The 227,351-nt window shown below is 68.0% G+C and carries 216 protein-coding genes, 3 tRNA genes, 8 pseudogenes and 1 CRISPR repeat array (2 of these 228 only partly in view); of the genes and pseudogenes, 127 read left to right on the top strand and 100 right to left on the bottom strand.

Features of this window, described 5'->3' with window-relative positions:
* The 5 genes from IEX84_RS08175 to IEX84_RS08155 form a co-directional block, all read right to left on the bottom strand.
* A protein-coding gene (locus IEX84_RS08175) for a multiprotein bridging factor aMBF1 (protein ID WP_425342203.1) crosses the window boundary here: on the bottom strand, positions 1-341 show its 5' portion. 214 nt of this gene lie to the left of the window's left edge; the window shows 341 of its 555 coding nt (coding positions 1-341); it begins with the start codon at positions 339-341; the stop codon falls past the left edge of the window.
* Between the two features lie 308 nt (positions 342-649).
* Entirely contained in the window at positions 650-1,258 is a 609-nt protein-coding gene (locus tag IEX84_RS08170) for a CDP-alcohol phosphatidyltransferase family protein (RefSeq protein WP_188871712.1), read from the bottom strand.
* A complete protein-coding gene (locus IEX84_RS08165) occupies positions 1,255-1,791 on the bottom strand; it encodes an adenylate kinase family protein (RefSeq protein ID WP_188871710.1) in 537 nt (178 codons plus the stop codon). The genes IEX84_RS08170 and IEX84_RS08165 overlap by 4 nt, the downstream gene beginning before the upstream one ends.
* Positions 1,788-2,903, bottom strand: a complete 1,116-nt coding sequence (gene hisC, locus IEX84_RS08160) for a histidinol-phosphate transaminase (protein WP_188871708.1) — start codon at positions 2,901-2,903, stop codon at positions 1,788-1,790. Before hisC ends, IEX84_RS08165 begins: the two co-directional genes overlap by 4 nt.
* Positions 2,904-2,957: 54 nt before the next feature.
* Positions 2,958-3,917, bottom strand: coding sequence for an NAD(P)-dependent oxidoreductase (locus IEX84_RS08155; protein ID WP_188871706.1), 960 nt, complete (start codon positions 3,915-3,917; stop codon positions 2,958-2,960).
* Positions 3,918-4,054: 137 nt separating this feature from the next.
* On the opposite strand from IEX84_RS08155, the gene IEX84_RS08150 reads away from it, so the two are divergent.
* The gene (locus tag IEX84_RS08150; protein WP_188871704.1) at positions 4,055-4,513 is read left to right on the top strand and encodes a hypothetical protein; all 459 of its coding nucleotides are present in this window, start codon (positions 4,055-4,057) and stop codon (positions 4,511-4,513) included.
* Positions 4,514-4,705: 192 nt separating this feature from the next.
* Positions 4,706-5,053 carry a hypothetical protein gene (locus tag IEX84_RS08145; RefSeq protein WP_188871702.1) on the top strand — a complete coding sequence of 116 codons (348 nt, stop codon included), beginning with the start codon at positions 4,706-4,708 and terminating at the stop codon, positions 5,051-5,053.
* Between the two features lie 20 nt (positions 5,054-5,073).
* On the opposite strand, the gene IEX84_RS08140 is transcribed toward IEX84_RS08145, so the two are convergent.
* The gene (locus tag IEX84_RS08140) at positions 5,074-5,811 is read right to left on the bottom strand and encodes a fumarylacetoacetate hydrolase family protein (protein ID WP_188871700.1); all 738 of its coding nucleotides are present in this window, start codon (positions 5,809-5,811) and stop codon (positions 5,074-5,076) included.
* 112 nt (positions 5,812-5,923) lie between these two features.
* Between IEX84_RS08140 and IEX84_RS08135 the strand changes: the two genes are divergently transcribed.
* Positions 5,924-6,241 (top strand): RPA12/RPB9/RPC11 RNA polymerase family protein, encoded by a 318-nt coding sequence (locus tag IEX84_RS08135; RefSeq protein WP_188871698.1) that lies wholly within the window; start codon positions 5,924-5,926, stop codon positions 6,239-6,241.
* A gap of 93 nt (positions 6,242-6,334) precedes the next feature.
* Here the strand turns inward: IEX84_RS08135 and IEX84_RS08130 are convergent, their stop codons facing one another.
* Positions 6,335-7,318 carry an aldo/keto reductase gene (locus IEX84_RS08130; RefSeq protein ID WP_188871696.1) on the bottom strand — a complete coding sequence of 328 codons (984 nt, stop codon included), beginning with the start codon at positions 7,316-7,318 and terminating at the stop codon, positions 6,335-6,337.
* A 151-nt stretch (positions 7,319-7,469) separates the two neighbouring features.
* Here IEX84_RS08130 and IEX84_RS08125 point away from each other — a divergent pair, with 151 nt between their 5' ends.
* Both IEX84_RS08125 and IEX84_RS08120 read left to right on the top strand, forming a co-directional pair.
* Positions 7,470-8,198, top strand: coding sequence for a metal-dependent hydrolase (locus tag IEX84_RS08125; RefSeq protein ID WP_188871694.1), 729 nt, complete (start codon positions 7,470-7,472; stop codon positions 8,196-8,198).
* A gap of 217 nt (positions 8,199-8,415) precedes the next feature.
* Entirely contained in the window at positions 8,416-9,525 is a 1,110-nt protein-coding gene (locus IEX84_RS08120; RefSeq protein WP_188871692.1) for an NAD(P)-dependent alcohol dehydrogenase, read from the top strand.
* Between the two features lie 22 nt (positions 9,526-9,547).
* Here IEX84_RS08120 and IEX84_RS08115 read toward each other — a convergent pair whose 3' ends face one another.
* Together IEX84_RS08115 and IEX84_RS08110 are read right to left on the bottom strand one after the other, a co-directional pair.
* On the bottom strand, positions 9,548-10,246 hold the full coding sequence (locus IEX84_RS08115; protein ID WP_188871690.1) for an HNH endonuclease: 699 nt from the start codon (positions 10,244-10,246) through the stop codon (positions 9,548-9,550).
* Between the two features lie 177 nt (positions 10,247-10,423).
* Positions 10,424-10,495: transfer RNA gene (locus IEX84_RS08110), tRNA-Ala, on the bottom strand.
* A gap of 222 nt (positions 10,496-10,717) precedes the next feature.
* On the opposite strand from IEX84_RS08110, the gene IEX84_RS08105 reads away from it, so the two are divergent.
* From IEX84_RS08105 to IEX84_RS08080, 6 genes are all read left to right on the top strand, one after another.
* Positions 10,718-11,185: a 30S ribosomal protein S15 gene (locus IEX84_RS08105; protein WP_188871688.1), complete on the top strand. Its 468-nt coding sequence runs from the start codon at positions 10,718-10,720 to the stop codon at positions 11,183-11,185.
* A gap of 6 nt (positions 11,186-11,191) precedes the next feature.
* Positions 11,192-12,301 (top strand): hypothetical protein, encoded by a 1,110-nt coding sequence (locus tag IEX84_RS08100; protein ID WP_188871686.1) that lies wholly within the window; start codon positions 11,192-11,194, stop codon positions 12,299-12,301.
* Positions 12,298-12,549 carry a KEOPS complex subunit Pcc1 gene (locus IEX84_RS08095; protein WP_188871684.1) on the top strand — a complete coding sequence of 84 codons (252 nt, stop codon included), beginning with the start codon at positions 12,298-12,300 and terminating at the stop codon, positions 12,547-12,549. Before IEX84_RS08100 ends, IEX84_RS08095 begins: the two co-directional genes overlap by 4 nt.
* Positions 12,546-13,178, top strand: a complete 633-nt coding sequence (locus tag IEX84_RS08090) for a 30S ribosomal protein S3ae (RefSeq protein ID WP_188871682.1) — start codon at positions 12,546-12,548, stop codon at positions 13,176-13,178. Before IEX84_RS08095 ends, IEX84_RS08090 begins: the two co-directional genes overlap by 4 nt.
* A 242-nt stretch (positions 13,179-13,420) precedes the next feature.
* Entirely contained in the window at positions 13,421-14,101 is a 681-nt protein-coding gene (locus IEX84_RS08085) for a protein sorting system archaetidylserine synthase (protein ID WP_188871977.1), read from the top strand.
* A 26-nt stretch (positions 14,102-14,127) separates the two neighbouring features.
* On the top strand, positions 14,128-15,501 hold the full coding sequence (locus tag IEX84_RS08080; protein WP_188871680.1) for a HEAT repeat domain-containing protein: 1,374 nt from the start codon (positions 14,128-14,130) through the stop codon (positions 15,499-15,501).
* Here IEX84_RS08080 and IEX84_RS08075 read toward each other — a convergent pair.
* Positions 15,498-15,743 carry a hypothetical protein gene (locus IEX84_RS08075; protein ID WP_188871678.1) on the bottom strand — a complete coding sequence of 82 codons (246 nt, stop codon included), beginning with the start codon at positions 15,741-15,743 and terminating at the stop codon, positions 15,498-15,500. The genes IEX84_RS08080 and IEX84_RS08075 overlap by 4 nt on opposite strands.
* 24 nt (positions 15,744-15,767) lie before the next feature.
* Positions 15,768-15,998 carry a hypothetical protein gene (locus tag IEX84_RS08070; RefSeq protein ID WP_188871676.1) on the bottom strand — a complete coding sequence of 77 codons (231 nt, stop codon included), beginning with the start codon at positions 15,996-15,998 and terminating at the stop codon, positions 15,768-15,770.
* On the opposite strand from IEX84_RS08070, the gene IEX84_RS08065 reads away from it, so the two are divergent.
* Positions 15,985-17,607, top strand: a complete 1,623-nt coding sequence (locus IEX84_RS08065) for a phospholipase D-like domain-containing protein (RefSeq protein ID WP_188871674.1) — start codon at positions 15,985-15,987, stop codon at positions 17,605-17,607. The two genes, IEX84_RS08070 and IEX84_RS08065, sit on opposite strands and share 14 nt — an antisense overlap.
* Here the strand turns inward: IEX84_RS08065 and IEX84_RS08060 are convergent, their stop codons facing one another.
* Positions 17,608-19,497: a DHH family phosphoesterase gene (locus tag IEX84_RS08060; protein ID WP_188871672.1), complete on the bottom strand. Its 1,890-nt coding sequence runs from the start codon at positions 19,495-19,497 to the stop codon at positions 17,608-17,610. It abuts the gene before it with no gap.
* A 160-nt stretch (positions 19,498-19,657) separates the two neighbouring features.
* Between IEX84_RS08060 and IEX84_RS08055 the strand changes: the two genes are divergently transcribed.
* The 4 genes from IEX84_RS08055 to IEX84_RS08040 all read left to right on the top strand — a co-directional run bounded on the left by IEX84_RS08055 (position 19,658) and on the right by IEX84_RS08040 (position 22,016).
* Positions 19,658-20,152, top strand: a complete 495-nt coding sequence (locus IEX84_RS08055; RefSeq protein WP_188871670.1) for a Mov34/MPN/PAD-1 family protein — start codon at positions 19,658-19,660, stop codon at positions 20,150-20,152.
* A complete protein-coding gene (locus IEX84_RS08050) occupies positions 20,149-20,580 on the top strand; it encodes an adenylyltransferase/cytidyltransferase family protein (protein ID WP_188871668.1) in 432 nt (143 codons plus the stop codon). Before IEX84_RS08055 ends, IEX84_RS08050 begins: the two co-directional genes overlap by 4 nt.
* Positions 20,581-20,668: 88 nt before the next feature.
* Positions 20,669-21,073, top strand: a complete 405-nt coding sequence (locus IEX84_RS08045) for a hypothetical protein (protein WP_188871666.1) — start codon at positions 20,669-20,671, stop codon at positions 21,071-21,073.
* A 37-nt stretch (positions 21,074-21,110) separates the two neighbouring features.
* The gene (locus tag IEX84_RS08040; RefSeq protein ID WP_188871664.1) at positions 21,111-22,016 is read left to right on the top strand and encodes a 1,4-dihydroxy-2-naphthoyl-CoA synthase; all 906 of its coding nucleotides are present in this window, start codon (positions 21,111-21,113) and stop codon (positions 22,014-22,016) included.
* Positions 22,017-22,254: 238 nt separating this feature from the next.
* Here the strand turns inward: IEX84_RS08040 and IEX84_RS08035 are convergent, their stop codons facing one another.
* A complete protein-coding gene (locus IEX84_RS08035) occupies positions 22,255-24,510 on the bottom strand; it encodes an NADP-dependent malic enzyme (protein ID WP_188871662.1) in 2,256 nt (751 codons plus the stop codon).
* Positions 24,511-24,641: 131 nt separating this feature from the next.
* Here IEX84_RS08035 and IEX84_RS08030 point away from each other — a divergent pair, with 131 nt between their 5' ends.
* The 3 genes from IEX84_RS08030 to IEX84_RS08020 all read left to right on the top strand — a co-directional run bounded on the left by IEX84_RS08030 (position 24,642) and on the right by IEX84_RS08020 (position 26,521).
* Positions 24,642-25,295: a hypothetical protein gene (locus tag IEX84_RS08030; RefSeq protein WP_188871660.1), complete on the top strand. Its 654-nt coding sequence runs from the start codon at positions 24,642-24,644 to the stop codon at positions 25,293-25,295.
* A gap of 174 nt (positions 25,296-25,469) precedes the next feature.
* A complete protein-coding gene (locus IEX84_RS08025) occupies positions 25,470-25,808 on the top strand; it encodes a hypothetical protein (RefSeq protein WP_188871658.1) in 339 nt (112 codons plus the stop codon).
* Positions 25,805-26,521 (top strand): hypothetical protein, encoded by a 717-nt coding sequence (locus tag IEX84_RS08020; RefSeq protein ID WP_188871655.1) that lies wholly within the window; start codon positions 25,805-25,807, stop codon positions 26,519-26,521. Before IEX84_RS08025 ends, IEX84_RS08020 begins: the two co-directional genes overlap by 4 nt.
* A 75-nt stretch (positions 26,522-26,596) precedes the next feature.
* On the opposite strand, the gene IEX84_RS08015 is transcribed toward IEX84_RS08020, so the two are convergent.
* The 6 genes from IEX84_RS08015 to IEX84_RS07990 are packed head-to-tail and all read right to left on the bottom strand — an operon-like array spanning position 26,597 to position 34,131.
* Positions 26,597-27,745, bottom strand: coding sequence for a phage NrS-1 polymerase family protein (locus tag IEX84_RS08015; protein WP_188871653.1), 1,149 nt, complete (start codon positions 27,743-27,745; stop codon positions 26,597-26,599).
* A complete protein-coding gene (locus IEX84_RS08010; RefSeq protein WP_229732342.1) occupies positions 27,738-29,801 on the bottom strand; it encodes a VirB4 family type IV secretion system protein in 2,064 nt (687 codons plus the stop codon). Before IEX84_RS08010 ends, IEX84_RS08015 begins: the two co-directional genes overlap by 8 nt.
* Complete coding sequence (locus IEX84_RS08005; RefSeq protein WP_188871651.1) at positions 29,798-30,808, bottom strand: hypothetical protein; 1,011 nt, start codon at positions 30,806-30,808, stop codon at positions 29,798-29,800. Before IEX84_RS08005 ends, IEX84_RS08010 begins: the two co-directional genes overlap by 4 nt.
* On the bottom strand, positions 30,805-32,031 hold the full coding sequence (locus tag IEX84_RS08000; RefSeq protein ID WP_188871648.1) for a hypothetical protein: 1,227 nt from the start codon (positions 32,029-32,031) through the stop codon (positions 30,805-30,807). Before IEX84_RS08000 ends, IEX84_RS08005 begins: the two co-directional genes overlap by 4 nt.
* Before the next feature lie 16 nt (positions 32,032-32,047).
* Positions 32,048-33,733, bottom strand: a complete 1,686-nt coding sequence (locus tag IEX84_RS07995; protein WP_188871646.1) for a hypothetical protein — start codon at positions 33,731-33,733, stop codon at positions 32,048-32,050.
* Positions 33,721-34,131: a hypothetical protein gene (locus tag IEX84_RS07990; protein WP_229732341.1), complete on the bottom strand. Its 411-nt coding sequence runs from the start codon at positions 34,129-34,131 to the stop codon at positions 33,721-33,723. The genes IEX84_RS07995 and IEX84_RS07990 overlap by 13 nt, the downstream gene beginning before the upstream one ends.
* Before the next feature lie 524 nt (positions 34,132-34,655).
* Between IEX84_RS07990 and cas6 the strand changes: the two genes are divergently transcribed.
* The 8 genes from cas6 to cas2 are packed head-to-tail and all read left to right on the top strand — an operon-like array spanning position 34,656 to position 44,020.
* Positions 34,656-35,462, top strand: coding sequence for a CRISPR-associated endoribonuclease Cas6 (gene cas6, locus IEX84_RS07985; protein ID WP_188871643.1), 807 nt, complete (start codon positions 34,656-34,658; stop codon positions 35,460-35,462).
* Positions 35,459-37,609 (top strand): type I-B CRISPR-associated protein Cas8b/Csh1, encoded by a 2,151-nt coding sequence (gene cas8b / locus IEX84_RS07980; RefSeq protein ID WP_188871640.1) that lies wholly within the window; start codon positions 35,459-35,461, stop codon positions 37,607-37,609. Before cas6 ends, cas8b begins: the two co-directional genes overlap by 4 nt.
* On the top strand, positions 37,606-38,724 hold the full coding sequence (cas7b, locus tag IEX84_RS07975) for a type I-B CRISPR-associated protein Cas7/Csh2 (protein ID WP_188871638.1): 1,119 nt from the start codon (positions 37,606-37,608) through the stop codon (positions 38,722-38,724). The genes cas8b and cas7b overlap by 4 nt, the downstream gene beginning before the upstream one ends.
* A complete protein-coding gene (gene cas5b / locus IEX84_RS07970; RefSeq protein ID WP_188871975.1) occupies positions 38,724-39,515 on the top strand; it encodes a type I-B CRISPR-associated protein Cas5b in 792 nt (263 codons plus the stop codon). The genes cas7b and cas5b overlap by 1 nt, the downstream gene beginning before the upstream one ends.
* Positions 39,516-39,534: 19 nt before the next feature.
* Entirely contained in the window at positions 39,535-42,222 is a 2,688-nt protein-coding gene (locus tag IEX84_RS07965; protein ID WP_188871636.1) for a CRISPR-associated endonuclease Cas3'', read from the top strand.
* Positions 42,219-42,764 carry a CRISPR-associated protein Cas4 gene (cas4, locus tag IEX84_RS07960; RefSeq protein WP_188871634.1) on the top strand — a complete coding sequence of 182 codons (546 nt, stop codon included), beginning with the start codon at positions 42,219-42,221 and terminating at the stop codon, positions 42,762-42,764. The genes IEX84_RS07965 and cas4 overlap by 4 nt, the downstream gene beginning before the upstream one ends.
* Before the next feature lie 2 nt (positions 42,765-42,766).
* Positions 42,767-43,759 (top strand): type I-B CRISPR-associated endonuclease Cas1b, encoded by a 993-nt coding sequence (cas1b, locus tag IEX84_RS07955; RefSeq protein ID WP_188871632.1) that lies wholly within the window; start codon positions 42,767-42,769, stop codon positions 43,757-43,759.
* Entirely contained in the window at positions 43,760-44,020 is a 261-nt protein-coding gene (gene cas2 / locus IEX84_RS07950) for a CRISPR-associated endonuclease Cas2 (protein WP_188871630.1), read from the top strand.
* 101 nt (positions 44,021-44,121) lie between these two features.
* Positions 44,122-49,199: direct repeats of the CRISPR family, unit length 30 nt; unit sequence GTTTCAGACGTACCCTTGTGGGGTTGAAGC.
* 128 nt (positions 49,200-49,327) lie between these two features.
* Here cas2 and IEX84_RS07945 read toward each other — a convergent pair.
* Positions 49,328-50,482: a hypothetical protein gene (locus IEX84_RS07945; RefSeq protein WP_188871621.1), complete on the bottom strand. Its 1,155-nt coding sequence runs from the start codon at positions 50,480-50,482 to the stop codon at positions 49,328-49,330.
* A gap of 550 nt (positions 50,483-51,032) precedes the next feature.
* On the opposite strand from IEX84_RS07945, the gene IEX84_RS07940 reads away from it, so the two are divergent.
* On the top strand, positions 51,033-51,305 hold the full coding sequence (locus IEX84_RS07940) for a hypothetical protein (RefSeq protein ID WP_188871619.1): 273 nt from the start codon (positions 51,033-51,035) through the stop codon (positions 51,303-51,305).
* Complete coding sequence (locus IEX84_RS07935; protein ID WP_188871617.1) at positions 51,302-51,763, top strand: hypothetical protein; 462 nt, start codon at positions 51,302-51,304, stop codon at positions 51,761-51,763. Before IEX84_RS07940 ends, IEX84_RS07935 begins: the two co-directional genes overlap by 4 nt.
* Positions 51,764-51,834: 71 nt before the next feature.
* Here IEX84_RS07935 and IEX84_RS07930 read toward each other — a convergent pair whose 3' ends face one another.
* The 3 genes from IEX84_RS07930 to IEX84_RS07920 form a co-directional block, all read right to left on the bottom strand.
* A complete protein-coding gene (locus IEX84_RS07930) occupies positions 51,835-52,764 on the bottom strand; it encodes a transcription initiation factor IIB (protein ID WP_188871615.1) in 930 nt (309 codons plus the stop codon).
* A gap of 452 nt (positions 52,765-53,216) precedes the next feature.
* On the bottom strand, positions 53,217-53,420 hold the full coding sequence (locus tag IEX84_RS07925; protein ID WP_188871613.1) for a hypothetical protein: 204 nt from the start codon (positions 53,418-53,420) through the stop codon (positions 53,217-53,219).
* 226 nt (positions 53,421-53,646) lie between these two features.
* The gene (locus tag IEX84_RS07920; protein ID WP_209590243.1) at positions 53,647-54,156 is read right to left on the bottom strand and encodes a hypothetical protein; all 510 of its coding nucleotides are present in this window, start codon (positions 54,154-54,156) and stop codon (positions 53,647-53,649) included.
* Between the two features lie 455 nt (positions 54,157-54,611).
* Here IEX84_RS07920 and IEX84_RS07915 point away from each other — a divergent pair, with 455 nt between their 5' ends.
* Complete coding sequence (locus IEX84_RS07915) at positions 54,612-55,655, top strand: HNH endonuclease (protein ID WP_188871603.1); 1,044 nt, start codon at positions 54,612-54,614, stop codon at positions 55,653-55,655.
* 59 nt (positions 55,656-55,714) lie between these two features.
* Positions 55,715-58,009, top strand: coding sequence for a phospholipase D-like domain-containing protein (locus tag IEX84_RS07910; RefSeq protein WP_188871601.1), 2,295 nt, complete (start codon positions 55,715-55,717; stop codon positions 58,007-58,009).
* 7 nt (positions 58,010-58,016) lie between these two features.
* Here IEX84_RS07910 and IEX84_RS07905 read toward each other — a convergent pair whose 3' ends face one another.
* The 3 genes from IEX84_RS07905 to IEX84_RS14585 all read right to left on the bottom strand — a co-directional run bounded on the left by IEX84_RS07905 (position 58,017) and on the right by IEX84_RS14585 (position 59,678).
* Complete coding sequence (locus IEX84_RS07905) at positions 58,017-58,496, bottom strand: type II toxin-antitoxin system VapC family toxin (protein ID WP_188871599.1); 480 nt, start codon at positions 58,494-58,496, stop codon at positions 58,017-58,019.
* On the bottom strand, positions 58,493-58,756 hold the full coding sequence (locus tag IEX84_RS07900; RefSeq protein ID WP_188871597.1) for an AbrB/MazE/SpoVT family DNA-binding domain-containing protein: 264 nt from the start codon (positions 58,754-58,756) through the stop codon (positions 58,493-58,495). Before IEX84_RS07900 ends, IEX84_RS07905 begins: the two co-directional genes overlap by 4 nt.
* A gap of 100 nt (positions 58,757-58,856) precedes the next feature.
* Entirely contained in the window at positions 58,857-59,678 is an 822-nt protein-coding gene (locus IEX84_RS14585; RefSeq protein WP_229732339.1) for a DUF1810 family protein, read from the bottom strand.
* A gap of 413 nt (positions 59,679-60,091) precedes the next feature.
* Between IEX84_RS14585 and IEX84_RS07890 the strand changes: the two genes are divergently transcribed.
* Both IEX84_RS07890 and IEX84_RS07885 read left to right on the top strand, forming a co-directional pair.
* A complete protein-coding gene (locus tag IEX84_RS07890) occupies positions 60,092-60,292 on the top strand; it encodes a hypothetical protein (RefSeq protein WP_188871595.1) in 201 nt (66 codons plus the stop codon).
* 54 nt (positions 60,293-60,346) lie between these two features.
* Positions 60,347-61,066, top strand: a complete 720-nt coding sequence (locus IEX84_RS07885) for an SDR family NAD(P)-dependent oxidoreductase (RefSeq protein WP_188871593.1) — start codon at positions 60,347-60,349, stop codon at positions 61,064-61,066.
* Between the two features lie 19 nt (positions 61,067-61,085).
* Here the strand turns inward: IEX84_RS07885 and IEX84_RS07880 are convergent, their stop codons facing one another.
* The 7 genes from IEX84_RS07880 to IEX84_RS07850 all read right to left on the bottom strand — a co-directional run bounded on the left by IEX84_RS07880 (position 61,086) and on the right by IEX84_RS07850 (position 66,458).
* The gene (locus IEX84_RS07880) at positions 61,086-62,015 is read right to left on the bottom strand and encodes a hypothetical protein (RefSeq protein WP_209590245.1); all 930 of its coding nucleotides are present in this window, start codon (positions 62,013-62,015) and stop codon (positions 61,086-61,088) included.
* Positions 62,016-62,053: 38 nt separating this feature from the next.
* On the bottom strand, positions 62,054-63,418 hold the full coding sequence (locus tag IEX84_RS07875; RefSeq protein WP_188871590.1) for a restriction endonuclease: 1,365 nt from the start codon (positions 63,416-63,418) through the stop codon (positions 62,054-62,056).
* Positions 63,419-63,529: 111 nt separating this feature from the next.
* Entirely contained in the window at positions 63,530-63,709 is a 180-nt protein-coding gene (locus IEX84_RS07870; protein ID WP_188871588.1) for a hypothetical protein, read from the bottom strand.
* 195 nt (positions 63,710-63,904) lie between these two features.
* On the bottom strand, positions 63,905-64,258 hold the full coding sequence (locus IEX84_RS07865) for a type II toxin-antitoxin system PemK/MazF family toxin (protein ID WP_188871585.1): 354 nt from the start codon (positions 64,256-64,258) through the stop codon (positions 63,905-63,907).
* On the bottom strand, positions 64,255-64,626 hold the full coding sequence (locus IEX84_RS07860; protein ID WP_188871970.1) for a MarR family transcriptional regulator: 372 nt from the start codon (positions 64,624-64,626) through the stop codon (positions 64,255-64,257). The genes IEX84_RS07865 and IEX84_RS07860 overlap by 4 nt, the downstream gene beginning before the upstream one ends.
* A gap of 322 nt (positions 64,627-64,948) precedes the next feature.
* Positions 64,949-65,419 (bottom strand): SWIM zinc finger family protein, encoded by a 471-nt coding sequence (locus tag IEX84_RS07855; RefSeq protein ID WP_188871583.1) that lies wholly within the window; start codon positions 65,417-65,419, stop codon positions 64,949-64,951.
* A 199-nt stretch (positions 65,420-65,618) separates the two neighbouring features.
* Positions 65,619-66,458 (bottom strand): OB-fold nucleic acid binding domain-containing protein, encoded by an 840-nt coding sequence (locus IEX84_RS07850; RefSeq protein WP_188871581.1) that lies wholly within the window; start codon positions 66,456-66,458, stop codon positions 65,619-65,621.
* A gap of 771 nt (positions 66,459-67,229) precedes the next feature.
* On the opposite strand from IEX84_RS07850, the gene IEX84_RS07845 reads away from it, so the two are divergent.
* Both IEX84_RS07845 and IEX84_RS07840 read left to right on the top strand, forming a co-directional pair.
* The gene (locus IEX84_RS07845; RefSeq protein ID WP_188871578.1) at positions 67,230-67,424 is read left to right on the top strand and encodes a hypothetical protein; all 195 of its coding nucleotides are present in this window, start codon (positions 67,230-67,232) and stop codon (positions 67,422-67,424) included.
* Positions 67,417-67,710 carry a type II toxin-antitoxin system RelE family toxin gene (locus IEX84_RS07840; RefSeq protein WP_188871576.1) on the top strand — a complete coding sequence of 98 codons (294 nt, stop codon included), beginning with the start codon at positions 67,417-67,419 and terminating at the stop codon, positions 67,708-67,710. The genes IEX84_RS07845 and IEX84_RS07840 overlap by 8 nt, the downstream gene beginning before the upstream one ends.
* 11 nt (positions 67,711-67,721) lie before the next feature.
* On the opposite strand, the gene IEX84_RS07835 is transcribed toward IEX84_RS07840, so the two are convergent.
* Positions 67,722-68,951: an RNA-guided endonuclease InsQ/TnpB family protein gene (locus IEX84_RS07835; RefSeq protein ID WP_188871574.1), complete on the bottom strand. Its 1,230-nt coding sequence runs from the start codon at positions 68,949-68,951 to the stop codon at positions 67,722-67,724.
* A gap of 3 nt (positions 68,952-68,954) precedes the next feature.
* Positions 68,955-69,101, bottom strand: a complete 147-nt coding sequence (locus IEX84_RS07830) for a DUF2080 family transposase-associated protein (RefSeq protein WP_188871572.1) — start codon at positions 69,099-69,101, stop codon at positions 68,955-68,957.
* A gap of 556 nt (positions 69,102-69,657) precedes the next feature.
* Between IEX84_RS07830 and IEX84_RS07825 the strand changes: the two genes are divergently transcribed.
* On the top strand, positions 69,658-73,137 hold the full coding sequence (locus tag IEX84_RS07825; RefSeq protein WP_188871570.1) for an ATP-binding protein: 3,480 nt from the start codon (positions 69,658-69,660) through the stop codon (positions 73,135-73,137).
* A gap of 1,123 nt (positions 73,138-74,260) precedes the next feature.
* Here IEX84_RS07825 and IEX84_RS14820 read toward each other — a convergent pair.
* Together IEX84_RS14820 and IEX84_RS07815 are read right to left on the bottom strand one after the other, a co-directional pair.
* A pseudogene (locus IEX84_RS14820) lies at positions 74,261-75,248 on the bottom strand (ATP-binding protein); the annotation flags it as partial.
* 126 nt (positions 75,249-75,374) lie between these two features.
* Positions 75,375-76,292, bottom strand: coding sequence for an NAD-dependent epimerase/dehydratase family protein (locus IEX84_RS07815; protein WP_188871568.1), 918 nt, complete (start codon positions 76,290-76,292; stop codon positions 75,375-75,377).
* Between the two features lie 561 nt (positions 76,293-76,853).
* On the opposite strand from IEX84_RS07815, the gene IEX84_RS07810 reads away from it, so the two are divergent.
* The 12 genes and pseudogenes from IEX84_RS07810 to IEX84_RS07755 all read left to right on the top strand — a co-directional run bounded on the left by IEX84_RS07810 (position 76,854) and on the right by IEX84_RS07755 (position 83,780).
* The gene (locus tag IEX84_RS07810) at positions 76,854-78,032 is read left to right on the top strand and encodes a Fic family protein (RefSeq protein ID WP_188871566.1); all 1,179 of its coding nucleotides are present in this window, start codon (positions 76,854-76,856) and stop codon (positions 78,030-78,032) included.
* Positions 78,033-78,564: 532 nt separating this feature from the next.
* Complete coding sequence (locus IEX84_RS07805; RefSeq protein ID WP_188871564.1) at positions 78,565-78,924, top strand: MarR family transcriptional regulator; 360 nt, start codon at positions 78,565-78,567, stop codon at positions 78,922-78,924.
* A 15-nt stretch (positions 78,925-78,939) separates the two neighbouring features.
* Positions 78,940-79,197: a hypothetical protein gene (locus IEX84_RS07800; protein ID WP_209590247.1), complete on the top strand. Its 258-nt coding sequence runs from the start codon at positions 78,940-78,942 to the stop codon at positions 79,195-79,197.
* Positions 79,198-79,481: 284 nt separating this feature from the next.
* Entirely contained in the window at positions 79,482-79,784 is a 303-nt protein-coding gene (locus tag IEX84_RS07795; protein WP_188871562.1) for a hypothetical protein, read from the top strand.
* Positions 79,784-80,296 carry a hypothetical protein gene (locus IEX84_RS07790; protein WP_188871560.1) on the top strand — a complete coding sequence of 171 codons (513 nt, stop codon included), beginning with the start codon at positions 79,784-79,786 and terminating at the stop codon, positions 80,294-80,296. Before IEX84_RS07795 ends, IEX84_RS07790 begins: the two co-directional genes overlap by 1 nt.
* Before the next feature lie 391 nt (positions 80,297-80,687).
* Positions 80,688-81,188 (top strand): DUF7342 family protein, encoded by a 501-nt coding sequence (locus IEX84_RS07785; protein ID WP_229732337.1) that lies wholly within the window; start codon positions 80,688-80,690, stop codon positions 81,186-81,188.
* Positions 81,188-81,664, top strand: coding sequence for a hypothetical protein (locus tag IEX84_RS07780; RefSeq protein WP_188871556.1), 477 nt, complete (start codon positions 81,188-81,190; stop codon positions 81,662-81,664). Before IEX84_RS07785 ends, IEX84_RS07780 begins: the two co-directional genes overlap by 1 nt.
* 127 nt (positions 81,665-81,791) lie before the next feature.
* Positions 81,792-82,004, top strand: a complete 213-nt coding sequence (locus IEX84_RS07775; protein ID WP_209590248.1) for a hypothetical protein — start codon at positions 81,792-81,794, stop codon at positions 82,002-82,004.
* Between the two features lie 156 nt (positions 82,005-82,160).
* A pseudogene (locus IEX84_RS07770) lies at positions 82,161-82,499 on the top strand (transposase); the annotation flags it as partial.
* A 47-nt stretch (positions 82,500-82,546) separates the two neighbouring features.
* Positions 82,547-82,945: pseudogene (locus IEX84_RS07765) on the top strand (hypothetical protein); the annotation flags it as partial.
* Between the two features lie 91 nt (positions 82,946-83,036).
* Positions 83,037-83,279 (top strand): annotated as a pseudogene (locus IEX84_RS07760) (AbrB/MazE/SpoVT family DNA-binding domain-containing protein); the annotation flags it as partial.
* A gap of 66 nt (positions 83,280-83,345) precedes the next feature.
* Positions 83,346-83,780, top strand: coding sequence for a PIN domain-containing protein (locus tag IEX84_RS07755; protein WP_188871554.1), 435 nt, complete (start codon positions 83,346-83,348; stop codon positions 83,778-83,780).
* A gap of 226 nt (positions 83,781-84,006) precedes the next feature.
* On the opposite strand, the pseudogene IEX84_RS14955 reads toward IEX84_RS07755, so the two are convergent.
* Both IEX84_RS14955 and aglJ read right to left on the bottom strand, forming a co-directional pair.
* Positions 84,007-84,156: pseudogene (locus IEX84_RS14955) on the bottom strand (MarR family transcriptional regulator); the annotation flags it as partial.
* A gap of 51 nt (positions 84,157-84,207) precedes the next feature.
* A complete protein-coding gene (aglJ, locus tag IEX84_RS07745; RefSeq protein WP_188871552.1) occupies positions 84,208-85,116 on the bottom strand; it encodes an S-layer glycoprotein N-glycosyltransferase AglJ in 909 nt (302 codons plus the stop codon).
* 242 nt (positions 85,117-85,358) lie between these two features.
* On the opposite strand from aglJ, the gene IEX84_RS07740 reads away from it, so the two are divergent.
* The 9 genes and pseudogenes from IEX84_RS07740 to IEX84_RS07700 all read left to right on the top strand — a co-directional run.
* On the top strand, positions 85,359-86,219 hold the full coding sequence (locus IEX84_RS07740) for a TrmB family transcriptional regulator (protein ID WP_188871550.1): 861 nt from the start codon (positions 85,359-85,361) through the stop codon (positions 86,217-86,219).
* Between the two features lie 67 nt (positions 86,220-86,286).
* The gene (locus tag IEX84_RS07735) at positions 86,287-87,429 is read left to right on the top strand and encodes an NAD-dependent epimerase/dehydratase family protein (RefSeq protein ID WP_188871548.1); all 1,143 of its coding nucleotides are present in this window, start codon (positions 86,287-86,289) and stop codon (positions 87,427-87,429) included.
* The gene (locus tag IEX84_RS07730) at positions 87,425-88,318 is read left to right on the top strand and encodes an NAD-dependent epimerase/dehydratase family protein (RefSeq protein ID WP_188871965.1); all 894 of its coding nucleotides are present in this window, start codon (positions 87,425-87,427) and stop codon (positions 88,316-88,318) included. The genes IEX84_RS07735 and IEX84_RS07730 overlap by 5 nt, the downstream gene beginning before the upstream one ends.
* A complete protein-coding gene (locus tag IEX84_RS07725) occupies positions 88,315-89,262 on the top strand; it encodes an NAD-dependent epimerase/dehydratase family protein (protein WP_188871546.1) in 948 nt (315 codons plus the stop codon). Before IEX84_RS07730 ends, IEX84_RS07725 begins: the two co-directional genes overlap by 4 nt.
* Entirely contained in the window at positions 89,259-90,413 is a 1,155-nt protein-coding gene (locus IEX84_RS07720) for a sugar phosphate nucleotidyltransferase (protein WP_188871544.1), read from the top strand. The genes IEX84_RS07725 and IEX84_RS07720 overlap by 4 nt, the downstream gene beginning before the upstream one ends.
* A gap of 2 nt (positions 90,414-90,415) precedes the next feature.
* On the top strand, positions 90,416-92,230 hold the full coding sequence (glmS, locus tag IEX84_RS07715) for a glutamine--fructose-6-phosphate transaminase (isomerizing) (RefSeq protein WP_188871542.1): 1,815 nt from the start codon (positions 90,416-90,418) through the stop codon (positions 92,228-92,230).
* A 312-nt stretch (positions 92,231-92,542) separates the two neighbouring features.
* A pseudogene (locus IEX84_RS07710) lies at positions 92,543-92,810 on the top strand (IS5/IS1182 family transposase); the annotation flags it as partial.
* A 149-nt stretch (positions 92,811-92,959) separates the two neighbouring features.
* Positions 92,960-93,637, top strand: a complete 678-nt coding sequence (locus IEX84_RS07705; RefSeq protein WP_188871540.1) for an IS6 family transposase — start codon at positions 92,960-92,962, stop codon at positions 93,635-93,637.
* Positions 93,638-93,642: 5 nt separating this feature from the next.
* Positions 93,643-94,158, top strand: a pseudogene (locus IEX84_RS07700) (IS6 family transposase); the annotation flags it as partial.
* 40 nt (positions 94,159-94,198) lie between these two features.
* Here IEX84_RS07700 and IEX84_RS07695 read toward each other — a convergent pair.
* Entirely contained in the window at positions 94,199-95,464 is a 1,266-nt protein-coding gene (locus tag IEX84_RS07695) for a DolP-mannose mannosyltransferase (protein WP_188871538.1), read from the bottom strand.
* Positions 95,465-95,759: 295 nt separating this feature from the next.
* Between IEX84_RS07695 and IEX84_RS07690 the strand changes: the two genes are divergently transcribed.
* Positions 95,760-96,698: a glycosyltransferase family 2 protein gene (locus IEX84_RS07690; protein WP_188871536.1), complete on the top strand. Its 939-nt coding sequence runs from the start codon at positions 95,760-95,762 to the stop codon at positions 96,696-96,698.
* A 51-nt stretch (positions 96,699-96,749) separates the two neighbouring features.
* Here the strand turns inward: IEX84_RS07690 and IEX84_RS07685 are convergent, their stop codons facing one another.
* From IEX84_RS07685 to aglG, 5 genes are all read right to left on the bottom strand, one after another.
* Entirely contained in the window at positions 96,750-97,697 is a 948-nt protein-coding gene (locus IEX84_RS07685) for a hypothetical protein (RefSeq protein ID WP_188871534.1), read from the bottom strand.
* A 54-nt stretch (positions 97,698-97,751) separates the two neighbouring features.
* Complete coding sequence (locus IEX84_RS07680; RefSeq protein WP_188871532.1) at positions 97,752-99,155, bottom strand: oligosaccharide flippase family protein; 1,404 nt, start codon at positions 99,153-99,155, stop codon at positions 97,752-97,754.
* Positions 99,156-99,405: 250 nt separating this feature from the next.
* Positions 99,406-100,761, bottom strand: coding sequence for a sulfatase (locus tag IEX84_RS07675; protein ID WP_188871530.1), 1,356 nt, complete (start codon positions 100,759-100,761; stop codon positions 99,406-99,408).
* Between the two features lie 75 nt (positions 100,762-100,836).
* Positions 100,837-101,802, bottom strand: a complete 966-nt coding sequence (locus IEX84_RS07670) for a glycosyltransferase (RefSeq protein ID WP_188871529.1) — start codon at positions 101,800-101,802, stop codon at positions 100,837-100,839.
* Positions 101,799-102,716, bottom strand: a complete 918-nt coding sequence (aglG, locus tag IEX84_RS07665) for a glucosyl-dolichyl phosphate glucuronosyltransferase (protein ID WP_188871528.1) — start codon at positions 102,714-102,716, stop codon at positions 101,799-101,801. Before aglG ends, IEX84_RS07670 begins: the two co-directional genes overlap by 4 nt.
* A 131-nt stretch (positions 102,717-102,847) precedes the next feature.
* Here aglG and IEX84_RS07660 point away from each other — a divergent pair, with 131 nt between their 5' ends.
* Genes IEX84_RS07660 through IEX84_RS07650 form a run of 3 tightly spaced genes read left to right on the top strand, consistent with a single transcriptional unit; the run spans position 102,848 to position 107,340 of the window.
* Complete coding sequence (locus IEX84_RS07660; RefSeq protein ID WP_188871527.1) at positions 102,848-105,949, top strand: oligosaccharyl transferase, archaeosortase A system-associated; 3,102 nt, start codon at positions 102,848-102,850, stop codon at positions 105,947-105,949.
* 8 nt (positions 105,950-105,957) lie between these two features.
* Positions 105,958-106,893 carry a DUF368 domain-containing protein gene (locus IEX84_RS07655; protein WP_188871526.1) on the top strand — a complete coding sequence of 312 codons (936 nt, stop codon included), beginning with the start codon at positions 105,958-105,960 and terminating at the stop codon, positions 106,891-106,893.
* Between the two features lie 42 nt (positions 106,894-106,935).
* A complete protein-coding gene (locus tag IEX84_RS07650) occupies positions 106,936-107,340 on the top strand; it encodes a hypothetical protein (RefSeq protein ID WP_188871525.1) in 405 nt (134 codons plus the stop codon).
* A 31-nt stretch (positions 107,341-107,371) separates the two neighbouring features.
* On the opposite strand, the gene IEX84_RS07645 is transcribed toward IEX84_RS07650, so the two are convergent.
* From IEX84_RS07645 to IEX84_RS07625, 5 genes are all read right to left on the bottom strand, one after another.
* Positions 107,372-107,557, bottom strand: coding sequence for a hypothetical protein (locus IEX84_RS07645; RefSeq protein ID WP_188871524.1), 186 nt, complete (start codon positions 107,555-107,557; stop codon positions 107,372-107,374).
* A 110-nt stretch (positions 107,558-107,667) separates the two neighbouring features.
* Positions 107,668-108,840: a Cdc6/Cdc18 family protein gene (locus IEX84_RS07640; RefSeq protein WP_188871522.1), complete on the bottom strand. Its 1,173-nt coding sequence runs from the start codon at positions 108,838-108,840 to the stop codon at positions 107,668-107,670.
* A 59-nt stretch (positions 108,841-108,899) separates the two neighbouring features.
* On the bottom strand, positions 108,900-109,976 hold the full coding sequence (locus IEX84_RS07635) for a hypothetical protein (protein WP_188871520.1): 1,077 nt from the start codon (positions 109,974-109,976) through the stop codon (positions 108,900-108,902).
* A 3-nt stretch (positions 109,977-109,979) separates the two neighbouring features.
* Complete coding sequence (gene glpK / locus IEX84_RS07630; protein WP_188871517.1) at positions 109,980-111,512, bottom strand: glycerol kinase GlpK; 1,533 nt, start codon at positions 111,510-111,512, stop codon at positions 109,980-109,982.
* A gap of 152 nt (positions 111,513-111,664) precedes the next feature.
* Positions 111,665-112,123 (bottom strand): hypothetical protein, encoded by a 459-nt coding sequence (locus IEX84_RS07625; protein WP_188871515.1) that lies wholly within the window; start codon positions 112,121-112,123, stop codon positions 111,665-111,667.
* 123 nt (positions 112,124-112,246) lie between these two features.
* Between IEX84_RS07625 and glpA the strand changes: the two genes are divergently transcribed.
* From glpA to IEX84_RS07605, 4 genes are all read left to right on the top strand, one after another.
* Positions 112,247-113,983 carry an anaerobic glycerol-3-phosphate dehydrogenase subunit GlpA gene (glpA, locus tag IEX84_RS07620; RefSeq protein ID WP_188871512.1) on the top strand — a complete coding sequence of 579 codons (1,737 nt, stop codon included), beginning with the start codon at positions 112,247-112,249 and terminating at the stop codon, positions 113,981-113,983.
* On the top strand, positions 113,973-115,220 hold the full coding sequence (glpB, locus tag IEX84_RS07615; protein WP_188871510.1) for a glycerol-3-phosphate dehydrogenase subunit GlpB: 1,248 nt from the start codon (positions 113,973-113,975) through the stop codon (positions 115,218-115,220). The genes glpA and glpB overlap by 11 nt, the downstream gene beginning before the upstream one ends.
* Positions 115,217-116,548, top strand: coding sequence for an anaerobic glycerol-3-phosphate dehydrogenase subunit C (locus IEX84_RS07610; RefSeq protein WP_188871508.1), 1,332 nt, complete (start codon positions 115,217-115,219; stop codon positions 116,546-116,548). Before glpB ends, IEX84_RS07610 begins: the two co-directional genes overlap by 4 nt.
* A gap of 62 nt (positions 116,549-116,610) precedes the next feature.
* The gene (locus tag IEX84_RS07605) at positions 116,611-117,651 is read left to right on the top strand and encodes a ferredoxin--NADP reductase (RefSeq protein ID WP_188871506.1); all 1,041 of its coding nucleotides are present in this window, start codon (positions 116,611-116,613) and stop codon (positions 117,649-117,651) included.
* Between the two features lie 15 nt (positions 117,652-117,666).
* Here the strand turns inward: IEX84_RS07605 and IEX84_RS07600 are convergent, their stop codons facing one another.
* On the bottom strand, positions 117,667-118,200 hold the full coding sequence (locus tag IEX84_RS07600) for a hypothetical protein (protein WP_188871504.1): 534 nt from the start codon (positions 118,198-118,200) through the stop codon (positions 117,667-117,669).
* Complete coding sequence (locus tag IEX84_RS07595; protein ID WP_188871500.1) at positions 118,197-118,499, bottom strand: UPF0175 family protein; 303 nt, start codon at positions 118,497-118,499, stop codon at positions 118,197-118,199. Before IEX84_RS07595 ends, IEX84_RS07600 begins: the two co-directional genes overlap by 4 nt.
* A gap of 119 nt (positions 118,500-118,618) precedes the next feature.
* Between IEX84_RS07595 and IEX84_RS07590 the strand changes: the two genes are divergently transcribed.
* The 6 genes and pseudogenes from IEX84_RS07590 (at position 118,619) to IEX84_RS07570 (ending at position 126,869) form a co-directional block, all read left to right on the top strand.
* Positions 118,619-119,902, top strand: a complete 1,284-nt coding sequence (locus IEX84_RS07590) for a TraB/GumN family protein (RefSeq protein ID WP_188871498.1) — start codon at positions 118,619-118,621, stop codon at positions 119,900-119,902.
* Positions 119,899-120,495 carry a zinc metalloprotease gene (locus tag IEX84_RS07585; RefSeq protein ID WP_188871496.1) on the top strand — a complete coding sequence of 199 codons (597 nt, stop codon included), beginning with the start codon at positions 119,899-119,901 and terminating at the stop codon, positions 120,493-120,495. Before IEX84_RS07590 ends, IEX84_RS07585 begins: the two co-directional genes overlap by 4 nt.
* A 45-nt stretch (positions 120,496-120,540) precedes the next feature.
* Complete coding sequence (gene purM, locus IEX84_RS07580) at positions 120,541-121,536, top strand: phosphoribosylformylglycinamidine cyclo-ligase (RefSeq protein ID WP_188871494.1); 996 nt, start codon at positions 120,541-120,543, stop codon at positions 121,534-121,536.
* Between the two features lie 156 nt (positions 121,537-121,692).
* A pseudogene (locus tag IEX84_RS14815) lies at positions 121,693-122,049 on the top strand (ATP-binding protein); the annotation flags it as partial.
* Positions 122,050-125,778, top strand: a complete 3,729-nt coding sequence (locus IEX84_RS07575; protein WP_326836643.1) for a DNA topoisomerase VI subunit B — start codon at positions 122,050-122,052, stop codon at positions 125,776-125,778.
* Entirely contained in the window at positions 125,775-126,869 is a 1,095-nt protein-coding gene (locus IEX84_RS07570) for a DNA topoisomerase IV subunit A (RefSeq protein WP_188871490.1), read from the top strand. Before IEX84_RS07575 ends, IEX84_RS07570 begins: the two co-directional genes overlap by 4 nt.
* A gap of 3 nt (positions 126,870-126,872) precedes the next feature.
* On the opposite strand, the gene IEX84_RS07565 is transcribed toward IEX84_RS07570, so the two are convergent.
* Genes IEX84_RS07565 through ligA form a run of 3 tightly spaced genes read right to left on the bottom strand, consistent with a single transcriptional unit; the run spans position 126,873 to position 130,109 of the window.
* Positions 126,873-127,616 carry an MBL fold metallo-hydrolase gene (locus tag IEX84_RS07565; protein WP_188871488.1) on the bottom strand — a complete coding sequence of 248 codons (744 nt, stop codon included), beginning with the start codon at positions 127,614-127,616 and terminating at the stop codon, positions 126,873-126,875.
* 24 nt (positions 127,617-127,640) lie between these two features.
* Positions 127,641-128,420 (bottom strand): HAD-IIA family hydrolase, encoded by a 780-nt coding sequence (locus IEX84_RS07560; RefSeq protein ID WP_188871486.1) that lies wholly within the window; start codon positions 128,418-128,420, stop codon positions 127,641-127,643.
* Between the two features lie 24 nt (positions 128,421-128,444).
* Positions 128,445-130,109, bottom strand: a complete 1,665-nt coding sequence (gene ligA, locus IEX84_RS07555; RefSeq protein ID WP_188871484.1) for an ATP-dependent DNA ligase LigA — start codon at positions 130,107-130,109, stop codon at positions 128,445-128,447.
* A 158-nt stretch (positions 130,110-130,267) separates the two neighbouring features.
* On the opposite strand from ligA, the gene IEX84_RS07550 reads away from it, so the two are divergent.
* Positions 130,268-130,441: a hypothetical protein gene (locus IEX84_RS07550; RefSeq protein WP_188871482.1), complete on the top strand. Its 174-nt coding sequence runs from the start codon at positions 130,268-130,270 to the stop codon at positions 130,439-130,441.
* Between the two features lie 59 nt (positions 130,442-130,500).
* Complete coding sequence (locus IEX84_RS07545; protein WP_188871480.1) at positions 130,501-132,057, top strand: glutamate--cysteine ligase family protein; 1,557 nt, start codon at positions 130,501-130,503, stop codon at positions 132,055-132,057.
* Here IEX84_RS07545 and IEX84_RS07540 read toward each other — a convergent pair whose 3' ends face one another.
* The 3 genes from IEX84_RS07540 to IEX84_RS07530 all read right to left on the bottom strand — a co-directional run bounded on the left by IEX84_RS07540 (position 132,058) and on the right by IEX84_RS07530 (position 133,742).
* On the bottom strand, positions 132,058-132,459 hold the full coding sequence (locus IEX84_RS07540; RefSeq protein WP_188871478.1) for an HIT family protein: 402 nt from the start codon (positions 132,457-132,459) through the stop codon (positions 132,058-132,060). It lies immediately after the preceding gene.
* A gap of 321 nt (positions 132,460-132,780) precedes the next feature.
* The gene (psmB, locus tag IEX84_RS07535; RefSeq protein ID WP_188871476.1) at positions 132,781-133,515 is read right to left on the bottom strand and encodes an archaeal proteasome endopeptidase complex subunit beta; all 735 of its coding nucleotides are present in this window, start codon (positions 133,513-133,515) and stop codon (positions 132,781-132,783) included.
* Positions 133,516-133,574: 59 nt separating this feature from the next.
* Positions 133,575-133,742, bottom strand: a complete 168-nt coding sequence (locus IEX84_RS07530) for a hypothetical protein (protein ID WP_188871474.1) — start codon at positions 133,740-133,742, stop codon at positions 133,575-133,577.
* Between the two features lie 261 nt (positions 133,743-134,003).
* Here IEX84_RS07530 and IEX84_RS07525 point away from each other — a divergent pair, with 261 nt between their 5' ends.
* The gene (locus IEX84_RS07525) at positions 134,004-134,360 is read left to right on the top strand and encodes a DUF555 domain-containing protein (RefSeq protein ID WP_188871472.1); all 357 of its coding nucleotides are present in this window, start codon (positions 134,004-134,006) and stop codon (positions 134,358-134,360) included.
* An 11-nt stretch (positions 134,361-134,371) separates the two neighbouring features.
* On the opposite strand, the gene IEX84_RS07520 is transcribed toward IEX84_RS07525, so the two are convergent.
* Complete coding sequence (locus IEX84_RS07520; RefSeq protein WP_188871471.1) at positions 134,372-135,640, bottom strand: RNA-guided endonuclease InsQ/TnpB family protein; 1,269 nt, start codon at positions 135,638-135,640, stop codon at positions 134,372-134,374.
* 220 nt (positions 135,641-135,860) lie between these two features.
* Between IEX84_RS07520 and IEX84_RS07515 the strand changes: the two genes are divergently transcribed.
* The 3 genes from IEX84_RS07515 (at position 135,861) to gyrA (ending at position 140,885) form a co-directional block, all read left to right on the top strand.
* A complete protein-coding gene (locus IEX84_RS07515) occupies positions 135,861-136,400 on the top strand; it encodes a CBS domain-containing protein (protein ID WP_188871469.1) in 540 nt (179 codons plus the stop codon).
* 82 nt (positions 136,401-136,482) lie between these two features.
* Complete coding sequence (gene gyrB / locus IEX84_RS07510; protein WP_188871460.1) at positions 136,483-138,396, top strand: DNA topoisomerase (ATP-hydrolyzing) subunit B; 1,914 nt, start codon at positions 136,483-136,485, stop codon at positions 138,394-138,396.
* Positions 138,393-140,885: a DNA gyrase subunit A gene (gyrA, locus tag IEX84_RS07505; RefSeq protein WP_188871458.1), complete on the top strand. Its 2,493-nt coding sequence runs from the start codon at positions 138,393-138,395 to the stop codon at positions 140,883-140,885. The genes gyrB and gyrA overlap by 4 nt, the downstream gene beginning before the upstream one ends.
* A 43-nt stretch (positions 140,886-140,928) precedes the next feature.
* On the opposite strand, the gene IEX84_RS07500 is transcribed toward gyrA, so the two are convergent.
* Positions 140,929-141,441, bottom strand: coding sequence for a hypothetical protein (locus IEX84_RS07500; protein ID WP_188871456.1), 513 nt, complete (start codon positions 141,439-141,441; stop codon positions 140,929-140,931).
* Positions 141,442-141,466: 25 nt separating this feature from the next.
* Positions 141,467-142,393: an arginase gene (gene rocF, locus IEX84_RS07495; protein WP_188871454.1), complete on the bottom strand. Its 927-nt coding sequence runs from the start codon at positions 142,391-142,393 to the stop codon at positions 141,467-141,469.
* 209 nt (positions 142,394-142,602) lie between these two features.
* On the opposite strand from rocF, the gene IEX84_RS07490 reads away from it, so the two are divergent.
* The 3 genes from IEX84_RS07490 to IEX84_RS07480 all read left to right on the top strand — a co-directional run bounded on the left by IEX84_RS07490 (position 142,603) and on the right by IEX84_RS07480 (position 145,396).
* Complete coding sequence (locus IEX84_RS07490; protein ID WP_188871452.1) at positions 142,603-143,136, top strand: Rrf2 family transcriptional regulator; 534 nt, start codon at positions 142,603-142,605, stop codon at positions 143,134-143,136.
* Between the two features lie 85 nt (positions 143,137-143,221).
* Positions 143,222-144,388 carry an NAD(P)/FAD-dependent oxidoreductase gene (locus IEX84_RS07485; RefSeq protein ID WP_188871450.1) on the top strand — a complete coding sequence of 389 codons (1,167 nt, stop codon included), beginning with the start codon at positions 143,222-143,224 and terminating at the stop codon, positions 144,386-144,388.
* A 96-nt stretch (positions 144,389-144,484) separates the two neighbouring features.
* A complete protein-coding gene (locus IEX84_RS07480; protein ID WP_188871448.1) occupies positions 144,485-145,396 on the top strand; it encodes a DMT family transporter in 912 nt (303 codons plus the stop codon).
* Positions 145,397-145,402: 6 nt separating this feature from the next.
* On the opposite strand, the gene cdd is transcribed toward IEX84_RS07480, so the two are convergent.
* From cdd to IEX84_RS07465, 3 genes are read right to left on the bottom strand one after another with little or no spacing between them, the layout of a single operon-like run.
* Positions 145,403-145,795 carry a cytidine deaminase gene (gene cdd, locus IEX84_RS07475; protein WP_188871446.1) on the bottom strand — a complete coding sequence of 131 codons (393 nt, stop codon included), beginning with the start codon at positions 145,793-145,795 and terminating at the stop codon, positions 145,403-145,405.
* 57 nt (positions 145,796-145,852) lie between these two features.
* Entirely contained in the window at positions 145,853-147,217 is a 1,365-nt protein-coding gene (locus IEX84_RS07470) for a phosphohexomutase domain-containing protein (protein WP_188871444.1), read from the bottom strand.
* A gap of 37 nt (positions 147,218-147,254) precedes the next feature.
* Complete coding sequence (locus IEX84_RS07465; RefSeq protein ID WP_188871442.1) at positions 147,255-147,734, bottom strand: DUF5793 family protein; 480 nt, start codon at positions 147,732-147,734, stop codon at positions 147,255-147,257.
* A gap of 108 nt (positions 147,735-147,842) precedes the next feature.
* Here IEX84_RS07465 and IEX84_RS07460 point away from each other — a divergent pair, with 108 nt between their 5' ends.
* Genes IEX84_RS07460 through IEX84_RS07450 form a run of 3 tightly spaced genes read left to right on the top strand, consistent with a single transcriptional unit; the run spans position 147,843 to position 152,240 of the window.
* Complete coding sequence (locus tag IEX84_RS07460; RefSeq protein ID WP_188871440.1) at positions 147,843-149,462, top strand: type II/IV secretion system ATPase subunit; 1,620 nt, start codon at positions 147,843-147,845, stop codon at positions 149,460-149,462.
* Positions 149,463-149,465: 3 nt separating this feature from the next.
* Entirely contained in the window at positions 149,466-151,577 is a 2,112-nt protein-coding gene (locus tag IEX84_RS07455; protein WP_188871438.1) for a type II secretion system F family protein, read from the top strand.
* Between the two features lie 3 nt (positions 151,578-151,580).
* Positions 151,581-152,240 (top strand): class I SAM-dependent methyltransferase, encoded by a 660-nt coding sequence (locus tag IEX84_RS07450; RefSeq protein ID WP_188871436.1) that lies wholly within the window; start codon positions 151,581-151,583, stop codon positions 152,238-152,240.
* A gap of 10 nt (positions 152,241-152,250) precedes the next feature.
* On the opposite strand, the gene IEX84_RS07445 is transcribed toward IEX84_RS07450, so the two are convergent.
* The 4 genes from IEX84_RS07445 to IEX84_RS07430 all read right to left on the bottom strand — a co-directional run bounded on the left by IEX84_RS07445 (position 152,251) and on the right by IEX84_RS07430 (position 155,242).
* A tRNA-Gly gene (locus IEX84_RS07445) sits at positions 152,251-152,322 on the bottom strand.
* Between the two features lie 70 nt (positions 152,323-152,392).
* Positions 152,393-153,685, bottom strand: coding sequence for an MFS transporter (locus IEX84_RS07440; RefSeq protein ID WP_188871434.1), 1,293 nt, complete (start codon positions 153,683-153,685; stop codon positions 152,393-152,395).
* A gap of 144 nt (positions 153,686-153,829) precedes the next feature.
* Positions 153,830-154,684, bottom strand: coding sequence for an HD domain-containing protein (locus IEX84_RS07435; protein WP_188871432.1), 855 nt, complete (start codon positions 154,682-154,684; stop codon positions 153,830-153,832).
* Between the two features lie 78 nt (positions 154,685-154,762).
* Positions 154,763-155,242: a redoxin domain-containing protein gene (locus IEX84_RS07430; protein WP_188871430.1), complete on the bottom strand. Its 480-nt coding sequence runs from the start codon at positions 155,240-155,242 to the stop codon at positions 154,763-154,765.
* Positions 155,243-155,336: 94 nt separating this feature from the next.
* Between IEX84_RS07430 and IEX84_RS07425 the strand changes: the two genes are divergently transcribed.
* Both IEX84_RS07425 and IEX84_RS07420 read left to right on the top strand, forming a co-directional pair.
* Entirely contained in the window at positions 155,337-155,633 is a 297-nt protein-coding gene (locus IEX84_RS07425; protein WP_188871428.1) for a Sec-independent protein translocase subunit TatA/TatB, read from the top strand.
* A 58-nt stretch (positions 155,634-155,691) separates the two neighbouring features.
* A tRNA-Arg gene (locus IEX84_RS07420) sits at positions 155,692-155,764 on the top strand.
* Between the two features lie 205 nt (positions 155,765-155,969).
* Here the strand turns inward: IEX84_RS07420 and IEX84_RS07415 are convergent.
* Genes IEX84_RS07415 through IEX84_RS14575 form a run of 6 tightly spaced genes read right to left on the bottom strand, consistent with a single transcriptional unit; the run spans position 155,970 to position 163,013 of the window.
* Positions 155,970-156,689, bottom strand: a complete 720-nt coding sequence (locus IEX84_RS07415; protein WP_188871426.1) for a DUF7289 family protein — start codon at positions 156,687-156,689, stop codon at positions 155,970-155,972.
* Positions 156,682-157,134 carry a DUF7266 family protein gene (locus tag IEX84_RS07410; RefSeq protein WP_188871424.1) on the bottom strand — a complete coding sequence of 151 codons (453 nt, stop codon included), beginning with the start codon at positions 157,132-157,134 and terminating at the stop codon, positions 156,682-156,684. Before IEX84_RS07410 ends, IEX84_RS07415 begins: the two co-directional genes overlap by 8 nt.
* Complete coding sequence (locus tag IEX84_RS07405) at positions 157,134-157,733, bottom strand: DUF7288 family protein (RefSeq protein ID WP_188871422.1); 600 nt, start codon at positions 157,731-157,733, stop codon at positions 157,134-157,136. The genes IEX84_RS07410 and IEX84_RS07405 overlap by 1 nt, the downstream gene beginning before the upstream one ends.
* The gene (locus IEX84_RS07400; RefSeq protein WP_188871420.1) at positions 157,730-158,167 is read right to left on the bottom strand and encodes a DUF7287 family protein; all 438 of its coding nucleotides are present in this window, start codon (positions 158,165-158,167) and stop codon (positions 157,730-157,732) included. The genes IEX84_RS07405 and IEX84_RS07400 overlap by 4 nt, the downstream gene beginning before the upstream one ends.
* A gap of 2 nt (positions 158,168-158,169) precedes the next feature.
* On the bottom strand, positions 158,170-160,191 hold the full coding sequence (locus tag IEX84_RS07395; RefSeq protein ID WP_188871418.1) for a type II secretion system F family protein: 2,022 nt from the start codon (positions 160,189-160,191) through the stop codon (positions 158,170-158,172).
* Entirely contained in the window at positions 160,188-163,013 is a 2,826-nt protein-coding gene (locus tag IEX84_RS14575) for a type II/IV secretion system ATPase subunit (RefSeq protein ID WP_229732336.1), read from the bottom strand. Before IEX84_RS14575 ends, IEX84_RS07395 begins: the two co-directional genes overlap by 4 nt.
* A gap of 105 nt (positions 163,014-163,118) precedes the next feature.
* Between IEX84_RS14575 and IEX84_RS07385 the strand changes: the two genes are divergently transcribed.
* From IEX84_RS07385 to IEX84_RS07375, 3 genes are all read left to right on the top strand, one after another.
* Positions 163,119-163,517 carry a CBS domain-containing protein gene (locus tag IEX84_RS07385; RefSeq protein ID WP_188871416.1) on the top strand — a complete coding sequence of 133 codons (399 nt, stop codon included), beginning with the start codon at positions 163,119-163,121 and terminating at the stop codon, positions 163,515-163,517.
* Between the two features lie 197 nt (positions 163,518-163,714).
* The gene (locus IEX84_RS07380; protein WP_188871414.1) at positions 163,715-164,110 is read left to right on the top strand and encodes an OsmC family protein; all 396 of its coding nucleotides are present in this window, start codon (positions 163,715-163,717) and stop codon (positions 164,108-164,110) included.
* A 75-nt stretch (positions 164,111-164,185) separates the two neighbouring features.
* The gene (locus IEX84_RS07375; protein WP_188871412.1) at positions 164,186-164,626 is read left to right on the top strand and encodes a DUF5799 family protein; all 441 of its coding nucleotides are present in this window, start codon (positions 164,186-164,188) and stop codon (positions 164,624-164,626) included.
* A 5-nt stretch (positions 164,627-164,631) separates the two neighbouring features.
* Here IEX84_RS07375 and IEX84_RS07370 read toward each other — a convergent pair whose 3' ends face one another.
* On the bottom strand, positions 164,632-164,781 hold the full coding sequence (locus tag IEX84_RS07370; protein ID WP_188871410.1) for a DUF7557 family protein: 150 nt from the start codon (positions 164,779-164,781) through the stop codon (positions 164,632-164,634).
* Between the two features lie 82 nt (positions 164,782-164,863).
* On the opposite strand from IEX84_RS07370, the gene IEX84_RS07365 reads away from it, so the two are divergent.
* The 6 genes from IEX84_RS07365 to IEX84_RS07340 all read left to right on the top strand — a co-directional run bounded on the left by IEX84_RS07365 (position 164,864) and on the right by IEX84_RS07340 (position 169,889).
* Positions 164,864-165,163: a DUF5779 family protein gene (locus tag IEX84_RS07365; RefSeq protein WP_188871408.1), complete on the top strand. Its 300-nt coding sequence runs from the start codon at positions 164,864-164,866 to the stop codon at positions 165,161-165,163.
* Positions 165,164-165,208: 45 nt separating this feature from the next.
* On the top strand, positions 165,209-166,138 hold the full coding sequence (locus IEX84_RS07360; RefSeq protein ID WP_188871406.1) for a 1,4-dihydroxy-2-naphthoate polyprenyltransferase: 930 nt from the start codon (positions 165,209-165,211) through the stop codon (positions 166,136-166,138).
* Positions 166,135-167,199 carry a mandelate racemase/muconate lactonizing enzyme family protein gene (locus IEX84_RS07355; RefSeq protein WP_188871405.1) on the top strand — a complete coding sequence of 355 codons (1,065 nt, stop codon included), beginning with the start codon at positions 166,135-166,137 and terminating at the stop codon, positions 167,197-167,199. The genes IEX84_RS07360 and IEX84_RS07355 overlap by 4 nt, the downstream gene beginning before the upstream one ends.
* A complete protein-coding gene (locus IEX84_RS07350) occupies positions 167,200-168,696 on the top strand; it encodes a class I adenylate-forming enzyme family protein (RefSeq protein WP_188871403.1) in 1,497 nt (498 codons plus the stop codon).
* Positions 168,697-168,722: 26 nt separating this feature from the next.
* Complete coding sequence (locus tag IEX84_RS07345; protein WP_188871401.1) at positions 168,723-169,424, top strand: NRDE family protein; 702 nt, start codon at positions 168,723-168,725, stop codon at positions 169,422-169,424.
* Between the two features lie 72 nt (positions 169,425-169,496).
* Positions 169,497-169,889, top strand: a complete 393-nt coding sequence (locus IEX84_RS07340) for a helix-turn-helix transcriptional regulator (protein ID WP_188871398.1) — start codon at positions 169,497-169,499, stop codon at positions 169,887-169,889.
* An 86-nt stretch (positions 169,890-169,975) separates the two neighbouring features.
* Here IEX84_RS07340 and IEX84_RS07335 read toward each other — a convergent pair whose 3' ends face one another.
* The 3 genes from IEX84_RS07335 to gatC all read right to left on the bottom strand — a co-directional run bounded on the left by IEX84_RS07335 (position 169,976) and on the right by gatC (position 173,707).
* A complete protein-coding gene (locus tag IEX84_RS07335) occupies positions 169,976-171,865 on the bottom strand; it encodes an SLC13 family permease (protein WP_188871396.1) in 1,890 nt (629 codons plus the stop codon).
* Between the two features lie 285 nt (positions 171,866-172,150).
* A complete protein-coding gene (gatA, locus tag IEX84_RS07330) occupies positions 172,151-173,428 on the bottom strand; it encodes an Asp-tRNA(Asn)/Glu-tRNA(Gln) amidotransferase subunit GatA (protein WP_188871394.1) in 1,278 nt (425 codons plus the stop codon).
* On the bottom strand, positions 173,429-173,707 hold the full coding sequence (gene gatC, locus IEX84_RS07325) for an Asp-tRNA(Asn)/Glu-tRNA(Gln) amidotransferase subunit GatC (RefSeq protein ID WP_188871392.1): 279 nt from the start codon (positions 173,705-173,707) through the stop codon (positions 173,429-173,431). It abuts the gene before it with no gap.
* 167 nt (positions 173,708-173,874) lie between these two features.
* Here gatC and IEX84_RS07320 point away from each other — a divergent pair, with 167 nt between their 5' ends.
* Both IEX84_RS07320 and IEX84_RS07315 read left to right on the top strand, forming a co-directional pair.
* A complete protein-coding gene (locus tag IEX84_RS07320) occupies positions 173,875-174,861 on the top strand; it encodes a transcription initiation factor IIB (RefSeq protein WP_188871390.1) in 987 nt (328 codons plus the stop codon).
* Between the two features lie 88 nt (positions 174,862-174,949).
* Positions 174,950-175,420: an NUDIX hydrolase gene (locus IEX84_RS07315; protein ID WP_188871388.1), complete on the top strand. Its 471-nt coding sequence runs from the start codon at positions 174,950-174,952 to the stop codon at positions 175,418-175,420.
* A gap of 37 nt (positions 175,421-175,457) precedes the next feature.
* Here IEX84_RS07315 and IEX84_RS07310 read toward each other — a convergent pair whose 3' ends face one another.
* Positions 175,458-176,141, bottom strand: a complete 684-nt coding sequence (locus IEX84_RS07310; protein WP_188871385.1) for a PHP domain-containing protein — start codon at positions 176,139-176,141, stop codon at positions 175,458-175,460.
* Between the two features lie 165 nt (positions 176,142-176,306).
* Between IEX84_RS07310 and purL the strand changes: the two genes are divergently transcribed.
* Positions 176,307-178,448 (top strand): phosphoribosylformylglycinamidine synthase subunit PurL, encoded by a 2,142-nt coding sequence (purL, locus tag IEX84_RS07305; protein WP_188871382.1) that lies wholly within the window; start codon positions 176,307-176,309, stop codon positions 178,446-178,448.
* Between the two features lies 1 nt (position 178,449).
* Here purL and IEX84_RS14950 read toward each other — a convergent pair whose 3' ends face one another.
* Positions 178,450-178,653, bottom strand: coding sequence for a DUF7550 family protein (locus IEX84_RS14950; RefSeq protein ID WP_456064543.1), 204 nt, complete (start codon positions 178,651-178,653; stop codon positions 178,450-178,452).
* Positions 178,654-178,672: 19 nt separating this feature from the next.
* Between IEX84_RS14950 and IEX84_RS07300 the strand changes: the two genes are divergently transcribed.
* Together IEX84_RS07300 and hisF are read left to right on the top strand one after the other, a co-directional pair.
* On the top strand, positions 178,673-179,368 hold the full coding sequence (locus IEX84_RS07300) for a hypothetical protein (protein WP_188871380.1): 696 nt from the start codon (positions 178,673-178,675) through the stop codon (positions 179,366-179,368).
* Positions 179,369-179,416: 48 nt separating this feature from the next.
* A complete protein-coding gene (gene hisF / locus IEX84_RS07295; RefSeq protein WP_188871378.1) occupies positions 179,417-180,229 on the top strand; it encodes an imidazole glycerol phosphate synthase subunit HisF in 813 nt (270 codons plus the stop codon).
* A 120-nt stretch (positions 180,230-180,349) separates the two neighbouring features.
* Here hisF and IEX84_RS07290 read toward each other — a convergent pair whose 3' ends face one another.
* Positions 180,350-180,631, bottom strand: coding sequence for a DNA-directed RNA polymerase subunit L (locus IEX84_RS07290; protein ID WP_188871376.1), 282 nt, complete (start codon positions 180,629-180,631; stop codon positions 180,350-180,352).
* A gap of 112 nt (positions 180,632-180,743) precedes the next feature.
* Here IEX84_RS07290 and IEX84_RS07285 point away from each other — a divergent pair, with 112 nt between their 5' ends.
* Positions 180,744-182,558: a rhomboid family intramembrane serine protease gene (locus tag IEX84_RS07285; protein WP_188871374.1), complete on the top strand. Its 1,815-nt coding sequence runs from the start codon at positions 180,744-180,746 to the stop codon at positions 182,556-182,558.
* Here IEX84_RS07285 and IEX84_RS07280 read toward each other — a convergent pair.
* The 3 genes from IEX84_RS07280 to dph2 all read right to left on the bottom strand — a co-directional run bounded on the left by IEX84_RS07280 (position 182,549) and on the right by dph2 (position 184,955).
* Complete coding sequence (locus tag IEX84_RS07280) at positions 182,549-183,181, bottom strand: METTL5 family protein (protein ID WP_188871372.1); 633 nt, start codon at positions 183,179-183,181, stop codon at positions 182,549-182,551. The genes IEX84_RS07285 and IEX84_RS07280 overlap by 10 nt on opposite strands.
* A 52-nt stretch (positions 183,182-183,233) precedes the next feature.
* The gene (locus tag IEX84_RS07275) at positions 183,234-183,752 is read right to left on the bottom strand and encodes a hypothetical protein (RefSeq protein WP_188871370.1); all 519 of its coding nucleotides are present in this window, start codon (positions 183,750-183,752) and stop codon (positions 183,234-183,236) included.
* A 168-nt stretch (positions 183,753-183,920) separates the two neighbouring features.
* Positions 183,921-184,955 (bottom strand): diphthamide biosynthesis enzyme Dph2, encoded by a 1,035-nt coding sequence (dph2, locus tag IEX84_RS07270; protein ID WP_188871368.1) that lies wholly within the window; start codon positions 184,953-184,955, stop codon positions 183,921-183,923.
* Between the two features lie 173 nt (positions 184,956-185,128).
* Between dph2 and IEX84_RS07265 the strand changes: the two genes are divergently transcribed.
* The 8 genes from IEX84_RS07265 to IEX84_RS07230 all read left to right on the top strand — a co-directional run bounded on the left by IEX84_RS07265 (position 185,129) and on the right by IEX84_RS07230 (position 191,998).
* On the top strand, positions 185,129-186,265 hold the full coding sequence (locus IEX84_RS07265) for an ABC transporter substrate-binding protein (protein WP_188871366.1): 1,137 nt from the start codon (positions 185,129-185,131) through the stop codon (positions 186,263-186,265).
* Positions 186,265-187,374, top strand: a complete 1,110-nt coding sequence (locus IEX84_RS07260) for an ABC transporter ATP-binding protein (RefSeq protein ID WP_188871364.1) — start codon at positions 186,265-186,267, stop codon at positions 187,372-187,374. The genes IEX84_RS07265 and IEX84_RS07260 overlap by 1 nt, the downstream gene beginning before the upstream one ends.
* The gene (locus tag IEX84_RS07255; RefSeq protein WP_188871362.1) at positions 187,374-188,270 is read left to right on the top strand and encodes an ABC transporter permease; all 897 of its coding nucleotides are present in this window, start codon (positions 187,374-187,376) and stop codon (positions 188,268-188,270) included. The genes IEX84_RS07260 and IEX84_RS07255 overlap by 1 nt, the downstream gene beginning before the upstream one ends.
* Positions 188,263-189,078 carry an ABC transporter permease gene (locus IEX84_RS07250; protein WP_188871360.1) on the top strand — a complete coding sequence of 272 codons (816 nt, stop codon included), beginning with the start codon at positions 188,263-188,265 and terminating at the stop codon, positions 189,076-189,078. Before IEX84_RS07255 ends, IEX84_RS07250 begins: the two co-directional genes overlap by 8 nt.
* A 73-nt stretch (positions 189,079-189,151) precedes the next feature.
* Positions 189,152-189,340 carry a DUF7576 family protein gene (locus IEX84_RS07245; RefSeq protein WP_188871358.1) on the top strand — a complete coding sequence of 63 codons (189 nt, stop codon included), beginning with the start codon at positions 189,152-189,154 and terminating at the stop codon, positions 189,338-189,340.
* 51 nt (positions 189,341-189,391) lie between these two features.
* Positions 189,392-190,219 (top strand): MBL fold metallo-hydrolase, encoded by an 828-nt coding sequence (locus tag IEX84_RS07240; protein WP_188871356.1) that lies wholly within the window; start codon positions 189,392-189,394, stop codon positions 190,217-190,219.
* Positions 190,220-190,288: 69 nt separating this feature from the next.
* Entirely contained in the window at positions 190,289-191,203 is a 915-nt protein-coding gene (locus IEX84_RS07235) for a hypothetical protein (protein ID WP_188871354.1), read from the top strand.
* A 45-nt stretch (positions 191,204-191,248) separates the two neighbouring features.
* Positions 191,249-191,998 carry a CehA/McbA family metallohydrolase gene (locus tag IEX84_RS07230; protein ID WP_188871352.1) on the top strand — a complete coding sequence of 250 codons (750 nt, stop codon included), beginning with the start codon at positions 191,249-191,251 and terminating at the stop codon, positions 191,996-191,998.
* Positions 191,999-192,002: 4 nt separating this feature from the next.
* Here the strand turns inward: IEX84_RS07230 and IEX84_RS07225 are convergent, their stop codons facing one another.
* Positions 192,003-192,287 carry a hypothetical protein gene (locus tag IEX84_RS07225; RefSeq protein WP_188871350.1) on the bottom strand — a complete coding sequence of 95 codons (285 nt, stop codon included), beginning with the start codon at positions 192,285-192,287 and terminating at the stop codon, positions 192,003-192,005.
* 81 nt (positions 192,288-192,368) lie between these two features.
* Between IEX84_RS07225 and IEX84_RS07220 the strand changes: the two genes are divergently transcribed.
* Together IEX84_RS07220 and IEX84_RS07215 are read left to right on the top strand one after the other, a co-directional pair.
* Complete coding sequence (locus tag IEX84_RS07220; protein ID WP_188871348.1) at positions 192,369-192,911, top strand: SprT-like domain-containing protein; 543 nt, start codon at positions 192,369-192,371, stop codon at positions 192,909-192,911.
* 218 nt (positions 192,912-193,129) lie between these two features.
* Positions 193,130-194,443, top strand: a complete 1,314-nt coding sequence (locus tag IEX84_RS07215) for an MFS transporter (protein WP_188871961.1) — start codon at positions 193,130-193,132, stop codon at positions 194,441-194,443.
* 3 nt (positions 194,444-194,446) lie between these two features.
* On the opposite strand, the gene IEX84_RS07210 is transcribed toward IEX84_RS07215, so the two are convergent.
* The gene (locus IEX84_RS07210) at positions 194,447-194,743 is read right to left on the bottom strand and encodes a DUF7521 family protein (RefSeq protein ID WP_188871346.1); all 297 of its coding nucleotides are present in this window, start codon (positions 194,741-194,743) and stop codon (positions 194,447-194,449) included.
* Positions 194,744-194,747: 4 nt separating this feature from the next.
* Entirely contained in the window at positions 194,748-195,101 is a 354-nt protein-coding gene (locus IEX84_RS07205) for an ArsR/SmtB family transcription factor (protein WP_188871344.1), read from the bottom strand.
* Positions 195,102-195,193: 92 nt separating this feature from the next.
* Between IEX84_RS07205 and IEX84_RS07200 the strand changes: the two genes are divergently transcribed.
* From IEX84_RS07200 to IEX84_RS07155, 10 genes are all read left to right on the top strand, one after another.
* The gene (locus IEX84_RS07200) at positions 195,194-195,712 is read left to right on the top strand and encodes a PadR family transcriptional regulator (RefSeq protein WP_188871342.1); all 519 of its coding nucleotides are present in this window, start codon (positions 195,194-195,196) and stop codon (positions 195,710-195,712) included.
* 52 nt (positions 195,713-195,764) lie between these two features.
* On the top strand, positions 195,765-196,064 hold the full coding sequence (locus IEX84_RS07195) for an ArsR/SmtB family transcription factor (protein ID WP_188871340.1): 300 nt from the start codon (positions 195,765-195,767) through the stop codon (positions 196,062-196,064).
* Positions 196,054-196,470, top strand: coding sequence for a hypothetical protein (locus tag IEX84_RS07190; RefSeq protein WP_229732334.1), 417 nt, complete (start codon positions 196,054-196,056; stop codon positions 196,468-196,470). Before IEX84_RS07195 ends, IEX84_RS07190 begins: the two co-directional genes overlap by 11 nt.
* 177 nt (positions 196,471-196,647) lie before the next feature.
* Entirely contained in the window at positions 196,648-197,880 is a 1,233-nt protein-coding gene (locus tag IEX84_RS07185) for a COG1361 family protein (RefSeq protein ID WP_188871338.1), read from the top strand.
* Positions 197,877-198,542 (top strand): ABC transporter ATP-binding protein, encoded by a 666-nt coding sequence (locus IEX84_RS07180; RefSeq protein WP_188871336.1) that lies wholly within the window; start codon positions 197,877-197,879, stop codon positions 198,540-198,542. The genes IEX84_RS07185 and IEX84_RS07180 overlap by 4 nt, the downstream gene beginning before the upstream one ends.
* Positions 198,539-199,696: an ABC transporter permease gene (locus IEX84_RS07175; protein ID WP_188871334.1), complete on the top strand. Its 1,158-nt coding sequence runs from the start codon at positions 198,539-198,541 to the stop codon at positions 199,694-199,696. Before IEX84_RS07180 ends, IEX84_RS07175 begins: the two co-directional genes overlap by 4 nt.
* Positions 199,693-200,103: a hypothetical protein gene (locus IEX84_RS07170; RefSeq protein WP_229732333.1), complete on the top strand. Its 411-nt coding sequence runs from the start codon at positions 199,693-199,695 to the stop codon at positions 200,101-200,103. Before IEX84_RS07175 ends, IEX84_RS07170 begins: the two co-directional genes overlap by 4 nt.
* Before the next feature lie 82 nt (positions 200,104-200,185).
* A complete protein-coding gene (locus IEX84_RS07165; protein WP_188871332.1) occupies positions 200,186-200,449 on the top strand; it encodes a DUF7123 family protein in 264 nt (87 codons plus the stop codon).
* A 94-nt stretch (positions 200,450-200,543) separates the two neighbouring features.
* A complete protein-coding gene (locus IEX84_RS07160; RefSeq protein ID WP_188871330.1) occupies positions 200,544-201,821 on the top strand; it encodes a DUF7405 family protein in 1,278 nt (425 codons plus the stop codon).
* Complete coding sequence (locus tag IEX84_RS07155) at positions 201,814-202,884, top strand: iron transporter (RefSeq protein ID WP_188871328.1); 1,071 nt, start codon at positions 201,814-201,816, stop codon at positions 202,882-202,884. Before IEX84_RS07160 ends, IEX84_RS07155 begins: the two co-directional genes overlap by 8 nt.
* Positions 202,885-203,051: 167 nt before the next feature.
* On the opposite strand, the gene IEX84_RS07150 is transcribed toward IEX84_RS07155, so the two are convergent.
* The 4 genes from IEX84_RS07150 to IEX84_RS07135 all read right to left on the bottom strand — a co-directional run bounded on the left by IEX84_RS07150 (position 203,052) and on the right by IEX84_RS07135 (position 209,981).
* A complete protein-coding gene (locus IEX84_RS07150; protein ID WP_229732332.1) occupies positions 203,052-205,433 on the bottom strand; it encodes an amino acid permease in 2,382 nt (793 codons plus the stop codon).
* A 64-nt stretch (positions 205,434-205,497) separates the two neighbouring features.
* Complete coding sequence (locus IEX84_RS07145; protein ID WP_188871326.1) at positions 205,498-207,069, bottom strand: TrkH family potassium uptake protein; 1,572 nt, start codon at positions 207,067-207,069, stop codon at positions 205,498-205,500.
* Positions 207,066-208,403, bottom strand: coding sequence for a Trk system potassium transporter TrkA (gene trkA, locus IEX84_RS07140; RefSeq protein ID WP_188871324.1), 1,338 nt, complete (start codon positions 208,401-208,403; stop codon positions 207,066-207,068). Before trkA ends, IEX84_RS07145 begins: the two co-directional genes overlap by 4 nt.
* A gap of 75 nt (positions 208,404-208,478) precedes the next feature.
* Positions 208,479-209,981, bottom strand: coding sequence for a TrkH family potassium uptake protein (locus IEX84_RS07135; RefSeq protein ID WP_188871322.1), 1,503 nt, complete (start codon positions 209,979-209,981; stop codon positions 208,479-208,481).
* 363 nt (positions 209,982-210,344) lie between these two features.
* On the opposite strand from IEX84_RS07135, the gene IEX84_RS07130 reads away from it, so the two are divergent.
* From IEX84_RS07130 to IEX84_RS07120, 3 genes are all read left to right on the top strand, one after another.
* Complete coding sequence (locus IEX84_RS07130) at positions 210,345-212,042, top strand: ABC1 kinase family protein (protein ID WP_188871320.1); 1,698 nt, start codon at positions 210,345-210,347, stop codon at positions 212,040-212,042.
* 437 nt (positions 212,043-212,479) lie between these two features.
* Positions 212,480-212,875: a DUF5805 domain-containing protein gene (locus IEX84_RS07125; protein WP_188871318.1), complete on the top strand. Its 396-nt coding sequence runs from the start codon at positions 212,480-212,482 to the stop codon at positions 212,873-212,875.
* Positions 212,872-213,909: a tyrosine-type recombinase/integrase gene (locus tag IEX84_RS07120; RefSeq protein WP_188871316.1), complete on the top strand. Its 1,038-nt coding sequence runs from the start codon at positions 212,872-212,874 to the stop codon at positions 213,907-213,909. Before IEX84_RS07125 ends, IEX84_RS07120 begins: the two co-directional genes overlap by 4 nt.
* Before the next feature lie 9 nt (positions 213,910-213,918).
* Here IEX84_RS07120 and gfo6 read toward each other — a convergent pair whose 3' ends face one another.
* From gfo6 to IEX84_RS07100, 4 genes are all read right to left on the bottom strand, one after another.
* Entirely contained in the window at positions 213,919-215,130 is a 1,212-nt protein-coding gene (gene gfo6 / locus IEX84_RS07115) for a D-xylose 1-dehydrogenase Gfo6 (RefSeq protein ID WP_407647595.1), read from the bottom strand.
* Positions 215,131-215,231: 101 nt separating this feature from the next.
* A complete protein-coding gene (locus IEX84_RS07110) occupies positions 215,232-216,821 on the bottom strand; it encodes a lipopolysaccharide biosynthesis protein (RefSeq protein ID WP_188871314.1) in 1,590 nt (529 codons plus the stop codon).
* A complete protein-coding gene (locus IEX84_RS07105) occupies positions 216,818-218,575 on the bottom strand; it encodes a glycosyltransferase family 2 protein (protein WP_188871312.1) in 1,758 nt (585 codons plus the stop codon). The genes IEX84_RS07110 and IEX84_RS07105 overlap by 4 nt, the downstream gene beginning before the upstream one ends.
* The gene (locus tag IEX84_RS07100) at positions 218,572-219,624 is read right to left on the bottom strand and encodes a DUF1616 domain-containing protein (RefSeq protein WP_188871310.1); all 1,053 of its coding nucleotides are present in this window, start codon (positions 219,622-219,624) and stop codon (positions 218,572-218,574) included. Before IEX84_RS07100 ends, IEX84_RS07105 begins: the two co-directional genes overlap by 4 nt.
* A 167-nt stretch (positions 219,625-219,791) precedes the next feature.
* Here IEX84_RS07100 and IEX84_RS07095 point away from each other — a divergent pair, with 167 nt between their 5' ends.
* Positions 219,792-220,445, top strand: coding sequence for a hypothetical protein (locus IEX84_RS07095; RefSeq protein ID WP_188871308.1), 654 nt, complete (start codon positions 219,792-219,794; stop codon positions 220,443-220,445).
* 18 nt (positions 220,446-220,463) lie between these two features.
* Here IEX84_RS07095 and IEX84_RS07090 read toward each other — a convergent pair whose 3' ends face one another.
* Entirely contained in the window at positions 220,464-220,754 is a 291-nt protein-coding gene (locus tag IEX84_RS07090) for a hypothetical protein (protein ID WP_188871306.1), read from the bottom strand.
* An 84-nt stretch (positions 220,755-220,838) separates the two neighbouring features.
* On the opposite strand from IEX84_RS07090, the gene IEX84_RS07085 reads away from it, so the two are divergent.
* Together IEX84_RS07085 and IEX84_RS07080 are read left to right on the top strand one after the other, a co-directional pair.
* Positions 220,839-221,381: a metal-dependent hydrolase gene (locus IEX84_RS07085; RefSeq protein ID WP_188871304.1), complete on the top strand. Its 543-nt coding sequence runs from the start codon at positions 220,839-220,841 to the stop codon at positions 221,379-221,381.
* Positions 221,382-221,411: 30 nt separating this feature from the next.
* Entirely contained in the window at positions 221,412-222,326 is a 915-nt protein-coding gene (locus tag IEX84_RS07080; RefSeq protein WP_188871303.1) for an NAD-dependent epimerase/dehydratase family protein, read from the top strand.
* Here the strand turns inward: IEX84_RS07080 and glmM are convergent.
* Complete coding sequence (glmM, locus tag IEX84_RS07075; protein WP_188871301.1) at positions 222,323-223,654, bottom strand: phosphoglucosamine mutase; 1,332 nt, start codon at positions 223,652-223,654, stop codon at positions 222,323-222,325. The genes IEX84_RS07080 and glmM overlap by 4 nt on opposite strands.
* A gap of 115 nt (positions 223,655-223,769) precedes the next feature.
* On the opposite strand from glmM, the gene IEX84_RS07070 reads away from it, so the two are divergent.
* Positions 223,770-225,776: a hypothetical protein gene (locus IEX84_RS07070; RefSeq protein WP_188871299.1), complete on the top strand. Its 2,007-nt coding sequence runs from the start codon at positions 223,770-223,772 to the stop codon at positions 225,774-225,776.
* A gap of 4 nt (positions 225,777-225,780) precedes the next feature.
* Here IEX84_RS07070 and IEX84_RS07065 read toward each other — a convergent pair whose 3' ends face one another.
* From IEX84_RS07065 to IEX84_RS07055, 3 genes are all read right to left on the bottom strand, one after another.
* Positions 225,781-226,539: a glycosyltransferase family 2 protein gene (locus IEX84_RS07065; protein ID WP_229732331.1), complete on the bottom strand. Its 759-nt coding sequence runs from the start codon at positions 226,537-226,539 to the stop codon at positions 225,781-225,783.
* 79 nt (positions 226,540-226,618) lie between these two features.
* On the bottom strand, positions 226,619-227,017 hold the full coding sequence (locus tag IEX84_RS07060; RefSeq protein WP_188871297.1) for a (R)-mandelonitrile lyase: 399 nt from the start codon (positions 227,015-227,017) through the stop codon (positions 226,619-226,621).
* 90 nt (positions 227,018-227,107) lie between these two features.
* Positions 227,108-227,351 carry the 3' portion of an SDR family oxidoreductase gene (locus tag IEX84_RS07055; protein WP_188871295.1) on the bottom strand. 521 nt of this gene lie beyond the right edge of the window, so only the last 244 of its 765 coding nucleotides appear in the window; its start codon lies beyond the right edge, outside the window — the gene reads right to left on this strand; it ends in the stop codon at positions 227,108-227,110.

Below are 227,351 nucleotides of genomic sequence, written 5' to 3'. Positions count from 1 at the left end.
CTGTAGCCCGCCTGCTCCCGGGCGTTCCGGATGCGCTCGTCGTAGTCCGACGCGAGCTCCTGCATCTCGTCGAACATGTCGCGCCGGCGGCGCTTCGAGCCGCCCGACGAGCTCCCGCCGGAACCCGACGACCCCGAGGACCCACCGGAGGACGACGTCGAGTACTTCGTCGAGGTCGAGGACGACGACTCGGTCTTCACCTCGGTACCGAACTCCGTGCAGTCGCTGCAGACGTCGAGTTCGGCCCCCTCGACTTTGATGGTCTTGGGGTTCGCCGTTTCGGCCCCGCACATCTCGCACTGAACCATACCCGATGTAGCTCCGCCCCGCGTATAAAGCACACGCCGGCGGCCCGAACGTGGGGAACACCGCGGCTCGGGCGAACGAATCGGCGTCACTACTCGCGGCTCCGCCGCTCGCGGGTCGCTCTGCTCCCCGCTCGCCGGTCCGCGGAAGCGCTATGCGCTTCACGCCGCTCACGGGTCGCGTCGCTCCCCGTTCGCCATACCGTGATACCTCGCTATCGTCGCGCGGGCGACTCGTCGGTCGCCCGCGCGGACAGCGGGACCTTCGGTCCCGCCCGTCTCGGTATCACGCCGCTCGCGTGTCGTTCCTTTCAGTCACTCCCGCTCGCCGGTCCGCGGAAGCGCTATGCGCTTCCGCGTAGGTCTCCCCACGCCCCCCAGAACCGCTGGAGGGCGGTGAGGTGGCCGACGACGGCGAAGAAGCCGAGGAGCCACGCGACGAGGCTGAAGCCGCCGACGACGGGGATGACGGCGGAGAGGACGCCGACGATACCCACCAGGGCGAGGCGGTCGGCGCGTCCGAGGAGCCCGCCGTACTGCCGGCCGAGGCCGACCGCCTGAATCTGCGTCCCGAGGTACGAGGTGAGGAGGACGCCCGTCACGGCGGCGAATCCGAGGAGCCACGACCCGACGCCCGCCGCGAGGCCGGCGAGGATGACGACGTCCGCGTACCGGTCGAGGACGTGGTCGAGGAGGTCGCCACCCTCCGAGTCCACGTCGGTCTCGCGGGCGACCGCGCCGTCGAGGAGGTCGAGCCAGCCGTTCAGGAAGACGAGAATCGCGCCCGCGACGTACCCCACCGCGTCCCCGACGTAGAACGCCCCTGCGGCCGCGACGGCGAGGAGGAACGCGAGGACGCTGATCGCGTCCGGCGTCAACCCGAGGCGAACGCTGAGGGAGACGAACGGCCGGAGGAGCCGTGAGGCGAGCGGGCGGAGTTGGTCGAGCGTCACAGCAGGTACTCCGTGAAGTCCACCTCGCCCGCGCTCGGTTCGCGCTCGCCGGCGAGGACGGCCTCGATTTCGGCGGCGACCTCATCGGGCGTCCGGTCCGTCGTGTCGACCTCGTAGACGCGTTCTTGGCCGTGCTTTCGGACGGCCTCGCCGAGTATCACGTCGAGGGCTTCGGCCTCACAGTTCTCGGTCGCCTCGCGCTCACGCGCGTCCAGGTCCGCGCCCTCCGTCTCGCCGCGCTCGCGGAGTCGGGCGTCGAGCACGTCGGGCGCACATCGGAGGACGACCACGCGGTCGAGGTCGTCGAGGTGGTGGGCGAGGTGGCTCTCGACGAGGACGTCATCGACGTCGGCGTAGCGCTCGTCGAGCGCGCCGAGGTCCGCGACGAGGCTGTCGCGCTCCGCGTCTCGCTCCGTGTAGACCCCCTCCTCGCGAATCACGTCGTTCAGGTGGACGACGTCGAGGTCGGTGTCGAGGCGTTCGGTCGCGCTCGTCTTGCCCGTCCCGGGGGTGCCGGTGACGGCGACCCTCATGCGAGCACCTCGTTGAGTTCGCGGACGGCGCGCTCCGTCTCCGACTCGGTGCCGCAGGTGATTCGCACGCACCCGGGAAGCCCGAAGCTCGAACAGTCCCGGACGATGACGCCGCGCTCCTGCATCGCCTCGGCGACGGCGCTCGCGTCGCCCACCTCGACGAGCAGGAAGTTCGCGTGGCTCTCGTACGTCGGCGCGTCGACGTGCTCGGCCATGTAGTCGCGGCTCCACCGCGCGGTCTCGACCGTCCGCTCGACGTGCTCGTCGTCGTCGAGCGCGGCGAGGCCGGCCCGGCAGGCGACGACGCTCGCCGCGAACGGCGTGTTCACGCGCGCGTAGGCGTCCGCCCACGCGTCGGGGACGACGGCGTAGCCGAGGCGGAGCCCCGCGAGGCCGTACGCCTTCGAGAACGTGCGGAGAACTGCGACGTCGTCACGCGGGGCGCGACTGGCCGACGCGTCTGTCCCGTCGGCGTCGTCCCGGCCGCCGAGGAGGCCGACGGCGCTCGGCGCGTCCGCGAACTCGCCGTACGCCTCGTCGACGACGACGAGCGTCTCCTCGCTCGTCTCGTCGGCGATCCGCTCGACGGCGTCGAGCGTGAAGCGCGCGCCGCTCGGGTTGTGCGGGCTCGTGAGGTGGACGATTCGCTCGCCGTCGTAGGCGTCGAGGACGGCGTCGGCCGTGAGCGCGAAGCCGTCGTCGGTCGTCACGTCGTACTCGTGCACGTCGCCGTGGTGGAAGCGCGCGCTCATCCCGTAGTAGGCGAAGCCGGGCGCGGGGACGAGCACGGCGTCGCCGGGGTCGAGGGCGGCCCGCGAGAGGTAGTCGAGCGCGCCGTCGCCGCCGTTGGCGAGCCACACCTGCTCGTCCGTCACGTCCCAGCGCTCGGCGATGGCGGCCGTGAGGTCCTGGTGGTCCGCGGTCGGGTAGTGATGCACCTCGTCGGCGCTCGCCTCGACCGCGTCGACGGCCGCGGGGCTCGGCCCGAACATGTTCTCGTTCGACGCGAGCTTGACGAACTCCTCGGGGTCGCGGCCGAGTTCGCGGGCGACTTCCTCGATGCCGCGGCCCGCGCGGTACTCGACGTGGTCCGAGAGGTCCCGTGGTCGCATACCCCGAGAGAGCCGCCGCCGGGACTTAAAGCGGCCGATGCGCGGTGTCGTCGCCTACCACTCTTCGGGTTCGACCGCGTGCTCCGCGTCCGCGCCGACGAGGACGCGTCCGATGTCCGCCGCCACCGTCCCGTTCGCCTCCCCGCGCGCCTCGACCGAGTACCACCCCATGTGCGGCGTCGCCACCACGTCCTCGCGCCCGACGAGCGCCGACGCCTCGGGGGGTTCGGTCTCGAAGACGTCGAGGCCCGCGGCCGCGACGGACCCCGCGTCGAGCGCCGCTAGGAGTGCCGCCTCGTCGACGACGCCACCCCGGCCCGTGTTCACCACGACGCCGCGCTCCGGGAGCGCGTCGAACCACGCGGCGTCGACGAGGCCGCGCGTCGCGTCCGTGAGCGGCGCGTGCACGGAGGGGTGGTCCGCGGCCTCGCGCAGGCCTTCGGCGCTGGCTTTCTCGACGCCGTGTTCGGCCATCACGTCGCCGTCCACGTACGGGTCGTAGGCGACGACGTCGACGCCGAAGCCCCGCAGGCGCTCGGCGACGCCGCGCGCGATGTCGCCGAAGGAGACGAGGCCCACGGTGTCGCCGGCGAGGCGGTGAAGGTCGCGGCCCGCCCACTCGCTCCACGTCCCCCCGCGGACGCGTCGGTCCTGCGCGGGGACGTCGCGGACGCACGCGAGCAGGAGCGCGATGCCGTGCGTCGCCACCTCGTCGACGCAGTAGGCGGGCGCGTGCGTGACGGTGACGCCGCACTCGGCCGCGGCGTCGAGGTCGACGTTGTCGAGGCCGATAGAGACCTGCCCGTAGACGGCGAGGGTGTCGAGGCCGGCGAGCAGGGCGTGAGTCACGTCGATACCGCCGTTCGTCACGACGGCGTCGGCCCCGTGCGCCCGGACGGCCGCGCGGAACGCCTCGGGCGCGTCGAGCGCGGCGACGCGGACGTCGGCGTCGAGGCGCTCGCGGAACACCTGCGGGTCGAGCTTCGGGTCGTCGGCGAGGACGACGGTGGACATGGATGGACGTCGACGGGCACCGCCTTGGGCGTTGTCGCCGCTCGCTTCGTCTCTCCGTCCGGCGCCACCGAACGCCTCGCCGTCCGCTCCGTCGGACGACCGCTACGCCTTAGGTGTCGCCGTCCCCACGGGCGAGCATGGCGACAGCACTCTCCGCGAGCTTCGCGATCCACCTGGTCTTCGCCGCGATCTGGACCGGGAGCGTCCTCTACTTCACGTACGCCGTCCTCCCGCTCGGACGCGACGGCGAACTCTCGGCCGGCGCGCTCGAATCGACGACGAGCAAACTCACGACGATCTCGCGCGTCAGCGCCGTCGTTCAGCTCCTCACGGGCGCGTTCATGTCCAGCCCGATGGGCGTGGCGACGACGACGGCCTACTGGTCGAGCACCAGCGGTTACCTCGTCATCGCCATGGTCGTCCTCTGGCTCGCGCTCGCCGCGCTCACCGAGATGGGCGCGTCGGCGATCCGCGACGGCCTCGCCGTCGACAAGGTCCGCAGCCCCGCCCGCGACGCCTCGACGCGACTCCGCGCCGCGAGCGTCGTCGCACTCCTCCTCCTCCTCGACGCCGGCGCGCTCGCCGCCGGCCTCTGAGCCGGGCGAACACCCGACCGCCGACTCGCAGACCCGCAGACCCGCTGACCCGCTGACCCACCGACCCGCTGACCCGCAGACCCGCTGACCCACCGACCCGCAGACCCGCAGACCCGCTGACCCGCCGACCCGCAGACCCGCCGACCCGACTCGGCCCGACCGTTTTTCCACCTCGGCGTCGTCCCCCACGCCATGGCAAGCGCTATCGGCTCGGTCCTGTTGTTCGTGATTAGCCTCCTCGTCGGCGGACTCGGCATCTACGTCGGCGCGCGCGTCATCACCGGCGTCGAGGACTACTCGCACGCCGTCGTCACCGCCGTCGTCGGCGCGCTCGCGTGGGCGGTGCTCTCGTGGATTCCGCTGGTCGGCGGCCTCCTCGCCCTGGTCGCGTACGTCGGCGTCATCAACTGGCGCTACCGCGGCGGTTGGGTGAACGCCATCCTCATCGCGCTCGTCGCGTGGGTCGCCACCGCCGTCGTCGTCTTCGTCCTCGGTGCCGTCGGCGTCCCCGTCACCGGGATCGGCGTCCTCGGCGCGTAGATCAGCCGTAGACCGCTTTTTCAGTCCCGGCGGACGTCGTGTTCGAGGGTCCCGACACCCTCGACTTCGGCCTCGACGTGGTCGCCGGCTTCGAGCGGGCCGACGCCCTCCGGCGTCCCCGTCAAGATGACGTCCCCCTCTTCGAGCGTCATGTAGCGCGTTATCTCCGCGATCAGCGTCGGCACGTCGAAGATGAAGTGCTCGGTGTTCGAGGATTGGCGCACCTCGCCGTTCACGCGGAGTTCGAGCGACGCGCCGTCCGGGTCGACGTGCTCGGGGTCCGCGAGGACGGGCCCGAGCGGGCACGCGCCGTCGAAGGCCTTCCCGCGCACCCAGTTCTGCTCGCGCGACTGGTCGTCGCGATTCGAGACGTCGTCCGCAATCGTGTAGCCCGCGACGACGTCCATCGCGTCCGCCTCGGCCACGTTCCGGCACTGCTCGCCGATCACGACCGCGAACTCGACTTCGTGCTCGATGTGCTCGCGCTCGCGGGGGAGCGTCACGGTGTCGCCGTGGCCCGCGACGGCGTTCGGTGGCTTCAAGAAGAGCAGCGGGCGGTCCGGGACGTCCTCGTTTCGCTCTGCTGCGTGCTTCGCGTAGTTGCGCCCGACGCAGACGACCTTCGAGGGCTCGCAGGGCGGGAGGACCTCGACGTCGTCGAGGGCGTGCGTCCGCCCGCCGAAACTGACGGTCCCGTCGTCGTGATACTCGCCCTCTCGAACTGCGCCGGCCTCGTCGCGGAAGCGAACGTGTCGCATGGATGGGCGATTCGCGCCGCGGAGGCTAAGCGTTGGGGTTCGTCTCCACCCGGAGTTCACGACGGACCGGAAGCTAACACATATGTCCAACAACCGTATACCCCGATTCAGTATGCGGTTCTGTGATGCGTGTGGCTCGATGATGCACACGGAGGGCGATACGTGGGTGTGTCGCTCCTGTACGAACGAAGAGCAGCGGGACTCGCGAGCAGAAGCGGGGATGACGACCCAAGACGGCCAGCAGGACGACGGGGCCCCCGCCGTGGCCGACGCGACCCGGGACTCCGCCGAAACGATGCGCGAGCCGTGTCCAGCGGACGACTGCGACAGCGACCGAGCCTACTACGAGATGATGCCGAAGCCGGGCGGTTCCTACGAGGTTCGGCTGTTCACCTGCGTCGAGTGCGGCCACAAGTGGCGCGATTCTTGACGGCGCATCCCCGCGTCCCGCCACGTGATACGCTCGTCGACGCACACTGGGCGCTGCAAGCGAACTCGACTGGGAGGACGGCTACTGATGGACTTACCAGCGGTGGTGAACGTACTCCTTCACGTACGCCTCGTAGACGTCGCGTGCGGCACCATGCTGGCGGTTGCTGAGCGGCGCGAGCTCCGCGGCTTCGACGTTCTCCGCGATGTGCTCGGGCGAGGTGCTCCCCGGAATCACGGTCGAGACGGCGTCGTGGTCGAGTATCCAGCGGAGCGTGAACTGCGCGAGCGTCACGTCGGCGGGCGCGTAGGCGGCGAGTTCGTCTGCGGCGTGCGCGCCGACGTCCTGCGGGACGCCCGCGAACGTCTCGCCGACGTCGAAGGCCTCGCCCTCCGCGTTGAAGTTCCGGTGGTCGCTCTCCGGGAACTCGGATTCGGCGTCGATTGCACCCGTCAGCAGCCCCGAGGCGAGCGGGACGCGGACGATGACGCCGACGTCCGCCGCGGCCGCCCGGTCGAGGAAGCGCTCCGCCGGGCGCTGGCGGAACGGATTGAAGATTATCTGCACCGTCTCGACGCCGTCGTACTCGACCGCCTTCAGTCCCTCCTCGACGCGCTCGACGGAGACGCCGTAGTGGGCGAGCAGGCCGTCGTCCTTCAGCGCGTCGAGCGCCGCGAACGTCTCGGGCCGGTAGTAGGCGTCCGTCGGCGGGCAGTGGAGCTGGAGGAGGTCGAGCGTGTCGACGTCGAGGGTCTCGCGCGAGCGCTCGACGAACTCGCGGAGGTGGGCCTCGTCGTAGTCCGCGGCGACGTGCGGGTCGAGGCGTCGCCCCGCCTTCGTCGCCACCGTCGGGGTCTCCTCGCGCTCGGCGAGGACGTCCGCGATCAGGCGCTCCGAGCGGCCGTCGCCGTAGACGTCCGCCGTGTCGAGGAAGGTGATGCCCTCGTCGAGCGCCGCGTGCAGCGCCTCGCGGGCCTCCGACTCGTCGACCTCGCCCCAGTCGCTCCCGATCTCCCACGTCCCGAGCCCCATCGGCGTCACGTCGAACCCCGTCGAACCCAGGGTGCGTTCGTCCATACACGCCCTCGCGGCGGGCGCTCCCTAACGGTTCGGGTCCCGGCTGTCGCGGCCGCCGTGGGGCGGACGCGTCCCCGTCGTCGACGCGGAGGCGGCGGGACTTACCCGGCCGACAGGCTTTATCAAGCCGCCGCGAGTAGTCGATGGCGTCATGGAGATAACCTGGTACGGCCACTCCACGTTCGGCGTCGAGATCGGTGACGAGACGCTCCTCATCGATCCGTTCTTCGACAACCCGAAGACGGAGACCGACCCCGAGGAGCTCGACCCCGACTACGTGCTGCTCACGCACGGCCACGCCGACCACATCGCGGACGTCGACCGCTTCCGCGGCGCGCACTTCGTCGCCACGCCCGAAGTCATCAGCTACGTCACCGACGAGTACGGCGTCGAGGACGGCACCGGCATGAACCTCGGCGGCACCTTCGAGACCGAGGAGGCCTACCTCACGATGGTGCGGGCCGACCACACGAACGGCCTCGACACCGACTACGGCGCGTCCGGCGGGATGCCCGCCGGCTACGTCATCAGCGACACCAAGCCCACGCAGGTCTCCGACGAGGAGTCCCAGACCTTCTACCACGCCGGCGACACCGCCCTCCAGACGGAGATGCGCGACGTCATCGCGCCGTATCTGGAACCGGACGTCGCCGCCGTCCCCATCGGCGACCACTACACGATGGGCCCGTGGCAGGCCGCCGTCGCCGTCGACTGGCTCGACGTCGACTACGCCGTCCCCATCCACTACGACACCTTCCCGCCCATCGAGCAGGACACCGACGACTTCGTCCGCGAGGTCGAGGCCACCGGCAGCACCGCGGAGGTCGTCGTCCTCGACGGCGACGAATCCTTCGACCTCGGCGGCGAACTCGACTACTGAAGCGCCACGCGCCCCCGCACCTTCCTCCGTTTTTCCGCGCCGACCAGCGACGCCGACGTCGCGCGCCGACGCTCCTACCCCTCGTCGCTCCCGTCCCACTCTTCGTCGCTCCCGTCCACCCACCCATCACTCCCGTCCCCGTCGCTCCCGCCCCTCGTCACCCCCTCCCAAAGCTATATCGAGCGCGCGGCGAAACCCACGCACAGAGTCGATCACGATGGACGCGAAAGCCGCAGTCGTCCGCGAGGAGGGGGGACCGTTCGAGATAGAGGCCGTCGAACTCGAAGAGCCGCGACCGGACGAGGTGCTCGTCCGCGTCGTCGGCGCAGGCGTCTGTCACACCGACATGACCGTCCGCGACCAGCTCTATCCGACGCCGCTCCCCGCGGTGCTCGGCCACGAGGGCTCCGGCGTCGTCGAGGCCGTCGGGAAGAACGTGACGCGCGTCGAACCCGGCGACAACGTCGTCATGAGCTTCGACTACGACGGCACCTGCGAGCAGTGCCGCGACGGCCACCCCGCCTACTGCGAGTCCTTCTTCGAGCACAACTTCGGCGGCTCCCGACCCACCGACGAGACGTCGCCCATCTCGCAGGACGGCGAGCCCATCAGCGGGCGCTTCTTCGGGCAATCATCCTTCGCCACGCACGCCATCGCCACCGAGCGCAACGTCGTGCCCGTCGGGGACGACGTCCCGCTCGAACTCCTCGGCCCGCTCGGCTGCGGCGTCCAGACCGGCGCGGGCGGCGTCATCAACACCCTCGACCCGCAGGCCGGCTCCTCCATCGCCGTCTTCGGCGCGGGCTCCGTCGGCCTCTCCGCCGTCATGGCCGCCGACGTCAAGGGCTGTACGGACATCGTCGCCGTCGACCTCCAGCAGGGCCGCCTCGACAAGGCGCTCGAACTCGGCGCGACCGACGTCGTCAACCCCGACGAGGTCGACGACGTTGTCGAGACCCTCGACGGCCTCGTCGGCGGCCTCGACTACGCCCTCGAAACCACCGGCGTCGCCGCCGTCGCCGAACAGGCCACCGACGCCCTCGGCCAGCGCGGCACGCTCGGCATCATCGGCGCGCCCGCGCTCGGCACCGAAGCCAGCTACGACGTCAACGACCACATCCTCACCGGCCGCAACATCGTCGGCGTCGCCGAAGGCGACTCCGACCCCCAGCAGTTCATCCCCGACCTCATCGACCTCTATCGGCGCGGGAAGTTCCCCTTCGACGAACTCGTCACCTACTACGACTTCGACGAGATCGAACAGGCCGTCGCCGACTCCGAGAGCGGCGAGACCATCAAGCCCGTCCTCCGCGTGAGCGAGGCCTGAGCGGACGAACGGCGAGCGCCGCTCAGTGCGGCGTGTGCCTGAGGAGACGCGCGAGGGACTCGTCGCCGCGCTCGCGGTGTCGCTTCGCGTGACAGGCCCGACAGAGCGTCTCCCCGTTGTCGAGCCCGTACAGCATCTCCTCACTTCGGTCCTCGTACTTCGGCACGACGTGGTGGGCGTGTAGGCGCTCCGTGCTCGAACACGCGACGCACGCGTGCCCGTCGCGCTCCTTCACTCGCTCGGCCCACTTTGCGAGGCGCGTCTGGTCGTAGTCAACAGGGTGGTCCCCGACCGGGAACACGGTACCGCGACGCTCGATACCGTTTTTCACGAGCCAGTAGCGGATCGCGTAGTCCCCGACGTCGACTGCGTCCGCGATCTCGTGGATCGTCAACTCCTCGCTCTCGTACTTCTCCCGCAACCACGACTGGTCCCGGTACCTCCGCTCCCGCTCGATTCCGTGTTTCCGTAGCTGATCCCCTATCGTCGAGCTTCCCGTGTCGCAGAGCTCGCCGATTTGCCGCTGTGAGAGGTACTCTTTGACGTACTTGTCGGTCAGCCACGCTGGGTCGTGGCGATTCTTCACGACGCCGAGCTTGTCGATCCAGTTCCCGACCGTCCGCGTAGATACATCACACTCCTCTGCGATTCGGGTCTGCGTCCAATCGAGGTCGACGTAGACGTGCTGTAACCACGTCCGGTACTTGTACCGCTCTCCCACTATGGTTCTGCTTCAAAATCCGGCGATCAGGTTAATAACACTACTGAATAATGTCATAATTAATAGAATATTGGAGAGTCCAGCAGCGGTGGAAAGGCGAGAAAGCGGCCCAAAAGCCGGTATACGGAGGAATAAAGAGATTGGAACGTCGGGGCAGAAATGTCAAATAAAATTGTATGGACTCGCCGGGATTTGAACCCGGGGCCTCTCCCATGCCAAGGGAGTGATCTACCACTGATCTACGAGCCCTCGAACGCATCTCTTCGTATCCGGGGGACGTAATTGAACCCTTCGATCCGGCCTCGACGGAAGTGGAAACCCTTTAGCGTCCGAGACGCCCACGACGTCGTAGGGAACTGCACGGCCGCATATCCGACGCGTCGTCCGCTTGGGCGGCTTGGGAGTGTGGCAGTGCTCGGACGCACCCGCGTCCAGCGCCGCACAGCGGTTCGTGTCGTTCCAACTCACACTATGGCACGAATGCACACCCGCCGTCGCGGCTCGTCCGGTTCGGACAAGCCGGCGGCAGACGAACCTCCGGAGTGGAGCGACGTGGACGCCGACGCCGTCGAGGAGCGCGTCGTCGAACTGGCCGAGGAGGGGTACGACCCCAGCCAGATCGGCATGAAGCTGCGCGACGAGGGCGTTCAGGGCACGCCGGTCCCGGACGTGAAGCTCGCCACGGACAAGAAGGTCACCGAGATTCTCGAGGAGAACGACGCCGAACCCGAGCTCCCCGAGGACTTCCGGAACCTCCTGGAGAAGGCGATTCGCCTGCGCGAGCACGTCGAGGCGAACGGCCAGGACCACCAGAACCGGCGCGCGCTCCAGAACACGGAGTCGAAGATTCGCCGGCTCGCGGATTACTACCGCGGCGACGAGCTCGACGAGGACTTCACGTACTCGTACGAGGTCGCCGTCGAACTCCTCGAAGAGTAACTCCCGATGTCCACCACGGGTCGTCCGGAGTCGTCCGCCGACGCCGCGACGCTGGCCGAGCGCTGCCGCGAGGCGGCGTTCGTCCGCCTAGTCGCGCGGCCGGACGGCGATGCGGTCGCGGCCGCGGGCCTGCTCGCGCGGGCCTGCGCGGCGACCCGGACGCCCTATCAGGTGAGCGTCGCGACGACCCGCGGTGCGGCGAGTGACCGCCTGCTCGCGGGTGCGGCCGACGACGCGACGCTCGCGCTCGGCTTCGAAGGTACGCCGGCGGACGCGACGCTGACCGGGGACACTCTCTCGCCGGCGGCGTTCGACGCGGCGCGCGAACTCCACGATTCGGAGCCGTCGCTCGCGCTCGCCGGCGTCCGCGCGACCGGGGCCGTCCCGCCCGAGGAGCTCGCCGAGGCGTTCGAGCGCCGGCCGGGCGTCGGCCTGCCGGTCGCGGACCTCGCCGACGGGCTCGCGCACGCGACGCTGCTGCACGCCGACTGGTCGGGCGACGACCGACAGGCGGGCGCGTTGCTCGCGGAGCTCGCCCTCCCGGCGGAGCTCGACGACGACGCGCGGCGCCGACTGGCGTCGCGGGTCGCGCTCGACGCGACGGAGAACGCCGCGCCGCGCGCCGTCGGGGCGCTCGACGGCGTCCTCCGACCCCACGTCACGCCCGACGGGCCGTTCGAGACTGCCGAGGGCTACGCGGACGTCCTCGACTGTCTCGCGGCCCGCGAGCCCGGCTTGGCGGCCGCGCTCGCGCTCGGCGTCGCGGACCGACCGACGGCGCTCGACGCGTGGCGCGAGCACGCGAGCGCGACCCACGCGGCGCTCCGGACGGCCGACCCCGCGCGGTACAGCGGGCTCGTCGCCTGCGAGGCGGACGCGCCCGCGTGGCCGCTCGCGCGACTCGTGCGCGACACCCGCGCGGACGAACCCGCGGCGCTCGTCGTCGGCGACGACGGCGCGGTACTGGCGACGACGCCGGACGGACCGGACGCCCGCGGGACGCTCGCGGCGGCGCTCGACGACGACGCCGTCGCGGGCGCCTCGACGCATGCACGGACGGACGAGTCGGACGCCGAGACCGTAATCGACGCCGTTCGGGAGGTGTGTTCGGGATGACCGAGGACACCACCCGGCGTGCGACGGTCCGGACGACGCACGACGACGCCGACCTCGTCGCGCGTGCGGTCCGGCCGGACAACACCGACTCGATGACGACGCGCGTCGAGGGCGACGCGGTGGTCACGACGGTCGAGCGCGACGACACCGGCGGTCTGCGGGCGACGACGGACGACTACGTGGTGAACGTCACGGTAGCGAGCGAAGTCGCACAGCACGCGAAACGACACACGACACACGACACATGAGCGAACGTTCAGTATCCAAGCAGAACCAGCAGAAGCGATGGTACACCGTGCTCGCCCCCGAGCAGTTCGACCGGGCGGAGCTCGGCGAGACCCTCGCGGACGAACCGGAGAAGGTGCTCGATCGCACCATCGAAGCCACCCTCGACGACGTCACGGGCGAGTCGGGTGGCGAGAACAACCTCAAGCTCACCTTCCAGGTGACGGACGTCGGTAGCGACTCGGCGTACACCGAGTTCGTCGAGTCCTCGCTGACGCGCGACTACCAGCGCAGCCTCGTCCGTCGGGGCTCCTCGAAGATCGCGTCGGTCATCACCGTCCAGACGACGGACGACTACCGCGTGCGCCTCCAGCCGGTCGCGTACACGACGAAGAGCGCGGACGACAGCCAGCAGAAGGCCATCCGCCGCCTCATGATCGACCTCGTCGAGGAGGCCGCGGAGGAGCGCACCTTCGAGGGTCTCATCGACTCCGTCATCGAGGGGCGTCTCTCCAGCGCCATCTACAGCGAGGCCAACACCATCTACCCGCTCCGCCGGGTCGAAGTGGAGAAGGCCACGCTCGAAGCCCACCCCGAGGAGGTCTACGAGGAGGAGGAGACCTCCGCCGTGGACACCGACGACGAGGAGTAACGACTCACTCACGTTTCTTTCGACGCGCGACGCGCTTAGCGGCGGCGCTGTGACGGAGACGCGTGTGCGACGCCAGTCTCCGAGCTTGGCGCGACGCCTCGCTCCGTACACGACGCCGCGCGATCACCGCGACGTCCGGTCCATCCCACCTCGGCCGGATATAAACACGTAAGGACGCGGTGGTCGTCGCGTGGGGTATGCCTCCCGGGTCCGACGACGGCCGTCGCGCGCGTCTGCGCGACATTCGCCCCCGGTTCGCGGGGCGACTCGGCGTCGCGGACGTCGCCACGGTGGCGAACGCGGCGCTCGGCTTCTGCGCCGTCGTCGCCGCGGCCGTCTCGCCCGCGCTCGCCGCACGCGTTCTCCTCCTCGCCGCGATGGTCGACGCCGTCGACGGCATCCTCGCGCGGCGCTACGGCGGCTCGACCGTCGGGCCGTACCTCGACTCGCTCGCGGACGTCGCCTCCTTTTGCGTCGCGCCCGCCGCCCTCCTCGCCGCCGTCGCGCACGCCGCCTGGCAGGGACCGTCGTTCCTCGCCGCGGTCGCCGTCGGCGCGTGTTTCGTCGCGGCCGGTGTCGTCCGCCTCGGCCTCTACACCGCCGACGACGTCGGAAATGGCCACACCGAGGGCGTCCCGACGACGCTCGCGGGGACGCTCCTCGCTGCGGCGGTACTGGCCGGCGTCACCGACCCCGCCCTCGTCGTCGGCTTCGGCGCGGTGCTCGCCGCCGCGATGGTGACGTGCCTCCCGTACCCCGACCTCCGCGTGCGCGACGCGCTCGTGATGGGCGCGGTGCAGGCGCTCGCCGTCCTCGCGCCGGGTGCCCTCGGCCGACTCTTCCCGCGCGCGCTCCTCGCGTTCGCGCTCGCCTACGCCGTCCTCGGGCCGTGGTTCTACCGGGTCGGCGAAGGGAAACGCTGATAGGCGCGCTGGCGGAACTCCCGGGTATGAGTGACGGGGACGACGAGCCGGCCGACGCCGCGGACGAACCGGCCCCCGACGAGTCCGAGAACGCGCCGGCCGAGGAACCCGACGCGGACGACTCCTCGACGGCGGGCGAAGACGAGGAGCCCCGCCCGGAGGAGCGCGAGCGCTACGAGGCGCTCCGTGCGCGCCTCGGCGAGGCCGAGGACGCCCTCGAGGCCGCCGAGACCGAAGCCGACCTCGACGGCGTCGAGGCGACCCTCGACGACATCGAGGCGGACATCGAGGACGCCGACTTCACGGACCCCGAGGAGTTCCAGCCGGACGAGGAGGAACTCGACGAGGACGAGGAGGTCGAGGAACTCCTCGACTTCGCGGAGGAGTTGACGAACGAGCTCCAGGACCTCCAGGACGAACTCGAGGAGCAACGCGGCCCGTACGCCGCGGACGTCGTGGACGAGATAGAGACCGCGAAGTCGACCGTCGAGAGCACGCGCTGGACGGAGACGGGCGACGAGCAGGTCGCGGACGCCATCGGGGCGTTCGTGGCCGACGCCGCCGACACGCTCGACGCGGACCTCGCGGGCGACGACATCGAGGCGCTCGACGCGACCGTCGCGGCCGTGGAGGACGCGGGCCTCGACGCCGACGACGACGAGGAGACCATCGCCGCGCTCCTCGCCCTCGCGGACGACCTCCAGTCGGGCATCGACGACTCGCAGGCGTTCGCCGACCTCTCCTCGCGCGCGAAACTCCAGTACGAGGGGTTCTACGACGTCCTCGGCAAACACAAGGACTACCCGCCGGAGTGGTCCGCCGTGAAGGAGTGGGCGAAGCGCGACAACGTCGAGATGGTCGCGCTCTGCATGGAGCACTTCGGCGACTCCGAGTACATGCAGAAACACTGCCTGGAGTCGTTCGTCCGCATGGGCAACCCCGAGGCCATCGACGTCCTGAAGGAGAAGGCCCAGCGGCGCAACCTCACGGCCGTCGAGGCGCTCGGGAAGACCGGTCACCCCGACGCCGTCGAGGGCGTCGCGGACTACATCGACTCCGACTCGAACCCACAGCTCCAGAAGACGGCGCTGCGGGCGGTGGGCGAGCTCGGCGCGACCGAGCACACCGAGGACGTCGCCCAGTGGCTCGTCGCGGAGCGCGAGGACGTGCGGAGCGCGGCCGCGCGCGCCCTCGGCCTCCTCGGTGACACGCGCGCCATCGCCCCGCTCGGCGACGTCCTCGCCGACGAGGCGGAGAGCGAGGGCGTACGCGCGAGCGCCGCGTGGGCGCTCTATCAGATCGGCACCGCACGCGCCCTCGAAACCGCGGCCGAGCACGCCGAGACGCGCTCGTTCCTCGTGCAGTCCGAGACCGAGAAGGCCGCGGCGGCGCTCGACTAGAGGAAGAACGCGAGGAACTCGACGGCGAACCCGGCCGCGGCGAAGAGCGCGCCGAGCCGGCCGATCCACGTGTGCTCGCGCACCGACTGCGGCGAGATATCGACGTTGTAGTTCTCGAACTCCGGATCGTAACTCACGTAGCTCGGCTGCTGGAAGAACTCGAGGAAGACGAGCAACATCCCGAGCGTCGCCAGCGCGTAGCCGCCCATGCGGACGCTCTCGATCAGCGTGAACGCGACCATACGCCGCCCTCGGGACGCCGGTCGCTAAAGCGTGCCGACCGCGTCCGGGGGTTCTTCTGCGATGACGGGCCGATACCGGCGCGTGACGCCACGGACACGCCGCGCCGCGCGACTCGCCTGTGCGCTCTTGTTCCTCTGTTCGGTTTCGACGACCGGGGTCGTAGCGGCGGCGGACGACACGGCCACGACGAGCGTGACGAACACGACGGCCACCGCGGATGTCACGAACGCCACGAACGCGATGGAACCGAGCACGGTGGCTCCCGCCTCCGCACCGGGGCCCGCCACGGGCACCCCGCGCGTCGTCGCGCTCTACCCGAACCCCGTTCGCCAGGAGGACGCCGGCGAGTTCGTCACGCTCGCGTTCCCGGACGAGACGCCGCTCGGACGGTGTGCGCTCGCGGATGACGAGGGGAGCGTCCGTCTGCCCGACGTCACGGTTCGTGGACGGGTGACGCTCAGTACCGCCCCGAATCGGACGCGGGCGCTCGTCGACGGCCGCGTGATCGAGAGCGAGCTCCCGTCGCTCGCCAACGCCGGCGAGCGCCTCGTCCTCGTCTGCGACGGACAGGTCGTGGACGCCGCGAGCTACGCCGACGCCCCCGAGGGCGAGGTCTACGCGCGAGGCGTGTGGCGCTCCCCCGGCCGGACGGCGTTCGACGTGCGGTCGGTGACGGACGCCCCGACGACCGTGTTCGCGCTCCCGGACGCCCCCGGCGTCGTCACGGACACCCTTGAGGCGGCCGAGCGCCGCGTGCTCCTCGGCGGCTACACGTTCACCTCGGCGCGCGTCGCCGCGGCGCTCCGCGACGCCGCCGCGCGAGGCGTGCGCGTTCGCGTCCTCGTCGAGGGCGGGCCCGTCGGTGGCGTCTCCGCGCGCGAGGCCGCGCTCCTCGACTCGCTCGCCGCGACGCCGAACGTCACCGTGACGGTCATCGACGGCCCGCACGCGCGCTATCCGTTCCATCACGCGAAGTACGCCGTCGTCGACGACGCGGCGCTCGTCACCTCGGAGAACTGGGACCCGAGCGGCGTCGGCGGCCGCGCGACCCGCGGGTGGGGCGCGGTCGTCCGCGACCCCGCGCTCGCCGACGCCCTCGCCGCGGTCCACCGCGCAGACAGCGGGTGGCTCGACGGCGTCGGATGGGACGCGTACCGCTCGAACGCGACGTTCCAGCCGCCGAGCACCGCGAACGGGACGTATCCGGCTGCGTTCCCGGCGTTGAGCACGAGCGCCGAGCGCGTCTCGCTCGTCGTCTCACCCGACACCTCGAAGCGCGCGCTCGTCGGCTTCGTCGAGAACGCCACCGAGACGCTCGCCGTCGAGCAGATGGACTTCGACCCCGACACCGCGCTCTGGAACGCGACGCTCGCGGCCGCCGAGCGCGGCGTCCGCGTCCGCGTGCTCCTGAGTAGCGCGTGGTACGCCCGCGAGGAGAACGCCGCCCGCGCCGCGCGACTGAACGAGCGCGCGCGACGCGACGGCCTCGACCTCCGCGCGAAACTCGTCGACCCCCGCGGGCGCTACGGCCACCTGCACGTGAAGGGCGCAATCGCGGACGGCGCGCGCGTCCTCGTCGGGAGCGTCAACTGGAACGCGAACGCCGTGAACGCGAACCGCGAGACCGACCTCGTCATCGCCGACCCCGAGATCGGGCGCTACTACGCGCGGCTCTTCCGCGCGGACTGGCGCGGCGGCGTCTGGACGCTCCCCGTCGGTCTGGCGCTCGCGGCGCTCTGCGGGCTCTGTGGTGCGTGTCTGTACCTGCGACGAGAAATATCGTTCGCCGCCGTCGATGCCGGGACCGACGGTGACGACTCCGGCACCGAGACGCTCGGCTGGCGCGGCGAGGAGTGGGAGTAGCTATCGCGTCAGCGTGCTGTGCAGTTCCTCGTCGATTTCGGCGTCCGCCATCTTCGAGACGAGGGCGTCGAGGACCTCCTCGCGCATCCCGTTGACGAAGCGGATGGAGCCGACGACGAGGTGGCCGCCACCGGAGACGCCGGCACCCGGGAACTCCTCGTTGAGCTCGGTGACCATCTGCGGGATGTCCATGCGCACACCGTCAGAGCGGAGGACGGCGAAATCGGGGCCGTAGCCGATGGTGATTACCGGTTCGCCCGTCTCCTCGACCTTCCGGTCGTGAATCTCGCCCGTCGTCTTCCCGGGTGCGGGGTAGGTGAAGCGGTGCGCGTAGTTCTCGACGTCGATGCGGTAGAGGTGCGCGCCCGAATCGACGGTCTCGTGTTCGACGTGGGGGAGTGCGGCGTCGAGTTGGAGTTCGACGTCGCGCTCGGCGCGTTCGGCGAGCCACGGGACGAGGTCGCGCTGGCGCTCCTCGTCGCCGCCGACGTTCAGCACGTCGTTGATGAGGTTGCGACCGGCGCTGTAGCGGAGCCAGAAGGCCTCGTAGTCGAGCGCCTCGCTGACGTCGTGGAGGAACTCCTCGTCGTAGCCGGCCTCGCGGGCGAGGTCGAGGTAGTCGCTCATCGCTTCGGCCTTCGAGCGGTCCGAGAGCCCGGCGACCGCGGGGACGTGGTCGAGGTCGTCCGCGATGGAGGGCGCGATCATCCGCGCGAGCTCGACGCACATCATGCCCGTCGTCACGCGGTAGTCCTCGCCGTGGAGGTAGGGGTTGACGTGCTCGTCGACGAGCGGGTCGACGGCGTCGTGGTCCGGGTGGTGATGGTCGACGACGAGGATGGGGATGTCGTAGTGGCTCAGCGTCTCGTAGGCGGGCGTGTCCTCCTCCGTGGAGCCGTTGTCGAGCATGAGTAGGAGCGGGAGCTTCTGCCCGTGGCGCGTCTGGTCCTCGAGGGCGAAGTTGAGGTCGCGCGTCGCGTCCTCCATCTCGTAGTAGGGCGCCTTGCTCGGGAGGCGCTTGAGGAGGTGGCGCTTCGCGTCGGGGTCCTCGTGGGTGCGCTCGATGAAGCGCTCAAGGGCGAGCTGGACCGGGACGCTCGCGCACATCCCGTCGCCGTCGGCGTGGTGGCGCATCCGGATCGGGCGCGACTCCAGCACCGTCCGGCGGAGGCGACGGGCGACCCGCTCGAGGTCCGGGTAGAGTTCGCGCATCGCCGGCCAGTCGACGAGCGGGTCGACGTCCGCGGGCGTCGCGCGCTCCGCGGTGGAGGCGTCGAGGCGAGCGCGGACGTGTTCGGCCGTCCCTTCGTCGAGCGTTTCGAGCGCGTCGATCTCGACTTGGACCGCGCCCTCGCGCTCCTCGACCTCGCCCGTCACGTGGACGACGTCGCCGATCTCGATCTCGGGGTAGGCGCGAACGCCCGCCTCCTCGAAGGCCGTGCAGGGGACGGTGCCGCTCTCGTCGCGGAGGCGGAACACCGTCGGGCCGCCGGTCTGTTTGATCTGGACGATTTCGCCCTCGACGTGGACGACGTCGCCGACGCGGCCGGTGAGCGCGCCCGCGGCGGCGCGGTCGTAGGCGAACGCGCGCTCCTCGACCGTGTAGTCGTCGCCCTCGTAGAGCTCGAAACCGAGGTCGCCGTTTTCGCGTATCTCCGTGAGCGCGACGACGAGGTCGTCGCCGACCTCGTAGTCGGCCTCCGCGGGGAGGACGGACTCGTGGAGGAGCCCGGAGACGTTCTCTGAGAGATCGACGAAGACGCCGTAGTCGACCACGCCGTTCACGGTCGCGGTGTAGCGCTCGCCCACGTCGATGGCCTCGACGGTACACTCGGGGGCGAGCCGATAGACGACGGGCGTGGCGTCGTCGTCGGAAGAACCGTCAGTCATGAGTTCGGTTTCGTCACCGCCGCCTTTAAGGCTTTATAGGTAGCTCGACGCCGCTTCCGCCGATCGCGGGATCCGGGGCCGCCGTCGTGCGCGCCCCTGGGCGGCGCCGCCCTGTCCCGCCCTCGAAAGGTTTAGCACGCGCGGGCGACCACGACGACGTATGGCGTTCCGCTCGCGGCCGGTGGTCGGCATCGCCGGGGAGACGCTCGACTTCGCCCTCGAGGCGGCCGAGGACTCCCACCCGAACGAGTACCTCGGCGTGCTCCGGGGGACGCCGGCCGCGGAGTACGACATCGACGGGACGGGCGACCTGATCACGGACGTCCTCTTCATCCCGAAGACGACGTCCAGCCCCGTGCAGGCCACCCTCCAATCCGACCTCGTGCCCAACGACAGCCACACGGTCGGGACGGTCCACTCGCACCCGAACGGCGTCCTCCGTCCGAGCGACCAGGACCGGCAGATGTTCACGAAGGGCAACGTCCACGTGATTCTCGGCGCGCCCTACGAGCGCGACTGCTGGCGCGCGTTCGACCGCGAGGGCGAACCGGCGACGCTCGACGTCTACGACGTCTCGCTCCCCGACCCCGAGGACTTCTTCGACTTCACGCAGGCGGACATCGACGCCGAACTCGAAGAGGAGGGGCGTCGATGACGGCGCGCGTCGTCGCGCAGGGCACCTTCGACCTCCTCCACCCCGGTCACGTCCACTACCTCCGCGAGGCGAAGGCGATGGGCGACGAACTCCACGTCATCGTCGCCCGCCGCGAGAACGTGACGCACAAGGCGCAGCCGATCCTCCCGAACCGCCAGCGCCGCGACATGGTTGCCGCGCTCGCCCCCGTCGACGAGGCGCGCGTCGGCCACCCCGACGACATCTTCGCGCCCATCGAGGACATCGAGCCGTCGGTCATCGCGCTCGGCTACGACCAACACCACGACGCCGACGCCATCGAGGCGCAACTGACGGAGCGCGGTCTCGACTGCGCCGTCCGCCGCGCGTCGGCCCGCGAGCACCGATACGACGACGAACTGCTCTCGACGGGCGCAATCATCGAGCGCATCCTCAACCGGCGCGGCTGAACGGCTACCGACGCGCCGCGCGAGCAGCCGCCCTCCACGTCCACGCGACCGATAACGGTTTTGCGCCCGGGCGCGACACCACCGGACGATGCCCTCCACTCATCGCGTCGCCGCGGGCCTCGTCGTGCTCGTCGGCGTCCTCGCACTCGTGTACAGCATGCTCATCGTCCAGCAGGTGCTCCTCGGCGTCGGCGTCCTGCTCGCGGCGCTGGCGCTCGCCGCCATCGTCTACTACGGCGGGACCGACCGGCGTACGCTCGTCCGCGCGACGATGGCCGTCACGGTCGTCTACGGTGCCGTCACCTTCCAACTCCCGCTCGCCGTCGTCGCCGCCTGCGTCGTCTACCTCACGGCATGGGTCACCGGCCCCGACAGCCCCGTGGACGCCCCCGACACGACCATCCTCCCGGTCCTCGATACTCTCGGGAGGGACGTGGCCGACTCGCCCGACACCGCGAGCGCGACGGCCGACGGCGACGACCCGCGGCGCTGAGGGAAGCCTTTAGCGCGGCCCGGCCCGACCACACGGTATGGACACCGTCTCGGAGACCTTCGACCCCGAGCGCTGGGAGGAGGTATCGGAATTCGACTTCGACGACCTCACCTACCACCGTGCGCGGGACGTCGGCGCGCTCCGTATCGCCTTCGACCGCCCCGCCGTGCGCAACGCCTTCCGTCCGGGGACGGTGGACGAGCTCGCTACCGCGCTTGATCACGCCAAGCGCCAGTCGGACGTCGGCTGCGTCATCCTCACCGGCAACGGCCCGAGCCCGAAGGACGGCGGCTGGGCCTTCTGCGCCGGCGGCGACCAGTCCGTCCGCGGCAAGGAGGGATACGAGTACCGCGAGGAGGGGGAGGGCGAGGACGTCGACGAGGCCGAAGCCGGCCGCCTCCACATCCTCGAAGTCCAGCGCGCCATCCGCTTCATGCCGAAACCCGTCGTCGCCGTCGTCCCCGGCTGGGCCGTCGGCGGCGGCCACTCCCTCCACGTCGTCTGCGATTTGACGCTCGCCTCGGCTGAGCACGCGAAGTTCCTCCAGACCGACCCCGACGTCGCCTCCTTCGACGCCGGCTTCGGCTCCGCCTACCTCGCCAAGCAGGTCGGCCAGAAGAAAGCGCGGGAAGTCTTCTTCCTCGGGAAGACCTACAGCGCCGAGGAGGCCGTCGACATGGGGATGGCGAACGAGGCCGTCCCGCACGACGAACTGGAGGAGACGGCCCTGGAGTGGGCGGAGCGGATGTGCGGGAAGTCCCCGATGGCGATGCGGATGCTCAAGTACGGCTTCAACGCCACCGACGACGGCATGGTCGGCCAGCAGGTCTTCGCCGGCGAAGCCACCCGCCTCGGCTACATGACCGACGAAGCCGCCGAGGGCCGCGACGCCTTCCTCGAAGGCCGCGACCCCGACTTCGACGACGACGCCTGGTACTACTGAACTTTTTTGCCGTTCGGGTCGCGCTACGCGCGCCCTCTCACCGCAAAAACCTTCACTAAAAAGGCCCGCGAGCGCGCCGCGCTCGCGGAACGGCTCGGTGGCCGCGGCCGAACCGTGTGACCGTACACCGCGACGCCGAGTCGACCCGCGACCCCACGGTGACTGAACCGCGACCCAGCGTACCAGGCCGTGACCGCATACCGCGACGACGACCGGGCCACGACCGTACTGCCCTCGCTTACTTCTCTTGGGCGTCGACGACGGCGACGGCCGCGAGGTTGACGATGTCCTTGACCTCGTCGCCGCGCTGGATGACGTGGACCGGCTCGTCCATCCCGGCGAGCATCGGGCCGATGGCGTCGGCGCCACCGAGGCGCTGGAGGAGTTTGTAGCCGATGTTGCCGGCCTCAAGGTTCGGGAAGACGAGGCAGTTCGCCGGGCCGTCGAGTTCCGCGAAGCCGTACGTGTCTTCGAGGATGTCCGCGACGACGGCGGTGTCGGCCTGCATCTCGCCGTCAACCGGGAAGTCCGCGCTCGGGTCGTCGTGGAGCAACTCGACGGCTTCGCGGGGTTTCGCGGTGCCCTCGTTCTCGACGCTGCCGAAGTCCGAGTAGGAGAGGAGCGCGACGCGGGGGTCGACGTCGAAGCTCCGTGCGGTCTCGGCGACGTGGTGGGTGATCTCCGCGAGCTGTTCGGCCGTCGGGTCGAGGTTGACGGTCGCGTCCGCGCAGAAGATGACGCGGTTCTTGAACGTCAGCATGTAGACGCCGGCGACGTACTCCGCGTCGGGCGCGGTGCCGACGACCTGCAGCGGCGGGCGAAGCGCCGTCGGGTGGTGGTGGGTGAGGCCGGTGAGGAGGGCGTCCGCGTCGCCCTGCTCGACCATCACGCTCCCGTAGTACGCCGAATCCCGGGAGACGAGGTCGGCGGCTTCGCTCCGCGTCACGCCCTTGCGTTTGCGGAGTTCGTGGAGGCGCTCGGCGTACGCCTCGTTTTCGGTGGCCTCGGGGTCGACGACCTCGGGGTCGAAGTCGAGCGCGAGGTCGTCCGTGATGGCCGCGACCGTCTCCCGGTCGCCGAGGAGGACGGGCTCCGCGATACCCTGGTCCTGCAGTTGGTAGGCCGCACGCACCATCTTCTCCTGGTCGCCGTCGCCGAGGGCGACGCGTTTCGGGTCGCTCTTGGCCTTGTTGAGGACGACGCGCATCATCTCGCGGCTCTTGCCGAGACGTGCCTCTAAGCGCTCGCGGTACGCCGCGAGGTCGAGCGACTCGCGCGCGACGCCGGACGCCATGGCGGCGTCGGCGACGGCGGGCGCGACCTCGAAGAGCACCCGCGGGTCGAGCGGCTTCGGCAGGATGTACTCGGGGCCGAACTGCAGGGGCTGGTCGCCGTAGGCCTTCACCACCTGGTCCGGGACGTCCTCGCGGGCGAGCTCGGCCAAGGCCTCCGCGGCGGCGACCTTCATGTCCTCGTTGATCTCGGTGGCGCGGACGTCGAGGGCGCCGCGGAAGATGAACGGGAACCCGAGCACGTTGTTCACCATGTTCGGGTAGTCCGAGCGCCCGGTCGCCATGATGACCCGGTCGTCGCGGGCCGCTTTGGCCTCCTCGTAGCCGATCTCCGGGTCGGGATTCGCCATCGCGAAGACGATTGGCTCGTCCGCCATCGAGCGGATCATCTCCTGGCTGACGATTCCGCCGACCGAGAGCCCGACGAGGACGTCCGCGCCCTCTATCGCGTCCGCGAGGTCGCCCGGTTCGACGCCCTGCGCGAACGGCTCGGCGTGCCGGCTGAGGTCGCCCGCGTCCGCGCGCTCCTGTGAGAGGACGCCGTCGATGTCGCACATCGTGATCTGCTCGCGCGGGACGCCGAGCGACGCGTAGAACTTCGCGCAGGAGACCGCGGCCGCCCCCGCACCGGAGAACGCAACTTCGATATCCTCGACGTCCTTGCCGACGATGTCGAGGGCGTTGAGGAGGCCGGCGCCGCTGATGATGGCGGTCCCGTGCTGGTCGTCGTGGAAGACCGGGATGTCCATCTCCTCGCGCAATCGCTCCTCGATTTCGAAGCACTCGGGGGCCTTGATGTCCTCCAGATTGACGCCGCCGAAGGTCGGCTCCATCGCCGCTACGCTCTGCACGAACGCGTCGGTATCGTCCTGATCGAGCTCGATGTCGAAGACGTCGATGTCCGCGAAGCGCTTGAAGAGCACGCCCTTGCCCTCCATGACGGGCTTGGAGGCCTGCGCGCCGATGTCGCCGAGGCCCAGCACCGCCGACCCGTTCGACACTACACCCACCAGGTTCCCCTTCGCCGTGTACTTGTACGCGTCAGCGGGGTTCGCGTCGATCTCCCGACAGGGCACGGCGACGCCCGGCGAGTACGCGAGCGAGAGGTCCCGCTGCGTGTTCGTCGGCTTCGTCGTCGCAATCGCCACCTTTCCAGGTGGTTCCCGTTCGTGGTAGTCGAGCGCGTCTTCGTCGAGTCCCATGTCGGGGCCCACGGACGACGCCACGAAAAACCCGCCGCCGTCGTCGGCGTCCTCGCCCTCGGTCTCGGCGTCCGCCTCACGACGCGAGTACCGGGCGAACGCTCTTGTGAGCGCCCGCCGAAGTCGCGCGTATGCCGAACGAGGCCGACGACGCCTACGAGGAGACGAACCGATTCGAGGGCGGGACGAGCTGGCTCGCCCACCCCGACGAGGCGATGCAGCGAGTCAGTCACGTCCTCGACACCGACGCGGGCGTCTTCCTCGTCGACCCGCTCGACGCGCCCGGCATCGACGACCTCGCCACCGAATTCGGCAGCGTCGCGGGCGTCGTCCTCCTGCTCGACCGTCACGAGCGCGACGCCGCCGCCGTGGCGAACCGCCACGACGTCCCCGTCTACCGCCCGTCCTTCCTCACCCGCGAGGTCGACGCACCCACCGAGTCCTTCAGCGGCTCGCTTCCCGGCACCGACTACGGCCTCCTGCGGACGCTGAGCGTCCCCGGCTGGCACGAGGCCGCGCTCTTCGACGGCGAGACGCTCGTCGTCCCCGAGGCCGTCGGCACCGCGCCGTTCTTCCGCGGCGCCGACGAGCGCCTCGGCGTCCACCCGATGCTCCGACTCACCCCGCCCTCGACGCTCCGCGGCCTCCGACCCGAGCGCATCCTCGTCGGCCACGGCCACGGCGTCCACGAGGCCGCCGCGGACAGCCTCCGCTACGCCCTGGCGCACTCCCGGCGGAACGCGCCCGGCGCGTGGGCGGGGATGGTCCGCGAACTGTTCCGGTGACGCGGGCGGCCCGAACGGAGCGGACCCACCCGAAACCGCGCGGGCGGCCCGACCGGGTCGGTCGTGACGGTGCGGGCGTCTCGTCGCGCTCGCTCGCCCGAGCAACCAGACGCGGCTCGACGAAGACCACGGTGGCGGTAGTTTTAACGGAACTAGCCAGGTACGCCCTACCGAATGCTCGACGCCATCGGTGACGCTGTCGTAACCCTCTTCGACACGTTCGGGGTCTACTACGTCCTCGGAACGTGGCTGTTCATGGCCTCGGCGCTCGCCCTCGTGCTCGGTGCGAGTCTCGAAGAGCCGTCGGCGCAGGCGACGGTGGCTCTCTTCGCGTTCGTCCTCACACCGTTTTCCCTGTGGTGCCTGCACGTCGTGTACACCGCGACTCCGATACCGCGTGAGGTGTTCGGCTTCGACCTCACGGACGTCTCGACGGCGACCTTCGTCTTCGTATTCGCGTCCGGCTTCCTTTCCGAGGTCGTCGACCACCTTCGGATCGCGCCGGAGTCGTGAGCCTCCTCTCTCTCGCCGTCGATTTCGTCCCGAAGGTCGGCCTGGGCTGTCTCGCTCTCGGGAGCTTCCTCTTGACGGCGAGTGTGCTCGGGAATCCGAACTCCCCGGTCGGCGCGCTCCGCCCGGGAGTCGGTCGATCGATAAGCGGCGTCCAAGCCGCGCTGAGCGCCGGTGCCGGCCTCGGAATCGCGCTCAGCGTGCTCCACCTCGAACGCACGCATCCGCTGCTCTTGATCGTGTTCGCCGGGCTTCCGGCCACGTACATCGAGGGCTTCGCGGCCCCGGTCGTCTACGACAAGCTCCGGTACGCGGTCCGGAACCGGACACTGTCGCTTCCCGGACTCGGGCTCGCGACGAAGCTCGCCGTGAAGCTCGCTATGCTCTTCGTGTTCCTGTTCGGCGTGAGCGCGCTCACCGCGCTGGTGTCCACCGGGACGCTCTCCCTCCCGCTCGGAGAGGTCGCGATCGCGAGCTGGACCCTCTTCGTGCTACTCTACACGGCAGTCGGGCTCGCACTGAAGTTCGTGACGACGGACACGCGGTACTCGACGGCGTTCGTAGCCGGGACGATCGCGCTACTCACCGGTGCCGAGTTGTACAACCTGGCGACGCTCCGAGCCGAGTTGCTCGTCATGGCTCTCGGATTGGCCGCGTATAGCCTCGGGTTCTGGCAGAACGCACTCCGGCTCATCCGGACGTCACGCGGCCGGTGATCCGTGCGCCGTCTGCGTGCGAGGGGCCTCCGTGCTGACGGTCGGTGGGCCGGTTGAGCGGGGATTGGCCTCCGGTCAGAAGAACCGTGAGAGCCACGAGCGCTTGCCTTCGTCCCTGCGATGTTCGAGCGCGTGCAGTCGGCGTCGAGTCCGTTCGTGCCGGCGTCGTTCCGCTTCCAGGGACTCGTAGAGGTGGTCGTGGTGGGCCGTGAGCGTCGCCACTTCCCGTCGGAGGTCCGCGATGGAGGCCTCGACGTCGACGAGTGTCGCACGTCTGGTGTCGCCCGTCGCCGTCACGTGCTCGCTCGCCCGGGCCGGGTCGCGTTCCACGCCACCACTGTCCGACGTGTCGGTGGTGGACGCCGACGGCTCGTAGACGTCGGATATTCCCCGCGCTGCACGCGCGACCGTCTGCTCGCCGTACGTCCGGCCGTCGGCGTAGTGGCGCTCGTCCCACTTCGCTCGATAGAGCCCGGAGCGCCTGAAGAGCCGGTCCATCTGCGCGACGTCGCGGCGCGTCCAGAACGCGAGCGTGAAACAGAGCGCCATATCGGCCTCGGAGTGGCTGTCGTAGCCGCTCGTGTCGCCCCGCCAGAGTCGGGCGAACTTCTCGCCGTTCTTCGCGCGCCGGGCCTTCGCCAGGAGGTCGTCGTCGGCGTGGCCGGACCCCGACGGCGTGTCGCTCTCGTCCATCGGCGGCGCGGCGACGTGCTCGGCGTGGATCGCCGCGAGGGCGTCCGTTCGTTCGCGGACGTCGGTCGGCGTGCCCCCGACCCAGTCGCCGGTGACGGTGAAGAAGCGCGCCGTCGCGTAGCACTCGATGCTCCCGGAGCGATTCCCGCCATCGGGGAGCGTCCCGCGGACGTAGACGTGGAAGCCGGTTCCGGAGGGACTCACCTCCGTGTAGGAGTCGAGGTCGTCGACGATAGCGCGCGCCCACGACGCCGGGCGGCCGGTCTCGGGGTCGCGGCAGTCGTCGAGGTCCACGCCGACGAACGCGTCGTCGTCCGTGAAGACGAACCCTACGCCGTCGACGGCGGCACTCCGCGCGGCACGCTGTGCGACCTCGAAGGACGCCCACGTGCTCGGCTCACGCACCGACGCGTACGCCCCCGTGTGTGGAGCGAGCGGGACCTTCGTCGCCTTCCCGTCGCGCTCGCGTTCCGCCCAGCAGACCCACTGCGCACACGCGGTGAGGGCGTCGGGGATCGTCGCGTCACTCACGGCGTCCCTCCACGGGGACGCGCTCGGCCGTGTCGGCCGCAACACGTCCGCTCGTGTCTTCGTCGGCGTCGTCCGGAGTGTGGCCGTCGACGACCGCCGCCTCGTACGCGCTCGCGCGTACCCGCAGTGGGAACCAGCCTTCCTCGTCGATACCGAGCAAGGCTTCGGAGTAGCCGTCGGCCTCGTTCCCGGCTTTCGCCGTCCGCACCCAGTTGGCTTCGCGTTCGCTCAGCCCGAACCACGTGGCGAGTTTCTCCGCCTCCTCGGAGACCCGATGAATCTGGACGAGCGAGCAGAGGTCGGCGATCGTCTTCGCCTCCGGCGTGAGCGCGAACTCCCCGCCCGTCTGCGTGACGAAGTGCACGGAGAGGTCGTAGTGGCGGCTGTGGCGCACCGCGGTTTCGAGGAAGCCCAGCGACGACGCGTCGCCCATCAGGTAGTGCGCCTCGTCGATGACGAAGAGGACCTTCTTCGTGGTGGCTTTCGCGCGCTCGTAGACGGCGTTGAACAACACCTGCATCATCAACCCCGTCTCGACGCGGCCCTGCGCGCCTTCCTCCTGATGGAGGTCGAGGTAGAGCACGGGCGAATCGAGGTCGAACCCCGTGGGCTTCGTGAGGTTCGCGAAGTCCCCATCGAGGCGGAAGGAGGGACGCAGGTCCTTCAGGAGCGAGCGGGCGTCCTGACGGACGCTCTCCTGCTCGCCGTCGGTCGCGTACCCGAAGGTGCCCGGGTCACCGAGGAGGGCTTCGAGGACGTCGATGACCGTCCGTACCGTCGGTGAGGGCCGGTCGTGCGTCGCCGGATCGCGCGTGATGCCCTGTCGTTCGTAGGCGTCCTGAACGGCACGTCGGAGGGTCTGTTTGCGGTCGCCGAGTGGGCTGTCCGCGACGCCCGCGAAGAACGTCTCGAAGAAACTCATCACCCACGCGATCTGCTCGGCCCACGGGTCGAGGTCGGGAACGCTCGCCAACACGTCCGCGGGCGTCGACTGCAACTCCAGGGGATTGAGACCACGTCGCCCACCGACGACGATGCGCTCGCCGCCGAGGGCGTCGTTCACGCCCGCGAAGCCCTCCATCGGGTCGAGCATGACGACGATCGTCTCGTCGTCGTACATCGCCTGGCGGACGATCTGGAGTTTCGTCGAGAAGGACTTCCCCGCGCCGAGTTTCCCGATCGTCATCATGCAGTACCCCGTCGAGCGGCTGAACCGATCGAGGACGAGCGGGCTCTCGTTGAGCGCGTACGTCCCGTACTCGATTCCTGGCTCGGCGAACGTCCCGGCGACGAACGGGAACATCGCGCCAACGGCACCGGCGAGCATCGGCGTTCGGGTGTCGAGCGACTCGTTCAGCACGTCACGACCGAGCGGGCTACAGGACGCGAGCGCGTCGCGTTGCGACCACCGCGGCGTGACCGGAGTGAGGTTCGCGGGTGCTTGGCGTGCGGTCTTGCTCACGCTCTCGATATCGACGCCGTTTCGCGTGTCGCCACGCGCGCTCAGATACATCGAGACGTCGAAGGCGCGCGTCGGCGTGTTCCGGAGGACGTCGTAGAGCGTCTGGTAATCCTCGAGGTCCTTGCGGACGCCGCGAGCGCCCGCGCGATGCTTCTCGACGAGGTACTCGTGGTCGGCTTCGAGGTCCTCGATCCGGTTTTCGAGGTCGCTCAGCGTCCGTCGCGTGTCGCGCGGATCGAGATGGATGGCGACGTCGGTCTCGCGGGTGTCGCCGGTCGCGTAGAGCGTCTCGAAGAGCCCATCGAGGGGTTCGTCGGGATACTCGGCGACCCAGAGCGTCCGCCGCCAGCGCGCGCCCGTCCGGACGGCGCTCGGATGCTCGTCGACGCGGTCGGGCGCGACGAGCCCGCGATGCGTCTCCGCGGGGTCGGAGAGTGGTGCCTCCGAAGGCGTGTACGCGACACGCACCTCCGGCGTCGCGTCGGTTCCCGCCGCGGTGTCGTCCCCCTCCGTGGTGTCGTCTTGCTCCGCGGCGTCGGTCTCGTCAATCCCCCCGAGCGGGAGGAGGCCCCGGAGGCGACGAGCGAGGCTCATCGCCGGCCTCCGACGAGCGGCCGCGTGCGGAGTCGTGCGGCCATCCCGTCCGCCCGTGGTTCGCCGTGCCAGAACGACGCCACGACCGAGAGCATCTCGTCGGCCGGGACGCGCGCCGCAGTACAGCCCTCGATCTCGTGGAGGCCGCGCTCGACGTGACGCAGCCGTTCGTCGAGTGCCGCCACCATCGTCGTGTATTCGTCGACGAGCGGTGGGGCGAACCACGCGCGCAGGAGGACGCCGACGACGGGAATCGCGGCGAGTTGCTGGAGGAGGCTCTCGTGTTCGAACTGGACCTCCTCGGGGGTGATCGGGACGACGACGTAGTGATCACGGATCGTCATCCGTCGGGCCGCGAGTTCCTTGGTGTACCACGCGACGTAGTGTTCGATGAGCGCGGCGAGGCGCGGGTTCGCCTTCACGTCCGGGTCGTCGAGGCGGCGCTCGTAATGCGCGACGTAGTCCGCGGTGGGGAACTCCTGCGTCGTCGAGAAGAGCTGGATCGGGAACTCGACGACGGTATCCAGAACGCTCTGGAAGGCCGCCGCGGTCGCTCGCCACTCCTCGTCGGTCGCCAACGCCATCGACGGCGGCGTCACCTGCACCATCCCGACGAGCGCGCCGTCGCGCCGTTCGAGCACGTCGTCGTCGAGATGGGCTTCTTCGAGTCCCGTCAGCGTCTTCGCGCTCTCGTAGTCGTGTTCGCGGCCGCGACCGTGGAAGCCGGCGAACGTCGTCAGCCAATCGATGCTCGTCGTGTACGGCGGTGTGAGGTAGACGAACAGCGCGCCAACGCCGATCGCGCACGCCACGAGCGGGAGCGTCACTGACTGGACGCGATACCGCGCGACGGTCGTCGCTGGGTCGACGACGACCTGCAGGACGAGGAGGACGACCACACCGGGTAGGAGCCCGATAGCGACGTCCCCCAGGGTGTACGTGCCGAACAACTGTGCCTCCGTCCCGAGCGATTTCGGGATTCGTTTCGTCGTGTCTCCGGTGCTCATTGGATATATCGTGGGGTGTCGTCATCGTCGTCGTCGCGCCGGTCGCGCTTCGACGGCGCGTTTCGCGCACCCCGGTCGCGTAACGCGTCGAACTCCGTGCTCCGATCCGATACTGGTCGCTTCGCCTCCGACGCCTCCGTCGCGTTCGCACTCTCTTCGGTCCGGAAGACCGACTGGAGGGTCGTGCGGGCGTTCGTGACGCGCGTCCCCGCCCGATGTGCCGCCGAGCGACTCGCGTCGAGCAATTGCTGGTTGTCCCGGGTGATCGCGGGCTCCCCACGGACACCGCGGGAGAAGTTCCGCCCGCTGTGCGCGACGGTCCCCGCAGTGCTCTGCACGTGCTCGAAGCGCCCACGCGCCCGCTCGGCGGAGACGGAGCGCCCCATCCGCTCGACGAGGACGAAAAACGCCCCCGCCTGCCAGAACAACACGAGCGGCGAGAGGACCGCGGCGAACGGGATCACCAGCCCGAGGAGCCAGACGCCGATGGCGTCGAGCGACGGATCGAGGCTCGTCCCGAGCAACTCCCCGAGGCGTAAGAGGAGCGCGACCGGCACCGTCATGAACAACAGCGGGACGTAGAACCCCGCGAGTCGCGTCATGAATCGTGAGACGAGGACGAACGGACCGACGCCCGGGATCCAGAACACGATCAACAGCGGCATCAGCAACACGAAGAGGTAGAGGCCGACCTGCCGCATCGTGTAGAGCAACACGAGCACCACGAACAACACGAGGTCGACCGACTGCGTGAGCACGAGCCCGAGGACGCCGAGCGTCGCCAACGACGCCGATTCGAGAAGCGCGATCTCCGAGAGGTCGGGCACGATGAACCCCGCGAGGGCGTCGAGGAGGCGCAGCGAGAACGCCGCCATCCACCACCACGAGAGGACGCCGAGCAGGCCCGTGAACGCGCGGCGCTTCAGTTTCGCGCGGTGATAGCTCCCGAAGAGATGGCTCGTCGACTCCAGGAAGATCACGAGGCCGACCATCACCCCGTAGAGGGCGAGTGCGAGCGGGACGACCGTCGCCCAGTAGTAGTCGTAGACGTTCGGCCACGCGCCGTTCGTCGGCGGCCCGAACACCTGATCGGGGTACGGCGTCGAGACGACGAGGCCGACGATCGCGTTCCCGTACGTCTCGACGAGCGCCCCGACCGGGGCGAAGAAGACGCGGAGCAGTTCGAGCGCCGCGTCGACGAACGCGTCCCAAAAGCTACTCATCGCTCACCGTGGGCATTCAGAGCCCCCGCCACGGCGGCCACACGCGCAGGCCAGTCGCACGATCCACGACGAACGCCGCGAAGAGGAACGCACCCGCGGGCAGTGCGAGTTCGAAGAGCGTCGCCATGAGCGAGAGCTTCGTCCCCCGGACGTAGACGGTGTCACTGCTCGCGGCGAACGCGGTGTCGGCCGTCCACCACGGCGCGGGGTCGAAACGCGCCGTGACAGCACCCGGCGGCCGCGGGATCGTCACCGTCGCCACGCCCGAGGCGTTCGTCTCGACGTCCTGACCCGCGACTGAGAGCGTCCCAACATCATCGGTCCGTATCGGCTCGCCTGTCGTCGCGTCCCGAAGCGTCGCCGTGAGCGTCACCGACGCCGCATTCGCGTCGTCGACGGCGAGCGTCAATGCCGTGTCGTGGACCGCGACTTCCTCGACCTCCGTCGGGTCGATCGTCGCGTTCGAACCACGGACGAGGCCCGTGACGAAGACGTCGGCGTCGCTCGGCGTGCTCACGTGCGCGACGACGGTCGGGTGGCGCGGATACGGCTCGGTCGCCACCGGGAGATCGAGGTGCTCGGGGAGCGTTGGGGGCTCCACCAGCGTCGTGCCGACCTCACGTGCGGTCGGGAGACGCGGCGTGCTCCGACTCGGGAAGGCGTAGATCTGGAGGGGTTGTGCGGGCGACGCCAAACTCGCGTGGCTCGAGTCGCCGAGTACGTCGAGGCGATCCCACCGCGGGTCGCGCGCCGTGTAGAGCCGCCACCGACTCTGCACGGTCGTCTCGCCGAGTGACGCCGTGAGCCACGGCCGCGTCGTGGTGATCGCTATCGACTCCTCGCCGTCCGAACGAACCGCACGAGAGACCGGCACCGCGGGGTCGTAGGTCGTGACGACGACCGAATCCCGGACGACGAGCCACTCGGTCGTGAGGTCGTCGTCCGCGGTCGCACCCGACGCGAACCCGCCGTCCGGCCACGCCGAAACCGGCGCGTGCCGGCAGTGTGGGTGTCTGATGTCGTCCGAGAGCGTCGTCCGGAGGAGCGCCTCGACCGTGAGCGTGTGTTCCGTACCGGTCTCACCAGCGAGACCCGCGAACGACAGCGTCGGCCGTGACGTCCGATACGCGCGATCCACTTCCTCGCCGTCGACGAGGAGACGAACCGCGACGACGCGGTCCTCACAGAGACGCCACGGGACGTCGTGGCCCCGAACGATGTCGTAGCCCATCTCGCGGACGCGATAATCGACGACGGCGAGTACCTGCCCTCGTGCACCGACGTACAGCGGGTGGTCGTCGTCGGACCGGAGTGCGCGCGTCGAGGGCTGTACGGCGAAGATCGAGACGAACGCGTCCTTGATGTTCCTCCGGTCGACTTGCCCGACGCCGTGAGGCACGATGACGGTCTCCGAGTTCGTGCGCGGATACTCGGCGTGATCACCGCGGTTCCACTGCTCGACGGCGCTCGGCGGACTGTCGAAGGGAACGTCGGTCAGCGCCACAATGTGCGCGAGTGCGGCCGCGTCGCTCGCGTTCGTCTCGCTGTCCGCGTCACCCGACCAGAGCGTCCCGAACGTCTCGGCGTCGAGCCCGTGCTCCGGTTCCGTCGGTGGCTGCGCGAGCGACTGCGTCGTGCTCACGGCCAGGCCGACGAGACAGAGCGCGAGCAGTGACCCCGAGCGCGCATTCAGAAGCCGCAACTCACGCCACCCGACACGACGTCGTTCAGCACGAACTGGAGGATCGCCGTCCCGAGCGGCGCGACGATCACACCCCAGATGAGCCCCTGATTCCGCACCTCCTTCAGCTCCTTTTTAAGGTCCGCGCGCCGGACGGTGGGAATAGCGACCGTCGCGCCGAGTGCCGTCACGCCACCGACGAGCGGCCCGCCGTACTGGATGATCGTGAAGAGGTTCTTGATCGTCGCCGCCATCTCCGTCTGGCAGAACGCCGCGCCGATCTCCGCCGCCGCCACCGGCTCGACGGCGACGAGGCCCAGCGCCATCGTCGCCACCCCGACCGCCAGTACCCGTGTCCGCCCATACCGTTCCCGCGTCGGTTCCGCGATAGCTGCACCGTCGTCTGCGTTCATGAGCATTCGTAGCACTACCCGGCTGCGACGAACGGCACCGCCGTCCGCCGATTACGGGCATCTACAACCGTTCTTACAGGAAGGCAGGCGTAGATAACTGTTTCTAGTAGTACACATCTGCGTGGCCGGAACTGTCTAGTTAAGCCAGTTTGGGAACGAGTTGGTCGTTGAGTTAATTGGTTCAGCTGCTCGCAGACTTGCCCACTTTTCAAACGGACTCAACCAGACAATCAAAATATAATGATTGCCTCGGAGGGGTAGCTATTCCCGATACCTACTCCAGACCCTATACATGCAATTACTGCACGAAAACAACTGCGATAGGTGTGTAAATGTCCAGGAAGTATGGTGTTTGAGGCTATACATCCAACCCGTATCAGATGAATTCAACTGCGGTTGAAGCTATCAGTATAGTGTCAATTCTGTCACAAGTTTCATATGAGCTTTGGTGAGGTGGGTGCTGGTATTTACTTCTCATCAGGGGAAAAGAATAACTACCATAGGATCAGTACCTAAATCAACATAACACTGTGAGACTACTAGCACGGCTACACGCGCGCGCTGATGCCGCATACGACAACACGTATCACCACAAGCTCCGAGGTCGGATCTGGCGAGCGTTGCAGGACACGGAGTACGAACAGTACCATGACGAAAACCGCCCACCCGGATTCAATTACAGTAACCCCTTCCCGCCGGGAGATATGCAGGAAGGAGACGAGCGAACTCTGCTGATTTCGGCCCCCCAAGAGCAACTACTGGCCGATGTTGCGGAAAACCTGACTGCCAATCGCGAGCTCAATATCGGCCAGATGCCGTTCCACATTGACGATCTCACGTCACTGTCACCGGATGTCGGTGAACCAGGGAGCAGCGGGACGATTGAGACTGGTACTGGACTCCTCGTACGAATCCCGCCATGGCGTTGTGACGACTATGGGATTGAGAACCCCGGCGAAGAGGCGGTGTATTGGCAGCCAGAACATACAATCGAGCCACTGCGAGAGCAGCTCGAAGCGAATCTCGACCAGAAACACGATCTGTTCAGCCCAGAATACCTTCCGGACCCAAGCGACACTGAGGGCGACCTCTTCGAGGGTTACGAGCTACTGAAGACGTTCGCTGTCCCGCTTCAGGTAACCGTAGACCAGGAGCTAACCTTCGTGCTCTCGAAGTGGCAGTTCAACTACACCGTCAGAGACGACGACCATCGACGCCACCTCAACCTCGCACTGGACTGCGGGCTTGGGGAACGAAACGCGCTAGGGCTGGGCTTCTGTAATCTGGTCGAGAAACGCGACCCGTACGGCGAACCCGCAACGGAGGTCCACGGATGAGTCTGCTCCCCGAGCCGTCGACGTTCGAGAAGCGTTACAGCGACGACGAGAAGCTAGCGGGCGAGCTGCCTGATCGACCGATCACCTCGCTCCGCGATCTCCAGTACGTCTACGGGCGTCTATACACGCTCGCAACCGCTGGAGGTGGCGAGTACGCAGCCTACCTGACGCCGGAGAAATCGACCGACCTGTTCGACGAGCCCGAGAGCCTACTCTATCTCCGCGTCGATCTGAGTGGGGACAAGCCCCGCCTCGACCCCGACCAACCGATTGGTGTCGAGAGCTACGGTGAAGAAAAAGTCGAGGCAGTCGCCCACTCATGGTATAACGCCGCAAAAGGGTTCGACCACAGTGTCACCCACCGAACGGGCAAGAACAAAGAGCCCGAAAAGGTCGCTGAGTACCTCCACGAACGGCTCACCGCGTGGGCGGCCGACGACGTGATCCAAGAGGCTGCCGCTGATCACGAAGACGGATGGATCGTCGACGCGCTCGCCGAGCTCGGCGAGAGTGAGAGACTTAGAGAACGCATCGAGACAGCCGTCGACGAACAGCTCGACGGCAAGACGACGGCGCTCACGACCGTCGCAGTCAAATCCGAGCCTGACGGCGAGTATCTCCTCCCGGGTGAGGCGAGTACCGTGTTCAACGAAGCAATGCGAGCGCGCAAGCGATCGAAGCTCGTCTCGAAGGGAGAGGCCACGGACTCCATCGGCGAGGCAACCGATCTCGTGACCGGCAATCGAGGCCCGACTGTCGGGACAGCGGAGGATCCGCTGAACTACTTCCTCGGCAAGCAGCTCGAGAAGTTCCCCGGGTTCGATCCAGACGAGGCGTGGCGGACACACCCAGTCTCGGAAGACGTTGCAGTGACGCTGATGAACGCGAGTACGTTCGTCGACGCCTGCGACTACTACACGATGGGAGCGAACGTTTACTACCTCCCGTACTTCTTCGGGCGGCTCGGTCCGGCAGACGCGAGGGACCTCTACGGACTCCTCTACGACCTGGTACACGCCGGAGAGATGAGTCCGCTGGAGAGCGCCTATCGAAGCTATCAGGACATCCCGCGACTGCAGGAAATGGGAGACCGTTTCCGGTTCTACGTCGCCGCAGTGATGGAACACCAGACGAAGCGCTTCGACGTGTTCGGCGACAGCATGGACGGGACGCTATTCTCGCCCGTCGAGCTCACTAGAGCCCACCAGCGAGTGCTCCAGTCGTGGCTGTACGACGCGGAAGGTGACGCCGACTACCCCAATCCGGGGCTTCGAGCCGCGTTCCCGACACCGGACAACTGGGACATCTTCGTTCCGGAGGAGTCGGCATTGCTGAGCATCCTCGCAACCGGCTGGTACTTCGAACAGACGTTCGCGCCGGCCGATGACGACGACGCCAGCGCCGACGACTACCGGATCCGTGCGCTCGTGGCTGTGCTCTCGGGTGAACCGCTCGATGTCGAGACGGTGCTCACAGAGTACGTGGAACGCCTGCTCGAGGACGAGGGCGAGGAGTTCCCGAGCTTCCGTGTCTCCGCACAGTACGCACAGCTCTGTGCGCTCGCCGAAGCGGGGCTTCTCACCGGACGCGACGCGTACGAGCCGGTCGCAGAGCCGCGGCAGTTGACACACAACCATACAGACGATATGCAACAGGATACACCAGCCCGGGCTGACGGCGGGAACGTCGCCGCGGCTCGGGAGATGAAGCTCGAACAGTTCCTTGAACAGACGCCGGCGCTCGCGGAGGACCAGCCGGAACGACGTGGCAGTTTCCTCCTCGGCGCACTGGTTGGTCAAGTAACCGGCTACCAGCAAGTCAGTGAGGGCCGCTCGACGACCCTAATCGACCAGTACCCGATCAAGGCTGTCACAGAGTCGAAGCTGAAGCGCCTTGCCAGCGACGTGCTCGACAAGAACATCGTCTACTCCCGGGAGAACAATATGGCGGGGACGATGTACAGCGAGGTTGTCGATCGGCTGGTGACGACGCTCCCCCAGATCGATATCGACGGCGACTGGGAACTCGACACGACGGACCTTCGATTCTACTACTCGCTCGGGGTTGCCTACGGGATGAACAACTGGGCGAGCAGCGACGACGAACAGGCCGATGGCCAGCCCGCAGCCGAGGAGGAAGAAGCATGACCGACGACACATACGCTGACGACAGCTACGACCCGGTAACGAACCGATCCGAGATCGTCTTCTGCTACGACGCCGTCGACGCCAACCCGAACGGGAACCCCCTGAGCGGGGCGAACCGGCCGCGAATCGATCCCGAGACCCAGCAGGCGATCGTGACCGACGTCCGGCTAAAGCGCTACCTCCGCGACCAGCTAGACGACGACGGCCACGGCGTCTACGTGCGGAACGTCAAAAACGAGGCGGGCAAGCAGTCCTCGCGTGAAGACCTGCTTGCCGACCGGATGCGCGAACTGGATCCCGACGACTGGGATCTCGACAATCTGGACGACGACGAGGCAGCCGAACTCCGCGAGGAAGTATTCGGCACATTCCTTGACGCCAGTGCCGACGTGCGCTACTTCGGTGCGACGATGAGCGTCGATATGAAGAGAAATTACGAGGGGTTCGAGGACTACCTTCCGGACCACTTTACCGGGCCGGTCCAGTTCTCGCCCGCGAAGACGCTTCACCCTGTAACCGAGAACGAGGAGTACAACAGTCTCACGAGCGTTATCGCGACCGGTGAGGGGAAAGATCAGGGTGGGTTCGACCTTGACGACCACCGTATTCAGTACGGCTTTATCGCGTTTCACGGATTGGTCGACGAGAATGGTGCCGCCGACACGAAACTCTCTGAGGCGGACGTCGAGCGTCTCGACACCCTCCCGTGGCGCGCGATCAAGAATCAGACCATCAGCCGGAGCAAGGTCGGCCAAGAGCCACGACTCTACCTCCGTGTGGAGTACGAGGACGAGAGCTTCCACCTCGGTGGGCTCACCCGTGACCTCGACATCGACGAAGAGCACTCGGCCCCCGTGGACGAACTCCGAAACGTCCGAGAGTTCACGCTCGATGGGACTGAGCTCGTCTCCCGACTGGGCCGCCACGCCGACCGTATCGCCCGTGTGCGTGTCGTCGCCAGCGACGTGCTCGACGTGACTGTCGGCGATGAGGTCTACACTGCGGGCGATGAGCCCAACGAACACGGCTTCTACGACGCGCTCCGCGAGGCTGTCGGCGACGCGGTCGAGGTCGTCGACGTCTACGATGAGGCTGCCGCGACGATGCCCGAGTGATGACCGAAGAGTCACTTGAGAGCTGGACCGACGAGGGCGACGGGCTCCCGGAGACGTGTCTCTCGTTCGAACTCCGTGGGGAGTGGGGGCACTTCCGACGGGTCGAGGGGAACATCGTCAAACAGACGTATCGGATCATTCCCCGGACGACCGTCGCCGGCCTCGTCGCCGCGATTCTCGGCCTGGGACGAGACAGCTACTACGAGGCGTTCGGCCCGGATGTGTCGGCTGTCGCGGTGGAGCCGATCGACGAGCTCCGAACGATAAATATGCCGATGAACACGCTCTCGACGGCCAAAGAGCACATGACGACGATGCCCAGCCGCGGACATGCACGAATCTCGATGCCGGACCCGTCAGAGCTCCGCCAGCAACACAACTACGAGGTGCTGGTCGAACCAGCCTACCGTGTCGATCTTCAGCTCGCGAACGACGATCTCCGAGGCCGACTGCAGGACCGACTCCGCGATGGGACGTCCTACTACCCGCCAAGTCTCGGCCTCTCGGAGCATCTTGCAGAGGTCACGTATCTCGGCGAGTTCGAGGTAACGCCACACGAGCGCGAGACTACCGATGTCGATTCGGCGGTGCTCGAAGCCGTCGATAGTGTCGAACTCACCCCTGAAACGGCGGTCAAAGTCGAACGCTCACCGGCGTTCATGGCGGCCGACGAAGGTGGTCGGACGGCGACGGCGTTCCAGTCGATTGCGTACGCAACTGGAGCAGAATCACTCCGTGTACAGGACGTCCAGACCCACGAGGTCGACGGTCGACGGGTGATGTTCTCGTGAGCCGCGAGGGGGCGTAGTCATGGTCGATTTCACCGTCCGACCGTCACATATCGGACCGGACGGGGAACGGATCCCACTCGAAGAACATCTCGACGACGTCCGCGAGCGGGTCGGATGGCTCGTCCCCGACGACGCCGAGACGCCGGAGGGGAACTCGCTCTCCGAGTTGGCGGAGGTGGTGACACGAGTCCACGATTTCGGAAAGCTGACCGCGTGGTTCCGCGAGCATCTCCTCTCGGACGACGCACAGCCAGCTGGACCGAAACACCACGCCCCGATATCGGCGCTACTCGCCCACTACGCGTTGGAGGCACGCGGGTTCGACGGCGCCGATCAGCTCGTCGGCTTTCTGGCCGTCGCGAGACACCACGGACGCCTCCCCGATACCGCCGACTACGTACACCGAGCGAGCGTCGAGCAGTCCGGACGGATCCAGACACTCTACCGGTCCGACGCGCTCGAACAGGCAGCACACATCGACGAGACGGTTCCTGAACTCGCCGAGGAACTCGTGGACCGAGCGACGGGTGGTGCTGGAGACTGGGAAACGTTCCACGAACGGCTCGCCGATTCCGATGCGGCTATCGAGCTCTCGTGGGTCGCGGAAGCCGTCTGTAGCGGCCGGCGACTTCGCCCCGCACCGGAGAAACTTCCTCCCGGCTTTTACGAGTCAGTACTACAGGTCTGGAGTGCGCTCGTCTTCGCCGACAAGGCGAGCGCGACGCACCTATCGACCGGAATCGAAATCGGCCGGGAGGCCTACCGGTCGCCGACCCCTGGGCGGCTAGAAATCGACGCGTACATCGACGAACTCCAGACTGAGAACGCTGAGGCAGAGCTGGACCCGCCCACGGAACGGATGAACGAGCGGCGCGAGGACGCTCGACAGGAGGTTCACGCTCGCGCCAAAGAGTTCGTCGATGACGATCGGAACGTCGCGACGCTGACGCTCCCGACAGGCATGGGGAAGACACTCACGGGGCTGGACGCCGCCCTAACAGTGCTCGAGGGGAGTGAGATGGCGTCAAACCCGAACGAGGGGCGCCTTGTCTATGCACTTCCGTACACGTCTATTATCGATCAGGTGGCTGAACAGAGCCGTGAGCTGTTCGGGGCCGGTGAGAGAGGCGAACAGCTCACCGTCGACCACCACCTTGCGGATACCCTCGTCTCGCCGCCGGATGAGCCCGAATCAGTCGCTGACGACGCCGTCGAGAACGTCGCCGCCCTCCTCGGCGAGAGCTGGCGGTCGGGGATGGTCGTGACGACGTTCGTCCAGATGTTCGAGAGTCTGGCCGGGCCGACAAACGCCCGCTCGATGAAGCTCCCTTCGCTGTACGGGAGCGTGGTGGTTCTCGACGAACCGCAGGCGCTGCCGCTTGAGTGGTGGCCACTTGTGGACCGGCTGGTCAAGCTGTTGACCGAAGAGTACGGTGCGTCGGTAATCGCCATGACAGCCACCCAGCCCGAACTCCTGTCTGCGGGCGACAGAGAGCCGTTCTCCCTTGTCGCGGATCCTGACCCGTACTACGACGAGCTGGACCGGCTCGACTTCGTGCTTCACCCGTCCGCGACCGCAATCCTTCCCGGGCAGGACAGTGAAGAGAGCGACACGATCGACGACGGCGCGGAGTCAGCAGCACTCTCCTACGACCGAGCCGGCGACCTGGTCGCGACCCGGGCCGAGGACGGCGATTCGGTGTTGGCGATCTGCAACACGATCGACAGCGCGCGTGAGCTCGCCAAGTCAGTTGCCGACCGAGCAACACCAGTGGACGTCAATGAGGTGTACGACGAACTGCTTGACGTCGCGGATGAATCGACTGAATCGATACCGGCCGAGCGAACACGTACCGAGGCGACCCGTCGACGACGCTCGGGACAACCGCTGTTGGTCCACCTCACGACACGCCACCGGCCGTGTGACCGACGCCACCTCATCGACGTGGCGTCCGACCTCACCGAGGCGGGTGAACCAGTGTTGTTCGTCTCCACCCAGCTGGTCGAGGCGGGCGTCGATGTGAGCTTCGACGAGGTCATCCGTGATTTCGCGCCGATGGACAGTCTCGTGCAGGCTGCGGGTCGGTGTAACCGGTCATACGACCGCAACCGTGGGCGCGTGACGATCTGGCAGCTCGCACCGCCGCCGAACCGTGAGACCACGCCTGCAAGCGCGGTCTACGGTCGAGGAGAAAGCCTCACCAAATTGACTGGCCAAGCGCTGGCAACGGTCTACGACGGTGGCCCGATGCCCGAGCCAGACGTTACTCGAGGCGCCGTCGAACACTACTTCGACCTGCTCGATGGGCGTGACGTCGGTGCCGACGAGTACGTGGAGTACCTTGAGCGGGCAGAAGCTGAACAGCTCGGGCGACTCTCACTTATCGACGAGCGGCCCGCCGTCGACGTGATCGTGACGAGAACGGCCGATGAGCGCGAGACCGTCGAAGAGATCCGGCGAGCGTTCAGCGAGTACCGGTGGGACGACCTGGACGACCTCGTCGAGTCGACCGCGGACTGGCAGGTCTCCGTTCCCGTCTACCCCGGCGACGACGACACGATGGAGAAGCTCGCTGCATGCGAGCCGCTGTTCCCCGACACCGACCGGCTGGTGCTCGACGGGCGCCCGGGACGGCATGACGGCTACTTCGACGCCACCGATGGCGTCGTCATCCCTGACACGAGCGTGGAGGCACGTCTACTGTGAGCGATCCCGTCTCTCGGCTGGTGGCCACGGCACAAGGCGACGCTGTCGACAACCCGTTTCGCGTCACTGGCGTGATGGTGCAGTACTACTATGTCTGTGAACGCGAGCTCTGGTTCGAGAGCCGGAACGTCGAAATCGACCGGGAGAACGCAAGCGTTGCCCGAGGGACCCGCGTCGATGAGTCCTCCTACGGCGAACGTTCACAAGAGAACCTTCGACTCGGGATGATCGCTCTCGACCTACTTGAAGACGGTCGGGTGGTGGAGGTAAAACCCTCATCGACGTTGACAGAGCCAGCACGAATGCAGCTCTCGTACTACCTCTGGTACCTCGACCGGGTATTAGGCGTCGAACGTGAGGGCGTGTTGGCACACCCGACTGAGCGTCGACGTGAGGACGTTTCCCTCGACGACGACCGATGCGACAAAGTTGAGTCGGCAATACGAGGGATTCACGCGGTCGTGACCGCGGACAGCCCGCCGGAAGCCACTGAGAAACCGTACTGCGAGTCGTGTGCCTATCACGACTTCTGTTGGGTCTGACCATGGACAAAAACTACCACATCTTTTCGGACGGCCGCATCGAACGGAGCGAGGATACAGTTCGGCTAGAGACCGATGACGGCGAGAAAAAACATATCCCCGTCGAACACGCTGAGGCGATCTATCTGCACGGACAGATCGACTACAACACGCGGCTGATGTCGTTTCTCAACGACCACGGCGTTGCTGTCCATGTCTTCGGATGGAACGATCGCTATGCAGGGTCACTGATGCCCGAACGCGGCCAGACGAGCGGTCGAACTGTCGTCAAGCAGGTCCGGGCGTACGACGATCCCGAGCAACGGCAGTCTCTCGCTGCCTCGTTCGTCCGTGGGAGTATCCACAACATGCGGACGAACGTCACGTACTACAACAGTCGGGAGTACGAGCTTGAGGGCGTAATCGACGAATTGGACAACGCGGCTGCGCGTATCGATGACGCTGGCGATATCTCCGAGCTCATGGGTGTGGAAGCAACGGCCCGGAGAGCGTACTACCAGACGTTCAAGGCGGTTCTTCCCGACTCGTTCGCGTTCGACGGCCGAGAGTACAACCCACCACCGAATCCGGTGAACGCGCTCATTTCGTTCGGGAACAGTATGGTGTACGCAAACTGTGTCTCCGCAATCCGTGCTACCGCACTTGACCCGACCATCAGCTATCTCCACGAGCCGGGAGAACGGCGCTACTCCCTTTCGCTGGATATCGCCGACCTGTTCAAACCAGTGTTAACGGATCGGCTGCTGTTCAGACTGGTCAACCGTAAGCAGATCAACCGGGACGATTTCCGAGACGAGGTTGGCTCCTGTCTACTTAACGAGGAAGGACGAACGACGTTTCTGAAGGAGTTTGAAGAGACACTCGAGCGAACAGTCGAGCACCCGACGCTGAACCGGAAGGTGAGCTATCAGTATCTGCTTCGCTTGGAGGCATACAAGCTCAAAAAGCACTTGTTAACCGGCGAATCCTATGATTCGTTCAAGCGATGGTGGTAGATGTACGTCATCGTCGTCTACGACATGGAGGCTGATAGGACCCACCTGATGCTAAAGCTCTGTCGCCGCTATCTTATTCACGTCCAGAACTCAGTACTGGAAGGGGAAATTTCGGAGGGAGATCTAGCGACACTGAAAGGGGAGATTGAAGATATCCTTCAGGAGGGAGAATCAGTCATGGTCTACGAACTCTCTTCGGACCGGCTATTGAACCGTACCGTGTACGGGGATGATCCGGCCGAAGATAGTCGGTTCCTCTAGCTGATGTCGACCCCCCAGGGGGTTCGGGGGGATTGAGGGTCGACGGAAATGATGAAGTGTATACCGCTGGTAGAAGTGATATGGTGAGCAAAATCGCCATGGTTTCAGACGTACCCTTGTGGGGTTGAAGCGCCGACTCACCCAACTGGCGTGTTGTCACGGTTGGTTTCAGACGTACCCTTGTGGGGTTGAAGCACTCGGTTCGTCGGCACCCACTTGATGCAGTCATTAGTTTCAGACGTACCCTTGTGGGGTTGAAGCCTCTCCTACGGGAACCGAAGCGGCCTCCAGGGTGGTTTCAGACGTACCCTTGTGGGGTTGAAGCCAGAGCTCCGTTAGACTCTGGGGATCATCCGGCTCCTCGTTTCAGACGTACCCTTGTGGGGTTGAAGCCTCACTCGGTCGTCCCTGCGGTCCTCCCGACCTGCGGTTTCAGACGTACCCTTGTGGGGTTGAAGCCACTGGTCGGGCGTCGTCGGCTACCCGAGCATGCGCGTTTCAGACGTACCCTTGTGGGGTTGAAGCGATAATCTCGTCAGCATCGTCCGGGAGGCGGACGAGGTTTCAGACGTACCCTTGTGGGGTTGAAGCCTCCTCCAGCTCGTCGAGCGTCGCCGTCTTGAGTGTGTTTCAGACGTACCCTTGTGGGGTTGAAGCCCGTACATCGGGAGCAAGACGTACCTCGCACCGTGGTTTCAGACGTACCCTTGTGGGGTTGAAGCGAGAGCGCGATCCGCTCCTTGACGGTGTAGCCGTGTTTCAGACGTACCCTTGTGGGGTTGAAGCGGCTTTCTCGACCTTCTTCCGGTGCTCCGGCATCGGTTTCAGACGTACCCTTGTGGGGTTGAAGCACGAACTGCGCGAGCGCATCAAGGACGGACGCATCGGGTTTCAGACGTACCCTTGTGGGGTTGAAGCGACGACGTCGAGAGCGAGGACGTCGCGGAGGACGTCGTTTCAGACGTACCCTTGTGGGGTTGAAGCCTCTTGCTACGCGGTCTTTTGTGGCGGTAGTTTGATAGTTTCAGACGTACCCTTGTGGGGTTGAAGCATAGGCTACGGACCTCGGCGTCCGCCGTCTTCGTTCGTTTCAGACGTACCCTTGTGGGGTTGAAGCTCGGAGAGCCGCCACTCGAAGTGGAACCGCTGACGTTTCAGACGTACCCTTGTGGGGTTGAAGCTCCGTCACGGCCGTCACAGTCGCGTTGAGGCCGGGGTTTCAGACGTACCCTTGTGGGGTTGAAGCCGGGTTGCAGTCAGGTTGTGGAGTGACGCCTCGGTGTTTCAGACGTACCCTTGTGGGGTTGAAGCAGGAACCCGGCAGGGATGATCATGTGGGGGCTGGCGGTGTTTCAGACGTACCCTTGTGGGGTTGAAGCGATCCGGGGCGCGCGAAGAAGCTCTACGCCGGGTGGTTTCAGACGTACCCTTGTGGGGTTGAAGCGACGAAATCGGCGCTGGGGCGGACTCACGGCGTGCAGTTTCAGACGTACCCTTGTGGGGTTGAAGCTTGGTCGGGAGTCTGGCCGCGACGGGCTGGCTACCGCGTTTCAGACGTACCCTTGTGGGGTTGAAGCGTGTATCTCGTTGGTGATGGTGGGTCGGCGGAGGTGGTTTCAGACGTACCCTTGTGGGGTTGAAGCCTCGCGTTCTTGGCGGCTCTCGCGCAGGTTTAGGCGTTTCAGACGTACCCTTGTGGGGTTGAAGCGACCGCGTCGAGCGCGAGGGGACGTGGCTCTCGAACGTTTCAGACGTACCCTTGTGGGGTTGAAGCAACTTCGAGGAGGATTACGTAGACCAGTGGGGGGTTTCAGACGTACCCTTGTGGGGTTGAAGCCTGCTCGACGTCCTCGTCGAGCGCGTCGAGCGCGTCGTTTCAGACGTACCCTTGTGGGGTTGAAGCTGCTAGCTCTCCCCGTCCCCCTCCTCGGCGCCGAGGTTTCAGACGTACCCTTGTGGGGTTGAAGCGATAAGTACGTATCTGACCAAGAGGTATCGAATCAGTTTCAGACGTACCCTTGTGGGGTTGAAGCAGAACGGACGCGTAGCTGCACGTGCCGCCCGACGTGGTTTCAGACGTACCCTTGTGGGGTTGAAGCTGTCAGTCATGGAGAATCACCCGAGCCACGAAGCGGGTTTCAGACGTACCCTTGTGGGGTTGAAGCGGTCGTGGGACGTCGACGGCGAGACCTGGCACGTCGGTTTCAGACGTACCCTTGTGGGGTTGAAGCGTCGACGGCCGCCAGGCACGCCTCAACGAGCGACGGTTTCAGACGTACCCTTGTGGGGTTGAAGCAACTCGCCCGCCGCGCGCTTCTCGACGAGCGCCGGGTTTCAGACGTACCCTTGTGGGGTTGAAGCTTGCGGTGTGAGTGGTTTGGGACGTCTTGGGTCGAGTTTCAGACGTACCCTTGTGGGGTTGAAGCTCGACGGCTCCGAGCTGCAGGCCGACGGCTGTCGTCGGTTTCAGACGTACCCTTGTGGGGTTGAAGCCAGAGCTCCGTTAGACTCTGGGGATCATCCGGCTGTTTCAGACGTACCCTTGTGGGGTTGAAGCTCCGTCACGGCCGTCACAGTCGCGTTGAGGCCGGGTTTCAGACGTACCCTTGTGGGGTTGAAGCTCACCGATCCTGTGATTGTTATTCGATAGGTCCAGTTTCAGACGTACCCTTGTGGGGTTGAAGCTCCGTGCTCGTTGCGCGCCGTGAGTCCGCCCCAGCGCGTTTCAGACGTACCCTTGTGGGGTTGAAGCGTCGACGTCAATCTCTCGTTAACGCGCGTCGGCGAGTTTCAGACGTACCCTTGTGGGGTTGAAGCCTGCGAGGCTTGCTGCTCAGCCTCCTCAACTTGCCGGTTTCAGACGTACCCTTGTGGGGTTGAAGCTGAACAAGCCGAAGGGCAGTGCCCTCCTCTTGGACGGTTTCAGACGTACCCTTGTGGGGTTGAAGCCTTGAGAATCCACGCGGTCGACTCCGATGGGTGCTCGTTTCAGACGTACCCTTGTGGGGTTGAAGCACGTTGATCACTCGCTGACAACGGACTACCAGTCGGTTTCAGACGTACCCTTGTGGGGTTGAAGCTCATGATTACCCGCGAGGCTGAAGTACGTACACGGCGTTTCAGACGTACCCTTGTGGGGTTGAAGCGCGGCGTCGCGTCCGAAACACCCTCAAGACTCAGTTTCAGACGTACCCTTGTGGGGTTGAAGCGCGGCTACAACGCCGTTGCGTCCGTGAGTGAAGTTCGTTTCAGACGTACCCTTGTGGGGTTGAAGCCACGAGTTGGGGTATGGGGTGATGCGTGCGCCCGCGTTTCAGACGTACCCTTGTGGGGTTGAAGCCGTCGTTTATCAACTCGACTGAGAGCGGGGCGATTGATGCGTTTCAGACGTACCCTTGTGGGGTTGAAGCGTCGGGGTCGCGCTCAGCTACTCGGGGCGCATCTGGTTTCAGACGTACCCTTGTGGGGTTGAAGCTCTATCTCTGTCACAACAATATTTACACAACCTATAGTTTCAGACGTACCCTTGTGGGGTTGAAGCGTCCACGGCAACGACTTCGCGCCCTTGAAGGCCGTGTTTCAGACGTACCCTTGTGGGGTTGAAGCGCCGCGTCGAGCTCCGAGTCCGGAATGAATGGGGAGTGTTTCAGACGTACCCTTGTGGGGTTGAAGCACCACAATGTACGATCACATCGTTAGCTTCCGCGAGAGTTTCAGACGTACCCTTGTGGGGTTGAAGCAGCGCCGTCGTCCGCGAGAATCTCGATGACGCGGAGTTTCAGACGTACCCTTGTGGGGTTGAAGCTCCTCGCGGAGTGACGCCGAGGATGCCGCCGAGACGGTTTCAGACGTACCCTTGTGGGGTTGAAGCGTGGAAGAGGCGTAGGGGCACGCCGAGAAGGATGCCGTTTCAGACGTACCCTTGTGGGGTTGAAGCTTCGAGGTCAGCGACCCAGCGGTCGTAGTCGCGGCGTTTCAGACGTACCCTTGTGGGGTTGAAGCCCCGTACTGCCGCCGAGCAGGTCGAGAATCGGGAACGGTTTCAGACGTACCCTTGTGGGGTTGAAGCACGAAATGGATATGCGGAACCTCACCACGGCTCTCGGTTTCAGACGTACCCTTGTGGGGTTGAAGCGGAACTCGTCAACGTCTCCCCCGACTGCATCGTGAAGTTTCAGACGTACCCTTGTGGGGTTGAAGCCACTTCAAGGACGTCCGCGCCCTGCTGCTCGGTTTGTTTCAGACGTACCCTTGTGGGGTTGAAGCGCGCTCACTCCGCTCGATGAACGACCCCCACTCAGGGTTTCAGACGTACCCTTGTGGGGTTGAAGCGTAGACCTCCATCTCCTCCGTGTAGTCATCCGCGAGGTTTCAGACGTACCCTTGTGGGGTTGAAGCGACGCGGTCGGCGGCGATAGTCGTCAAGAAGTAGGCGTTTCAGACGTACCCTTGTGGGGTTGAAGCAAGTCGGTGACCCCGTCACGACCCACACAACGATGTGTTTCAGACGTACCCTTGTGGGGTTGAAGCGGGGCCAACGGGGTCAAGTGTGCGTGCATCCACCTCGTTTCAGACGTACCCTTGTGGGGTTGAAGCGGACGTGTCCCGTGGCTCGGGCGGGCAAGGTCCGACGGTTTCAGACGTACCCTTGTGGGGTTGAAGCCTGACGAATACGATAGAATCTAATACAGCCCACCTGTTTCAGACGTACCCTTGTGGGGTTGAAGCGCAAAGCCATGCGGTATGCGGCCGAACGCGGCGGTTTCAGACGTACCCTTGTGGGGTTGAAGCTCTGCCTGGCCGGGACTGGTTATCTGGCTGGACGCGTTTCAGACGTACCCTTGTGGGGTTGAAGCACTCGGCGCGCTCTCGTCACTCTCACGCGACGTGTTTCAGACGTACCCTTGTGGGGTTGAAGCGAGGAGGCGGCACGACGGACGGGAGAGCGTGCGTCGTTTCAGACGTACCCTTGTGGGGTTGAAGCCTGCTCGACGAGGAGGAGTGGACGTGACCGATCACGTTTCAGACGTACCCTTGTGGGGTTGAAGCCGAGGGTGCCGGTGACACGGCGTTCAGCGACGTCGTTTCAGACGTACCCTTGTGGGGTTGAAGCGCAGACCGAGCAGAGCGAGACGTCCGCGTCGACGGTGTTTCAGACGTACCCTTGTGGGGTTGAAGCGGGACGGGCGAGTCGCCGCTGACGGTGACGTCGACGCCGTACTTGATTCGATTGTCGGCCTTCCCACAGGGCCACAAGAGAACGAGGAAATTGCGACGGAGCTTGTACCGTGGCTGTTGGCCGTCCTCTCAACTACTGGTTGAGAACCGTTCCCGAAGCGCAGCTTCCCGAGTCTCGAACTGCGCGACCTTCGCACCGAGGTCGCGCTCAACGCGTTCGATGTGGGCGAGCGCGGCGTGGCCGTCGAGGCCGGTTTGCCCATCGTCAGCCGTCTCTGCACGCACCTGCTGGCGGTACGTTTGGGTGAGTCGGTCGAGGGTGCCCGCGGGGTTGAAGAGGATGTCGTTGGCGACCCGGACGTACCGGTCGAGTGCCGCGCCCTCCTTACCGGTGTAGAAGTGGGTGAGAGCGTGGGTGGCGCCGGAGTGGAGCGTCCACATGTCGAGCTCGAAGGGGTCGTCGGCTTCGGCCCGGGCGTCACTGGCGGCGCGCTCTGCGAGGTAGTCGGGAAAGTCGAGGAGGGTGTAGAACTCGACGACGTCGAAGGGCACCTCGCGGAGGTCGAGCGTGATTGCCTGGGCATCCTGGATGAAGGCGGCGAGGTCGTCGGCGACGACCTGGAGTTGGCCGAGGAGGCGCTCCCACCAGGTCTCGAAGGACCCCACGTCCCCGACGTGCTTGACCGTGCGGCGATCCGTCAGTGCGCGTATCGAGTTCGCGCAGTACGAGTCCTGTGCGAACCCCTCGACGTAGACGGCGTGCCCACCGAAGAAGTCGTAGCCCGAGGAGAACCCGACCGCAATCGGCTCCGAACGCCCCGGGAGGGTGACGGAGAGGCCGTCGAAGAGGACGTCCATATGGACCTCGCCGCCGCCGCGGTACTGCCTGATCGCGCCGAAGACCACGTCGCCGAGCGGCCGGCCGTCGATCGTCTCCTCGGCGACGACGGCTTCGAGGGGCGTGTAGACGTCGTGGGGGTTGATGATCGCGTAGGAGTCCGTCGGGACGTGAAAGAGTGGATCGACGTCGACGCCGCGGGCGTGGGCGGCGAGGCGCTCCGGATCGACGAGCGCGCTGAAGCGCTCGGTCTCCACCCACTCCCCCGAGTAGGGGTTCTGGAACGCCACCGTCGAGGCGACCGCTCGCGGGAGACGCCGGATCGCCTCCGCGAACGAGACGACCTCATCCTCGCCGTGCTGCGCCGCGTACCACTCCGGAAGCGCCGCGTCTGCTCGGCCGTCGATCCCCGCGAACACCGTCGTCGTCGTTGCTGATTGGTCCATGATTCGTACAGGCCCATTTCTACGCGCCTGCGCCCTTCGCAGGCGCGCCGACAAATGGCGATCACGCTCGGACGATGTCGAGACGTGCTGTTGCGTGAACAGACAGCGGGACAGCGCCCACCGTGAGGGGGATGTTCGAGAGCGTCGTGACACCGCGTTTCATCTGTCCAGTGGCCTCTGGATGGGGCGCAAGTCGAGGGGACACACACCGCGTTTCATCTGTTCCGACGACGATCGCGAGGGGTCAACGAAGGCCGCGTCACCGCACTCACGCTTCGAGATCGCGACTCTCTTCGACACGACTGCGGAGCGTCGCAGTCGAGACGCCCGCCGCGTCGGCGAGGCGGGCCTGCGTCATCCGCTGCGCCGCCTTGATGCCGGCGACATACGATGGAGAACGGAGATAAGTCCTGGCAGTTCCGGTAGAACCTCGGCAGCGTGTAGCGGCCTTCCCTCGCGTCAAGCCCGGATCGACGAGATCAACGGAATCGTTTTCTCTCTGCCGTAGCGTCGGGGAAGGGGTGAAGTGTGTCGCAGGCGAAGCGCGGGTATGAGCGAATCCGAGGACTGGCCGGAGGATGTGCGGTATCCCGACGATGTTTCCCGCGAGGACGTCCTCGGCGTGTTCGAGGTCGTTGAGGGGCCGGCGGTGACGACGAGCGACGTGAAGATAGTGCTTGGCTGCTCGCAGGAGCGCGCCCGCGAGCTCCTTGAGGACCTCCGAGCGACCGGGGACGTCCGACGTCGGAAGTCCGCCGGGATGTACCTCTACTGGCGGACGAGTGACGAGGAGGTCGAACTGCCGCCGTACTACCAAGAATGAGGGCGGTCGCCGCGGCCGACACGTCCCTCCTCTATCCCGCTGGCGACCCACGGTATCTCGATGTCGACGATGACGAGATCGAGCGCGCGAACGAGATCGTCGGGAAGATCGTCCGCGGCGACCTCCCGGAGGTCCGAGTCATCACGAACATCCAGCAGGAGACCTTCGACCACATCAAGGACGACGGCGGGATACAACCGCTCCGAGACCGATTCGAGGCGTGGAAGTCCCCACGGATCGACTACCGGCATCCCTCTGAGGAAGTCGTCGAGATGGCGCGGAGTCTGATGGAGCAGTATGATCACATCGAGTTTGCCGATGGCGCACTCATCGCGTATCTGAACTCGCTTGAAACCAATCGTGTCGCGGTCTACACCTTAGAGCGGAAGATGGATGGGATTTTCCGACATATGGGGATCGAACCCGTCCACACGGCCCGCAACCCGTTCACTCCATAGGTGGCTCGACGGCCGTCAGGAAGAGCGGGTCAGCTGAAGGTGCCGTCGTCGCGCTCCTGGCGTCACCGCACTCACGCTTCGAGATCGCGAATCTCTTTGAGACGACTGCGGAGCGTCGCGGTGGAGACGTCCGCGGCGTTGGCGAGGCGGGCCTGCGTCACCCGTCGTCCAGCCTCGATGCTGGCGAGGTAGAGACAGCCGGCGGCGACGCCCGCCTGACTCCGGCCGTTCACGTAGCCGGCCTCCCGCGCTTTCTCGACGAGCTCGCGCGCTCGCTGCTGGACGTCGGCAGAGACGTCACAGGCGGCCGCGATGCGTGGGAGGAAGCCCGCGGCGTCGACGATGGGTGTCGCCAGTGCGAGTTCGGTGTTCAACACGCCGTACGTGCGACGTACCTCCCGCACCGTACAACTGGAGACGGCCGCGAGGTCCGTCGGGGAGAGGACGACGCCGTCCTGTCGACACGCGGCGTAGACGGCCGCGGCCGCCACACCCTCGATCGAGCGCCCCCGAATCAGGTTCTCGTTCTGTGCACGTCGATAGAGGGCGCACGCGGACTCGCGGACGGCACGCGAGAGGTCGACGGCGGCCACGAGACGCGCGATTTCGCCGAAGGCGTGCGCGAGGTCCCGCTCGGCTCGTGAGGCGAAGCGGCCACGGCGTTGTTGGGTGCGGAGACGCGCGATCTGACGGCGTTTGCGCGACGTGAGCGTGTTCCCGTGGGCGTCCCGCTGCCACCCGATCTCGCTGGAGAGCCCCCGGTCGTGTCGCGCCTCCGTAAGGGGTGGGCCCGTCCGCTCGATGGTCGCCTCCTCGTCGAACCCGTCGCGTCGACCCCGGTGGTCGATCCGATACTCCTCGACGACGAGGCCGCATTCGACGCACGCGGTTTCCCCGCCGTCGGTCACGGTGTCGCCCCCACACTCCGGGCAGCCTGGGTCGGTCGGTAGTGTCTGTCCGTCGTCCTCGTCAAACTGTCGCTCGTAGATACGGCTACTCATGGTCGTGTCCGGGACGGCTCTCCGGGCCGCCCCGCACCCGTCAGGGGCGGCCAAAAAATGGCGGTTGCATTCCTTTAACCAACAATTGCTGAACTCTCGCGGAGTTGTTGGTTAAGAATGGTCGTGGACGTTCTCGACGATCGCGTCACGGAGCGCCTGCTCGCACTGATCCTGCCGACTCACAAGAGATCACCCGCAGCGTACGCTTTGGTCCAGTCCTGGTGCAGGCTCTCTGCGGCGTCGAAGTCGAGGTAGGTCTCGCGGAGCACCCGACAAGGGTATTCCTCACCACGTTGTGTTTGTCCGAGTGGGCTCGTAGATATGGCGGTAGACGACGTATTGACCGTATCACGCGTCGATCGAGGAAACGATCGTCGAGCGCGACGGTGAGCAGATCTCGCTCCCCGCTGACACGGACGCCCGGGAGCAGTTCCTCAATACGTGAGACAGCCTCACTCGTGCGTAGTCGGCGGCCGCTCCAGTATCTCGAAAATTTCGCTCGCCCAGTACTCTCGGTGGCTCTCCTTGCTAGTGACATTCTCCAGGATGGCGTCCTCTTCGAGGGAGTGAGTCGCGCGATAGACAGTCGGTTCGGAGACGTTGAGCATCTCCTCGACGTCGGTCGTGGTGTGGTAGGGTTGCTCGAAGAGCCGCATCACCAGTCGCGAATCAGTCCGCTTGCTGTCGCGGTACGTCTCCGCGTAGCGCTCCTGAAGGGTGTGCAGTTCGATCGACTAGTATCAGACCCGAATGCCTAAGTTCGTGGGTCGCGGAATGTGTTGTATGATGAATTGGGAGTCTGAACAAGACATGGCCGAAGACGTACGCGAGAACCAGGAGCTCTACGCGGCGCTCGCGGACAGTTCGGACGAAGACGAGTAGCTACGTCTCATAGATTCTCTCGTCGACAGTCACCATTTCGTCGTCGAAGAATCGTTTCCACACCCCGTAGAGTTCGTCTTTCTGATAGAGCGTATCAAGTCGTATCGGTTCGATTTCGCGTCGGACTCTGTGTGACTCCTTTCGCGCCTCACGGAGACGGTCTATCGACCAAACGCCGTACGCAATATCGTTCTCTCGAAGTAGTTTGCGCAGGAGCGCGATTGCAGTCCGGTGGTTCGCGTCCGGGAAGAAGTGCTTCCCGACCACGGCGTGCATCCATCCCGCACACTGCTCATTTAGTGGGTCATCAGTCGGGAAGTCATCAAGAACGCGCTGAAGGTCGCCGTTGCGGACGTTCCAAATCTGATGCCGGAGTTCACGGAATGACTCGCGGCCCGTCTGTTCGTATTCGGTATCGCCCTTGAGGAACTCCGTGTTTCGGAACTTGAAGTTCTCCGGCTCAATGCTGGAGAGGTCCCGAATACGTGGCTTCCGGGCGGGGCCGATCACACACTATCCAATGTCAACTACGCGAAAAAGAGTTCCGACACTACACATCAAGGAATCAGTGGGTATTTGCACTCCGCAACACCCCTCCTTCATTCATACATATCCGGCGCCCGTTACAGAGTCTCACACTTTCGCTCGCCCAGTATATCTCCGTTACAATTTCACGTCTCCATTGTATACCACGTTCGCATCTCGGACCTTGCGTTAAATGTAGTAAATTGGACTATAAGTTACAGCGCTAGATGTTCCAGTCGTTTACGATCAGATGGCGGTTGCACGCGATTAACCAACAATTGCTGATCTCTCGCGGAGCTGTTGGTTAAGAATAGCCGGGGACGTTCTCGACGACGAGCACAACACCGCGCGAATATCGGACGACGGGGTTCCTTGAGGTGCCCGGAGTAGTGCGCGTCGCGCCGGCCTTTATACGCTACGGGCGATAACGGCGTGGTAGTATGCAGCACGCGTTTCGGGTCGGGCAGCAATACCGCGACACCGGGAGCTACCGCGATCCGGACGACCAGTTCCTCCGCTGGATCCGCGGCCCGCTCGATAGCGGTATCAAGAACACCGGCGGGATCCGCGACCTCGGTGCGGATCGTGCCGACGCCCCGGCGGCGCTCGTCCTCGTTTCGAACGACGGCGGGGTCTCTCAGCACGACGATCCGTGGGAGGACACGCTCGCCGTCAACGCCGGGTACGTCAGCTACTGGGGCGACGCGAAAGCCGAGAAGCCCTACGACGAGTCCGCACAGAACCGGAAGATCAAGCACGCCTTCGACGATGCTGCGGCGGGCCGGCGCGAGGACGTCCCGCCCGTCCTCGTCTTCCGGAAACCCGAGTCCGGCGTCGTCGAGTTCTGCGGGCTCTGCGTTCCCGACCACCTCAAAATCCGTGCGTATCGCGCCGACGACGGCACCCAGGTCCCGAACTACCGGTTCCACTTCTCGATCCTCAACGCGGAGGCCGTCCCCGTGACGTGGCTCCACGAGCGCGCCCGCCAGAACGACGATCGCGCGGCGCCGGACGTCTGGCAGCGCTGGGTCCAGACGGGCGACCGCGCGCAGTGGCCGACCGGCGAGTCCCTCGACGCCGACGGATGCGTCCGTCGCTACGAGACGACCGAGACCGTCGTCAGCGACGCGTTCCGCGCGTCGACGTTCGAGCGCTACGACCACGCCTGCGCCCTCACGGGGATCGGCGAGGAGCCGCTGCTCGATCTCGCGCACGTCCTCCCGCGGAGCCAGCGCCCGGACCTCGCCGAGCATCCCGAGAACGTCGTCGTCCTCAATTCGCTCCACCACCGCGCGTTCGACGCCGCGCTCTTCACCATCGACAGCGACCACCGCATCCGCACCAGCCCGGCGTTCGACCCCGCCCACCCGTTCCTCAGGGAAACGATCATCGAGCGCGAGGGCGAGCGGCTCTCGCTTCCGGCCGAGGCACGCGTTCGGGAGACGTTCCTCGACGAGCTCAACGCCGGCCTCTCGTGGCTGTGAGGCGTCAGTAGGCCGACAGCGGCACCCGAACTTATGAGCCACCGCTCGGTACGTGTCGTATGGATGAACTGACGGCGCACATTTCGTTCGCCGAGTTCGCCGACATGCCGGAGTTCTACGGGTCGGGTGCGGCTGAATACCGCCTCGCAATGGTGAAAGACCGTAGTGACTTCCTCGACCTCTTCGAGGGGGCCCGCCACGTCGACGCGGTGACGTACGCGGAGACGCCCGACCTGATGGTCCGGATGCTCACCGACTACGACATCGATTCGCTCGACGTCCTCATCGGGAACGCTGAGGACTACGCCGACCGCGTGAACGAGGTCCCGACGGCGCGCGAACTCGTCCGCCTCCGCAAAGACGACCGCCTCACGGTCCGCCTGAAGAACCAGAAGACGGTCCACTCGAAGATCTACCGGATCGTCATGCCCGACGACACCGTGAAGCTCGTACAGGGCTCCGCGAACCTCTCCCGGAACTCCTGGGAGTATCACACCAACCAGATCTCGGTCTTCACGACCGACGTCGATACGGAACTCGACCAGGAATTCGCGGCGTTCATCGATGAGTACCGGGAGGGGTACAGCGATCAGACGCTCCTCGACGGACTGGTCGAGGCCCTCGAAGACGCCGACTCACCCGAAGAGCGCGAGAACCGGATCGAGTACTGGGTCGGCGCGGGCGACCTCGACGTCAGCGACACCGCGGCGCTCAATCAGGACGCCGTCGAGGACGTCACGGAGATCGCCGACCGAATCACGGCCGTCGTCGACGACCCCGAGGAGGCGGACGAAACGGTCGCGTTCGTCGAGGAACCAGAGCACGCCGACCGCGCCGTCGTCGAACCCGACGCGGACGCCGAGGACGGTACCGACATCGAGAACGCCGCGGACGCCGGAGACGAGGAGCCCGACGTAGGGCTCGTCGAGTCGGACAACGAGACCGAGCTGACGGACACGCTCGACCGGCCTCGCGTTCGCGCGCCCGACGAGAAGGTCCGCATGGGGACGACCACGGTGGACAGAGACACCGCTGACGAGTTCGGCACGAGCCTCCGCGACCGTGGCGCGACCGTCGAGGACCACAGCATCACCGCGCCGCTCAGCGCGTACAACACCCAGGTGAAGGAGTCCACGGACATCCCGACGATGTCCGTTCTCCCGGAGGCCGAACAGATCGTCGTCGGCGACGACGACGAGATGATCCTCGTCGCCACCGACGAGCCCACGCCCGAAGTCCTGAACCACTGCCTCGACACCATCGAGTCCTACATCGAGACCGTCCGCGACCACGGCCACACGCAGTCCGAGACTGCCGTGATGGCGCAGATGTACGAGGCGTTCCTCTATGGTTTTTGGGCCCCGTTCGCCAACCAGTACGCCGAGGCGTTATCGTCGCCGTCGCGCACGCTTGACAACGTCCTCCAGCACCTCTACATCGAGGGGAAGAGCGACGCCGGGAAGGACAAACTCACCGAGTACATCCTCCGGCTCGTCTCCGACAACACCGTCGTCTCCGGCGTGGACGCCGACGACATCGGCGTCGCCGAGATTCGTGGCGTCCGCCAGTGGGACACCTCGTTCCCGTACGCGATCATCGACGCCGAGAAGCGCAAGATTCAGAACTGGAGCCCGATCCGGAACTACTGGGGCGACTGGACGCCCGCGAGCGTCGATCAGCCCTGTCTGATCTTCACGACGAACGACGCGCTCCCGAAGTCCGAGTTCCGCAACCGGATGAAGATCCTCAGCATGGACGTCTCCTTCCCCTCGAACCCCGAGGACCCCGGGTTCCACGAGGCCCAAGACGACCTCGCAGCGGTGCTCGACCGTCGAAACCCGATCTTCAGCTACGTCGCTCGACGCATGCTCACCGAGCAGCCGTGGACGGAGGGGAACGGTACCGTCGAGGACGTCCGGCGGATCGTCCGGGAGTTCTACGACGAGGCCGGCCGCGAGGAACCCAACTACTTCCCCGCCGAGGAGCCCGCGGAGAAGACGTACGACACGGGGCGGTTGAAGTGGCAGCGCGACATCGAGGGCGGCCGCGTCACGTTCGAGCGCGAACCCGGCGCGATCACGGCGGACTTCGACCGCGAGGACTACGAGGTCTACGACTACGAGAAGCGCCTCTCCAAGCGATTCATGTCTGATAAGTCCGGGACGAGCGTCTACATCGGCGCGCCCGAGGAGTTCGCCGAGTGGGTCGGGTACTCGGTCGGGGACCTCCTGAACGACCCCTCCGAAGACGCGGGGGACACCGGGACCGCCGCTCCCGACGCCTCGTCCGAGACGCCGACAGCCGACGGGGGCGACGATTCGGGCGGCCTTCTCTCCCGATTATTCGGCAGGTAGCGGTAGGTCACGGTGTGAGGGTGAGACCCGAGAAGTAGGACTCGTAGAAGGCCTGGTCGAAGGTGACGAGTTCGTCGGCGTCGACGAGGGCGTGGCCGCCGATGACGAAATCGGCGGCGACGTGCTGACGCGGTGTGAGGTCGTGCCCGCAGTCCGGGCAGGTCGCCGTTCGTTCCGTCCCGCACTCGGGGCATTGGAGTCCGTCAGGTCGGCGGGCGGTGTAGGTATCGAAGGCGTCACCGGCACGGAATATCGCCTCACGGGAGGGATCGACGACGGTGATGCTCATGTCGCTGAGGAACCTGTCGAGATCGGCGCTCGCGTCGAACTGCCCGTCCGCCGCGAGTTCACTGTACACGATTGGCGTCGTGACGAGCCGCCCGCGCTGGTAGCCGTCACGTAGCGCTTCTTCTGCCCGGTCCGCGTGAGCGTCATCGTCGTAGAGGATAGCGAGGAGCGCGTTCGTATCGACCGCGATGACCGTCACGTCTGCTCCTCCCCGTCGACGTCCCGGGGATACTCACCCCGGAGTCGCCGCATCCGTTCCGGCATCGTGTCGTCGCTCTCCGCGGCGCCGCGATACGTCTCGAACGGGTCGTTCCCGCTCTCGGTCGTGGGGGCCTCCTTCTGAATGACGTACCCGTCGTCCGTCGGTTCGAACGCGACTTCGTCGCCGGGCTCGATTCCGAGCGCGTCTCGAACCCGCTTCGGGATCGTCACTTGCCCTTTCGTGGTTACACGAGGCATTCAGTCTGGTAATACTTATGAGGTATTACTCTAAAAGGATTACGGAGGGTGGCCATTCACTCGTACGTTCCGGAGGTGAGGACGGTCCCACGGACGCGTTTCAGGGTTCGGAGAGCAGTTCTAGCGTCTTCGGGTCGGGCTCGCCGTCGTAGTACTGTTCCAGCGCAGTCTCGAAGGGCTCCGGGTCGTCCCCGACCGCGTCGAAGAGCGTCATCGAGGAGCGGAACGTCAGGTCGTCGGGCGACCCGAAGATGTCGTTCGCCGAACGACCCGTGAGGCCGTTCACGATCCGGGTACACTCGCGGAGCCGCGGACCGAGCGTCTCGTGTGCGAGGTATGCCGCGGCTTCCTCGCGGGAGGCGATCCCGTAGCGCTGGGCCCTCCGGCTCCGCCCGATCCCGACGATACGGTTCGGTTCGGCGCTCACCTCGAAGCGAGGGTGGAACGGCGTCGAGAGACTGCCCGCGCCGACGCCGATATCGAGGAGCGTCGATGCGTCTCCGGGCACCCACGTCCGCATGAGGTCGCGGAGCCAGCGCGGCGTGTAGAACTGGCCGAGTCGCTGGCGCGCCTCCGTCGACGTGACCGCTTCGAAGAGTCGGCCGATGGCGACCGCCGGATACCGTGCGTCGAGGAATCGATCACGAGCGTCGAGAACGCGCTGGAGCGCCCGGTCGTCGAGACGGAACGCGATGTCGTCGAGGACGGTCTCCGCGAATGCGGGCGTCTCCAGTTCACGGTCCGCCGTCCGGAATGCCTCCCGGATCGGCGTCGTCAGCGGTGGGAGGGTTCCCGGCTCGATGCTCGCGCTCGTAGACGACGGCCTTGAGGAACATTGAGAGAACCGCGTGACGCGCGAGCCGCGGCAGGTAGCCGGAGACAGTGTTCGTATCGAGCCCGTGAAGTCCGCGCCACCCCGCAACCGCGTCTTCGAGGTTCTCGGGGACCGTTCCGTCGAGCGTCGCTTCGAGCTCCGTCGCGGTGTCCGTGAGGCGCTCGCAGAGGGAATCGGTGACGACGTCCGTCCGCAGTGCCGGCTCGGCAGGTTTTCCTGTGTCCGATTGCGACGACGTGTTCTGCCGACCGGTAGATTCGGTCGCGGTGTCGTGTGCGCTTGGTATCGTCGGCGTGGCGGCGGAGTCGTACGTGTCGCCGCGTGGCCGCGTGAGCGTCCGTGGGGTACTCGACATCGGTCTGATCCGATCTCATGAACTACCCCCCTTTTCAACCCTCGCCGCGCGTCGCTTCCCATCCCGCATTCAGGCCGGTACCGGTGGCGATCCACGCGTATGCTCCCCGGTTCTCGACTCGGAGCCACCGGGGCTCGGCGGTACCGTGCCCCGACCGACCGGGGAGAGTCGTTCGCGGACGTCTCCTACCGGTGGCCCGGAGGAGGTCGTGCTCGCGTGGACGCACGACTGCGAGTCCGTCTCCGCCGGGACGAACGAGGGACGGCTCGTCAGGCGATCCGTGGACGGCGCGTGGACGGACGCGCGGCGCGCGCCCGACGGCATCCGAGCGCTCGAATCGCTCTGAGCGCGGGTCGCCGGCGTCCGAACGCCTTTCGGACCAGACACCGAAGTCGGGGTCATGACGCGTACTGCCGTCGTCGCCGGTGTCGGTCCCGGACTGGGTGCGTCGCTCGCCCAAAAGTTCGCCGCGGAGGGCTGTCGGGTCGCGCTGTTCGCGCGCTCGACGGACTACATCGAAGACCTCGCAGACGACCTGCCCGACCCCGGCGAGGGGCTGGCGGTCACGGTTGATCTCACGGACGTCGAGGCAATCCGTGAGGCCTTCGAGACCGTTCGGGAGGAGTTCGGTCCCGTCGACGTCCTCGTGAATCACGCGAGCGCGGCGTCGTGGACGGGACTGATGGACAGTAGCGTCGAGGAGTTCGAGCGCGCGTGGGACGTGAATGGGCGTGGGGCGTTCGTCTGCTCGCAGGAAGCCGTCGGCGACATGCTCGACGACGAGGGCGGGACGGTGATCTTCACGGGCGCGACGTCCGCGGTCCGCTCGCGTGGCGGTGCCATCGGATTCACGGCGGCGAAGTTCGCGGCGCGCGGCATGGCGATGGACATCGCCCAGGAGTACGGCAGGGAGGGCGTGCACGTCGCGCACGTCGTCATCGACGGCCAGATCGGCGGCTCCGGCGCCGAAGAGCGCGCTCCGGAGCGCGACCCCGAGACGTTCCTCGACCCGGATCGGATGGCCGAGACGTACTGGCACCTCGTCACGCAGGACGACCCGAGTACCCAGCCCTTCGAAGTCCACATCACGAACGGTCCGCAGACGACCGAATTCCTCTGATGCGACGCGTTTTGGTCTCCTACAGCATCGACATCGTCCGTTCGGTTAGCCGGTATCGATAGGCCGGCCGGACGAAGACGATCTGTCCGTAGTCTTCCGATTTCGTGACCTCTTCGGACGATTCAATCGCTTCGACGGCCGTGTTGAGTCGACTCACTGGGTCGCCCGTCTGAAGATGACCTGTGACCTGCTCCGGTTCCACACCGAACTCGGCGGCGAGAATACTGCGAACGGTCCGTCCAGCGCCGTCAGCTAAAGCGACGGACGGAGCGGACATATCGGACTCGACCCCGTCGAACTCGGCCGCATCTTCGGACAGGGCCATCGGTTGTAACTCGTCGTCGATGTGTGCGATCAGCGCTTCGACGTTCTCTTCCGCCTCTTCGGTCACGTGTCCGTTGACGATCTCGTCCCGCCGCTCGCTGATCGCAAAAACGTCCGGGCCCGGTGGCGCAGTCCGGCTGAGAATCCCGATATCGACAAGGTGGTCCAAGACCGTTCTGGACTGGTACGACAGCTCGATATCGAGGACGTCGAGCATCTCGCTTCGCGTGATCCCCTCGTGGTCCGGGCCGATTCCGGCCTCGGAGAAAGCTTCCGCCACTGCGATCTGATCGTCGACGCTGTGAGTGTTGTCCTTGCGCTCCCGAATGTACGTCTCCACACGGTCGAAGTCAACACTCTCAGTGTCCTCTATCGAGAGCGCGTCCGCGACGGAGTCCGGGAGTTCCGGCCGCGGCGCGTCGCGGTGTCGTTGTGCTTTCTCCGAGAGCCGCGTGTTCTCGTAGAGCGCCCGAGCGACCGGGAGCCCGCGGAGATAGTTGTACTCGTAGAGGACCTTGACGCCGTGCTCGGTGAGGCCGTAGAACTGCGACGGGAGGTCGCGTGCGTCCTCGTTCGGCGGGTACCGGTAGCACTCGACGATGTCGCTGTCAATGAGGACCTCCAACTGATTCGCGGATAACGACTTTGACAGAGCCATCCCATTTAGAGAACACCAACCGCGACGAGCGAGCCGACGACGAGGACGAGCACACCGAGCGTGGCACCGACCGCGAGCGGGACGTTCTCGCCGAGCTTCTCGTAGAACGCCATCGCGTCGTACTCCTCGCGGAACGCCTCCCGATTGTCCTCGTCGTAGAAGTACTTCGTCGAGAGCATGAACCGCTCGGTGACTGCACACCCCGTACAGACGGGCGTGCCCTCTAGACGCTCGGTCCGGACGTGCTCGGCGCAGTTGATGCTCCCGCAGTTCGCGCAGTACGTGTACGTCTCGCCGTCGCCGGTCGTCTCACAGTGCACGCACGCGTGGATGCCGTCCTCAGTCGTCACGCGCGACGGCCCGGCCGCGTAGTACTCCAACGGGTAGGTGTACTCGCCGAGTTCCGTCGTCTGGCGCACGTCGGGGAGGTAGACGGCCTCGACGGCGTGGACGGTGACGTCCGAGCGGTTCGGCTCGCAGGTCTTCGTGTACGTGACGTTGTTGTCGCCCGTGTAGGAGACGGTCGTCGTGTGGTGCTCGCGGAGCCGGTCCATCGCCCACTCCTTGTACTCGGTCTGGGTCTCCCCGAACCGGCGCGTCTCGACCTCGTCGAACACCTCGCCGAACCCCGCCTCGTCGAGTTCGACGGTCGCGTGCCGGTTGCTCGTGACGAGCTCCGCGACTCGTGGGGGCAGTTGTTCGGGGTGGCCGCGCTCGGCCTGCACGACCAGGCGATTGCGTTCGTGCACGCGGTGGATGACGCCGACGGACGTCTCGAACGTCGCGTCCGTCTCCGCGGTGACGATGACGGTCGGCCGGAACGTCACCCGCGCGTCGGGGTCCGGGAGGTCCCCCGCGTCGAGGTTCTCGATGTCGCGCATCGCGGCGGTGACGGGCGCGTCGAGCGACGTCGCGGGGTCGTACGGGCGGAGGGTGTCGTTGCAGAGGATCTCGATGCGGCCGTTGTAGAGGTCGAGGCCGATCTCGTCGGCGAACTCGCGCAAGTCCTCCCCGTCGAGCAGATCGACGGGATGCGGGTCGTCGTTCTCTCGGAGGCGCTGGGCGTACTCGCGGGCGGGCCGTGTGAACCGCCCGGTCGTGGCGACGATGCCGCGGGTCGGCCCGTCGAAGTCGTAGGTGGCGACCGCGGAGTGGAGTTTCTGCACGACGGGGCGGCCGACCGAGTCCGTGTGCTTGCACTCGACGACGATCCCGCGGCGCTCGCCGTCCACGACCTCCTCCATCAGGACGTCCCGACCCTCGTCGGCAGTACGGGCGGCCTGGTGGACGTTCTCGTAGCCGAGGTTCCGGAAGACGTCCTCCATCACGTCCTCGAACTCGAACCCCGAGAGCTCGTCTAAGACTGGCATCGACTCCCCGAGTTGTTCCCGCGCTAAGGTATAGGCGTTTCCGGTCCGGAGGTGGGACACGTCGAGTGATCGCGCCACCGTGGCCCGGCTCCAGCGAGATGGGGTCTCGTGCTACGCGTCTGGTTCGGTGTCGACGACCGCGCTCGCCGCGCAGGGCAGTCCGTTGTGCCGGCACCATCGACAGTGCGCCCCGCTCGCGTACTCGGCGAACACGGACGACTCGATGCGCGTCATCGTCCCGCTGATGTCGTCACGGACCTCCGCGAGCGCGTCGTCACCGAACGTCCGCACGTCGAGTTCCGGGCCGATCTCGCCGACGTACGCGGGTCGTGTTTAGGTACGGCTGAAAAGCGAGGCGGTCAATCCTGCGGTCCATGGCTGAAATCGCCCGTCTCAGCGGTCGTAACGACTGGTTCGACGTGGACTGGAATTCGCTTAACTAAACACGACGAGGCAGGTCCCATGCACCTCTTCTGTCATTCGAGCCTACAGTTGTAGCTCGTCGACGAGGGCAGCGACCGCTTCGTCAACAAGATCACTGTCGAGACGGCCCTGCCAGAAGTCGATGTCCTCGTGATCGATCGATTGGACGCCCCACGGAGCGATCCGACTCTCATCGGGTGTCCCACCACGAAGCCAACTCGCTCCAGGGATGTCGATGAGGCCTTCCATCCAGGATTTCGACGTCAACGTGAGCGCGATATACTGCTCGCCGTGGAACGGACGGTCCTCATGGTTCGCGAGGATGAGCCACGGCCGGGCGTCTTCCTCACCGTTGAAAGGGTCATCACCGTAGACAACGTCGCCCCGTTCGAAGATTGGTGTCTCTTCGTTGGTCACTGTTCGTCCTCAACGCTCGGGTGTGGGTCTGTCGGTGCATGCTCGCGCCAAGAGTCCTCGTCCTCCACACCCAGTTGATCGTTGAACAGCGCCGTTGCTCGTTCGTATCCGCTGTATCCGTCGAGTCGCTCGGCATCGTCGGTTATCGCCCAGTACGTCGCCTTGTGTTCGACGAGATCGCGATCCTTCAACCGTGAGAGCGCAGTGCTGACTGCGCCCTCATCGACGTCGATCTGGGAGGCGATTTCGCGGGCCTTGAACGCACGATCCTCGTTGGCAGCGAGAAACCCGAGGACTCGGTCCGGAACCGAAAGATCCGCGAGTTCGTCTTCGCTCGTGTTCTCGAAGGTGTCTCGGTCGATGGACATCGTTGCATGGAGATACGTCATCAGATGTGAAGAGCGTTAGGGATGAAAATAGTGAAAACGAGGGGGTGAGAAATCGTTACTGACCACGAAGCGTTCGGGAATGCATTGAGACGACCAGTCTCAACGACTATTCCTGTTCGGGCCGTTCGCCGTGTACTTGGCGATGCTCGTCGTCTACAGATGAGCAAGGCGAGTGCCTCGAGGCTTGACCCCGAGGCGGTTCACTACGTCTGGGAGGGCAGACGGGAACGCCACCTCCACGAGCAGTACGAGACATCCGCCTCTCCACCGTCGTCAAGGAGCGACGTCGACGAACCGACTCCTACCGCGCGAAGCGGCCGTCGGGGCGGGGGAGTCGTCGCGCGAGGATTTCGAGGTCGACACGCCGCAGGTGCTTACAGCCCTGCTCGCTGAGTGAGGCACCGCGTTTCGCCCAGTCGGGACACGTACAGGTCCGATCCGCGACGTCCACTTCGTAGGTCGCCCCGCTCTCGCTCTCGACCTCGTAGCACGCCCCCTGTTCGGTGAAGCGCGTCTCCATCGCCTCGGTGAGCGCGCGCCGCGTTCGTGGGTCGTCGATGTCGTACTCACCGTCACGGACCGGGGACGTCGGATACGGCGTCGCGCACGCCCGCTCGAAGTGCGTGGGCCCGGGTCGTTCCTGCCCGCAGAAGCGACAGCGGTAGTAGACGGTCTCGCTCGCGTCGTCGGTCGTGAGCGACTGTTCGGTGACGACGACGAGCGCGTGCCCGTTCGGCGTCGCGTCGATCGCTGGCTGGTGATCCACGTGCATGATGCTGTGGGCGCGGCGTCGCGCCCTCGCCCCCTGGGGCGCGAGAAAACCGTTTGAACAGAGTGAGCCCACCGTCGACACGGCGGCGCGCGATGAATCGACGCCACTTGTGGCGTCGAGAACGCGCGAGGGGCGTCCGCGCTCCGCGCGGACGACGGCTGGGGAGGGAGAGGCCACTGAAAAAAGAGATGGAGGTCCCTTATCGCTCCCACCACCGCCCGCGCTCTGGGAAGGCGAGTCGCGTCCACCCGGTCGCCGCGAGCGTCGGGCGCCCGTCGTACGACCCGAGCGCGGCGCCGCGCACACGTACGCGCTCGCCCTCCCGCACGACCGGCTGCAGGCTCTTCGCCCACACCGTCAGCTTCACCGTCCCCGTCCCGTCCTCTAACAGCCCTACCTGCGCGATCGCCGGATGTCGCGGCTCCCAGAGCACCCGTACACGACCCTCCACGCTCACCTCCTCACGCTCCACGCGCTCCAGCGCCCCGATCGGCACGAGCTGTCCCGCCCCGTACTGCAACACCTCCCCGAGCTCGATCACCGCGTCCACGACGTCCTGCCCCCGCCGCACGCGTTCGGCGAGCATCCGCGAAATCGCCGCACGCGAGTATCCGCGCGTCCGCCCGTCGAGTCGCGCCGCCTGCTGGTTCACCACCGCCAACGACTCCTGAGACAGCCCCTCCCGAGGATCACGCCGCCCGACCTGCCACACCTCACTCGGCGTCCGTCGCGCCACGTACTCCCGGGTCCGCGTCTCCCGATCCGAGTCCTGCCGTCGGTCGTACCTCGATGCCGTTCGCTCGATCTCCCACGCACGCGCCTTCACCCGCTCCTCCGCTTCCAGCGTCAACCCCGCGTACTGCGTTTCCGGATGATTCTGGTCCACCCGCGCCGCGATCTCCATCTGCACCGTCGGGCGCAGGTTCCGCTCTCGCTCCGCCGCCTCGTCCACCACCTCGAAGTTCCCGTAGACATCGGGCGTTCGGTCGTCGCTCGCTACACGCGCACCTTCTTTACCGAGTAGGTTTGTACTGGACATTGGAGTTACACTCCACAGGCGCCACAGCGCGCCCGACACCCGCGACTTTCTCTCGCGGGTTTCTTCTTCGACCGACTGAGTCACACACGCGCCGCTCGCGCCTTCAGCGCCCGCGAGGGCGCGACGCGGCGCGGACAACGCGCTCGGTCTCGAACCCGATAGTCAAGTGGCGCGCGCGGCCCGGCCGTCGCGGGCGGCCAGCTTCACGCCAGTTTCGCCCGACGAGCGGAGCGAGACGGCGACACTGCACGTGATGCTGGCGCGTCGACAGACCGAGCCCGCCGTCGGCCGAATACGGCCGCGCGCGACTACGACCATCGACACGAGCCACGCGGCGATGCTCGCAGCTGTACAACAAGCGTCCGCACGAGCCACGCGAGCCGTCGAGGGGCGTTCGGGGCGTCTCCACAGACCGGTCAGCCGGCTACACGACACGAGTGGCGCGGCGACCACCGAGATATCCCGATGACCGCTAGCCGTCGTCGATGCCGTTCGCGCACGACGTCGAGGCACTCGAAGTCCGCGACGCCGCGAGTACACCGTGCTTTGGCGGCGACGTCACTCCGCGGTGACGGAGAGGAGAGACGCCGGTCGTCGAGAGACGATGGGCCGAACAAGACGCGCCGGCAGCGAACCGCCGTTGTGTCCGGGTGCTCCCTCGCTTGCCAGCATTGAGGCAAGATTGCTCCTGTCTGACTCTCGTTCTACGCAGACGGAGGGAGGCACTCACCGAACTGTTAAGCCTATCAGTCCTGTACGTCTGTACAGACCATGTCCGCTGACAAACGCCTGCCGGTGACCGAGGAGACGCGGAAAGAACTCCACGATCTCAAGGAGCCCGGCCAGACCTACGACGAGCTTCTCAAAGAGCTGGCTCAGCAGCGTCGGCGACAGGAGTTGGAGCAGCGCTTCCAGGAGTTGGAGGAGGCGGATCGCGACGAGTTGACGTCTCTCTCGGATGTCTGAGTACGACGTCCTGCTCGCCGACCAACCGCGTGAATTCCTCGACGCTGCCGACGAGAAGACCGAGCGAATCTGTACGGAGAATCTCGGCTACCTCGCTGACAACCCGTACCCCGGACGCGGCCGTGGAGACAAGGAGAGGCTCCCCATCGACGGCGAACGAGACCGCTACCGGCTGCATATTTCCCGGACCTACACGGCCATCTACACCGTCTTGGAGGACGAGAAAGAGGTGCGCGTACTGGAGATCGTCACTGTCGACGAAGCGCACAAACGATACGGCTTGTGAACTACCCCACCCTACTCGCTCACCGCTGACGCGGTTCGCTCCTTGAGGGTGGGGCTTCCTGTTTCCACGACGCGCTTTGCAGACACAACGGTGTCCACAGGGAGCGCAGTCTCCACAGGCGTTGATTCGGAGTATCCCACTCCTACATCTTCGAGACCGCGAGAAAGAATATTCCACGCCGCATTCGCGTCCCTGTCCGCCTCAAACCCACACGAGGGACACGAGTGTTCACGAACCCACAGCGGCTTATCCGTCTTGACGCCGCAGGACGCGCACTCTTTGGTCGTCCCTCTCGGGTCAACTGCGACGAAGTGCGTCCCCTTGCGCTCGCACTTGTATTCGAGCATCCGCAGAAACGTCCCCCAAGCCGCTCCTGCCCGGTTGCGCGAGTTGCCCGGGAGTTCGATCAAGCCCTTCGCGTCCAAGTCCTCAACCGCCACGAGGTCGTACTCCCGGGCGTAGTAGTTCGACAACTTGTGAAGGAAGTCCTGACGCTTCCGCCTGAGGTCGGCGTGGCATTCGGCAACGACCTGCCGCTGTTTTTCCCAATTCGCAGAGCCGTGTTCCTTCCGCGAGAGATCGCGTTGAGCGCGTTCGAGTCGTTCGTGTTCCTCTCTGAAGTCGGGGCTTTTGATGGCGTACCCGTCGGTGTCGTGTGCGTACTTGAGGATTCCCACGTCGATTCCGACAACTCTCTCGGGGTTCTCCGGCTTCTCTGGTGTATCCTCGTCCACGTTGATACCGAACGTGGCATACCACTCTCCAGTGGTTTCGCGTTTGACCTCGACTTGTTTGATGGTCGCGTTCTCGGGGATGTCTCGGTGGATGTGGATCGGGATCTCGCCGATCTTGCTCAACCACAACGTGGGCCGACCACTCGTATTCTTGAGTTCGAAGCCGGACTGGTTGTAGGTGAGCGACCGATACTCCCGAGGTGGTTTCCACTTGAGCATTCCCACGGCGCGTCCATTCTCCTTTTGTGCTTTGAGCGTGGATATGTTGTCGTAGACGCGCTTAACGACCATCTGCAACACTTTCGAGTGGACCTCTCCGAGGTCGTCCCACCACGATTTGAGGTCGGGGAGTCGCTCCTGTACCTCGTAGCGGGCGGGAATGTCGTCTGTCTCGTTGAGCAGGTGGAGGACGTGGTTGTAGAGTTGCCTACAAGTATCGACGTGGAACAGAAGTTCCTCTTCGAGGGCTTCTGGCGGGGTGAGTCGATACTTGTAGTTGTAGTGCATAGGCTATTCGTCTGGGTCGGGGTCGGAGACGCGGACGACTTTCACGTCGGCTCCGCGCCAGCGTTTGGGGACGATGACGTGGGCACTATTTCCCGACGGTTTTGCGGTTCCGTCGAGGACTTCTTTTCCTTCGATTTCAAACCTATCCATCATCGGTGTATAGACTTTGGATAGACATAAAGGAGGGGGTGGCCTGTGAGTCGAGCGACAAACGTGTTTGAGAACCGTGCGGCACTGTATCCCCTCCCTACTGCGCTACTCAGTCGCTTCGCTCCCTGCGTTGCTCCTTGAGGAAGGGGACTTAGCGCCTATTCCAGTTAACGGCGACAGCCCGAGTCGAGGGGATCACGCGTTGGTCGCAGCCCGATTCGTGTACGGATCGTCCGGAGCGTCGTCGTGGTGGAACGCACCTCGTTTTTGAGGTGCGCGAGAAACGCCATCGAGACTCGGGCTGACGCCGAGCGTCAAGGCGTCTCCACGATCCACGCGGGGTGGGAGTGAACGGGGCTCGGCGGCTCGCGGCCGGAGGCCCGGGTGCGCTCGCGGCCCCCTCTCGCGTCGCGAGATGGCCGTCGAGCGTGCGCGAGCCGCCGAGGGGCGTTCGAGACACTCGGTACTGCACGTTCCTGAGGTACTGCACGTTCCTGATCGCGCGGCTTATCCTGTCGGGTAGCGTGTGGGCGGCAGGTATCATGTCCACACTCCTATGAGTCCCCGCATCGACAGCGGCGACGACCTCCCGGTCCCGGTCGCGGACGCACGACCGTACCTCCGTGTGCGCCCAACGGACGAGCGGCTCTCGACGATCATCGTTACGGCGGCGTTCGAGCGCCTCCACGGCCTACGCGGCGCGACGCCGAGCGGCGTTCTCGGGCGGCTTCGAGCGCCGCCGCGGCCGATAATCGAGATTCTCGTCGTTTCGACGGGTGGTCCGGACGCCCACATCGACTACTACCTCGGTGTCGACGACCCCGCGCTCCACGAGTCGCTGACGCACACGCTCAGAGGCCTCTTCCCGGACACGTACGAGTTCGAGACGGTCCAGCGGACGGCCGGCTGGCTCCGCGGACTCGGCGACACCGACGCACCGGTGACGGGCGTCGCGTTCGAGGGGCGACCCGAGCGCCGCGACGACTGGCAGACCCAACTGACGCCGTTCGGGGACTTCCTCGACGACGAACACGGCCGCGTCCCGCTCGCCGCGGTCGTCGAGACGATGGCCGCGAGCGAGGTCCCGATGGTCTATCAGGCGCTCCTCCAGGCGCTCCCGGACTGGTCACGTGAGGCCGAAGCGCGCCGGGCGAGCATCGAGGCCCACCAGGACACGCTCGGCGATCAGGTGACGACGGCACTGTTCGGCGCGCCCGAGGACCCCGCGGCGATGCGCTCGATGGGCGACCAACAGCGCCTCGACGAACTCGCCGAGAAGGACGCCAGACACGCCTTCACCTGTACGGCACGCGTCGCCATCTTCGACGAGGCATCGTCGACACGTGAGGAGCTCGCGAACGCCTTCGGCGGGCTGAGCCACACCTGCTACACGGTGGCTGCGGCGACGCGAACCGGCCGGCGCGGCCGCGCGCTCTTCGAGGCGGTCTGCGAGCGGCGGATCACCACACGCTCGTGGTGGCGTCGCCTCCGGCCGAAGCCGGACGCACTCGTCGTGGACGCGAGCGAAGCCGGGAGTTTCTGCCTCCTCGATGGGGCGGCGCTCACCGTCGCGGGTAGTCGTGCGGTCGCACCGACACCGGGCGAGGCGACGACGCTCCCGACGCCACCGGCCGAACAACTCGCGCGGTATCGCGGCTCCGGTCTCCCACTCGGCGTCCCGCTGAACGACGACGGCGTCGCGGACGTCGACCCGGTCGTCCTCCCGCCGGCGCTCCAGCCGATGCACGTCGCGTGGTTCGGAAAGACGGGCTCGGGGAAGTCGACGGCGCTCATCAACGCGATGCTCGCGAATCACGCGGCGACGGATGGTGCGGACATCCTCATCGACCCGAAGGGCGACGGGATGGCACGGGAGTACCTCCGCGCACACTACGCGACGTACGGGACGCTGGAGAACGTCTACTACTTCGACTGCGCGCGCGTCCTCCCCGCGTTCGCCTTCTTCGATATTCGCGACGAGCTCGCCGCGGGCGTCCCACGCGAGACCGCCGTCGCCGACACCGTCGATCACTACGTCGAGATTCTCACGCACGTCATGGGCCGCGAGCGCTTCGAGCGCGCCGTCCGCTCACCCGACATCATCCGGTATCTCCTCACGGCGACGTTCGACCCCGTGCACGGTAGAGACGCCTTCACGCACCGCGACTTCGACGCCGTCGTTAGGCGGATGCAGGACCGCCAGACGCCACCCCCGGTCTCGGATACGGACCTCGAACGCCTCCTCGCCGGCGTCGCCACCACGCCCACTCGCTCCTTCGACGAGATCATGCAGGGCGTCGTGAACCGCATCGAGAAGATTCCCATCGACCGGCGTCTCACCCGAGTGTTCAATCACGCGCCCGAGGCGGACGACCCACACTTCGACCTCGTGGACGTCCTCGACGACGACGCCGTCGTCATCTTCGACACGGGCGACCTCCGCAGTGAGGCACAGCGCGCCCTCACGCTCGTCGTCCTCTCGAACCTCTGGACGGCGCTCCGTCGCCGCACGCGTCGTGCGCCCGACGCGACGCACCCCCTCGTCAACGTCTACGTCGAGGAGGCCGCGAGTGTCGCCGTCTCCGACCTCCTCACGCAACTCCTCTCCCAATCCCGAAGCTTCGGGTGTTCGGTCACGCTCGCCACGCAGTTCCCCGCCCAGTTGCGCGACCACGACCGCGACGTGTACGCCGAACTCCTCAACAACGTCTCCACGGTCGTCACGGGGAACGTCGCCGTCGACCGACGTCTCGGCGAGCGCTTCGCGACGGACGCGATGGACGAGAACGCCGTTTCGAATCGTCTCCGCGCGCTTCGTCGCGGCCAGTGGCTCGTCAGCCTCCCCGCGAGCTTCGATGCGCCCGAGCCGCGCCCCTTCCTCGTCGCCTCCCTCCCCCTCCCGCGGGGCGACCCCGACGGCCCCACACCGCTCTCCCCGCACGCCGACGCCGCGTGCGCGGCCGAAATCGACCAGCTCGAAGCCCGGACCGAACGCGTCGCCGGCATCACGCTCCGCGACCCCACCGTCGTCGGCGCCCCAACAACGCAGCAATCCGAGCCCGCGACCGTCCGCGTCGACACCGCGCTCGCACACACGAAACGCCTCCCACGAACCGTCGCCTACGAAGCAGCGAGTCACGCACTGCGCTGTCGGCGCTGCGACAACCGCTACGACCCGTCGTTCGACGGCCTCGTCCGCGCCATCGAGTGCTGTTCGAGTCTCGACGACACCGAGCGCGACGACATCCCGATCTGCGCGCTCACCCTCAAGCTCACTTCCGAAGAACGCGTCGCCAGCGAGTGGACGGACACCCAACTCGTCTTCCTCCAAGCCGTCTACAACGCCCAACAGGGTCGCTACGACCCCCTGGAGTACGACATCCTCTCCGACAGCATGATCCGCCTCCAGGAGTACACCGGAATCGACGACGACGCGGTACACGCCCTCCTCGACACCGACCTCCTCCGACACGACACCGACCACCCACACCGCCTCTACTCCGTCACGCCCGACGGCCGGGACGCCATCGGCGAGAGCTACCGACAGGGCGTCGACTACGGCCACGGCAAAGGCGACCTCGAGGAGTCGAGCGAGCACGTCCTCGGCGTCGAGGCCGCCCGCCAGTATCTCGAACGCGAATACGTCGCGGCCCCCGACTCCCGCGTCACCACGGTCGTCCCCTACTACGACCTCGAAGGCAACCAGCGTCTCGACCTCGCCGGCCTCAACGACGACGGCGACATCGTCGTCACCGTCGAAGTCGAGCGCATCAACCACGACGTCGCGCGCGCCGTCCCCGAGGACTACGACAAGATGGCCGCCTGCGACCCCGACGAAGCCATCTGGATCGTCATGACGCACAGCGCCGGCCACGACGTCCTCCGGGCACTGAACGATCCCCCCGAAGGTCCCGTCCGCGTCGAGAAGACCTACGCCGCCTCCACGACGCCCATCGAGTTCCGCATCGACACCCCCGGGCTGACCGCCATCTATCCCGTCGAGTGGCTCCGCGACACCTACCTCGATACGGACTGACCCATCCCCTCGTCTCGCGTTACACGACGAGGACACCCCCGACGAGACACGACGAGGACACCCCCGAAGACGTCGCGTCGTCTGCACGATCCGAGCCCGGCCAGTGAGAGCCCCCGACCGTCAAGAGCCGAACGGCCCACACCACCCGAAGCCGACGGATGACCGAGATGCCGAGGCACAGCCGACTCGCTCAGCGTACCGGACGACACACGCGACAGCGACGGGTGACGGAGGTCGGCGGTCGCCCTATCGCTCTGTCCAGGCGACCCTGCAGACCCACCATCGGCGCGAGGGACGAGCACCGTGAGAGCCCCGAGCGCGTCCAGGCGACCCTGCAGACCCACCATCGGCGCGAGGGACAAGCGCCGTGAGAGCCATCCCCGTCGACACCCACGACGGCGACGCGACGCCGTCGTCCGAGCGGTCCCGCGGAACCAAAACCGGCCCGAATCCCCGCAAAAAAGGGTGCAGACGGGAGAGATAGGTCGGTGGCGAGGGGACCAAGACGACGGGCGGCGCGGCCGAACGCGTCTCGTAAGCTGACGGCGTCGCGCCACGAGCGCGGCCCCATATCGGCCCTAAACCGCTGCCTCGACGCCCATAGCGCCAGGAGACAGCGGACGAACAGCTGTTGCGGACGCCGACTCGACGGCGCACACCCCGTCCCGCATCGAGCGCGACGACGCCCCAACGACCCGGTTCTCGCGCATCGAAAACCGAGAGACTACGACCGATTTTGGACGCGCAGCGGGCGTGACCCCCGCTCTCTCGAAGCGCCCGCATCGACCGCCAGCGGCATCGAGCGCCCCCAGCGCACCGCTTCGAGCCACTCCGTCTGTCGACCGAATCCAGATTTTCACGTCTTCTTGCGGGGATTACGCGGGGCTTGGGACGGACCTAAACCGCAGTAATCGGTAGCGAGACGGCGTATGGGGTCGTGTTTGGATATGTGGACGCGACGTTCTGCAGTTGTTCCCGTGACGGGACTGTTTGGGGGTGACGGCGCTGTGGAAGCGACTGGCGAGTACCTCGCCCCCATCGACGTCGATGGCGGCCGCGGCGTCGTCCAATACTGCCTCGACCACACCCTCGAAGCCGCCTCACTCGAAGGCGTACCCGAGAGCTACGCGAGCAACCCGTCTAGTTCCTCAAGGTTGAACAGCGACCACGAGTCATCAAGTTCGTCAGCGAGCCCGTCGGCGAATCCGCTCTTCGAGAAGAGCGCAAATTCTTCCTCGCGGGTGTTCGGTCCCCAGCGCACGCGCCCGGCCTTCTCACGGAGCGACTCAGCCACCCCGAGACCGACGGGGTCCGTCGTCCACTTACACTCGGCAAGGAGGAGCCGGTCGTCGCTCGGCTCGAGACCGACGACGTCGATCTCGTCTTCGCCGTACCACCAACGCCCGACCTTCGAGTACGGGCCGAGTTCGCCGCGACGGATGGCCACCCACGTCGCTTCCACACAGACGTCTTCGAACGTCGTCGCGACGTGGTCAGGGAGTCCGGGTTCGATCGTTCCATCCAAGACGATCTGGGGGCTTCTTCGATACTGGAGCGGTTCGGCTCGACGAACCGGAACCAGAAGCGGAGGAACTCATCCGCGACGAGATATCGGGAGCGTTTCGACTGCTTCGGCGACGCGGTGACTGGAACCGTCCGGTCAAGCAGCCGGAGTCGACGGAGCGTCTGCAGGTATTTCGACAGCGGGCCGGAATCGATGCCCGTCGCACCGGAGAGTTCGTTCGGCGTCGTGTGGCCCGTCGCAACGGCCTCCAGGATACTCGTGTATCGAGCCGGGTTGCGGAGCTCGGTCCGCAACAGGAACTCGGGCTCGTTGTAGAGGATCGCTGCCGGCGACAGAATGTGGGTGCGAATGTTCGCCGATAGCGAGGTGGCGTAGTCGAACAACGTGAGGTGCATCGGCGTCCCACCAGTCACGGCGTAGGAGCGAATCGCGTCCGCCAGTTCGTACGTGATGACGTTGCGGGCCTGCTGGAACGAGAAGGTTGTACGTCGAGTTGACCAGTCCGTCGCCCGTAGAGCGGGCTCTCGTGTCCCAATACTTCAGACTCCATCGTACTTACGCTGGACCCAGAGAGAACGAGCATCGAGTACACGACGCGGTTCCGCGTGCGACTGTCGATGCGGGAGGAGTGGCTCACGGCGCGAGCCGGCTGTCCGGCGAGCTCGTCGGCGCCGTCACGAAGTAGAGTGAGAGATGGACTGGAGGGTCCGACCTACTGGTACTGCGCGCAGACCTCCTCGATGCCCTCGTGGAAGGAGATTCGGGGTTCCCAGCCGGTCGCCTCCATCATTTTGGTGCTGTCGGCCATGGTGTCGTGGACGTAGACGTCCTCCGGGATTGGGTTCTCGACGTACTCGGGTTCGATGTCGGTCCCGAGCTCGTCGTTGAGCATGTCGACGAGGGTGTTGAAGGAGTAGCTCTCGCCGGTGCCGAGGTTGTAGACGCCGTCGAGGCGGTTCGCGGCGGCGAGTTCGAGACCGCGGACGATGTCGGAGACGTGCGTGAAGTCGCGGGTTTGGGTGCCATCGCCGTACAGTACGGGTGCCTCGCCGTGCGCCATGTCGTCGGCGAACTGCGCGATGACGTTCGCGTACTCGCCCTTGTGCTCCTCGCTCCCGCCGTAGCCCTGGTAGACCGAGAAGAAGCGCATGCCGGCGCAGGTGACGTCGTGGAAGTTCGAGTAGTACTCGGCGTACTTCTCGCGGGCGAGCTTTGAGGCCTCGTAGCCCGTGTTGACGTGGACGTCCATGTCCTCGGGGCTCGGCTCGGTTCGATTGCCGTAGATGGAGGACGTCGAGGCATACACGATCGTTTCACAGCCGTCCTGGACGGCTTGCTCGACGACGTTGACGAACCCCTCGACGTTGACGCGGGCGCCCCGCTGGGGGTTCTCCTCGTGCATCGCGTAGGAGGAGAGGGCGGCGAGGTGAAAGACGACGTCGACGTCCGTCGGGAGGTCGTCGTCGAGGACGCTCGCGCCGACGTACTCGACGCCGTCGTCGAGGTTCTCCGGCGTCCCAAGGTAGCCGTCGTCGAGCGCGACGACGTCGTTCTCCGTGGCGAGGTGGTTCGCGAGGTTCGACCCGATGAAGCCCGCGCCACCGGTGACGAGAATCCGCTGATCCTGCATACGACAGTCTGGTTGGTCGATATATATGTATCTGGCCGTCGTCGCTCAGTCTCGCGTTCAAACCCGGACGGACGGCGTCCGCAACTCGCGTGCCATCATCCCCCCATCTGATTTCAGTCAATTTCGAAATAGCTAGTTCTGAGCTAGGTGCTCTGTTGAATCCGCAGAAGGTGGTGTGATCGCGTCGCTCTGAAGGTGGAAGCGAAGCGGAAGAGCCGAATGTGTCCAAACTCAGTACCTCACAAAGCCAGTTAGTTAGAACGTCTGCTTGCTGAAGATGTGTCCAAGCACCAACACCAAGCAGACAGTGAAATCCACGAAGATCAGTTCCTTCACTTCCTCGTCAGACATTACGGTCGGCCGCGACGTTGTTCGGCGTCGTTAACAGCCTCTACGTCCGGTCAGTAGAGGCTGACTAGTGATGTGTCGACGACAAGACACTGTCGAAACCCGATATTCATTCCGTGGTGCGTGATGCATTCAGTGTCCAGCTACTGCCAGATACTATGCATTTACCATCTATAGATTCATGATTGCCCGGCGTGTAGTGTGGATACGTGCATGCAGGGCATCGAGCTGGAAGACTCGGCGCCGGGAACGCTCGTTTCCTACGGGAGACAGTCCTACTACAAGCCCGAGCCACTGCCTCCATCGCGATCACTCGATCTCGATGCGTCCTTCTACGAAACGCTCGCTGACGCGACGTTCTGGCTGGGGCAGTTGAGCGGCATCAGTCGCGAACTCGACTTCCCACCAGTACTCTACACGTCTCTCTTGCGCAAGGAGGCGATGGAGTCCGCGGAGATCGAGGGTGCCGACATCGACTATAATGCGCTTTATAGCCTCGAAACGCGGGCGCTTGACGAACCGACTGCGGAATCCACCACGGACGACCGGACCCCCGCAGACACGAAGGACACCCAAGAGGTGTTGAACTACGAAGCAGCCATACTCGACGGGATCGACGCCCTCGACGACGACGCCGAGATCACCGTCCCCCTCCTCCATCAACTCCACGAGACCCTCCTCACAGACGTCCCCGACGACCGCGTCGACACCGACACCATCGGTTCGTACAAGACTATCCCGAATCATTTGGGCGACTTCCTGCCACCGGTCCCGGGTGCCGTCGATGGATCGATGGACGCACTCATCACCTACTACCGGACGGGTGGATGCTACCATCCGCTCGTCGACATCGGACTCTTCCACTATCAGTTCGAGACAATTCACTCGTATGGCGATGGGAACGGCCGCCTTGGTCGCCTCCTCATCACGCTCCAACTCTACGACCAGGGATATCTAAAGCGTCCAAACCTCTACCTGAGTGAATACTTCAATCGGAATAAGGCGACGTACGTTGAGCGGATGAACGCCGTTCGAACGCGTGGTGACTGGGAGGTCTGGCTGTCCTTCTTCGTGCGCGGTATCGCCCAGCAAGCGCACGAATCAGTCGAGCGAACGCTCGCCCTTGACGACCTCCGCCGGACGTACGAAGAAGCGTATGGCGGCGTCGCGTACACGAAGCATCGACTCGCCTGCACACTCTTCGAGCAGCCCTATCTCACGACGAAGACCGTCATGCAACGCTTCGACGTCGAGCAATCTACCGCCTATCGGGCGATCACCGCCCTCGAAGACGAGGGCGTCCTCGAGGAAGTTCCCGGACGAGGCCGCCGACAGGAGTATCGCGCTCGCGAAATCTTCGACATCCTCGAACAGCCACCACAAACGTACTAGCGCGCTCTTCTCGACCGGATCATCGAGCGAGGTGCCGTCCGCGCTGGCACGGAGTGTGATCTCTTAATCTTCATACTCGGCCTGTACCCCCGAAGGAGGCCTGTGTGGGCTCTGTTTCACTCAGTATGAACGAGGAATCTGGGCGGCGTCGCGATCCCGATATCGGCGCTTCGACGCCGAAGACTCCCCACTATGCGGGTTTCAGACAATCGACGCCGACGCATGCGGTGGGTCGTCGAGACGAAACCGAGAGACGGGGGCCGGTTACGTCTCTCGGTGAGTGTCCGCGACGGCGACCTGCGACGGCGCGACGATGTCCCAGAATCACTCCAGAGCTCTTCAAGCGCTCTTGATGCCCCTGTTTCTGAAGTGCGTATTCGACTCCATGTCCGCTCCTACCGGACCTTGATGCAGCAGACCCTCGTCGCGACGCCCGCAGCGTACCTCATCCCGCATCGCTAAACACAGAACCATCATTACCAAAGAGCAAACAAACCAAATGTCTATGTCCCAACAGTCCCAACAGTAGCGCATGTCGAGTGGCACCATCGACATCGACGAGTTCGAGAATGCCGATCCCGAGGAGTTCGAGGAGCGCAACGACACCGAACGGATCGTGCTATTTCTTGATGAGCACGACGACCGGGCGTGGAAGGCAGCGACGATTGCCGAGCGACTCGGCTTGGAGACGGATGCTGTTAGTGCAATCCTCTCGCGACTGAAGGAACGCGGGCTCGTCCGGCACAAGCGGCCGTACTGGGCAATTACGGACGACAGGGAACGACTCCAGTCAGCCTACCGACTCCACCGACAGCACGAGACGGCAGACGAACAGTACGGTGAGGAACGTCTCGAAGACCTCCAGACTGACAAGATGGAGGACGTTCAGTGACGGCGTTCGAAGACCGTGGCATTCGATGAGGGGCAGATCGAGATCAGCCCGCTCGAACTCCAAATTGCGTACAAACTCCGACTCGCACAAGCTGCAGACAGCCTCAGCGGGAAGGATTTCGAAGATGCACTCCACCTGTACTTGACCTTCGAGGAACGATTTAACACGGAGCAGCTCGAAACGTACGTCAACGAGCTTGGAGTGGAGGACTACTATGCTGAACTCACAGGAGTTTGGGGACGACCATCGCCGGAACACGGAGCAACGGCGTGAGATGATCAAGCAATGGGCCGAGTACGTTCGGACGCACGACGATAGTGAGTGGTCACGCCAACAGAATCGGCTCATCGACTCGCAGCTCCAGTCGGCGAACGAGATGGCTGCGGCTGGCGACACGGATCCCGTTCGGTTCGCGGCCGCTCGCGATCGGCTGCGTGACCGCTGACCGACGAGGATGCACTTTCGCAGGAGATCGTGGCCGAGTGACGCTCGGCCGAATGATGCTCACATCGTACACACGAAAACGGCTAAGTGAGCTGGCTCACAATGTACACATTATGAGCACCGATAAGAAGCGCGTGCAGTTTCGGGCCTCCAATCGGCTTATCGACCGGGCCGACGCACTGGCCGCAGTCCTCGGGAAAGACCGAACAGACGTCCTCGTGACCGCGCTTCGGGAGTACCTCCAAGACGCCGCTCACGACGACGCACTCACCCAGGAGATCGCTGCCGCCTATTACGACGATGAGATCACCTTCGAGCAACTCAAAGCGCTCGTCGGCGCCGAGGAGGCGGCAAACCTCCGAGTGTTGAAACAGCAGTTGGATGAGGACTTCATCGACGAGGTCGCCGACGCATAATGTCGCGGCTTATCGCAGACGCCTCCGCCCTCGTGAGTCTCGGGATCGTTACTGACAACGACCCCGAGCCACTCGCACTCTGTCTCTCACGGTACGAGGTCGTCGTCCCAACAGCGGTCATCGATGAACTCCAAGAGATCGCCTCCTACGATGACATCCATGGACACGCCGCGTCCGCCGTCCTCGACCGGGTGGATGCATTCACAACACAGTCGGTCGAACTCGATGCCGAGTTTCCGCTCGATGACGGTGAGAACGCGGCGGTCACGCTCGCGAATAATCTCAATGCTGCGCTCCTCCTCTGTGACGAGTTCAACCAACTTGGCTTGATCCACGCCTCACTCGCTGATACTCGACTCGTCACGACACCAACGCTACTCTCGGTTCTCGTTCGAACTGAACAACTATCTGCTGCTGATGCGCGGCTACTCCTCGATGAGATCAGCGACGCCCGTAGCTGGGGCGCGAACAGTTACGTGCAGCGAGCTCGCTCATTGCTCGAAGAGCCCTAACCCGTGGAGGGGCACTGTCTAGTTTAGCACCTCCTCGACCGGCGTTCTTCCGTCGAGCGATTGATGCGGTCTCTGATGCCGGATTGGAGCTGAAAGCGCGCTCCGCCACTCGTCTATCCCGAGTGGAAAGGAATGCTACTCCACGCGCAGAGGGATTTGGATTCCGACAGTGCCGATTGAGTGGAAAGCGTAGTCGAGTGATGCGATTCCCCACCCGGCCTAAAGGCCGGGGTTCCCTCGCTGACTAAAGATGGCAAAACCCGTTCGTTGGTTTCGAGCGTGCTGAGACGTATCCATTCCCCCGGTAAAGTCAGAATAGCATCCCGAAGAGTGATATGCTCATGTATCGTACGTTGGTTCGATGCCAGACCCCGCCCCGACGTTTGAGGACGTGAACGAGCGCGCCAAAGAGGACTGGAAACGTGATACCACGCCCTTCGACCGCGTGCAGTCCGTGATGCGCACGGCGTACGACCCCATGAGCGCCGCGACCGTCGCCGAGCACGCCCTCACGTCGGAGCAGACAGCCCGCAAGCACCTCCGCTCGCTGGTCGAACATGGCTACGTGGCAGAGACCGCCTCCCCAGACTCGAAGGGGACCCTCTATCAGCGGGCCAGCGACTCGCTCGCCCTCGAACAGGCGCGGCGTATTCTCGACGAGACGGACACCGAGACGCTCTCGACGCGCGTCCTGGAAATGCGCGAGGAGCTTCGAGAGTACGCCGACCGATTCGGCGCAAACTCACCCGACGAAGCCGTTCGAGCCCATGCAGATATCGACACTGAAACGCTCCTGGAGTGGCGCACGACGCGGCGGAACCTCGCCTTCGCCGAAGTCGCGCTCGCTCTCAGTGGGGTCGAAGACGCCACTGGGGCCGCAGAAGCACTCTAATGACCGACGACGACGGGAGCCGGGAGTCACACACGCTACGAGGCGCGATCGACGTGACGAAGCTCGATGCGTTTCGAGACGCATTCGTCGCCATCGAGCCCGCGGCGTCGGGCGCAATCGATGACCGGCTCGATCCCCGAGAGCTCCGGCTCACGATACCGTACGGCGTCGCCGAGGCGGAGAAAACCATATTCACGGTTCGCTGGACGAACGTGGACGACTACAACGTCCACTACTCAGATACGTCCGAACGCAACCTCCGGTGGGATATTCACCCTCACGACTTCCCAGCATCGCCCGACGAACGACACTTCCACCCACCGCCGGATGCGTCGAGTACGGGTACCGACGTCGAGACGTCATGCCTCGGAGATTCCCCAGTTGATCTCGTTGCCCGGGCAGTTCACCTCTTATGGCGACAGGCACTCGACGAAAGGGAAATGGCCGACATCAACGCCGGAACGAACCAATCATAACCATACCGAGTACAGAATGTCGTCCATCTATCTCAAGTTCAGCTGTAGCCAGTGACTGCACGGTACGAAAACCGGCTTGATTACTGAGGCAGTTTATCGTCGCCGCTGAGTGGTGAGGCGACTGATCGTGACCGAGCACGCCGAACCTACCGAATCGAGCGGACTGACTCCTGAACAACGTCTCTCGGCGACGAACACCCACTTACTTAGAGCGAATATCGTGACGATCCACGACATAGAGACGCTTCGGAGGTGCGTCGCCTACGAGAACGCGAACCAGAACCGACAGCCGATTCTCAGACAGCTCGCTGAACGAGCAACCGAACTCCGAGAGGAGTAGGCAGAGACGAGTGCGTCGGTGGTGTTGTTCGGGCCTCCGAAGGGGTGGGGGCGCTCCGTGACGAACAACGAACCAGCGATCGAGATTCATCAGCAGACCGCTTTCGGTGACAACGGCGATCTCGAAGTGACGGAGATGAGCGTCGAGACGTCCCTCGAGGAATACGGTATCTCGGTCGAAGTCCGGTCGGAAGCGTGGACCAGCCAAGAGTGCCCGCAGTGCGGTTCAACAGACCGAACGAAACGACATCAGGACACACTAACGTGTCCGTGTGGATTCGAGGGGCACGCCGACCTCACAGCGTCAGAGACGTTCTTGAAGCGGCACACAGAGAAGGCAGTCAGGTCGATGGCACGGCCCGTGCGGTTCGAGTGGGACGACCACAACTGGTCGGGGACACCACACCCTCACGAAAGTCCCAAAGAACAGCGCACAAACCCGAGTACCGTCCACCGCGACGGGAATGTTGCCTCCGGCGAGTCGACGACCGGCTGAGACTCCCGCGGAAGAAACCCCGTCATTCACGCCGGGGAGGATGTCATCCGTGGCCGGAAGGCCATCCGGTGGATAAAGTGCTCCACGAGCGGCTCAGTGGCCCTGCGGAAGCCGTCGCGCCCGACGGTGGCCGAACGGGCGACGTTCGCGACCGACTGGTCGTCGACGAGAACGCACAGTCGAAGGACGATCTCGAGCCCCGGACGAAGCGTGCCGTCGTCGAAGCGATGGACGTCTCGCTCCTCTCGAAGGGTGGCCGCTACGAGGTGCAGTCCGCGTCCGGGAACCGGTACGAAGTCGACGTCATCGACGAATCGTGTACCTGTCCCGACTGGCAGCAGCGTTCACCCGAAGGCGGCTGCAAACACCTGCGTCGCGTCGATCACGAGATCAAACGGGGCCGCGTTCCCCGACCAGACGGTCGACTCCCAACAACCCCAAGGTAGTTCACCATCCTCTTCGTCGGAATCACTCTTCTGGTACTGGGTAGTGTGGCGGCACACTAGGCTTTTCACGGTCGGCCACATATCGGGAGGTATGAGCAGCGACAGAATTGACGCCGAAAGCAAGGTGTCTGGAAACCAGGCAAATATCCCCGCCCGGATTCGGCGTGAACTCGATATCGACGATGGTGATCAGCTCCGTTGGCATCTCGAAGACGATGGGAGCATTCGGGTCCAAGTGATCCAACAGCAAACGGGCACGTTCGCCGACTTCGACGGCTACGCTGGTGAGGAGTCGAGCGATGTAACGAGCGAGCACGACGCCTGGGGCGTCGACGAGAGCCGACGGCTCTCGTCTGCCAACCAGAACGCGAAGCGTTCTGGTGACGTCGACGTCGAATAAATGCCTCGTGCACTCATCGATACGACAGTCCTCTTTGCCGCTGCATACCGGCGGGATGGTTCCCACGATGCCGCGCTTCCCGTGCTCCAGGGCATCGACAATGGAACACTTCCGGAGGCAGTCGTGCTCGACTACGTACTCGCTGAAACGCTCAACGGCCTCACGACCCACGCCGGCCACGACGCAGCCGTCGATCTCCTCGATCGAATCGAAGAAAACGCCCGCTTCCACATCGACTCACTCACCACCGACGCCCTCGCGACAGGGAAGGCCCTCTTTCGCCAACACGAACTCCTCTCCTTCGTCGATGCCTGCATTGTCGCGTATATGCAAACCGAGGGACTCGGCTACCTGTATGCGTTTGACGACGATTTTGACGCTGTCGAGGATGTCTATCGACTCGATACAGCAACGAATCCCTACGATCCGAACTGACGCCGGCTGACGCTACGGTTGGCGATAACGTTTGGCCTCAGGATAGTCGCACCTCGTAGTCGGCCGCCAGCTGCTGGAACTCGTCCCACTCCGGGAGCCGGTCGTCGTCGACGTCGCCCTGCGTCTCGAGGTAGCGCAGCAAGACGTCGATTTCGGCTTCGAGGCCATACTCGCCGCCTGCTCTCGGAGGGCCGCCTCGTCGACGTCGACGTGGCTGAGCAGGAGGATAGAGCTCGACGGCGCGAGCATCCGACAAGACGACTCGTTTTCGCCGCCCGTCGCGTTCCGTGTAGACGAGCCCCTTCTCGACGAGGTCGGCGACGGCACGAGAGAGGTAACTCTCGCTGTGGTCGAGCTTCGTCGCGAGTTCGGAGATCGTGTCGCCGCAGTCGACCGACTGACGGGGAACGAGACCGGCGACTCGCCTTCAGTCGTCCTCCAGCCGGCGGAGCTGCTCGTGGTGGAGCGTGACGAGGAGGTCGCTGAGCACGCCGAACATGAGCAGCTGAATCCCGAGGAGGACGGTGAACGCCGCGAAGAGCGCCATGATGTTGTGTGAAACACCAACAGTAAACCACTCGACGGCGACGTAGATCGCGGTGACGACGCCGACGAGCGTCGAGCCCGCGCCGACGCTCCCGAAGTAGAAGAGCGGATTGTTGGTCTTGGCGAGCTTGTAGAGCGCGAAGATGATGCGCCCGCCGTCGCGGAACGGCCGGAGGTTCGTGTCGGAGGCGTCGGGGCGCGCGAGATAGGTGATGTCGACGACGCGCGTCTCGACGTCGTGTTTCGCGCACTCGACGGCCATCTCGGTCTCGATGGCGAAGCCGTCCGCGGTGAGGTGCATCCGCTCGAAGGACTCAACACTGAAGGCGCGATACCCGCTCAGGATGTCCCGGTAGTCGTAGCCGTGGATGAACGCGAACGCCCGATTGATGACCGAGTTCCCCATCCCGTTGAGCCTGCTCATCGCCCCCGTCTCCATGTCGGCGAAGCGATCGCCGATGACGTGCTCGGCGTCGCCCTCAAGCAGGGGGGCGAGCATCGCGTCGGCGTCGTCGGCGCGATACGTACCGTCGCCATCAAGCATCAACACGTATCGTTCCTCGACGTGCGCGACGCCCTCGCGGAGGGCTTGGCCCTTCCCCGCGCCGGACTGCGTGATGACGTCCGCGCCGTGCTCGCGCGCGATCTCGCGGGTGTCGTCCGTCGAGTGGCCGTCGACGACGAGGATCGACTCGAAGCCCGCCGCGCGGAAGTCGTCGACGACGTCGCCGATGGTCTCCGCCTCGTCGAGCGTCGGGATGAGCACGCAGACCTCGGAGTAGTCCGGCATCGCTTCGAAAGGCGACGGGGAGAGGGAAAAAGGGTTGCGTGTTCGCGCGTTCCGGTCGCGTGGGATTACTCCGTTCGGCTCTCGCTGAGCCGCTCCCATATCTCCGTGCAGCCCGCCCCGTCCTCGACGTCGTCCAGATGTGCGTCCTCGTGGTTACTCATACTTGGAGTAACTGCCGTATGGACCTAAGGGTTTCGGCGGTGGACCGCCACGCTATTGCGCCGACCGACCGCACGTACGGTATGGCCGGACCCGACGCGCCAGCCGACGTCCTCGAACGGCTGGACCTCACCGAGTACGAGGCGAACGCGCTCGCCGAGCTCCTGGCGCTGGGGCGAACGACCGCCCCCGACCTCTCGGAGGCGGCAGGTATCCCGAAAGCCCGTATCTACGGCGTTCTAGAGTCGCTCGCCGATAGGGGCTACGTGAAGATAATCCCCGGCCGCCCGAAGCACTACCAGCCGAAGTCCCCGGAGCGTATCCTCGAACGCGCGGTCGAGAACGAACGCCAGGCCTTCGAGCGGTATCGACAGGACGTCGAGGGGATGCGCGAGGAGTTCCTCGACACGTTCGTCCCGCTCTACGAGGGGGCGAGCGAGGACGTCACGCCGACCGAGGAACTGTTCTGGGTCGTCGACGTCGGCGACCCCTCCGAGCGGGAGACGCGCACGCTCTATCGGGACGCGGCGCAGTCGGTGTTCGTCGTCACGAAGTCCTTCGAGTACTTCGAGCGCGTGGAGGCGGCGTTCGCGGACGCGCTCGACCGCGACATCGACGTCTCCGTGCTCCTCCTCCACCCCGACCACCTCGACGAGACGAATCGAGCGATTCAGCGCGAAATCGTCTCGCACGTCCGCGACACGTACCCCGGTGTCGCGGTGCGATTCAGCCGCGAACGGCTTCCGTGGCGCGGCACGTTCGCCGACCCGAGCATGGACTACGAGACCGGACGAGGAGTTCTCCTCGTCGAGGAGGAGGACGTGCCGCTATCGATGCGACAGGCGGCAGTCACGGCCAACGGCTCGTTCGTCGCCGGGTTCAAGCGGTTCTTCGACCTCGTCTGGGAGCACGAAGCCGTCCGTCCGGCCGACGTCCTCGACTGACGCGACGCGTCGCCGAGCGAACGGACGGAAGACTTATGCGCGTAGTTACTCACACTCTGAGTAACTCATGACCGTGCTCCTGACCGGCGCGGACGGCTACGTCGGCTGGCCGACCGCACTCCGCCTCGCAGAGCGCCTCGACGACCGAATCGTCTGCGTCGACAACGGCTATCGCCGCGAGTGGGTGGCCGAATCGGGCAGCGTCTCCGCCGTCCCCATCGACTCCCCCGAGGAACGCTTCGAGGACGTCGACGGGCTCTCTTACGTCGAGGGTGACCTCGCCGACCGGGACTTCGTCGAGCAGCTCATCGACATCTACGAGCCCGACACCGTCCTCCACGCCGCCGCACAGCCGTCCGCGGTCTACGCGGGTATCAACGGCGAGCGTGCGCTCTTCACCCAGCAGAACAACGTCTCGATGACGCTCAACCTCCTCCACTGCCTCCACGAGGCGGGGCTGGACGACACGCACTTCATCGAGACGACGACCACGGGGGTCTACGGCGCGCCGGAGTTCCCGATACCCGAGGGGGAGGCCCCCATGGAGAACGGCGGCGAGTCCGACGAGGTCCCCTTCCCCGCGATGGGCGGGTCGTGGTACCACCAAACGAAGGCGTTCGACGCCGGGAACATGCGCCTCGCGAGCAGCGAGTGGGACATGCCGATAAGCGACGTCCGTACCGCCATCGTCTTCGGAACCGAGACGGAGGAGACCCGCGCGCACGACGCGCCGACGCGTTTCGACTTCGACTACTACTTCGGCACCGTCGTCAACCGCTTTTGCGCGCAGGCCGTCGCCGGCTACCCCATCACGGTGTACGGGAAGGGCGAGCAGCGCAAGCCGATGGTGACCCTCGAGGACACCGTCGAGAGCCTCGTCTCGCTCGTCGAGGACGGCCCCGAGGACGAGACGGGTGTCACCGTCTACAATCAGGTGAACCGTCCCGTCGCCATCGTCGAACTCGCCGAGACCATCGCCGAGGTCGGCGCGGAGTTCGACCTCGACGCCGAGGTGAAACACTACGAGAACCCGCGTGAGGAGGACGAGGAACACAAGATGGAGATGGACAACGAGAACTTCCGCGGGCTCGTCGACGACGAGATGGGCCTCGAAGCGGGCGTCCGGCAGGTGCTCGCCACCCTCGTCGAACACGACGACCGGATCGCCGCCCACGAGGACCGCTTCCTCCCCGGGGTGCTCTCCGATTAACGTTCTCGTCACCGGCGGCGCGGGCTACGTCGGGAGCGCGCTCGTCCCGCGACTCGTCGAGGCGGGGCACGACGTCCGCGTCCTCGACGACTTCTCCCTCTCGACGCCGCGGAACCTGATGGGGACGTCGCTCCCCGACATCGACTTCCACCGTGGCGACATCCGCGACGCCGACGACGTCGCGGACGCGATGGTCGACGTCGACGCGGTTGTCCACCTCGCCGCCATCACGGGCGCGTCGCAGTCCCACGAGATGCGCGAGCGCGTCGAGGACGTCAACGTCCAGGGCACGGAAGTCGTCGCGGACGCCGCCGAGGCGGCGGGCGTCGAGACCGTCGTCCTCTCCTCGTCGTGTAACGTCTACGGCGACGCGTACGACGACGACCTCGACGAGACGTCCGACCCCGCACCCGGCAACCCCTACGCGGAGTCGAAGCTCGCCTGCGAGGACATCGTCTCCGAGCGCGATTTCACCGACGTGAGCCTGCGACTCGCGACGAACTTCGGTTACTCACCTGGCGTCCGCTTCAACCTCGTCTTGAACTCGTTCGTCTTCCGGGCGCTCGCGGACGAACCGCTCACGGTGTACGGCGACGGGACGAACTGGCGGCCGTTCCTCCACGTCCGGGACGCCGCGCGGGCGTTCGCGGCCGCTCTCGACTGGCCCGCCGGTACCTATAACGTCGGCCTCGACAACTTCCGTATCGAGGAGATAGCGGAGGCCGTCGCCGACGTCGTCGGGCGAGACGTCGAGACCGACTACCTCGAAGGAAAGGACCCGGGGCCATCCTACCACGTCCGCTTCGACCGGATGCGCGAACGCGACTTCGACCCGGCCCACGACCTCCGCGACGGGATAACCGACCTCGCCGCCCACTTCCAGACATGACCGAGACACACACCATCGGCGTCACCGGTGCTGCCGGCTACATCGGGTCGCGCGTCACGCGAGAACTGCTCGCCCGCGACCACGACGTCGTCCCCGTGGACGACTTCCGGAACGGTGACGTCACCGATATCGACGGCTGCACAGTCCGAGACCTCGACGTCCGCGACGGCGACGCGCTCCGCGAGGCCTTCGACGACGTCGACGCCGTGATGCACCTCGCCGCCGTCAGCGGCGTCCAGTCCTGCGCGGACGACGAGGCCGAGGCCTTCGACGTGAACGTCGGTGGCACCGAGACGGTGGCGTGGTTCGCCCGCGAGCGCGGCCTCCCGCTCGTCTTCCCGTGCAGCATGGCCATCGTCGGCGAACCCACCGAGTTCCCCATTACTGCCGACCACCCCCGTGCACCCGTGAACCACTACGGGCTGACGAAGAAGATGAGCGAGGACGACGTGCACGACCTCGCGAACGGGGAGTTCCCCGCGCACGTCTTCATGAAGTCGAACCTCTACGGCCACCACGAACTGAACGGGCGGAGCATCGGGAAGAACACCGTCATCAACATCTTCGTCGACCGCGCAAAGCGAGGGGAGACCCTCGAAGTTCATGCCCCCGGCACGCAGTCCCGCGACTTCGTCCACGTGAAAGACGTCGCGCGGGCGTACCCGCGCTCGCTGGAGACGCTGCTCGACGCCGAACCCGGTGCGACGACGCTCCCCATCGCCAGCGGCGAGGAACACTCCATCCTCGAAATCGCGGAGCTCGTACAGGAGGCCGCCGCCGACGTTCGGGGGACGGACGTCGACGTCGAAGTCGTCGAGAATCCGCGCGGGTCGGAGGCCGCGGGCGAGGACTTCACCGTGGACACGTCCACGGCCCGCGAAACCATCGGCTTCGAGGCCGAGCACACCGTCGAGGACACCGTGAGGGAGCTATTAGCGGAATGAAAGCCGTGATACTCGCGGCCGGGGAGGGCACGCGTCTGCGGCCCCTGACCGAGACGCGACCGAAGCCGATGCTCCGCGTGGCGAACCGCCCGCTGCTCGAACACGTCGTCACCGCGGTCCGCGACGCCGGCATCGACGAGGTCGTCCTCGTCGTCGGCTACCGACGTGAGCGCATCCAGAGCTACTTCGGTGACGGCGACGACTGGGGCGTCGACATCGAGTACGCGACCCAGGAGAAGCAGCTCGGCACCGGCCACGCGGTCCTGCAGGCCGAGTCGTTCGTCGAGGGGCCGTTCGTCGCGCTCAACGGCGACCGGATCGTCGAGAGCGACGACATCGCGCGCGTCGCGGACGCGCTCCGCGAGACGGGCGAGACGACGCTCGCGGTCGCGCGCGCGTCGCGGCCGAGCGACTACGGCGTCGTCAGCTTAGAGGGGGACAGCGTCGTCGACATCGTGGAGAAGCCACCGCGTCACGCCGCACCATCGGATGTCGTAAATGCGGGAATCTACGGTTTCGGTCCCTCGATCTTCGACGCGCTCCGGGAGACGACGGCGGAGGGCGAACTCGCCGTGACGGACACACTCGAACGCCTCGCCGGCGAGAGCGCGGTCGACGCGGTGATGCTCGACGGTCGATGGATCGACGTCTCGTACCTCTGGGACCTGCTGCGGGTCAACGCCTCACTCGTCGAGGCCGCGACTGCGGAGTCGGCGCACGTCGACGCAGAGGCGAGCGTCGTCGGCGACGTCGCGGTGGGCGACGACGTCCGCGTCAGGCCGGGCGCGCGCATCCTCACGGGCACGGCGCTCGGCGACAGCGTCACCGTGGGCGCGAACGCCGTCGTGGCGAACAGCGTCGTGCTGCCGGATGCGACGATTGGTGCGGGTGCAGTCGTCCGCGACGCCGTCGTCGGCGAGAACGCGACCGTCGGCCCGAACGTCACCGTCGAAGGTGGTGAGACCAATGTCGCGGTGAACGGCCGCGTCCACGAGAACGTGCGCTTGGGAGGTGTTGTCGGTGACAACGCGCACGTCGGGGGTGCGACGACGCTCGCGCCCGGCACGGTGCTGGGGAATCGCGTCGACGTCGAGACCGGGAGCCACGTCGATGGGCGGATAGAGAGCGACGCGCTCCTGCGGAGGGCCTGACGATGTGCGGAATCGTCGGCTACGCTGGCCACCGCGACGCGCTGCCGTTGCTCACGGGCGGGCTCTCGAACCTGGAGTATCGCGGCTACGACTCCGCTGGCGTTGCGCTCCGCGAGGGCGACGGCGTCACCGTCTACAAGACCGTCGGCGAGGTCGACGCGCTGCGCGCCGAGACGCCCGAGACCTCCGAGGCGACGGTCGGCATCGGCCACACGCGGTGGTCGACGCACGGAAAGCCAACAGACGAGAACGCCCACCCGCACACGGACTGCACGGGTGACGTCGCCGTCGTCCACAACGGCATCATCGACAACTACGACGCGCTGAAGGCCGAACTGGAGGAGAAGGGCCACACCTTCGCGAGCGCGACGGACACAGAGGTCGTCCCGCACCTCGTCGAGGACGAGCTCGCCGCTGGCGAAAGCGCGAAGGAGGCGTTTCAGGCGGTCCTCGAACGGCTGGAGGGAAGCTTCGCGTTGGCGATGGTCGTCGGCGAGAGCGACGAGATCTACCTCGCGCGGAAGGACTCCCCACTCTGCGTCGGCCACGGCGACGGCGAGACCTTCGTCGGGAGCGACGTCACCGCGTTTCTCGAACACGCCCGCGAGGTCACGTACCTCGAAAACGGCGACCTCGCAGTCGTCACGCCCGACGGCGTCACCGTCGAGCACGACGGCGAGTCCGTCGAGCGCTCCGTCGAGCAGATCGAGTGGGACGCCGACGCCGCCGAGAAGGGCGGTTACGAGCACTACATGCTCAAGGAGATACACGAACAGCCACAGGCGCTCCGGCAGGCGCTCTCCGGGCGCGTCGACGAGATGCAGGGCACCGTCGAGCTCGGTCTCGACCTCCCGGCTGAGTACCTGCGCTCGCTCGAAGAGATTCAGATCGTCGCCTGCGGGACGTCCTACCACGCGGGACTCTACGCCGCCCACCTGCTTGAGGAGCACGCGGACGTCCGCGTGACGGTGCACGTCGCGAGCGAGTACGAGTTCCGCGGCGGGCGCGACCCGTGGCGAACGCTCGTCGTCGCCGTCACGCAGAGCGGCGAGACGGCCGAAACGCTCGGCGCACTCCGCGACGCTGCGCGTACCGGGGCGCGCACGCTCGCCGTCACGAACACCGTGGGGTCGTCGGTCACCCGGGCGGCCGACGACGCACTCTACATCCGCGCCGGCCCCGAGATTGGTGTCGCCGCGACCAAGACGTTCGTCTCGCAGGTCGCTACGCTCGCGCTCCTCACCGTCCACCTCGGGCGGGTTCGGGACACGCTCAGCGCGACCGAGGCGAGCGAGATTCTCGGCGACGTCCGGGGTCTCCCCGGTGCCGTCCAGCGCGCGCTCGACGCCGACGAGCAGGTACAGGAGATCGCGGAGGCCTACGCCGACAGCGAGGCGTTCTTCTTCATCGGCCGACATCTGGGCCATCCCGTCTCGATGGAGGGCGCGCTCAAGCTCAAGGAGATCAGCTACGACCACGCCGAGGGGTTCCCCGCGGGGGAGTTAAAGCACGGCCCGCTCGCGCTCGTGACCGACGAGACGCCGGTTCTCGCCGTGCTTACCGACGGCGCGAACGCCGACGCGACGCTCAACAGCGTCAAGGAAGCCGAGTCCCGCGGCGCGCCAGTCATCGGCTGTGCGTCCGACGGACGCGGCGAAAAACTCCTCGACGCCGGCTTCGACGTGCCGTCGCTAGGCGAAATGGAACCGCTCGTCGCGAACGTCTACCTCCAACTGTTCGCCTACCACGTCGCGAACTCGAAGGGCCGCGCCATCGACAAACCGCGGAACCTCGCGAAGAGCGTGACTGTGGAGTGAAATTTCTTACCGAGAGAACTGGTGTACTGTGTCTCTATCGGTCTTGAGGCCCTGTATAATTCGTTGCTTCGACTTGACTGAGACGGAGACCTGAGCGTCGTCAACAGCGTGATTGTCCCGTACTGTGGATCTGTCACGCATGATTTCGCCCCCAAATGCACTGCTGTCCAAAATTCGCCGTTATCAAGCTTCGCCTGACCGTACAGACGCCATCCGCGTGCGACAACGTGATCAACGTGCTGTGTTGAATATCGATCTAATCGGCTTATATCACGGAGTAGAAGGACGAAGCCGAGGAAATCGATTCTGTCCATGGAAGTCGATCTCCTCGACTTCGTTGAGCAGTGTCGTCGCCTAGTCAAACAAGCGTGGGAAAACACGCGGGCGAGCCCGTCAGCGGCGGGTTCGCCCGCTGGAAGCACGTCGTGCTGCACTGTCTTCGGCTCGAAGAGGCCACAGCTACCGAGAAACGCCGAATCGGCTGAAGTACATGGCCGAGATTCGTAACGTCCTCAAGTTAGATCGAGACGATCTCCCAGACTACAGCACGATCTACAAATCGTTCGACCGGCTGAAAATGTGCTGTGTTGAATAGCGGTCCCTAAGCCGAAGAGACACGACAGGAATTCTGCGACCACCACTGTCAGCAGTTGAGATACTAAATAAAATTGGCACTGTCTAGTTGAGTCAGTTTGAGAAGTGAGCAGGTCGTTGAGTTAATCGACCAAGATGCTCGCAGACCTGCTCAGCGAGAGCTATGAACCGGATTTAGAAGAAACTTGGGAGAACGAGCGGACGGCGACGCCCGTCAGGGCGTTCGCCGTCCGCCTCCACCAGACTGGTTGTTCACTCAGAGAAACAACAACGGTCTTAGCTGAATTAGGCGTTGAACGCTCTCATGGAGCGGTTTGGAATTGGGTGCATCGGATGGCTGACAGCGGATGCGACCCGCCTGAGGCGCAGCCGAAGCGGGTCGCCGTTGACGAAACCGCTGTCAAGATTGACGGTGAGTGGTCTTGGTTATATGCTGCAATAGATACCGAGACAAAGTTGATTCTTGACGTCGCAGTGTTTGGTCAGCATGGGACTGATCCGGCGGCTGCGTTTCTGCATCGACTCAAGGAGAAACACGATCTCTCCGATGCTGAGTTTCTGGTCGATCAATTCGGCTATCGGACTGCCCTCTCTCGATTAGGCTTGAGCGGTCAGGTCAACTATACCGAGCGAAACCTCATTGAAAAGTGGTTTCACACCCTCAAAATGCGGGTCGACCGCTTCCATAACTCGTGGGTGGGCAGTCGGGCGAGCGTCCGAGAGTGGCTTGAACAGTTTATGCATTACTACAACCACCACAGACCGCATCAAGCTCTTGATGGAAAGACACCGATCCAGGTGGTCCAGAACTAGACAGTGCCCTTTCGAATACCATCTCAGAACTCGAGAAGTTCGGTGTCGAACGCTCGCGGAAGGCCGTCCACGATTGGGTGCAGGAGGCCGATCTACAGCCCGCCAGCGACGCGAGTCCGGATCACGTCGCGCTCGACGAGACGGTGATCCGAATCAACGGCCAGCAGTTTTGGCTGTACGCCGCTGTCGATCCAGAGACGAACAAATTCTTGCACTTGAGGCTGTTTACGACGACCACGACGGCATTAACGCAGCAGTTCCTTCGGGAGCTTCAGGAGAAACACGACGTCGAAGACGCCGTGTTTCTCGTCGATCACGCTCAGCATCTAGCGGCTGCACTGCATCGAGCAGGACTCCGATTTCAAACCGTTCGTCATGGAAATCGGAACGCCGTCGAACGTGTGTTTAGAGAAATAAAACGACGTACTTCATCGTTTAGCAATAGTTTTAGCCACGTCGATCCGGAGACCGCCGAAACGTGGTTGCAAGCCTTCGCCGTCTGGTGGAATTCGCTTAACTAAACACGATGTCTGCAAAGACACCGCTATTCAACAGAGCAGACTAATTCAGCATCAGCCGCCAAATTTGATACCGACATTCTTCGGCAGTCATGTTTCCCCGGAGAATATCTATAAACCTCTCCTCAGTGCCGGACATCCGAATATGACACCGATCAGCAATTTGTCGGTCCCAAAATAATGCCTCAAGCGATTCCGGAGGAGGAACCGAGTTTAGAGGGGTCGTCACGGTAATTATGCTAATAACGAAACCCGTCATAACCACTCCAAGAACTAAGTAAAGGGGAATGGCCTCTTCATCAACAGCCTCAATGAGTATGCCAATTCCGAGGGCGGAAAAAATAACCAGCAAGAGAAGATCTGGAGTGCTGTCCAGGTCAAATCGAAACACTTGCAGGAAGAACCATCCAGTTCCAACTGTAATCCACGTAGTTTCTCGTTTCACTACTGCTAACACCGATCCAAATAAGCCAAGCCCGATAACTGGCAGAGCAAAACTGAGAAATCTCAGGAACTTCCTTAGTCGAACGCCGGGCTCCAGTGGCTCAGTCACCAAGATAGGTGTTCCAATAACTTCAACGAGCATAGATGAAAATGCAGCTGGTGATGAAATGTAGACTGGTACAACGACAAGGAGTGCTGCTCCGAATCCCCCACCGACTACCGCCCTTAACTCATTTTTACCTGTTGTGTGGGATATTACTACGGCTATAACCGGGAAAATAACTCCAAACTGCCAGTAGCCAGCAGCTATGCCAGCACTAAATCCGCCTAACGCCCAACGATCCTTGACGAGGTAGAAGTACACACTAAGCAGTCCAAAAAAGATTGTGAAGTGTTTTGGCCGGAGTCCAGTAGCGGCGAGGTTGTAGTAGGTGTGATAAACTAGTGGGGTAGTACCCGCAATATAAGCAGCAATAGGATTTTGTGTATGGGTTTGAATAAGTTGCCCAACCAGGACATTGCTCCCGATGATGAGCAGGCACATCGAGAGTGCGCTCAATAACGCAATCCCCCACGGATTACCCCCAGATAACAGGGAGAATAAGGCAGCTGTTTCATGTATAGCTGGTGGCTTAACATCCCAGAGGTGAAGATAGGGGACTTTGGCTGTTTCGGCCCAAAGGTAGCCAGAATAGGCGAACAGTGTCTCGTCGGGTCCTAAACGAGGACGTCCCAGAAGTAAAAAGTTCGGAGCCACAAGAAAGAGCAAAATTAGTGTTGTCTGACCAACGATGAAAGAACGCCACCGGTGTGAAATCTCCTCTCGTAAAACAGAAAAATATCGATGGGGGTATTGATCAGCCATATCTAATGGGTATCAGGCTACAGATATATTATTTTCTAATTGTGTTCATTCTGGTGGTCTTGGCCGGCACTGGTTCTCGCCTCACATCCTCTAACTCGTACAATCATGCTGATGAGAGAGGCGTCCTAGTGGTGTTTAACGGAAACAAACAGAACGTCCCAAAGACTACAAAGCGGTTATCGCTGTCGAAGTGGTCGCCGAAAAGATTCCTCATACAGATTAGTGTTAACTAAACTAATCTCTGACCTAAGGACGTGTACAAAGGTTCATGTGCTAATCGACCATACAATCCTGTGTGAAACGTGTGGAAATTCCGGCGTCGTTACGGGGCGATGGCACACTCGTTTCGGTCATCGTTCCAACCTACGGCGATTCCGAATATCTCCCGAAAGCCTTGGAGAGCGTCGCCGGACAGACGCACGACAACGTCGAAATCGTCGTCGTCGACTCCTCGGGCGTCGACTGGCTCCAATCCCTCGCCAACGAGACTGACGGGGTGAGGTACGAGTATCAAGAGCCGAGAGGGCTCTCGGCGGCTCGAAACCGAGCGGTCGAAATCGCATCGGGGGATATCGTGGCGTTTCTCGATGCCGACGATTGGTGGGAACCGGAGAAGTTGGAACACCAGCTTCCGGAAATCGAGAACGGCGCGGACGTCGTCTACTGCGACGCGTACATCGTAGATGGTGATAGCACGCGTCGGATGTCCACGCTGCCGGTCGAGGACGCGGAGAACCACTATCTCGACTTCCTCTACGAGGGGGGCGTCCCAGTCCCCACCGTCATCGCGCGGCGAGCGTGCGTAGAACGCGAGCGGTTCGACGAGCGCCTGGACGCTGTTGAGGATTTCCACCTCCTCGTTCGTCTCTTCCGGGAGTATACCCCGGCGCGGGTCCCGGAACCGTTAGCGTACTATAACCGACGTTCTGACTCCATGTCCTCTGATTTGGACGCGATGTACGAGAACTCCCTCCAAGCGCTCGAATTGCTGTTCGAACGCTATCCCGACCTGCGAGACCACCGAGACCGGCTTCTCGCTGACGCTGAATATGCACACGCGAAGCGGTTAATTCGCGAGGGCCAGCCGGCCGAGGCGCGGAAGTCGGTCGTCTCGGCGATACGCCGAGGGACCCGAGACAGGCGCGCGTTCGCACTTTTGCTGGTCTCACTCCTCCCCGGATACAATCGACGCGCCTTCGAGCTACTTGAGAGGGGCCAAGAGAGACTCAGGTGAGGGGCACGTGATCCCGAGGTCGCTCCCAGTCCACGCTCGCCCAGCGCCCAATCAGGCGTATCCGAGATCTTTCAACCGTTCACTCACGTCCGCACTCACCTCAGTTTGATGGGTTCCCTCGTCGATCACGTCGCGTCGCGTCCCGTCCACGACTGCCCACGGGACCTCGACAAGTTCAGGAGCACGTACCCCTCTCGGGTGACCGTAGAGGCGGATAGGGACGGGCCACGCGCGCTCGCCGAGTAGGTTGCCGTGGTCGGCCGTGATCACGGACCGCCCGTCCAACGACGCGACGAGATCGAACGCGGGACCGAGAACGCGGCGAAGGTTATCGGCGTAGGCTTCACGGACGCGCTCACGGTCCACGAGACCGAGTTCAAGCGCCTGCCAGACGCTGTGGACCTCGTGTGAGTTCTCACCCGAACCGCTCTTGCCGCGTATCTGCCCGGGGTTCCAAGAGTTGTAGGTGAGGTCGGGATGGCCAAGGAATGGGTAGTGTGGCTGCATGAAGTGAACGATCAGTCGCTTGTCCGGATGTTCGCTGTGGGCCCGCTCGGCAGCGGCGACGATGGGTTCGGGACGGATCGTCCTCGCGTCCTCATCGAAGTTGTCGGCCCAAACGTCCATCACCTCGTAAAAGGCGTCGCCGGCTATCCGGGACGTGTACGGGTTTCCAGTAACGTAGATGGTGTCTCCAAACGATCCGCCAGCGAAGTTCTTCTCGGTCCACTCGGCGGTCATGCTTGCCCTCGACGTAACCCTACGATAGTCGTCGACAGCGTCGCGGTCCGCGATCTCCTCGAAGAGGTCTGCGCGGCACGCGTCGAGGACGACGAGCGTGTCCCAATCAGCGTCCATCACGTCGATACCAGTCGTGCCCGGGTAAATCGAGTGGACGGGCGAGACGACGCGCTGCGAGATACGCTTTCGCCACCACGTTGGGTCGTCGTAGTGAGTGGATATCTCCTCAGCGGCATAGCGGATCCATCCGATCGACATACCGGACGAGTGGGTCGTGGCCAGTATAAAAGTTGATAGCCGCTTGCGTCCCGCTCAAACGGGGAGGTTTCGGGCGACAGTGGTGCGGAAGTGCTTGGAGATCCCGACGAGCACCGCGAAGTAGACGGCAGCCCCGATGACGACGAGGGCGACTGTACCGACGCTTCCGCGGTCAATGACGGTCTCGATAGCGTAAACGACGGTACCCATGGCGATGGCAGCGGTCACTTGCTGACCGAGCTCGCCGTATGGGATGCCGATCCCGAGGACACTGTCAAGGTAGTAGTAAGAGATGACGAGCGCGAGCGCCGTGGAACCGGCGGTGGCGACGGCCGCACCGACCCAGCCGTAGCGGTAGACGAGCACAAGATTCCCGCCGAGGTTAGCGGCGACGAACACGCCATTGACGCGGAACGCGAGATCAGGACGGTCCAGCGCGTCAAGTGCGCTGAGGAACTGGCTCTCGTAGGCGTAGACGACGCGGGCGAACACAAGGACAAGGAGAACTGTGGACGCCTTCGCGTACGACGCTCCGTAAAGACGAAGGACGCGCGACCCGATAAGTGCCGTGCCAACAATCCCGGGGAGAAGGAAGAGACCGGCGTAGGCGACGGCGTCCTCCAACAACGTCCGTATTCGGTCGTTTTCTCCCTCGGCACCAAGCTTACTGATCTCGGGGAATAGCGTCTCGGAGAGCGCAACGCCGAATATTCCCAACACCGACGCGATATTCCACGCGATCTCGTAGTACGTGATGAAGCTGCTCGTCGCGATCAGAAGGCCGAGGATCACGGTGTCCATGGAAGCGAAGGCTCGGCTCCCGAGCATCCCGAGCCACGAGTAGCGGATGAACTCCAAGAGCGACGCGACGTGCTCGCGCGTCGGCTGGTATACGCCGACGGAGAGGTAGGTGACACCTACAGCGACACCAACGAACGACGCGACCCCGTATCCGACCAGCAGTGCGCTCAGCCCTAACCCGAGAACGGCGACGGTGATCTGGAGAATGCTTCGGACCCCACGATCAAGCGGCTGGAGAAGCGCGGCGATATGCACGTCGTGCTGGCCTTTCAAGACCTCCTGTACGAACGAGAATGCGAACGTGACGGCGACGAGTCCGACGAGGGGGACCGTTGCGGGAGCGCGGAAGTAGCCGTTCATCCACCCGCGGAACGCGAGTAGGGCGAAGACGATGACGACGCCAACCACGGCCTGCATCAGTAACCCCGCACCGACGTAGCCGTCGTCTCCCGTCTCGGAGAGGCGTTTCGAGACGGCGCGCTGTATCGTTCGACCGAACAAGACGTTCAGCCAGATGAGTATCGCGACCACGAGGAAGTAGGAGGCCAGCAGGTCCTCTGCGAGGTTGTGAGTGAGGTAGAGCATCGCGAGGAACCCCAGAACGGACGTGCCGATGTTCGAGAGGAAGTAGACGGCAGACGTCTGGCCAATCTTCATTCGCGATCATCGTAATTCCACAGTCGCCGTCGCGGTCGCTCCTCGCTGGTCGTCGGCGCATACCGAACCGTACCGCACCGCGTCTCCCGGGACGTGTCGGAGACAACCCATCGAACCGAGGTAAGCCCAGTGAGACCGACGGACAGTGTATATTCTCCTGCACACGCCGACGTTGACCAATAGGGCTCCCCCCATCGGAACCGGTTGGCGGCGAAGCGACGCGCGGCGAATCGCCTCCCGTTTCGGTGGGTCATTCCGCGTATCCGAGGTCTCGTAGGCGTTCTTTGACCTCTTCCTCCATCTCGACGTCCCCGAGGTCTTCCTGCGTGCGTTCGATTTCCTCTTCGTGTGCGGTGATCACGTCGCGGAGCTCCTCGGCGACAGCCGTCTCCTCGGCGACGAGGTTCTCGTGCTCCCCGGGGTCCTCTGTGAGGTGGTAGAGCTCCTCGCCTGCGTCACGCGAGATGAACTTCCACTCCCGGTCGCGGTAGGCGTATCGGATGTCGCGACGGCTTCGACCGTCGGGCGACCAGTCTCCGAGCACGGAGTCACGTGGCCAGTCCCCCCGGTGCAGTCGGGAGAGCGGATAGCCGTACCAGCCCTCCGGCCGATCGAGTTCGGCGGCGTCGACGAGCGTCGGGGCGAGATCGATGAGTCCGACCATTTCGTCGCGACGGCCGCTGTGTTCGCCGTCGTCGACGACGAGGGGGACGTGCATAACCTCGTCATAGAACTTTGCGAAGTGACTGAACTCGCCGTGATCGGTGAACTCCTCGCCGTGGTCGGCGGTGAACGCCACCGTGTAGTCGTCCCAGTGTTCGTCGGCGGCGTCAAGCAGGCGACCGACCTGCTCGTCGGTGAACCGGATCGACGCGTCGTAGAGATCTATAATGTCGTCAAGCTCGTCGTCGGTGACGCCCTCCGGGTCCTCCATGAACTTCCGGCGGAGCTGTATCGCCCGTCGCTCGGAGATCGGGTCGTCGCGGAACGCGCGTTGGTGTTCCTCTGGCGGGAGATACGGGTGGTGAACGTCCATATAGTGGACCCACAGGAACTCGTCATGACTCTCGCCACCCCGCAGGAACTCGACGGCACGGTCGGTGGATTCGTCCGCGTCGATGTAGGCGGACCCGACGTTCGCGCCGACCGTGCGCTCCGCGGTGTCGAAGGCTGACGCGAGCGACTTGTAGACGAACCCGTCCTCGTCCAAGCGGCTTTTCACCCAGTGGCGTAGCCGCTCCACCGGACCGGTCTCGCTCATCGAGTCGTAGAAGTAGTCGAACCCGCGATCGTAGCCGAACTCAGGGTTGAGATATGCGTTCGAGTGGATACCGCCCGTCCGATAGCCAGCGTCGTCGAACACCTCCGAGACGAGCGTGCGGTTCTCCGACAGTCGTTCGTACCCCCCGTACATCAACGGGTAGGCGGACGTGAAGATCGCCGGGAACGACGGCCGCGTCGAACAGGCGTGTGCGAAGGCATTCTCGTAGAGGCTTGCGCTCTCGGCGAGCGCGTCGATGTTCGGCGTCGTCTCGCGGTCGTAGCCGTAACACCCCACGTGGTCCGCTCGCAAGGAGTCGACCGTGACGAGGAGAACGTTACTCATGGATATTCGGTAGACAGAGGAGGTATTTCACGATTATGACTCACTATCTGTCCCGTTTCACCGTCGGATACGCAGTCATCGCGCGCGAACGTTCGAGAGCCGACGAGCCGCCCAGACCGCGGCGTCGGTCGCGCGCGACGGCGCGACGGAGAGTGCGAGGAACACCCAGAGGCGGGGGTCGGTCGGGCTGTCGCAGAGACCACGTCGGGCGTGGGAACGAGCGTCGGCCCGCTCGCCGTACCGGAGAAGGGCCTGCGCCATCTCGCGGTGGAAGCGGGCACGCTCCGGGACGGTGAACTCGCGGTAGACGCACCGCGGGTCGCCGTGCACCTCCTCGGCGGTCAAGGACGTGTTGTTGAGCGCGCGCGCTCTCGCGAACGCCGCGTAGAGTTTCACCGTTTCCAGCTCGGCGCCGTAGATGCTCTCGCCGTGGAGGCGGAGATCGTATCGGACTGCCTTGAGGTTCCGAACCGCGTGGCGGCGGGCGAGCCGGAGCCAGAGGTCGTAGTCCTCGGAGAACTCGAAGCGCTCGTCGTATCCACCGAGTTCGCGGACGATGCCCCGTCGGAACGCAACCGAGCCGTGAACGAAGTGATTTTTCTCAAGGAGGTCCGGAAACGTCGGTTGGGGCTTCGTCCGACGGACGTCTTTCACCGTCCCGTCGGTGCGGAGAATCCGCGCGCCCGTTCCAACGAGAGCGACATCCGGGTTCTCGTCAAGGAAGTCGACTTGCTCTTCGAGCCGATGAGGATGCGACTGGTCGTCAGCGTCCTGACGGGCAACGTATGGCGCTCGGGCCTCCCAAACACCACGATTGAGCGCGCCCGGTAGCCCTCCAGTGGGGTCGTCGCGCTCAACGACTCGGAAGCGGTCGTCGCTCACCCTCCGGACAATATCGAGCGTCCCGTCTGTTGAGCCGTCGTCAACGACGACGACTTCAAAGTCGGTTAGCGTCTGCTCGCGGAGGCTCCTGATAGCTCCTCTGACGTGGAATGCGGCGTCGTACGTCGGGAGGACGACGGAAATTTGGGGGTCGCTCACCCGTCGATCACTCCGTACAGATACCCCATACCGACGAACACCGTGAAGACGTAGAGCATCACGAGTTGCGCGAGGTTTGCGAACGACGGTTGACGAACGACGTCACGCGCGTGTGCGGGTGTCGCCCCGAAGAGCAGATGCCGCAGGAACCCGATTTCCTCGCCACCCGAATCGGGCAGAATCGTCTCCATCGCGCGCTTCGAGTAGCCCTGCCAGAACGCGCGGTCGCAGAGCCACGATGGGTCGGTTCGGTAGTCGAAGACCTTGTGCTCGACGACGGCGTCGGGGTTGTACCAGACGCCCTCGCCGTATTCTTCTCGCATCCGCGCGCAGAGTTCCGTCTCGCCGCCCTGCAGGTTCTTCTCGCCCTTCCGGCCGCCGATTTCGGGGTTGAAGCCGCCGAGGTCGTCGAAGACGTCGGCGCGAAAGGAGATGTTCGAACCGAAGGTGTTGCGGACTTCGCCCTCGCCGTCGGCGAAGCCGCGGTGGGTAACGCCGACGAGCCAGTAGAACTCGGCGGGCAGGAACGAGGGTTTGCCGGCGACCCACCGCGGCGTCATCTTTCCACCGGCCGCAATCGCGTCATACTCCTCGTAGCTCGCGACGAGCTCGGCGACCCAGTCGGGCGCGGCGACGGCGTCGGCGTCGATGAACGCGACGACGTCGCCAGTGGCGTACTCGGCACCCCGGTTGCGGCTCACGAGCAACCCCTCGTTCTCGTCGTTGCAGTGGACCTGCACGTCGGGATGATTACCGTAGTCGTCGACGACGACGTCGTAGACGTCCTCGTAGCCGTCGACGACGACGACGAGTTCGACGTCGTCGTGTGTCTGTGCGAGCACGCTGTTCGCGGCCTCCTTGAAGTGATCGTACTCGTCGAGGGTGTACGTACAGAGGACGACGGAGACGCGCATTCGCCTACCCGTAACGTGAGGAGCGTCAAATGGGTTTCTACCGGAGTCCCCCTCCCTCGAAGCATCTCTCGACGCCCTCAAACTGCCGTATATGACAAGGCTTATCCTCACTTTCCGTCTCCACGCACACAATGAGTGACGATACCGACCGGTCCGCCGGCCCCTCCAGCGGCGGGCGTTCGGTCCTCGACATCGCGGCGGACTGGTATCCGGTCCCCGTGGTCGCGCTCCTCATGGCGTTCATGCTGTGGGTGCGCGGGCAGTCCTGGCAGAACTTCGTACGGGACGGACAGGTGATACTCAGCGGGAACGACCCGTGGTACCACCTCCGGAGCACGATGTACGTCGTCCAGCATTGGCCGGCGACGATGCCGTTCGACGTCTGGACCGAATACCCGTACGGCAACAGCGTCGACCAGTTCGGCACGCTGTTCGACCAGTTGATGGCGACGGTCGCGTTGATTCTCGGTGCCGGGAGCCCGAGCGAGCACCTCGTTCGCTTGGTCGTCCTCTTCACGCCGGTCGTCGTCGGCGCGCTCGTCGCCATCCCGACGTATTACCTCGGTAAGCGGCTCGCTGGCCGTGCCGCGGGCGTGCTGTCCGTCGCCGTCCTCGCCTTCCTTCCCGGCCTCTTCCTCCAGCGGAGCCTCGTCGGCACCGCGGACCACAACGTCGCCGAACCGCTGTTTCAGGCGTCGGCGGTCGCTCTCCTCCTCGTGGCCTTCTACGTCGCGGAACGTGACCGACCGGTCTGGGAACAAGTCCGCGCACGCGAGTGGGACGCGCTCAAACCCGTCCTCGGGTGGAGTACGCTGGCCGGTGTCGCCACCGCCCTCTACATGTGGGTGTGGCCGCCGGGCGTCCTCCTCGTCGGCATCGTCGGCGTCTTCTTCCTCCTGAAGCTCGCGAGCGTCCACCTCAACGGCGGGAGCCCCGACCACCTCTCGATCACGGGCGCGACGAGCATGGGCGTCACGGGTGTCCTGCTCCTCCTGCCGTTCGACACAGTCGGGTTCGCTGCCACGAGGTACTCGCTACTCCAGGTCGTCGGCGCGTTCGGCGTCGCGGCCGCTTGCGTTTTCCTCGCGTGGCTTTCTCGCACCTTCGAGGCCCGCGACGTCGACCGTCGTGGATACCCGCTGGCGGTCCTCGGGATCACCGTCGTCGGTGTCGGTGTCGTCGCACTCGTCCTCCCGGACGTCTTCAGCTCGCTCTTCAGCAACTTCACGCGGTTCATCGGATTCGGCGGGACCGGCACCCAGCGCACCATCGGCGAGGCCCAGCCGTGGCTCGGGAGCCTCTCGAACTACGGCGGGTCGCGCTTCGCGCTGTTCTTCAGCCAGTACGGCCTCGCGTTCTTCGCGATGCTCGCCGGCCTCGGGTGGCTGCTCTGGCGGCCGTTCGTCGAGGCGAGCAGCCGCAAGCGGTGGTTCGCCGTCGTCGCGTTCGTCGTCACGGCGGTCGTCTCCCTGCTGCCCGGTCTGCTCCCGACGATTGCGGGCAACCTCGGGCTCAACCCGACGTGGACGGGTATCGTCGTCGTCGGCGGGCTGCTGTTCGCCTCGGTCGTCATCGGCGACCACGACGCCGAGAAGGCCTTCGTCGTCGTCTGGACGCTGTTCTTGATCGCAGCGGCGTTCACGCAGGTGCGCTTCAACTACTACCTCGCGGTGCCGGTCGCGGTGCTCAGCGGGTACGCGGGCGCGACGCTCCTGCGCTCCGACTACGTGAACATCGGCGCGGTCCGCGACTCGGTCGACGACGTCGAGGCGATCCACGTCATCGCCGTCGTCGCGGTACTGTTGATCCTGATCGCGCCGCTCGCGGCGTCGGTGACGCTCACCACGGACCGGGGCAACTTCCAGACGACCACGGCGGTCCAGACCGGCGCGTCCGCCGGCCCCGGCGGCGTGACCGGGTGGGCACCGATGCTCGACTGGATGGAGGACAACACGCCCGCGGAGGGCAACTACGGTGGTGCCGGTAATGCCGACCAGCTCGACTACTACGGCACGTACCACCAGACGGACGACTACGACTACCCCGAGGGCAGTTACGGCGTGATGAGCTGGTGGGACTATGGTCACTGGATCACCGTCCTCGGCGAGCGGATTCCGAACGCCAACCCGTTCCAGGGTGGCGCGACGTACGCCGCGAACTACCTGCTCGCGCAGAACGAGACGCACGCCAACGAGATTCTCGACTCGAAGGGCGACGCGGACGAGAAGACGCGGTACGTCGCCGTCGACTGGCAGATGGCCGCGGTGAACTCGAAGTTCAGCGCGCCGACGGTCTTCTACGACGACCGCGAGGGCGTCAGCCAGTACGACTACTACCGCCCGCTGCTCCGCCAGACGCAGAACGGCGGCTATCAGCTCCAGGCGTACGTCCACACCCAGAACTACTACGAGACGATGATGGTGCGGCTGTTCCGCTACCAGGGCTCGGCGATGTCGCCCGAGCCGATCGTCGTCGACTGGGACAACAGTCAGGGGCCCTACTACCTCTCCAGTAGCCAGGGGACGGTCCAGCAGTTCAACACCACAGCGGAGGCGGAGGCGTACGTCGCCAACGACTCGACGTCGCAGATCGGCGGCGTCGGGCGCTACCCGAGCGAGTACGTCCCCGCGCTGGAACACTACCGGCTCGTCGGGCTGAGCACGGAAGCACCGAGCCAGCAGCTCTCGAACATGCCCGCGTGGGCGAAGCTCTACGAGCGCGTGCCGGGCGCGACGGTGCAGGGGAGCGGCCCCGCGAACGCGACCGTCACCGCGTCGGTGACGATGTACTCGACCCAGCAGGGGAAGAGTCAGAACTTCACCTACACGCAGCGCGCCCAGACCGGGCCGAACGGTGAGTTCACGATGACGCTGCCGTACTCGACGACGGGCTACGACGAGTACGGCCCGGAGAACGGCTACACGAACGTCAGCGTCCGCTCGACCGGGAGCTACTCGTTCAGCGCGAGCGCGAACGGCACCTACTGGACGGGCTCCGCGAACGTGACCGAGGGCCAGGTCAACGGCGTGAACGACACGGCCACGCAGGTCACGATGAGCGAACTCGACCTCGCGTCGCTCCTCAGCGGTGGGAGCGGGTCGTCGAGCGGGAGCGACACGAGCAGTAGCAGTGACGGCACGAGCGGGAGTGGTACGAGCGACGGAAGCAGCGGGAGCACGAGCGACACGGCCGCGTCCGTGACGACTCCGACGACGACCGCGCGGGCGGCCTGAATCGCTCGATGAGCCTGCGCGCGTGGCTCGGCGTCTACCTCCGCGGTGCCGCGATGGGCGCCGCCGACGCCGTTCCCGGCGTCTCGGGCGGGACGATTGCGCTCATCACCGGAATCTACGCCCGGCTGATAGACGCAATCGCCGGCCTCGACCCACGCGCGTGTCTCGCGCTCCTCGGCCCCCTCGCTCGCACGCCGGTCGACGCCGACGCGCGCGCGACCGTCCGCGACGAACTCGTCCGGATGGACGTCCCCTTCCTCTGCGTGCTCGGCGTCGGCGTCCTCTCGGCGGTCGTCACCGTGGCGAACGTCGTGCAGTACTTCCTCACCACGCGGCCGGTGGCGACGTACGCCTTCTTCTTCGGACTCGTCCTCGCCTCCGTGGTCGTCCTCGCGGGCGACGTCAGCCTCGGGACGCCGCGACACGTCACCGTCGCCGTCGCCGGCTTCGCGCTCGCGTTCGTCGCGAGCGGCACCGCGGGCGGCCAGCTCCCCGCGAACCCCGTGACGACGTTCTTCGTCGGCGCGCTCGCCATCTGCGCGATGGTGCTCCCCGGCATCTCGGGCTCTCTGATACTCCTGACGCTCCGGCAGTACGACCGGATGACCGGCGCGGTCCACGGCGCGACGGCCGCCGCGCTCGCCGGCGATGCGGGCGCGCTCGTCGCGCACGCGACGACGCTCGTCGTCTTCATGGCGGGCGCGCTCGTCGGCCTCCTCTCCTTCGCGCGCGTCGTCGCGTGGGCCTTCGAGCACTACCGGGCGGCGACGCTCACCTTCCTCGTCGCGCTGATGACCGGGGCGCTCCGCGCGCCGCTGCGCCTCGCGTTCGCGGACGTCTCGGCCATCGACGTCGGCGTCGTCGGGCGCTTCGTCGTCCTCGCGCTCTGCGGTGCGCTCGTCATCCTCGCGCTCGAACGCGCGAGCGGCACCGTCGGCTACTGACGCGGGCGAGCCCCTGAAGGCACTCGCCCCCGTAAGGCGGGTATGGACGACGACGGCGACCACCCGGTGTCGACGGACGCGGTTGAAGAGGTGAGCGCGGCGCGCGACGTCTCCGCCGACCGGCTCGACGCGGCGCTCGCCGCGCTCCAGGACCTCGCCAGCGACTCGCCGGGCGTCGAGAGCGTCGCGGACCTCGTCTACGAGTGGCGCAACGCCTTCCGTGACGACCCGCTCGTCGAGCGGACGGCCGAGGCCTACTACCTCACCGTGGACGAGCGCGTCTGGCGCGACTTCGCGGAGCGCCTCGACTGGGAGTCCGACGTCCGCGAGGCGGTGCGGGCCGCCCATCGGCGCGCGCTCGCCGCGGCGCTCGACGAAGCTGTCGGCGGCGACGACGATAGTGATGGTGCTGGTGCCGCGGACGGCGCGCTCGTCCTCGGGCGCTGAGAGAAGGGAGTCGGGACCGGACCGCGCGACGCTACTCGCCGTTGTGGTGGTGCACCCAGTTCTGGACGGGGATGAGCTCGTCGCCCCCACAGCCGCCGCAGGTCTCGGGTGCGTCGAAACTGCGTTTGCCGGTCGCGGTTCGACGCGGGATGCCCGCGTGAACGAGTTGACAGTCGCCACAGACGTATCGCGCCACGTCCTCCGGTGAGTGTGACATGGGGGGACGTACACGAGCGTGGAGTAAAAACGCTTCCCCCGATACTGGTGTGTAGAGCGCTTCAGAGGCGTCTACGCGGCGTTTCCCGTCGCCGCGGACGGCCGGCTGACTCACCGCCGGAGGTCGTACAGCCTGCGGAAGACGGTGGGGGGAAAGCGGAGTTCGACGCGACTCGGCGAACGGCCCTTCCCGCCGCCGTCGGTCACGCGGACGCGTTCGAGGACGCCGGCCTCGGCGAGCTCGTAGAGGTAGCGCTCGATGGTGCCCGTCGAGAGGGTGATGTCGCCGGCGGCGGCGATCCCTTCCGCGGTCTCCGTGACGGAGCACCGACCGTCGCCGTCGAGGTCGACGAGCGCGCGGAGGACGCGCTGTTTGTTCGCGGAGAGCGCGAGCACTTCGCCGAGCGAGACCGCGGGGCGCGGCACGGAGGTGCATGCGGCCTCGACGTCGGCTTCGCGGAGCCGGGTCGCGTCCGCGTCGGCGGCGCGCTCGGCCGCGGCGAAGAGCGCCGCGAGCGCGTCGTGGGCGTTGCCCTCGGCCCAGTCGGCGATTTGGCTGGCGAGGGCGTGGTCGAGCGCGCCCTGCGCGAGGCCGGCGTTGGCGCGCGTCATCAGCACGTCGATGAGCACGCGACGCCGGTAGGCGTCGATGTGGACGACGTCGGCGGCGGCCGTGTCGAACGGGCACGCCGCGGGGTCGAGACGGCCGATGGCGAGCCAGCGCGCGCTGTCCGGGAGCCCGTCGAGGCGCTCGCGGACGGCGGTCGTGTCGACGCGGGGCGACCCGACGTGGTCGACGGCGACGACGGCACCGCCGGGGGAACGCGCGAGCGCGTCGTGGAGGCGCGTGCGGATTTCGTCGGTACCGACGCCGTGCTCCGGGACCGTCTCGTCGACGACGGCGTCGAGCACGTGACGGTAGAAGGCGAACTCGCTCGCCGTCTCGCGGAGGTCGACGTAGACGAACCGGGGTTCCGTGGACGCCGTCGCGCGCGTGCTCGTGTGGATGGCGGACTGGCTCTGCACGGAGAGGTCGTCGAGACGCGCGAACAGCGCCGTCACGACGGCGGTCTTCCCGGCGCCGAACGGCCCGTGGACGTAGGCGTTCCGCGGGAGGCGACCGTCGAACACCGGATCGAGGTGGTCGAGGAGGCGCTCGACGACCGGTCCGCGTCCCGCGGGGTCCTCGACGTGTGCGACCGGGGAGAGCGCGCCGTACTCGCGGACCAACCGCTGGGAGTCGGCCCGGTGCCGGCGTCGTCGTATCCGCGCGTCGATGTCCATGGTGAGTGTGTTCGTCTCTCTCGTACCGTTCGCGTGTTGAAAAGCCGACGGATTCGGCCTCAGAGGCCGAGATAGCCGGCGTTCGGGAGGACACCGAGGAGGTAGAGGACGCCGACGACGAACATGATGGACGCGATGGCCATCGCGGGCGGGTCGACGTGCGTCCCGGAGTGGGCGTAGAAGACCCGCTGGGCGGCCTCACCGACGACGCCGGAGAGCGCGCCGAAGACGCCGGCGGCGAGCAGCGGCACGAGCTCGCCGCCGAACAGCGGGGCGGCGAGCATCGCGCCGACGACGCCGATGAGCGTGAGGTGGTGCGTGACGGGAATCTTGGCGACGCCGAGGTTGAGGAACAGCAGGCTAGCCGCCGAGATGCCGTAGCCGAGGAAGACGCTCCCGGTCTCCAGCCAGATGTAGCCGCCGAGTATCCCGCCGACGACGCCGATGACCGCGACGTTCAGCCACTTGTACTGGTGGCCGAGCCACGGCTCGACGGCGAGGCGGCCGGCGTTACCCTCGGGGACGTCGTCGGGCTGGTCGCGCGGGTCGCCGCGCTCGAACGGCGTCATGTCGAAGACGCCCTCGCCGGCGGCCGTGCCGACGAGCGGGTAGTCGAAGACGACGCGCGCGACCATCGCGGTGAGGAAGACGGACAGCGCGATGTTGTCGGTCGGGACGCCGAGGCCGCCCGCGACCTGCGTGACGAGCATGCCGAGCGCGCCGAAGAGCGCGCCGACCGCGAGGATGTCGGGCTTGGTGCCGAAGGCGGAGGCGATGTCCTTCCCGAGGTGGTAGTCCCACCCGTTCGGGTTCATCTCGGGGTACTTCTTGCCGACGTACGCGGAGGCGGCGACGCCGCCCGCGAAGGCGACGTGCGGGCCGACGACCATCCCGAAGCCGACCGTCCCGGTGACCCCGGCGGCGAGGCTTCCGTTGATGGCGTCGAGGCCGTTCAACTGGCCCTGGAGGATGTCGATGCCCTCACCGAGCAGGACGACGAAGCCCGTGAAGACGAACGAGGGGAGCGCGCCGAGCGCCGCGCCGAACGCCCCGCCCGCGAGCGCGGTGAGGAGCAGGACGAGGAACGGCTCGACCCCCATGTCGATGACCGGAATCGTCTGGAGTGGGAGGAACATCGCTCACTCCTCCCGCGCCCAGTCGAGGGAGCGCTCGACCGCGTCGTCCCAGCGGCCGTACATCCGGTCCGCCTCCTCCGCGGCCATCTCGGGGTCGAACTCGCGGTCGATCTGCCAGTTCGAGCGGAGTTCGTCGATGGTGTCCCAGTAGCCGACGGCGAGGCCGGCGGCGTACGCGGAGCCGAGCGCCGTGGTCTCGTCGACGACCGGGCGCGCGATCTCCGTCCCGAGGATGTCCGCCTGGAGCTGGCAGAGGAAGTCGTTCTTCACCGCGCCGCCGTCGACGCGCAGGGAGGTGGTCTCGACGCCCGAGTCCGCCTCCATCGCCTCCGCGATGTCGCGGGTCTGGTAGGCGATGGATTCGAGCGTCGCGCGGACGATGTGCTCCTTCTTCGTCCCGCGCGTCATCCCGACGATGGTACCGCGCGCGCGGCCGTCCCAGTGGGGCGCGCCGAGGCCCGTGAACGCCGGGACCATGTAGACGCCGTCCGTCGAGTCGACGGAGCGCGCGAGCTCCGCGGTCTGGGCGGCGTTGTCGATGAGGTCGACGTCTTCGAGCCACTCGATGGCCGCGCCCGTGACGAAGATCGAGCCTTCGAGGGCGTACTGGACGGGCTCACCCGACATCTGGAAGCCGACGGTGGTGAGGAGGCCGTGGTCGGACGTGACGGCCTCGTTCCCGGTGTTCATGAGGTAGAACGAGCCGGTACCGTAGGTGTTCTTCGCGTCGCCGGCGTCGAAGCAGGTCTGACCGAAGAGCGCGGCCTGCTGGTCGCCGAGCGCGCCCGCGACGGGCACCTCGGCCCCGAGGAACCCCTCGGGGTCGGTGTGGCCGTAGTAGTCCTCGTCGGAGGAGGGCCGGACCTCGGGCAGCATCTCGCGGGGGACGTCGAACTCCGCGAGGAGCTCGTCGTCCCACGCCATCTCGTGGATGTCGAAGAGCATCGTCCGCGAGGCGTTCGTGACGTCCGTGACGTGCTCGCCCGTGAGGTTGTAGATGAGCCAGCTGTCGATGGTGCCCATCAGCAACTCGCCGTCGCGCGCCCGGTCGCGGAGGTCCTGCGCCCGCGAGGACTGGAGCTTCAGCGGCTCGGCGTTGTCGAGAATCCACTCCGTCTTCGTCGCGGAGAAGTAGGCGTCGACTTCGAGGCCCGTCTTCGCGCGGATGTCCTCGACGCGGCCCGCCTCCTCCAGTTCCTCGACGCGGTCGGTCGTCCGGCGGTCCTGCCAGACGAGCGCGTTGTGGATGGGGCGGCCGCTCTCGGCGTCCCAGACGACCGTCGTCTCGCGCTGGTTGGTGATGCCGATGCCCGCCAGTTGGTCGGCGTCGAGGCCGGCGTCGTCGAGCGCGCGCGTCACGACGGCCTGCGTGTTCTCCCAAATCTCGACGGGGTTGTGCTCGACCCACCCCGGTTCGGGATAGATTTGTTCGTGCTTCTCGTAGGCGTTCGCCACGACGTCGCCGCCGTGGTCGAAGACGATGAAGCGCGTCCCCGTCGTCCCCTGATCGATCGAACCGACGTATGTTCCGTCCATGGATACCCTCTGGCGACGAATTCTTTACCGCTGTCGCCGCCCTAGCGGTCAATAAATACTAACAATAATAAAGGTTTCTCCGCGAACGGGACCGAGAACCCGCGCACGCGCGCCAGCTCGGCCCCGTGATGGTGCCTCGACGCTGTCGCGTTTCAGAAGTCCGGGAGGTCGTCGGGGGCCTCGTAGTCGGCGTCCCAGTCGACGTAGTCCGCCTTCAGCCGCTCGGAGACGATTCGGCCGAGCTCGGTCAGCTCGGCGTTGATAGCGGAGACGGTGCTCCACGAGTCGAGGTCGGGGTGGAGGTCGCGCTCCTTCCAGTCCTCCGGGAGACCGGGTGCGTGGTAGCCGACGCGGTCCGCGAAGTCGTCCCAGAAGAAGTCGAAGCGCGAGAGCAGGTCGAGGTCGAGGACGATGGCCCACTCGGACTCATCGAGGTCGCTCTGGGCGGCCCACTCGGCGAACGCCTCGTCCCACGCGCCCTCGCGGAGGAAGGCGTCGAGGTCGTCTCGGTGCGTGTCGTTCGCGCCCGAGACGTCCACGTCGTCGTACGCGTTCGGGTCGGTGTCCGTCTCCAACTCCGGCGGCTCGGGGGTCTCGACGTCGAGGCTCATGCCGTGAGAAGGGCGTCCCGGCCCGAAGTAGGTTGCGCCGTGAGGCGACGCGGGTCGTTTACGCACACCGCGGCGAGGGGAATAAACATAAGGTGCCCCGTGCGAGACATAGACGCGAACCGTATGGGAACGAGAACCGAAGTCCTCGTCATCGGCGGGGGCTCGACGGGCTGTGGCGTCGTGCGCGACCTCGCGCGCCGCGGCGTCGACGTCACCCTCGTCGAGAAGGGCAACCTCACGAACGGAACGACCGGGCGGATGCACGGCCTGCTCCACTCGGGCGGGCGCTACGCCGTCTCCGACCAGGCGAGCGCGCGCGAGTGCATCGAGGAGAACCGCGTCCTCCGCGACATCGCGGGCCACTGCGTCGAGGAGACCGGCGGCCTCTTCGTGAAGCGCCCGGAGGACGACGAGGCGTACTTCCAGGAGAAACTGCAGGGGTGTCGCGACTGCGACATCCCCGCCGAAGTCCTCACGGGCGCGGAGGCCCGCGAGCGCGAACCCTACCTCGCGCACGACGTCGAGAAGGCCATCGCGGTCCCCGACGCCGCCATCGACCCCTTCCGACTCTGCGTCGCCAACGCCGTCGACGCCGAGGACCACGGCGCGCGCATCGAGACGCACGCCGAGGTGACGGACCTCATCGTCGAGGCGGGCGAAATCGTCGGCGCGACGGTGCGCCACGAATCCGGCAAGGGACCGCGCGAACACGGGATTCCCGGCGAGACGGAGGACATCTACGCCGACCACGTCGTGAACGCCGCGGGCGCGTGGGCCGGCCGCATCGGCGACTTCGCGGACCTCGACGTCGCCGTCCGGCCCTCGAAGGGCGTGATGACCGTGATGAACACCCGGCAGGTCGACACGGTCGTGAACCGCTGTCGGCCGAAGGGCGACGCGGACATCGTCGTCCCCCACGAGACCGCCTGCATCCTCGGTACCACGGACGAGGAGGTCGGCGACCCAGAGGACTACCCCGAGGAGGAGTGGGAGGTCGACCTCGTCATCGACACCCTCAGCGAACTCGTCCCCATCCTCCAGGAGGCGCGGACGATTCGGTCCTTCTGGGGCGTCCGCCCGCTCTACGAACCACCCGGAACGGGCACTCAAGACCCGACGGACATCACGCGCGACTACTTCACGCTCGACCACGCCGAGCGCGACGGCGTCCCGGGCATGACGAGCATCGTCGGCGGGAAGCTCACGACCTACCGGATGATGGCCGAATCCATCACCGACCACGTCTGCGAGAAGCTCGGCGTCGAGGCCGCGTGTGACACCGCGGACGTTCCCCTCCCCGGGAGCGAGCGGCCGGGCGACATCGAGGCCGCGATGGAGCGCTTCGGGCTGCGCTCGCCCGTCGCGCGCCGGAGCGCCCAGCGCCTCGGCTCGCGCACCGAGGACGTCCTCGCGTCGTGCGACCCGAACCCCGTCGTCTGTAGCTGCGAGGGCGTCACGCGCGCCGAAGTGCAGGACGCCATCGACCAGGCGGGAACGGACCTGAACGCCGTGCGCCTGCGGACGCGCGCCTCGATGGGGAACTGTCAGGGCGGGCGGTGTGCGCACCGGATGGCGGCCGAACTCCACCCCGAGCACGACGAGGCGAGCGCGCGCGCGGCGCTCGACGAACTCCGCGCGGAGCGCTGGAAGGGCCAGCGCCACGCGCTCTGGGGCGAACAGCTCTCGCAGGCGATGTTGAACCACGCGCTCCACGGCGCAACGCTCAACGAGGACGGCGACCCCGCGCGGACGAACACGACCGTCGCGTGGGACGCCTTCGACGACGGCGCGGGCGCGGAGGACGAGAACGCGACGGAAGCGACCGACGCGAGCGACACGGAGGGCGCGCATGGCGATTGAGGACGACGTCCTCGTCGTCGGCGGCGGCGTCGCGGGAATGACCGCGGCGCTCGCGGCCGCCGAGGCGGGCGCGTCCGTTCGCCTCGTCACGAAGAGTCAGAGCACGCTCCGGCACGCGAGCGGCCTCGTGGACGTCCTCGGCTACGCGGACGGCGACCTCCTCGCCGACCCGTTCGCGGCGCTCGACGACCTCCCGGCCGACCACCCCTACGCGAAGGTCGGCGTCGAGGCGGTCCGCGACGGCCTCGCGCGCTTCGACGCCGTGACGGGCGAGCGCTATCGCGGCGGGCACACGGACAGGAACGCCCTCCTCCCGACGCACGGCGGGGCGGTGAAGCCGACCGCGCGCTACCCCGCGAGCGCCGCCGCGGGCCTCGCCAGCGACGAGCGCGACGCCCTGCTCGTCGGCTTCGAGACGCTGAGCGACTTCGACGCGCCGCTCGCCGCCGACCACCTGCGCGCCGCCGACGTCCCCTTCGACGTCCGAGGCGCGACGGTCTCCTTCCCGGGCACGCCCCGGGCGGACGCGAAGGTCACGCGCTACGCGCACGCCCTCGACGGGAACGACGACGAGGAGCGCGAACGCCTCGCCGCCCGGGTCGCGCGCGTCCACGACGGCGAACCTCGCGTGGGCTTCCCGGCCGTCCTCGGCGAGGCGCACCCGGGCGACGTGCGCGCGACGCTCGCTGACGCGCTCGACGCGGACGTCTTCGAGGTGCCGATGGGCCCGCCGAGCCTCCCCGGTATCCGACTGGAGGCCGACTACGAGCGCGCGCTGCGCGAGGCGGGGGTGAACGTCGTCCGGCGGCCCGTCGTGGACTACGAGGCGGACGGCGAGCACCTCACCGCGGCGGTCGTCGAACGCAACGGCCAGCACGTCCCGCACCACGCCGAGTCGTTCGTCCTCGCCACCGGCGGCCTCGTCGGCGAGGGCATCGATTCGGACCGCGGGGGCGTCCGCGAACCCGTCTTCGACTGCCACGTCCCCCATCCCGCGGACCGCTACGACTGGTTCGTCGACGAGCGCTTCGGCGAGCAGCCCTACCCGCGCTTCGGCGTCGTCGTGGACGACGACCTGCGACCGCGGGACGCCGAGGGACGCATCGAGTTCGAGAACCTCCGCGCCGCCGGCAGCGTCGTCGGCGGGGCGGACTTCGCCGCGGAGTGCTCCGGAATGGGCGTCAGCCTCGCCACGGGCGACGCCGCCGGGAGCGCCGCAGGAGCTGATACCCAATGAGTGACGCAGAATCCCCGAGCGACGAGTTCGAACCGATAGAGGTCTTCCCCGACGACGAGACGCCCGACCTCCGGCCGGGCGCGGACGACTGCTACAAGTGCTCGACCTGCGACACGAACTGCCCGGTCGCGGAGGTCGACGACGACTTCCCCGGGCCGAAGTTCCAGGGCCCCGAGCAGTGGCGGCTCAAGCGCAAGGAGGACACGTCGGTGGACGACTCCATCTCGAAGTGCTCGAACTGCATGCGCTGTGACTCGGCGTGTCCGAGCGACGTGCCGCTCTCCCAGATGCACAACACGGCGCGCGCCGAGTACGTCGACGAGGAGCTCTCGAAGACGAGTCTCACCTACTGGCGCAACCGGGTTCTCGCCAACTACCGGACCTCCGCGTTCCTCGCCAGCAAGGTGCCCCGCGTGGCGAACGCCGCGATGAACTTCGGGCCGGCGCGGTGGGCGATGGACCGGCTCTTCGGAATCACGAGCGAGCGGGAGTTCCCCGCGTTCGCCACCGAGACCTTCCGCGAGTGGTGGGAGCGCGAGGGCGGCGCGGACGGCTCGCGCGAGCGGGCACGCGCGGCGCGCGAACGCCGCGGAGAGGAAGGCGAGGAAAAGAAGGTCGCGTACTTCCACGGCTGCTACGCGAACTACAACACCCCGGCGGTCGGGAAGGCGATGGTCCGGGTCTTCGAGCACTTCGGCTACGAGCTCGTCGTCCCGAAACAGCGCTGCTCCGGGACGCCGATGTTCGCCAACGGGATGCTCGACGACGCAGAGCGCCACGCGAAGGTGAACGTCTCCTCGATGGGCGACCTCGTCGAGCAGGGGTACGACGCCATCGCGTCGTGTACCTCCTGTTCGATGGCGCTCCGCCAGGAGTACCCCGAACTCTTCGACATCGACGGCATCGAGGACCTCGCAGAGAACACCTGGGAGGCCCTCGAATACCTCCGCGTGCAGGAGGACCTCTCCGGCGAACTCTCCGCGGCGACGGTCGAGGACGAGAACATCGCCGAACTCGCCTATCACGCGCCGTGTCACGCGCGCAACCAGGGCCTCGACGGCCAAGCGCTCGAACTGTTCGCGGACCTCGCAGGCGTCGACGCCGAGGACGTCGGGGACTCCTGTTCGGGCATCTCGGGCACCTACGGCTGGAAGTCCGAGAAGTACGACACCTCGATGAAGATCGGCGACGAGATGTTCGAGCACATGGAAGACGTCGAGGGCGAGGTCGGCATGACGGAGTGTCCGACCTGCGCGATGCAGATGGAGCACGGCACCGGCTACGAGATAAAACACCCCCTGGAGATCGTCGAGTCCGCGCTGGTCTAGTCGAGCGTCGGTCCTCGTTCGCGCCCGTCGCGCTTACGGCGCTCGGCCCCGAGAGAACGCACATGACCGAGGGCACGCACCCCCGCCTCGACGAGCAGGTGGAGGAACTCCCCCTGTTGACCGACACCGCGACGGTGACGCACGTCGAGGCGCTCGACGAGCGGCGACACGACGAGATACGGCGGGCCGTCCACCGCCTGCTGCGCGAGCACGGCGCGGACGTCACGCGCCACATCGGCGAGGAGGGAATCGCGTGGCGTCCGCTCCTCGACGCCACCGCGGACCTCGACCTCCCGGACGTCACGCGGGAGAAACTCCGCACCCTCCGCGGGCGCGACGAGCGCGACTTTCCGTCGCTCGTCGAGGTCGCCTTCGACCCCGAGGAGCCCTTCGACTTCGCGCCCGGCCAGTTCGTCACCATCCGCTTTCGCGGGACGCCCCGACCCTACTCCATCGCGTCGTCGCCGAACGCGGAGGAGATGTCGCTCTGCGTCAGACGCGTCCCCGGCGGGCGACTCTCCGAGACGCTCTGCGCGGAACTCAAACCCGGCGACCACCTCCCCGAGCTCCGCGGCCCGAACGGCGAATTCACCCTCCAGGACCCCTGCGCGAAAGACATGGCGTTTCTCGCCACGGGGACGGGAATCGCGCCGCTGCGCTCGATGGTGAACTACGTCTTCGAGGAGGGGCGGGACACCTACGAGGGCGAGCCCCGCGACATCTGGGTCTTTCTCGGGGCGTCGTGGGAGGACGACCTCGCGTTCCGCGAGGAGTTCCGCGCGCTCGACGCCGCGCACGACCACTTCCACTTCGTGCCGTGTCTCACCCGCGAGCGCTACCTCACGGGGTGGACGGGCGAGACGGACTACGTCCAGCAGACGCTCCTCAAGTACGTCGCGGACGGCGTCGCCGTGCCGAAACTCGACGCGGACCTCCGCGAGTACCTCGAGGCCGACCCGGAGACGGACATCGAGGCCCGCATCGACCCCGGCGAACTAGAGGTGTACGCCTGCGGGGTGTCCGCGATGGTCCAGACACTTGAGGACGTGTGCGCGGCCGTCGGCGTCGAGGGTGGCGACATCCGCGGCGAGGGCTACGGGTAGCGCGGCACCGGGTCGTCACGGGGCGTCGGCGTCGCGGGCCGCCTCCTCGATCAGGTCGGCGGCCGTCTCGCGGAGTTCGCCCGTCAAGTGGAGGCCGTGTGCGTCGAGCCGGGAGACGAGTTCCTTCGCGGCGTCCGGGTCGAGCCCCTCGTCGACGGCGCGGACGACGACGCCGATCGTCCCCGTGACCGTCGCGCCCAAGCCGCGACACGTCGTCCGAACGCGCCGGTCGTCGGAGACGACGCCGACCGCTCGGTCGTCGGCGGTGTACGCGAGCACGGCGGCGACGATGTGGACGTCTCCGTGCGCGGTGTCGTCGCCGAGCACTGACAGCGCCTGCGGGACGCACTCGCCGACTCCCTCGGGAGCCGTTGGAACGTCGTGGCGGTCGTAGAACCGGTCGCAGTTCGTCTCCGCGGGTTCCGTCGTCACCTCCTCGCGGACGGCCGACGGGACGACGAGTCGGCCATCGAGGTCCGTGAGCCGCTCCAATTCGCCGATCGTCCCGAGGGAGATGAGCGTCGTCGCGTCGAGGTAGACGTCGCTCACAGCTCGCGGGCCGCGTCCGCGTCCGCCTCGACGTCCTCGGGGGAGAGCTGCGTCGTGAGGTTGTGCTCGCGCGCGATCTCGGACCACTCGGCGAGGCTGACGCCGGCGAGGCGGGCGGCCTCGTGCACGGAGACGTCGCCGGACTGGTAGCGCTCGATCGCGTTCCGACGTCGGAGCGTCGTGAGTCCCTCTTCGAGCGCCCGCCGGATGACGGTACTCTTGTCCTCGCCGAGCAACTCGACGACCGACTCGAGCTCCGACTCGTCGTCGTCGGGGATCCGCGCGCTTATCGACGGCATGTATACAGTGTAGTACATCGTGGCACATAACCGTTGTTCCGCCCGTCGCCGCGACGACGTGCTCGCGCCGCGCGCGGTGACGACACACGTAAGGGCCGGTGGTGACTACGCTCCTGACAATGAGTGACAGCGCGCGCGACGGCGAGGGGTCGGTGCGGCTCGTCGGGACCGCGCACGTCTCCGCGGAGAGCGTCGCGGAGGTCGAACGCGTCATCGAGGAGGAGGAGCCGGACGCGGTGGCGGTCGAGCTCGACGAGGGGCGCTACCGGCAGATGAAGGGCGGGACGCCGGACGAAATCGCGCCGGCCGACCTCCTGCAGGGGAGCGTCGCCCTCCAGTTCCTCGCGTACTGGCTGCTCTCCTACGTCCAACAGCGGATGGGCGAGCGCTTCGACATCGACCCCGGCGCGGACATGCTCGCGGCCGTCGAGAAGGCGGAGGCGGTCGGCTCCGAGGTCGCGCTCGTCGACCGCGACATCCAGGTGACCATCCAGCGCTTCTGGGCGCGGATGGGGTTCGTCGAGAAGTGCCGTCTCGTCGGCCAGTTGCTCCTCGCCGTGCTCGGCGTCGGCGGCGGCGAGGAAGAGGAGATCGAGATGGACGACCTCACCGACACGGACGTCATCTCCGCGATGATGGCGGAGTTCCGCCAGTTCAGCCCGGAGGGCGCGCGAGCGCTCATCGACGAGCGCGACGCCTACCTCGCGCACAACATCCACGACCTCCGCTCGCAGGGCAAACGCGTCGTCGCGGTCGTCGGCGCGGGCCACAAGGAGGGAATCGAGCGCTACCTCGAACACCCCGAAGAGCTCCCGCCCATGGAGTCACTGACGGGCCGCGTCGAGAAGCGCTTCTCGCTGTTCAAGCTCTTCGGGAGCGTCCTCACGCTCGGCTTCCTCGCCTTCTTCGGGCTCGTCCTGATGGCGGGCGTGAGCAACGGGACGCTCCTGCGGCTCTTCGTCGCGTGGTTCCTCTTCAACGGCGTCGTCGCCGCGGGGCTCGCGCTCCTCGGCGGCGCGCACTGGACGTCCGCGGGCGTCGGCGGTGCGGTCGCGTGGCTGACGAGCGTCAACCCCCTCCTCGCGCCCGGCTGGTTCGCCGGCTACGTCGAACTGCGCTACACGCCCGTCCGCATCAGCGACATCGGGCAGCTGAACGACATCCTGAGCGACGAGACGCTCCCCATCCGCGAGGTGTTCTCCCGGATGACGGACGTCCCGCTCTTCCGGCTCATCGCCGTCGTCGCGCTCACGAACCTCGGGAGCATGATCGCCAGCTTCCTCTTCATCCCGCTCGTCCTCCCGCTCGTCGGCGGCGACCTCGGGAGCGCGAGCGAGGTCGTCGCCGTCCTCGTGCAGGGCGCGCAGAACAGCCTCGACCTCCTCCGGGGGCTGGTGGCGTGACCCGCCTCTCCTTCGGCGCGCGCGAGCTCCGCGACCTCCTCGTCGCGTGGCTCGCCCTCGGCGTCGCGTTCGCGTTCTTCTACGAGCGCATCACGATAACCACCCTCGGGCCCGTCCTCACCTCCGGGGCGTTCCTCGCCGCGCTCGCCGTCAGCCTCCTCACCGCGGGCGTCGGCTTCCTCCTGCACGAGCTCGCGCACAAGGTCGTCGCGGTCCGCTACGGGCAGGTCGCGGCGTTCCGCGCGGACTACGGCCTGCTCGCGCTCGCCGTCCTCGGCGGCCTCGCGGGCTTCCTCTTCGCCGCGCCGGGCGCCGTCGTCCACCGCGGCCGCCTCACCGAGCGCCAGTCGGGGCTGATCGCGCTCGCCGGCCCCGTGACGAACCTCGCGCTCGCCGCGCTCTTCGCGCCGTTCGCGTTCCTCGGGAGCGCGCTCGCGTGGCGCGGCGTGACCATTAACCTCCTGCTCGCCGGGTTCAACATGCTCCCCGTCGGGCCGCTCGACGGCAACACGGTCCGCTCGTGGAGCCTGGTCGTCTACGTCGCCGTCGCCGTCCCGAGCATCGCCCTCGCCGCGTACGCGTTGTACGTCTGAGCATACACCGCTATCCTTTTCGCCCCCGATTGCGCACGACCGTGTATGAGTGAGGACGCGGACACCGAAAGCGACGAGGGGATGACGTACGCCGAGGCGGGCGTCGACATCGACGCGAGCGAGGCCGCGACCGCCGCGCTCGTCGACGCCGTCGCGGACGTCGGCAACACGACGGACTACGCGGGTCTCGTCCCGGTCGGCGACCAGTACCTCGCGCTCGCCACGGACGGCGTCGGGACGAAACTGCTCGTCGCCGAGGCCGTCGGGGACTACTCGACGGTCGGCATCGACTGTATCGCCATGAACGTCAACGACCTCGTCGCGGCCGGCGTCGCGCCCGACGCGTTCGTGGACTACCTCGCCGTCGACGAACCGAGCGAGGCACTCACCTCGCAGGTCGGCGAGGGCCTCGCCGCGGGCGCCGAGGAGGCCGGGATGGCGCTCGTCGGCGGCGAGACGGCCGTGATGCCCGAGGTCGTGAACGGCTTCGACCTCGCGGGGACCGTCGCCGGCCTCGCCACCGAGGACGACCTCTTCCCCGGCGAGGCCGAGGCGGGCGACGCGCTCGTCGGCTTCGCCTCCACGGGCATCCACTCGAACGGCCTCACGCTCGCGCGCAAGGCCGCCACGGACGGCGACGGCGAGTACGGCGACGACTACCCCTACGAGGGGTACGAGACGGTCGGCGAGGCCCTCCTCGAACCGACGCGCCTCTACACCTACCTCCTCCCGCACCTCCGCGAGCGCGACGTCCACGCGGCCGCCCACGTCACCGGCGGCGGCTGGACGAACCTCTCCCGGATGGGCGAGCACGAGTACGACGTCACCGACCCTCTCCCCGCACAGGACGTCTTCGCGTTCGTCCAGGAGCGCGGGAGCGTGAGCGACGAGGAGATGCACCGGACGTTCAACATGGGCACGGGGTTCGTCGTCGCGCTCCCCGAGGCCGAAGCCGAGAAGCTCGTCGTCGAGACCGACGGCGAACGCATCGGCACCGTCCGCGAGGGCGACTCCGTCGAGGTTCGCGGCCTCTCGCTCTAGGGGCGCGGCCCCTCCCGCCATCGTCACCGGGAGTGAAGCGCGCCCGAACCGGCGCGCTCGCCGCCCGTCCGCGGCGTTCGCCGCGCCGTCGTTCACTTTCACCGTGCTGTACCCGCGGGGTTTTATAGCCACACGTCCAAAGTCGCGGATACCGAAATGACGTCCTTCCAGTCGACACTCGCCGATGGGGACGACGACGGCATCGCGGAGGAGCTCGCCGCGGGCCAGCGCGAAATCTCCATCGCCGAGTTCTTCGAGAAGAACAAACACATGCTGGGCTTCGACTCCGGGGCCCGCGGGCTCGTCACGGCCGTCAAGGAGGCCGTCGACAACGCCCTCGACGCCGCGGAGGAGGCCGGCATCCTCCCCGACATCTACGTCGAGATTCAGGAGTCGGGGGACTACTACACGCTCGTCGTGGAGGACAACGGTCCCGGCATCACGAAAGAGCAGATTCCGAAGGTCTTCGGGAAGCTCCTCTACGGCTCGCGCTTCCACGCCCGCGAGCAGTCGCTGACACCCGACCAGGAACTCCTCGTGCGACGTGACGGGGTCGTCGAGACCGTCCCGATCGGCGTCCTCTGTGACGCCTATCTCCCGGTCGACGGTGCGGCGACCGCGCCGCTCTCGGCGGACATCGAGGTTCCCTCGTTCAACAGGGAGACGCACGAGATGACGTGGCAGCCGGTGACGCACGCCATCCGTCACGAGACGGACGAGCGGACGTACGAGATCACGACCGAGAAGGGACGCACCGTCGAAGTGACGGGTAACCACAGCCTCTTCTCCGTGACGAAAGACGGGGAGACGAAGCAGGTGAAAGCGGGCGAACTCGAACCCGGTGACGCCGTTCTCACACCGCGCTCGCTCCCGACGACCGACTCGTCGGTCGAGTCGGTCAACCTCCTCGAACACCTCACGCGCGAGCAGCTCGATGATCGACGGCTGTACGTCTACGGGTTCGATCGAGAGACGCTCGAAGAACTGCGAAATGGGGAGACGATCCGAAAGAAGCCGAACGCGGACAGCGACCGGAAGCGGTACTACTACCGGTACGACGGCGTCGACGTCCTCAAAGACAGCCTCGAATCGAACTATCTGGAGAAGGGGTACCTCCCGGCGTCGACCGTGCTCGAACTCGGGTGGGAGGAGAAGGCCGCCGACTGCGAACTCAAGACGTATCAGGTCGGTGGCGACGAGACCACCATCCCGGTCACGGTCCCGCTCACGGGCGAGTTCGCCCGGCTCCTCGGCTACTACGTCGCCGAGGGCCACGTCGGTCCGCGACAGGTCGGGTTCACCTTCGGGTCGCACGAGAGCGAGCTGATCGAGGCCACCGAGGCGACCGTCGCCGGTGTCGGCGGTGGCACGACGACCGTCCAACGCGAACGCAACTCGACGCGCGTGAAGGCCTTCGGATCGCCGCTCGCGATGTTCCTCGGGAACGTCTGTGGGAAGGGTGCGGAGAACAAGCGCGTCCCGTCGTTCCTCTTCGACGCGTCCGACGACGTCCAGCAGGAGTTCCTCACCGCAGTCTATCAGGGAGACGGCTCCGACTCGCATCCCGGAAACGAACTCTCTCACACGACAGTCAGTAAACCGCTCGCGCGCGGCGTCTCCGTCCTGTGGAACATGCAGGGCGTCCTCGCGAGCACCGAGACGGTCGAGAACACGAGCGGATACGCAGACGACGGTTCGACGACGTATCGGACGAAGGTGTACGGGGAGGACCTGAATGTTCTCGACGCGTTCGGCGAGCGGAAGCCGACGGGCGAACAGGGGTACAAACGCGTCCCGACATCGCTCCTCGATGACGTCCGCGTCGACGACGTGGACGCACACACCGTCCCGGACACGATTCCCGGCCTCCTCCGTGCTGCGGGTGTCGGCTCCGATCTCGAACACGCCGAGATGTATCAATCCCTCATCGAGGCGGCGCTCGACGGCGACGACGTCGAGAAGCCACGATACACGCACAACCTCGTCGAGATGGGGCTCCTCGATGCGGCGCACGAACCGACGGAGACCCTCGAAGACCTCTACTCGACCGTCCGGAACCTCCAGGGGATCACGGAGACGGACATGTGCCTCCTCCCCGTGAAGTCGGTCGAGGAGACCGACGCTCCGGAGTACGTCTACGACATCTCCGTCCCCGGTGCGACGGGCGAAGACGAGAACTTCGTCGTCGCGAACGACGGCGCGCTCTCCGTGAAGAACAGTCGTGGCCAACAGGGAATCGGCATCTCCGCAGCGGTCCTCTACAGCCAGCTTACCTCCGGGACGCCCGCGAAGATCACCTCGCGCACGCAGGGCTCCGCGGAGGCGAACTACTACGAGCTCGTCATCGACACCGACACGAACGAACCCGTCATCAGCGAGGAGGAGACGACGTCGTGGGACCGCCCGCACGGCACGCGCATCGAGTTGGAGATGGAGGCGAACATGCGCGCGCGCGGCCAACTCCACGACTACGCCGAGCACACCGCGGTCGTGAATCCCCACGCGCGTCTCGAACTCCGCGAACCCGAGGGGCGCTTCAAGTTCGAGCGCGCGGAGGACGCGAGTCTCCCCGCCGAGACGGAGGAGATTCGCCCGCATCCCCACGGCGTCGAGCTCGGCGCGCTCATCAAGATGCTCGGCGAGACGGACTCCCGAACGGTGCGCGGGTTCCTCCGCGAGGAGTTCACGCGCGTCGGCGCGAAGACCGCCGACTCGATCTGCGACGCCTTCCGCGACAGACACTACGGGCGCGAGCTCGCGTGGACGCTCGACGCCGCGGACGACCTCGAGGCGCGAGTCGCGGACGCCGTCTCGAACAAGCCGGCCGCCGACACGGAGGCGTTCGCGGCCGCCGTCGCCGACGCGCTCGCGGAGCGCGGCGCGCTCTCCTACACGGACCTCGAAGCGCTCGTCGCGGACGTCGCCGCGGACGTCGAGGCCGGCTCGTCGTTCGGCGCGACGGTGCAGGGCCACGTCGTCGACGCGCTCTGGGAGAGCCTGACGAGCGGCCGCGAAGACGACGTCTATCGGCACGTCGACGCGGCGACGACGACGCAGAAGGACGACGCGACGGTCGCGGCGCTCGCCGAGCGCATCGCCGCGAAGTTCGGCGACGACACGCCGCGCGACCGGGTGACGCGCGACGACCTCCGCGACTTCGTCGAGCGCGCCGCCGACACCACGGAGGACGTCGACGACGCCACGGTCGGCGAGACGGCGCGCGAGAACGTCACGGACGAACTCTGGGCGGCGGCGCACACCGTCACCGACGACCTCCCCGCGGCTGCCGAGATCGCCGGCGACCGGAACCTCGCGCGCGACCTCCTGGCGGCGATGAGCACCGTCGACGTGATGGCGCCCCCGACGTCCTGTCTCGCGCCCATCGAGGCCGACCTCGTCGAGGCCGGTCTCCGAAAGGAGTTCGACGCGGACTTCTACGCCGCCGCGACGCGCGACGCCGAGGTCCACGGCGGCGACCCGTTCGTCGTCGAGGCCGGCATCGCCTACGGCGGCGACCTCACGTCGGAGGGACCGGTCGACGTGATGCGCTTCGCCAACCGCGTCCCGCTCGTCTACCAGCGCGGGGCGTGCGCGACGACGAAGGTCCTCAAGGACATCGGCTGGCGCAACTACGGCCTCGACCAACCGGGCGGGAGCGGCCTCCCGAGCGGCCCCTGCGTCATCATGGTCCACGTCGCCTCGACGAACGTCCCGTTCACGAGCGAGTCGAAGGACGCCGTCGCCTCCGTCCCCGAAATCGAGGACGAGATAGAACTCGCGGTCCGCGAGGCCGCCCGCGAGCTGAAGAGCTTCCTCAACGAGCGCCGCTCGCGCCAGAAGCGCCGCGAGAAGCAGAACGTCATCATGGACGTCCTGCCGACGATGGCCGAGAAGGTCTCCGAGATGACGGGCCGCGAGCCCGTCGGCGTCGAGGACTCCCTCGCGCGCATCATGAACAACGTCCTCGTCGAGCGCGAGCGCGAGGACGACACCGTCCGCCTCACGGTGGAGAACAACAGCGACGCGAACGCCGAACTCGACCTCACGGACATCGTCTCCGCCGAGCCGAGCGACGTCTCCGCGGGCACCGTCGTCGAGATGGACGGCGAGTGGTTCGTGAAGTGGTCCCCGACCGTCCCGAGCGGCGACGACGCGACGCTCGAATACGCCGTCGACGCGGACGCCGACTGCGACCTCTCCGTGAGCGGCGTCGCCGACGAAAAGCTGACCGTCTCACAATGAGCTCCGACACGACAGACGACGCGGCGCGCGAGCGCCTCATCGACATGGCCGCACAGTTCTACGACCAGTTCGCGGCGGGCGAGATTCCGAACATGCAGCTACCGACGCGCTCGAAGTCGAACATCGTGTTCGACGAGGACGCCGACGTCTGGGTGTACGGCGACCGCACCTCGACGCGCTCCGCGAACTCCGCCTCGGGCGCGCGCAAGCTCCTGAAGGCCATCTACACCATCGACTTCCTCGCCCAGCAACTGGAGGAGGACCGCTCCTCGACGCTGCGTGAACTCTACTACCTCTCCGAGTCCTGGGACGAGGAGGCCGCGCAGTTCAACGGCCAATCCGAGTCCGACAAGCTCGTCGAGGACCTCGAAATCGTCTCCGGGGTCAAACGCGAGGACTTCCACATGCGTCCCGAGGAGAGTGGTGCGAAGGTGATGGGCCCCCTGCGCATCCGCGAGCAGACGAACCGCGGCGACCGCGAGATTCACTGCCAGGACGACGTCGGGCAGGGCGGCTACCAGATTCCGAACAACCCCGACACCATCGAGTTCCTCGACCACGACGTGGACTTCGTCCTCTGCGTGGAGACCGGCGGGATGCGCGACCGACTCGTCGAGAACGGCTTCGACGACGACTACAACGCGCTCGTCGTCCACCTCGGCGGCCAGCCGGCGCGCGCGACGCGCCGACTCACCAAGCGCCTCCACGACGAACTCGACCTCCCGGTCACGGTCTTCACCGACGGTGACCCGTGGTCGTATCGCATCTTCGGCTCCGTCTCCTACGGCTCTATCAAGTCCGCACACCTCTCCGAGTACCTCGCCACGCCCGAGGCGCAGTTCATCGGCATCCGCCCCGCGGACATCGTCGAGTACGACCTCCCGACCGACCCGCTCAGCGACTCCGACGTCAACGCCCTGGAGAGCGAACTGGAGGACCCGCGTTTCCAGTCGGAGTTCTGGACGGAGCAGATCGAACTCCAACTCGACATCGGGAAGAAGGCCGAACAGCAGGCGCTCGCCTCCCGGGGGCTGGACTTCGTGACCGACACGTACCTCCCCGAGCGCTTAGGCGAGATGGGCGTCCTGTAAGCGTCACTCCGTATCGCGCGGTCGGTCGAGCACGACGGGGACGCCGCGCGACGCGACGTCCGCCGCGAACGCCTCGTCGTCCGACGCGAGGTCGTCGAACGTGTTGTAGTGGATCGGCAGCACGAGGTCGGGTTGCAGGGACGCCGCGAGCGCCGCGGCGTCGTGTCGATCCATCGTGAACGACCGCGAGATCGAGGGCAGGAAGACGTCGACGTCGAGCGCATCGTGCTCCGGGACGACGTCGGAGTCCCCCGGCCAGAAGTACGCCCGGTCGCCGACGGCAAAGCGATAGCCGCAGCCGAACTCGTAGGGGTGTCCGGAGCGCCCGCTTCCCGCCGTGTTGTACGCCGGGACGACATCGACGCCGACGCCGTCGACGTCGAGGTGGTCGCCGTACGCGACGCGTTCGACGTCGTAGTCCAGCGCCTCGGGTTCGACGACGTCGCGGCTCGTACGCTCCGCCGAGACCGCCTCGTAGACGACGACAGTCGCGTCCGGGGCGGCCACGCGCTCGACGCCATCGTCGTCGTAGTGGTGATCGTGCGTGACGAGGACGACGTCGCCGTCCCGCGCGTCGTAGTCGCGGGCGTCCGGGTGGGGGCGGTCACCGTATCGCTCGTTCCACGTGCCGTCGAGCGTCCCGTACCGTCCGGGGTCCGTGTAGACGACGGTGCCGTCCGGCCCCTCGACGCGCGCCGTCGCGTAGCCGAGCCACTCCATCGCGTGCGAACCGAAGTCGACGGTCATGCCCGAGTGTTCGGCAGCGCTCCTCTAAAACCGTCGCCCGTCGAAGACGTCGACTGCGTCCGCGATTCCGTTGACGACGTGGTCGGCGCGCGCTCCGTCTCCGCCCGCGTCGAGGCCCGTCTCGACGAGCACGGTCGTCATTCCGGCGCGCTCGCCGAGCGCAACGTCCGTGGCGGGGTTGTCGCCGACGACGACGCAGTCCGCCGCGGGGACGCCGAGGCGCTCGCGCAGGAGGTCGGCGGTCTCGTCTGAGGGCTTACCGAGGACGGCGTCGGGGTCGCGTTCGACGACGCCCGCGACGGCGTGGACGAGCGCGCCCGACCCCGGGATGGGGCCGTCGGCGGTCGGGATCGTCCGGTCCGGGTCGGTGCCGACGAAGCCGACGCCGTCGCGGAGCGCGCGCAATGCCGCGTGGAGGTCGTCGTAGTCGAAGTCGGGGTCGTAGCCGACGACGACGCACTCTGCGGCCTCGGGTTCGGTGACGAGGTCGCAGTCGGCGTCGCGGAGTTGTGCGACGATGTCGTCGCCCGCGATGGGGAAGACGGCGTCGTCCGCGTGGTGTGCGCGGAGATAGTGTATCGTCGCCGTACACGCCGTGAGCACCTCGTCCGGCGACGCCTCGATGCCGAAATCGCGGAGGCGCGCGGCGTAGGCCTCGGGGGGAATCGTCGGGTTGTTCGTGAGAAAGCAGACCGCCTCGACGCGCTCGCGGATCGCGGCCATCGCGTCGCGCGCGCCGGGGAGGAGCGCGTCGCCGTGGAGGAGCGTGCCGTCGAGGTCGATTGCGGCCGCGCGCGGAGCCATACGCGGGGTTCGGGATGCGGGCGTTTAGCTCTGCTTCTCGGCGAGGCGCTCGACGCGCGCCAGCGTATCCGCGTCCGCGGGGTCCTTGTCGTCGCGGACGGCGAGGAAGCGCGGGAAGCGCAACGCGTACCCCGAGGAGTACGTCGGGGAGCGCTGTATCTCCTCGTAGCCGACCTCCAGGACGACCGCGGGCTCGATGTCGACCGTCTGACCGTCCTCGTCGCGGACGTGGGGGGCGAGGCGGTCGTCGAGGTCCGCGAGTTCCTCGTCGTCGAGGCCGGTGGCGACCTTGCCGATGGTCGCGTAGCCGTCCCCCGTGCGCGCCGAGAGGAGGAAGGTACCGAGCGTCTCCGCGCGCCGGCCCTCGCCCCACTCCGCACCCGTCACGACGAGGTCGAGCGTCTCGACGTCGGGCTTGCGCTTCAGCCACTGTTTGCCGCGCTTCCCGGGCGTGTACGCCGACTCGGGGTCCTTGAGCATCACGCCCTCGTGGCCGGCGGCGAGCGCGCGCGCCTCGAAGGCCTCGATCTCCTCGGGGTCGTCGGAGACGATGAGTTCGGAGACGGCGTCGGTGTCGTCGAGGAGGTCGGCGAGCGTCTCGTGGCGGGCGAGCAGGGGGTCGTCGAGGAGGTCGTCGCCCGCGGCGTGGAGGCAGTCGAACGCGCGGAGTTCGACGCGGACCTCCTCGCGCATCCGCTCGACGTCGTGTTTCCGGCGGAAACGCCGGAGGACCTCCTGGAAGGGGAGCGGCGCGCCCGCCTCGTCCACGGCGACGACTTCGCCGTCGAGGATAGCCGCGGTGTCGAGGTGCGCGTCGGCGAACTCGACGACCTCCGGGAGCGCGGCCGTGACGTCCTCCATGTTCCGGCTGAAGACGCGCGTCTCGCCCGCGGGGTCGTGGTGCAACTGGACGCGCGCGCCGTCGAACTTGACCTCGACCGCGGCCGCCCTCCACGAGTCGAGGGCGTCCGCGACGCTCCCGGCCTGCGCGAGCATCGCCTTCACCGGCCGGCCGATTTCGAGGTGGATGTCGGCGAGGCCGTCGACGCCGCGCTCGCGCGCCGTCGCCGCGACGAGGCCGTAGTCGTTCGACACCTGGAGGGCGCGCGCGACCGCCTCGATGGGGACGTCGAAGGCCTCGGCGACGGCGTCGCGGACCGCCCCCTCGCCGACGCCGATACGCATCTCGCCGAGGACGAGGCGGGCGAGGTAGCGCGCCTCGGCGTCGGTCTCACAGCGGGTGAGGAGGCCGAACAGCGTGGCGACCTTCTCGTCCTCGCTCCCCGACCCCGCGGCGGCCGCGAGCCCGGCGAGCTCGTCGTAGACCTCGCGGACGGAGAGCGCGTCGTCGTCGCCGTCGGTGAACGCGCCGAGGCCGCGCTGGCCGCCGACGTCGTAGCTCGCCGCGACGCCGCCGATGTCGCCCGTCTCCGCGAGTCGGTCCTCGACGTCGTCGGCGTCGACGTTCGGCCCCGCGGCGCGCGCGACCGCCTCGCGGCAGAGACGCGGGCCGACGTCGAGTTTCCGCTCGCTGTACGCGGGGAACACCCGCCCCTGCACGAAGCGCGCGAGGACCGGGAGGTCGTCGCCCGCGTCGGCGAACAGGTCGGCGACGAGCGCGACCGTTTCGAGGTCGGCGGGTTCGGCCTCGATCTCCGTCGCGCGGGCGGCGAACTCGGCGAACTGCATACCTCGACCGTAACCGAACTGCGCACTTAACGGACGCGGACCGACGGACCGCCCACCGACCGTCCGGCGGAGTGGCCAGCGCGTCGGAGTCGGCTGGCGCGACGGCACGCCGGCGCGGAACCGCGGCGCTTTCGGGCCCGCGGCGCGAACACCGGGGTATGAGCGACGACGAGACGAGCGACCTCGAAACGGCGGTATCGGACTTCCTCGACGGCGCGGACGCCGTCTACGAGGACTACGACCGCGGGTACACGGACGCGGACGCCGCGCTCCACGTGCTGGAGAGCCACCTGACGGACCTCCGCGAGGCCTACGACGAGGAGGCGGCGTAGGGACGGGCGGTCGGCGCGGTGCCACGCCATTCAAGTCCCGACCGCACGAAGGCACGGCCATGGCCGAATCGGAACTCGCGCGCGACGTGCAATCGGTGCTTGCGGTGGACCCGGACGCGTTCGACGAGCGGGTTCGCGAGGACGCGGCGGTTATCAAAGAGGAGATCGAGGCGGGAACGTTCGACAACCCACAGGCCATCGTCGGCCTCGAATACGAGTTCTACGGCGTCGCCGACGACGGCTCGCTCGCGCGCATCCCGCGGCGCGTGCTGGAGTTCGTCGGCTTCGAGAAGGAACTCGGGCTCCACAACGCCGAGATGACGGCGAGCCCCCAGCCGCTGAACGAGTACGGGCTCGCCGCCCAGGAGTCGGAGGTACGCGCGCGCCTGGAGGCCGCGGCGGAACCGATGGACGCCGAGGGCCTCCACCTCGTGAGCGACGCGATGTGGACGATTCCGCCGGAGGGCGAGACGGCGCGCGAATACCTCACGGACAGCATCGACGACGACGGCGTCGAAATCGCCACGAACATGAGCGCCTCGACGCGCTACCACGCGATGGCAAACACGGACCATCCGGCGTCGATGGGCCTCGACGCGCCACACGTCACCCTCGACGCGGACACGGTGATGCCCGAGGCGCTCATCACCTCCATCCAGCCCCACTATCAGGTGCCACAGGCCGTCGACCTCCCGACGTACTTCCGGTACGCCGTGCGCCTCGCCGGCCCGCTCGTCGCGCTCGGCGTGAACTCCCCGTTCTACCCGCCCGACCTCTACGACGACGATGCGACCCCCGAGGAAATCCTCGAAGACGGCCACGACGAGGGCCGCATCGACGTCTTCGAGGACGTCCTGAACGTCCCCGGGAAGAGCGAGAAGGTGCGCTTCCCCCGCGACCTGGAGAGCGTGCAGGACGCCGTCGACGCCGTCGTCGAGGACGCGTCCATCGTCCCGATGCCCGTGGAGACGGGCGGGCGCTTCGACGACGAGTTCGCCCACTTCCGGATGAAACACGGCACCTACTGGCGCTGGGTGCGCCCGGTCTTCGGCGGGAGCTCGCGGGAGTCCGCGAACGCCCGCATCGAGTTCCGCCCCCTCCCCGGCCAGCCCACGGTGCGGGACACGATGGCCTTCCAGGCGCTCCTCGCTGGCGCCCTGGAGGCGATGGTGGCGCGCGACCACCCGCTCTACGACCTCCCGTGGGAGACGGCGCGCGAGAACTTCTACGCCGCCGTCCGCGACGGGAGCGACGCCGAAATCACGTATCTCGGCCCGGAGGGCGAGACGACGGACGCGACCGAGATGTACGCGGACCTCTTCGAGCAGGCCGAAGCCGGCCTCCGCGCGCGCGGCCTCGACGAGGAGGAGGCCGCGAAGTACCTCTGGCCGCTGCGCCAGCGCGCCCGCCACGGCGTCACGCCCGCCGACTGGAAGCGCGAGCGCGTCCGCGAGAACCTCGACGACGGCGCGTCCTTCGAGAACGCCGTCTACGATATGCAGTACGACTACCTCTCCTACCAGCGCGACACGCTCATCACGGGGAGCTTCGCGGACTGGACGGGCCGCGGCGGCGGCGTCGAGGCCGAGACCCACCGGAGCAACCGCCGCGGGTAGTTAGAGCGCCCCGCGGACGCGTTCGACGACGTCCTCGGCGTCCGCCGCGTCAAGGCTGCCCCGGTCCAGCGCGAGGTGGACGTCGTCGCCCCGGTCGCGGGGGAGGAGGTGGACGTGCGGGTGTGTGACCTCGCCGACGAGCTCCGGCGTCGTGTAGAAGACGCTGACGCCGTCGGCGTCGAGTGCGACGCGGAGCGCCGACCCGACGCGCTGGACGGCACCGAAGACCGCCGTCGCCTCCCCCGGGTCGTCGAGCACGTCGCGCTCGTGCGTCTTCGGGACGACGAGCGCGTGCCCCCGGACCGCCGGGTTCGCGTCGAGGAACGCGACGACGTCGTCCGTCTCGTGGAGGCGCGGCGCGTCGGCGTCGCCCGCGGCGATGTCGCAAAAGTGGCAGGCCATACACGAGGGACGGACGCGTCCGGTAGAAAGCTTGCCGCCGCGAGGAGAGAGTAGCGCAGAACGGAACGGGACAGAGCAGAACGAAGCGGGACGGAACGGAACCGGACGAGACGGAACGCCGTCGGTGCGCGGTGCCGTCGGTGTGGGAGGACGCGGCGCTGTGCGATGGTGCGACACGACGCCGTGCAGCGCGGTACCGCACGCGTCACTGTGCGAAACGACGTCCCGACCGCGCGCAGACGCCCTCGGCGCGCGGCCTTTTCAGTGGCGGTTTTCGCGGTGACGGGTCGCCGGAGGCGACCCGAACCGGGAAAAAGTCCCCTAGAGGAGTTCGTCGACGTCCTGGTGGCCGACGATTTCGACTTCGTTCTCGGTGATCTTCGTGAGGTGGATGCCGTTGCCGGAGGCGGTGTCGCGTTCGCTCGCGGCCTGGATGGCCTTCGCGCCGATCTGCTCGGCCTCGTCCATCGTGAGGTCGTCCGTGTAGTGGTTCTCGAGGGTCCCGAGCGCGTAGGGCATCCCGGAGCCCTGCGCGGTGTACTTATCAGAGAGCGAGGAGCCGCTCGGGTCGAGGCTGTAGACGTGCGCGCCGTCCTCGTCGACGCCGCCGAGGATCGGGACGACCATGAAGAAGGGCCCGCCGCGCAGGAGGTTCGAGGCCATCGTGGCGAGGGCGTTGATGGACATCCGCTCGCCCCGGCGGGCCTCGTAGAGGTTCGACTCGGCCTTCAGCGTGCGGATGAAGGACTGCGCGCCGCCGACGCTTCCGGAGATGGAGAGCGCGGCGTTCTCCTGAATCTGCTCGACCTTCTGGACGTTCTTGTTGGAGACGACGCGGCCGCCGAGGCTCGCGCGCATATCGGAGGCCATGAGGACGCCCTCGGTGGTCGTGATGCCGACGATGGTGGTGCCGGTCTTGTTGATGTTGTCCGTGTCCTGCTTGCTCGCGTTGCTCTGGGGCATCTGGCCGACTTCCGGCTCGTAGGGGTTGCCGGGGCCGTCGGGGAGTCGCTCTGCGTTGCGCGAGAACTCGGAGGACTGACTCGGGTTATACATTGACAGCGAGTAGTCGCGGGCGACGTATAAAAGCCACCCTTCCGGCCGTTACGGACGGCTCATCGGGCGCTCTCGTACGCAGCCTCGGAGCGCTCGATGAGTCGGTGGAGCGGGAGGGTGACGCCGAGGCGGCTGGCGAGCGTCGCGACGGGCAGGAGCACGAGCGCGAACGCGAGCGTGATCTGGTACTGAACCGCGGTGACGAGGCGGGCGAACGGTGTGGCCATCTGCGTGGCCGTCTCTCATTCGGTGGTGGTATAAGTAGTTTGCCGCCGCGGCGACGGTTACACCCCCGCGCCCTCGGGTGGTTTCTCGCGATGGCGTGGATGGACGATGCGCGTCGACGGGACGTCGCGTTCGCCGTCACGCAGGCCGCGCCTACGCCGTCGATTCGCGTACGTTATACGGACTATTCACGTCACGTCCGCGCGCCGACGGTGGCGGCCGCCAACCACAAGACACGACTACCCGGGGAGTCTCCCACGCGTATGAGCAACTACGTCGTGGCGATGGAAGCCGCGTGGCTGGTTCGTGACGTCGAAGAGTCGGACGACGCCATCGGTGTCGCCGTGAGCGAGGCGGGACGACGGCTGAACGACCAGGACCTCGACTACGTCGAGGTGGAGGCGGGCGTGACGTCCTGTCCGGCCTGCGGGGAGCCGCTCGACGCCGCGTTCCTCGCGGCCGAGACGGCGCTCGTCGGCCTCGTCCTCGAACTGACCGTCTTCAACGCGGACGGCGAGGAGCACGCCTCGCGGATCGCCAAGAGCGAGGTCGGTGGCGCGCTCCGCGACGTCCCCCTCGAAGTCATCGAGGTCGTCGAGGAACCAGAGGACGAGGAGTGAACTACCCCTGCCTACTCGACGGCTGGCGCCGCCCCCTCAAGGCAGGTGCTTCCCGATTCTACGACGCGACGTGCAGACACTGAAGTAGCGTCCACAGCGGTCGCAGTCTCCACGGGCGTACCTTCGGAGTGAACCACCCCTAGCTTCCGCAATCCACGCGAGAAGACGTTCAACGACGCGTTCCAATCCCGATCCAACGCGAATCCACAACTCGGACACGCGTGTGTCCGCATCCACAGCGGTTTGTCCGTTTTCACACCACACCGAGCGCACGCCTTCGTCGTGTCCCTCACTGCAACCTCAACGACGTGACAACCGTTCTTGTCACCGTGGTGCTTTAATACTGTAATGAAGTCGCGCCATCCCACCTCCGCCTTGTTCCGCGCGTTCCCCTTCCGTTCAAGCATTTCCTTGATGTTCAAGTCCTCGACGAAGACGGCGTCGTAGGCGGTCGTGTAGAAGTGTGCGAGTTTGTGCTTGAAATCCATCTTCCGATTCGACATCCGCGCGTGAACCCCTGCGAGACGCTCGCGTTGTGCCTCCCAGTTCTTCGATCCTCGTTGTTTGCGTGAAAGCGAGCGTTGCTCGCGCTCCAACCGCTCACGATCCTCCGTGAGGTCGAGACGGCTGACAGCGCGACCATCAGAGTCATGGACGAAGTTGAGGACGCCGAGGTCAAGCCCCACGCAATCCGCCACGTCGATGTCTTCGACGGCCAGTTTCGGGGGCATGTCCGTCTCGATAGTGAAGGAGACGTACCACGCACCGGTCGGCTCTTTTTTCAGCGTGACTTCTTTGATCGCGTCGTGGTCGGGGAGCGAGCGATGGAGACGGATCGGGATGTCGTGGGTGTCGCCGTGGAGTTTCTTGAGTCGAAGGGTTCCACGGTTGGCTGGGCCACTCTTCTCGTCGAGTTCGAAGCCCGATTGCCGGTAGGTGAAACTCCGATACTCGCTAGGTGATTTCCACCGTAATGACCCCACGTCGTAACCTGTATCGCGGAGTTTGCCGAGGTTCTGGATGTTGGTGCGGATGCGTTCGACCACCTTCTGGAGGACGGTCGAATACACCTTGGCGAGGTCACTCCACCACTCTTTGAGGGAGGGAAGGGTGTCGCGGATTTCCCAGACGCGCTGGCGAACCGTGCCTTTCTCCTCCGGGATGCGATTGTATTCGTGGAGGGCGTGGTTGTAGAGTTGCCGCGTGGTGTCTCGTGTCCAGTCCATCGCCTCGCGTTGCTCCGTGGTCGGGAGCAAGCGGTAGCGTGGACTGTACTTCATCGCATAGTCGGATACTCCTGCGTGGATTGTAAATATGCGGGTAGAGAGCCTGTTTGCTGGGTTGATCGAATGATTGATCCCGCTGTTCGTGGTTCGAAAACCGTAGATTTTCGGCATCACGAAAGAGCTTCGGCCTTTCGAACGACTCTCTGAGAACCGGAGCTTCCCAGCCTATACCGCAGACACTAACACTTATCCATAACCGCGGGTAATTACGGCCATGTACCTCCCGACGCCCCAGGACCTCCGGGAACGCCGGAACGCCCTCGGGTTGACCCAGAGCGAGCTCGCGGAGCGCGCCGGGGTGTCCCAGCCGCTCATCGCGCGCATCGAGGGGGGCGACGTCGACCCGCGGCTCTCCACGCTTCGTCACATCGTCGAGGCGCTCGACGAGGCCGCGGGCGACGTCGTCCGCGGGCGCGACCTGATGCACGAGTCCGTCGTGAGCGTCGCGCCGAGCGACCGCGTCCACGACGCCGTCGAGCGGATGCAGGAGGCCGGCTACTCCCAGCTCCCCGTCATCGCCGACGGCGTCCCCGTCGGGTCGATCAGCGAGGGCGACGTCGTCCACGCGGGCGGGGACGTCGGCGACGACCCCGTGCGCGCGGTGATGAGCGAGTCGTTCCCCACCGTCTCCCCCGACGCGACCCTGGAGGAGATTTCGAGCCTCCTCGACCACTACACGGCCGTCATCGTCACCCAGGACGGCGACACCGTCGGGATAATCACGCAGGCCGACGTCGCCGCCCAAATCAGCTGAGGCGACGCGAGCGATATCGCGCGCCTACGCGCGCGTGTACGAGGCTTTTATACGACCCCGGAGTGTAGGTCGAACAACGACCATGTCTGATTCAGGCGAGTACGGCGCGGGGCAGATACAGGTGCTCGAAGGCTTGGAGGCCGTTCGGAAGCGCCCGGCGATGTACATCGGGTCGACCGACGCGCGGGGGCTCCACCACCTCGTCTACGAGGTCGTCGACAACTCCATCGACGAGGCACTCGCGGGCCACTGCGACGAGATCACCGTCACCCTCCACGAGGACGGGTCGGTGAGCGTCGAGGACGACGGACGGGGTATCCCCGTCGACACCCACGCGGAGTACGACCGGCCGGCCGTCGAGGTCATCCTGACCGTCCTCCACGCCGGCGGGAAGTTCGACAACAAGTCCTACCAGGTCTCGGGCGGGCTCCACGGCGTCGGTGTCTCCGTCGTCAACGCCCTCTCCGAGAAGCTCGCCGTCGTCGTTGATCGCGAGGGCGGACGGTTCCGCGAGCGCTTCGAGCGCGGCGAACCCGCGAGCGACTTAGAGCGTGTCGGCGACGCGGAGGGGACGGGGACGCTCATCCGCTTCACGCCCGACGCGGACATCTTCGAGACGACCGAGTTCACCTACGAGACCCTGGAGAGTCGGCTGCGGGAGCTCGCCTTCCTCAACAGCGGCGTCACCATCACGCTGCGCGACGAGCGCGCCGAGGAGGAGCGCGAGACGTCCTTCCACTACGAGGGCGGCATCCGCGAGTTCGTGCGCTACCTCAACGAGTCCCGGACGCCGCTCCACGAGGACGTCATCTACCTCACGGGCCAGGAGGAGGACGTACAGGTCGAGATCGCCATGCAGGCGACGGACGACCTCCAGTCCTCGACGCACGCCTTCGCCAACAACATCAACACCCGCGAGGGCGGCACGCACCTCACGGGGTTCAAGACGGCGCTGACGCGCACCGTCAACGACTACGCGAACGACCACGGTCTGCTCGGCGACCTCGACGGCGAGAACCTCACGGGCGAGGACATCCGCGAGGGGCTGACCGCCGTCGTCTCCATCAAACACCCCGACCCGCAGTTCGAGGGGCAGACGAAGACGAAGCTCGGGAACTCCGAGGTGCGCGGTATCGTCGAGTCCACCGTCCACGAGGGGCTGGGCACCTACTTCGAGGAGCACCCGGACACCGCCGAGGCCGTGATCGACAAGGCCGTCGAGGCCGCGAAGGCCCGGAAGGCCGCACAGAAGGCGGAGGAGCTGACGCGCCGGAAGAACGCCCTGGAGTCGGGGTCGCTCCCCGGGAAACTCGCGGACTGTCAGAGCCGCGATCCCGAAGTGTCAGAATTATTTATTGTGGAAGGCGACAGCGCCGGCGGGAGCGCGAAGCAGGCCCGCGACCGGGAGTTCCAGGCCGTCCTCCCCATCAAGGGGAAGATTCTGAACGTCGAGAAACACCGTCTCGACCGCGTGCTGGAGAACGACGAGATTCGCGCGCTCATCACCGCCGCGGGCACCGGTATCGGCGAGGAGTTCGACATCGACGACCTGCGCTACGACAAGGTCATCCTCGCCACGGACGCCGACGTCGACGGCGCGCACATCCGGACGCTCCTCCTCACGTTCTTCTACCGACACATGCGCCCCCTCCTGGAGGGGGGGCACGTCTACGCGATTCAGCCGCCGCTCTACCGCATCCGGTATCGCGGCGAGACGTACGACGTGATGACGGAGGCCGAACGCGACCGCGTCGTCGAGGAGGTCTGCGACGGCAACCCGACGCAGGTCCAGCGCTTCAAGGGGCTCGGCGAGATGAACCCCGAGCAGCTCTGGGAGACGTCGATAAATCCGGAGAACAGAGTCCTGAAGCAGTTCTCCGTGGAGGACGCTGCGGAGGCCGACCGGATGTTCTCCGTGCTGATGGGTGACGCCGTCGAGCCGCGCAAGCAGTTCATCCAGGACCACGCGACGGACGCGGAGTGGGTGGACATATGAGCTCGGACGCACCCGACGCCCCCGACGCCGTCGCCGACCGCATCGAGAACGTCCGCGTCGAGGACGAGATGGAGCAGTCGTACATCGACTACGCGATGAGCGTCATCGCAGGGCGCGCGCTCCCGGACGTCCGGGACGGCCTGAAGCCCGTCCACCGGCGCATCCTCTACGCGATGCACGAGGCGGGCGTCACGAGCGGGTCGGCCCACCGCAAGAGTTCGTCCATCGTCGGCGAGACGATGGGTGACTACCACCCGCACGGCGACTCGGCCATCTACGACACGCTCGTCCGGATGGCCCAGCCGTTCTCGATGCGCGAACCGCTCGTGGACGGCCAGGGGAACTTCGGGAGCGTCGACGGCGACCCGGCGGCCGCGATGCGCTACACGGAGGCCCGGATGGCCCCCATCGCGGAGGAGCTGCTCGCGGACATCGACATGGACACCGTGGACTTCGAGTCGAACTACGACGGCCGCCTCGAGGAGCCCGCGGTGTTGCCGTCCGCCTTCCCGAACCTCCTCGTAAACGGGAGTTCGGGTATCGCGGTCGGCATGTCCACGAACGTCCCGCCGCACAACCTCGGTGAGGTCATCGACGCGACGATACACCTCATCGAGAACCCCGAGTGCTCGATTCCGGACCTGATGGAGCACCTGCCCGCACCGGACTTCCCGACGGGCGCGAACATCGTCGGCCGGAGCGCCATCCGGAAGGCCTACCACACGGGCCGGGGTCGCCTGCGGGTCCGCGCCGAGTACCACGTCGAGGAGGGCGAGCGCGGTGACAGCATCGTCATCACCGAACTCCCCTATCAGCAGAACAAGTCGCGTCTCGTCGAGCGCATCGCCGAGGACGTCAACGACGGGACGCTCGAAGGCGTGCGCGACCTCCGGGACGAGTCCGACCGCGACGGCATCCGCGTCGTCGTCGAGTTGAAGTCGAACGCGAACACGGACATCGTCGAGAACCACCTGCTCGAATCCCACCTCGAACGGACGTTCGGCGTCATCAACCTCGCGCTCGTCGACGGCCAACCCGAGGTGCTCTCGCTCAAGGAGACCCTCGAACACTACCTCGATCACCGCAAGGAGGTCGTCCGGCGGCGCTCCGAGTACGAACTCACGGAGGCCGAGGACCGCGCGCACATCCTCGACGGCCGCCTGAAGGCCCTGGAGAACGCGGAGGACGTCGTCGAGACGATTCGCGGCGCGGAGAACCGCGACGACGCGCGCGCCGCCCTCGAAGACGAGTACGGCTTCAGCGGCGAGCAGGCCGCCCACATCGTCCGGATGCAACTCGGGAGCCTCACGTCGATGGAGGCCGCGGAGATCGAGGACGAGTACGCGGAGGTCACCGCGCGCATCGAGCGCCTGGAGGAGATACTCGGCGACGAGGACGAACTCCTCGGCGTCATCGAGGACGAGCTCCGCGAGATCAAAGACGAGTACGCGAACGAACGCCGGACGCGCGTCGTCGAGGAGGCCGGCGAGGTCACGGACGAGGACCTCATCCCCGAGGAGCGCGTCGTCGTCACGCTCTCCGAGGGCGACTACATCAAGCGCACGCCCGTCGAGACGTTCAGCACCCAACACCGCGGCGGGAAGGGCGTCATCGGCGCGGACCTGAAGGAGGGTGATCGCGTCTCGACGGTGTTCACCGCCTCGACGCACGATTACCTCCTCTGCTTCACGAACCAGGGGCAGGTCTACCGGCTCAAGGTTTATCAGGTCCCGGAGATGTCCCGCACCGCGCGGGGCACGTCGGCCGTGAACGTCGTCGACCTCGACGACGGCGAGGAGATAACCGCCGTCGTCACCGCGGACGACCTCGACTTCGAGGCCGACGAGGAGTACCTCACGATGGCGACCCGCGACGGCTACGTGAAGCGTACCGCCGTCTCCGAGTTCGCCAACATCCGCTCGACCGGCATCCGCGCCGTCCGCCTCGAACACGGCGACGAGCTCGTCGACGTCGAGGTGACGGACGGCGAGAGCGACGTCGTCGTCAGCACCGAGGAGGGGATGGCGATTCGCTTCGACGAGACCGAGGCCCGCCCGATGGGACGCTCCGCCCGCGGCGTCCGCGGCGTGAAACTCGAAGGCGGGGACCGCGTCTCGGGCGTCGCCGCCGCCCGAAGCGACGACGAGCGCGACCTGATGACCGTCACCGAGTACGGCTACGGGAAGCGCACCGCGCTCGCGCAGTACCGACGCCAGTCCCGTAACGGCAAGGGCCTCGTCGACATCAAGACCGGCCAGCGCAACGGCCGCGTGGCGAGCGTCCACGCCGTCGCCGAGGGCGACGAGTTCGTCGCCATGAGCGAGGACGGCCAGATCATGCGCGCCTCCGTCTCCGAGGTCTCGGAGTACGGCCGGAACACGCAGGGCGTCACCGTGATGGACCTCGTCGAGCACGACCGGCTCGCCGCCGTCGACGTCTTCACGCCGGACGACGCCGACGACGAGGCGACCGACGGGGCGGACGAGTAGGCAGACGAGTAGGCGAGCGCGCCGCGCTCCCCCCTCCGTCCTTCTACGCGCTCCCGTAGACGAACAGCTCCGCGGCCGTGCGCACGAGGCTCGCGGCGAATATCGCCACACCGACTCCCGCGGCGACCAGCATGACGCCGACACCGGCGGGCGCGGGCGTCGACTCTGCGAGGAGCGTCGGCAGGAGCGCGGCGACGAGGAGGACCCCGCCGACGCCGATGACGGCCTCGACGGCGCGGAGGACGACGTAGCCGACGCGCCCGGAGAGCTGTGCCGCGAGCGACGCGTCCGCGCGGAGCGCGCGAACGAGCGAGACGAGCGTCTCCGCGGTCACGACGAGGACGAGCGCGCCCGCGACGACCGGCGTCAGGACGAGCGCGAGCAACTGCCCGTCGAGGAGACCGGGCCCGCTGAGCACGCGGACGAACCCGAGGGCGAGCAGGACGAGCGAGACGACGATGCCGGCGAACTTCGCGGCTTGGAGGGGCTTGCTCCGGACGGCCGCCGGGAGCAGGTCGCGGCGCATGGCGTCCGCGACGAGTTCGTCGCGCGCCATCAAGGTTCGGGTGGGAGAGAGGGCGTTAGAGCGTGCGTTTGCCGAGCGCGCTCGCGGCGAGCTCGGCCGCTATCTCCGCGGTCCGGTTCGACTCGTCGAGGATGGGGTTGACCTCGACGAGCTCCATCGAGCGGAGGACGCCCTCGTCGGCGTCGCGCTCGGCGACGGCCTCTAAGGCCCAGTGCGCCTCTCGATACGTGGCCCCGCCCCGGACGGGCGTCCCGACGCCGGGCGCTTCGTTCGGGTCGAGCCAGTCGAGGTCGAAGCTGACGTGGATGCCGTCGACGCCCGCGCACGCGACGTCGAGGGCGTCCTCGACGACGTCGCTGATTCCGCGCTCGTCGATGTCGGACATCGTGAACGCGGTGACGTCGCTCTCGTTGATCGCGCGGCGCTCGTCGGCGTCGATGTCGCGGAGGCCGACGTACGCGACGTTCTCCTCGCGGAGGCCGGGCGCGTTGGCCCACGGGAGGTCCGCGAACGAGCCCTTTCCGAGCGCGGCCGCGACGGGCATCCCGTGGACGTTGCCGGAGGGACTCGTCTCCGGGGTGTTGAAGTCGCCGTGGGCGTCGAACCAGATCGCGCCGACCTCGGCGTCGCGCGCCGAGCCGGCGAGCGAGCCGATGGCGATGCTGTGGTCGCCGCCGAGGACGAGGGGGAACGCGCCCTCGGAGAGCGCGCCCGCGACGGCGTCCGCGAGCGACTGCGAGACCTCGCGGGTCTCGCGCAGGAACTTCGCGCGGCCCGCGGTGGGCTGCTCGCGGTCGGGGTCGCGTTCCTCCGCGCGCGGTACCGCGAGGTCGCCGACGTCCGTGACGGTCGCGCCGGCGGCCTCGATGCCCGCCGCGAGGTCCGCGTACCGGATGGCGGACGGTCCCATGTCGACGCCGCGGCGGTTCGCGCCGTAGTCGGAGGGCGCACCGATGATACGCACGTCTCGCGTTCGCGTCATGGACGAACGGAGACGCGGCCGCGGCTAAAAGGCGACGGGCGCCGACGCCACGTGTCCGAGTGCCGACTCGGCCACCGGCACACGAGGAGCGGCGTCGAGTGAAGGACCGCGTCTTAGCGTCCTGTTCGGCGGTTCTCGGCGCGTGTCAGTCGTCCGCGGACGGAACGGTAGTCGGGGGTTTTATGCGCGCGCCAGCCGTATCTCCGGCAATGTCATCAATCGAACTTACGCCGAGTCAGAAGACCATTTTGCGGGCGCTCGTGGACCTCTACACCCAACAGGACGGGGCGGTGAAGGGCGAGGACATCGCGGAGGAGGTCGACCGGAACCCGGGGACGATCCGCAACCAGATGCAGAGCCTGAAGGCCCTCCAGCTCGTCGAGGGCGTCCCCGGCCCGAAGGGCGGCTACAAGCCGACGTCGAACGCCTACACGGCGCTCGACGTCCAGGAGCTCGACTCGGCCGCCGAGGTCCCCGTGTACCACAACGGCGAGGCACACGAGGACGCGAACGTCCAGGAGATAAGCCTCACGAGCGTTCATCACCCCGACCTCTGTCGCGCCGAGATTCACCTGCGCGGGAGCGTCCGGGACTTCCACGAGGGCGACGACGTCACCGTCGGCCCGACGCCGCTCTCGAAGCTCGTCGTCGAGGGAACGGTCGACGGGAAGGACGACACGGGCAACGTCCTGATACTGAAAATCGACCGGATGGAGGCCCCCGCGGAACCCCCCGAACACTAGTCTGACTCGGCGTCCCTCGATTTCGACCCTTCTCTCTCGCCGCAATCCAAAGGCTTTGTATCCCCGGCCGGCGCACCGTACCGGTATGGCAACACGAGTCGTCGTTCTCGGTGCCGGCTACGCGGGTGCCGGGGCGATACATTCGCTCCAGAAGCACCTCCCGGAGCGAGTCGAACTCACGTGGGTGGCGGAGAACGACTACCACTTCGTCCTCCACGAGTCCCACCGCATCATCCGCGACGCGGGCGTGCAGGACAAGCTCACCATCCCCGTCGGCGAAATCGCCGACCCCGAGACGGAGTTCGTCGAGGGCGAGGTCGTCGACGTGGACGTCGACGAGCGCGTCGTCCACCTCGCGGACGACTCCACCGTCGACTACGACTACGTCCTCGTCGCCATCGGCTCGGAGACCGCGACGTACGGTATCGAGGGGATGGACGAGCACCCGCTCACGCTCAAGAGCCGCGCGGACGCCCTGGAGATTCACGAGCAGGTCCGCGAGGCCGCCCGCGACGCGACGCGCGACGACCCCGCACAGGTCGTCATCGGCGGTGCCGGCCTCTCCGGCATCCAGTCCGCGGGCGAGGTCGCGGAGTTCCGCGACAAGAACCACGCCCCCATCGACGTGACGCTCGTCGAGGCGCTCCCGGAGATTTTCCCGCCGGGCAACGCGGAGGTCCAGGGCGCGCTGCGCCACCGCCTCGAAGGCCGCGACATCGACATCCTCACGGACGACCCGATCACGGCCGCGACGGCCGACCACATCGAGTTCGACGAGCGCGACGACCTCGACTACGACGTCTTCCTCTGGACGGGCGGCGTCACCGGCCCGACGGAGCTCGGCGACGTCGACCTGGAGAAGGAGCACAACCGCCTGAAGGCCGGCTCGAACCTCCGCACGGAGGACGAGCGGGTCTTCGCCATCGGCGACAACTCCCTCGTCGACCAGGGCGAGAACCCCGCGCCGCCGACCGCGCAGGCCGCGTGGCAGGCCGCGGACGTCGTCGGTGAGAACATCGCCGCCGCCATCGAGGGCCACCCCCTCAAACGCTGGACCTACGAGGACCAGGGGACGCTCATCAGCATCGGCGAGACCGCCGTCGCCCACCAGGTGTCGTTCAACGGCTTCGACAGCCCCATCGAGACGTTCGGCGGCCCCGCCGCGAAGAACCTGAAGAAGGCCGCCGCGGCCCGCTGGATCAACAAGATAACCGGCCCGAAGCGCGTCGTCGACGCCTGGAGCGTCCTGTAACGCGTCTCGACGCCTCTCCGGGAGGGCGGCAGTGGCACCCCGTATCGCGTGCCGCTTCCGATAGCTGAAAACCCCGCCCGGTCGTAGCGACGCAACGTGTCACGGAACCGGATCGCCGTCCTCTTCGCGTACGTCGCGCTCGCGTGGGGCGGCTCCTTCGTCGCCATCAAGATCGGTCTGAACGCCCTCCCGGACGCCCCCGTCTTCTTCGCCGCCCTCCGTCTCCTCCTCGCCGGCGTCGTCGCCGTCCCCGCCGCGGCGCTCCTCGTCGGTGACGGTGACCGGTGGGTCCCGCGTTCGCGCAGCGACTTCGTCGTCGTCGGCTTCGGCGCGCTGTTCATCACGGGCGGTGCGAACGCGTTGCTCTTCGCCGGCCAGCAGTACGTCACAAGCAGCGTCAGCTCCGTCCTCTTCAGCCTCAACCCCGTCATCGCCACCGCGCTCGCGGCGGTCGTCGTCCCCGAGGACGATCTCTCGCTCACGCAGGCCGTCGGCGTCGTCCTCGGCATCCTCGGCGTCGTCGTCATCGCGCACCCCGACCCGAGCCAGTTCGGCGGCGCGCACACGCTCGGCGAGGTGCTCCTGCTCGGTGCGGCCGTCTGCGTCGCCGTCGGGAGCGTCGGCAGCCAGCGCTTCCCGGCCGACATCGACACGATTGCCAGCACGTCGTGGGCGCTCCTCTGTGGCGGGATACTCCTCGCCGTCACGGCGTGGGCGCTCGGCGAACCACTCAGCCTCGCGGCCGCCGGCACGACCTTCTACTGGTCGCTCGCCTATCTGGCAATCGCCGCGACCGCAATCGCGTACGTCGCGTACTTCACGCTGATAGCGGAAATCGGCGCGGCCCGGACGACGCTCGTCTCCTACTTCGTCCCGATAGTCACCGCGGTCGTGAGCGTCCTCTTCCTCGACGAACCGCTGACGCTCCCGCTCGTCGCCGGGTTCGCGCTCATCGTCTGTGGGTTCCTCCTCGCCAACCGCCGCGTCGTCGCCCGGCTGCTCGCGTAGTCGCGCTCAATCGAGGTTCGCGGCGGTAATGGTGTCCGGGAGCAGCGTGCCGAGGTCGTGGCGCTCGACGCCGTCGCCGGTGTCGCAGTAGACCGGGAGGTCGTCGTCGCAGAACTCGACGAGGGTCTGCCGACACATCCCGCAGGGCGTCACGCCGTCGCGCGCACCCGAGGTGACGGCGAGCGCGTCGAAGTCCGCGTGGCCGTGCTTCACGGCGTCCGCGAGCGCGACCTCCTCCGCGTGCAAGCTGTTCGAGTAGTTCGCGTTCTCGACGTTACAGCCGACGTACACCGTCCCGTCCGCCGTCCGTATCGCGGCCCCGACCGGATACTCCGAGTAGGGGACGTGGGCGTTCTCGCAGGCGTCGCGGGCGGCGTCGAGGAGCGCGTCGACGGACATGACGAGTACACGCTCGTCCGGCACCGACAAAAGCGTCGCGCGACGACCGCGCCCCGGTCACGTGGTTTCCGTGGTCTCCCGAATCGCGTCCGCGACGACCGCGCGGACGTCGTCGACGAGCGCGTCCACGTCCTCGCTCTCCGCGTAGACCCGGACGTACGGCTCGGTGCCAGAGGGACGGACGAGCGTCCACGCGTCGTCCGGGAAGGTGAGACGGACGCCGTACTCCGTCGAGACGGCCGCGTCGGGGAACGCTTCGGGGAGCGTCGTTTCGAGCGCGGCCATCACCGCTTCCTTCGCGTCGTCCGGGCACTCGACGGAGACCTTCCGGTACGGCCGCTCTGTCACGGGCGCGCGGAGGGCGTCGAGCCCGCCGGCGTCGGCGACGAGGCGCGCGAAGACCGCCGCGGAGGCGACGCCGTCTATCCACCCGCCGAACGCTGTGTGTATGTGCTTCCACGGTTCGGCCGCGAAGACGACGTCGCCGTCGGCCCCGCGGGCGGCCGCGATGCCCTCGTGGAGCGCGCCGAGGCGGACGCGCTCGGTCCGCCCGCCGGCCGCGCGGACGCGCTCGTCGATGCGCCCGGAGGCGTTCGGCGTCGTCACGACCACGGGGTCGGCGGCGTCGCTCGCGCGCGTGTAGTGTTCGGCGAGCACCGCGAGGACGGTGTCCTCGTGGACGACCTCGCCCGCGCCGTCGACGACGACGATTCGGTCCGCGTCGCCGTCGTGCGCGAGGCCGAGGTCGGCGTCGCCGTCCGCGACGAACGCCCGGAGGTCGCGCACCGTCTCGGGCGTCGGCTTGCTCGGTCGCCCGGGGAAGTGCCCGTCGACGGCCGCGTTCAGCGCCGTGACGTCCGCGCCGAGCGCGCCCAGGACCTGCGGGACGGCGCGCGCCGCCATCCCGTTGCCACAGTCGCAGACGACCGCGAGGCCGTCGAGGGGCGCGCCGTGCCCGCGGGCGTAGTCGGCGACGGCGTCCCGGTAGTCCGCGAGGGCGTCGACGCGCTCGCGTTCGCCCCACGCGTCCCACGCGACGGGGCCCTCGTCGGCCGCGACGCACGCCTCGATTTCGGCTTCGGCGTCGTCGCCGTACTCGACGCCGTCCGCGAAGAGCTTGATACCGTTGTCCGCCGGGGGGTTGTGCGAGGCGGTGAGCATGACGCCGTGGCGGCCGCGCGAGGCCCACGCGAGCGCGGGCGTCGGCACCTGCCCGAGGAGCCGGACGTCCGCGCCGGCGGATTCGAGGCCGGCGACCGCCGCGGCTTCGAGGGCGTCGCCCGTCTCGCGGCCGTCGCGGCCGACGACGAACGCGTCGGTCTCGGTTTCGAGAGCGGCCGCGCGACCGACGGCGAGGGCGAGTTCCGGCGTCACACGGTCGCGCGCGCTCCCACGGATGCCCGCGGTGCCGAAGAGGTCCATGCCGGGTGGTGACGGCGCCGGGGAGAAAGAACTACGGTTACAGCTCGACGCCGCCGGGGATGAGGCTGCGGCTGCGCAGGAGGTCGCCGTCCTCGCTGTAGACGAGGAAGGTCTCCTTCTCGTAGGTGCGCACGGGCTCGCCGTCGACGGCGATGACGACGCGATAGCCGCCCGCGTCCGCGTCGGCCTCGGAGCGTTCGCCGTAGGTGCGCGCGGCCCGGACGAACCGGAGGACGTCGTCGGCGTCCTCGTCGAGTTCGAGGAGGAGGCCGCCCGTGACGCGGTCCGTGACGGCGACGACGCCCGTCGTCGCGGGGTCGTCGGGGTCGCCCTGCAGGCGGAGCGTCACGTCGGTCTCGTCGGCGCTGAGCGCCTGCTCCTCCGTGCCGGTGAGGCGTTCGTCGAGGTCGGTTCGTGAGCCGTCGAAGTCGATGGTGACCGTCGGCCGTCGCGGGTCGCCGCCCGTCTCCACCCACTCCACGTCGCTGACGTCGAGCGTGAAATCCTCGCGCCGCATCTGAGTACGTCCTGCGGTACGGTGTCCCACGACTTGAACGTGACGCCGCGAGTCCCCGTGCGGACAGCTTTTTACCTGCCGGCGGTGTGGTTGTCCGGTAGAGTCCCGATGTCCAGCCACCCCCCAGACTCGGTCTCGGGCCGCGTCGAGCGCCTGCGGTGGCGTCTCGCCCGGACGGTCGAGATGCTCCGCGGCTCGACGGTGCCCGCCGAGGACTATCGGCCGGCGGAACACGGTCCGCTCGTCACCTTCGACGGCCTCGAAGGGTACGATGAGGTGGACCGCTACTGGGTCAACGCCCCCTACGCGTTCGTCTGGGTCGGGTACGACGACGAGGCGAACGAACACCGCTACCACGTCGTCGAACCCGACCTCGACGACGTCGAGCGCGACCTCCTCTCGAACCTCTTCGCGGACGTCCGCGACACGCTCGTCTACGACGCCGAGTACGACCCCGAGGAGGCCGAGGCCGTCCTCCGCGACCGGACCCGGTCGCTCCTCGAGGAGTACGGCGCGGACGTCACCCCCGAGACCTTCCACCGGCTCTTCTACTACCTCCACCGGGCCTTCGAGGGGTACGAACAGCTCGACCCGGTGATGCACGACGACCACGTCGAGGACATCTCCTGCGACGGCTACGAGATACCGCTGTTCGTCTACCACGACCGCTACACGGACATCGAGACGAACATCTCCTACAAGCGCGAGGAGCTCGACAACTTCGTCGTGCGCCTCGCCCAGCAGTCCGGGCGCCACATCAGCGTCGGGGACCCCGTGACGGAGACGACGCTCCCGGACGGCTCGCGCGCCGAACTCGCACTCGGCGAGGAGGTCACGCCCCGGGGGTCGGCGTTCACCATCCGCCAGTACTCCGAGGAGCCGTTCACGCCCGCGACGCTCGTCGACTACGAGACGTTCGACCTCGACCAGATGGCGTACCTCTGGCTCGCCATCGAGTCCAACAAGAGCCTCCTCTTCGCGGGCGGTACCGCCTCCGGGAAGACGACGTCGATGAACGCCGTCTCGATGTTCGTCCCGCCGCGCTCGAAGGTCCTCACCATCGAGGACACCCGCGAGCTCACCCTCTACCACGACAACTGGCTCTCCTCCGTGACGCGCGAGAGCCTCGGGGAGAGTTCGGACATCACGATGTACGACCTCCTGCGCTCGGCGCTGCGCCACCGCCCCGAGTACATCATCGTCGGCGAGGTGCGCGGCGAGGAGGCGATGACGCTGTTCCAGGCGATGAACACCGGGCACACGACGTACTCGACGATGCACGCCGACAGCGTCCAGACCGCGATCAACAGACTCGAGAACGACCCCATCAACGTCCCGCGGGCGATGATACAGAGCCTCGACATCCTCTGCGTCCAGACGCTCACGTACGTCGGCGACGAGCGCGTCCGTCGCAACCGCGTCATCGCCGAAATCGAGGGAATCGACCAGCGGACCGGCGACCTCGACTACTCGACGGCGTTCGAGTGGGACCCCGGGAGCGACCGCTTCATCCAGCAGGACAGCGCCGTCCTCGACGAGATTCGCGACGACCGCGGGTGGGGGCGCTCCGAACTCCTGCGCGAACTCCGCAACCGCAAACGCGTCCTGCGCTACCTCGTCGAGCGCGACGTCACGGACTACCGGGAGTTCACCGCGCTCGTCAACGAGTACTACGCGGACCCCGAAGCCGTCGTCGAACGCGTCGATAGACACCTCGACGGAGCGTAAGCCGTGCTGGCGTATCTCCCGCTCGTCGTCGGCGGCGTCCTGCTCGTCTGTCTCGCCTGCGTCCCGCTGAGCGACGCGCTCACGCGGGCGGTACGCCGCCTCGCCATCGCGCTGTTCGGGTCGCTCGCCCGCTCGCGCGAGCACGTGAACCGGGGACACGCTCGGTCGCTCCGGTCCGCCCACGTCTCGCGGCCGTACGCCGCCTACGCCGCCGTCACCTACCTCTACACGGCCGTCGCAGTCGTCGTCGGCAGCATCCTCGGGCTCTACCTCGGCGCCGCGGGTCTCCTCCTCCTCGACGTGCTCGACGCGCAACTCACGGAGGCCGCCGTCCCGACCGCCGCGTCGTTCACCGCGCTCGAACTGTTCGCCGTCGTCGCACTCGCCGGTGCCACCGTCGGCCTCCTCGCGGGCGTGAGCACCTACCAGTACCGCTGGCTCCTCCCGCAGTACAAGGCGGGCGAGCGCGAGCGCTTCATCGAGAACACCCTCCAGCGCAACGTCGCGTTCATGTTCGCGCTCTCGCGCTCCGGGATGGGGTTCACGAAGATACTGCGCATCCTCTCGGGCAACCAGCACGTCTACGGCGAGACCGCCGCCGAGTTCGGCGTCACCGTCCGCGACATCGACCTCTTCGGCGCGGACGTCATCAACGCCCTCCGGCGGACCGGCCGGCGGACCCCGAGCGAGGACCTCCAGGAGTTCGTCGAGAACCTCACGAGCGTCCTCCAATCCGGCCAGAGCGTCAGCGCCTTCCTCCGCAACGAGTACGACCAGTACAAGGAGGAAGCCGAGAGCGAACAACAGCGCTTCCTCGAACTCCTCTCGACGCTCGCCGAGGGGTACGTCACCGTCTTCGTCGCCGGCCCGCTCTTCCTCATCACCATCCTCGTCGTCATCGGCCTCGTCTCCGGCGGGACGCTCGGCTTCCTCCGGGCGTTCACCTACCTCATCCTCCCGCTGGGGACGCTGGGGTTCATCGTCTACCTCGACACGATAACGAGCGACACCCAGGGCGGGGACGGGGAGCAGGAGGCCGAAGTCCGCTACGACTACGTCACGCGGACGCCCGACGAGGTCAGCACCGCGGCCGACGGCGGCGTCGCAGCGCGAGCGGTCGAATCGGACGACGTCGAGACCGCCGCGCGCAACCACGGCCGACTCGCCGCCTACAACGACCTCGCGCCGGTCCGCTACGCGCTCATGCATCCGGTCGAGACGATAACCGAACGGCCCGTCTGGCTCCTCGTCGTCACCGCCCCGCTCGCCGTCCTCTCCATCGCCGTCCGCTGGGGGCTCACCCTCGGCCAGCGCGACCTCTCGCTCCTCGCGCTCGTCGACCCCGCGAGCCTCGAACGCCTCCTCCCCGTCTTCGACGACGCCGTCGTGCAGGCGCTCCTCTTCCTCATCGGGACGTTCGCGGTCGTCTGGGAGATACGCAAACGCAGACTGGAGGCAATCGAGCGCGCCGTCCCGGACTTCCTCGATCGCCTCGCCAGCACGAACGAGGCCGGGATGCCCATCGTCGCCAGCATCGAGCGCGTCGCCAACGGCGACCTCGGCGGCCTGAACGAGGAGGTCGACCGAACCTGGACGGACGTCCGCTGGGGCGCGCCCGTCGAGGCCGCGCTCAAGCGCTTCGAGACCCGCGTCCGCACGCCGATGATCACGCGCGTCGTCACGCTCACGACGAACGCGATGAGCGCGACGAGTGACCTCGCGCCCGTCCTCCGCATCGCCGCCGACGAGGCCCAATCGACTCAGCGCCTCAAGCGCGAGCGCCGGAACGAACTCGTCACCTACCTCGTCGTCATCTACCTCGCCTTCCTCGTCTTCATCGCCATCATCGTCGCCCTCGACACCATCTTCGTGCCCGCGATTCCGACCGCCGACCAGTTCGCGGGCCCGGCCGGCCAGTCCATCGGGAGTATCGGCCAACTCACCGACGAGAAGAAGGCCGCCTACAGCCTCCTCTTCTTCCACACCGCCCTCGTCCAGGCCGTCTGCTCGGGGTTCGTCGCCGGGCAGATGAGCGAGACGGACATCCGCTCGGGCGCGAAACACGCCTTCATCATGCTCGCCGTCGCCTACGGCATCTTCCTCTTCTTCGCCTGACCCATGCCCGAGACACCCACTCCGACCCCGACCGGCGACCCCGCACCGCACCGCGTCTACGACCGCATCGCCGCCCACTTCTCCGAGACCCGCGCGCACCCGTGGCCCGACGTCGCCGACTTCGTCGCCGAGCGCACGGGGAGACGCGGCCTCGACCTCGGCTGCGGCAACGGACGGCACGCCGAGCTCCTCGCCGACGTCTGCGAGACCGCCGTCGGCGTCGACGCCAGCGCCGGCCTCCTCGCCGAGGCCCGCGCCCGCGCCGCAGAGAGGGAGTACGCCGACGCGCTCGCGCTCCTTCGTGGCGACGCCGAACGCATCCCCCTCCGCGACGACACCGTCAACCTCGCCGTCTACGTCGCCACCCTCCACCACCTCCCGAGTCGGGAGGCGCGCGTCCGCAGTCTGACCGACCTCGCGCGCGTCCTCGCGCCCGGCGGCGAGGCGCTCGTCAGCGTCTGGAGCACGACGCACGACCGATTCGGTCCCGATACCGGGTTCGACACGACCGTCGAGTGGACGCTCCCCGACGGCACGACCGAGAACCGCTACTACCACATCTACGACCCCGCGGAGTTCCGCGCGGACCTCGACGACTCCGCCCTCGACGTCGTCGAGGCCTACGAGTCGCGGGGGAACGCCTACGCCGTCGTCACGTCGTGAAAGGAAGGGATGCACGGTCCGGGATTTGAACCCGGGTCATCAGCTTGGAAGGCTGAGGTCATAGCCGCTAGACCAACCGCGCGCGTTCAGTCGTATCCCCGTCTCGGATAAATCGGTTTCCCTTCTTTCTGGGGTCACCGCCTTCGACCTGCTCATCCCGCACCCGCCCGCTCGCCGCCCGTGACCCGGTGCCCGTAGCGGTACATGAGGAGGAAGCCGGCGCTGGCGACGAGGATGAACGCGGCGGCGGTCCAGAAGGCGACAGCCATCCCGTAGCCGTCCTTGATGGCGCCGACGGCTACGGGGCCGACGACCTGGCCGACCTTCCACGAGATGGAGCGCAGGCTCATCGCGGAGGCGACGGAGTCGAGGCGTTCGCCCTCCTCGACGAAGAGCGACATGCTCGCGGGGAGGCGGATGCTGTCGGCGACGCCGATGATCCCGTAGGCGACGAACATCGTGCAGAACGCGCCGTCGAGGCCGATGGTGTGGCCGAACGCGCCGACGTCGAACGCGGGGAGGAGGGCTTGGGCGGGGCGCGCGAGCGGGATGAGCGCGGTCCCGAGGGCGTACGTGAGCGCCCCGCCGAGGACGAAGTACTGCTCGTTGCCGAGCCGGTCGGTGAGGTCGCCCATCCACCCCTGGAGGAGGGCCTTGACGAGCTTCCCGCCGGCGAGCAGGAGGCCGATCCCGACCGCGGAGACGCCGAACTCGGTGCGGGCGTAGATGGGGAGAAAGAGGATGACCGCCATCTTCCCGACGCTGAAAGCGAAGCGGAAGGTGACGAGGGAGTTGACCATCGGGCGCGCGAGGAGGCCGCGGAAGGTCTCGATGCCGCCGGCCTCCTCGGGGTCCATCGTGCCGCCGGGGTCGTCGCGGAGGTAGACGTAGACGAGGCCGAAGGCGACGAGCGTGACGCCGGAGAGGACGACGAACGTGACGGACGTCTCGAAGGTGTAGAGGAGCGCGCCGCCGACGAGGTCGCCGGCGAAACTGGAGAAGGCGGCGACCTGGTTGTAGGAGCCGAGCCAGCGCCCGCGCTCGCCGTCCGGGCTGATCTCGCCGACGACGCTGGAGCCCGTGATCCAGAGGACGCTGGAGCCGAGCCCCTGGAGCATCCGCACGAGGATGACGTCGATGGCGTTCGAGACGAAGATGAAGCCGACGAAGGTGGCGACGTTGAGGAGGAGGCCGACGAGGAGGAAGCGTTTGGCGTTCCGGGTGTCGACGAGGCGGCCGAGCGGGAGGACGATGAGGAGTTGGACGGCGGCGAACGCCGTCCCGAAGAGCCCCTCGACGAAGCCGGTGGTGCCGAAGGCGTCCGCGAAGAGCGCGATGGCGATGAGGATGGTCGAGTACGCCTGCGCGCGGGCGAACGCGGTGCCCGAGAGGGCGATGAACTCGCGGTCGGCGAAGACGCCGAGGCGGCCGTCGGTCGTGGACACGTCGTGCGTGGAGCTATCGCGCTGACGGCCATAAGCGACCCGACACGCGGACGGGACGCGGGTCGATGCCGAGGAGCGCGAAGCGGGGGTCGTCAACGTCGCTCGCGTTCGCGTTCGTGTCCGCCGTTTATCGGGTGCCGACGCTCAGAGTTCGATGCGCTCGACGAGCTGGTCGTCGTCGCTGCCGACGTTCACGGCGACGATGCGGATGTCGGAGGCGAGCATCGACTCGTGGAGCTTCTCCTTGAGGAGGTTGTCGACCTGATAGACGCCCGCGGCGTTGCGCATCCGTATCTCGACGAGGACGGGCACGTCGTCGCCCGCGCGGAGCGTCACGGACTCGATGGCCTGACTGGAGATGGTGTTGATGCCGCGCCCGCCGCGCTCGTAGGGGATGCGCGAGCGCCCGCGCTCCATGTCGAGGCCGTCGGCGACGCGGATGACGCCCGCCTCGCGCGTCAGGGGCTGCTCCTCCGTGTGGTGACAGAGGATGGCGTGGAGCACCTCGGCCTTCACGCGGACGGCGTCCGCGGTGTCGTAGAACTCCGTGAGGAGCCGGTCCAGGACGTCCGCGGCGAGCGGAATCGACCAGTAGGCGTGCTCGTCGCGGTGGACGACGTGACCGATGTCGTGGAGCGTCGCCGCGAGCGCGACGATGACGGGTTCGTCCGCCTCGTCGAGGCCCTGGTCGGCCGCGCCGTTGAACGCGACGCCGCCGCGCTTCAGGAGGTCGTAGAGTCGCAGCGCGCGACTCCGCACGATCTCGACGTGCTTCGCCCCGTGGTCGTTGTACCCCTTGCGCGTGACCGGGTTGACGTTCTGGGCGTCGAGGAGCGTGGTTATCTCCGGGTCCTCGCGGACGGCGGCGAGGACGTCGTTGAGCCGGTCGTCCGGGAACGCGTGCTCGGCCGCGGGGTCGTACTCGCGGAGCCCGCGCGACCCGTCGTCGGCGTCGGCCCCGCCATCGGCGTCCGTCTCGGGAACGTCGCTGTCGCTCATGGACGGACGTGCGACCGGACGCGCTAAAAAGACGGTGGGGTCGTGCCGGCGGACGGGCCGGCGCGTCGAGCGTGCGCGTTACTCCGCGGCTTCCGCGGCGGCCTCCTCGACTTCGTCGTAGTCCGGCTCGACGCCGGGGTCGTCGGTCACCCACTTGTAGGTGACCTCGCCGTCGGCGTCGACGACGAAGACGGAGCGCTTGGCGACGGCGTAGCCGAAGCCGGCGAAGTCCTCGTCGACGACGTCGAACGCCTCGATGGCCTCCTTATCGGAGTCGCTCACGAGGTCGAAAGAGAGGTCGTTCTGGTCGCGGAACTCGTTGTTCGCGAAGGGCGTGTCGACGCTGACGCCGTAGACGGTCGCGCCGACGTCCTCGAACGCGCCGAGGTTGTCGCGGAACGTGCACATCTCGTCCGTGCAGACGCCCGTGAACGCCCCGGGATAGAACGCGAGGACGACCGGCTCGTCGCCGAGTTCCTCGGAGAGGGTGAACGAGTCTACGTCGCCGTCGGCGAGCGGTGCCGTGAAGTCGGGTGCGTCGTCTCCAACGTCAACCATACGCGCCGTTTCGAACGCATCCGGTATGACGGTTGCGCTCTCGGTACAACGAGCAAAAGGCCTATAACGAGCAGTTTGCTACGGTGTGGTAGAGATGGTCACCAGTACGCCACTGTTCCTGGGCGGCTTCCCCGGCGGGATGGAGTTGGCGCTCGTCCTGCTCATCGCGGTACTGCTCTTCGGCGCGAACAAGATTCCCAAACTCGCACGCTCCACCGGGCAGGCGATGGGCGAGTTCCAGCGCGGCCGCGAGGAGATCGAGAACGAACTCGAAGAGGTCCGCGAGGGAGGCGCGACGACGGAGGGCGACGCCGACGTCACCACGGACACCGACGTCGAGACGGAGTCCATCGACTCCGACACCGAGAGCACGACGTCGAAGAACGCGTAAACGCCGCCGCGACGAAGAGCAACCGTTTTTCATCCCCAGTCGCGTAGCCACCGCCGCAGGGCGTGTGGCCAAGCGGATACGGCGAGCGGTTCCTAACCGCTAGATCGCGGGTTCGAGTCCCGCCACGCCCGTTTTCACGACTGCGTCGGAAAACGGGGAGTGGCTCCGCGAGACCTCCGGTCTCGCTCAGTCCCTCTCGTTCGCGTCGCTCACTCGCGGGACTCCCGCCACGCCCGCTGTGCTGCCGAGTGTAGAGGCGAAGAGCGACGCGTACGGGAGTCGAATCAGTGAGGATGCGCGCAGCGGAGCGAGCACGTCCGACCGTTCCCGCGCCGGTCACTCGACTTGGACGGTCACGTCGGTCCGTGAGACGACGGCGGACTCACCGTCGAGCGTGCATCTGGCGGTTTCGCTCGTCGGCATCGAGACGTCGGTGCAGGCCTCGACGTCCGCGAACGACCGGGACCACGCGTCGGCGCGTGGCGTCTCGACCGTGACGGTGACGGGCCCGTCGAGTACGGTGACACCGCGTGTGCCCGGGCCACGGGCCGCGAACGACACGCGTGCCCGGGTCCGCCCGCCGACCGTCCCACCCGTGGCGGTCGTGTTGATGACGGGAACGAGGGCGCGACCGCCGCCGGGCGCGACGCGGACGTCGGGGTCGTCGAGCACCACCGCGTCGGCGCCGTCCGAGCGGAGCACCGCGCCGCCGACGTAGACGAACCGGCTGTCCTCGTATCGGTAGACGAGCGGTGTCAGAGTCGCGTGCACGCTCCTCTCCGACCCGTTGACCGTGATTCGGACGTCGTCGCCGGGGCCGAGCGTCGCGCCGGCGAGGCCGACGCCGACCGTCCGGGAGGGCGCGCCACGGTAGACGACGTCGTTCGCCGTCGTGTCGATGGCGTCGAACGCCGTTTCGGCGTTCGAGAGCCGCTGGGCGTCGCGGGCGTCCTGCAGTCCCGTGAGCCCCGCGGTGTAGATGACGCCGACGGACGTGATGATGAGCGCGAAGATGAGGACGAACCCGACGGCGTCGCTCACGCCGCGCTCAGTCATCGCTGACCACCCGTAGCCCGTCGCCGGCGGCCCCCCGGGTCGTTATCTCGACGTCGCCCCCGGTGACGGTCGCGTTTACGACGTCGCGGTCCGTGTGTAGGGTCCGCGTCACGACGACGTTCTCGCTCGGTGCGGCGAGACGAACGCGCGTCACGCCGTCGGCGTGCGAGACGCGTATCGTGTACGTCCGGCCGACGACGCGAGCCGGGGCGTCGCTTCGGACGGTGACGCCCCCGGCGTCGGCGGTTCCGGCGAGCCGGTCGGCGGCTGCGAGGTCCGCGACGAGGCGGTCGCTGACGACGGCGAGCTGGCCACGAACGGCGTCCTGGCGCTGCCGGTCGACGTAGTCGGTGACGGCGATGAGCAGGCCGGTGACGAGCAGGAGCGCGACCGTGATGTTGAGGACGTAGCCGAGCGCGGTCGCCGCACCGCGGTCGTCGCCCATCAGACGCGCCACACGACCACCTCGACGGTGACGACGGCGTACACTTCTCCGTCCGGGTCGGTGTCGGACACGAAGTACGCCGGGTCGGCCGCGCCGAGCGCCTCCCCGGTTCCGTTGGTGGGGAGCGTGCGGTCGTGGTCGTAGAGCGTCACGGGTCGCCGGACGGTGACGGCGGCGTCGCCGGGCTCGCCGTTGTGGACGAACCGGACGACGCGGCGCTCGCCGTCCTCGTGGTAGACGAACCGGACGTTGTACGCCGCGCCGCGGTCCGCGAGCGTCTCGTTCAGCCGGTCGAGGAACCGGAGGTCGCCTGTCGGCCCCGCGCCCCCGTACGGTCGTTCGAGCGGGTCCGCGGGGTCGCCGGTCTCGTTTCGGTACCGCACCGCGTCCCGGAGCTCGCCGTCGTCGCTCGCGGCGAAGACGCCCTGTACCGTCGCGCGGTCCTGCTGGCCGGCGTGCTGGTTCGCGGTCGAGCCGAGCAACGGTGGCGTCGTGGTCATCTGGACGGCGATGATGACGGCGGAGACGACGAGGAGTGCCGCCATGACGCTCTCCAGGGTGTGCGCCTGCCCGCGTTCGGGGCCGTCCGCGGCGTTCACCAGACGACCACCCGGAGTTCGTACGTCGTGCCGTCGGGCGCGGTGACGGCACGCCGGGAGGCGGTCGTCGGCGCGTCCACGGACGGGGTCGGGCCGTCGGCGGCGACGACCCGGCCGGCGCTCGCGGTTCGGAGCGTGAGGTTGAGGAACGTCCCCGGCGGGAGCGTCTCGGAGACGTTCGAGCGCGCGGCCGCGAGCGCCCCGTCGGTGGGCGGGCCGGAGAGTTCGTAGGGGGTCTCCGTCGCGAGTTCGTCCCGCGCGAGGTCGTCGGCGACACGGTCGGCGACGACGCCGTTGCCGGCTCCCGGCGCGGTGGCCGGCGCGAGCAGCGAGGGGACGAACGCGAAGACGAATATCACGGTGAGGAGGAAGACGCTCACCCCGGCGGCGAAGTCGAGCGTCGTCTGCGCGCGGTCTCGGGTGTTCCGGGTCATCGTCAGATGAACGCGAAGACGAGCAACGCGACGGTCGGCAGGACGATGGCGAACTTCACGCCCGAGAGGAGGTCGGCGTCGCGGATGTACCCCGCGATGAACCCGGAGAGGATGCCCTGAATCGTGACGGCGTGGAAGAACATCATGTTCATCATCTGGATGTCGATGCTCGCCCCGAAGCTCATGTTGCCGCCGCCCGCGCTCGACGACGCGCCGCCGCTGGCCTGCGTGGCGAGCCCCGCCATCACGTCGAGGAACTTCACCTTCAGGATGGCCATGACGGCGAGCAGGGTCAGGTAGGTCATGATGATGATGACGATCTGCATCCGGGTGCGGGACTTGCGTTCGCGTTCGAGGTCGTCCTGCGTCTCGGACGACTGTGCGGCCGTCGTGAGCACCGCCGAAATCTGACTGGAGGCCTCCTGGGCCTTGCTGACGAGCTTGACGGTGCGCGCGAGGCGGGGGATGTGGTACTTGTTGTTGAACTCGACGAGCGCGTCGCGCAGGCTCGTCCCGTAGTTCACCTTCGCGTGGATGACGCGGAACTCCTCGGCGAGCTTCCCCGAGGACGTCTCGGAGACCGTCTTGATGGATTCGAGGAGGGTGAGGCCGGTGTCGTTCGCCGAGGAGAGCTTCCGGAGGTCGTCCGAGAGGTTGTTGACGACGCGGCGACGCGAGCGGAGGTTCCACAACCGGAAGGCCGCGAGCGGGATGAAGACGATGTAGAGCGGGAGGTAGACCCAGACGAACGTCCCCGCGATGGGGTTGGCCTGCATCCGGTCGAGGCTCGTCGGTGCCGTCCCCTGCGCGACGGCGAGCCCGAGGATGACGAGCGCGGCCGGGACGGTGAGCCCGAGCGTGTAGAGCGGGTGGCGCTTGAAGAACAGGTGTGGGTGCGTGAGCAGCCACTTCGCCTCGTGCGTCCCCTCGCGGCTGTAGATGCGCTCGAAGAGCGCGCCCTCCCCGCGGAAGCGCTCGATGAGGCCGAGGTCGAAGAGCCCGGGTTCGCGCGACGTCGAGGAGGCGTCGCTCTCGTCGAGGCGGAGGTAGCCGTCGCCGGGTTCGTCCTCCTTCACGGTCGAGACGAGGACGAGGAAGCCGACGCCGACCAGCGGGATGAGCGCGTACACCGTCCCGTAGAGGAGCGTCGTCTTCGAGTCCCCCATCATGCTCATGATGACGAGGATGATGATGAGGAGGAGCGGGAACAGAGAGAGCGTCATGTACATCTCGCCGAAGAGCTCGAGGGTGTCGAGGGTGAGCTGTTGTTGCTGTTTCGCCGTCCGCATGTGTTTGTCCTTCTTGTCGGAGAGGAAGTCCGTCATGTCGCCCCCGCTGTTGACGATGGAGAGCATGTCCGTGAGGAACTGCCCGAGTTCGTCCGACGGCGTCTCCATCGAGCGGTTGCGCACCGCGCTCCGGTAGTCCGTGTCGAAGTACTCCGTCTCCTGGACGATGCTGCGAAACTCCAGGGCGACCTCGCCGTACGTGTCGTCGGCCTTCGCCATCGCGGAGAGTATCTCCAGTTGGTTCATCCCGCCCATCGAGAGGGCGTACATGAACGCGATGGCGTCCGGGAGCAGCATGTTGATCTCGCGTTTGCGTTCGCCGGCCTGCATGTAGGGGACGCCGACGAGGCCGCCGAACCCCGCGGCGAACCCGATGCTCCCGAAGACGAGGCCGGTGAGGACGATCAACGCCGGGACCTTGACCGCGTTGATGAACGCGAGCAGCGCGTCGTTGGCGATGTAGAGCCCGATGATGGTGTCGGTGCTGATGACCATCATGAACAGCACCCAGCCGAGCAGCGTGCCGAGGACCCAGAAGAGGACGCCGACGATGGCACCGACGCCGAGCGCGCGCGAGAGGAACAACTCGACGGTCTCGTCGCGGCGCGCCTCCGCGAGTTTCGTCTCGACGTTGGCGACGAAGTCGCTCGAATCGTCGAAGAGCCACTCGTAGAGCGGGAAGAAGGCGTCCCCGAGCGCGTCCGACGAACTGTATCCCGTGTCGCCGAGGCTCATTCGTCGGACCCTGTGCGACCCGTTCCGTCGTCCGGTGCGTCGTCCGATGCGTCGCCCGGCGCGTCGTCACCCGCGGACGGGTCGCCGCCGTCGGCTTCGGCGTCGCGCGACCCCTCCGCGTCCTCGCCCGCGGCCTCGATGGTTGGCGTCTCGCCGCTGTCGTCGACGACGACGTCCTGGTCGGCGGCGCTCGCGGCCGCCTCGGAGAGCGCGAAACTGATGTCGGGGGCTTCCTCGCCGCGGTATTCCTCGAAGAGGGTGCCCTCCGCGCGCTCCAGGAGTTCGCCGGCCTCCTCGTAGACGTCCTCGGTCGGGTCGGGCCGGGGAACCATCTCCTCCTTCTCGGGGTCGACGTCGATGAGGACGGACTCCATCCCGCGCAGGTCCGCGAGGCTCTCCGTGAGCGCGTCGTTCGCCAGCAGCGTCAGGATGGTGTCGGGGTCCGCGATGTACGCCTGGAGGGTCGCGGCGACCTCGGTGTACTCGCTGAGGCCGTTGCGCACGAGATACGCGAGGACGACCTGGCGCTCGAATATCTCGCGTTCGAGACGCTCGCGAGACCACCCGCGGTCGAACTGAATCTCGTCGAGCGTGTTCGAGTCGGTGAGCTGTCGGAACTCGTCGCCTTCGGGCTCCCACTGGAAGACGTCGCTGACGTTGATTTCGTCGTTCTCGGCGTCGTATCGGTTTATCTCCGTGATGTTCCGGTTACGACGCACTTTCCGGCCGTTCACGCGCGTCTGCGCCTGAATCGAGACGAGGTCGAGGGCGGTGAACAGCGTCTTCGAGACGTTGATCGGCTCCGTCGTGAAGCGCTTGAGGACCTCGCCGACGTTGTCCGCGTGGAACGTCGTGTACGTCGTGTGACCGGTGCTCATCACCTGGAAGAGCGTCCGGCCCTCCTCACCGCGCACCTCGCCCATGACGATGTAGTCGGGGCGCTGGCGGAGCGCGGCCTCCAGCAGGTCGAACTCGTCGATGTCCCCCTTCTCGTCCTCGCCGAACGAGGGCCGGGTGACGGAGGCGACCCAGTTGCGCTGGGGCAACTCGACCTCCCGGGTGTCCTCGATGGAGACGATCTTCGCGTTCGACGGGATGAACAGGGAGACGGCGTTCAGGCTCGTCGTCTTCCCGGAGGCGGTGCCGCCCGCGAAGATGAGGCTCTTGTTGTTCTCGATGCAGAGCCAGAGGAACGCCATCTCCTCCAAGGAGAACGTCTTCCAGTTGATGAGGTCGACGGGCGTGAACGGGACGTCCTTGAACTGCCGTATCGTGTAGTTCGTCCCGTGGTCGCTGACCTCCTGGCCGAGCGTCAGCTGGGCGCGCGAGCCGTCCGGGAGCGTCGCGTCCACCTGCGGCTGGCGCTTGCTGATACCCTTCCCGGAGCGCTGGGCGAGCTTCACGACGAAGTCGTCGAGGCTCTCCTTGCCGTGGTAGACGTTCGTGATGAGCTGCTCGTAGTCGGAGTGGTACGCGAACACCGGGGAGTTGTAGCCGTCGCAGGAGATGTCCTCGACGTTCACGTCGTGTTTGATGCCGTCGATGCGCTCGTAACCGATGAAGTCCCGCTTGAGGTAGTAGAGGAGTTTCTCCACCTGGTACTGCGTGAGCGTGTCGGTGTCCTCCGCCAACACCGCGGGCTCGGGGCGCGCCGCGATGCCGTCGAGGGCCGTCGGTGGCCCGGACTCAGTCTCCGCTTCGTCCGCGTCCTCCACCGACGTCTCGTCGTCCTCGCCGCCCCCCAACAGCCCCTTCACGCGCTCCAGCGGCGAGGCGTCCTCGTCGCCGTCGAGGGCGTCGCGGAGGCGGTCGGCCGCGGAGCGGGAGTCGACGTCGGTGCCGGTCGCGCCCGTCCCGCCCTCGTCGCCACCGTTCGACCCGGCATCGCTCCCCGCCGCGTCGCTCGCGTCTTCGCCCGCCTCCTCGTTCGCCTCCGCTTCCCCGTCGCTCGTCTCGCCGCCCTCGCTTCCGCTCGGCCCACCGTTATTCGCCTCGTCGTTCGCTCCGCCGCTCGACCCGTCCGTCCCGCGGTCGACCAGCGAGCGCAGCCGCTCGGTGACCGGGACGTCGTCGGCCGCCTCGCCCTGTCCCGTGAGGGTCTCGACGAGCTCCCGGAGACGCTCTGCCGCCGAGGGGCCCCCGCGGGTCTCGGCGTAGATGTCGTAGCGTTCGAGCAGGTCGCGGGTCTGGCGTTCGATGACCGCGCGACGCTCGTCCATCGTCCCCTCGGCCGCGACGTCGCCGCTCGAATACTTGATCGCGGTGCGGAGCTTCCCCGTCAGGAACTCCTGGAGGTCGTCCTCGACGGCGTTCCGATAGGGCTCGACGAGGTAGTACTTCATCTCGTTCTCCTTCTCGGAGTGGAAGAGAACGACGAACGCGTAGGGCTTGTTCACCCAGTAGCGCTCGACCTCCGAGAAGTGGGTCTTCTTCGCCGGCGCGACCGCCTTCTCGAGGTCGTAGCGGTTCGCCATCGTCGTGTTCCCGTGGACGTCGGAGAAGAACGCGTCCTCGTCGACGTCCGACTCGACGTCGAGCGTCCGCTCGTCGACCACCGACTCGATGACGGCTGCGGCGTCGCCGCCGGCTGCGAGGACGCCGTCGACGTCGTCGCGTTCGAACCCGAGGTAGTCGGCGGGGTCGAGGGCCTCCTCGTCCTCCCCGCGATACTCCGCCTCGAAGTCGGCCCACGTGTACTCGTCCTTGGCGACGCGTGGGCCGTCGTCCGCCGTCGACTCCTCGACGGCGGTCGCACCGTCGACGTCGTCGGTCGGGCCCCCCGCGTTCCCGACCGCCGCGTCGTCGGCGTCGTCCGTGGACATCGTAGGAACTTCGGCAATCTACTTGAAAAACGTTTGTGGCCGACTCGGCGCGCGACCCGACGCGGTTCGACAGCACTTAACTCGCGGGCGTCCGATGGTCGATACATGGAAGACGTCTTCATCGCACGTGTGATGACGGCCGGTGCGACGACCGTCACGCCCGAGACCTCCGTCGAGGAGGCCGCCCAGGTGATGCTCGATCAGGGTATCGGCTCCGTCGTCGTCGTCGACGAGGAGGGACGCCTCGCGGGAATCCTGACGACCACCGACTTCGTCCGAATCGTCGCGGAGCGCCAGCCGAAGGACGAGTCCACGGTCGCGGACTTCATGACGACCGACGTCGTGACCGCGGTCGCCCAGGACGTCGTGACCGACGTCGCGAAGAAGCTCCTCGAACACCAGATTCACCACATCCCCGTCGTGACCGACGACGACCACATCATCGGCATCGCCACCACGACGGACCTCACGTCGTACGTCACGACGCTCGAAGAGTACGAATAACCCACTCGCGGCGGTCGCAACGGCCCGTTTCTCCCGGTTCCGTCGCCGACGTCGAGCGCCGTCGCCGTTCGCGCGTGGACGGCGCGTGTCTCGCGCGGATGAGCGGGACAGCGATGAGTGAGTGAGTGAGCGGGACACCGACGACACGTTCGGACGGGGACAACGCTTAGGCCGCGGGCGCGCGTCCGGCCGACACGATGGCCGACCTCGAAACCACGACCGTCTCGAACGAGGGGCACGTCGCGTCCTCCCGCGTCGGCGACTTCCGCCTCACGACGGACGCGGACGACGACGCCGGGCCGAACCCGAGCGCCGTCCTCCTCGCCGACTACGCCGCCTGCTACGTCTCCGCGCTCCGCGTCGTCGCCGCGGACGCGGGCCACGACGACCTCGGAGAGGTGCGCATCGAGGCCGAGGCCGACCGCGCGGACGGCGTCATCGAGGCGATCCGGTTCGACGTCGCCGTCGAGGCCGCCCTCGACGCGGCGGCCGCGACCGACGTCGCCGAGAACGCCCTCGACGCGAGTCACGTCGGCGCGGCGCTCCGCGAGGACCTCCGCGCGGACGTCTCCGTCGAGACGGACGCCGTCTGAGGGACGGCCGGGACGGCGGCGGGCGTATCTCCCCGCAGGGCAAGAGACAAACCACCCACGGTCGTATCGGGAGGTATGGCAGATTGGAAGGACCGCGTCGTCGGCGAGCGGATGAGCGTCGACGACGAGTTCGGCGAGCAAGTCGAGGCGTCCTCGTTCTCACGCCAGCAGTGGGGTCTCATTATGACAGCCGTGAATTTCCGTATCGAGAACCCCGAAGACCCGGAGGACGCGCGCCTCACGGTCGACACCGGGAAACTCCCGCAGGTGATGCCCGAGATCGACAACGTCGAGAAACAGATGGCGTCGATGGGCGCGGGGGGCAGCGGAAGCACGTCCTCCGGCGAGGGATTCCTCGGCGGCGTCAAGCGCGCCCTCGGCTTCGGCGGCGGCGAGGACGAGCGCTACGAGGAGGCCGAAGAACTGGTCCGCGAGTACGCGACGCTCCTCCAGGAGCGCCTCGAAGAGAACGGTCGGTGGTCGGAAGCCTGTCGCGTCGCCGCTGACGAGGAGTAACGGGGTTACTCGACGTCGCCGCCGTGGAACATCGTGAGCTCCTCGGCCTCGTAGATGTCGATGAGTTCGCTCACGATCTCGTCGTACGATTCGTCCTCGGTGCGGAGGCCATCGAGGCGCTCGATGGTCTCCTCGTCGAGATGCACTTTCGGCATACACCGACCGACGTGGGCGAGGGGGATAAATAGACGGGCTCCGCCGCGAAGCTTTGACGTGACTGGCCGCGACAGTAGCCGTATGAGCGACGGCTTCGGACTCGACCTGCGGAACGCGGAGGACCAGATCGAGGAGTGGGACGTCGAGGGCGGGGCGGACGACGTCGTCCTCGGCGTCCTCGACGGCGAGACCCCCGACGCGGAGTGGCTGGCGGCGCTCGAAGCCGGGCGCGTGCTCGTCCTCGCCGTCGACGGCGACCTCAACGACCTCGCGGCAGGGTTCGCGGGCCCCGCGAAGGAGGCGGGCGCGACCCTGATGCACTTCCGGGGGTTCCTCGTCGCCACGCCGCCCGGCGTCTCGCTCGACACCTCGCGGCTGTAAGCCGCATCCGCAGTCGCTTTCACGCTCCCGTCCGAACCCGTATCCATGAGTGACGAAGCGGTCTCGCGGCGGCGCGCGTGGCTGATGGCGGCGCGCCCGCACACCCTCCCGGCGGGAATTTCGCCCGTCGTGGTCGGCGTCGGCGTCGCGTACGCGCTCGGCGTCTTCGCGGCGCTGCCGGCGCTCGCGGCGCTCGTCGGCGCGCTGCTCATCCAGATCGGCGCGAACTTCGCCAACGACTACTACGACGCGGTCAACGGCGCGGACACCGAGGACCGCGAGGGGTTCACCCGCGTCACCCAGTCCGGCCTCATCGAGGCCGCGGAGGTCAAACGCGCGATGTACCTCACCTTCCTCGCCGCGACGGTCGTCGGGTGCTACCTCGTCTACATCGGCGGCCTCCCCATCGTCGTCGTCGGCCTCGCCAGCATCGCCGCCGGCATCGCATACACGGGCGGCCCATTCCCCTTCGGCTACCACGGCCTCGGCGACGTCTTCGTCTTCCTGTTCTTCGGCGTGATCGCCGTCGTCGGCACCGTCTACGTGCAGGCCGCGGCGTACGCCCCCGCGTTCCCGCTCGCGCCGCCGCCGGGCACGCTCCCGACCGCGGCGTTCGTCGCCAGCGTCGGCGTCGCCTGCATCTCCACCGCCATCCTCGTCGTGAACAACCTCCGCGACATGGAGACGGACCGCGAGACGGGCAAGTACACCCTCGCGGTCTACATCGGCTACACGTGGAGCCGCGTCGAGTACACGGGCCTCCTCGCCGTCGCCTACCTCGTTCCGCTCTGGTTCGTGGCGAACGGCTTCGGCTACGCCGTCCTCCTCCCGTGGCTCTCCCTCGCGCTCGCCGTCCCCGTCGCCCGCACGGTCTGCCGGTACGACGACGCCGACCACCTCGACCCGGCGCTCACCCGCACCGGCCAGACGCTCGCACTCTACTCGGTGCTGTTCGCCGTCGGAGTCGCGCTGTGAGAGTCGAGCCCGTCGCCCTCCCGCTCGCCGAGCCGCTCGACACCGCGCGGGGCACGATGACGGAGCGTCGCGGCTTCCTCGTCACCGTCGAACGCGACGGCGCGACCGGGGTCGGCGAGGCGACGCCGCTCCCCGGGTGGACGGAGTCGCACGACGACTGTCGGGCGGCGCTCGAACGCGCCGGCGACGCCGGTTCGGACGCCGACGCGCTCGCGGCCTGCGAGGGCGCGCCCGCGGCCCGTCACGCCGTCTCGCTCGCGTTCGCCGACGCGGCGGCGCGCGCCTGCGGCGTCCCCCTCTATCGGTACCTCGCCGGCGGCGGGTCCGGCGACGTCGCCGAGGAGACGACGACGAGCGCCCCCGACGAGCGCGTCGAACGACTCCCCGTGAACGCGACTGTCGGCGACGCCGACCCGGCGACGACGGCCGACCGCGTCCGTGAAGCCGTCTCGGCGGGCTTCGAGGCGGTGAAGCTGAAAGTCGGCGCGCGCTCGCTCGACGCGGACGCCGCCCGGGTCGCGGCGGCCCGCGAGGCCGCCCCGGACGTCGCGTTGCGCGTCGACGCGAACGGCGCGTGGACGCCGGACGACGCGCGGCGCGCGCTCGACGCCTTCGATGCCAGCGCGGACGTCGCGTACGCCGAACAGCCGCTCGCCGCGCCGTCGCTCGACGCCCACGCGGCGCTCCGCGGACGTGCACCCATCGCGCTCGACGAGTCGGTCGCCGCGGTCGGCCTCGACGCAGTCCTGTCGGCCGACGCGGCGGACGTCGTCGTCCTGAAGCCGATGGCGCTCGGCGGCGTGGACCGGACGGTCGCGGCGGGCCGGCGGGCGCGCCGAGCGGGCGTCGAGCCCGTCGTGACGACGACGTTCGACGGCGTGTACGCGCGGACGGCGGCGGTCCACGCGGCGGCGGCGCTCGCCCCGCTCCCCGCGTGCGGGCTGGCGACGGGCGACGCGCTCGCCCGCGACCACGCCCCCGACCCCGCCCCGGTGCGCGATGGACGGATCGTCGTCCCACAGGGAAAGGGAAATGGCGTCGCCGGGCCTCACGACGAGTAGATGCGCGACCTCCTCGCCACGCGGGCGCGGGCGTCCCCCGGCGACGCCGCGCTCGTCGACGACGCCAGCGGGCGCGAGTGGACGTACGCGGCCCTCGACGCGGCGGTCGAGCGGACGGCGGGCCGACTTGCCGCGCTCGGCGTGACGCGCGACGACCACGTCGGCGTCCTGCTGGAGACCCGGCCGGCGTTCGTTCGCCTCGTCTTCGCCGTCCAGCGCCTCGGCGCGACGCTCGTCCCCCTGAACGCGCGCCTCTCGCCGACGGAGCTGGAGACGCAACGCGAGCGCGCGGACCTCGTCCTGCTCGCCTGCGAGGCTGACACGGAGGCCGACGCCCTCACCGCGGCCGGAGCCGTCCCCGTGGTCTCCGTCGACGAACCGACCGACTCGGGCGTCCGTGTCCTCGGCGAGCGAGACCCCGAAGACGTCGCGCCGGCCGAGTGGACCCCGGAGGACGACCTCGCGCTTCTCTACACGTCGGGGACGACGGGCGACCCGAAGCCCGTGCGGTTGACGTTCGGGAACGTCGTCGCCGCGGCGGGCGCGAGCGCGTTCACCCTCGGCGTCCTCCCCGACGACCGCTGGCTCTGCTGTCTCTCGATGTACCACATGGGCGGGCTCTCCATCCCCCTGCGCTGCGCGCTCTACGGGACCACGTGCGTCCTCCAGCGCGGCTTCGACGCCGAGGAGACGGCGCGCGCGCTCGCCGAGCACGACTGCACGGGCGTCTCCGTCGTCCCGACGATGCTCGACCGGCTCCTCCGCGCGGACGCCGAGCTCCCCGACTCACTGCGCTTCGTCCTCTGTGGGGGCGCGCCGACGCCGCCCGACCTCGTCGCGGCCTGCGAGGACGCGGGCGTCCCCATCCACCCCTCCTACGGCATGACGGAGGCGACCTCGCAGATCGCCACCGCGCGCCCCGCGGCGGCGTACTCGAACCCCGAGACGGTCGGCCGGCCGCTCTTCGGGACGACGGTGACGGTCGTCGACGAGGCGGGCGACCCCGTCCCGACCGGCGAAACGGGCGAACTCTGCGTGTCCGGTCCGACAATCACGCCCGGCTACTACGACGCGCCCGCGGCGAACGCCGAGGCCTTCGGACCCCACGGCCTCCGGACGGGCGACGTCGGCTACCGCGACGACGCGGGCCGGCTCTACGTTCTCAACCGCCGCTCGGATCGGATCATCACGGGCGGCGAGAACGTCGATCCCGGTCGGGTCGCCGCGGTGATACGCTCGCACCCCGCCGTCCGCGACGTCGCCGTCGTCGGCGTCGACGACCCCGAGTGGGGGGAGCGCGTCACCGCGCTCGTCGTCCCCGAGGACGGCGTGGCCCTCGACCGCGACGCCCTCGAAACGCACTGGGAGGGCCGACTCGCGGGCTTCGCACAGCCCCGCACGGTCGCCTTCGTCGACGACCTCCCGCGGACGGCTTCCGGGACGGTGGATCGCGCGGTGGCGCGCGAGCGCGCCCGCGCCGCGGCCGACGATCTTTAAGCCGGTCGGCGGCATATCTCCCGGTCGTGTGCACGCTCGCCGTCGCGTGGCGCGTCTACGACGACGCCCCCGTGATCGTCGCCGCGAACCGCGACGAAGCGACCGACCGCCCCGCGACGCCGCCCCGCGTGTGGGACGACGACACCGATCCCCGCGTGCTCGCCCCGCGCGACGAGAAGGCCGGCGGCACCTGGACCGGCGTCACCGACGACGGCTTCTACGTCGGAATCACGAACCGCTGGAGCGACCTCGACTCGGGGCGCTCGCGCGGGCTACTCGTCGCCGACGCCCTCCGCGCCGGCGATCCGACGGACGCGCGCGACCTCGTCGAACGCGAGGTCGCCGAGCGCGACTACGCGGGCTTCAACCTCGTGCTCGCGGACGCCGACATCGCGTTCCTTCTCCGCTGGGACGGCGACCTCCGCGTCGAGACGCTCACGCCGGGCGTCACGGTCGTCACGACGACCGGGGCGCCCGACGCCGCCGACCGGCGCACGCGGGTCCGCGACGCCCTCACGCGCCGCCGCCCCCGGAGCGCCGCGGGGTTCCGCGGGCGGGCGAAGCGCGTCCTCGCGGACGGCGACGTCGGCGCGTGCCTCCACGGTCACGGCTACGGGACGCGGTCGTCCACCGTACTCACCGTCGGCGACGGCGTCCGCTACGAGTTCGCCGACGGCCCGCCGTGTCGCACGCCGTACCGTCGCGTCGGCGGCTTCGAGCGCCCGTAGCGTGCGGGCCGACACCGGCGACCCGCGAGCGGACGGTCACATTTAAACCGTTCGCGGCCGGCGTATTGGAGTATGAGCGCCGAGGCAGAGGACCTCTCCGAGGACGAGGCGCGCGCCCTCGAACTGGTCCGCGAGCAGGGGAAGATTTACCAGAGCGAGTTCTGGAAGGCACTCGACGTCTCCTCGCGTAAGGGGAGTCGAATCGCAAAGAAACTGGAGGAGAAGGGGTACGTCGAGCGCGAGGACGCCGTCCACGCCGGCAACACGACCTACCTCATCACGCCGATCATCAAGGACGAGGAACTCGACTTCTCGCTCTTGATGGCCGGCGACATGCTCTCGCCGTTCGTCGGCGAGGAGGAGGTCGACGCCCGCGGCGACGCCTTCTCCCAGTGGATCATGAACCTCGTCTACGAGGACCCCGTAATCCCCGAGGAGGAGGCGGGCGCGCCGCCCGAGGAGTGAGATAGCCGTCCGAACGCGACCCGCTTCGTTCGATTTTTTCGCCGCCGAGTGACGTCGCGTGCCGACGCCGCGCTGTCCTCCTCACCTCAGGGCGTGAGCCCCCAGAAGAACGCGATGCCCACCGTCGTCACGACGGAGAGGAGCAACTGGAGCGGCCCGCCGACGCGGGCGTAGTCCGAGAACTTGTAGCCGCCGGGGCCGTAGACGAAGAGGTTCGTCTGGTAGCCGACGGGCGTCATGAACGCCGTCGAGGCCGCGAACGTGACCGCGAGGATGAACGCGAACGGGCTCCCGCCGACCTCGTGGGCCGTCTCGACCGCGACGGGAATCATCAACACGACGCTCGCGTTGTTCGAGATGACGTTCGTCACGAGCCCCGTCACGATGTAGAACACCCAGAGGACGCCGATGACGGGGAGGAACTGCCCGGTGAGGCCGACGAGTGAGCCGAGGAACGTCGCCGCGCCCGTCTGTTCGAGCGCGATGCCGAGCGGGATGACGCCCGCGAGGAGGAAGATGACGCTCCAGTCGACGCCCTCGTACATCTCGCCGGGCTTGATGACGCCCGTGACGGCCATGGCGACGACGCCCGCGAGCGCCGTCTGCACGATGCTGAAGTCGAGCGCGGCGAGCGCCTCGACGCCCGTGACGGCCGCGAGCGCCCCCCACGGGACGCCGACGAGGCCGACGACGCCGAGGACGATGGCGACGGCCCACGGAATCTTCTCCGTTCGGTAGTTCGGCGTCTCGGACTCGTGGGCGACGATGAAGTCCGAGTTCGTCGAGAGCCGGTCGATGCTGTCCGTGGGGGCCTGCACGAGGAGCGTGTCGCCCACGCGGAGTTCGACGTCGTCGAGGCGCGAGCGAATCGTCTCCCCGCCCGAGCGGAACGCAAGCACGCTCGCGTCGTAGCGCTGGCGGAACGAGGAGGTGGTGAGCGTCTCGCCGAGCAGGCTGGAGCCGGACTGGATGACGATTTCGACGAGCGTCTGGGCGTCCGCGTCGGCTTCCAGTTCCTCGTCCGTCGGCGGCGTCCCGACGAGGTCGAGGCCGTCGAGCTCGCGGAGGCTCGCCAGCGTCTCGCGGTCCGTGCGGATCGTGAGGATGTCGCCCGAACGGATGCGCTTGCTGGCGATCCCCTCGAAGTAGGTCTCGCCGTCCCGGACGATTTGGAGGATGTCCGCGTCGAAGCGCGCCTCGTCGATGGCGTCCTGGACGGTCTTGCCCGCGACGGGCGCGTCGTCGCGGACGACGACCTCCGTCACGTAGTCCTGCAGTTCGTACTCGTCCATGTAGTCCTCGCGGGCGGGGACGCGCTCCGGAATGAGCCGCTGACCGACCGTCATCAGGTAGGCCGTCCCGGCGACGAGGACGACGAGCCCGAGGCCGGTGAACGTGAACATCGAGAACCCCCGACCGATGAGTCGCTCGGCGACGCTGGAGGCCAGGAGGTTCGTCGACGTCCCGATGAGCGTGAGCATCCCGCCGAACATCGAGGCGTAGGAGAGCGGGAGGAGGAGCTTCGACGGCGAGGTCTTGCCCGTGTGCGCGAGGTCGGAGATGACGGGCACGAGGATGGCGACGACCGGCGTGTTGTTGATGAACCCGGAGACGGGGCCCGCGACGCCGATGGTCGCCGCGAGCTGCTTGGGCTGGCTGTCGCCCGCGAACGCCGCCATCTTCCGCCCGATGATCTGGACGACGCCCGTGCGGTTGACGCCCGTCGAGAGGATGAGCATCGCCAACACCGCGATGGTCGCCGTGCTGGAGAATCCCGAGATGCCTTCGGCGACGGACACCTCCGTCCACGGGAGGACGGTCAGGAGCACCATCACGAGGATCGCCGTCACGTCGATGGGGAGGAGTTCGGTGACGAAGAGGAAGAGCGCGAGCAGGACGACGCCGAACACGACGAGCATCTCCGTCGTGACCGGCGGCACGGACCCGGCTTGCGCTAAGAGGGGCGTAATCGCCATACGCCGGTAGTCGTCTCCCTCCCTCAAAGCGGTTCCGGGTAGCCTCTGCGTACGTTATGCCGCGCTTACGCATCTTTTTCCACCTCGGGTTGCCGGAAGCGGCCGCTCGGCGCACAAACACGCCTGAAAAACCCCGCTCGACGTCGTCGAGCGGTCGAGACTCTAGCCCAGCAGCGCCGCCGCGTCGATGATGCATCTTTTTCCACCTCGGGTTGCCGGAGGCAACCACTCGGTGCAAAAACACGCCTGAAAAACCCCGCTCGACGTCGTCGAGCGGTCGAGACTCTAGCCCAGCAGCGCCGCCGCGTCGATGATCGTCTCCTCGCCGAACGTCGGGCCGACGAGCTGGAGGCCGACCGGGAGGCCCTCACTGGACTCGCCGGCGGGGACGCTGATGGCGGGGAGGTTGGCGAGGTTCACGGGGACGGTGTTGGCGTCCATGAGGTACATCTGGAGGGGGTCGTCGACGCTCTCGCCGAGCTTCGGCGGGAGGACGGGCATCGTCGGCGTGGCGAGGACGTCGACGTCCTCGAACGCGCCCTCGAAGTCCTGGCGGACCCACGCGCGGGCCTCCTGGGCCTGCTTGTAGTACTTGTCGTGGTAGCCCGCGGAGAGGGCGTACGTCCCGAGGAGGATGCGGCGTTTCACCTCGTCGCCGAGGTTCTCGGCGCGCGTCTCGGCGAACGACTCGTTCCAGTTGCCCTCGAAGCCGCCGGACTCGCCGTAGCGCACGCCGTCGAAGCGCGCGAGGTTCGAGGAGGCCTCGGACATGGCGATGACGTAGTAGGCGGCGACGCCGTACTCGACGGAGGGGAGACTGACCTCCTCGATTTCGGCCCCGGCGTCGCGGTAGGCGTCGAGGGCGTCCTCGAAGACCGCCCGGACCTCGTCGTCCGCGCCCTCGACGAGCTCGGTCGGGACGCCGACGGTGAGGCCGTCGACGTCGCCGTTCGCGGCGGCCGCGTAGTCGCTCCCCGCGCCCGCGTCGCGCGTCGTCGCGTCGTGCTCGTCCGGGCCGGCGATGACGTCGAGGAGTTCGGCCGCGCCCTCGACGGTCGGGGCGAGCGGGCCGATCTGTTCGAGGCTGTTCGCGTACGCGACGAGGCCGTACCTCGAAACGAGGCCGTAGGTGGGCTTGATGCCGACGACGCCGCAGAAGGCGGCGGGACAGCGGACGGACCCCCCGGTGTCGCTCCCGAGCGCGTAGTCGGCGTCGCCCGCGGCGACGGCCGCGGCGCTCCCGCCCGAGGAGCCGCCGGGGACGCGCTCCTCGTCGACGGGGTTCGTCGTCGCGCCGAACGCGGACGTCTCGGTCGTCGTCCCCATCCCGAACTCGTCCATGTTCGTCTTGCCGACGATGGTCGCGCCCGCGTCCGTCAGCCGCGAGACGACCGTCGCGTCGTAGGGCGGCACGTACTCCGCGAGCATCTCCGAGCCGCAGGTGGTGCGGACGCCCTCCGTCGAGATGTTGTCCTTGACGGCGACCGTCGCGCCCGCGAGCGGCCCCGAATCCGCGCCCTCGATGGTCTCCTCGGTGACGAAGGCGTTGTGTGCGTCCGCCATCTACGACACCTTCGGCCCCTTGAAGAAGCCGTCCTCCGTCTCCGGGGCGTTCTCCAGCGCTTCGTCCTGGTCGAGGCTCTCTTCGACCTCGTCGGGGCGCATGACGTTCACGAGCTCGGGTTCGGCCTCGACGTCCGGGACCTCCTCCAGGGTCTCGAAGTGGTCGAGGATGTCCGCGAACTGGTCGGCGTACCGTCCGACGTCCTCGTCGTCGAGGTCCACGCGGGCGAGGTCCGCGACGTGCCGGACCTCGTCGGCGTCGACGGTCGAATCGCTCATGGTCGCCCTGCGTCCCGCGTTCGTCTAAGGGTTTCGGAAGACGCGACGCCCCGAGTCCCGGCAGTACGGGCCACGAACGGTCATCAAGCTTATGCCGACTCCGCACCACACACTAGTGAATCACGGCCCGTCCGGCGGCGGGACCAGCGACCACCTCGATATCCACTATGAGTGACTCACGCACACGACGACGAGAGCGACGGCCGGCGCAATCGGAGGAGGAACAGGAGCGGGAATCCGCGGCCGACGAGGAGCTCGTCTGTCCGGAGTGCGGCGGCAACCTCGTCGTCGATGAGTCCCACGGCGAGACCGTCTGTGAGGACTGCGGCCTCGTCGTCGACGAGGACGAGATCGACCGCGGGCCCGAATGGCGGGCGTTCAACAGCCAGGAGAAGGACCAGAAATCGCGCGTCGGAGCCCCGACGACGAACATGATGCACGACAAGGGGCTCTCGACCAACATCGGCTGGCAGGACAAGGACGCCTACGGCAACTCGCTGTCGAGTCGCCAGCGTCAGAAGATGCAGCGCCTGCGCACCTGGAACGAGCGCTTCCGCACGCGGGACTCGAAGGAGCGGAACCTCAAGCAGGCGCTCGGCGAGATCGAGCGCATGGCGAGCGCCCTCGGCCTCCCGAAGAACGTCCGTGAGACGGCGTCGGTCATCTATCGCCGCGCGCTCGACGAGGACCTCCTCCCCGGGCGCTCCATCGAGGGCGTCGCCACCGCCGCACTCTACGCGGCCGCCCGGCAGGCGAGCACGCCGCGCTCGCTCGACGAGGTGACGAACGTCTCCCGCGTCGACAAAGACGAGATCGCCCGCACGTATCGCTACGTCGTCCGCGAACTCAGCCTCGAAGTCGCCCCCGCGGACCCGACGAGCTACGTCCCGCGCTTCGTCAGCGATCTCGACCTCGGCGACGAGGTCGAACGCCAGGCCCGCGACCTCCTCGAATCCGCGAAGCGCGAGGGAATCTACTCGGGCAAGTCGCCGGTCGGCCTCGCCGCCGCCGCCGTCTACGCCGCCGGTCTCCTCACGAACGACCGCGTCACGCAGAACCGGGTGAGCGAGGTGGCGAACATCAGCGAAGTGACGATACGCAACCGCTACCACGAACTCCTCGAAGCGCAGGACGACATCCCCGTCGAGGCGTAGGTCTTCCTTTTAGCGGGCGCTCCGTCTTTCACCGTCTGTTCCCACTCGCCCCGACAGACGTTAGGCCGGCGCGCCGGTGCGTGGTCGTATGGAGACCACCCACCACTACACCGCGACCGTCTACGTCGTCGCCGACGGCGCGACGGCACTCCACGAGCACGACCGCCTCGGCCTCTGGCTCCCGCCGGGCGGCCACGTCGAGCGCGACGAACTCCCGCACCGCGCCGCCGAGCGCGAGGTCCGCGAGGAGACCGGCCTCGACCCGACGCTCCTGCTCGCCGACCCCGACATCGAGACCGGCGTCGTCCGCTCGCTCCCCCAGCCCGAACACCTGTTGCTGGAGGACATCCACGCCTACGAGGGCGGCGAGGTCGGCCACCAGCACGTGGACTTCGTCTACTTCGCGGCGGTCGACTCGCGCGCCATCGACCCGGACGGCGACGAGCGCGACCCCGAACACTGGGAGTGGTTCACGCCCGCGGACCTCGAAGACGCGGACGTCGGCGAGGAGGTCGAGCGCATCGGAATCGAGGCCATCGAGGCCGTCGACGGCCGCTGACGCGGCCGTCGGGTCGCGCGGGACGCAGGTCCCCTTCTCAGAAGAACTCGCGGAGGCGGTTTTTCACGCGGCGTTTCGCGCCACCCGCGGCCTGCCGGAAGCTGACGTGCCACGGCGTCCGGCGGCCCTCGACGCTCGTGCGGCCGTCCCGAATCGCGTCGAGTATCGCGTCGAGGTCGGCGCGCTCGGCGTCGACGCGCGTCACGGCTTGCCCGACCATCTCGGCGATGTGGGCGTCGGAGCCGGCGGTCATCGGGAGGCCGCGCTCGCGGGCGAACGACTCGGCCTTCCGGTTCGCGCGCCCCGTGAGGAGCCGGGAGTTGTAGACCTCGATGGCGTCCGCCGAGGCGAGCTCCGCGTCGGTAACGTGGGGGGCGACGCCGCTGCGCGACCCCTGGAAGGGGTGGGGGACGACGGCGATGCCGCCGGCGTCGCGGATCGCGTCGAGCGTCTCGGTGAAGGGGCGACCGATGGGGACGGGTTCGCGGATGCCGAGCGCGAGGACGTGGCCGGCGGCGCTCGTCACCTCCATCCCGGGGATACCGATGAGCCCGTAGTCGGGGGCGAGTTCGGCCGCGCGGGCGCTCGCCTCGTACTCGTCGTGGTCGGTGACGGCGATGGCGTCGAGGCCGACGGCCGCCGCCTGCTCTAAGAGCATCTCGACGGGGTCGCGGCCGTCGTAGGAGTGCGACGAGTGGGTGTGGAGCTCGACCGACAGCACACGCGGCGCTTCACGGCCGGCGGGCAAAAGCGCGCCGGTCCGCGGGGCGTGACGGGGGGTCCGGTCCGCCGCGACGCCCGCCGCGCGCGACGCCGTCGGCCGCGCGATACCCACGACCGTGTATATAGAAACGCATAAATCCGGCCCGACGAACCATAGGGATGAATGACTCTCGCCGAGTCGGACCGCGAGCGCGTCGTCGGGGAGCTGGGTCGCGACCCGACGCGCGCCGAGGCCGCGCTGTTCGAGAACCTCTGGAGTGAACACTGCGCCTATCGCTCCTCGCTGCCGCTGCTCTCCGCCTTCGACTCGGAGAGCGAGGACGTCGTCGTCGGCCCCGGCGACGACGCCGCGGTCGTCGAGGTGGGCGACGGGCTCTACGCCACGTTCGGCGTCGAGTCCCACAACCACCCCTCGTACGTCGACCCGTTCGACGGCGCGGCGACCGGCGTCGGCGGCATCGTCCGCGACACGCTCTCGATGGGCGCGTACCCGGTCGCGCTCGCCGACTGCCTCTACTTCGGCGGTTTCGAGCGCGAGCACTCGCGCTACCTCCTCGAGGGCGTCGTCGAGGGCATCAGCCACTACGGGAACGCCATCGGCGTCCCCACCGTCGGCGGGAGCACGGCCTTCCACGAGGGCTACGAGGGCAACCCGCTCGTCAACGTCGCCTGCGTCGGCCTCCTCTCGCCCGACCGGCTCGTCACCGCCGAAGCCCAGCGCCCCGGCAACCGCCTCGTGCTCGTCGGCAACAGCACCGGCCGCGACGGTCTGGGCGGCGCGTCCTTCGCCTCCGAGGACCTCGCGGAGGACGCCGAGACCGAGGACCGCCCCGCGGTGCAGGTCGGCGACCCCTACGCCGAAAAGCGTCTCGTCGAGGCGAACGAGGAGCTGATCGACGCCGGGCTCGTGCAGTCCGCGCGCGACCTCGGCGCGGCCGGCCTCGGGGGCGCGTCCTCCGAGCTCGTCGCCAAGGGCCACCTCGGCTGCGTGCTCGACCTGAACGCCGTCCACCAGCGCGAGCCCGGGATGAACGCGACCGAGATACTGCTCGCCGAGTCCCAGGAGCGCATGGTGTACGAGGTCGCCCCCGAGAACGTCGACGCCATCGCCGACCTCGCGTCGAAGTACGACCTCGGCTGTTCGGACATCGGCGAGGTGACGGGCGACGGCCGGTACGTCTGCGAGTTCGACGGTGACGTCGTCGTCGACGCCCCCGCGGAGTTCCTTGCGGACGGCGCGCCGCTCAACGACCTCCCGATGGACGACCCGGAGACGCCCCCGACCGACTACGACCTCCCCGCGCTCGACGAGGCCTTCGAGGCCGTCGTCGCCAGCCCGAACACCGCCTCGAAGCGCTGGGTCTACCGGCAGTACGACCACGAGGTCGGCGCGCGCACCGCCGTCCGCCCCGGGGAGGACGGCGCGGTGCTCGCCCTCCACGAACTCGCGGACGCGGCGGACGTCGAGGCCGCCGACGCGCCCGGCATGGCGCTCGCCGCGGGCGCGAACCCGAACTGGACCGACTGCGAACCCTATCTGGGCGCGTACGCGACCGCCGTGGAGAACGCGACGAACCTCGCCGCCGTCGGCGCGGAGCCCGTCGCCGCCGTCGACTGCCTCAACGGCGGTAACCCCGAGAAGCCCGACGTCTACGGCGGCTTCGGGGCCATCGTCGACGGCCTCGCGGACGGCTGTCGGGACCTCTCGATTCCCGTCGTCGGCGGCAACGTCTCGCTCTACAACGACAGCGAGGCCGGCCCGATTCCCCCGACGCCGACGCTCGCCGTCCTCGGCACGACCGACAGCGTCGACGCGCCCGGGAGCGCCCTCGCGGGCGACGGCACGCTCCTCCTCGTCGGCGGCCACGACGCGACGCTCGGCGGCTCCGAACTCCTCGCCGAATTCGGCGGGAGCGACGCCTTCCCCGACTTGTCCGAGAGCGCGGGCGACGTCGTGGCGACGCTCGCCAGCGTCGCGGGCGAGGCGCACGTGAGCGCCGTCCACGACGTTAGCGACGGCGGCCTCGCCGTCGCGCTCGCGGAGACGATCACTGCCGACGCCGGCGCGGACGTCTCGGTGCCGTCGCTCGAAGCGTGCTTCTCCGAAGCGCCCGGGCGCGCCGTGGTCGAGACGACCGACCCCGACGCGGTCCGCGCGGCCTTCGACGGCGTCGCGGACGTCGTCGAGCTCGGCGCGAGCGACGCGAGCGGGACGCTCACGCTCGACGTGGGCGGCGAGACGCTCGACTACGGGCACGAGGAGATCGCCGCGTTCCGCGGGACCATCGCGGACGCGATGGAGTGACTCAGCCGAGGAAGGGCAGGACGAACGTGATGATCGCGCCGACGGCGAACGCCACCGCGCCGTAGGCCACCTGTTTCGTCGTGAACGGTTGCATCGGCGACGTCGTCCGCCCCTCGTGTGTCGTGTCCATGCGCTCGCCTTCCGCGGGCCGGCACTTGCCGTTTTCGGACTCGCAAGGGGGCCTCCACAACGCACATGGCGTCACCGTCCCTCCGCTGAGACGGATGCCCTCCAGACGTGCGTTCCTCACTGGTGCGGGCGCGACGGCCCTCGTGACACTCACCGGCTGTAGTAGCCGGGAGACCAGCGACGACCCGAGTACGACGAGCGAGAGCACGACGCCCGACACGCTCCCGCCGGACGCGGCGTCGTTCGAGGCCGACCTCGTGCGCGACGCCACGGCCGACCACCCGCCCCGATTCGCGGCGACGCTAACGAACGAAGGGAGTGACCCGTTCACGGCCACGTTCGGGTTCGCACCGCCGCTCTCGGTGACGACGCTCGACGCCACCGAGGGCGACGCGTCGCTGTTCTGCTACCCGGTGAGTGACGACGCGCGCCAGCACGTCCAACGAGTCGCCATCGGGAACGACACGGCGAGCGACCTCCCGCCCGAGCGCCGCGCCGACGGGTGCTGGCGCGTCACCGGGAGCTACTCGACGGACACCATCGCGTACGCGCGGACGCTCGACGCCGGCGAGTCATTACGCGTCGCGTACGACGCCTACACGTACGGTGACGGGTCGTGCTTCCCGAACGGCGACTACCGCGCGACGACCGGCGTGTCGGTGTACCCGGGGACGAGTGCGGACGGTGCGACGACGTCGTGGAGCTACGGCGTGACGCTCGCGCTCCGCGACGGGTCGGTGTCGAGCGTCGCGGGGAGCGACGTGCGCGCGGTCGCGCTCACGGACGAGTAGGGCACCCCAGTCGCACACCTTTTCAGGGGGTGGCTGCCTATCACGCGTATGACCCTCACGAAGCGCGTCATCCCCTGTATCGACGTCGACCTCGACGAGAACGGGGACGCGGCCGTCTACACGGGCGTGAACTTCGAGGACCTCGAATACACGGGCGACCCCGTGGAGCTGGCGAAGAAGTACAACGAGGCGGGCGCGGACGAGTTCGTCTTCCTCGACATCACGGCGAGCGCGGACGGCCGCGAGACGATGCTCTCCGTCGTCGAGGACGTCGCGGACGAGGTGTTCATCCCGCTCACCGTCGGCGGCGGCATCCGCGACACCGACGACATCAAGGAGACGCTGCGCGCCGGCGCGGACAAGGTCTCCATCAACACGGGCGCGCTCGAACGCCCCGAGCTCATCACGGAGGGCGCGAAGGCCTTCGGCAGCCAGTGCATCGTCATCAGCGTCGACGCCCGTCGGCGCTTCGACGAGCAGGGCGAACACTACGCGCAGGTGGACGGGGAGTCCTGCTGGTTCGAGTGCACCGTGAAGGGCGGCCGCGAGGGCACCGGCATCGACGTCGTCGAGTGGGCCGCCGAGGCGGAGGAGCGCGGCGCCGGCGAGCTCTTCGTCAACTCCATCGACGCCGACGGCACGAAGGACGGCTACGACCTCCCGCTCACGAGCGCCGTCTGCGACGCCGTCTCGACGCCCGTCATCGCCTCGTCGGGCTGTGGCGAACCCGAGCACATGCGCGAGGCCTTCGAGTCGGGCGCGGACGCCGCGCTCGCCGCCTCCATCTTCCACTTTGAGGAGTACACCATCGAGGAAGTCAAGGAGTACCTCGACGAGCACGACGTGCCCGTTCGCCTGTAGTTCTCTCCTCTACCCTTCCGTCGCCGTTGCGGAGAGCCGATACTTCTCGAAGTCACCGGTATTGCTGTCGAAAAGAGAGCGGAGCGCTATATCTACAGGGAAGTTCGCCGCGGGAGTGGTTCAGCGAGCGTTCTCGAAGGCGGTGCGGAACTCGTTCATCTGCTCGTCGACGAGCGTCGCGCCCTGTTCGAGGCAGTCGAGCGGCTTCGCGCCCTCGGTCTTGAGCGTGAGGACGGGTTCGGTCTGGCCGCCGGACTGCTCGGGGTTCTGGTCGTACGTCGCGGCGGCGACGTCGTCGAGTTCGAGCAGGGCGCCCTTGAGCACGTTCATGAACGTGTGGTCCTCGCCCGCGATCTCGATGGTGAGCTCTGTGTCCTGCTGCTCGATGACCCGGAGATCCATAGTTCAGAGTTGGTTCTGCGGCGTTTGAACGTTGCGGTCGCGCCCGTCCGCGGTCCACGTCCCACGTCCGCGTCCCGCCGGCGTTTAAGGGCGCGCGCGGCGAGCGTGGCGTATGGTCTCGTCCGTCCTCCTCGCCGGTGGCGCCGGCGCGCTCGCGTGCTGGCTCCTCATCGTCGCGGCCGTCGCGCTCGGCGGCGTCCGCGCGGGGACGGCGCTCCGGGTCGGCCTCCCGCTCGGCCCGCTCGTCGGCCTCGGCTGTGCGGCCGCGTTCGGCCTCCCGCCCACGGACGCGCTCGCCCCCGCGGTCGTGCTCGGCACGCTCGTCTCGCTGGCCTGCGTTCGCGCGCTCGACGGCGTCGGCGACGAGTGGGGGCGTCGCCTCCGCTCGCGGCTGCTCTTCGGCGTCCCGTGGGGGACGCTCGTCGTCGTCGCGGGCGTCGCGGGCTTCTACCTGTTCGTGCAGGGCGGGTGGACGCACCCGAACGCCCCGCTCTCGATTCCCTTCACGTCGTGGTCGTACCTCTACCCGCTCGGCGTCCTCACCGCGCCGTTCGCCCACGGCGGCCTCTCGCACGTCACGGGCAACCTCCTCGGGACGCTCGTCTACGCGCCGCTCGCCGAGTACGCGTGGAGCCACTACCCGCGACGGCGCGGCGAGTCGACCTTCGGGTCGCTGCGGACGAACCCCCTCGCCCGGATCGGCGCGTTCGTCCTCGCCGTCGCCGTCGTCGCGGTTCTGACGAGCGCGCTCGCGTGGGGCCCGATAATCGGTTTCTCCGGCGTCGTCTTCGCCTTCGGCGCGTTCGCGCTCACGCGCTACCCCGTGGGGACCATCGTCGCCAGCGCCGTCAGCGGCTTCGCCTCCACGTTCTACTACGCCCTCCGCGACCCCGTCGTCGTCGCGTCCGCCGGCCCCTCCTACGGCGGCCCGTGGTGGGCCGGTATCGCCGTGCAGGGCCACGCCGTCGGCGTCCTCCTCGGCGTCCTCCTCGGCGCGCTCCTCGTCGCCGCGCGCGACGAACGCCCGAGCGCCCTCCGCCTCTGGGGGGCCGCCATCGTCTACGCCGCGAGCGTCCCGCTCTACGCCATCTGGTGGTACCGCGGTCCCTCGACCTACGTCCTCTACCGGGGCCTCGGCGTCCTCCTCGTCGTCGCGCTCGGTCTCTTCGTCGCCGCGGGCGTCCGCGCGCGCTCCCGGCCGCTCCTCGAACGCGTCGAGACCGGCCTGACGCGCCGGCAGGTCGCCACCCTCTGTCTCTGCTTTCCCCTCCTCGTCACCGTCATGGTCGCCGTCCCGATCAACCTCGCCGCCGTCTCGCCCGACGCCGGCGGACCCGCGAACGCGAACGCGAGCGCCGACACCGTCCACGTCGAGGGGTACACGGTCACGTACGCGGAGGACGTCCGAAACGAGCGCGTCGGGGCGTTCGACATCGAACTGTTGAACGAGTCGACGAGCGTGAACGCGAGCGGCCTCATCGTCTCGAACCCCGAACGCGCCATCTGGACGCAGGCGGTCTCGACCGGCACGCTCGCGTACTCGGGGCGCGCGAGCGTCCGCGTCGGCGGCCTCGGCTGGAGCGAGCGCGTCGCCGCGACCCGTTCGGGGTGGGTGCCGACTGGCGCCTCGCCCGTCTACCGCGTCTCCCTCGTCGGCCCCGACGGCGAGCGCTCGCTCGCCTACACCTCGCCGGACGCCGCCGCCTCGCCAGTCATCGCCGGCCGGAACGTCACCGTCGCCACCACCCCGGAGGGGTTCAGCGTCGTCGTCTCCCACGCGAATGAAACGCTCGGCCGCACGCCGCTCCCCGCCGACAACGAGACCGCGACCGCCGGCGGCCTCGGCTTCGGGCGCGCCGGTGACTACCTCGTCGCCGCGCACAACGGGACGCGCGTCACCGTAGCGACCCGCGAGACCTACTCGTAGGGCCAGGCGACCCGGTAGACCTCGACGTCGAGCGTCTCGCGCTCGCGCGTGTGGAAGTCGAACTGCCGCGCGACGTCGAACTCGGCCGCGAACGCGTCCGTCACCGTCCCGCCCCGGTCCGCGGCGAACGACTCGACGAAGTCGCGGCTCCCCGCGTTGTGGATGGACCACGAGACGTCCGCGAGCGCCGCGGCCGCAGCGAGGAAGCGCCGGTCCGCGTGTCTGTTCCCGCGCTGCGCGCCGAACGGCGGGTTCATCACGACCGTCGCCGCGCTCGCGTCGATTCGCGCACGCGTCAGCGGCGGGTCCGTCGCGTCCCCGCGCACCCACGACACCGGAGTCTCGGGGGCGACGCGGCGCTCGTTCTCCCGCGCGGTCGCCAGCGCGTCACCGTCGACGTCGAGGCCCACGACGCGCGCCGGCGAGCGACACGCCGCGCCGAGCGCGAGCATCCCCGTCCCCGTCCCGAGGTCGAGCACGACGCTATCGAGGTCCCCCCGGAGGTCCGCGGTGTGGAGGACGTGGGCCGCGAGCTCCGCGGGGGTCGGGTACTGCTCGCGGGCGACGTCCGGGTCGTCGAACCCCGCGACGGCCGCGAGCCGCCGTTCGAGGGTGCGCTTCATACGGGCGCGACGTGACCGACGCAAAAAGCCGCGTCGGTCCACCGTCCCGCGCTCACGATTCGCGCGAGCGGTACCACGTGTGGACGAGCGCACCGACGCCGATACTGCTCACGACGAAACTGACGAGGCCGCCGACGACCGGGAGGGCCGCGACGGCCCCCGCGAACACCGCGCCGACGAGGAGGTGGCCCCACCGCGTCGTCTCCCAGCCGAGGCCCGCCGCGGCCCGTCCGCCCACGTAGACGTACGTGAGCGTGTTGCCGACGTAGTAGACGACCGCGGCGACGAGGATGAGCGGGACGGCGACGAGGATGCCGACGATGGAGAGCACGAGGAGGAACGTCACGCAGACGAGCGCGACGAGCGTCCCGACCCCCCAGAGGAAGGAGGGGACGGGCTCCTCGGCGACCGCGTCGACGAGTCGCTCGACGTGGTCGTCGGCGAACGCGAGCAGGAGCGCACCGACTATCAGCGTCCCGAGGAACGCGCCCGCCGCGCGGCCACCGACGCCCAGCGCCCGCTGGAAGCCGTACGGGTCGACCTGCTGGAGCGGAAGCACGAGAGGGTCCATACGTATACGTCGAGTGAGGACGCGCGCGGGGAAAGCCGTTGTGCGCCGCTGCGGGTCGTTTCACCTGCTGGTCGCTCCCGCTCGCCTCTACGTGGTTCCTACGGATGACGCTACTCGCGCATCACTTCGTTCCGCGCTCGCCGTACCGTCGTTCCGTAGGAACGACGCTTACCACGTCCCGTGGAAGGTGTCGAACTCCATCTCGTCGAGGGGTTTGTTGCCGACGGCGCACTCGTACTCGCCGGGGGTGAGCATCGGCTTGTGGAAGCGCGGGCCGTCGTCGGTCGTGATGCGCGGACAGCCCGTGTTGACGAAGGCGTCCATGTCGAAGTTCCGCAGGCGGTCCGGCGTCACCTCGTCCATCGTGATGAGGTAGGCGTTGTCGTTGTTCTCGACGATCTCGTTCGCCTGCTCCCAGCGGCCCTGTCCGATCTTCGTGCAGAAGATGACGCCCCACTTCTCGGCGTCCATCGCCTTGTGGACGGAGGCGTAGCGCTGCTTCATGAACTGCTCGTGGTCGGCGACCGTCACGACGTTGTTGACGGGGTCGGCGATGACGACGTTCTTCTCGGGGTGCTCCATGGCGAGCCCGACGGGGTGGAACTTCCCGCCGCCGACGTAGAGCACCTGGTCGGCGTCGATGTCCGCGGAGGCGTAGTTACAGCCGAGGACCTGGCCCTCGTGGGTCAGCCGCTCGTCGCCCCGGCGCGTGTGGACGGTGAAGCCGCGCTCTTCGAGCCACTCGCGCATCTGCTCGAACTTGTTCATGTGCTGGGCGGTGGTGACGAGGCCGACGTCGCCCGTTTCGAGCTCTTCGAGGGCGTCCTCCATGATCGGCGTCACCTCGACGTTCGAGAAGAGCGGGACGTAGATTATCTTCTCCGAGTCCTTCATCGGGGAGTGCCCGAAGTGGACGAAGACGTCCGTCCGGCGCATCATGTACGTGTCGAGGTCGCAGGCGCCGTAGCAGGGTTTCCCGGATATCATCACGCGGACGCCGTCGGGGAGGAGTTCGCGCAGGTCGTCCGCGACGTGGGGCGCGCGGCGCTTGAGGCCCTCGGGGAACTGCATGCCGACCTTCTCGGCGTCGCGTTCCTCGACGGCTTCGACGATCCGTTCGAGTTCGTAATCCCACGTCCGGTCGTGTCGCAGCGACATCCCCGTGTTCCGGAGGTCGCCCGCCGACCGCTCGTCCTGACTCATTGAGCACGCATACTGCATCTGGCCGTATAACCTCGGCGTTTCTCGGGGTGCGCGCCGCGTGCCACGCGTCCACGCACCGGCCGCGAGCGCCGCCGACGCCGTCGTGTGCCTACGAGTTGCACACGCACGGTGGAGCCACCACCCTTTTCAGTGACATGGTGTATGTACCCGTCGTGTCCGAACGTCAGCACTCGCAGAGCCGGGCGGATCGCGCCGACGAGACGGGTCACTCCGTGGTGAACCGCCGGACCTTCCTCGGGGCGGCCGGTGCGGCGGCGACGACCGCGATGGCCGGCTGCAGCGGGATGGGGGGGAGCGGCGGCGACAGCACCCCGACCCTCCGCGTGACCGCGTGGAGCGGCAACTACGGCGAGCGCTTCACGCAGGCCATCAAGCCCATCTTCGAGTCCCGCTTCGACGCCGAGCTGGAGGTGAACACGGGGTGGAACAGTCTCCTGGCGAAGATTCAGTCCGCGCCGCCGGACGACCCGCCGTTCGACGTCACGGTGACGTGCGAACCCATCTACTACAACGGCCGGAACGCGGACCTCTTCGAGCCGCTGCGCTACGACGAGAACATCCCGAACATCGAGGGCGTCTACGACTACTACAAGGGCGTTCGGCCGATCACGCACGGCGCCCCCGTCGACGGCGCGCCGCTCACCATCCTCTACCGGGACGACCTCGAACAGCCCGTGGAGACGTGGAGCGACTTCACGAGCGACACCGTCACGAGCTCCGCGGGCGTCGGCGTCGACTCCGGCTTCTGGATCTACCCGCTGCTCGGCGCCGCGGTCGGGACGGACGCCGCCCCGAGCGCCGGCGAACTCTACGACGATCAGTACCACGACACCCTGATGAACACCCTCGAAACGTGGCCGATTACGGGCTGGGCCTCCTCCGGGACCGACGTCTGGCAGCAGTTCCAGAACGGCATCATCGACGCCGCCCAGTGGTACTTCGGCCAGGTCTACTACGACATGGAGAACCACGAGGGCATCTCCTTCTCGATGCCGAAGGCGAACGCCGGCTACATGGACAACTGGGCGGTCGTCCGCGGCACCGACAAGCGCACGCTCGGTGAGGAGTTCATCAACATGCTCCTCGACCCCGAAGTGCAGTCGAAGTGGTCCGAGGACCACCCGCTGTTCTTCACGACGGAGGAGATGTCGTACGCGGGTGACCTCGGCGACTACCTCCCGACGACCGCCGAGGAGGCCCAGCAGATGGCGCTCCCGCGCTGGGACGACCTCGCGCCCTACTCCGAGACGTTCTCGAACAAGTTCAAGCAGATGAAGACCCAGGGCTGATGGCCTCGGTCACCCTCAGCGACCTCCGCAAGGAGTACGGCGACCTCACGGCCGTGGACGGCCTCTCGCTCGACGTCGACGACGGCGAGCTCCTCTGTTTGCTCGGCCCGTCGGGCTGCGGGAAGTCCACGACGCTGCGGATGCTCGGCGGCCTCGAAACGCCGACGGACGGTGACGTCCACATCGGCGGCGACGCCGTCACCGACCAGCCGCCCTACGAGCGCAACACGTCGATGGTGTTCCAGTCGTGGGCGCTCTTCCCGCACAAGAGCGTCCTCGAGAACGTCGCGTTCGGCCTGAAGATGGACGGCGTCGGCGAGGACGAACGCCACGAGCGCGCCCGCGAGATGCTCGACGTCGTCGAGATGAGCGGGTTCGCGGACCACGACCCGACGGACCTCTCCGGCGGGCAGAAACAGCGCGTCGCGCTCGCGCGCTCGCTCGCCATCGAACCCGACGTCCTCCTGCTCGACGAGCCCCTCTCGAACCTCGACAAGCGCCTGCGCGAGCAGATGCAACTCGAACTGCGGAACATCCACGACGAGGTGGAGACGACGTTCGTCCACGTCACGCACGACCAGAACGAGGCGTTCACGCTCGCGGACCGCATCGGCATCATGAACGACGGCCAGATCGAGCAGGTCGGCGCGCCCCGCGAGGTGTACGACGACCCCGTGAGCCTCTTCATCGAGGAGTTCCTCGGCGACACGAACCTCGTCGACGCGACCGTCACCGAGACGACCGAGACGGGCGTCGTCGCCGACACCGCGCTCGGCACCGAGGCCGCGATTCCGACCGGCGACGCGGCCGTCGCGGCGGGCGACGAACTCACCGTCTCCTTCCGCCCGGAGGAGCTCGACGTCGAGCGCGCCGACGGCGGTGCGAGCGACGGGGGCGCGTCCATCACCGGCGAGATAACGGACGTCCTCTACCGTGGCTCCTCGGTCCGCTTCTACGTCGAGAGCGCCGGCGAGCACGTCTTCTTCGAGCAGAGCGTCGGCGCGGACACCGACTTCGCGGTCGGCGACACGGTCGCGGTGTCGTGGGACCCCGACGACCTCCTCGCCTTCGCCGCCGACGGCGACCGGGTCGGCGGGGGTGGTTCGTAGTGGCCGAGCTGAGCTTCGCGTGGCTCGGCGAGCGCATCAAGCGCCAGGACGCCGGGAGCGTCTTCCTCATCGCGCCGCTGGCCGCGTTCGAGCTCGTCTTCTTCGTCGTCCCCTTCCTCATCCTCGTGCGGATGAGCCTGAACGCGAACGCCGACCCCGGGTTCTACCAGCCGGCGTGGACGCTGGAGGCGTACCGCGCCGTCCTCGCCTCGGGGCTCTATCGTGACCTCGTCGTCTTCTCGTTCGAGCTCGGCGTCGTCGCCACCGTCATCGCCGTCTCGCTCGCGCTCTTCTACGCGTACGCCGCCTACCGGGCGACCGGACTCCGCAAGTCGCTCCTCCTCTTCTCGATCATCCTCCCGCTGCTCACGACGCTCGTCGTGAAGACGTACGCGTGGCGCCCGCTCCTCTCCCCCAACGGCGTCCTGAACGACCTGCTCGTGGGCGTCGGGCTGCTCGGGAGCCCGGTCCAGTTCGCGCCCGGGATGGTCGGGACGGTTATCGGGCAGGTGTACATCGTCTTCCCGTACGCCGTCCTCTCCATCTACAGCGTGCTCTCCACGATGGACTGGGACACCGTCGAGGCCGCGCGCGACCTCGGCGCGTCGCGTCCCCGGTCGTTCCTCGAAGTCGTCGTCCCGGAGGCGCTCCCCGGAATCGCGGTCGCGACCGTCGTCTCGTTCGCGTGGAGCGTCGGCGCGTACGCCGCGCCCAGCCAGCTCGGCTCGGGCGCGCAGACGACGTTCGCCATGGAGATAGAGAGCCTGATGCTCACGCAGTTCGACTACCCGACGGGCGCGGCGTTCAGCCTCCTGATGCTCGCCGCGATGCTCGTCGTCTCGCTCGGCGTGATGCGCCTCCTCACCGGCTCCATCGGGGGTGTCGAGGGTGTCTGAGGTCGAACTCACCCGCGAGCGCGTCGAGGACGCGCTCTTCCGTGCGGGCTACTGGCTCCTGTTCGCGGTCATCATGCTCCCCATCGTCGTCGTCTTCGTCACGTCCTTCCAGCGCGGGGAGTACCTCACCTTCCCGCCACAGGAGTTCAGCCTCCGGTGGTACGCGCAGTTCTTCGCCAGCGCGGAGTGGCTGAGCGCCGTCCGGGACAGCATCGTCATCGGCGTCGGCGCGTCCGTGCTCTCCACGGCCCTCGGCGTGACGGGGTCGCTCGCCGTCCAGCGCTCGGACTCGACGCTGGCGCGCGTCCTGCCGCCCGTCATCCTCCTCCCGCTCCTCCTCCCGCCGGTCGTCATCGGGCTGACGCTCCTCATCTACTTCAACCGCGTCGGCTTCGGGAACACCTACCTCACCATCGTCGTCGCGCACACGCTGTGGGCGACGCCGCTCGTCTTCTTCGTGATGCAGTCCGTCTTCGCCCGCTTCGACTGGGACCTCCGCGATGCCGGCATGGACCTCGGGGCGCGCCCGAGTCGCGTCTTCTACCACGTCGTCCTGCCGAACGTCCGCAGCGGCGTCGTCATCTCCGCCGTCGTCGCCTTCATCGTCAGCCTCCAGGAGTTCATCATGGCGCTGTTCCTCAAGAGCTACGAGGTCCAGACCGTCCCCGTCCTCGCGTGGACGTCGCTCCAGTCGTCGCTCACGCCGCTCGTCAGCGTCGTCTCCGCGTTCCTCGTCGCCGTCTCCGTCCTCGGCGTCCTCGTCTCCGCGGCGCTGATGAACATCGAGTGGCTCGCCGAACAGCTCTGACGGCGGGCCCACTTGACTTGCTTGGCCATCCAGCCAGCGACGTTAATCACCCGACGAAAGAAGGGAGTAGCGAATGCCGACGTGGGACCACGACCCGAACGGGCGGGCCGCCGCCTTCGACGAGTGTGCGCACTGCGGGCGCGAACTCGAAGCCGACACCTGGCAACCCGTCCGTACCATCGAGGAGGAGTCCGGCGCGCTCTCCTTCATCGCCTTCTGCAACGACGACTGCCACGACGCGTACGACGTCGCCGCCGACTAGCCCGCGCCGGCGGTCGCAACCCTTAGGGCCGGGGCACGCACAGGTCGGACCATGGAGAGCGACTGGGGCGACTGGCTGCCACAGGCCGTCGCCGACGCGGACCCCGACGGCGTCGACGTCTGGTACCTCGGCTGTAACGGCTTCGTGCTGAAGGCGAGCGACGGGACGACGGTCCTCGTCGACCCCTACCTCGGCACGGGCGACCCGCCCCGCACCGTGCGGATGATACCCGTCCCCTTCGACCCGGCGGACGTCGTCGCCGCCGATGCCGTGCTGGCGACGCACGAGCACACCGACCACGTCCACGGGCCGAGTCAGGCCCCGATTCTCGAGACGACCGGCGCGACCTTCTACGGGCCGGACGACTCGCTCGCCGTCACCGAGACCGAAGAGTGGGCGGTCGAGTACGGCGTCGCCGACGACCAGTTCGCCGAGGTGGCGGAGGGCGACACCGTCGACATCGGCTCCTTCACCATCCACGTCGTCGAGACGCACGACCCGGACGCCACCCACCCCGTCGGCTACGTCTTCGAGCACGACGCCGGGACGTTCTTCCACGCTGGCGACAGCAAGCCCAGCGACTCCTTCACCGACCTCGCCGGTCGCTTCGACATCGACGCGGGCGCGTTCGCCTTCGGCACCGTCGGCAACGTTCCCGACAAGGAGACTGGCGAGCCGAAGCGCACCCGCTGGTACAACGACGAGAACCAGATCGTCGAGTGCGCGAGCGACCTCGAACTCGACCGGCTCGTCCCCACCCACTACGACATGTGGAAGGGCCTCACCGCGGACCCGACGGTCCTCCACCACCACGCGAAGAGCTTCGACCACCCCGCCGACATCGAACTCGTCGAGATCGGGGACCGCTTCTCGCTCTGAGGGCGAGAGGGCCCTGCGAGCCATCCTCACGAAACACAAAAGCCCCCGCGTCCCGTTCGTCCGACAACGATGGAGCCAGTCACCGTCGCCGTCCCGCGCAAGGGCCGCCCGCTCGAAGCCGTCCTCGACCGGCTCGCGGGCCATCCCGACGCTCAGCGGGTCGTCGACGACGTGACCGAGACGCTCCGCCGCGAGAAGGCCGTCACGAAGGGGAACGCGACCGCCGCCGCGGGCGTCTACGAGCGCCTCGCGGAGTACAGCGACCCCGCCGACCCCTACCGGCCCGACTACACCCTCCTGCGCGACGACCGCGAGGGCAAACCCCGCCGCATCGTCTTCGACACCCTCACCCTCGACGTCGCCGGCGTCCCCGTCCGACTCGTGGGCCGGGAGGAGCCCTTCCGCGCCCTCCGCAAGCACGAGTTCGCGCTCGGCTTCGACAGCGCCGACCTCGTCCTGGAGGAGGTCGTCGGCCTCCGGGGCGAACCGCTCGCCACCATCGCGGACGTCAACGAGCGCATCGACCCGCAGGACACCGACGTCCGCGTCGTCACCGGCATCGGTGATACGGTGTACCACACGCTGATGGGCGACGCCGACGCCTTCGACACCGACGCCTTCGACCGCGCGTTTCTCGACGCCTACGAGGGTCCGCTCTGCATCTCGCCGCGCTACGAGCGCCTCGTCGAGGCCGTCGTCGGCCTCGAAGCCCTCGACGGCGTCGAGTTCGTCTACCCCGAGGAGGGGGTCGAAGAGGAGGCCGCCATCGCCGAGACCGGCCTCGGCGTCTACCTCACCGTCACGGGCTCGACCGCCCGCGAGCACGGCCTCACGCTCGGCGAGCGTCTCTTCCCGAGCGAGACCGTCCTCATGGAGAACGCGAGCGAGGTCTCGGAGCTGGCGGCGGACGGCGAGGCGGAGGCGCTCGAACGCGTCCGCGAGGCCGTCGCCGAGGGGGTCGACACCGAACTCCCGGTCGCCTGACCCGCGGAACGAAACGCTATACGTCACGAACGCCTTCGAACGCGTATGTCCACCCTCCGACTGGACCTCCACGTCCACTCGGACGCCTCCTACGACGGCCGCGAGCCCGTCGAGTTACTCCTGGAGCACGCCGCCGACATCGGCCTCGACGGCATCGTCGTCACGGACCACGACGAGATAGACGCGTCGCTCCGCGCGGCGCGTCTCGCACCCGACTACGGCCTCGTCGGCGTCCCCGGCGTCGAGGTCTCGACGGAACACGGCCACCTGCTCGCCGTCGGCGTCGAGGAGTGTCCCGACCCCGGCATGGGGTACCGCGAGACCGCGGCCGCGGTGCGGGACGCCGGCGGCGTCGCCATCGCGCCCCACCCCTTCCAGCGCTCGCGCCACGGCGTCCGACGGCGCCACCTCACGCCGCGCGGCGGCGAGCATCCCGTCGACGCCATCGAGGTCTACAACTCGATGCTCTTCACGGGCTACCGGAACCGCCGCGCGCGGCGCTTCGCGCGCTCGCAGGGTCTCCCCGGCGTCGGGGCGAGCGACGCCCACTACCTGATGAACCTCGGGCGGGCGTACACGACCGTCGAGGTGCCCGGCCCGGACGCGCCCGCGAACGTCGACTATCGGGACGTCGTCGCCGCGATCCGCGACGGCGCGACCGGCGTCGCGGGCGGTCGGACGCCCGTGCGACGAAGCGCGAGCCAGTACGCGAAGGGCGCGGTCAGGAAGAGCGTCTTCGTGGCGACCTCGCGCGCGCCGTTCGTCTCCGCCTACCCCGTCTCGATGCGGGAGTGAGGCGTCAGCGCTGGACGCCGAGTTCGTTCGCGCGCTCCGCCGCGAGGTTCGCCACCTGCTCGACCGTGAGGTCGGACTGGTCGGCGAGCACGCGACAGAGCATCCCGAGCTGCGTCGCAGCCGTCCGCTGGAGGGCGTGGGGGTCCTCCGTCTCGTTGCCGAAGAAGAACTCGTTCTCCTCGCTCTCGTCGAGTATCCCGACGTATATCGAGCGCAGGTCCTCGCGCTCCAGCGCCTCGATGGCCTGCTCGCGGACCTCCTCGAACTCCGTCGTCGGACTGTCGCTCATACCTTCCCTTCCGGCCGGGCGGCGAAAAGGCCACGGACTCGCCCTCGAAGGTTCAAGTACCGGGGCGCGCCACCGTGGGGTATGTGTTTCACGGACGCCGCGGCCCTGCGCGGCTGGATGGCCCACGAGACCCGCCGGGCCGCCGCGGAGACGGCGCTCGCCGTCGACCCCGCGCTCGTCTCCCACGCGGTGTCGTCGCGCGCGAAGCGTCGCGCCGGGTCGTGTCGCTACACGCCGCTTCCGGGGGGACGAGTCGGCACCGAACCCGACTGGCGTGGCCGACTGCGACTCCACCGGGAGGCGACGGTGACGCTCGCCGCGCGCGCCGCCGCGTCCTTCGACGAGGCGACGCTCCGCGACGTCCTCCGCCACGAACTCCTCCACGTCGAGCAGGTGCAGGCGTACGGCGTCACGGACCACGGGCCGGCGTTCCGCGAGCGCGCCGCCGCCCTCGACGTCCCGCTCGACTGCCCGCCGTTCGCCGACCCCGCCTATCGCCTCCGCTGTACGGGGTGTGCGGACGTCGTCGGTCGGCGCTACCGGCGGTGTCCGACGGTCGAGGAACCGCGGGCGTACCGGACGGCCTGCTGCGACGCCCCGCTCGCCGTCGAGGACTGCCGGTAGTGTCGATGGTGTCTCGGCGACGGCGGCCCACGGTCGCGCCGCGCCACTGCGCGTGCATCGGTGACACGAGGGACTGAGACACACGATTCCCGGGAATCGACCTTCCGGGGCCGTACGGCTTTTACTCGCGCCTGACTGATGAGTTAGTATCCACGGATGTCTCTCCACGAACTCGTAGCCACACCTGCGGTACCGACCGGGGGCGGCGCGTGAACCCCATCGCGTACGTTCGGCGGCTCTTCGCGGTCGACCGCCGCGTCCTCGTGCTCGCGCTCGCGCGCGCCGCCGACGCGCTCGGCAACTCCTTTTTGATCGTCGTCCTCCCGCTCTACATCGCCGACGTCATCGGCGGGAGTGGGGCCGGCGTCACCGTCGACATCGTCGGGTTCGACGTCACGCTCGCGCAGAGCCTCGCCGTCGGTATCGTCCTCTCGATGTTCGGCTTCCTCAACAGCTTCGGCCAACCGTTCACCGGCCGGTGGTCCGACCGCGTCGGCAAACGCCGCGCCTTCGTACTCTTCGGGCTCGTCGTCCTCACCGTCACGAACGTCGCGTACGCCTTCGCCGGGAGTTACGTCAGCCTGTTCGTCATCCGCGCGCTCCAGGGCTTCGGCGTCGCGTTCACCGTCCCTGCGACCATCGCGCTCGTGAACGAACTCGCCACGGACGACACCCGCGGGAACAACATGGGCGTCTTCAACACCTTCCGCCTGCTCGGCTTCGGCCTCGGCCCCATCGTCGCCGGCGGCCTCGTCCACGGTGGCCCGTACGCCCTCGGCGTGGTGACGCTCAGCGGCTACAACGCCGCGTTCGCCATCGCCGCGGGCGGCGCGCTCGTCAGCCTCGTCCTCGTCACCCTCCTCGTCACGGACCCGGAGCGCATCGACGACGACGCGGGCGACGACCTCTCCATCGCCGTCCTCGACCACGAGCGCGACGACAAGCTCCTCGACCCCGTCTTCACGCTCGGACTCGCCTCGCTGTTCATGGCCATCGGTATCGCGCTCATCTCCGCCATCGAGGCGGACGTGAACGCGCGCCTCGACCAGACCGCCTTCCTCTTCGGCATCGAGTTCGCCGCGTTCGTCCTCGCCCAGGTCCTCCTGCAGGCCCCCATCGGCTCCGCGAGCGACAGCTACGGCCGCAAACCGTTCATCCTCTACGGGCTCGTGTTGCTCGCGCCCGCGACGGCCGTCCAGGGGTTCGTCACCGAGCCGTGGATGATGATCGTCGCGCGCTTCGTGCAGGGCGTCGCCGGCGCGGCCGTCTTCGCGCCTGCGCTCGCGCTCGCCGGTGACTACGCGCGCGCCGGCCAGTCGGGGACACAGCTCTCCGTGCTCACGATGGCGTTCGGCCTCGGGGTCGCCATCGGTCCGCTAGCCTCGGGCGCGCTCGCCACGGTCGCGTACGCCGCGCCGTTCGTCCTCGGCGGTCTGCTCGCGCTCCTCGGCGCCGGCCTCGTCTACACGCAGGTCTCCGATAAAGTGAAACCGGGCGAACGCGAGGGCGCGGACGCCACCGCGGCCGACTAGCGCTCAGCGGTAGAGCGAGACGTAGAGCGTGGCGAACCCGACGAGGAACGGGAGCGTCGCGCCGATGTGGAAGACGGGACCGACCGGGAGTTGGTCGGCGAGCGCCGTGAGCCCGACGCCGATGCTCACGAACGCGAAGCCGACGAAGGCGTACTCCAGGCGACGCGTCCCCGCACGCCGATACGCCCGGAAGCTGATGAGCGTCAACCCGAGCGTGAGCGCGAACGTCGCCAGCCGGACGGCGACGAGGACGTACGACGCGAGCGAGGTCACGACGTGAGGGTGTGTCAGCGCGCGCATAAACCTACTCCTCTCCGCCGCCGAGCTCCGTCCAGAGGTCGTTGAACCGATCCGCGAGCCCCTCCTCGCGTTGGACGTCCACGACGTACTCGTCGCCGTCGAGCCGAATCGAGAGCTCCGCGAACGTGCAGGCGTACTCCTTGTAGTGGTTCCCGTCGTCGGCGACGGTGGTCTGGGCGGTGACGAGGTCCGACTCCTCCAGCGTGTCGAGGCGGCGGTAGACCGTCGGGAGCGAGACGTCGAGGGCGTTCGACAGCTCTTTCGCCGAGCGTGGCTCCTCGTTGAGCGCGGCGAGGATCGCGCGCGAACGCGCGTCGCCGAGAGCGTCGAGGAGCTCGTCGACCCGCTCGGAGTGCACTGTTCGTCTGTCACCGCCGGGTTGGATTAAGCTTTCTCAAACGCTGAAACCGCACTCCCCCCCTTAATCCGATGAAGGTAGAACGCGAAAGTATGAAACGGACGACGGAGCGATACGGCGAGTCGAGCGGGACGGAGTCGGCGAGCGCGAGCGTCGAGACGCTGCTCCGCGAACTCGGGGGCGGGCGGAGCCCCGGTCCCTCGACGGACGTCTCGCCCGCCAGGCTCCTCGACGCCCTCCGGTCGACCGAGGGCGTCGAGGGGGAGTTCGCGTTCGACGAGGCTACGGTCAAACACAGCCTCGACGAACTGCTCCTCGCGCTCATCGCGCTCCGGAGCGACGGCACGCACGGCAAGCAGCTGATGGACGACCTCGAAGGGACGTTCGACGCCGAGTTGAGCCCGGGGACGGTCTACCCCCGCCTCCACGGCCTGGAGGAGTCGGGCGCAATCGACGTCCACGAGATGGTGCGCACGAAGGAGTACACGGTCGCCGACGAGCGGGCCGCGCGCGAACGCGTCCGCGAGGCGATGACCCAACACCTCGCCATCGGGCGGGTGCTCCAGCACGCGCTCGCCGACGGCGCGGTACTCGCCGCGGACGACGACTGACGCCGCCGTCGAGACGTAACTGTTTCCTCCCCTCGCCGTGCACGTTCGAGCGATGCGACAGCTGCTCTGGTGGCTTATCGGCGGTTCCCGCGGCGGAAAGAACCGCCTGCGCATCGTCCGAACGCTCCAGACGCGTCCGATGAACACCAATCAGCTGTCGAACGAGCTCGCGTTGAACTACAAGACCGTCCAACACCACCTCGAAGTGCTGGAGGAGAACGACGTCGTCACGACGCGCGGAGACAACTACGGCAAGATGTACTTCCTGACCGACCGCATGCGCGAGAACCTCGACATCCTCGAGGAGATCGCCGACCAAGCAGACATCGAGGGAGAGACCGATGACGCGTGACCTCACGCCGCTGACGAAGACCGCGGCCGTCGCGGCCGTCGCCGCGCTCTGCGGGCTCGTCGCCGGGGTCGCACTCCCCGTCGTCCCGATGCCCCCGCCAATCGACCACCACGCGTTCCTGGAGACGTTCGTCCGCGTCCAGTTCGCGGTCTCGACGTTCAACCTCGTGCTCCTCGCGGCGCTCGTCGTCGCTTACGTCGGAATCTATCGGGACCTCCCGAACAAGTACACACTCAGCCTCCTGTTGACGAGCGTCGCGCTCTTCCTCTACGCGCTCTCGTCGAACCCGCTGGCCCCGATGGCCTTCGGCTTCCCGCCGATAACCGGCCTCGGACCCTTCACGTTCCTCCCGAACTTCTTCGTCGGGGTCGCGGTCGTCGTGCTCTTCTACCAGAGCCAGACCTGAGAAGCGGGCCGAATTTGGGCCTCTTCTGTGAGCGACTCCGGCCCCATCTCGGTAAAGCGCTAAACCCCTCGCGTCACTCATCCCGGACGTGAGCACGCAGTCCGATATCGACCGACCGGAACCGCCGACTCGACCGACGCGACGGGCGCGCCGCGACGCGCGCCGGTGGTGGCGCGTATGAGGGGGCGTGTCGCCTCTCTCGCGCTCGCGGCGCTCGTCGTCGTCAGTGCACTCGGTGCGTTCGCGCCGGCGGCGTCCGCGGCAGTCGGCAGTAGTGGTGGCGGCGGCGACACCGTGGCGGCCGCGTCGATGGGCGCGTACGTCACCGTCGGAAACGTCACCGTCGAACCGGACGACCCGGTCGTCGGCGAGCGGACGACGATCACGGCGACGTTCGAGAGCGCCGCGGCGAGCACGGAGAGCGCGGAGATCACCGAAGTGAGCGTGCGGGGTCCCTCGACGTTCGTCACCGCGGACGACGTCGGAACGCTCGGGCCCGGGACGGCCGTCACCGTGCCGTTCTCGACGGCGTTCGAGTCGTCCGGCGAGAAACGCCTCACCGTCACGCTCCGCGGAATCGCGTCGAACGGGAGCGTCTTCGTCGTCGAGAAGCCGATCTACGTGGACGTCGACGGGGCGACGGTGGACGCGGACCTCGACGCGAGCGCGACCATCGCGAACGGCTCGTCCGTCCTCGAAGCCACGCTCGCCGAGCACGGCACGGTCGACCTCGAGGACGTGCGCATCGACGCGGTCGTCGACGGCGCGACCGTCGCGCGGGCGTCCGTCGCGGACGTGGCGGGGCAGAACGAGCGGTCGGTGACGTTCGACGGGGCGGACGTCCCGCCGGGCAACGTGACGCTCCGCGCGCACTACACGGTCGCCACGACCGAGGAGCGCACCACGACGGAGACGACGCTGCGCTACACGCCCCAGGACGCCGGGAACATGGCGGTTACGGGCCTCGACGTCACCGGCGGAGCCGGGAGTTACACCATCAGCGGCGACGCCTCGAACCTCGGGAGCGCGGACGCGGAGTCCGTCGTCGTCAGCGTCGTCGACACCGAAGCGGTCGCGGAGACGAACTCCTACTACGTCGGCGAGGTCGAGACGAGCGAGTTCGCCACCTTCGAAGTGTCCGCAGACGTCGACGGCGACGTCGACAGCGTCCCGGTCCGCCTCGCCTACGCCGCGGACGGCGAGCGCCACACGACGGTCGTGAACGTGGACGTGAGCGGGACGAACGCCGTGAGCGCGGGGTCGAGCTCGAACGGCGGCGGACAGAACGCCGATGGGCAGGGCGGCCCGCCGGGCGGGTCGAGCGGCGGCCCGCCGTTCCTCCTCATCGGCGGCGGCGTCCTCGCCCTCCTCGTCGTCGCCGGTGCGATCTACCGCTGGCGCAACCCATGAGCGTCATCGAGCTCGACGACGTCGTGAAGCGCTACGAGAGCGGCGCGCAGACCGTCACGGCGCTGAAGGGCGTCGACTTCCACGCCGACCGGGGCGAGATGGTGACGATAATCGGCCCCTCGGGCTCCGGGAAGAGCACGATGCTCAACATGATCGGCTTGCTCGACACGCCGACGTCCGGGTCGGTCCGCCTCGACGACCACGACGTCACGGACTTCACGGAGGACGAGCTGACGGAGGAGCGCCGGACGAACCTCGGGTTCGTCTTCCAGGACTTTCACCTCCTCCCGATGCTGAGCGCGGTCGAGAACGTCGAGCTCCCGTCCGTCTGGGACACCTCGGTGGACAGACGCGACCGGGCGATCGACCTCCTGAAGCGCGTCGGTCTCGGCGACCGCCTCGATCACACCCCGGACGAGCTCTCGGGGGGCCAACAACAGCGCGTCGCCATCGCGCGCTCGCTCATCAACGAACCCGACATCCTCCTCGCGGACGAGCCGACCGGGAACCTCGACCAGGACACGGGACGGACGATTCTGGAGGAGGTCACGCGGCTCAAAGAGGAGGAGAACATCGCCGTCGTGGCCGTGACGCACGACGAGCAGATGCTCGACTACACGGACCGCACCGTCCGCATCGTCGACGGGGTGATCCAGTCGTGAGCGTCGCGGACGCGCTCTGGCGGTTCCCGAGCGCGATGATGGCGTGGCGGAACCTCGGACGCAACCGGATGCGCACCGCGCTCGCCGCGCTCGGCATCGTCATCGGCGTCGTCGCCATCTCCTCGCTCGGGATGGCCGGCGTCGCCCTCCAACAGCAGGCGACGTCGAACCTCGGGAGCCTCACGAACCAGGTGTCGGTCTCCGCCGGGCAGGACAGCGACTACGACGGCGTGACCGAAGAGCAGGTCGAGGAGATACGGAGCATCATCACCGACGCGGAGGTGATACCGCAGAAGACGAACTCGACGACGGTCTCCTCGCGCGGTCAGGAGGCGTACGTGAGCGTGACGGGCGTGACGGACGCAGCCGCGCTCTACGACGTCAGCAGGGGCACTGCCCCGGAGCGCCTCCAGACGGGCGCGCTCATCTCGAACAGCACCGCCCAACAGCTCGGGCTCGAACTCGGCGACCCCGTGGAGTACGACGGGCACCTCTATCGTATCCGCGGGTTCATCGACTCCGGGAGCGGCTTCGGGCCGGGCGGCGGTCGCGGCGAGCTCGTCGTCCCCATCTCCGGGCTCGCCGACCAGGACCACTACGATAGCGTGACCATCATCGCCGACTCCGGCGACGCCGCGACCGAAACCGCGGACACGCTGGAGGAGCACTTCAACACCGACGGCCGCGACGAGGAGGAGGTCCTGCGCGTCTCCAGCTACGCCAGCGTCCAGGAGAACATCGGGTCGTTCCTCAACACCCTCCAGCTCGCGCTGCTCGGCATCGGCGGCATCTCGCTCGTCGTCGCGAGCGTCGCCATCCTGAACGTGATGCTGATGAGCACCGTCGAACGCCGCGGCGAGATCGGCGTCCTGCGCGCCGTCGGTATCAGACGCGGCGAGGTCCTGCGGATGATTCTCACCGAGGCGACGTTCCTCGGGACGCTCGGCGGCCTCGTCGGCGCGACCTGCTCGCTCGCCGTCGGCGCGGTGATGTTCCAGGTGGTCGCCGGCGACCCGGCCGGCGTCCTCCAGTGGGCGAGCGCGCGCTACCTCCTCTACGGCTTCGCGTTCGCCGTCTTCGCCAGCGTGCTGAGCGGGCTCTACCCGGCGTGGAAGGCCGCGAACGACTCGCCCGTGGAGGCCCTCCGAGGGTGAGCGTGCACGGGGACGCCCTGCGTCGCACCGCGGCGCTCCTCGCCGTCGCGCTCGCGCTCGCCGCCGGCGTCGTCCTCGCGCTCCCGCGACTCGGCGTGCCGTTCTACCCGCCGGGGGTATTCGGCGTCCTCGTGCGCCTGAAGGTGTTCTTCGCCACGCTCGCCGTCGTCCTCCTCGCGGCGCTGTTCGTCGCGTACGTCCGACTCTACCGGGCGGTCCCGACGGGGTTCAGCCGCGGCCTCGTGCTGTTCACGGCCGCGCTACTCCTCTACGCCGCGACGACGAACCCGCTCGTCCCGCTCCTCCTCGGTTTCGGGCCCGTCCACCCCATCGGCCCGTTCACCTTCCTGCCGGAGGTCTTCGCCTGCGTCGCCGCCCTCGTCCTCTACTACCAGAGCAACACGTAGTCGAGTCGGGCCGAATTTGGGTCCCAATCGGGACCGATCTCGGCAATCGTACTTATCCGACGGCCCCGAACCACCGACCGTGATGTCGTCCATCGACGTACGGCGGAACCAGGCGGTCGCGCGCCTCGAACGCCACCTCGGCGAGCGCCTCGACGCCGGCCCGTTCTACTGCAAGAGCAAGGACCTCGCCGCCGACCTCCCGCTCTCAGCGAGCCAGATCGGGCAGTTCCTCGGGCGATTCGACGGCGAGCGGACCGGCGTCGTCGCCGAGCGCTGGGGGTACTCGAACGGCACGCGGTGGTACGTGCACGCGGCCGACGAAAACGACGACGACGACGGCGCGTAGGGCGACGGCGACGCGTGCGCTGTCGGGGCCCGCCCGAGTCACCACCGACTGCCGACCAGTAGCGCATATGCGTCCGCGTCCCCAACCGGCGTGCATGAGTGACGGACCGGACCGCGGAATCGAGCGGCGCGCGTTCGTGAAGTCGGCACTGGCAATCGGCGGGGCGAGCGCGCTCGCGGCGTGTCTGGACCGGGGCGGGGGCGACGCCGACGTCCCGACGGGGTCGCCGGACGCGCGCCCGGAGCGCCAGCACGCGTGGAACGACGCGCTCGCGCGCGACGACCACGGGAACGTCGTCGAACCCACGCACCGCCTCCTCCTCCTCCTCGACTACGAGGGCGAGGGCACGCCGCGCGCGGCCGAGCGCGAGCAGGTCGAGCGCGCGCTCGCGACGCTCGAGGAGGCGTACGCGTGGAGCCACGAGGGCCTCCTCTCCACGATGGCGTACGCCCCCGCGTACTTCGAGCGCTTCGACGCCGACCTCCCCGAGAGCGTCGACCTCCCCGCACCCGAGGCGCTGGCGTCCTTCGAGGACCCGACGCTCGACACCCCCGACGCCCTCCTCTACCTCGCCAGCGACCACGCCCACGTCCTCCTCGCCGCCGAGCAGGCCCTCACCGGCGAGCAGGACACGCTCAACGGCCTCAGTGTCGCCCACACCTTCGACGGCGTCCTCTCCGTCGCGGAGCGCCGCACCGGCTTCAAGGGCGACGGGACGCCCGCGGAGAACCAGGACGCGAACGGCGTCCCCACCTCCCAGCCGGTCCCCGAGGACGCCCCGCTCTACATGGGGTTCAAATCCGGCTACGAGAAGACCCAACCCCCGGAAGCGCGCGTCACCATCCAGACCGGCCCGTTCGCGGGCGGCACCACCCAGCACGCCTCCCACATGCGCCTGAACCTCGAACAGTGGTACGAGCAGGACGACCGGGAGGCCCGCGTCGGGAAGATGTTCTGCCCCTACCACGCCGAGAACGACGTCGTCGAGGGGACCGGCGACAACCTCGGGACCGACGCCGGCATGGACAAAGCCAAGCCCGCCGCGGCGGCCGCCGCGACGGACGGCGTCGTCGGCCACAATCAGAAGATGGTGGACGTCCGCGAGGATGGCCGCCCGATAATCCTCCGGCGCGACTTCGACTCGACCGACGGCGGCCACGCCGGCCTCCACTTCGTCAGCTTCCAGCGCGCCATCGACGACTTCGTCGCCACCCGCGAGGCCATGAACGCCACCGCGCTGGCCGCCGACTCCCCCGTCGGACAACGCACCAACAACGGCATCCTCCAGTACATGGACGTCACGAGCCGCGGTAACTACCTCGTGCCGCCGCGCTCCAAACGCGCCCTCCCCACCCCGCGTGGCGATGCGTGAGGGACGCGCGGAGGAACGGACGTCCCGCCGGGGCTTCCTCGCCGCCGCGGGCGCGGGCGCGCTCGCCGGCTTCGCCGGCTGTTCGTCGCTGAACCTCACGGACGAGGGGGCGGGGGACACGGAGCGGTCCACGCCCGCGGTCGAGCGGCCGGCCGCCGTCTACTATCCGACGCACGCCACCGGGATGCAGACGAGCGGCGTCGAGCGCTCGAACGGCTACGCCTGCGCGCTCACCTACACGATCCCCGAGACGTTCTGGCTCGTCACCGGCGACGAGACCGCCGAGGCGACGCCGACGGCCGGCGACGAACTCCACGTGATGCCGGTCGTCTGGGACGTCGAGACCGGCCAGCGGCTCACCGACCTCGGCCCGATGCTCCGGTTCGCCGACGACGGGCGGGTCGTCGCGTCGAACGCCCCGTGGCCGATGCTCGCCCAGCGGATGGGCTTTCACTACGGCGGGAACGTCGCCCTCCCCGGCGGCGGGGTGTACGACGTCACGGTCCGCGTCGGCGCGCCCGCCGCCCGCCATGCGGGCGCGCTCGCCGCGCCCGCGTCCGCGACCTTCGAGTTCTCCCTCGCCTACTCCGCCGCCGAACTCGACGCCATCGCCTACCGCACCATCGAGGGCGCCGGCGAACGCGGCGCGCTCGACCCCATGGAGATGCGGATGCTCCCGTCGAGCGCGCTCCCCGCGCCCGACGCCCTCCCCGGCCGACACCTCGGGACCGGCCGAATCGGCGACGCGGCCGTCGCCGCGACCGTCCTCGACGACGCGACGCGCTTCGGCGGCACCGAATCCGACGTCTACCTCGCCGTCTCCCCCCGCACGCCGTACAACCGCTATCCCCTGCCGATGGCCGGCTTCAGCGCCCGCGTCGACGGAGCCGACTACGACCTCGTCGAGACCCTCGACGACGACCTCGGCCACCACTACGGCATCGCACTCGACGCCGACGTCGCGCGCGCCACCGTCAGCCTCGACGTCCCGCCACAGGTCTCGCGCCACGAGGGCTACGAGACCGCGTTCCTCGACACCGGGCACGCGACGCTCGGCGAGTGAGCGAATACCGCGCTTCGAAAAACGACGACACGACGCGGGACCGGGGGTCCCGCTAGGTCCTCTGTTTTACGTTCGGCTGAACCGAGGCAGCCTACGGCTGCTGGGTTCAGTCGTCCTCACGTCCGACTGAACCAACGCATCCTAACGGGTGCTGGGTTCTCGCTCCCTTACGTCCGCGAGAACCACCGCTGAAGCCGGCTCCCGATACCGAGGTTGCGCTTGGTCATCACGACGGGCGTCGAGATGCGGCGACCGACTTCCTCCGGAATCGCGCCGAAGGTGAGCTGTTGGAGCAGGCTCTCGCGGGTCGCACCGATGACGGTCAGGTCGTGGTCGCCCGCGTGTTCGACGATGGTGTCCGCGACGTCCGCGCCTTCGAGGAGCGTGCGCTCCGCGTCGACGTCGTCGAGGACGGCCATCGTGTCGTCGATGCGTCCCTCGGCGTCAGCACGGGCGTCCTCACCCGCGCCGGGGTCGATGACGTGCGCGACCTCGACGGTCGCGGCCTCGGTGCGCGCGACGGCGCGCGCGACCTCCGCGGCGAGCTCGGCGTGCGGGCCGCCCGCGGTCGGGAGGAAGATCGAGTCGACGTCGCCGTCGGCGCTCTCGCCAACCTTCTCGACGAGGACGTCGCAGTCCGCGTCGGTGACGACCGTGTCGAGGTTGCTGCCGAGCACGAAGTCGCGCCGGCGCGAGCGCCCGCGCCACCCCATGAGGACGGCGTCGCTCTCCTCCTGTGTGATCGTGTTGAGGATGGCCTGCGCGACGTCGTGGCCGATGCGGACGGTGCCGTTCACGGGCACGTCGGCGTCCTCGGCGACCGTCATCGCCTCTTCGAGCACGGCGCGCTTCTCGTCGACGAACTGCCGACCCTGATCGAGCGGCGTCTGCTGGGGGACGGTGACGACGCTCATCACGAGAATCTCGGCGTCGCGGTCCTTGGCGACGTCGACGGCGGTGCGCATGAACTGCTCTGCGTGCTCGGGGTTGGCGATGGGGACGAGAATCTGGTTCTCGCGGCCCGTCGGCGTCCGCTCGTGGACGACCGTCGGGGCTTCCTCCTCCATGCGCTCGCGTTCGCGGGCCTCGCTGTAGCCGTAGTAGACGGCGATACCGATGGCGAACCAGATGACCATCGTGACGAGCGCGACGAACCCCTCGGATTGCGGGCCGACGCCCGGCGAGAGGCCGAGCGACGTGAGGAGGAACGGCGCGAGGAGGAGCTGGAAGACGATACCGAGAATCGGGACCGCGGGCATGAACGGCACCTCGAAGGGCCGTTCGAGGTCCGGGCGGTTCTTCCGCATGGCGATGACCGCGACGTTCACCATCGAGAACAGCAGGAGGAACATGACGGAGGAGGACGCGGCGACGGACTCGATGGGGAGCGTGAGCGCCATCAGCGCGATGATGCCCGCGGAGACGATGATGGCGAGGTAGGGCGCGCGCGTCTCCGAGTGGATTTCGGACATCTTGTCCGGGAAGAGCTTGTCCCGGCTCATCGAGAACGCGATGCGCGAGGAGGCGTAGAGCGTCGCGTTCAGCGCGCTCATCGTCGCGGTCAGCCCCGCGATGAGCAGGAGCGGCAGGCCGTAGGGGACGAACTGACCCGCGGCCTGGATGATGCCGAGTTCGCCGAGTTCACCGAGGAGGTTCCACGTCGCCCAGTCCGCGGGCGCACCGGAGACCCCGGCGAAGTTCAGGAGGTCCTGCGTGATCGTGATGCCGCCGATGGCGGCGAACGCCACGAGGATGTATATCGGGATGACGACGACGATGGAGTAGAAGATCGCCTTCGGGATGTTGACCCCGGGGTCGATGACCTCCTCGCCGGACTGGACGATGATGTCGTACCCCTCGAAGGCGACGTACGTGAAGCCCATCGCGGCGAGGACGCCCGTGATGCCGTTGGCGAAGAAGCCCTGGCCGGCGAAGAACTTCGTCGGCCACGTCGGGTCCTCGAAGGTCGCCATCGCGCCGAAGACGACGAAGACCCCGAGGATGATGACCTTGATAGTCGTGACGACGATCCCGATCTTCCCGGTCTCCTCGGCACCCCGGTAGTTGATGTACGCGAAGAACGCGACGACGACCGCCGCGAGGAGTTTGTCGAGGATCGGTTTCGTCACCACGCCGAAGAGGACGAAGTCGTGGTGGAGGATGCCCAGCACGACGAGGAACTCGGTGAAGAACGAACCGAACGTGACGGCGTAGAGCGCACACGCGACGGCCTGCGCGAACCAGTTCGTCCAGCCGGTGAAGAAGCCCCACGGTCTCGGGAGGGCTTCGGTCACCCAGTTGTACGCCCCGCCGCTGCGGGGGAAGGAGGACCCGAGCTCCGCGTACGACATCGCCGTGAGCGAGGCGATGACGCCGTTCAACAGGAACGCGAGCAGGAGCGCCGGGCCGGCGAGGCCGGCGGCGAATCCCGTGAGGGCGAACACGCCCGCGCCGATCATCGCGCCGATACCGATGAACGTGATGCCGAACAGTCCCATGTCGCGGGAGAGTTCGGCCTCGACGTTCCCACCGCTGGCGTCGTCACTCATCACTCGTTGCGTCGGGTGTCCGCATCAAAAGGCTACTGACACGTTCGTCCCGCGCGAATCGCCCTCACGACGACCAGTACGAGCGCGTCAGCAGGACGAGCACCGGGAACACCTCCAGACGCCCGACCCACATCAGCCCGACCATCAGGACCTTCGTCGAGTCGGGGAAGGGGAGATAGCTGTTCATCGGGCCGAACGCGCCGAAGCCCGGCCCGACGTTCCCGAGCGTCGAGGCGGTCGCGCTCACGGCCTCGAAGACCGACATCCCGCCGTCGACGGCCGCGCCGTTGGCGACGACGAGGACGCTGGCGACGGCGAAGAGGACGAGGTAGCAGAGCGTGAAGGCCTGGATGCCCCGGACGGCGGACTCGTCGATGACCTGTCCGGCGAGTCTGACGGGCCGGACGGCGTCCGGGTGGACGGTCGTGAAGAACTCGCGGCGCACGGACTTGAGGACGACGAGCCAGCGGACGATCTTGATTCCCCCGCCGGTGCTCCCCGCGGAGCCACCGACGAACAGCAGCGCGAGGAGGACGTACTTCGCGGGCGTCCCCCAGGCGTTGAAGTCGACGGTCGCGTACCCCGTGGTCGTGACGAACGACGCGACCTGGAAGGCGGCGTGGCGCAGCGACGGTTCGAGCGCGCCCGCGATGCCCGCGAGGCCGGGGTCGGTGTAGAGGAAGCCGGCGACGAGCGCGGTGGCGACGGCGAGGAGACCGACGTAGCCGCGGAACTCGGCGTCCTCGCGGACGTGGTTCGGGTCGCCGGTCACGAGGTGCCAGAAGAGCGCGAAGTTGACGCCCGCGGCGATCATGAACGGGACGATGACCCACTGGACGACGGCGCTGAACGCCTCGATGGAGCGCGCTTCCGGGGAGAACCCGCCGGTCGGCATCGTCGTGAGGCCGTGCGCGACGGCGTTGTAGAACGTCATCTTCGGGGCGAGCGGCGTCCCGAGCGCCGGCCCGAGGAGGTGGAGGCCGTAGAGGAGCGCGATTTCGAGGGCGGTCAGGCCGACGTAGAGCCCCCAGAGCGCGCGCGCCGTCTCGGCTATCTTCGGCGTGAACTTCTCCAGGCCGGGCCCGGGCGCTTCGGCCTCCATGAGCTGTGCGCCCCCGACGGAGAGCTTCGGGAGGATGGCGACGGCGAGGACGACGATTCCCATGCCGCCGAGCCACTGCGTCTCCTGACGCCACATCATCATCGCGCGCGTGTGGGCGTCGAAGGAGATGCTCCCGAGGACGGTCGCGCCCGTGGTCGTGAAGCCGCTCATCGACTCGAAGAGCGCGTTCGCGGGGTCGCCGAGCGTCGATTCGGGGTGGGTCGCGGCGACGACGCCGGGAATCCCGTGGGCCTCGATCAGATAGGGAATCGCGCCGACGAGCGCGACCGCGAGCCACGTCGCGGACACCATCAAGAAGCCCTCGCGGGCCCCGATGTCGGGGTCGTCGTCGAGGCGACCGAGGCCGAATCCCAGGAGGAGCGTGACCGCGATGGTGACGAGGAACGCGACGAGGCCGCCGTCGCCGTAGTAGAGCGCGACGGCGATGGGGAAACAGAGCGGGACGGCGAGGTAAGTGAGGACGCTCCCGACGAGCGCGAGGCTGGCGCGCCAATCGACGCGGACCCCGCTCATAGCTTCTCGGCGATGGCCGCCTGCGCACCCGTCGGCACGAAGACGACGACGTGGTCGCCGACCTCGACGACCGTGTCGCCGCGGGGCGTGATGACGGTGTCGTCGCGCGTGATCGCGCCGATGACGACCTCGCTCGGGAGGTCCGCGACCGCCTCGCGGATCGGGCGGCCGGCGAGCACGCTCTCGTCGTCGACCTCGACCTCGAGGACCTCCGCCTCGCCGGGTTCGACGATGGCGACGTTCTCCGCGCGCCGCTCGCGCGTGAAGCGCGTGATCTCCTCCGCGGTGACCTCGCGGGGGTTCACCGCGACGTCGATACCGACCGTCTCGAAGAGCGAGACGTACTCGGGGGTCTCGATGGACGCGATAGCGCGGCCCGCGCCGAGGCGCTTCGAGAGCAGGGAGACGAGCAGACACTTCTCGTCGCTGTCGAGGCAGGCGATGACGACGTCCGCGTCGCCGACGTTCTCGGCCGCGAGGAAGTCCGCGTCCGTCGCGTCGTGGGCCATCACGGTCGTCTTCGGGAGTTGCTCCGCGAGGTCGCGCGCACGCGTTTCGTCGTGCTCGATGAGCCGCGGGCGGAAGCCGCGCTCTTCGAGGCGCTCGGCGACGAGGAGGCCCTGCTGGCCGCCGCCGACGACGACGATGTCGTCGACGCTCGCGGCGGCGCTCGACGGCGCGACCGCCGCGGCGAACGACTCCACGCTGTCCGGCGTCCCGATGACGAGCACCTTCGACCCGCCCGTCAGTACCGTCTCGCCGGTCGGGATGGTGGCCTCGCCGTCCTCGACGACCGCGGCGAAGGTGAGCGACTCGAAGCGGTCGGCGGCCTGGACGGTCTGCCCGGCGATCTCGCTCTCGGGGTCCACCTCGAACTCCGCCATCTGGACGCGCCCCGAGGAGAAGGGGTCGACGTCGGTCGCGGTCGGGAACTCGATGAGCCGCACGATGGACTGGGCGGTCAGGAGGTCCGTACAGACCATGAAGTCGACGTCGAAGGCGCGCTGGGTCCGCCGCCACGTCCGCAGGTAGGCGGTCTTCTGGACGCGCGCGATGGTGAACGGGTCGGCGAGCGTCGCCGCCGTCCCGCAGACGGCGAGGTTCGTCTCGTCGTCGTCCGTCGAGGCGATGACGATGTCCGCGTCGGCCACGCCGGCCTCTTCGAGGACGTCCGATTCGGTGCCGTCGCCCTGCACGGGGAGCACGTCGAGGTCGTACTGCAGTTGCTCGACGTAGTCGGCGTCCACGTCGACGACGACGACTTCGTGTGAGTCACTGAGGTCCGCGGCGATGCTGGAACCGACTTCGCCGGCCCCGACGATCAGCACGCGCATCGCCGACCCCTCCGTGTGTGCATACCGGCTTCCAAAACGTGCCGGGGAGAAGTGGGTTTCGACCGACGGGTAGGGTCACGAACGCCAGAACGACGGCGTCAGGAGCACGAGTACGGGGAGTATCTCGATGCGCCCGACCCACATCAGGAGCGTCATGACGAACGTCGTCGTCGTGGGGAACCCCGCGTAGTTCGCCATCGGTCCCGCGACGCCGAACGCGGGGCCGATGTTGAAGAACGTCGAGGCGGCCGCGCTCATCGCCTCGAACTCCGTGAGCACGACGCCGACGCGCGCGGCGTCGAGGACGACGAAGATCGTGGCGACGCCGAAGAAGAGGAGGCTGATCAGGGTGTAGGCGTAGATGTCACGCACCGTCTCCTCGTCGATGGGCTCGCCGCTCAGCCGCACGGGGCGAATCGCGCTCGGCGTCGTGGCGACGAAGAGGTCGCGGCGGAACGACTTGATGACGACGAGCCACCGGAGGGCCTTGATCGAGCACGTCGTGCTCCCCGCCATCCCGCCGATGAACATGCAGACGAAGAGGAGGTGTTTCGCGCTCGCCGACCAGGTGTTGAAGTCGGTGCTCGCGTACCCCGTCGTCGTCGTGATGGAGACGACCTGGAAGACGGCGTGGCGCGCGGTCCGCTCGAACGGGACGCCCGGTCCGGCGTCGAGGGCGCGGATGGCGCAGACGGCGAGCGCGAAGAAGGCGAGGACGCCGACGTAGAAGCGGAACTCGTCGCTCCGCCGGAGTCGTCCGACGTTCCCGCGCGAGACGGCGTAGATGAGGACGAAGCTCGTCGCGCCGACGATCATGAAGGGGACGAGGGTCCACTGGACGGCGGGCGAGAACGCCGCGATGCTGGTCCCGCGCGGCGAGAACCCGCTCGTCGAAATCGTCGTGAACGCGTGCGCGAGCGCGTCGTAGGGCGTCATCTCCGGGGCGAGCCCGACGACGTGGAGGCCGGAGAGGAGGACGACGAGGAGCGCGGTGAGCGCGACGTATATCTTCCAGAGGAGCGCCGCCGTGTTCGACATCCGCGGGGTGAGTTTGTCGACGTCCTGGGCCTGCGACTCGGTCTCCATCAGCTGTGCGCCACCGACGGAGAGCTGCGAGAGGACGGCGGTGGCGAGGACGAGGATGCCGAGGCCGCCGAGCCACTGGAGCGTCGCGCGCCAGAGGTGTATCGCCCGCGCGTGCGCCCCGAAGTCGGTGACGACCGTCGCGCCCGTCGTCGTCACGCCGCTCATTGCCTCGAAGAGCGCGTAGACGGGGTGCGCGAGCGTGCCGACGCCGGCGACGACGAACGGGACCGCGCCGACGAGTGCGATGCTCAACCACGTCAACGAGACCATCAAGAACGCCTCGCGCGCGCGGAGGTCGCGCGTCTCGGCGAGGCGCTCCAACCCGAAACCGACGACGGCGGTGAGCGCCATCGGGACGAGGAACGGCGTCAGCGCCGTCCCGTCGTAGAGTGCGAGCACGAGCGGGAGGCACAACGGCACCCACAGCCACTTGACGACCGTCCCGACGAGACTGCAACTCACCCGCCAGTCGACGCGCAATCCGCCGCTCATCGCCACCCCCGCTCCGCCGTGGCCTCGGAGGGAGCGCGTCCGTCGCTCGGGCCACGGTTTGCGACGACGCGGCCGCGGGCGAAGCACGCGGACGTCGGCGGACTCCGACTGTGCATGCCGGACGAACGAGGAGGCGGGAGAAGTCGGTTTCGACCGCCCGCAGCGCACGGGGCGGCCACGCTATCGTCGACGGCGGAGGCGAGCGGCCGTCCGACCACTCGCGTTTCGATATAGCGCTATAGAGTATACAGGTTGGGTGCGCGACGCCGAGTTGGTCACGCGTTCTCGTGAGCGGGGTACACCCGCTTGCGACGGTCGCACCCCTCCGCCACTACTTTGTCGAGCGCGGGCGAACGAGAGACGATGCCCCGTGACCCCGGGCCGATCCGGCGCGCGCTCCTCGCCGGTCGGCGCTTCGTCGCCGTCGTCGTCGCGTTCGCGCCGTTCGCCCTCGCGTACTCCCGCGACCGACGTCGCTTCCTCCTCTTCGGTAAGTCGCGCGACGTGACGGCGGCGACCCGCGAGCGTCGCGCTGCCGCGCTCCGCGAGACCCTCCTCGCGCTCGGGCCGACGTTCATCAAGCTCGGCCAACTGCTCTCGACGCGCCCGGACGTCCTCCCGCCGGCGTACATCGAGGAGCTCACCCAACTGCAGGACGACGTCCCGCCGACCGACTGGGCGGACGCCCGCCGAGTGTTGGAGGCCGAACTCGGCCCCGTCGAGGAGGCGTTCGACGACTTCGAGACGGAGGCGATCAGCGGCGCGAGCCTCGGACAGGTCTACACCGCGACCTACGAGGGCGAACGCGTCGCCGTCAAGGTCCGTCGCCCCGGCGTCGAGGCGCTCGTCGACGCCGACCTTCGCGTCGTGCGAGCGCTCTTCCCGCTGCTCGTTTGGAGTGCGCCCCCCGCTCAGCAGTTCACGCTCTCGAACGTCACGACGGAGTTCGCCGAGACGATCCGCGCGGAGATGGATTACGAACACGAGCGCGACGTCCTCGAAACCGTGCGCGCGAACCTCGCTGACGACGACGGCGTCGTCGTCCCCGCGTCCGTTCCCGAGCGCTCGACCGCGCGCGTGCTCACGATGCGCTACGTCGAGGGAACGAAAATCGACGACGTCGACGAGCTGGACGCGATGGGCGTCGACCGGGCGGCGCTCGCCGAGCGCCTCGAACGCTGCTACATCGGGATGCTCGTCGAGGACGGCGTCTTCCACGCCGACCCGCACCCGGGGAACCTCGCCGTGCAGGACGACGGCACCATCGTCTTCTACGACTTCGGGATGAGCGGGACGCTCGACGCGGAGCGCCGCGAACACCTCCGGGAGTGCTACCTCGCGGTGGCGAACGACGACGTCGAAGGCGTCGTCGACACCTTCGTCGCCATGGGCGCGCTCGACCCCGCGGCGGACCGGCAGTTCGTCACGGACGTCCTCTCGCTCGCCGTCGAACACCTCCACGGGGAGCGCGTCGAGCGCGCGCAGGTCCGCGACCTCGTCGAGGGCTTCGAGGGCACGCTCCACGACCTCCCCTTCAGGATGCCGCGCGACCTCGCGCTCGTCGTCCGCGTCGCTACCGTCCTCGAAGGCGTCTGTCTCACGCTCGACCCCGACTTCGACTTCGTCGCGGTCGTCGAGGACGCCGTCGAGCCCGACGTCGACGACCCGCGCGAGCGCGTCGAGGCGGCGCTGGCGGACGTCGGCGACGACGTGAGCGCGAGCGCCCGCGCGGCGCTCGGCATCCCGCAGAAGCTCGAACGCGCGCTCGACCGCGCGGACAGGGACGACCTCACCGTCCGCACCGACGTCGCGGACGAGAACGACGTCCTCCGCCGTCTCGCGCGCCGCGTCGTCCTCGGCGTCGTCGCGAGCGCTGGCGTCGTCGTCACGACGCTCTGCTACACCGCCGCGCTGACGGACGCGACGCTCGCCGCCGGCGTCACCACCCTCGGGACGCTCGGCCTCCTCTACCGGTCCTTCGGCTCCTCCGGTCGCCAGCGCGCCGTCCGCGAGGCCGGGCAGGTCGCCCAGCGTTCGCTGGAGAACCGCGGTCGGCGATAGCGGGGAGGCGGCCCGATGACGGCGCGTCGAGCGCGCCACCGTCGTCGAGTGAGTAGATGCGTGAGTGTGGGACTACGTGTTGCACCAGTTTATCCGGTGTTCTGGTACCTAAAGCCAGAACATCAATTTATATGGTACCATAGAGCCGCCGTGTGGTGGGTCTGTTACACCGGATAAGTATGTTTATCCGTTGTATCGGGGATACCTTCTTGGTCGTGGCTCGTGACGGGTCGACAACGACGACTCATGAGCCTCCGACGGAGCCACCCCCGTCCTCGGCCCGCAGCGGGTAGGGGTCACGGGCCGAGAACGGCACTCGACGGCATCGAACGGTCCACCGAACCGGCGATTCTGCGCTACGCGGCGACGAGGCGGCGTGTCGAGCCCGATACGTCGAAACAGTCAGAAACCCTACTACGGTCGTGGGGGTGGTGTGCGTGAGCGACGACGAGCGCGTCTCGGTGAAGACGTACGTGCCGCGCTACCAGAAGGCGGCGTGGGTCGAGCGCGCCGAGGAGATGGGGGTCTCGCAGAGCGAGTTCGTCCGGCTGATGGTGCAGGCGGGAGTCCGCGAACTCGGCCTCGACGCCGACGGGAACGGCGACGGTTGCGAGGCCGACACCGGCGGTGAGGACGCGGGCCCGTCGCTCGAACAACGCGTGCTGGACGAACTCCGCGAGCGGGACGTCGCGGGGTGGGAGACGCTCGTGGACGCGCTCGCCGGCGACTTCGAGGAGCGCCTGGAGGGGACGCTCGACGACCTCGCGGAGCGCGGCGTCGTGAAGTACAGCCCGCGCGACGGGGGCTACGTCCTCCGGGAGGCCGACGAATGAGCGCGGCGGGGGCGGACGACGTCGACGATTCCGTCGCGTACTTCGTCGAGGACATGGGCTACCACGGGAAGCACGAACGGACGCGTGCGGCCTACGAGCGCGTGCTCCGGGAGTTCGAGTCGTTCCTCGCGGAGCGCGGCGTCGCCGGCCCGGCGGCGGCGGACCGGCGCGCCTGTCTCGCGTGGGTTGCGTCGCTGCGCGAGGAGTACGCCGAGTCGACGGTGGCGACCTACGCGTCGTACTGCAATCGCTTCTACGCGTACATGACGCAGGTCGGCGCGTTCGAGGCGAACCCGATGACGCTCGTCGTCGAGGAGATGGACGAGACCATCGACGCGGACCCGACACGGCGGGAAATCTCGGTGTCGCGGATGCGGGCGTTCCTCGACGGCGTCACGCACCCGGGGGACCGCGCGGTGCTCCTCACGCTCCTCAAGACGGGGCTGCGCGTCGGCGAGCTCTGCAACCTCGACCTGCGCGACCTGAACCTCGCACACGGCGGCGCTCGGGACGCCTATCCCGCCCTCGGGACGCGCGGGCGTCTCGACGGCCGGCCGGACACGCTCCTCGTCGACGCCGACGTCTCGGCGGGCGAGGCGAGGAACGGCGAGGTGCGGTCGGCGTCGAACAAGCGAAAGCGCGTGACGCTCCTGCCGGTCGACGGGGAGTTACGCGACGCGCTCGCGGCGTGGCTGGCCGTCCGACCGGACGCGCGTTCCGACGCGGAGCCGCTGTTCTGCTCGACGCGTGACGCCTGGGGGGCGCGGCTCACCCCGGAGATGGTGCGCGAGACGGTGCGGGGGTACGCCCGCGACGCCGGGTGGTACCGGACGGGTGGGGGCGCGAGCGAGAACGTCACGCCACACTACTTCAGACACTTCTTCACGACGCATCTGCGGGACAGAACGGGTGATCGCGGCGTCGTGAAGTACCTCCGCGGCGACGTCGCGGCGGACGTCATCGACACCTACACGCACAACTGGGGGGACAGGGTGCGGGACGTCTACCTCGAAAACGTCTACTCGCTCGCCTGAACGCGCTCCTCAGAGGGTGCGCGTTTCCGTCTCGCCCGCGAGGACGGCCTCGACGGCGCGGATGTCGGTGACGCCGTGTGCGCCGTCGGGGTAGATGTCCCGACCCGTGAGGAGTCGGTCGGCGAAGTAGTCGAACTCCGCTTCCATCTGGTCGACGGGCTCGAAGTCGATCTCGGCGGCCTGGTCGCCGCGCGCGACCGTGAGCCCGGCGTCGTTGCGGTTGAAGAAGGCGGGGTCGAGCGTGATTTCGCCCTCGGTGCCGACGATTCGGAGGAAGCCGGTCTCGTGGGCCTGTTGGCTCGCGGAGAAGGAGGCGAAGACGCCGTCCGGGAAGCGGACGGTGAACGCCGCGCGCTCGTCCGGGACGTCCTCGAAGCCCTCGTGCTCGCTGTAGAGCATCGACTGGACGGCGAGCGGGTCGGCGTCGAGGACGAAGCGCGTCGTGTTGAGCGGGTAGACGCCGAGGTCGGTGACGGACGCGCCCGGGCCGGCGAGGTCGGGGTTCAAGCGCCACTGGTCGGGGTCCGGGAAGATGTCGCGCAGCAGCGACTGGCTCATGTGGCCGTGGACGTGCGCGACGTCGCCGATGGCGCCCGCGGCGACGAGTTCGCGCGCCCGGCGGACGGCCGGGTCGGTCTGCATCCGGTAGGCGACCATCAGCGGGACGTCGGCGGCCTCACAGGCCTCGACCATCGCCTCGGCGCGCTCCGACGAGGCCTCCATGGGCTTCTCGCAGAGGACGGGTTTTCCGAGCTCGGCGGCCGCCTCGACGGTTTCGAGGTGGGCGGCGTTCGGCGTGCAGACGTAGACGGCGTCGTAGTCGTCGGCGGCGACGCCGGCCCGGAGCTCCTCGCTGGAGAGCCCGTGTTCGACGCCGAGGTCCGCGGCGGCGTCCGCGGCCTTCTCCTTCCCGCGAGAGACGAGGACGGTCGTCTCACAGAGTTCGCTCGCGGTGACGGCGGGCGCGGCCTGGTCGGTGACCCACCACCCGACGCCGACCATGGCGAACCGAACCGGGCCGTCCGCGGCGTCGGCGTCCTGCCAATCCCGCTCGTCGAACTCGTCGAGGAAGGACGTGAGGCCGCTCATGGCGCGCGAACGGGCGTGGTCGTCGTCTCGGTGCGTGTCGGCCGTCGCGTAGCTGTCTCGATCATCGGATTTCGGACCGGGGTCGGCGCTCGCGGCGGGACGCGGCCCCGGCTGTCGCGTCCCGCACACCATACGGGAATGATTAATTCAAAACCGGATAAAGATTACCATAAGCGAGGTTTTGGCGTCGCACGGCCAACTCGTAAACCAAATATAGCTATACCGAATCGGCGTCACACGACGCCGCGGAGCACCGCGCGGGTCTGCTCGCGCAGTCGCCCATCGAGGAGGACGACGCCGAGGTAGACGACGCCGCCGAGCGCGACGAGGACGGCGAGGCCGAGCGAGGTCCCGGGGTCGACGACGCGTTCGGTCACGAGGAGGACGCCGGCCATGGCGAGCGCGGCGAGCGCGCACCACGCGAGGTCGCGGGTGTTCGCGCGCAGCGGTGCGATTCGGGCGAGCGCGGCCCCGACGACGAGCGTGTGGACGACGACGGCGCTTGCGGTGGCGGCGGCGGCGCCGACGAGCCCGTAGCGGGGAACGAGGAGGAGGTTGAGTGCGACGTTCAGCGTCGCGGAGGCGACGGTGGCGACGGCGCCCGCACGCGGGTGGTCGAAGGCGCGGACGGCGGCGTCGAGGACGACGTTCACGGCCGTGACGAGTTTCTCGGCGGCGAGGACGACGAACGCGAGCGCGGCGACGACGTACTCGGGGCCGAAGACGACGCCGAGGATGTCGCGGCCGAAGAGCGCGATGCCGACGGCCGCGGGGACGACGAAGAACAGCGAGGCGGTGAGCGCGGACGCGATGGCGTCGCGGGCGCGCTCGTACTCGCCGCGGGTGTGCCACGCGCTCAGCTGCGCGAAGACGGTGTTCGAGACGGCGTTCGTGACGAGGAGGAGCATCGTCGTGACGCGCCACGCGAGCTCGTAGGCGGCGACGAACGCCGGCGTGAGGACGTAGCCGACGACGAGGAGGTCCATCGTGTTGTAGACGTAGCCGCCGAGCGCGCTGATGCCGTTGTACTTCGCGTAACGCACGAGCGAGCGGAACTGGGCGCGGTCGGGGCGCGCGGGCCGCGTCGAGACGCGCAGCGCGCCGAGGACGCAGAGCACGAGGTAGCTGCCGACGAAGGCGTAGACGAGCGCGCGGACGCCGTAGTCGAGCTGGACGAGCGCGACGGCGGTGCCGACGTAGACGACGAGGCGGGCGAAGGAGAGGAGCGCGGTCTCGGCGACGCGGAGTTCCGCGCGGAGGACGTGGAGGGTGAGGAGGCCGAACTCGTAGGCGAGGACGCCCGCGACGAGCGCGGGGGTGAGCGGCGCGCCGACGTAGCCGTCGACGACGGGCGCGAGCGGGTAGGCGAGCAGGACGAACGGGCAGAGCAGGGCGACCTTGAGGACGAGCGCGGCACCGAGTATCGCGCCGGGGTGTTCGCCCTCGCTGACGCGTTTCTCGACGGCGTCGCGGAGCCCGAAGTCGGTGACGGTGGCGACGGTGCTCAGGATGGCGTCGAAGAGGAAGAAGACGCCGAGCGCGCTCGCGCCGAGCACCCACGCGAAGTAGACGGTGCCGACGAAGCCGACGAGCGCGCTCAGCGCCTCGACGGCCGTGAGGAGCACGCCGGCGCGCGCGAAGTCGACGTCCCGCGCGGCGGGCAGGGCGACGTCGAGCGCGGGCGAGCGCGGGGCGAGCGGGTCGCGCCCACCGGCGGCGTCGTCGTGTGCGTCGTCGCGCTCGTCGCGCTCGTCGTGGTCGTCCCGACCGTGTTCGCGCCCGCCGTCGGCCGCGTCCGCCCCGCCGTCGTCGCGCCCGGTCATTCGCGCTCGCGGAGCGACGGGTGGGTGTTGATGGTGTGGACGAGCACCGCCGTGAACAACAGGAGGACGCCGAGGACGGTCGAGGCGCTCACGGCGACGGTGAGCGCGACGGGGACCGTCCCGGTCGAGACGAACTGCTGGACGTCGAGCGCACCGAGGAGGCCACCGAGGAGGACGCACATCGCGCCCGGGAGGCCGACGAGCACCATCGGGCGGGTGCGCTGGAGGAGGCCGCCGAGGTTCTGCAGGAGCCCGAAGCCGTGTTCGAGCACGCCCTCGGTGCTCGTGCCCGCCAGGTCGTAGCGGATCGTCGTCGGCACCTCCGCGAACGTGTACCCCTCGCGGTCGAGCGCGTAGAGGACGTCCGTGCTCGCCCACATCCCGTCGCCGATGTCGCGCGCGTCGGCGAGCGTCCGAACGGTTTCGAGGGTGTACGCCCGGTAGCCGCTCTGGGTGTCGCGCACCCACTCCCGCGGGAGGAAGCGGCCCATGCTGAGGTTCGTGAGGAAGTTCACCATCCCGAGCCCGACCGCGCGGACGAGCGGCATGTCGGTCGTCGCCCCGGCCATGAATCGGTTGCCGATGGCGACGTCGGCGCGGCCGTCGCGTTGGGCGGCGACGAGCGACGGGACGTCCGCGGGGTCGTGCTGGCCGTCCGCGTCGAGCGTCACGGTGTACGCCGCCCCGCGGCGCGCGGCCTCGCGGAAGATGGTCTTCAGCGCGCCGCCATATCCCCGATTGCGGGCGTGCTGCACGACGGCCGCGCCGGCCTCGCGGGCGCGTTCGGCCGTGTCGTCCCCGCCGCCGTCGACGACGACGAGCACCTGGTCCGCGTAGCGACGCGACTCGCGCACCACGTCGCCGATGGTCGCTTCGGCGCGGTAGGCGGGGATGGCGACGAGGACGGCCGGCCCGTCGGCGGGGCGCGCGCTCGTCTCGGGGACGGCGCGCACCTCCCAGCCGTTCGCGGCGAACGCGTCGAGGGTTCGCGCGTAGTCGATTCGGGGGCACGACCGGGGTTGGTGGACGATTCCGGGGTGGCCGGCGGCGCGGGCCGCGGCGGCGAGCGCGCGCTCCCGCTCGCGGTCGGCGGGGTCGTCCCCGTCGAGCGTCGGCGGGGCGACGGCGAACGCGCCGAGCTGCGACGCGAACCGAGCGACTTCGGCGTCGGCGCCGTCGTGCGTAAAGTAGACGTCGAGGCCCTGCGCGTGCGCCCGGAGAATCGTCCGATAGACGGCGTCGGCGTGGTCGTCGGTGGCTATCACGCCGATAGCGGGCGCGTCGGTCGCGTCGCGGTCGGTCCGCACCTCGGCGACGACCGGCCCGTCGAGGGCGCTCGGGTCGTACGCGAAGCCGGCGTCCGCGGGGTCGGCGAGGGCGAGCGCGCGCCAGTCGCCGTCGGGCCCGTACCAGCGAAGCGCGGGACCGACGACCGTCCCGGCGGACGCGCCGACGTGCGCGAATTCGGGGACGGGGAGTGCCGCCTCGTCCGGCGCGTCGCCGTCGAGTACGTAGTGGACGGCGGTCGTCTCGCCCGGCCCGAGCGCGAGGATGAGTTCGAGTCGGCCGCCGCTGGGGCCCACGTCGCCGGACGCGGCGGCGAGGCGTCGCTCGGCCGGGAGGCGGTCGACGACGCGCGCGACGAGGGGGGCGTCGGCCGTCGAGCTGACCGCGAGGCGGACGACCGGCCGGGCGACGCCATCGGTGACGACCGTCTTCGCGACCGTCACGTCGGCCGGCGACGGGCCCGTCACGCCGCCACCCCCGACGGCGCGGCGACCACCGCGGCGACCTCGGTGACGCTCGCGTTCCCCGACGTGCCCATACGCTCGTTCGCTCCCGCGTCCGTCCCGGCATCGCCGACCGCGGTCCAGCGGTGGAGTTCGGCGTCGGCAGTTTCGACCGTCGGGTCGGCGGGGGCGGCCCCGCGGTAGACGAGGAGGACGAGGCGGGCGTTCGGCGCGGACTCGGGCGGCCGGACGGGGACCGAGACGACCGCGGTCGAGTCGGCCCCGACGGCGCGCGTCGAGCGTCCGACGACGTCGCGCGAGCGCGGTTCGGGGAGCGTCTCCCCGGCGGTCGCGTTCGGCCCGTACGTTTCGAGGCTGGCGACGACGGTCGCGTTCGCGGGGCGCGCGCCGTGGTTCGAGACGGCGACGCGGTAGGTCGTCGTCTCGCCGGCGGTGAGCGGTGGAGTGTCGCTGGCGTTCGCGGGGCCGAGGAGCCCGGCGCTCGTCGACCCGGGGGCCGCGGCGGTCGCGTTCGCGTCCGCGTAGACGACGCCGCCGGTCGCGGCGAGCGCGACGACGCACGCGGCGGTGAGGACGGCGTCGGTCCGCGTCCCGTGGCTCCACGCGCGGAGGGACGACAGCGCGGCGGCCGGGTCGACGTCGAACGCGTCCGTTCGTCGCCGACGGCGGTACCACGCGAGGGCGAGGAGCGCGGCGACGAGCGCGCAGACGCCCCCGACGACGGGGAGCGCGGCGAAGCGGCCGAGGAGGGCGAGCGGGAGGCCGACCGCGGCGACGACGGCGACGCTCCCGGCGAGCGAGAGGGCGAGGCGGCCGAGGGGGGAGAGACCGGGGTCGTCCGGGCCCTCCCGAACCGTCGCGTCGAGCGGGACCGCACGACCCGGGTAGCACGCCGCGACGAGCGCGTAGCCGGGCGCGACGAGGAGTACGGGGAGGGCGAGGGGGCGGAGCGGCGCGAGCGCGGGGACGACCGCGAGCGCGACGACGGCGACGTCCGCGACGGCGACGCAGCGGAGGTCCGCGTCCGCCGTTCCGTCCTCGCGCTCGAACATACCCGGAGGGGTCGCTTCGCGGGAGCAAAAGTCCGCCGGTCACCGGGGCCGTCGCGGGTGACAGTCGCTCGTCACGTCCCGACAACAGCTAAGCCGCCGGCGGTCGTTCGGCGACGTGTGACCCGGCGACGGAACGCGGCCCGGCACGGACGCTGGAGGGAGGGACGGTGAGCGGCCGGTATCGCCGCGGCGCGCTCGCGGCGCTGTTCGGCGTCTGCTGTCTCACGGTCGCGCTCGAACTGCCGGCGTTCCGGCCGCCGACGGGCGGCTGGCGGACCGACCTGCTCGCGCTCGGCGGCGTCGCGCTCGTCGCGGGCGTCCTCGACGTACTCCTCACGCCCGGTGACGCGGTCCCAGGGTTGGTCCCGGCGGCGATGCAGGCCGCCCGGAGCGCGGACGTCGAAGCGCGCGTCGGCGACGCCGCGACCCCGCGATACGTGGCAGGCGACGACGGCGACGACGTGCGCCTCGTCCTCGGTGACGAGACGTTCGCGCCCGTCGGCGGCCACCTGCTCGCGGCGCTCGAACGCGACCCGCTCGACGGCGCGACGGCCCCGGACGCCGTCGTGGCGCGCCTCGCGGACGTCGCCACCGGGCGCTTCGAGCTCGCGGCGGACGTCCGTCCCGTCGAGACGGACGCTGACGCGGCCGCGGCCGTCGTCGTGCGCGAGGCGGTCGGCGACCCGACCGCCGTCGACGCGCCGGTGGCGTCGCTGCTCGCGGTGGGCGTGGCACGCGGGCACGGGAGCGACGAGGCGGTGCGCGTCGACGCCGAACGGGACGGGGAGGGGCGCGTCCGGTTGACGTACCGCTACGAGTGAGCTGGTGAACGACGCGCGCTACGAGTAGGCGAGCGACGGGTCGAGCGTCCGGGCGACCTCGGCGACGTGCGTCGCGGCGAGGAGGACGACGACGAGTGCGCCGAGCAGGAGCACCCATCGGAGGCGCGCGCGCCACGGCGGGCGGGCGTACACCGGCGCGGTGAACTCGGCGGCGAGACAGAGCGCGAGCAGCGACGCCACGACGGCCACGGGGAGCGTGAGGGCGTCGGCCAGCGCGAGCGCGCCGACGGCGAGCGACGTCAACGCGGCGTGCCCGCGGACGAGGCGGCGCTGTCGCGGTGTCGGCATCGGCCCGGTAATGGGGCGGCGGCGGCTTAATACCCGCCGTCACGATGCCACCCGTTATGTCCGCGGACGTAGTAGTCCGCGACCATGTGGCCGTGGGCGCACCTCGGGCTGGCGTACGTCGTCTACCTCCTCGTCCGGCCGCGGGCGTGGTGGCGCGCGGACCGCCTGACGCTCGGCGCGCTCGTGCTCGGCACGCAGCTGCCCGACCTCATCGACAAACCCGCGGCGTGGGTGTTCGGCGTCCTCCCCTCGGGGCGCTCGCTCGCCCACTCGCTCGTCTTCGTCCTCCCGTTTTTCCTGCTCGTCGCGGTCGTCTGCCGGCGGCGCGCGCGCCGCGAGGCCGGCTTCGCGTTCGGCTTCGGCGTCCTCTCGCACCTCGCACTCGACGCCGTCGGGCCGTTCCTCGCGGGCGACTACGGCGAGCTCGGCTTCCTGCTGTGGCCGCTGACGCCGCCACCGCCCTACGACGAACCCGGGACCCTCGCCGAGCTCCTCCAAGCCGCGCTCGCCGCGCAGTTCTCCCGAGCGTTCGCGCTCCAGCTCGCCGTCGGCGGGCTCCTCGGCGTCGTCTTCTGCTACCACGCGTGGCGCGCCGAGTGGGTCGGCGAGGCCGCGAGCCGGCGATAGGGATTTGCCGGCCGGCGTCGAACGCGGCGTATGACTCGACTCTCCGAGGCGACGGCGCTCGTGACGGGCGGCGCGGGGTTCGTCGGCGGCCATCTCGCGCGCGCCCTCTGCGAGCGCGGCGCGACGGTCCACGTCCTCGACGACTGCTCGACGGGCGCGCCAGAGCGCGTCCCCGACGCCGCGACGCTGGTCGAGGGCGACGTGCGCGACGACGCGGCGGTCCGCGAGGCGATGGCCGGCGTGGACGTCGTCTTCCACGAGGCCGCAATCGTCAGCGTCGAGCGCTCCGTCGACGACCCCGAGGGAACGCACGCCGTGAACGTCGACGCGACGCTCGGCGTGCTCGAGGCGGCGCGCGAGGTCGGCGCGCGGGTCGTCTTCGCCTCCAGCGCCGCGATATACGGCGCGCCAAAGGCGGTCCCCGTACCGGAGGGCGCACCGAAGGAGCCGAGTTCGCCCTACGGACTGGAGAAGCTCTCCGCCGACCACTACTGCCGGCTCTACGCCGACCTCTACGGGGTGGAGACGGTCGCGCTGCGCTACTTCAACGTCTACGGGCCGGGCCAGCGCGGCGGGCCGTACAGCGGCGTCATCACGAAATTCGCCGAGCAGGCGCGCGCTGGCGGCCCGCTCACCGTGCAGGGCGACGGGACGCAGACGCGCGACTTCGTCCACGTCGCCGACGTCGTGCGCGCGAACCTCGCCGCGGCGACGACGGACGAAACCGGGACGGCGTACAACGTCGGGACGGGGCGGGCGGTCGAGATACGCGAACTCGCGGCGCTGATACGCGACCGCGTCGCGCCCGGTGCCGAAATCGTCCACGGCGAGGCGCGCGCGGGCGACATCCGCGCGAGCGTCGCGGACGTCTCGAAAGCTCGCGAGGAACTCGATTTCGAGGCGGAGACGGCGCTCGCGGACGGCCTCGACGACCTCCTCGCCTAGACCGCGGCGTCGAGGAGGTCGCGCGCTTCCGCGAAGACCTCGTCGGCGCGGGCGTCGTCGCGCGCCTCGGCGGTGACCCGGACGATGGGTTCGGTGCCGCTCGGGCGGAGGAGGAACCACGCGTCGCCGAGGTCGACGCGCACGCCGTCGAGCGTGTCGACGTCGTCGTACGCCTCGCGCACCGTGTCGTGCAGGCGCTCCATCACGTCGAGTTTGTCCGCGACCTCGCGGCTCGCCCGCCGGATGGGGTAGGCGGGGAAGGCGTCGACGCGCTCTGCGAGGCCGGGCCCCTCGGCGACGAGTTCGACGAGTTTCGCGGCGGCGAGCGGGCCGTCCGGGCAGAGGGTGTCGTCGGGGAATATCCACGCGCCGCTGGGTTCGCCGCCGAAGGCGACGTCGTCCGCGACGGCGCGCTCGGCCACGTAGACGTCGCCGACCTCGGTGTAGACGACGTCCCCGCCGACGTCCGCGAGCGCGTCCGCGACGAGCATGCTGGTGTCGACGGGGACGGCGACCCGGTCGCCCGCGTCGGCGAGCGCCGTGGCGAAGACCGCGAGGAGGGCGTCGCCGGGGACGAAGTCGCCGTCGGCCGTGACGGCCATCATCCGGTCGGCGTCGCCGTCGTGCGCGAGGCCGAGGTCGGCGTCCGTCGCCGCGACGAGGTCGCAGAGCGACGCGCAGTTCGCCGCGGTCGGCTCGCTCGGGCGGCCGGGGAAGCGCCCGTCCGGTTGGGCGTTCAGCGTCTCGACGTCGCAGCCGAGCGCGGTGAGCGCGTCGACGCTCACGCCGCCCGCGCCGTTGCCGAGGTCGACGACGACCGACGGGGCGTCGTCGGGGTCGACGGCCACCGAGTCGGTGATGGCGTCGACGTGGCGCTCGCGGGCGTCCGGGCGCTCGCGGCGCGCGCCCGTCCCGTCCCACGCGGCGAGGTCGTAGTCCTCCGCGACGAGGCGCTCGACGACCGCGTCCTGCATCGCGCCGTCGAAGGCCTGCCCCGAGGGTTGCCAGCACTTCAGCCCGTTGTACGCGGGCGGGTTGTGCGAGGCCGTGACGGCGACGCCGGCGTCCGCGTCGTGCCACGCGACGGCGCGCGCGACCGTCGGCGTCGCGGCCGGCCCGACGTCCACGACGTCACAGCCACACTCCGCGAGGCCGGCGGCGAGCGCGTCCGCGAGCATCGTCCCGCTCGGCCGCGGGTCGCGGCCCACGACGACCGACGCCGCGTCCGCCGCGAGCGCGCGCCCGACGTGCAACGCGAGGGCGGCCGTGACGTCCTCGCCGACGCGCCCGCGAATCCCGCTCGTCCCGAAGTAGCTCCGTCGCTCCATGTCCCGGGTGACGCGGGCCCGGGCCCTAACGGTTTCCCGACGCCCCCGCGGACGTCGTCAGTCGGGACCACCGACCACCGGCAGGGTTTTGCGCTCGCCCGCGGTGAGTGCGGGTATGCCGACGCGTCGCCGCGCCGTGCTGGCGCTCGCCGTCCTCGCGGTCTGCGGCGTCGGCGGCCTCCTCGCCGGCCTCGCCGCGCTCGACGTCCTGCGGCCGCCGACGGCGATACGCTCGACCTACGCGCTCGCGGGGGCCGTCATCGCGCTCGTCGCCTACGCCGCGACGGGGGACGAAGCCGCCGCGGGCGACTCGCCCCGGTCGTACCTCCCCGCCTCGGTCGCGTCGAAGTTCGTCGTCCTCTGCGGGCTCACGGCCCTCGTCGCCACCGTCCACCTCGGCTCACGGCTCGTCCCCGTCGTCGCCTTCCTCCTCGTCGCGTACGCGCTCGTCGCCGACCAGCTCGCGGGCGACCCCGACCCGGGCTCGACGCTCCTCGCGCTCACGACCGTCTTCGTTGTGCCCGTCGCCGCGAAGTACCTCACGACGGGGTTCTACTTCGGCGGCACGGACGTCTTCGCGCACGTCGACGCGCTCCACCGCCTGCTCGCCACGGGCCGGAGCGCCGCCCTCCCCTACGGCTACGACCTCTTCCCCGTCTTCCACCTGTTCACGGGCGCGCTCACGTTCGTCACCGGCTTCGCCCCCTACGACGCCATCGTGCTCACGGGGGTCCTGACGTACGCGGCGCTCGTGCCCGTGACGTACCTCGTCGGCGTCCGCCTCCTCGGCGACCGCCGGACCGCGCTCTGCGTCGCCGCGGCGTTCACGATCCTCGACCTCCCGGCGTACGACGCGCTCTACTTCTTCCCGCAGTCGTTCGCGCTCGCGCTCCTCGCCGTCGGCTTCTACGCCGTCCTCGCGCGCCGCGCCGCCGCGCACGCCGCGCGTCGGCGCGCACACGCCGTCTACGCGGTCGTCCTCGTCCCGACGCTCGTCCTCGCGCACCACCTCACGTACGTCCTGCTCGTCGGCGTCCTCGTCGCCGTCGCGGGCGTCGCGTTCCTCCGCGGCGTCCTCGCCGGCCGCCTCGGATGGGACGCGCTGGCGACGCGACCGTTCGGGTGGGCGCGCCTCCGGTGGACGTTCCCCGTCGTCCTCGGGCTCTGCTGTACCTTCGCCTACCTCGTCTACTCGCCGAGCCTGATGCTCTACGCCATCGTCTCCATCGCCGCCCAGGTCCTCGGCGACACGGTGCGCGCGGCGTCGTCCGTCGTCCTCAGCTACGGGGCGGTGCTCCCCGCGGACTCGGTCGGGCGCGCGCTCGCGTGGCTGGCGACGCCGGTCGGCGTCTACGCGTCGCTCGCCGTCGCGTTCCTCCTCCTCGGCGGCTACGAGTTCCTCGAACGCGCCGAGTCCTACGCGCGGGCCGCGAGCGTCCTCGCCGCCGCGTTCGTCCTCGCCGTCGTCCTCCTCCCGCTCCCCGTGACGCTCCCGCAGGGCGAGCGCCTCCAGTTCGTCGTCGTCCTGCTCGCGGTCCTCCCCTTCGGGCTCGGACTCGCGCGCCTCCTCCGCACCCGCGAGCGCTCCCGGGCCGCGTTCGTCGCCGCGCTCGTCGTCGTCGCGGCGTTCGGGAGCGCGGGCGCGTTCACCAGAGCGAGCGCCGACGACCTCGACGGCCCTCCCGTCTACGTCGACCAGCGCGGCGCGCAGGTGGCGATGAGCGACAGCGAGTACGCCGCCGTCGGCGACGCCGCGGCCTACCTCGTCGAGACGGACGGGCGGGCGGCCTCGGACGTCGTGACGCGGCGCGCGCTCGCGTCCGTCCCCGGCCCGCGACCGCGGGTGGAGGCCGTGCGCGTCACCCCGAGCGGCGTCACCACGCCCGCGGAGCGCGTCGTCGTCCGGGACGCCTGGACGCGCCACTTCGTCCCGACCGCGGAGAGCGACGTGGCCGTCTCCGCGCAACTGGAGTGGTACACGGTCTCCGAGACGTGCTACCGGCACGCCCTCGCCACCCGCGACGTCGTCTTCAGCGGCGACGGCGTCCGCGTCGTCGAGACGCGCGCGGGCGACGCGCTCTTCGGGAACGGCACCGCGCCGACCGCCGGCCGGCCCGACTAGCGAGCTAGAGCGGGAGGTACGTCCGCGCGAGCGCCGCGAGCGTGTACGGGTGGAGGCTGATGCGGAGCGCCCGCAGGTAGTACTCCCGGGCGCGCGCGTCGTCCCCCGCGTCGGCGTGCGAGCGCCCGACGTCCGTGTAGAGCTGCGTGTAGTAGATGGAGAGGTAGGGCTGGGCCTCGGGGACGCGCTCGCCCACCCGGTACGCGAAGCGCTTCGACTGTTCGAGGTACGCCTCGACGGCCATCCCGCGCGCCGTGACGCTCGTCGGGTGGTCGCGGTGCGCGAAGAGGTCGGGGCGGAGACAGACGCCCGCGGCCGTCGCGGCCTCCAGGACGTAGAGGAGGTCCTCGCCGCGTTCGAGGTCGGCCTCGAAGCGCGCGTCGACGCGCGCGGTGTCGACGAGCACCGAGGACGTGAGGGAGGTGAGGTCGCCGACGAAGACGTCGTAGACGAAGTCGTCCATCGTGCGGGGGTCGCCCTCGACGCAGAGACCGACGTCCGCCTCGCGCATCGCGTCGAGCTGGCGTTCGAGCTTGTCGTCGCGCCACGTGTCGTCGGCGTCGAGGAACGCGACGTGGCGGTGCGTCGCCCGGTCGAGGCCCTCGTTGCGCGCCGCCGCGGGGCCGTCGTCGCCCTCGACGACGACGAGTTCGATCTCGACGGCCTGCGCGTCCACCGAGGCTTTCGCCTCCGCCAGCATCCACTCGGGCGTGTAGCGCTCGCTGTACGGGATCACGACGGAGACGGGCGGGTGCTCGGACACGGCTGGTCGGCGGAGGGACGACGCGACGGCACTTAGGCGTTCGTGGCCGCGCGAAGAAGGGGAAGCGACTCGCCGGACGCTACGCGTCGCCGTACTCGTCGTCGTCGACGTGTTCGAGCCACGTGACGGCGTCGCCGTCCTGCTCCTCCTGGACGGCGACGTGCGTCATCGACTTCTCGGGCTTCGCGCCGTGCCAATGCTTCTCGCCGGGCGGGAACCAGACGACGTCGCCGGCGCGAATCTCCTCGACGGGGCCGCCCTCGCGCTGGACGAGCCCGCAACCGCTCGTGACGACGAGGCGCTGACCGAGCGGATGGGTGTGCCACGCGGTGCGCGCGCCGGGTTCGAACGTCACGCTCGCCGCGGCGGCGCGCGCGTCGCCTCTCGGATCGAACAGCGGGTCGATGCGGACGTCGCCGGTGAAGTACTCCGCCGGGCCGTCGACGGACGGTCGCTCGGGGTCGCGTGTGAGCTCCACGTCGACGACGTGGACGCGTTTCGCCTTGGTGCTAGCGCTATCCAGAAAGCCCGTTTAAGTGCCGCGTCGCGCGGCGCGTTCGCGGCGTCGCTACGGCTGGACCTGATCGAGCGGGCGGATCAGGACCTCGTTGATGTCGACGCGCTCGGGTTGCGTGACGACGAACGCGATGGTGCGCGCGATGTCCTCGGGGGCGAGCGCGTCCATCGTCCCGACGTACTCCTTGACGTTCTCCCGGACCTCGTCGTCGGGGATGTGATCGAGGAGTTCGGTGTCGACCGCGCCGGGTTCGATGGTGGCGACGTGGATGCCCTCCTCGGCGACGTCGAGGCGG

It is taken from the genome of Halarchaeum rubridurum (assembly GCF_014647115.1).
Lineage (GTDB): Archaea > Halobacteriota > Halobacteria > Halobacteriales > Halobacteriaceae > Halarchaeum > Halarchaeum rubridurum.
The sequence above is the reverse complement of the archived record's forward strand: the minus strand, read 5'-3'. Positions and strand labels throughout refer to the sequence as shown.

Coding starts and splice junctions, on each gene's coding strand:
- IEX84_RS08050 (WP_188871668.1), top strand. CDS start 20,149: ATGACGGCGCGCGTCGTCGCGCAGGGCACCTTCGACCTCCTCCACCCC.
- IEX84_RS07165 (WP_188871332.1), top strand. CDS start 200,186: ATGTCGTCCATCGACGTACGGCGGAACCAGGCGGTCGCGCGCCTCGAA.
- IEX84_RS07130 (WP_188871320.1), top strand. CDS start 210,345: ATGCCCCGTGACCCCGGGCCGATCCGGCGCGCGCTCCTCGCCGGTCGG.
- IEX84_RS08165 (WP_188871710.1), bottom strand. CDS start 1,791: ATGAGGGTCGCCGTCACCGGCACCCCCGGGACGGGCAAGACGAGCGCG.
- IEX84_RS07200 (WP_188871342.1), top strand. CDS start 195,194: ATGAAACGGACGACGGAGCGATACGGCGAGTCGAGCGGGACGGAGTCG.
- IEX84_RS07590 (WP_188871498.1), top strand. CDS start 118,619: ATGAGTGACAGCGCGCGCGACGGCGAGGGGTCGGTGCGGCTCGTCGGG.
- IEX84_RS08100 (WP_188871686.1), top strand. CDS start 11,192: ATGTCCACCACGGGTCGTCCGGAGTCGTCCGCCGACGCCGCGACGCTG.
- IEX84_RS07450 (WP_188871436.1), top strand. CDS start 151,581: ATGCCCGAGACACCCACTCCGACCCCGACCGGCGACCCCGCACCGCAC.
- IEX84_RS07340 (WP_188871398.1), top strand. CDS start 169,497: ATGAGCGCCGAGGCAGAGGACCTCTCCGAGGACGAGGCGCGCGCCCTC.
- IEX84_RS08035 (WP_188871662.1), bottom strand. CDS start 24,510: ATGGGACTCGACGAAGACGCGCTCGACTACCACGAACGGGAACCACCT.
- IEX84_RS08080 (WP_188871680.1), top strand. CDS start 14,128: ATGAGTGACGGGGACGACGAGCCGGCCGACGCCGCGGACGAACCGGCC.
- IEX84_RS07705 (WP_188871540.1), top strand. CDS start 92,960: ATGCTCGCAGACCTGCTCAGCGAGAGCTATGAACCGGATTTAGAAGAA.
- IEX84_RS07460 (WP_188871440.1), top strand. CDS start 147,843: ATGTCCAGCCACCCCCCAGACTCGGTCTCGGGCCGCGTCGAGCGCCTG.
- IEX84_RS07830 (WP_188871572.1), bottom strand. CDS start 69,101: ATGGATAGGTTTGAAATCGAAGGAAAAGAAGTCCTCGACGGAACCGCA.
- IEX84_RS07685 (WP_188871534.1), bottom strand. CDS start 97,697: ATGTCGATCGGATGGATCCGCTATGCCGCTGAGGAGATATCCACTCAC.
- IEX84_RS07350 (WP_188871403.1), top strand. CDS start 167,200: ATGCGCGACCTCCTCGCCACGCGGGCGCGGGCGTCCCCCGGCGACGCC.
- IEX84_RS07810 (WP_188871566.1), top strand. CDS start 76,854: ATGCAGGGCATCGAGCTGGAAGACTCGGCGCCGGGAACGCTCGTTTCC.
- IEX84_RS07885 (WP_188871593.1), top strand. CDS start 60,347: ATGACGCGTACTGCCGTCGTCGCCGGTGTCGGTCCCGGACTGGGTGCG.
- IEX84_RS07625 (WP_188871515.1), bottom strand. CDS start 112,123: ATGAGCCTCGACGTCGAGACCCCCGAGCCGCCGGAGTTGGAGACGGAC.
- IEX84_RS07210 (WP_188871346.1), bottom strand. CDS start 194,743: ATGCGCGCGCTGACACACCCTCACGTCGTGACCTCGCTCGCGTCGTAC.
- glmM (WP_188871301.1), bottom strand. CDS start 223,654: ATGGAGCGACGGAGCTACTTCGGGACGAGCGGGATTCGCGGGCGCGTC.
- IEX84_RS07940 (WP_188871619.1), top strand. CDS start 51,033: ATGAGCGAATCCGAGGACTGGCCGGAGGATGTGCGGTATCCCGACGAT.
- IEX84_RS08010 (WP_229732342.1), bottom strand. CDS start 29,801: ATGAGCCTCGCTCGTCGCCTCCGGGGCCTCCTCCCGCTCGGGGGGATT.
- IEX84_RS07925 (WP_188871613.1), bottom strand. CDS start 53,420: ATGCGGCTCTTCGAGCAACCCTACCACACCACGACCGACGTCGAGGAG.
- IEX84_RS07725 (WP_188871546.1), top strand. CDS start 88,315: ATGACCGAGACACACACCATCGGCGTCACCGGTGCTGCCGGCTACATC.
- IEX84_RS07120 (WP_188871316.1), top strand. CDS start 212,872: ATGAGCGCGGCGGGGGCGGACGACGTCGACGATTCCGTCGCGTACTTC.
- IEX84_RS07385 (WP_188871416.1), top strand. CDS start 163,119: ATGGAAGACGTCTTCATCGCACGTGTGATGACGGCCGGTGCGACGACC.
- IEX84_RS08065 (WP_188871674.1), top strand. CDS start 15,985: ATGGAACCGAGCACGGTGGCTCCCGCCTCCGCACCGGGGCCCGCCACG.
- IEX84_RS07300 (WP_188871380.1), top strand. CDS start 178,673: ATGCCCTCCAGACGTGCGTTCCTCACTGGTGCGGGCGCGACGGCCCTC.
- IEX84_RS14575 (WP_229732336.1), bottom strand. CDS start 163,013: ATGTCCACGGACGACGCCGACGACGCGGCGGTCGGGAACGCGGGGGGC.
- IEX84_RS08155 (WP_188871706.1), bottom strand. CDS start 3,917: ATGTCCACCGTCGTCCTCGCCGACGACCCGAAGCTCGACCCGCAGGTG.
- IEX84_RS07635 (WP_188871520.1), bottom strand. CDS start 109,976: ATGTTCCTCCCACTCCAGACGATTCCGGTCATCGACATGGGGGTCGAG.
- IEX84_RS07320 (WP_188871390.1), top strand. CDS start 173,875: ATGAGTGACTCACGCACACGACGACGAGAGCGACGGCCGGCGCAATCG.
- IEX84_RS07910 (WP_188871601.1), top strand. CDS start 55,715: ATGGATGAACTGACGGCGCACATTTCGTTCGCCGAGTTCGCCGACATG.
- IEX84_RS07315 (WP_188871388.1), top strand. CDS start 174,950: ATGGAGACCACCCACCACTACACCGCGACCGTCTACGTCGTCGCCGAC.
- IEX84_RS07565 (WP_188871488.1), bottom strand. CDS start 127,616: ATGACCGTCGACTTCGGTTCGCACGCGATGGAGTGGCTCGGCTACGCG.
- IEX84_RS08095 (WP_188871684.1), top strand. CDS start 12,298: ATGACCGAGGACACCACCCGGCGTGCGACGGTCCGGACGACGCACGAC.
- IEX84_RS07540 (WP_188871478.1), bottom strand. CDS start 132,459: ATGGCCTGCCACTTTTGCGACATCGCCGCGGGCGACGCCGACGCGCCG.
- IEX84_RS07850 (WP_188871581.1), bottom strand. CDS start 66,458: ATGTCCAGTACAAACCTACTCGGTAAAGAAGGTGCGCGTGTAGCGAGC.
- IEX84_RS07425 (WP_188871428.1), top strand. CDS start 155,337: ATGGTCACCAGTACGCCACTGTTCCTGGGCGGCTTCCCCGGCGGGATG.
- IEX84_RS07675 (WP_188871530.1), bottom strand. CDS start 100,761: ATGAGTAACGTTCTCCTCGTCACGGTCGACTCCTTGCGAGCGGACCAC.
- IEX84_RS07225 (WP_188871350.1), bottom strand. CDS start 192,287: ATGAGCGACAGTCCGACGACGGAGTTCGAGGAGGTCCGCGAGCAGGCC.
- IEX84_RS07150 (WP_229732332.1), bottom strand. CDS start 205,433: ATGAGTGACGACGCCAGCGGTGGGAACGTCGAGGCCGAACTCTCCCGC.
- IEX84_RS07605 (WP_188871506.1), top strand. CDS start 116,611: ATGACCGAGGGCACGCACCCCCGCCTCGACGAGCAGGTGGAGGAACTC.
- IEX84_RS07160 (WP_188871330.1), top strand. CDS start 200,544: ATGAGTGACGGACCGGACCGCGGAATCGAGCGGCGCGCGTTCGTGAAG.
- gatA (WP_188871394.1), bottom strand. CDS start 173,428: ATGGCGGACGCACACAACGCCTTCGTCACCGAGGAGACCATCGAGGGC.
- IEX84_RS07875 (WP_188871590.1), bottom strand. CDS start 63,418: ATGCCAGTCTTAGACGAGCTCTCGGGGTTCGAGTTCGAGGACGTGATG.
- IEX84_RS07285 (WP_188871374.1), top strand. CDS start 180,744: ATGGTCTCGTCCGTCCTCCTCGCCGGTGGCGCCGGCGCGCTCGCGTGC.
- IEX84_RS08145 (WP_188871702.1), top strand. CDS start 4,706: ATGGCAAGCGCTATCGGCTCGGTCCTGTTGTTCGTGATTAGCCTCCTC.
- purM (WP_188871494.1), top strand. CDS start 120,541: ATGAGTGAGGACGCGGACACCGAAAGCGACGAGGGGATGACGTACGCC.
- IEX84_RS07260 (WP_188871364.1), top strand. CDS start 186,265: ATGGCCTCGGTCACCCTCAGCGACCTCCGCAAGGAGTACGGCGACCTC.
- gatC (WP_188871392.1), bottom strand. CDS start 173,707: ATGAGCGATTCGACCGTCGACGCCGACGAGGTCCGGCACGTCGCGGAC.
- IEX84_RS07155 (WP_188871328.1), top strand. CDS start 201,814: ATGCGTGAGGGACGCGCGGAGGAACGGACGTCCCGCCGGGGCTTCCTC.
- IEX84_RS07500 (WP_188871456.1), bottom strand. CDS start 141,441: ATGGCGCGCGACGAACTCGTCGCGGACGCCATGCGCCGCGACCTGCTC.
- IEX84_RS07275 (WP_188871370.1), bottom strand. CDS start 183,752: ATGGACCCTCTCGTGCTTCCGCTCCAGCAGGTCGACCCGTACGGCTTC.
- IEX84_RS07430 (WP_188871430.1), bottom strand. CDS start 155,242: ATGGTTGACGTTGGAGACGACGCACCCGACTTCACGGCACCGCTCGCC.
- IEX84_RS08025 (WP_188871658.1), top strand. CDS start 25,470: ATGCTCGACGCCATCGGTGACGCTGTCGTAACCCTCTTCGACACGTTC.
- IEX84_RS08060 (WP_188871672.1), bottom strand. CDS start 19,497: ATGACTGACGGTTCTTCCGACGACGACGCCACGCCCGTCGTCTATCGG.
- IEX84_RS07070 (WP_188871299.1), top strand. CDS start 223,770: ATGCCGACGCGTCGCCGCGCCGTGCTGGCGCTCGCCGTCCTCGCGGTC.
- cas2 (WP_188871630.1), top strand. CDS start 43,760: ATGTACGTCATCGTCGTCTACGACATGGAGGCTGATAGGACCCACCTG.
- IEX84_RS08135 (WP_188871698.1), top strand. CDS start 5,924: ATGCGGTTCTGTGATGCGTGTGGCTCGATGATGCACACGGAGGGCGAT.
- IEX84_RS07545 (WP_188871480.1), top strand. CDS start 130,501: ATGGCCGAATCGGAACTCGCGCGCGACGTGCAATCGGTGCTTGCGGTG.
- purL (WP_188871382.1), top strand. CDS start 176,307: ATGACTCTCGCCGAGTCGGACCGCGAGCGCGTCGTCGGGGAGCTGGGT.
- IEX84_RS07815 (WP_188871568.1), bottom strand. CDS start 76,292: ATGCAGGATCAGCGGATTCTCGTCACCGGTGGCGCGGGCTTCATCGGG.
- IEX84_RS07915 (WP_188871603.1), top strand. CDS start 54,612: ATGCAGCACGCGTTTCGGGTCGGGCAGCAATACCGCGACACCGGGAGC.
- IEX84_RS07525 (WP_188871472.1), top strand. CDS start 134,004: ATGAGCAACTACGTCGTGGCGATGGAAGCCGCGTGGCTGGTTCGTGAC.
- IEX84_RS07735 (WP_188871548.1), top strand. CDS start 86,287: ATGACCGTGCTCCTGACCGGCGCGGACGGCTACGTCGGCTGGCCGACC.
- IEX84_RS08030 (WP_188871660.1), top strand. CDS start 24,642: ATGCCGAACGAGGCCGACGACGCCTACGAGGAGACGAACCGATTCGAG.
- IEX84_RS07900 (WP_188871597.1), bottom strand. CDS start 58,756: ATGCCTCGTGTAACCACGAAAGGGCAAGTGACGATCCCGAAGCGGGTT.
- IEX84_RS07825 (WP_188871570.1), top strand. CDS start 69,658: ATGAGTCCCCGCATCGACAGCGGCGACGACCTCCCGGTCCCGGTCGCG.
- IEX84_RS08005 (WP_188871651.1), bottom strand. CDS start 30,808: ATGAGCACCGGAGACACGACGAAACGAATCCCGAAATCGCTCGGGACG.
- IEX84_RS07190 (WP_229732334.1), top strand. CDS start 196,054: ATGACGCGTGACCTCACGCCGCTGACGAAGACCGCGGCCGTCGCGGCC.
- IEX84_RS07560 (WP_188871486.1), bottom strand. CDS start 128,420: ATGGCTCCGCGCGCGGCCGCAATCGACCTCGACGGCACGCTCCTCCAC.
- IEX84_RS08055 (WP_188871670.1), top strand. CDS start 19,658: ATGGCGTTCCGCTCGCGGCCGGTGGTCGGCATCGCCGGGGAGACGCTC.
- IEX84_RS07415 (WP_188871426.1), bottom strand. CDS start 156,689: ATGACTGAGCGCGGCGTGAGCGACGCCGTCGGGTTCGTCCTCATCTTC.
- IEX84_RS07720 (WP_188871544.1), top strand. CDS start 89,259: ATGAAAGCCGTGATACTCGCGGCCGGGGAGGGCACGCGTCTGCGGCCC.
- IEX84_RS07845 (WP_188871578.1), top strand. CDS start 67,230: ATGTCCGCTGACAAACGCCTGCCGGTGACCGAGGAGACGCGGAAAGAA.
- IEX84_RS07660 (WP_188871527.1), top strand. CDS start 102,848: ATGAGTGACGATACCGACCGGTCCGCCGGCCCCTCCAGCGGCGGGCGT.
- IEX84_RS07935 (WP_188871617.1), top strand. CDS start 51,302: ATGAGGGCGGTCGCCGCGGCCGACACGTCCCTCCTCTATCCCGCTGGC.
- IEX84_RS07695 (WP_188871538.1), bottom strand. CDS start 95,464: ATGGCTGATCAATACCCCCATCGATATTTTTCTGTTTTACGAGAGGAG.
- IEX84_RS07930 (WP_188871615.1), bottom strand. CDS start 52,764: ATGAGTAGCCGTATCTACGAGCGACAGTTTGACGAGGACGACGGACAG.
- IEX84_RS07370 (WP_188871410.1), bottom strand. CDS start 164,781: ATGCCGAAAGTGCATCTCGACGAGGAGACCATCGAGCGCCTCGATGGC.
- IEX84_RS07185 (WP_188871338.1), top strand. CDS start 196,648: ATGAGGGGGCGTGTCGCCTCTCTCGCGCTCGCGGCGCTCGTCGTCGTC.
- IEX84_RS07335 (WP_188871396.1), bottom strand. CDS start 171,865: ATGGCGATTACGCCCCTCTTAGCGCAAGCCGGGTCCGTGCCGCCGGTC.
- aglG (WP_188871528.1), bottom strand. CDS start 102,716: ATGCGCGTCTCCGTCGTCCTCTGTACGTACACCCTCGACGAGTACGAT.
- IEX84_RS07085 (WP_188871304.1), top strand. CDS start 220,839: ATGTGGCCGTGGGCGCACCTCGGGCTGGCGTACGTCGTCTACCTCCTC.
- IEX84_RS07360 (WP_188871406.1), top strand. CDS start 165,209: ATGAGTGACGAAGCGGTCTCGCGGCGGCGCGCGTGGCTGATGGCGGCG.
- ligA (WP_188871484.1), bottom strand. CDS start 130,109: ATGCAGTTCGCCGAGTTCGCCGCCCGCGCGACGGAGATCGAGGCCGAA.
- IEX84_RS08125 (WP_188871694.1), top strand. CDS start 7,470: ATGGAGATAACCTGGTACGGCCACTCCACGTTCGGCGTCGAGATCGGT.
- IEX84_RS07195 (WP_188871340.1), top strand. CDS start 195,765: ATGCGACAGCTGCTCTGGTGGCTTATCGGCGGTTCCCGCGGCGGAAAG.
- IEX84_RS07655 (WP_188871526.1), top strand. CDS start 105,958: ATGAGCCTGCGCGCGTGGCTCGGCGTCTACCTCCGCGGTGCCGCGATG.
- IEX84_RS07530 (WP_188871474.1), bottom strand. CDS start 133,742: ATGGCCACACCGTTCGCCCGCCTCGTCACCGCGGTTCAGTACCAGATC.
- trkA (WP_188871324.1), bottom strand. CDS start 208,403: ATGCGCGTGCTGATCGTCGGGGCCGGCGAAGTCGGTTCCAGCATCGCC.
- IEX84_RS07220 (WP_188871348.1), top strand. CDS start 192,369: ATGTGTTTCACGGACGCCGCGGCCCTGCGCGGCTGGATGGCCCACGAG.
- IEX84_RS07610 (WP_188871508.1), top strand. CDS start 115,217: ATGAGTGACGCAGAATCCCCGAGCGACGAGTTCGAACCGATAGAGGTC.
- IEX84_RS07135 (WP_188871322.1), bottom strand. CDS start 209,981: ATGAGCGGCGGATTGCGCGTCGACTGGCGGGTGAGTTGCAGTCTCGTC.
- dph2 (WP_188871368.1), bottom strand. CDS start 184,955: ATGAGTCAGGACGAGCGGTCGGCGGGCGACCTCCGGAACACGGGGATG.
- hisC (WP_188871708.1), bottom strand. CDS start 2,903: ATGCGACCACGGGACCTCTCGGACCACGTCGAGTACCGCGCGGGCCGC.
- IEX84_RS07490 (WP_188871452.1), top strand. CDS start 142,603: ATGTCATCAATCGAACTTACGCCGAGTCAGAAGACCATTTTGCGGGCG.
- glpK (WP_188871517.1), bottom strand. CDS start 111,512: ATGGACGGAACATACGTCGGTTCGATCGATCAGGGGACGACGGGGACG.
- IEX84_RS08075 (WP_188871678.1), bottom strand. CDS start 15,743: ATGGTCGCGTTCACGCTGATCGAGAGCGTCCGCATGGGCGGCTACGCG.
- IEX84_RS07235 (WP_188871354.1), top strand. CDS start 190,289: ATGGAGCCAGTCACCGTCGCCGTCCCGCGCAAGGGCCGCCCGCTCGAA.
- gyrB (WP_188871460.1), top strand. CDS start 136,483: ATGTCTGATTCAGGCGAGTACGGCGCGGGGCAGATACAGGTGCTCGAA.
- gyrA (WP_188871458.1), top strand. CDS start 138,393: ATGAGCTCGGACGCACCCGACGCCCCCGACGCCGTCGCCGACCGCATC.
- IEX84_RS08000 (WP_188871648.1), bottom strand. CDS start 32,031: ATGAGTAGCTTTTGGGACGCGTTCGTCGACGCGGCGCTCGAACTGCTC.
- IEX84_RS07110 (WP_188871314.1), bottom strand. CDS start 216,821: ATGACCGGGCGCGACGACGGCGGGGCGGACGCGGCCGACGGCGGGCGC.
- IEX84_RS07515 (WP_188871469.1), top strand. CDS start 135,861: ATGTACCTCCCGACGCCCCAGGACCTCCGGGAACGCCGGAACGCCCTC.
- IEX84_RS08150 (WP_188871704.1), top strand. CDS start 4,055: ATGGCGACAGCACTCTCCGCGAGCTTCGCGATCCACCTGGTCTTCGCC.
- IEX84_RS07570 (WP_188871490.1), top strand. CDS start 125,775: ATGAGCTCCGACACGACAGACGACGCGGCGCGCGAGCGCCTCATCGAC.
- IEX84_RS07550 (WP_188871482.1), top strand. CDS start 130,268: ATGAGCGACGACGAGACGAGCGACCTCGAAACGGCGGTATCGGACTTC.
- gfo6 (WP_407647595.1), bottom strand. CDS start 215,130: ATGGTGTGCGGGACGCGACAGCCGGGGCCGCGTCCCGCCGCGAGCGCC.
- IEX84_RS07465 (WP_188871442.1), bottom strand. CDS start 147,734: ATGCGGCGCGAGGATTTCACGCTCGACGTCAGCGACGTGGAGTGGGTG.
- IEX84_RS07090 (WP_188871306.1), bottom strand. CDS start 220,754: ATGCCGACACCGCGACAGCGCCGCCTCGTCCGCGGGCACGCCGCGTTG.
- IEX84_RS08090 (WP_188871682.1), top strand. CDS start 12,546: ATGAGCGAACGTTCAGTATCCAAGCAGAACCAGCAGAAGCGATGGTAC.
- glpA (WP_188871512.1), top strand. CDS start 112,247: ATGGGAACGAGAACCGAAGTCCTCGTCATCGGCGGGGGCTCGACGGGC.
- IEX84_RS07380 (WP_188871414.1), top strand. CDS start 163,715: ATGGCCGACCTCGAAACCACGACCGTCTCGAACGAGGGGCACGTCGCG.
- IEX84_RS08120 (WP_188871692.1), top strand. CDS start 8,416: ATGGACGCGAAAGCCGCAGTCGTCCGCGAGGAGGGGGGACCGTTCGAG.
- rocF (WP_188871454.1), bottom strand. CDS start 142,393: ATGACGCGAACGCGAGACGTGCGTATCATCGGTGCGCCCTCCGACTAC.
- psmB (WP_188871476.1), bottom strand. CDS start 133,515: ATGTATAACCCGAGTCAGTCCTCCGAGTTCTCGCGCAACGCAGAGCGA.
- IEX84_RS07520 (WP_188871471.1), bottom strand. CDS start 135,640: ATGAAGTACAGTCCACGCTACCGCTTGCTCCCGACCACGGAGCAACGC.
- cas1b (WP_188871632.1), top strand. CDS start 42,767: ATGGACAAAAACTACCACATCTTTTCGGACGGCCGCATCGAACGGAGC.
- IEX84_RS08040 (WP_188871664.1), top strand. CDS start 21,111: ATGGACACCGTCTCGGAGACCTTCGACCCCGAGCGCTGGGAGGAGGTA.
- IEX84_RS07790 (WP_188871560.1), top strand. CDS start 79,784: ATGTCGCGGCTTATCGCAGACGCCTCCGCCCTCGTGAGTCTCGGGATC.
- IEX84_RS07230 (WP_188871352.1), top strand. CDS start 191,249: ATGTCCACCCTCCGACTGGACCTCCACGTCCACTCGGACGCCTCCTAC.
- cas5b (WP_188871975.1), top strand. CDS start 38,724: ATGACCGAAGAGTCACTTGAGAGCTGGACCGACGAGGGCGACGGGCTC.
- glpB (WP_188871510.1), top strand. CDS start 113,973: ATGGCGATTGAGGACGACGTCCTCGTCGTCGGCGGCGGCGTCGCGGGA.
- IEX84_RS08105 (WP_188871688.1), top strand. CDS start 10,718: ATGGCACGAATGCACACCCGCCGTCGCGGCTCGTCCGGTTCGGACAAG.
- IEX84_RS07375 (WP_188871412.1), top strand. CDS start 164,186: ATGGCAGATTGGAAGGACCGCGTCGTCGGCGAGCGGATGAGCGTCGAC.
- cdd (WP_188871446.1), bottom strand. CDS start 145,795: ATGTCCGTCGACGCGCTCCTCGACGCCGCCCGCGACGCCTGCGAGAAC.
- IEX84_RS07180 (WP_188871336.1), top strand. CDS start 197,877: ATGAGCGTCATCGAGCTCGACGACGTCGTGAAGCGCTACGAGAGCGGC.
- IEX84_RS08140 (WP_188871700.1), bottom strand. CDS start 5,811: ATGCGACACGTTCGCTTCCGCGACGAGGCCGGCGCAGTTCGAGAGGGC.
- cas7b (WP_188871638.1), top strand. CDS start 37,606: ATGACCGACGACACATACGCTGACGACAGCTACGACCCGGTAACGAAC.
- IEX84_RS07755 (WP_188871554.1), top strand. CDS start 83,346: ATGCCTCGTGCACTCATCGATACGACAGTCCTCTTTGCCGCTGCATAC.
- IEX84_RS07860 (WP_188871970.1), bottom strand. CDS start 64,626: ATGTCCATCGACCGAGACACCTTCGAGAACACGAGCGAAGACGAACTC.
- IEX84_RS07290 (WP_188871376.1), bottom strand. CDS start 180,631: ATGGATCTCCGGGTCATCGAGCAGCAGGACACAGAGCTCACCATCGAG.
- IEX84_RS07100 (WP_188871310.1), bottom strand. CDS start 219,624: ATGTTCGAGCGCGAGGACGGAACGGCGGACGCGGACCTCCGCTGCGTC.
- IEX84_RS07365 (WP_188871408.1), top strand. CDS start 164,864: ATGAGCGACGGCTTCGGACTCGACCTGCGGAACGCGGAGGACCAGATC.
- IEX84_RS07740 (WP_188871550.1), top strand. CDS start 85,359: ATGGCCGGACCCGACGCGCCAGCCGACGTCCTCGAACGGCTGGACCTC.
- IEX84_RS07840 (WP_188871576.1), top strand. CDS start 67,417: ATGTCTGAGTACGACGTCCTGCTCGCCGACCAACCGCGTGAATTCCTC.
- IEX84_RS07395 (WP_188871418.1), bottom strand. CDS start 160,191: ATGAGCCTCGGCGACACGGGATACAGTTCGTCGGACGCGCTCGGGGAC.
- IEX84_RS07645 (WP_188871524.1), bottom strand. CDS start 107,557: ATGTCACACTCACCGGAGGACGTGGCGCGATACGTCTGTGGCGACTGT.
- IEX84_RS07855 (WP_188871583.1), bottom strand. CDS start 65,419: ATGCACGTGGATCACCAGCCAGCGATCGACGCGACGCCGAACGGGCAC.
- IEX84_RS07145 (WP_188871326.1), bottom strand. CDS start 207,069: ATGAGCGGGGTCCGCGTCGATTGGCGCGCCAGCCTCGCGCTCGTCGGG.
- IEX84_RS07835 (WP_188871574.1), bottom strand. CDS start 68,951: ATGCACTACAACTACAAGTATCGACTCACCCCGCCAGAAGCCCTCGAA.
- IEX84_RS07640 (WP_188871522.1), bottom strand. CDS start 108,840: ATGGACATCGACGCGCGGATACGACGACGCCGGCACCGGGCCGACTCC.
- IEX84_RS07240 (WP_188871356.1), top strand. CDS start 189,392: ATGGAGAGCGACTGGGGCGACTGGCTGCCACAGGCCGTCGCCGACGCG.
- IEX84_RS08045 (WP_188871666.1), top strand. CDS start 20,669: ATGCCCTCCACTCATCGCGTCGCCGCGGGCCTCGTCGTGCTCGTCGGC.
- aglJ (WP_188871552.1), bottom strand. CDS start 85,116: ATGCCGGACTACTCCGAGGTCTGCGTGCTCATCCCGACGCTCGACGAG.
- IEX84_RS08130 (WP_188871696.1), bottom strand. CDS start 7,318: ATGGACGAACGCACCCTGGGTTCGACGGGGTTCGACGTGACGCCGATG.
- IEX84_RS07435 (WP_188871432.1), bottom strand. CDS start 154,684: ATGAGCGACAGCGACGTTCCCGAGACGGACGCCGATGGCGGGGCCGAC.
- IEX84_RS07080 (WP_188871303.1), top strand. CDS start 221,412: ATGACTCGACTCTCCGAGGCGACGGCGCTCGTGACGGGCGGCGCGGGG.
- IEX84_RS07990 (WP_229732341.1), bottom strand. CDS start 34,131: ATGCTCATGAACGCAGACGACGGTGCAGCTATCGCGGAACCGACGCGG.
- IEX84_RS07650 (WP_188871525.1), top strand. CDS start 106,936: ATGGACGACGACGGCGACCACCCGGTGTCGACGGACGCGGTTGAAGAG.
- IEX84_RS07795 (WP_188871562.1), top strand. CDS start 79,482: ATGAGCACCGATAAGAAGCGCGTGCAGTTTCGGGCCTCCAATCGGCTT.
- glmS (WP_188871542.1), top strand. CDS start 90,416: ATGTGCGGAATCGTCGGCTACGCTGGCCACCGCGACGCGCTGCCGTTG.
- IEX84_RS07945 (WP_188871621.1), bottom strand. CDS start 50,482: ATGGACCAATCAGCAACGACGACGACGGTGTTCGCGGGGATCGACGGC.
- IEX84_RS07680 (WP_188871532.1), bottom strand. CDS start 99,155: ATGAAGATTGGCCAGACGTCTGCCGTCTACTTCCTCTCGAACATCGGC.
- IEX84_RS07780 (WP_188871556.1), top strand. CDS start 81,188: ATGACCGACGACGACGGGAGCCGGGAGTCACACACGCTACGAGGCGCG.
- IEX84_RS07595 (WP_188871500.1), bottom strand. CDS start 118,499: ATGCCGTCGATAAGCGCGCGGATCCCCGACGACGACGAGTCGGAGCTC.
- IEX84_RS07470 (WP_188871444.1), bottom strand. CDS start 147,217: ATGGACCTCTTCGGCACCGCGGGCATCCGTGGGAGCGCGCGCGACCGT.
- IEX84_RS07280 (WP_188871372.1), bottom strand. CDS start 183,181: ATGAAGCGCACCCTCGAACGGCGGCTCGCGGCCGTCGCGGGGTTCGAC.
- IEX84_RS07410 (WP_188871424.1), bottom strand. CDS start 157,134: ATGGGCGACGACCGCGGTGCGGCGACCGCGCTCGGCTACGTCCTCAAC.
- hisF (WP_188871378.1), top strand. CDS start 179,417: ATGACCCTCACGAAGCGCGTCATCCCCTGTATCGACGTCGACCTCGAC.
- IEX84_RS07400 (WP_188871420.1), bottom strand. CDS start 158,167: ATGACCCGGAACACCCGAGACCGCGCGCAGACGACGCTCGACTTCGCC.
- IEX84_RS07965 (WP_188871636.1), top strand. CDS start 39,535: ATGGTCGATTTCACCGTCCGACCGTCACATATCGGACCGGACGGGGAA.
- IEX84_RS07245 (WP_188871358.1), top strand. CDS start 189,152: ATGCCGACGTGGGACCACGACCCGAACGGGCGGGCCGCCGCCTTCGAC.
- IEX84_RS07805 (WP_188871564.1), top strand. CDS start 78,565: ATGTCGAGTGGCACCATCGACATCGACGAGTTCGAGAATGCCGATCCC.
- IEX84_RS07485 (WP_188871450.1), top strand. CDS start 143,222: ATGGCAACACGAGTCGTCGTTCTCGGTGCCGGCTACGCGGGTGCCGGG.
- cas8b (WP_188871640.1), top strand. CDS start 35,459: ATGAGTCTGCTCCCCGAGCCGTCGACGTTCGAGAAGCGTTACAGCGAC.